The sequence below is a fragment of the Nonlabens dokdonensis DSW-6 genome (assembly GCF_000332115.1).
GTDB lineage: Bacteria > Bacteroidota > Bacteroidia > Flavobacteriales > Flavobacteriaceae > Nonlabens > Nonlabens dokdonensis.
The window spans coordinates 633,625-864,310 of the sequence record NC_020156.1; the positions used below are offsets into that span (position 1 = coordinate 633,625).

The following is a 230,686-nucleotide window of genomic DNA, read 5'->3' on the forward strand; positions in this document are numbered from 1 at the left end:
TAAAATTAAAAGAAATACAATCGTAAATTTCATAGTATCTAAATATAATAATAAGTACATATTATATACTAATACTTACTATTATAAAAGATACTTTTCAAATGATTAAGGCTGTTTACGCTACCAAAACAACATATGTGATCTTTAAAAAAATATGAGGACCATTTAGATATTATATTTACTGCTTATCCAAAACAATCATGGTATTTACAGGTGGCAAATAATTTGCCACTGAAACACAGTTGGAATTGTCATTAGGGTCAGAATCTAAACCGCCCAAAAGAGGCGGCGATACTATAAACTGCATTTCTCTCTTTTCTTCATTTCTTATATTGGGATCAGGAAATGAAATATAAGGTTTTAAATAAATAGCCTTATCCATTTCACAAGCATCATAGAGATAAAAAACATATGTGCCATCAGAAAGATAGGTCAATCCCTTACAATCTCCAAGTTGGGCTTGGGTAGAACTCGCCAAAATAACTCCATTTGAATCTTTGATTTCATAACTGAAGTTTAACAAATCTTCAGATAAGGTAACCCCTCTAAAATTTGTTACTTCTCGCTCCTTGACAACTTGTATAGATATCGTCTTACCATCATAGTTGGTAGACCATGACCCTACAAATTCATCTAGTACGTTATTGACGTCATTAATTTCTTCTACCATTTCTGGTAGATCTTGTCTATTTTCATAATACACCGCTCGTTGTTCTATGGTGATCGTGCGTTGCGCATAACAACTTGTTGCTAATAAAAATAATACTGCTATGTTGGTAATTTTATTCATCATGACATTTCACAGTAAACAAGGTATATTTTTATCATTTAAATCTTAAATATAAGGTTTTGTCAAAGTCTTTTGTGCATCCTTACTCAAATAGTACATTTGCAAACTAAAAAATTATCATGCCACAAATTTCTGAAAAAGGGCTTAAAATGCCTTCTTCTCCAGTGAGAAAATTAGTTCCTTATGCTGAAGCCGCAAAAGCACGTGGCGTTCATATATATCAATTAAACATAGGGCAACCGGATATAAAAACACCTGAACAAGCAATAGCTGCCGTAAAGAATACCGACATGGATGTTCTTGAATACAGCCATAGCGCAGGAAACCAATCTTATAGAGATAAACTTGCTACTTATTATAATAAGATTGATATGAATATAACTAGCGACGACATTATCGTATCAACTGGTGGTAGTGAAGCGCTGTTATTTGCTATGGGAAGTATTTGTGACTATGGTGACGAGGTAATCATCCCTGAGCCTTTTTATGCCAATTATAATGGTTTTGCAACGGCAAGCGGCGTTACCGTAAAACCTATCTCGACGAGTATTGAAAACAACTTTGCCCTACCAGCTATAAGCGAATTTGAAAAGCTGATTACCGATAAAACTAAAGCAATTCTTATTTGTAATCCAGGAAATCCTACAGGTTATTTATACACGCAAGAAGAAATGGATCAATTAACCGCTTTAGTGAAAAAGCACGACTTGTTCTTGCTATCTGACGAGGTATATCGTGAGTTTGCTTATGATGGTCGCAAACACTTGTCTGTGATGAACATGAAAGGATTAGAAAATCACGCCATCATGATAGATTCTGTTTCAAAAAAATACAGTATGTGTGGCGCACGTATAGGTTGTATGGTTTCAAAGAATAAAGAAGTTATGGCAACCGCAATGAAATTTGCCCAAGCCCGATTGAGTCCACCCACATTTGCTCAAATAGCTGCTGAAGCTGCTATAGATACAAAACAGGAGTACTTTGATGATGTAATAACTGAATATATAGAGCGTAGAGATATTCTTATTGAAGGTCTTAAAGAAATCGATGGTGTTCAAGTGGCAAACCCAGGTGGAGCTTTTTACTGCGTGGCTCAACTACCAGTAGAAGATACAGATGTATTTGCACAATGGATGCTAGAAAACTTTGAGCTGGATGGAGAGACCATTATGGTTGCGCCGGCAGCTGGATTTTACAGTACCCTAGGAATGGGTAAAAACCAAATAAGAATTGCATACGTTCTGGAGAAAGAATCACTTAAAAAAGCAGTTCGTATTTTAGACAAAGCCTTAAAGGCGTATAATGCATGATAGAAGTTCAACATCATTTTCCTCTTAAGGAGTTCAATACTTTTGGTATATCCGCTTTCGCGAAAGCGTATACTGCAGTAGCATCTCTACAACAACTTAAAGAAGTACTGGGTTTCTATAAGGAGACCCAAGTGTTTCTTTTAGGTGGCGGAAGCAATATGTTGTTGATCAACGATATTCAAAAGCCTGTTGTTCACGTACTATTAAAAGGTATCGAGATTATTAAAAGCGATGGCAGCGATACTTATTTAAAAGTAATGGCCGGTGAAAACTGGCATGACTTTGTTCTGTACTGCATAAAAAACAATTTTGCTGGTATTGAGAACCTTTCTTTGATACCAGGAAATGTAGGGACTTCACCCATTCAGAATATCGGTGCTTATGGTGTAGAGTTAAAAGATAGTTTTTACAGTTGCGACGTTATTGATATTAAAACACTTGAAGAGAAAACACTTTCTCTCACCGATTGTAACTTTGGCTATCGCGATTCTATTTTCAAGAATGAGGCGTTAGGAAAATACGTCATCACTTCGGTCACTTTTAAACTTACAGATCTAAATAAACCTAATAATTACCAGTTAAAAACAGATTACGGTGCAATACAAAGTGAGCTAGCAAGGCTTGATGAAACTTTAAGTATTCAAACTGTTTCTAAAGCGGTAATTAATATAAGAAGCAGCAAACTTCCTGACCCTAAAATAATAGGCAACAGTGGCAGCTTTTTCAAAAACCCTATTATTAAAAGATCACTATATGATGATCTTGTAAGAATGCATCCTGAAATGCCTGCTTATGATGTAGATCATGATCATGTTAAAGTACCGGCTGGATGGTTAATAGACCAATCTGGTTTCAAAGGAAAGCGGTATGGAGATGCTGGTATTCATGAGAAGCAAGCACTAGTCCTAGTAAATTATGGAAATGCCACTGGACAAGAAATTCTTGATGTATCTCATAAGATTCAAAAAGCCGTGTACGATCGTTATGGAATTGAAATAGAAACTGAGGTAAATTTAATTAATGAATAACTATAAAGCAGGTTGATAACTCCATCGTTATTTTTGTTAAAAACGATGCTATCTAACCTATTTTCAAAGCTTATCTTTGCATTATGGATTTAAAACTTATTCTTATATCATTTGTTTTATTGGGTCTTGCTTTTGGTGGGATTGCTATCAAAATTTGGGGTAAAAAAGACGGTAAATTTGCAGGTACTTGTGCCAGTCAAAGTCCTTATCTTAATAAAAATGGTGAAGCTTGCAGCATGTGCGGTAAACTTCCTGAAGAGCAAGATTGCAAAAACGACCAGATTAAAGCCTAATCATTCTTCATGGAAATAGGTGTATTCTTCTACATACTGGCTTCATTTGCCATTATTAATTGTGTTTATTACTTATTCTTTTCTAATGTTGGTTTTGGAAAAATAACGCCACCTCAAGGAAATTTAAAACAAGCTGTTTCTGTGATTGTTTGCTCAAAAAACGAGCAAGAGAATTTAAAAGTACTCGTCCCTTTACTATTAGAACAAAATCATCCCAACTTTGAAGTCATTTTAATCAATGATGCCAGTCACGATGACACTAGAGATGTTATAGAAGAATTTATGTCTCAAGACGCCCGCATCAAAATGGTAAACGTGGTGAACAATGAAAGCTTCTGGGGCAATAAAAAATATGCGCTTACTTTAGGAATTAAAAAAGCGGTAAACGATCATCTTATTTTCATAGATGCTGATTGTGTTCCCAATAGCAAGGAATGGCTTGCTATTATGGCTCAGCATTTATCTCAGGAAAAAAGCATTGTTTTAGGTTACGGAGGTTATCAGAAAGTAAAGAGTTCTCTTTTAAACGCTTTAATACGGTATGAAACTGTACTTACCGCTATTCAATATTTTAGTTATGCCATGCGTGGTAATCCATTCATGGGCGTAGGCCGCAACCTAGCCTACACTGCTACTCAATTTTATGAGTCTAGCGGTTTTATGAGTCACATGAAAATACTCGGTGGCGACGACGACCTTTTTGTAAATCAATCTGCTACTTATTCTAATACGGCTGTTTCTCTGCAAGAAGAATCATTTACAACCAGTCAGCCTAAAACCAGCTGGTCCGGTTGGTGGAAACAAAAAAAACGGCATATCAATACGGCGGCACATTATAAATGGAAGCATAAAATTTTATTAAGCCTATTTTATTTTTCTCAGATTGGCTTTTTTGTTTCAGCGATATTGGGCTTTATTTTTGGTTTAAACTGGATGGTAATCTTGGGCGTTGTTTTAGTAAGGTATGTAATTTTTTGGATCGTTGTAGGTAAAGGAATGTCTCGCTTTCGCGAAAGCGATATCATCATCCTACTTCCCTTTTTAGAACTATTATTAGTAAGCATTCAACTGGCACTATTCATTTCTAACATGGGGCATCGACCAAAACAATGGAACTAGTTAGGTATTCTTATTCATTCGACTACATAATCGTTAACTTTGTAATATGGAATCAGTAAAAACATCAGTCGCGCCACCTAAAGGAAAACCAAAATGGTTGCGTGTAAAATTGCCCGTAGGTCAAAAATATAAAGAGCTAAGAAGCACCGTAGAGAAATACGACCTTCATACGATTTGTACTTCTGGTAGCTGTCCTAATATGGGAGAATGCTGGACTGAAGGAACAGCAACCTTTATGATTTTAGGTAATACTTGTACGAGATCTTGTGGCTTTTGTGGAGTAAAAACTGGTCGTCCAGATACAGTGGACTGGGCAGAGCCTGAAAAAGTAGCCCGTTCCATCAAATTAATGGGTATTAAACATGCTGTAATTACTAGTGTAGATCGAGACGACTTGAAAGATATGGGTTCCATAATCTGGAAAGAGACCGTTGCTGCCATAAGACGCATGAATCCAGAAACAACTCTTGAAACTCTTATTCCAGACTTTCAAGGAAATACAAGGAATATAGACCGTATTGTAGAGGCAAATCCAGAGGTAGTTTCTCATAATATGGAAACGGTACGTCGCCTGACTCGCGAGGTGCGCATTCAAGCAAAATATGACACGAGTCTAGAGGTTCTTAGGTATCTTAAACAACAAGGCATTAACAGAACAAAATCTGGAATTATGCTAGGTTTAGGTGAACTTGAAGAAGAGGTATTACAAACTATGCGTGACTTACGTGACAATAATGTAGATGTGGTTACCATAGGTCAATATCTACAACCTTCTAAAAAACATTTGCCGGTTAAAGAATTTATAACACCAGAGCAATTTAAAAAATATGAAGTTGCTGGACTAGAAATGGGCTTCAGACATGTAGAAAGTGGTGCGTTAGTAAGAAGTTCTTACAAGGCACACAAGCATATTTTGTAATCATCGTTTTCCTTATAGCTGTAATCCAATATTCACACTTTTAATTAAGTAGATCAATTTCTAAGATAAATGATTAAAGTAGCCATTAACGGATTCGGTCGTATAGGACGTACTTTTTTAAGAACGGTTTATGACGATCCACAAATTGAAGTAGTTGCGATTAACGACCTTGCTTCTAATGAAGTCATGGCTCACCTTCTTAAATACGATTCTATTCACGGCGTTCTCGATGCAGAGGTAACTTATGATAAGGAATCTATAAGCCTTAATGGCCATTCCATTTTATTTACACATCACGATAAGTTAGAAAATTTACAATGGAACGATGTGGATTTTGTAATAGAATCTACCGGTAAATTTAAAACCAGAGCCCAGTTGCAAAAGCACCTAACTGCAGGTGCAAAAAAAGTCATATTAAGTGCTCCACCCATTGAAGATGATATTAAAACTGTTGTTTTAGGTGTAAATGAGCACATTCTTCAAGAGGAAGATTTAATTTTTTCAAATGCCAGTTGTACCACTAATAATGCAGCACCACTTATAAAAGTTATGCAAGAGCTTTGTGGTGTAGAACAAGCTTATATCACAACGGTTCATAGTTATACCACAGATCAAAGCTTACACGATCAGCCACATCGTGATTTACGTAGAGCGCGTGCGGCAGGACAGTCCATCGTTCCTACAACTACTGGTGCTGCAAAAGCACTTACTAAAATATTTCCAGAGCTTAGTGACGTTATAGGCGGCTGCGGGATAAGAGTTCCTGTTCCTAACGGTAGTCTTACTGACATGACCATAAACGTAAAAAAAGATATAAGTATTGAAGAGGTGAATGATGCTTTTCTCGCTTTCGCGAAAGCGAATCCAAAAATATTTTCCTACACAAATACACCATTAGTTTCCATAGATATTTCTGGTAGTCCTTACTCTTGTATTTATGATGCTGAAATGACGAGTGTCATAGGCAAAATGGTAAAAATTATAGGCTGGTATGATAACGAAAGTGGCTATTCAAATCGTCTTAAAGATATGGTCATTTATGCTAGTAGGTTAAATAAAACTAAAAGTTTATCCTAAAAACATCGATTAAAAGCACTTATGATTGGATTATGGTTGTTATTTAGCCATTTTTAATTTACAAAAGATATATTTGTTTATCAAGAATAAAATGTGTCTTTAAGACTGTTACATAATATATTACTACTTTTTTTACTGTCAGGAGTTCTCCATAATTCCTACGGTCAAAACGATACTGTCTCTACTTCGAGCCAGAAAATTGCCGTTAATGCAATCTTAGAAAAGGCTCAAGCTGCTTTACAAAGCGCCGATTATGAAGAAGCAAATCTTTTATTAAATAGTGCGACAGAAATTGCGAAAGATTCTGCTATCTATGCAGAAGCTCAGATGGTAAGGATATCCTACTATCAAAATACGAGACAAATAAAATATGCTGAAAACGCTATTGAGGAGCTAACTTCCTATTTAGATAAAAGTTCCACAAATTATGCGCAACTCTTATTACTACAGGCCGATTTATTAATACAAACGGATGAACTTATTCAGGCAAAGGATGCCATATCTGATGCTCAAATTATCCTCGCTCAGTCTCCTGATAAAGATTTAAGTGTTCTTTTAAAACTGCGTCAAGCAGAATTAGATCTTAAAATTGAAAATTACAATACAGCACAAGAAGCATTGAATGGATTGATTCCTATCTTTTTAGAAAAAAGTCAATTTTTCTACGCCGCAAGAGCGCAATTAGATTTGTCCCACATTTATTTAGAGAATGAAAACTATGATAAAGCAAATTCCATTCTTACAGAGTGCATTGCTTTAGCTGAAAAATATAATTTCAATCTAATTCTTAAAGAAGCTTATTTGAGATACTCTCAAGTTCTTAAAATAAATCAAGAATTTGAACAAAGTGTTATCTATCTTGAGAAGTACACTGATTTAATAGGAACGGAAAACTCTTCCTTAACAAGTACGGCAAGTATAATTGAGATTGATAAACTTAAAAAAGAAAATAAAGCTTTACTTGATTCTAATACTGAAAAGACTAAAGAGTTAAGAGGAGTTGATACCAGCTACATATTACTTTGTGTATTTATTACATTGCTTTCATTACTTACCTTGTCGCTATTTAAAAACAATAAATTAAGAGCAAAAAGTAATAATGTTTTAGAGAATAAAAATTCAGCTCTTATTGATGAAAGAGATAGAGCTCAAGATGCAGCAAAAATTAAAGCTGATTTCCTCTCTACAATTACACACGAGCTAAGAACACCTTTATATGCTGTTACTGGTTTGACTCACTTATTGCTAGATACTAAACCTAGAAATGATCAAAAAGAACATTTAGAGACATTACAATCTTCTGGTGAATACTTGCTTTCATTGATTGATAACATCCTAGATTTTAACAAGCTAGAAGCAAATAAAGTAGAGCTTGAGGCAATTCCATTTGACCTAAGTAAACGAGTTCATGACATAGGTTCATCGCTTAAAGGACAAGCCACAGATCAAAACAACAAGTTACATATTCAGTACGACAACTCGATTCCTTCCAGGCTTCAAGGTGATCCTGTAAAAGTTTCTCAAATCTTAATCAATCTTATAGGTAATGCAATCAAGTTTACAAAAGATGGAGATATTTATATACGAGTTAACAATAAAAGTTTAAATGCCGATAAGTGTTTAATACGTTTTGAGATAGAGGATAATGGTAAAGGAATTTCTGAGGAAAAGCAACAAGCTATTTTTGAAAACTTTACTCAAGAAGGAAGCAGTACCACAAGAGAATATGGAGGTACTGGTCTAGGTCTTGCCATTGTTAAAAACCTCGTGACATTAATGGGCAGTGAAGTTATTTTAAATAGTGAAGTAGGAAGAGGTAGTAAGTTTACTTTTGAAATATGGTTTGATGTTCCAGATTCCAACAAGTTTTTTAAAGAAAACCATTTTCCAAGAAGTAAAACTGAATTAACACAGATCACTGATAATACGATCACATCGTCTGAAAATGAAATTCAAGAAACTTCACCTACTGAAGCTAACTCAAAAGAAGAGAAAGAATCAGGAAGTGATGCTACACCTCCGAAAGAAGAAGTTATAAGCACTAAGCAAGCAACACCTGCTGAACTTTCTAATAAACTCATTCTTGTTGTAGAAGACAATAAGATCAATCAAATGATTACAAGAAAAATTCTTGAATCAAAGAATTTCTCTTGTGAAGTAGCAAACAATGGACTTGAAGCAGTAGAAGCTGTTAAAACTGCTAAATATGATCTTATCCTAATGGATATTCATATGCCTATTATGGATGGTAAGGAAGCCACAAAGAAGATCAGGTCTTTTGATCCTGAGATACCTATTATCGCCCTCACAGCAGTAACCTTAAGTGAGTCTGAAAAGGACTTTTATGAGATAGGGTTTGATGATATCATCCCAAAACCTTTTAAAATAGAAGAGTTTTTTGAAAAAATTCAAAAAGCATTTACCAACTTTGAAGTTTTATAATTCTATTGACTTTCCTATAAATTTGGTTTTAATAGGTAAATAAAACACATTCTCTAGTCCATACTGTTTTAATCTTATATAATCTTTCTCAGTAGTGATAATCAATTTTTTAGTCTTGAAAAGTTCTATCTCCTCACGAGTAAAATAATGATGATCTTTAAATTTTAAATGTGCTCCATCAACAAAATTTGATAGATACCTTACAAATGTTTGGGGCTTTGCGATTCCTGTTAGTATAGTTACATCCTGATCTTCTAAAGTATTCAAAGCAAATGATTCTTGATCGTTATAAATCAAGCTATCGTATTGAATGGTAGAAAAGTATAAACTTTGTGAGGAGCTCAATTTTAATGTACTCTCAATTTCATTACGTTGTTTAAGTGACAAGTCCTCAGGACACTTTGTAACAACAACTGTTTTTGCTCTTTCAGCGCCTCTTGAAGACTCTCGTAGGTTTCCTGCTGGCAAAATGTAATCATTAACATAGAGCTTGTCATAACTTGTTAATAGTATGTAATGACTTGCTTTTACGTGTCTGTGCTGGAATGCATCGTCTAATAAAATTAGATCTAATTCATGATCACTTAGTAATCTTTCTATACCATTTACACGTTTTTCACAAACCGCACTGACTATCGCATCCTTAAATTTTATTTTAATTTGCAACGGCTCATCGCCTACTTTCTCTGGTAAATCATTTTCTGACAATTCCAGATAACCAGAAGTATTCCTCCCATAACCGCGACTTAAAACTGCTATTTTCTTTCCAGAATGAGCTCTTACTAAATACTCTATCATAGGAGTTTTTCCAGTCCCACCAATACTTAAATTCCCAACTGCTATGATTGGAATGTTAAATTCCCTTTGCTCTAGAACTCCTTTATCAAACGCCCAATTGCGTAAAGAAGTAATCCCATCGTATAAGATAGAAAAGGGATATAATAAGAGTCTTAATTCTTGCATGAGTTCAAAAGTAAGTTAATTTTACATCAGACATGAATACCGTTATTATGAAAATTAAAGATGTTATTTCTCATTTAGAATTACTCGCTCCAAGATATTACGCCGAAGATTTTGATAACACTGGGCTACTTACTGGTGATAAGTCTGATGATCTTAAGGGCATTTTGGTTACCCTGGATTGCTTAGAAAACGTAGTTGAAGAGGCTATAGAGAACAACTGCAACTTGATCGTGAGCTTTCACCCAATAATCTTTTCTGGTTTAAAACACCTTCAACCTAATGATTACGTACGTAAAGCCGTTGTAAAGGCAATTAAAAACGACATAGCCATTTATGCTACTCATACGGCACTAGATGTTGCAAAAGGTGGCGTGAGCTATAGAATGGCTCATGAAATGGAATTAGAAAACTTACACACACTAGTACCTAAATCACAACTCATTAAAAAATTAGTTACCTACGTTCCTGTTGATAAAATAGAATTGGTAAAAGAAGCGCTTTTCAATGCAGGTGCTGGGCAGCTAGGTAATTATTCAGAATGTAGCTTTACACAAAATGGAACTGGAACATTTAAAGGAAATAAAAACAGTAATCCACAATTAGGAGAAAAGCTGATTACACAAACCGTTGAAGAGAATGCTCTTTCAGTTACATTTTTACCGCATCTTGAAGCGCAAATTATGCAGGCATTGACTCATTCCCATCCTTACGAAGAGGTATCTTATGAGATTACTACCTTAGAAAACACGTATCAAAATATAGGAATGGGTGTTGTTGGACAATTAAAAGAAGAATTAAGCGTAGAAGACTTTTTAAAGAAAACGAAGTCGGTTTTTAAAACTGGCGTGGTAAGAAGTTCGCTTTCGCGAAAGCGGAACATAAAAAAAGTCGCACTATTAGGCGGTTCTGGGGCATTTGCAATAAAAAATGCACTACAATCTAGAGCTGATGCGTACATCACAGCTGACCTAAAATACCATGATTTCTTTCAAGGACAAGACATTCTTCTTTGTGATGTGGGACATTATGAAAGCGAGCAGTTTACAAAAAACATTTTACATGAATATCTTACGGAAAAATTTAGTAATTTTGCAGTCCTTTGTGCAAAAGCGCGAACAAACCCAGTTAATTATTATTAAAAGATGGCAAAAAAGACCGAGGCTACTGTAGAAGACAAGTTAAGAGAGCTTTACAATCTACAATTAATCGACTCTAGAGTAGATGAAATACGTAATGTACGTGGAGAACTACCTTTAGAAGTACAAGATCTTGAAGATGAAGTGGAAGGATTAAAAACTCGAATGTCTAAACTAGACGCTCATACTGAAGAACTTTCTCAAAAAGTTAAAGATAAAAAGAACTTAATTGAAGAGTCTAAAACTCTGATTGCTAAGTACAGTGAACAACAAAAAAATGTGCGTAATAATCGTGAATTCAATTCCCTTTCTAAAGAAATTGAATTCCAAGAGCTAGAAATAGAACTTGCCGAAAAGCACATACGTGAATTCAAAGCACAAATTGAGCAACAGAAGGAAGTAGTAGATAAGAGTAAAGAGCGCCTTGCTGACAGATCAGATCACTTAAAACACAAGAAGTCTGAACTTTCTGAGATTCTAGAAGAAACTCAAAAGGAAGAAAATGCATTGCTTAAGATGAGTGAAGATCACGCTGCTTCTATTGAGCCTAGATTGATCAAAGCTTATACACGCATTAGAACAAATGTAAAGAATGGTCTTGCAGTAGTACCTATTGAAAGAGGTGCTTCAGGAGGTTCTTACTTTACCATTCCACCACAAGTTCAAGTAGAGATTGCAAGTCGTAAAAAAATTATTACTGACGAGCACTCTGGACGTATTTTAGTAGATGCAGCTCTTGCACAAGAGCAAGTTGAAAAAATGGAAAAAGTATTTGCAAAGCTGTAATTCATAGCTTTAAATTTTAATCATTAAAATCCCGTAATCTCTAGAGATTACGGGATTTTTATTTAACCCTTTTTTAATAGCCCGCTTGATATAACCACCATATTTTTACTATCTAAATGATAAATATTAAGAGCCCATGAAATTTCTAACTTTTTTAATGATGATGCTACTCGCATCAACGTGTAACGATCAAAAACAGGAAGGAGAATCAGCTGCTAATGCAGATCCTATTCAGGTACCGGTTCAGGACGGAATGAAACGTGCCTATTTTGCGAGTGGATGTTTTTGGTGTGTAGAAGAAATATATGAAGGTGTTAAAGGAGTAAAAGAATCTATATCAGGTTATTCTGGTGGTCATACCAAAAATCCAACTTATGAAGACAGCAACACTGGTACAACTGGCCATGCAGAAGCAAACGAAATCATTTACGACCCAGAAAAAGTTTCTTATAAAACTTTAGTAGATGTATATTTTGCCTCGCAAGATATAGAACAAGTAAATGGTCAAGGACCAGATAGAGGTTCTCAATACCGAAGCATTATTTTTTATCAAAATGATGCAGAGAAAAAAATAATAGAAGATAAGATAGCTGCGCTTACTAAAGAAGGTTATGACGTAGCTGCAGAAGTGAAGCCTTTTCAAAAATTTTGGATTGCAGAAGATTATCATCAAGATTATGCAAAACTACATCCTAATCAAGGCTATATAAGAGGAGTTTCCATTCCTAGGTTTAAAAGGTTTGCAGCAAAGATGCCAGAAGTAATTAAAGAAAGTGCTCAACACTAGTTGAACGCACCGCAATAATAGCAAATGTAGACCAGCGACATAACAGTTAACACTGTAATTCCCAAGAGAGATATTGCCTTCATAAAAAACCGAGGATGATGCTCTTTTGGGAATTCCATTCTTGTAACAAGCTTGTAATTAAGTACAGCTACAATAGGTGCAAATAGAAAAGAAAGTATAGTTGCTATATCTACCAATAATAGAAAACCCTTGGGATTATTACTAAGGAAATAGCAAATAGAAAAACCTCCTAAAGCGGTGACAACTAAAGCCGATAAATACCATTTTTCACTAGCAGTTTTGCTTTTAAAAAATAAAACTTCAGTAGTACGCTTTAAAGCTCTAGAATATCCATCAAGAACTCCTATGCTCGTCCCATACATGATACAAAAAGCCGCTATTGCAATAATATAGTAAGACCATTCTCCCATAGCACTAGTAAATAAGGCAATGACCTGATTTGCAAACCCAGCACTACCAGAAACTATAACCGTATCTGTTCCATAAACAAGCATAGAGCCTAATGCTAGAAACAAAACGGCAAGCACAGCACTTATACCGTATCCTAGCGCAAATTCATTAGTAGATTCTTTTACGGTAGAGCGATATCCGCTCACTTTTTGTTTTTCTAGAGTCCAGAGACTATTCCAGGCACTTAAGTCTACCGCCGTAGGCATCCATCCCATAAGAGCTATACCAAAAGGAATCGTGCTCAAAGACCATAATTGTGGAGCTTCAAATTGTTCAGAAATGACTGTCTCTTCTTTAAAAAAAGTCATGATAAATGCAATGAGCACACAAACAATCATGGCTAGCCCTACAACTTTAATGAATTGATCTAAAAACTTATACTTTCCCAAAGCTAGAATCATAAAGCAAGAGCCTATAATCAATACAAGTGGTAGAAATGTATATACAACATCTTCAATTTGAAATAACTCTTTCATAAACACAGCTGTAACTTGAAAAACAGCAGCACTTACAAAGAATAAACTTACTATCATAACCACAAAGTAGGACCATATTGCCCATTTACCTAATCGCTTGTAACCGTCTATCAAGCTTTCATTACTTCCTGCAGCATATCTAGTCCCATATTCAAAAAATGGATACTTGAGGATGTTGATAATTATAATTGCTCCTAAAAATCCATAACCATATATCATTCCTGCCCGTGTACTTTGCACAAGATGACTGACACCTATTGCCGTACTGGCAAATAACAATCCTGGACCTAAAACTTTGAAGAATTTATTCATTTGACCAAGATAGAAAATAATAAAAGTACTTTTAAGAATCTCGCTTTCGCGAAAGCGAGATAAAAATAATCACAAAACTATAGCGATATAGTTTTGATTTAAGATTAATAATTACAGAATTGCTTGTTTATGACTGAAAAATAATTATGTTTGCTACTCTATGTTGAACAATAATAATTTCAGAACTAATAATAATCCGCCCAAAAGGTAGGTAGTCTCTGATGTATAAAAATATTCAAAAGGTCTACTTAAAAAGTAGGCCTTTTTTCATTTAAAAATATAATAGTATGTGTGGTATCGTAGGAGTTTTTCAACTCAAAAAAGAAAGTAGTGAACAAAGAGAAGCTGTTCTAGAATTATCAAAAAAAATTAGGCATCGTGGTCCAGACTGGTCTGGTATTTATTGTGGCGATAATGCCATTCTAGCTCATGAAAGGTTAACAATTGTAGATCCACAATCTGGTGGGCAACCTTTATACAGTCCAGATGGAAATATTGTACTTGCAGTAAACGGAGAAATTTACAACCATCAAGAAATACGTAGTAGGTATCCAGAATACGATTTTAAAACGAAGTCAGACTGTGAAGTGATACTTGCTTTATACCAAGATAAAGGCGTAAACTTTATGGATGAGCTTACTGGAATGTACGGTTTTGCATTATATGATAGTGTCAAGGATGTTTTCCTTTGCGCTCGAGACCATCAAGGAATTATACCTTTATACTATGGCACAGATGATATGGGACAGTTTTATGTAGCTAGTGAGCTCAAGGCACTTGAAGGAACTTGTAACGAAATAAGTCCATTCCCGCCAGGAAACTATTACTACAGTGAAGGTGGAGATTTTACTAAATGGTATGATAGAGAATGGAAAGATTATAAAACAGTAAAAGACAATTCTAGCTCTGTTGCAGACCTTAAAAAAGCAATGGAAGATTCTGTTCACAGACATTTGATGAGCGATGTACCGTATGGTGTATTACTTTCTGGTGGGCTAGACAGTTCGATAGTAAGTGCTGTGGCAAAAAAATATGCTTCAAGAAGAGTAGAATCTGGTGATCATGCAGATGCATGGTGGCCGCAGTTGCACTCATTTGCCATAGGACTAGAAGGTAGTCCCGATCTAGAAGCTGCTCAAAAAGTAGCAGATCATATAGGAACAGTTCACCATAGTGTACACTTTACTATCCAAGAAGGACTCGATGCCATTAAAGATGTAGTGTATTTTCTAGAAACTTATGATGTAACTACCATCAGAGCCTCTACACCTATGTATTTACTTGCTAGAGTTATCAAATCTATGGGAATTAAAATGGTTCTTTCTGGAGAAGGAAGCGATGAGATTTTCGGAGGTTATTTATACTTTCACAAAGCTCCTAATGCAGAAGAGTTTCACAAAGAAACAGTGCGCAAATTAGACACATTGCATTTATATGACAACTTAAGAGCAAACAAATCGCTTGCTGCGTGGGGAATTGAAGGTCGTGTGCCGTTTTTAGATAAAGAATTTATTGACGTTGCCATGAATTTAAATCCTAAAGATAAAATGTGCGGCAATGGAAAAATGGAGAAACACATCTTGCGAGAGGCCTTTGAAGATTACTTACCTAAGAGTGTTGCCTGGAGGCAAAAGGAACAGTTTAGCGATGGTGTAGGCTACAGCTGGATTGATACCTTAAAAGAAGTAGTAGAAAATGTAGTGACTGATGAAATGATGGAAGCGGCTCCTTTTAAATTTAAAATCAATCCGCCGCAAAATAAAGAGGAGTATTATTACCGTAGTATTTTCTCAGAACATTTTCCAAGTGATGCCGCTGCAAAATGTGTACCTTCTTTAAAGTCAGTAGCTTGTTCTACTCCAGTAGCATTAGAATGGGACGCTGCTTTTAAAAATATGAATGATCCTTCTGGTCGTGCAGTAAGCGGAGTGCATGATGAAGGTTATTAAAATCGTCTAAAATAGTTGCGCCTTTCAAATGGCGTGATTACTTTTGACACACAATGAAAAGAACTAATCATACATGGTGGTGGAATCATACAGCTCAACAGCCGTAAGTCGCCCGTATGTTTTTAAATAAACTCAAAAGGTCTACTTTACGGTAGACCTTTTTTCATTTATTAAATATCGAGAACAATTATATAATGGATCAAAAAAAAGATCAATATCAAGCTTTAACTAACCATCGAGTCATCCTAGCAGATACGCTAACTCCAGTTGCTATCTACAAGAGGTTGCGCGATCGTTATCCTAATAGTATTTTACTGGAAAGTAATGAATACGGACAACGCAGTAACAGCTACTCCTTTATTTGTTGTAATCCGGTAGCTTCTTTTGAGGTAAACAAAAAGGAAATTTTGTCTAGTTTTCCTGATCATCAAACCAATTCTGAAAAATTCAGTACGGCATTTGATTTGACCTCTGGATTAAACACATTTAAGAACTCGTTTGAGCAAATTGATAAAGGATTTCCTTTTCCAACTAATGGGCTTTTTGGTTATTTAAGTTATGATGCTGTTCAATTATTTGAAGATTTAGAGTTCCGCTTTCGCGAAAGCGAGACCAATAACATACCACTCGCCCATTATCAAGTCTTTCAAAACGTGCTTGTATTTGACCATTATCACAACCAGCTGTACGTTTTTGATCATCAATATGCTGATTACCCAAGTAAATTAGAAGAGATTGTAACTGTTATCAACCACCGTGATGTTGCTAATTACAGTTTTAAATGCACAGCTGAAGAAACGTCTGAAATGGAAGACGATGACTTTAGAGAACTAGTAAAAAAAGGAAAAGAACACTGTCATCGCGGTGATGTTTTTCAAATTGTGTTATCTAGAAAATTTGAACAAGCTTTTCAAGGTGATGACTTTAATGTGTACAGGCAGTTGAGAGCTATCAACCCTAGTCCATATCTGTTCTATTTTGATTACGGAAACTTTAGAATTTTTGGATCTTCGCCAGAAGCGCAGTTGTTAATTTCTGGATCTAAGGCAAGTATTCAACCCATTGCCGGAACTTATAAACGTACAGGAAATGACATCGCAGACCTTAAGGCCGCAGAAGAGCTTAAAAAAGACCCTAAAGAAGCAGCAGAACATATAATGCTAGTAGATCTTGCTAGAAATGATCTAAGTCGTCATGCAAGAGAAGTGGTTGTAGAAGATTATCAAAATATTCATTTCTATTCTCATGTAATACACATGGTAAGCAAGGTAACCGGAACAATTGATGAAAAAGATAAAATTCAATTAATAGGAGATACATTTCCTGCCGGTACTCTAAGTGGTGCACCTAAATTTAGAGCCATGCAATTAATAGACACTTATGAACAATCTTCTCGAGAATTTTACGGCGGTGCAATAGGTTATTTAGGTTTTGACGGTAATTTTAACCACGCAATTATAATTAGAAGTATATTATCCCGAGAAAATAAATTACTATTTAGAGCAGGAGCAGGCGTTGTTGTAGAGAGCAATATTGAAAATGAAACACAAGAAGTCTATCATAAAACAAATGCACTAAGAAGTGCGATTAAAAAAGCAAACTAATTCCATGAGAACAATTAAAGTAATAGTGACAATTTTGTTTATTTCTTCACTTACCTATTCCTGTCAGAAAGATAAAAAAGACTTGTTTAATGTCAAGATATCAGAAAAAGAAGGTAAACTTCAGATGAACTATTCTCCAGGTTTAGAATTTAAAATGGTTGGACTAGACAGTATGGCTATTTTACATAATGAAACAGATTATCAAAGAATGTTGTCAGGCGATATAAAAATTGCGCCTCCCATATTCAAAAGCGATGACTTCACGGTTAGAGTTTATACCAGAAGCTCTTTTGAGTCTGGATTTTTTAGACATGGATTTTTAATCAGAACTTTTACTAATGATGGAGAAATAAAAGATGAAAGAGTTCTAGCTTCTACTCTAGGCGAACTCAATTGCGAGGGAAAAGTCACAGGAGATTTAAAAATCATCAGTTTCTGTCCTGATGGCGAAAAAACAATAGCCCAAATCCAAAATGATGGAAGCATTAAACTTATTGAAAATGAGTAAAAGCATACTTCTTATAGATAATTACGACTCATTTACTTTTAATCTTGTCCACTATTTAGAAGACTTAGATGTAAATGTTACCGTAGTACGCAACGATAAAATAACGCCTGAAGAATGCGTCGGTTTTGACGCTATTGTATTATCACCAGGACCTGGAATCCCAAGTGAAGCTGGAAATCTTCTGGCTATAATTGACTTTCTTAAAGATAAAAAACCACTGCTTGGCATTTGTCTAGGTCACCAAGCCATTACTGAAGTATTCGGAGGTGAAATAATAAATCTTGATAAAGTATATCACGGGATTTCAACTCAAATGACGCATTCTGGCAACGATATTTTTAAAGAAATTGACACTAATTTTGAAGCAGGAAGGTATCATTCTTGGGCTGCTCAAAGCAGTAGCTTTCCTGAAACACTAGAAATTACTGCCACAGATGAAAATGGGCAAATCATGGCTTTGAAGCATAAAGAATTGCCTATTTACGGATTGCAATTTCATCCTGAAAGCATCATGACACCACAAGGTAAAACCATGCTCAAGAACTTTATAGACACTTTATAGAATGAAAGAGATTCTAAACGAATTATTTAATCATGGTACGCTTTCGCGAAAAGCGGCATACGACATTCTCACTGCAATTACCAGTGGTAAAGTTAACGAGGCACAAATTGCAGCGTTCTTAACAGTCTATGGAATGCGCAGCATTACTGTAGAGGAATTAGCTGGTTTTAGAGACGCCATGCTAGAGCAAGCAAATCTAATTGACCTATCAGATTTTAATCCTATAGATTTATGTGGTACTGGTGGTGATGGAAAGAATACTTTTAACATCAGCACACTAGCAAGTTTTGTAACTGCAGGAGCTGGAATACCAGTAGCAAAACACGGTAATTATGGAGTAAGCTCTGTAAGCGGTTCTTCTAATGTGATGGAGCATTTGGGGTTTGTATTTACAAATGATCATGATATTCTTAGAAAACAAATAACTGAGGCTAACATTACTTTTTTACACGCACCGCTATTTCATCCTGCAATGAAGGCTGTTGCTCCTATACGAAAACAATTAGGTGTAAAAACTTTTTTCAACATGTTGGGACCATTAGTAAATCCAGCAAAACCTAAGTTACAAAGTGTAGGCGTTTTTAATTTACAATTAGCTCGTAATTATGAATATCTTTTTCAATCAGAAACAGATAAAAAATATGCGATACTACATGCACATGAAGGATATGATGAAGTAAGTCTTACAGGAAAAGTACGCATGGCTAGAAATAATGGAGTGAGCGATTTATCTGCAAATGATTTTGGTATGGAATCATTGAAGCAGTCAGATATTTATGGAGGAGAGACTGTGGAAGATGCTGCAAAAATCTTCATGAAAGTACTAGAAAACAATGCGACCGATGCTCAAAAGAGTGTGGTGATTGCAAATGCGGCAACTGCCATTTCAGTCGCACAAGATTTAAACCTACATCAGTCGGTAATGTTGGCTAGAGAATCTTTAGAGTCTGGAAAAGCCTTAAAAAGCTTTCAGAAACTTATGGAACTCAAAGCCTAATTCAATCAATAATTCATAGTTCAATTTCGAGTTCAGGTTACCATGGAAGACATCCTAAAAAAAATAACAAATCAAACTGCTGAAGACTTAAAGGTTAGAAAAGATAAAACTTCTCTTTCTCAATTAAGAGAAATGCACTTCTACTCAAGAAAAACCTTGTCATTATATAAGGGTTTAAAAAACGGTAGCGGCATCATAGCGGAACATAAAAGACAAAGTCCGAGCAAAGGATCGTTCAATTGCCCGGCTAGTTTACAAGATGTGGTCAAAGGTTATGAAGCAGCTGGTGCTAGTGCGATAAGCTGTTTAACGGACGAGCCATTTTTTGGTGGGACATTACAAGATTTACTGGAAGCAAGAAAATCGGTTAACATTCCTATCCTGCGCAAGGACTTCATTATTGATTTATATCAAATTCATGAAGCCAAAGCCTACGGAGCAGACGCCATTCTACTCATAGCAGCTTGCTTGAATAATGAAGAATTAATAGCCATGTCGGTCGAAGCTATGAATCTAGGATTGGAAATTCTATTTGAAGTACACGATCTAGAAGAGCTCAATCGTATAAAAGAAGTGACCTCTTCAATGAACACTTCAAAATTTGTGATAGGTGTCAACAACCGAGACTTAAAGAAATTTAAAACTGATATTCAAAACAGTAAAGATTTATTACCTCATTTTCCTGAAAATGTTTTGGCCATTTCAGAAAGTGGAATTTCTGATCCACAAATAGTAAAAGAGCTTAAAAATATAGGATTTGAAGGTTTTTTAATAGGAGAAAACTTTATGAAAACAGATCAACCAGGAACTAGCTGTAAACAATTTATAAAAGCGATTCAATCATGATGATTAAGGTGTGCGGTATGCGCGACATAGAAAACATCAACCATTTACAGGAGCTAGACATAGACTTTATGGGAATTATACGATACTCAAAGTCTAAGCGATTTGTAGACGATTCTCAAAAAGAAAAAGTCGCCCAACAAACCATGAATAAAGGTACCGTAGGCGTGTATGTAAATGAATCCCTTGAAAACATTTTAAAAGATTTCATTCCATTGCAACTGGACGTTATTCAATTACATGGTGATGAGGATTCCGCTTTCGCGAAAGCGTTACTAGAAATAGATATCAAGATATTTAAAGCTTTTCAAATCACAGAAAACTTTGATTTCAATAGTTTAAAAGAATGGGAAGAGCTTGCAGCACAATATGTTGGCAAACTCTTCTTCTTATTTGATACAGCTACGCCAAATTATGGAGGTAGCGGCAAGAAATTTAACTGGTCCATTCTCGACTCTTATAAAGGAGAAGTACCCTTTTTATTGAGCGGTGGAATATCTAATAAAGATGCCTATGCCATAAAAGAATTTAAACACAAAATGTTTTTAGGTGTTGATCTCAATTCAAAATTTGAAACTGAGCCTGGTGTTAAAAACATAGAAGAAATAAAAACATTCATAGAAAAATTGAGAAAATGAGCTATCAAGTAAATGAAAAAGGATTTTATGGAGAATTCGGTGGTGCATTCATTCCAGAATTGCTCTATCCTAATATTGAAGAACTTCAGGAAAACTATCTAGCGATAGAAAAATCACCAGAATTTCAAAAAGAGTTTCATCAATTGCTTAAAGATTATGTAGGTCGCCCTACTCCATTATTTTTAGCTAAGAGATTATCTGAGAAATACGGTGCTCAAATCTGGTTGAAACGTGAAGACCTATGTCATACTGGCGCTCATAAAATTAACAACACCATAGGTCAAATTCTGCTTGCTGAAAAATTAGGTAAGAAGAGAATCATAGCAGAGACTGGCGCTGGACAACATGGTGTGGCTACAGCCACGGTCTGTGCTTTGAAAGGTCTAGAGTGTATCGTTTATATGGGCGAGAAAGACATTAAACGTCAAGCACCTAATGTCGCTCGTATGAAAATGTTGGGTGCTGAAGTTAGACCAGCAACCAGTGGTTCTAAAACCTTAAAAGACGCTACTAATGAGGCGATGCGCGACTGGATCAATAATCCAGAAGACACTCATTATATCATAGGTTCTGTAGTTGGACCGCATCCATATCCTGACATGGTGGCAAGATATCAATCTGTGATTTCTGAAGAGATTAAAAAGCAAATGGATGGTTTGCCAGATTATGTTATTGCTTGTGTAGGTGGTGGTTCTAACGCGATGGGAGCTTTTTATCACTTTTTAGATGATAAAGAAGTAAAATTAATAGGCGTTGAAGCCGCAGGATTAGGAGTTGATACCGATAAAACCGCAGCGACGCTAACTTTAGGTACGCCTGGTGTATTGCACGCAAGTCGTTCTATAATGATGCAAGATAAAGATGGACAAGTTGTAGAACCTCATAGTATTTCGGCAGGATTAGACTATCCTGGAATCGGACCAGCACATGCCTGGTTGAAAGTTTCTGACCGTGCACAATATATGGCCGTTACAGATGCTGACGCACTTATCGCTGCCGTAGAATGTAGTCGTCTTGAGGGAATTATTCCAGCGCTAGAAACGGCTCATGCATTTTCAGTGCTGAAAGATCTGGACTTAAAACCTACTGATCGAGTAGTCATCAATCTTTCTGGTCGTGGCGATAAGGATATGAATACGTATATGGAGGAGCTCGACCTATAGGTCTAGCTCTGTAAGGACGGATCGCATCCGCCAGTAACCGCGATGCATGCAATGCATCGAAAACGTATCGTAAGGGCGGATCGCATCCGCCCACCTAAGCGAATGTGATGCACAAAACAAACAGCGAATGCGATGCGCTGAAAACAGTATAAATAAATCAGTCGCAGGCAACATCTCCAAGAGATTCCTGCCTGCGCAGGAATAATATGACAAACAAACTCACAGAACTACTTAAATACAAGCCTCAAAACTTGTTGAATATATTCTTTACCGCTGGTTATCCTCATTTGGAAGACACCACTACTCTACTGACCGCACTTGAAAATGCTGACGTGGATTTAGTTGAAATCGGCATTCCGTTCAGTGATCCACTGGCAGATGGCCCAACGATTCAAGAAAGCAGTAAAATTGCCTTAGAAAATGGAATGTCTATTGAAAAGTTATTCTCTCAATTACAGAATCATACTCCTAAAGTTCCAGTTTTATTGATGGGATATTTGAATCCTGTGATGCAATATGGATTAGAGAAGTTTTGTAAAAAATGTCAAGAAACAGGTGTTGACGGCTTAATAGTTCCTGATTTACCAATGTACATTTATGAAACAGAGTTTAAGGAAGTCTTTGAGAAATATAATATCAGTAATATATTCTTAGTAACACCACAGACTTCTGAAAAACGTATTAGAGAAATTGACGATAACTCTAACGGTTTTATTTATGCGGTAAGTTCTGCAAGCACTACTGGATCTAAAGCAGACTTCTCTGCAGCGGCAGATTATCTAGGTAAACTGAAAGAAATGGATTTAAAAACTCCCATTCTCACTGGTTTCAATATTAAAAACAAGCAGAATTTTGAAGATGCTTGTAAATATGTAAATGGTGCCATTATAGGAAGTGAGTTCATCAGACAGATTACTGATGTGGAAGATATTACCGTTGCCGCCACCAGTTATATTGATAGTATTAAAAGATGATTTTATGTTCCGCTTTCGCGAAAGCGGAACTAAAATTACATCCTTAATAAGCTATATACGTCAGAGTTAATTATTGTCGCTTCCCATTTTATATAAATGGCGGTAGTGACCATCAAAAGAAGTAAAGCTACGGAAGCTATTCTTGTCATACGATCATGCGCAAAAGTTAAACTATTCTTTCCTGTTATTTTCAAAGAACCTAATATGTAAAGATTTACTTTTAAATGATAGGTAATAAAATGCAATAAGCACAGTATAAAAAGTGACGTGGTCACAATACCGATTAAAAATAGTAAGGTAGTTTGAACAGGAATTAAATAATAGCCATAATGAGCTAACTCAAAATAACTAGTTTTATATATCCATAGCGATCCTGTTGCGCCAGAAGATATTTTAAACCACCATTGTAAGTCCTTTTGATTTGGTTGAGATTTTAAATTTGTCATAATTTATGTTTTTAATTGAATTTCAATTTACAAAATTCTCAAAGTTTCTCTACAAAATTCTCAATATAACTTTACAAAATTCTCAAAGTTTCACCACAAAATTCTCAAAGTTTTTATATATTTGAAATCTAAACAACTGCTATTGTGATAACAAGACATGCTTTTGAAGAATTATTTAAACGTATAGAAAATGAATCTCGCTGTCACATACAAGTACTCTATGGACCGAGGCAAACTGGTAAAACTACAGCCGCAAGACAACTTGCAAAAAAAACAACACAACCATTTCACATAGAAAATGCCGATGCTATAGATCCTGATTCTAAAGAATGGATCTTACAACAATGGCAAACTGCGCGATTGCTTATCACCACACAAGGCGCAAAAAGTGCCGTTCTTATTCTAGATGAAATTCAAAAGATCAACAACTGGTCAGAACAAGTAAAAAGAGAATGGGATGCAGACACCGCAAATGGTATTGAGCTCAAAGTAGTTTTGCTAGGATCATCTCGATTAATGCTACAACAAGGCCTGACCGAGTCACTGACAGGAAGATTTGAAACCATTTATGTACCACATTGGAGTTATAGCGAAATGCAAGAATTAAACGATGTATCTCTTGAAGAATACATTTTCTACGGTGGTTATCCTGGCGCAGCGACTTATTATAAGGACTGGAGACGATGGAAGAGATACATAAACTCTGCTTTTATAAAGACTAGCATTGAAAAAGACATTTTAATGTTAACTCGAGTAGATAAACCTGCGTTACTAGAAAAACTCTTTAAAATAGGAAGCAATTTTACGGGACAAATACTTTCTTATAATAAGATTAAAGGACAACTACAAGATGCTGGTAATGTAACCACATTATCACATTACTTAGACTTGCTTGACACAGCAGGACTACTGGCTGGATTAGAAAAATTTACACCTAATGAAGTACGCAAATATAGCAGCAGTCCTAAGTTTCAAGTTCAAAATAATGCTCTTTTTACAGCTCAACAAAATCTAGATTTCAACGCCGCAATAATGAAACCCATAGAATGGGGACGCTGGGTAGAAAGTGCCGTAGGTGCTCACTTATATAATGCCAGTATTGAAGGCGGATTTGAAGTGAGTTACTGGCGAGAACGTAATAATGAAGTTGATTTTGTGATTCATGATGAAGATTACAGTCTCGGTATAGAAGTAAAAAGCGGTGGCGAAGGCTATACCAAAGGAATGGAAAATTTTATCAAGAAATTCCCCAATTCTAAAACATTATTAGTTGGACATACCGGATTTCCTTTAGAAGATTTTTTAAAAATGGATCCTAGAGTAGCATTAGAATCTATAGGTGGAAAAGTTAATTAAATGTGATTTTTAAGAAATCGCTTTCGCGAAAGCAAATCACAACCTACCTTTGCACAACAATGAAAGCACCATACGTACATCATGATCATTTTTTCTCTTACCGTCAGGCGAGCTAAAAATGTATTGATGTAACTCAAACATATTTTAAAAACCGTCTGTCTCAGGCGGTTTTTTGTTTTTAATTCCCTCGAAAGTGGGAATCTCTGACTCAAAAAGCTCTAGCCAAATGATTCAGCAAAATCTAATAACAATGAACAATAGCAAAAATTTAAAAGATTTGGATAACAATAAACAGATGATTCGCATAGCGGTACAAAAATCAGGAAGACTATCAGATAAATCTTTGCAGCTCTTAAAAGATTGCGGTATCAAATTTGACAATGGTGGTCGTAAATTATCTACTCAAGCAAAAAACTTTCCGATGGAAATTCTTTTTTTAAGAGATGATGATATACCACAATACGTTGCAAATGGCGTTGCAGACCTTGGAATTTTAGGACTTAATGAAGTAGAAGAAAAAGACCAAGAAGTAGACGTGATCAAGCAACTAGGTTTTGCAGGCTGTCGTTTAAGTCTTGCCGTTCAAAAAGATGTAGATTATCCAGGTCTAGAATGGTTTAACGGTAAAAAGGTCGCTAGTAGTTATACCACAATCGTTAAAAAGTTCTTCGCAGATAAAGGGATTAATGCCACGACAGAAGAAATAGGCGGATCTGTTGAGATAGCTCCAGGAATAGGCCTTGCAGAAGGTATTTGCGATATCGTTTCTACAGGATCAACTCTGATTATGAATGGATTGAAAGAAGTAGAAACAGTAATGTACAGTGAAGCTGTTTTAATTTCAAACCCTAGTTTAGATGCTGCTAAAAAAGACATTTTGAACAAGTTACTGTTTCGCATGAAAGCGGTTCAAAACGCTCAGAAAAGTAAATACATCTTACTTAATGCGCCTAATGATAAGATAGAAGAAATATCTGCCTTATTACCTGGAATGAAAAGCCCAACGGTTTTACCATTAGCTGAAGAAGGATGGTCCAGCTTACACTCTGTTATTGAGGAGAATGATTTCTGGAATGTCATCGACCAATTAAAAGATGCCGGTGCACAAGGCATTTTAGTATCTCCAATAGAAAAATTGATTGCATAATGAAAATCATTTCTAACCCAGATTATTCTCAACAACAAAAGTTGCTAGAACGTCCTCAACAAGAACGTGCTAATGTAGAAACTGCTGTAAATGATATTATACAGCTGGTGAGAGAAAATGGTGATCAAGCCTTATTTGCTTTTGCAGAAAAGTTTGATAAAGCACAATTAAATTCTCTAAGAGTAACAGAAAAAGAAATCGAGCACGCCGCAACCCTTTTAGCACCAGAGTTAAAAGTAGCGATTCAAACTGCTTATAACAATATTTACAAATTTCATGAGGCTTGTTATACTCAGGATTATCCTGTCATGGAGACTATGCCTGGCATGACCTGCTGGAGAAAATCTTTACCTATTCAAAAAGTAGGTTTATACATTCCCGGTGGCTCTGCTCCTCTTTTCTCTACGGTGTTAATGCTCGCTATTCCAGCAAAGATTGCAGGTAATAAACGTGTGGTTCTTTGTAGTCCAACAGACGCCAATGGAAACATCAATCCAGCTGTTTTATATACAGCTAGTCTTTGTGGAGTTACAGAAATCTATAAAGCTGGTGGCGCGCAAGCCATTGCTGCCATGACTTATGGAACAGAAAGTATTCCAGCGGTTGATAAGATCTTTGGTCCTGGAAACGCATTTGTGACTCGAGCTAAAGAACTAGCACAACAACAAGGTGTTGCTATTGATATGCCAGCTGGACCATCAGAGGTTTTAGTTATTGCTGATCAAGAAGCAAATCCAGCATTTGTAGCAGCAGATTTACTCGCTCAGGCAGAACATGGTCCAGATTCTCAGGTAATTCTATTGACAGATTCTACTAATCTAGCCGAGGCTGTAAATGAACAATTAAGGATTCAATTAAGTACGCTTTCGCGAAAGCAAACAGCAGAAAAAACTATTGAAAACAGTAAAACTATCGTTCTAAAAAGCATAGAAGAATGTATCAAATGGTCTGACGCATATGCACCAGAACATTTGATCATAAATACAGAAAAAGCTGGTGATGTAGCCGAGCAAATTCAGGTTGCTGGATCTATTTTTATAGGTTCTTATACTTGCGAGAGTTTAGGTGATTATGCTAGTGGTACTAACCATACTTTACCTACCTATGGATATGCGCGTAATTATAGCGGTGTATCAGTAGATAGTTTTGTAAATAAAGTGACCTATCAAAAAGCAACGCCACAAGGCTTGAGAAATCTAGGGCCAGCCGTTGAAATAATGGCTACTGCCGAAGGTCTCGATGCGCACAAAAATGCGGTAAGTGTACGATTAAAAGAAATTAATGCCAACCCTAAATCCCTTCCAGAGGAAGGGACTTTTAAAGGACGTGAAAAGTATTCTTATGAAACAGCTCGCAAATCAATTTACGGTACGTTAAAAGAAAGAGCTTCTCAAATGCGCAAAAATCCAACAGAAACTGAGGCATTGATTTGGGAAAGATTGCGTAACAAAAAGTTAGACGTTAAATTCAGAAGACAGCATATCATTGATAAATATATAGTTGATTTTGCATCTATTGAAAAACGTTTGATTGTAGAAATAGATGGAGATATACATTTAAATCAAAAAGAAGAAGACAGAGTAAGACAAGATTATTTAGAATCACAAGGTTTTAAAGTGATAAGGTTTACAAACGATGATGTTCTAAAAAATTTAGATGCAGTAATTAAAACAATAAAAAACACGAGCACAGCGAGACCCAATTAGTTTCCCCTTGGGGAAATGTCCGCAGGACAATGGGGCTTACTCGCAATAATTGGAAAAATGGAATTTAACTTAGAAAATATAGTCCGCAAGAACATCTGGAATTTGAAGCCATATTCTAGTGCACGCAGTGAATTTGATTTGTACGGCAGCGATAAAGCCTACCCTAAATCCCTTCCAGCGGAAGGGACTTCTAATGAAGTTTCCCCTTTGGGGAAAATGTCCGCAGGACAAAAGGGGCTGACTTTACTAGACGCAAATGAAAATCCTAAGGGAGATTTAAATCGTTACCCAGATCCATTACAGTCTTCGATAAAAGAAGAATTGGCAAAACAAAAAGACATTTCGCCAGATCAAATATTTGTAGGTAATGGTAGTGATGAGGCTATTGATTTATTGTATCGCATTTTCTGTGAACCAGGAAAAGATACTGTAATTACTTGTCCACCTACTTATGGAATGTATGAAGTTAGTGCAGCGATTAATGATGTTAGTGTTTTAAAAGTGCCATTGAACAAAGATTTTTCATTAAATCTTGATGAAATTTTAAATAGTTCCGCTTTCGCCAAAGCAAAACTATTATGGATTTGCTCTCCTAATAACCCTACTGGAAATGTACTGCTCAAAGCCGATTTAAAACACGACTGGCAAGCACAAAATTATACTCGTGGTGGTATGATGGATATGCCATTTGCTCCTGAGTTTGAAGCAGAGATGCTGGAAAATCAAAGACAGCTGGATCGTTTGTTTGGGAATTTCAATGGTATCATCGTTGTAGATGAGGCTTATCAAGATTTTACAGAGAACATGAGTTTCATAAAACGACTAGAAGATTATCCTAATCTTGTGGTGTTACAAACCATGTCTAAGGCTCATGGTATGGCTGGTGCTCGAGTAGGATTTGCCTTTTCTTCTCCAGAAATCATTGAATTATTCAATCGAACAAAGCCACCGTATAACGTAAATGAATTGTCTCAAAAAGCAGTTCTAGAGACTTTAAAAAACGAAGAAAAAACAAAAACTGAAATACAAGAAATCATCAATAATAAAGATTTTCTTGTGGAGCATTTAAACAGTTTTAACTTTATAAAAGAAGTATATCCTAGTGAGGCAAATTTTGTTCTTGCCAAAGTAGAAAATGCTACGCAAGTTTATAATTACCTACGTGATAAAGGTATTATTATACGTAATCGCAGCAGTCAGATTAAGGATACGTTGCGATTTACCGTTGGGACAATGATGGAATGTAAAGAAGTGATTACGGCTTTACGACAAATTCCTGCGAACGCAGGAATCTAGCTGGTTAATTAAACTAACTTTAGTGCATAAAATTACATTAAATAAAAGCTTCCAAATATGAAAAACATCGGACATTATTTTTTAATCGCACTTGGTGGTGCGTCAGCAATTTTATCGATTTATGAGCTGCTAGATACCGAAAACTATTTGACACCAATATGCGGAATTATAGTTGGTCTAGGACTTATCAAAACATCTTTGGATAAAATGAAGTTGAAAAAAGAATTAGTAAAAAAATAAAGATTAATCATCGTTGATGATGACATAAATTAATAGTAGGTTATGGACTCACAGAGATTCCTGCCTGCGCAGGAATAACAACATGAAAAAAGTATTATTTATAGATCGCGATGGTACCATCGTAAAAGAACCACCAGTAGATTATCAACTGGATAGTTATGAAAAGTTGGAATTCTTGCCTATGGCGATTACTCAGCTACATCGCATCGCTCGAGAGTTAGATTATGAACTAGTAATGGTGACTAATCAAGATGGATTAGGAACAGATAGTTTTCCTGAAGATACCTTCTGGCCTGTGCATAATTTAATGATGAATGTGCTAGAAAATGAAGGGATTAACTTCAGTGAGATTTTAATCGATCGTTCTTTTCCTGAGCAAAATGCACCTACTCGTAAACCACAAACTGGTTTATTGACACATTATATAAAAGGCAACTATGATCTAGAGAATAGTTTTGTAATCGGTGATCGCAATAGCGATATGCAACTGGCAAAAAATCTAGGTTGTAAAGGAATACAGCTACCATCCATTACTGACGACTCTACTTTTGAAGACGAACTAGTAGTTCTTAAAACAAGTAGCTGGAAAGAGATTTTTGACTTTTTAAAAGGACAACCTCGCAAGGTCACGGTAAGTCGTAAAACCAATGAAACCGATATTAAAATTACATTGAATCTTGACGGTTCTGGAAACGGAAAAATAGATACCGGTTTAAAGTTTTATGATCACATGCTGGAGCAGTTGCAGCGTCACGGTTCATTAGATTTAGACATTAAAGTAAATGGCGATCTAGAAATAGATGAACATCACACTATTGAAGATACGGCGATTGCTTTGGGTGACGCTTTCGCGAAAGCGTTATCCTCAAAAAAAGGAATCAATAGATATGGCTTCTTGTTACCTATGGATGACTCGCTAGCACAGGTGGGAATAGACTTCGGCGGAAGACCATGGATCGTATGGGAAGCAGAATTTAAACGTGAATATGTGGGCGATATGCCTACAGAATTGTTCTTTCACTTCTTTAAATCATTCAGCGATGCAGCAAAATGCAACCTGAACATGAAAGTAGAAGGAGATAATGAACACCACAAAATAGAGTCGCTTTTCAAAGCATTTGCAAAAGCAATAAAAATGGCCGTAAAACAAACTGGTGATGGTAAATTACCGAGTACAAAAGGAACACTATGATTGCGATTGTAAAATATAACGCAGGTAATATAGGCAGTGTCACTAATGCGCTCAACAGACTAGGAATAGAAAATAAAGTTACTGACGATCCTGAAGAATTAAAGGCGGCTGATAAAGTTATTTTCCCTGGTGTAGGAGAAGCTGGTACCGCGATGAACTATTTGCGTGAACGTGGATTAGATCAAGTCATAAAAGAATTGAAACAGCCTGTACTAGGAATATGCTTAGGAATGCAACTCATGTGCAGCCATAGTGAAGAAGGTGATACAGAATGTCTAGGGATTTTTGACACTACCGTAAAGAAATTTCCGGTAACTGAAGGAATGAAAGTACCTCATATGGGATGGAATTCTTTGAGTTATGAGTTAGGCGTTCAGAGTTCAGAGTCATTCTTAACTCATAATTCTGAACTCTTAACTAATTTGCAGCCTGAATCAGACGTTTATTATGTACACTCGTACTATGCTGAAGTTTGTAAGGATACAGTTGCGGCTTGTGATTATATTTTACCTTTCAGTAGTGTGTTGCAAAAAGACAATTTTTATGCAACACAATTTCATCCTGAGAAAAGTGCTGGTGTTGGTGAGGAGATATTGAAGAATTTTTTAAAAATTCCTGCGTAGGCAGGAATCTAGCTGGTTAATTAACTGGCAACTGAAACAAATACAAACCGATTCTGCTAAGCAGCGGAATGACAAATAAATTAATTGTAGGTGAAGGATGCAAAGAGATTCCTGCCTGCGCAGGAATTTGGCTTATGAGAATTATACCAGCAATAGATATTATAGACGGTAAATGTGTACGTCTATCACAAGGCGATTACAACCAAAAAACGGTTTATAATGAAGACCCACTAGAAGTTGCAAAAGAATTTGAAGCAAATGGAATAAAGCACTTGCACTTAGTAGATCTAGATGGAGCAAAAAGCAGCCATGTGGTGAACTGGAAAGTGCTGGAGCGCATCGCTGGACAGACAGGTTTGCATGTTGATTTTGGCGGTGGAGTGAAAACTGACGAAGACATAAAAGTCGTATTTGAAAGTGGTGCAAAACAAGTTACTGGCGGTAGTATCGCTGTAAAAGATGCTGCAACTTTTGAAGGTTGGATTTCTAGATATGGTACTGATAAGATCATCCTAGGAGCAGATGCTAAGGATGGAATGATCGCCACACACGGCTGGCTAGAAAGTAGCGAGTTAGAGGTGATAGAATTCATCAAAGAATGGAATAAAAAAGGAATCGAGTATGTGATTTGTACCGATATTGCAAAAGACGGTATGCTTGCTGGAACTAGTAATGAGTTGTATAAGGAGATTCTAAGCCAACCCTTAATCCCTTCCAGAGGAAGGGAAACTAAGAATGGAAATCCTTTCCCTATTGGGGAAATGTCCGCAGGACAATGGGGCTTAAAATTAATCGCATCTGGTGGTGTTGCTGTCATAGAAGACCTATACCGCTTGCGCGAAATGGGTTGTGAAGGAGCTATTGTGGGAAAAGCATTTTATGAAGGTAGAATTACATTTAAAGAATTGAGAGAATTTGTATAGTGAACGATTAACTTACAAGCTTTTAGAGATAAGCGATTTAGAAGAGTTACATGAGCTGAATTTAATACCTGAGGTAGATCAATTCAACACTATGGGATTACCTGATAGTATTCAAGTAACTAAAGATTTACTAGATGCAAAAATCGAGGATCATCAACAAGAAAACATTAGTAAGCTCACCTATTCCATTCGGTTAACAGATAATAGTGAATTTATAGGTATCTCTGGTATTTTATTTGGTCAACCTAAGTATAAAAAAGCAGAGCTTTGGATGAAGTTTAATCCTAAGTTTTGGAATCAAGGTTATGCTACTGAAACAATAACTCGATTATTAAAAGCTTGTTTTGAAGAGTATCAACTTCATAGAGTTGAAGCAGGTTGCGCTATTGAAAATCATGCATCAAAAAAAGTTCTTGAAAAATGTGGCTTTGTGGTAGAAGGAGTTCAAAGAAAAAACTTGCCTTTAAAAACCGGATGGAGCGATAATTATGAGTTTGGGATATTGGAAGAAGAATATTTAGATAAAAATCGAGATTAATTTATAGCGAAGCCGCTCTGCAGCGGCTTGACCATATGAGTTTAAAAAAAAGAATTATACCATGCCTTGATATTAAGGATGGACGTACGGTAAAAGGAATTAACTTTGTTGGATTGCGAGATGCTGGTGATCCTGTAGAACTTGCAAAGCAATATGCTGCTCAAGGTGCTGACGAGTTGTGTTTTCTAGATATTACAGCAACTATAGAGAAGCGTGACACTTTAGTACCGCTAGTTCGTGAAATCGCTGCTGTTTTAAATATTCCATTTACTGTAGGTGGCGGAATTAACGACGTAGCTCTTGCCAAAGAAATCATTAAAGCTGGTGCTGATAAAATAGCTATCAATAGTGCTGCCGTAAAAAGACCAGAACTAATTAGTGAACTCGCTGCGGAGCTGGGCAGTCAGTGTGTAGTTGTTGCGGTGGATACGAAGAAAAAACAAAATCAAAACGAAAAACAAAATCAAGACATAACCTTCGATGAGATTTCGCATCAAGTGCGGAATAAAGTCTTCGTAGCTGGTGGACGTGTAGAGACAGAACTAGAAACCATTTCTTGGTGTCAAGAAATTGAACGATTAGGTGCTGGAGAAATCTTGCTTACCAGTATGGATCATGATGGTACAAAAAATGGTTTTGCTCTAGAACTTACAGATACTATTTCGAGAAAATTGAGTATTCCGATCATTGCATCAGGTGGTGGAGGAACAAGTGCTCATTTTACAGATTTATTTAAAGACACAGAAGCGAGTGCTGGACTTGCAGCGAGTATATTTCATTTTGGAGAATTGCCCATTCCGGAATTGAAAAAGCAGCTCGCAGACAAAGGTGTTTCTATACGTACTTTAATTTAATTTAATACGTATATTTGTAAAAAGTACTTTATAATGGATGCAAAACTTACTTTAAAACTGGATAAAGAGATCATTGAACTTGCTAAGCAATATGTCAAGGAAAATGGCACTAGTTTATCTAAGTTTATTGAAGAAATGTTACGCACAAAAATAACTGAGGAAGGAATGAATAAATATGATATACCTATTCATCCTCTATTAAAGGCTATGGAGACAGGTACAGATTATTTTGAAAAAAGCAACATTTCTATCAAATCTCCTAAAGAAGAAAGAAATGAAATTCATGAAGAACGCTTGAAAAAATACTTAAATCTAGATAAGCAATGAAATTGTTTATAGACGCTAACATATTAATAGATATTTTAACTGAACGTAAACCATTTTATAACAGTGCCACTGCATTTGTAACCTTTTGCTTAGAAAATAACTATGAAATGGTAACCAATACATTATGTATTTCCAACACCTATTATCTTGGTCAGCAAATTATTAGAAATCAAAATATAACCAAGAAAAAGATAGAAAGTATCAACTCTTTTTGTAAAGTAGAAGATATGACTCAAAATCAATTAGACACCTCATTTCAATCTGGCTTTGTAGATTTTGAAGATGCATTGCATAATGCTTGTGCGATTGAAAATCAATGCACGCACATCATAACTAGAGACAAAAAAGGATTTAAAAAATCTTACCTCAAAGTATTAACACCAACACTATTTTTAACGCAATATGACTCCTAAATTCAATAAGAACAACGATAATTTACTACCTGTAATCATACAAGATGCAACTAGCAAAGAAGTATTGATGCTAGGTTATATGAATCAAGAGGCATTTGAAAAAACTCAAGCAGAAAATAGAGTGACTTTTTACTCACGTAGCAAACAACGACTTTGGACTAAAGGAGAATCTTCTCATAATTTTTTGGATGTGGTAGCTATAAAAATCGATTGTGATCAGGATACCATTCTTATAAAAGCAAATGCACATGGACCTACTTGTCATACTGGTAAGGTAAGTTGTTTTGATGATGGTGATGAGTCTCGCTTTCGCGAAAGCGAGAACAATTTTACTATTAACGATCTTGAAAAAACTATTCACCAGCGTATTGACGATCAAGTAGAAGGTTCTTACACCTATTCATTAATCCAAAAAGGAATTAATAAAGTAGCTCAAAAAGTAGGTGAAGAAGCAGTAGAAACGGTAATCGATGCTATAAATGGTAGAGAAGAAGACTTTATTTATGAAGCTGGTGATCTAATGTATCACTACCTAGTATTACTTAAAGCAAAAGGCTACTCATTAAGCGATATTGAGAAAGAACTTGCTAAAAGGCATCAATAAATAAAACCGCAAGTCCCCTAAACTTGCGGTTTATGAAATCAAGGCTTTACTTGATTCCCACTTAATAATTACTTCACTTTTGAGTATTTCTCAAACATATAATTCAATTGATCATCTATAAAAGTTTTGCCGGATAGGTAAAGAGCATTTGCAAATTTGTCAGGATCTACCGCAACCATTTTGGCATTTTCTGATATGGTGCTTTCCCAGTAAGTGACTGTATAAATATTCCCTACATCATACGATTGAGAAGCTTCACCTCTATTGTAGCTTTCTACTTTAGTATCTTCTATGACGCCTTCAATCGTTAGAGGTTTTTTAAGATATCCTTTCCAGACTGTTTTTCTTAATCCTGAGCCTTGAGATAGGTTAAAATCTGTTTCTAAATTATAAACATCTTCTGCACCTTTAAATCTTATACCTTTTTTCTTAGGTGCTGTAATAGCTTTAGAACCTAAAGTCAAATTAGTTTTTATACGAGCGTTTGCTCCTCCTAAACTTTTTAACCACGATCCACCTGTTTCACTCCAGCTCATAACTAAATTGATATCTAAAACGATGGCGTCGTTTATTTCTTTAGAAAGTGCATTATTACCGCCAGAAACTGCTTTCCCAACAGCTTTAAAACCAGAGAACAATCCGCTTTTTTTGGACGAAGTCCCTTCAGCATCCTTAACACTTGCGTACCCTTTAAAATTAGTAGGGATAATTTCTAGCATTCCAGGATTAGCACTTTCTCTTAAAACTGGTCCATTAAGCGGAATTGCTTTTTTATAAAATTTAGTATCCTTTACAGCGTCTGCTTCTAAGATGGTAAAACCTTTACTTTCTAGGTCGGCTACTAATTCCTTATACAACTGATCTACTTTTTCCTGTAATTTAATAGCATCTACGCCACTTAATCCAAGTGCTGCGTTAGCTTTGGCTTCACCTCTTCCTTTACCTCTAAACTCGCGTTTTGCCTTGTAATCTGTATCTTCTCTGTATATTTCTACAAGAACATTAAAGTTAGAGATGTACACTTCTTTGGAGGCTTTCTTTTTAGGGTTTTGTCCTGAGTTAGCTACTTTGGATTTTAATTCTCCTAAGTTCTGTGATTTTGCAAACAGGCCAAAAGCTAAAAAGGCCAAAACGCAAATCGTTATTTTTTTAGTCATCTTTTCATGTTTTAAATGGAACGTCTATTAATAACTCAAAGATGTAGATGAAAAAACTCTCTTGTAATAGGTCAATTGCCGTATTATAAAGTAATTCTAATTAACTCCTTATTAACCCTAAAGAGAGCCTTGTGTAATACCTTTAAAATAAAAACTAATTATGAGCAAAGACCAAGCATTATTACAACCCATAACTATAGGAGCAGTAGAATTAAAGAATAGAGTTATTATGGCTCCTATGACTAGATGTAGAGCGACTAACGAACATCAAGCTCCAGATCAAAAACATATTGATTATTACACACAACGCGCAGGTGCTGGTTTAATAATAACAGAAGGAAGTGAAGTTTCAGAAAAAGCTAGAGGTTATCCTTTTGTAGCAGGAATCTTTAATGACGCACAAGTAGAAGGCTGGAAAAAAGTAGTAGAAAGCGTCCATGAAGCTGATGGTAAAATATTTCTCCAACTATGGCATGTAGGCCGCACTTCCCTACCAGACTATCATGATGGACAACTACCATGGGCACCAAGTGCTGTTAATCCTGAAACAGAGTTAAGAAACGCCTACGGAGAAAAGAAAAAGACAGAGGTCCCTCATGAGATGACTGTAGAAGAAATTAAGCAAACTGTAAAAGAATTTGGTCATGCTGCTGCAAATGCTAAAAAAGCGGGATTTGATGGAGTTGAAATCCATAGTTCTAACGGTTATTTAATCCATCAATTTTTTAATAATCAATCTAACTTAAGAACAGATGATTATGGTGGAAGCAATGAAAACAAAGTTCGTTTTTTCTTCGAAGTTTTAGAAGCGGTAAAAGAATCTTTTCCAGAAAACAGAATAGGTTGCAGATTGAATCCATCTTTACACGGTGTTTTTGGAATTGAAGGAACACCAGATACGATTCCGTTTTTTGATTATCTTGTAAACAAATTAAACGATCACGATCTCGCTTATGTTCATTTATCAGAACCTTTTACAGATGTAAGTGGTGTCAACTTTTTAGAATCAGATATTGCCAAACATTACCGTCCTATTTACAAAGGAAATTTAATGATCAATAATGAATTTGATCGCGAGTCAGGTAATCAAGTGATTGAAGATGGTCATGCAGATTTAGTCGCCTATGGAAAGTTATTTATCTCAAATCCAGATCTAGCACATAGATTTGAGTTAAAAGCAGAAACTGCAGACTGGAATCAAGAAACTTTTTATTCACAAGGCCGTGAAGGTTATACAGACTATCCTACTTTAGAAGAAGAAAAAGCTAAGAACTAATACCAGTAAGTAAAATTTGAGGCAACTCTTTTTTAAGGTCGGCTACTTCGGTGGCCGACTTTTTTGGTATCCATAAATAGATAGATCTTAATGTGCTTAGAAGATTAAAAAGCATCGTTTCTACACTGATGTTTTTAAACTCACCAGTAGAAATCCCGCTTTGTAAAATCTTTTTAAAATCTAGCTCATAAGTCTTGCGCAGCAGTATGTATTCTTGGTAGGCCGCTCCTTCTAGATGCATCCAGTCAGTATTTAATACGGCAAGTGCATTTGTGTATTCTAGTGCTATTTTTATGTGGAGAAGAATGAGTTGTTCCGCTTTCGCGAAAGCGGACTTATCATCCAGCTCTACCGCATCCATACCAGTAGTAAACTCGTGAGCCACCTCGAGAATGAGCGTGGCAAGAATCTCTTGTTTACCAGAAATATGATTGTATAAACTAGCCGCTTTCATATCCATCGCCGCAGCAAGGTCACGCATGGTAACCGCGCTATAACCACGTTCTTTAAAAAGTAGAGCTGCGGTTTGTAAAATCTGTTTTTTGCGTGTCATGAAATGCAAATATAAGAGAAGAAGTCTATCATAAATTTGATTTAATAACTAGAAACAATCCTTAAAATAAACGATTTTGTACTAGCTTTGAGCTTTATCCTATCAGCATGCTAGAGCATATAGAAACTAATCCATTAATTGAGCGATTGCCGCCTCATCTTAAGCAATTTATAAAGCCACAAAGTTATGAACTTTATACCTATCAAGATCAAGCGGTATGGCGACATGTGATGCGCAAAAACGTAGACTTCTTAAGTAAAGTGGCACATGGTTCGTACCTAAGCGGTTTGCAAAAAACTGGAATTTCTATAGATACCATACCATCCATGTATGGAATGAATCGCATTTTAAAAGAAATAGGCTGGGCAGCTGTTGCAGTAGACGGATTTATTCCGCCAGCGGCGTTTATGGAATTTCAAGCCTATAAAATACTCGTTATTGCGGCCGATATTAGAAAACTAGATAACATTGAATACACTCCTGCGCCAGATATTATTCATGAAGCAGCTGGTCATGCACCTATCATCGCAAGTCCAGATTATGCAGAATATTTAAGACGTTTTGGCGAGATAGGAAGCAAAGCGATTTCTAGTGCACACGATCATGAGATGTATGAAGCAGTTCGCAAAATATCTATTCTCAAAGAAGTCCGTAGCGAGAAAAAAGATGAGGTTTTAGAGGAACAAATTAATGCTGCAGAAGCAGAAATAGAACGCCTACAAAACAAAAAAGTAGAACCTAGTGAAATGTCTTTGATAAGGAACTTACACTGGTGGACGGTAGAATATGGACTTGTGGGAACTCTAGAAGACCCCAAATTATATGGTGCTGGATTACTTTCTAGTATAGGAGAAAGTAAAAGCTGTCTTGAAAAAGAAGTTGAAAAAAGACCTTATTCTATTGATGCGGCATATCAAGATTTTGACATCACACGCAAGCAACCTCATCTTTATGTAACACCTAATTTTGCTCATCTAAGTGAAGTACTGGAAGAATTTGCTAACACCATGGCAGTGCGTAAAGGTGGACATCGTGGTTTACAGAAATTGATTAATTCGAAGTCTTTAGGAACTATAGAAATCAGTACAGGATTGCAGGTAAGCGGCGTTTTTACTCGCATGATTACTAATGATGATAATGACGTTGTTTATTTTGAAACCACAGGAGAAAGTGCGCTTGCTTATCGAGAAAAAGAATTGATAGGTCATGGAAGAGCCACTCATAAACAAGGGTTTTTATCACCTCTAGGAAAACTCAAAGGAATTAATCTTGCTATTGAGGACATGGGACCTAGAGATTTGCAAGCTTATAACTTTTATGATAACGAGCGCATTGAATTCACTTATGAAAGTGGCATAAGAGTAGAAGGATTGAACGTTACTGGACAACGTAATATCAACGGTAAATTAATGCTCATACAGTTTACAGATTGTACTGTCACCTATAAAGATGAAGTACTTTTCTCTCCAGCAGATGGAATGCTCAATCTTGCGGTAGGTAAAGAAATCGTAAGCGCTTATGCCGGCCCAGCAGACTATTACAGTTTTGATCTGGTATACCATGAAAGTGATACGAAGACTATAAAACCAAAGGTTTCTAAGAAAGAGGTTGAAATTCAATCACTTTATGAAAAAATACGTCACTATCGCGAGGAAGATAAAATCAACAAATCACTCTTAGAGAATTTGAAAAATCAAGTACAGCAAGAATATCCTGAGCAGTGGTTGCTTATCAAGGAGATAGAGGAGTTGATTGGTTGATAAAATCAGTTTTAGATTGACGGGAATCTCTTTGCGAAATTGATATTTCAACATTGACAACAGTGCCATTACCTATGGTGCTTGTTAATTTGAGGTCTCCACCTAGTTTTTGAGTAGCGTTTTTTATCAATTTGATTCCTTCACCGTCAGGAATAAGTTTACGATCATATCCACTTCCATTATCATGGGTAATTAAGTTCAATTTTTCGCTTTCTATTGATAGAATGGTAAAAATAAAGTTGGCTTGCGAATGAATAGCAGCGTTATGCATACCTTCATTAATGATTATCAATAATTGTAGAGCTTGTTTCGGCTCAAAGTTCAAGTTTTCTTTCTCTGGAAAGTTTCTTGTAAAAACGCCTTCAAATTCAAGATTCACTTTATATAACTCTTGCAGCTGTTCTGTGCAAAGCTCTAAATCTTTAAGAGAAAAGTTATTCTTGCTAGCAGCAAACTGATATAATAAAGTTATTGCACATTTTTTTGCTGAAGATGAATCTAACTGCTTTTTTGCCAGTTCTTCAAGAATATCTTGACGCTGTTTCTCGTAATAAGATTTTCTACTGTTATTTAATTCAACAGCTTGAGAACGATCTATTTCACTCCAAATTAAAGAAATAACAACACCTAAAGTTAATCCCAAAAAAACATATAACAACCAATTTTCCATCTAACTAAATTAGTCTATTTACTATAAGAATCGCTAGGTATAGAAAACTGAATTGTTGTACCAGCATCTTTTTTACTTGAAAGATCTAATACCGAATTTATCAATCTCGCACGTTCCTTCATATTTTTGATTCCATTACCAGGTTGATAGTTGTCTAGTTCAAAACCTTTACCATTGTCTTTTATAGTAATATGCACATCTTGATCGTCTGAAGTTGCATATATTGAAATCTCATTGGCTTCTGCATATTTTAAAGCATTATTGATCGCTTCTTGAATGATTCTAAAAACATGCATTCCGTTAACTGAATTAAAAATCACAACATTAGCAGCATCAAATTCAACATTCCATATAATTTGATCATTATTTGTAGCGTTAAATTGAGCGATCATAGAAGTGGTTCTTTCCTCAATATCTTCTAATGAAATTTTGTTTTTATTCATCGCCCAGATCGTGTCTCTCAATTCTCCAATGGTATTTCTAGTGAAGCCACTAAGTGAAGCTAACTTGCTATTTGTAACATTTGCATCTAGATTTTGAGCATACTTCAAGTTATCTAAAGAAGAAATTAAAAAAGTGAGTTGGCTACCTATATTATCATGTAAATCTCTAGAAATACGTAATCGTTGTTCGTGCAATTTATTTTGAGTTTCTATTTTTGCAAGGGCTAATTCTAGTTCCTTTTCTTTTGCTTTTTGCTCGCTTTTTATTTGTCGTTGACGCATAAAGAAGAACCCTAGAAGACCTATGAGAATAGCGCCTCCTATCAGCAGATAAATGGTCTGATTGCGGCGTTGTAATTTCAGGTCATTCTCAGCAAGTTGAGCACGTTGCTCGGCAATTTCTTGTTCTTTCTGAGCAGACTGATATTTTTCATAATATTCTTGTGCTTGTGCTGTACGCTCGGTCTCTTCATAAGAATCACGATGCTCTAATGCTCTTGCATAAGCGGCTGCACTCTCTTTAAAATCCTTGTTGTAAGCATGAAGTCGGCCTTTAATGACCTCCATTTCTGCAAGCTGCTTGTGTTGATCTTCTTTTATTAATAATATTCCTTGCTTGATACGATCAATACCTTTCTCGTACTGTCCATCTAGCTGAAACATTTCAGCTAAGGTTACTAAATTATTTGCAGAAAGTCTTTTATTATTAATTTCTTCATACAATATTTGAGCTTTTTCAGAATAGAAAATTGCGCTATCTAGAACTCTCGCATCTCTAAAATCTATACCTAAGTTTTGATAAGCAATGGCAAGACCTCTTTTATCATTAGATTCTTTCTTAATCTCGATAGCTTTACGCATATAATATTGAGTGGAATCTCGTTGATCTAGCCTCTTAGCCACATTAGATAAATTAGAATAACTCGCTCCTAGACCGTAAGTATCTTTCAATCGCTCTCTTATCTTCAGGGCTTTTAAATGGCTTGTTTTAGATTCCGTATATCTCCCTAAATCATAAAGAATAAGCCCCATATTATTATAAATACTCGATAGACCACGATCATAGTCTACTTTTTCAAAAACCTCAGCACCTAAAACATATTGCTCCATCGCTAGTTCAAGTTCGTCACGATTCCAGTATACTAAGCCTTTGTCATTATACACATTACCCATAGAAATATAATCCTTACGTGGTGCTGCTATTTCCATCGCACGATCATACAAGAGAAGTGCACTGTCCTTTTTTGATACTACATCATAATATATTCCTTTCCTTATAAGACTCTGAGCATGTTGATAAGGTGAATTCTCAACCTTCGTATTTGCTATAGTATAATCAGCTATTTGGTTAGCAACTTTTGGTTTTGAATAGACGTACTTAAAGAAATCCTTGTGAAGTTTATCAATTTTGAGTGAATCTGTAATTTGAACAGCAGCATTTTGCACAAGTGAATCGACTATGGATTGCTGTGCCTGGCTTAATAAACCTATCATCAAAACCAAAAATACTAAACTGTTCTTCATGATAGAAAAATACGCAATTTTTACAAATAGTTGAATTACTGATTTTTATCTCGCTTTCGCGAAAGCGGAATTCCTAGAAGACTTCTTAATCATTTTGAGTTATATAGGTATAGTAAGTGCAACATGTGTTCCTTCTTGCAAAGTACTTGTGATTTCTAAGTTAGACTCCATCATTGATGCTCGATCTTGCATATTCTTGAGACCGTTACCTAAGGATTGCTGCTCTATGTCAAAACCTTTACCGTTATCAATAATTGTAATAATTAAATTATTCTCTTCCTTAGCCGACTTTATTAGAATTAAGTGAGCTTGTGCATACTTTATGGCGTTGTTGAGAGACTCTTGAATAATTCTGAAAATATGCATGCCTTGAATTGCATTAAAAGTAATATTCATATTTTCTTCAAACTGAGTTTCAACTAAAAAGGAATCTTGCGAATTGATATTAATTTTTGCAACCATCGTGTTGGTACGGTCATGAATATCGTCTATGGAAATGTTGTTTTTATTCATCGCCCAGATAGTATCTCTAAGTTCATCGATGGTTGTTCTCGTATAATTGCTCAACTCTGATAATTTCTCGCTTGTAGTTTGCCTTCCTAATTTTTGACCATAATTTAAATTATCTATTGATGAAATAAGAAACGTAAGCTGGCTACCTATGTTATCATGAAGATCTCTGGAAATCCTTAAACGTTGTTCTTGCAACTTGTTTTGTATTTCTATTTGAGCCATCGCCTTTTCTAGTTCTTTTTCTTTTGTGAGCTGGGCATTTTTTATTTTCTGCTGTCTGTAAAATAAGAGCCCTAACAAAAAAATAAATACTGCTCCTACACTAACTAAGGTAATGACTTGATTACTTTTCTGAATTTCTAATGCTTTTTCTGCTAGTGTGGCGCGTTGTTTTAAGATTTCCTGTTCCTTTTCGGCAGTACTATATTTTATTTCAAAGTTTGCTATTTTATCTTGTAGCAATTCGTTAGACAAAGAATCTTTTGCAAGCGTATAAGATTCAAGATAACTATAGGCTTTATCGTCATTTCCTTGAGCTTTATACAAATAAGACAAATACTTATACAACTTTGCCCTTTCGGTAGGCATACTGTTGGATTCTATGATAGGCTCTGCAATGAATAGGTATTTTGCTGCTATATCGTCTTCATGCTTTTGATAATAATTAATACCTAGGTTGAGAGCTGCAACTCGATAGACCTCATCATCTTTGAGTAATTCTGCTTTTTTAAACACATCTTTATATACTGACATAGCACGAGCAGTATCACCTTGAATTTTATATATAATAGCAGAATTATTAAGCGCCTGAAGTGTTGTTTTAGGTTTATCTAACTCTTGCGCATCTTTAAGAATTTGTTGATATTCATACAGTGCTGACTGGATCAACGAACTGTCCTTTTTTTTACCTAGAGCCAATTTAATACCAGCTATATTAAGTCTGGTAGTAAGTGCCTCTTCTTTTAAACCAAGTGTCAGTTTTAATTTAATAGCTTTTTCATACAGTCCCAAAGCTCTATCTAATTCTCCCATCTCATCATATACCAATCCCAAATTATTCAATGACTTTGATAACTGTAAGGTATCATTGAGCTTTTTTGCAAGGGTAATAGATTTTTCCTGAACCGATACACTTCCTTTAAGATCGCCTTTATAAGTCATAGCTGCACCCATATTATTGAGGTACCTCATTTGGTCTATCTCGTGTTTATTATCTACAGCTTGCTCGTAAGCCATTTCAAATTTTGAAAAAGCGCCTGTAAAATCACCTTGGTAAAAATTTAAAATTCCTTGATCTCCATAATATTTTACTGTCAGATCATAGGATGATATTCTTTCTAACGAGGGTTGCACGCGGTCATATATCGCTTGAGCATCCTTATACTTGCTTTGACCTATGAGTTTTTGAGCTTTATCTAATTCACTAGCGATGCTCAAGGAATCTTTTGTTCTTTGTTGTCCAAAACTTAACGAGAAACATAAAAACAAAAGAATGGATAATAGATATTTCATTTAAAGAAATTAATATAGGTATAAATATTGGTTGCGATCTCGCTTTCGCGAAAGCATAATAAAAGCAAACTTTTTAAATAAGATTATTCTTTTTGGCTTTTTCAACAGCCTCTAACTTAGAATGTACTTGAAGCTTTTTATAAATATTCTCAATGTGCTTGCGCACAGTGCTGGGCGATAAGAATAAATTATCTGCAATTTTTGTGTAGCTCAAACCTTTGCCTAATTGTTCCAGTACTTCTACCTCTCTTTCTGTAAGTTGAAAATCTTCTTGAGCTTGCTTTTGAAACTGAACTGGATTCCTGAGCAATCTTAAAGTTTTTTGCGCAATGGATGGTGTCATGGCTGCGCCACCATCTAGTGTTTCTAAAATTCCATTTTTTAAAGATTCTGGATCGACGTCCTTGAGTAAATATCCATCTGCACCTGCTTGAATAGCGTTAAAGATCAACTCGTCGTTATCAAAAACGGTTAACATAACTACTTTAATTTGCGGATAGGTTTTCTTAACCAGCATGGTCGCTTCTACACCATCCATAACTGGCATTTCTATATCCATGAGAATCAAATCTACGTTTGAATTTGCAGCGAGTTGCTCCATACAATCTTGCCCATGAATTGCAGTAAATCTTAAATCAAAGTCTTGAAAAAAAGACAGCTTCTCTTTGGTAGCATGAAGAAGAAAAGAATTATCATCTACTATAGCATATCTTATTTTCATAATCTTGTTTTTACAGTTTCTCCCAGATGCGTTGATAAGTTTTTAGAAGAAATGAACACTCTAATGCAGCTTGTTCTAGTCCTAGATTCTTAAAATCGGCACTGTTATTATTTTTAAAAGTACTAAAAGATTTGTTGATGGCGTCTAACTCCATAGACATAAGCTTATGAGAGTTATTGTTGTTTTGAGTAGTTGTAGAAAGTTTGAGTTGTATTTCTAGATATCTACTCTGTAAGGAGTTTGCTACCTTCGTTGCTTTAGCTTCTTGTCGTATCACAAAAATTAGAATACTAACGCACAGGAGTACCAGTCCATAGTAAATGGGCTGGAAAGAATGTAAGGCTGGAGCTGCTATGTACGTAAAATGCATGAACTGGGATACTATTTATCTTCTTACTCTCATTTCAAATAAAGTATCATAATCTGTACTTCCTACACTAGAACCATCTTTATAATATAGTTTTCTAAATATCATACGACTGTTATACGGATCTACCTTGTACCGCTTTGTCCAGTCAGGAAAGTTGACGTCCTTAGATTCAGATATTTGAACTAAAGATTCATAGTCTTTATAAGTCTCACGCATATATTTTGTGAAATTATCTGGATCTTTATGATAGATTTTCATCAACTCTGGCACTTTGCTATAGGCTTTTTCTTTACCAAATTCTATTCCTTTAGTCATTAATTCAAACTCGTGGTACACCACTTTTGTGGCATCATCTTTAAAAGAAAATAACGGTTGACCATTTGCATAGTAAATGTATTTGATACTAGCGTCTTTTTCTTTATTATTATTATATTCAGTTTGCTCTACCCTTGTCAAAACTCCATTCTCATAAAAATAATCGGCCATTTTTTCTAAACCGGTTTTATTTTTATTGTGAATACGGCTTATTCTACCATCCTTATCATATTCATAACTTGTGGTGTAATTTGTATAAACTCCTGTCGCAGTTTCTTTACTGATTCTTCCTTGCTCGTCATGACTGTAAACCACATCCATATTAAAATTAACAGCACTTGCTTTTTTTACTAAGCTGTCTAGTTTACCGTTTTTATAAGTATAGTCATATAAAGTTTCGCTAGCATATTTTCCTATGATGCGCGTGTAATCTTTATCTAACAAACCATTATCATTAAATAGCAACACTTTAAGCATTGCTGGCTCATATCCAGTACTGTCTGATTTATAATAAACGGTCTCTGTTTTTGTCACTTCCTTATGGATACCATAATCTGAGGCTTTTAAAAAAGGTAAAGCCAGGTGCAAATTGATATCTTTTTCATAGACTGTTTGTTGTGAGTTCGCTTTCGCGAAAGCGAGACATAATATTATTATAATAACTTTTTTCATCATTCTATCATTTAAAACAAAATTGCCTTAAATCTTAATTAAAAGAAATAGGGCAATTGCCTTAATCGAAGTAAATTTTCAATCAATTTTGTCTAGCATTTTCTTTTAAGTACTTATCATTTACCAATATATCGCCACTCACGGTACCATCTTGATAAGTAATCTTACGGAAATAATATCTATGTACAGAAGGACTATGCTGCGGTTTATAAATTGCCGAGGTCCAGTCTCCATATTCATTTGACTTAGAATGAGATAATGGCGCCTTGATTTGGGTAGGTGTAAGTTTTGTTTTTACCAATTTATTGTAAGCAGCAATATCTGTCGCTGCAAGTTCTATCAGATCATCAAACTTTGTTTTAAAACGATCTGTTTTAAAATATGCCTCAGTCCCGTCATAAGGTATTGTATAAGCATAAATATAATCACTCGAGCTTTTTTTCATGATTATTTGATCCTGATGAAAAACCCAAGTCTTTTTTGCTTGATAATCGGTTATGGTAGTTACCTCTTTATTGTGTTTGTAAATGTATTCTTTATCCTTCTTGGATTTAAAAAGCACCTTACTGATATCGCTACCCTTGCGATATATGGTGTATTTATTAGTACCTATGATGGCATCGTCGTCATTTAATTTAAAATCATCCTTAGTCATACCATACTTAGATCCATAAGACTGACCTATCAAATTACCATTGCTATAAAAATATTCCTCTGCAGATTGTGAATACTTACTTTGAGTAAGGTATTTGCTCAAAGATCCATCATCATTAAAGAGGTAACCGTGAAACACACTCGGGATAATCGAGTCTTTGCTAGTTTCATAAACTGCTAGTTCAATTTGTTTAACAGGTTTACTGACTTCAAAGTCTGACCAAGTCTGTTTTTGCGGCGGCAAACTTAAATTAGGATCATTTAAAATGATTTTTTGAGCTTCAACAATATACGTTGGTAGAACAAGTAGTAGGATTAAAAAGTATTTGAGAGTTTTCATTTTTATCACAGTTTTATTTGTAGTAAGTTATTTCTCTACTATTACTAGTTCCATAAGCTACATTATCATAACTGACCCAATTGCCATGACTATCAAGAACTACGTTTTGCCAATCATCTGCACCTTGAAAGTTTCTGTTTACAAAAACACCATTTTTGTAGCGATTTGTAACCCTAGAGGAACGATCGTCACCTACCGTAATAGTTACTTCAAGTGATTCAAGCGTACCGTAATATTCAAAAGTTCTAGGATAAGGATCATCACCGTACCATTCTGTTCTTTTAATCAGTCGATTTTGATCGTCATAGGTGTACGTGATATGTGTTCCTGTATTTGTTTTTTCTTTGATCAATTGACCGGCGTTATTATAAGTATAGTTCCCTATTTCTTTTTTCCCTTTTATCGAGTAACTAACGATTCTATCCTTTTCAATTTTATAGATAAAAATAGAACCGTACTTCTCCACCGTAATTGATGATTTAGTATACGTAAACTTTTTAGGCTCATCACCTGTTTCCCTCAATAATCTACCTTGATCATCAAACTCTAGATGGCCTGCTTTCTTAACAGGTCCATTTAATCCTAAATCTGCTATGGTATAGTTTAATGCTTTAGGGTTTACTGGTGCTTGTGATTTACTTTGCGCATGAACGAAAAAAGTGCCACATAAAAATGATAAGAGGATCCATATTTTCATAACTGATATATTTTATAACTTGATTGCTTTAAGTGCCTTTTTGATTTCAGCATCTGAAATAGAAACATTTTTATCGCCTTTAATTTCACGTACTTTAATGTTTGCTACATTTCCAGAGCCGTAGTCTCGTATTTCTTTAGAAACGCGCAATACCCACGTGTTGTCTTTGTAAGTATAATAGTATCCAAAACTCTTTCTGTCTCTATTCATATCTTTGTCAAGTGTCCATGATTGAGTCATATTACCATAATCATCAAACTCTTTTTCTATACCGCTGCTCACTGCTCCTTCTAGGTTATAATTGATTTTTTTGACTTCATTGCCATCTTCTAATTTGATAATTTTCTTGTAACTAGGCTCACCTGAATTAGTATAAGACTGCGCAATAATTTCATTGTTTTTGTAGGTTTCTAGCTCTCTAAGAACACCTTCATTATTAAAAACTTCTTTTTTAACAAGTCGGTCACCTTCGTACGTATGGATAATCTTAGGTATGTAATTAGGTCCATTTTCTACTGTGATAAGGATCGTTTGTGGATTCTCACCTTCATAACTATACTTTGTAAGAGATGTGTTGTTAGTTCTAGATGCATAGGCTTTTATCGCACTTAATCTTCCCTGGTCGTCATAAGAATACTCTTGCGAGTTTTTCCTACCATCTGGATAAGTTTGTATATGAGAAAGATAATTACCGTCTTCATTAAAAGTGTATGTCGATGTACTTCTAGGCTTGATCTCATCTGTTTTATATTTATAAATCATAGTTTTTTCTACCAACTCTGTAGTTCCTTGAGGTAGGTTCATTTTTGTGAGGTCACTGTTTGTTTGGCTAACGACTTCATCGCAAGAGGTGAAACTCAAGATAGCTATAAGTAATAGGCTCAGATAGGTATTTCTAATCATGATATGGGATTTTAAAAGGTATACTTGTTATGTACTAATAAAACTACTTTGTAAATCTAGATTTTGGAATAGGGCAATTGCCTTAAATGAATTGTATTTATTGTTTATTATTTGAATGATAGCCAGAGTAAGAACTAACCTTTGCTCTTGCAGTCGTTTTTACATAGTTTCTCTGTTCTTTATCAAGCATATTTAAAAATGTTAATACATCAACGCTACGAGGCATTAGCATGGTTAATTGGAAAGCAGCAGGCTTATTCACGACATATAATTCTTTGAATAAAATAGAATAAGCATCTATACGAGCGCTATCTGAGATTCCACTAGCGATTAGAGACTTCTCCATATCAGCAAGAATTTGTTTCATTTTTATTTTGCCATTACTTTCTTGAAAAGCACTTAAAAAGGCACTTGCTCTTTGTGAAATTGCAGTGGTCGTTAATGAAGGTTTGCTAGTATCTTCATCATTTCCTAAGCTTGTAGGTGGTGTATTTATTTGATTTGATAAATTGGCACTTTTTTTAGTAGGATCTTTTAAGTAAAGCTTTTCACCATTGTAAACATATGCAGGAAAAAATGTACGCAGAGGATTAGACGCAGAACCTTTTAAAACAAGATACGGCTCATCATCAACGTATATCACACTGTCACCAGCTGCGGTAAATCCCCATTTTGTGATCTTGCTGTAATCAAACTGTTCACCATTTGAAAAAATCTTATACACTTTTTTTTCATTTTCAATGGAATAGAACGATTGAACGTCTGTGTATTTTACAGAAGTGTAAAAATGTTTTGGATCGCTTTGATCTACATTTTGAGTTATGTAATGAGTGGTTCTAAGACTATCTGTGATATAGACACTTTTTTCTACATAATAGAGTTTCATTTTACTGACTAATTTACCCTTATCAAATGCTCGCACTGAACCTTCATGATATTCCAGAATCGCCTCACTTCCTACTGTAACTTGAGGTGCCACACCTTGAAGTCCTAAATCTTCTTTAGACTTAAATGCATCTTTTGCATAGTAGTAATTTTTATCTTGTGGAATGTAAAAGAGCCCGCTATTATCTAGCGTTCTGGTAGCAATTATTTTTTTTGATGCATATCTATTATTAAATCTTGCTTTTGGAAAAATAATCTGTGAACCTTCCATATAATAGACACGTTCCCAATTCAATTGTTTACTTTTAATAGCCGCATCTATATCACTATAATATATTATAGAACGCGATAACTCATAAGGCATACTATTTGATTTCACCTTCTTTTTAATCCAATTTCCCTTTTCATCAAATTCATAGGTAGTTACCCTTTTGTCATTTGCGTATATACTTAAAACTTCTAGTCCATCCTTAAAGTGTTTTTTTTCACTGGTAATTTTGCCTTGGATATTGTAGGTTATGGTAACTATGAGTTCCCCTTTTTCATTTGCATATTCATAATTTAACTTTTCAATAGTGTTGTTCTGTTTTGAATTACTTGTTTTTTCAACAACACGATTACGAGAATCATATTTGTACGTATATATCCAAAAATCATTTTCTTCTCTTATTATGTTTTTGTTTAAATCATATTCAAAAAATGAAGGGCTTGACGCAAAAGCACTTTTTTGTGTTGTTACAAGTCCATTCTTAAGAAGTAAATAATCTTTTTTATCCTTAATAGCTTGTTCTAATGTGATATTGCTTTCTAAATAAGGTACTTTCCCATTTCTAGGATACTCCTTAAAATCCATACTATATACATCACCCTGCAATTCATTTATGGCAAGTTCTTTCCAATACGGCCCATAAGGATTGAGAGGCGCATTCACTTTATCTATGAAGACTTGTGACTGTAGGGTGTACGCTTTCGCAAAAGCGAGAATCATTATTAAGACTACATTCAATTTCATTATATCTATATTGTAAATCAAAATTAATTGGAATCAAGAAGTTATAAAATAGGGCAATTGCCTTAAATTAACTTTTACTCCACTTGCTGTTTTGAAGTCTAGCGATCAAGAAAATTTTATTTTTCCAGTACCAAACTTGTGCCTGCTTAGGATAAACTTCTTGATTCAAATACATAGTAGTTTGCAGTGGTCTCTCTAAAACAGCATTGAACTTCTTGAACTTTTCTGGAGTATAATGTTGCTTAAAATATGTCTTGGCATCATTATCTGAATTAAAAACAAGTTCTACCTCAACTAATTTAGGTGATTGATCATAATTAAATTTATAAGCCGCATAATTAAAAGGCTGGCCTTTGTAAAAAACATTATGGTATACTAATTTTTTATCTGCAGTGAAGTCTACTTTGCTATTTTGAAGCGCTCGATGAAAATCTGTTGCGCTGACTTCAAATCCCATGTTACCATCTTCAAAAACAAATAGTTCTTTGAAACTGGTGTTAGCTCCGTCTGGTAAATTTACAGTGTGAGGGTTTTCAATATCTCTAGAATTATATATTCCTGCACCAGTCTTTATCGCTCGATAATACCTCTTTACTAGAAGACCATTTTCCCCAGTAATATTGACATTAATATTAAGATGGTCTTTATGAAGCAAAAAATCAGGAGGCATGAGGTTTTTTTCAAACGGTGCAAAACCTAACAGTTTTTCTGTATCATCCTTGAAAGTGATGGTCTTTCTGCTTATCTCCTTATTTTGCTGATTGTAAATAATAAATTCAGCTTGTTTGATTGCAAATGATTCGAGAGGTTGTTCTAAGGTTAGATAGAAATTAGGTTTCGAATTTTCATCAAAGAACAAACTGGTCTTCAAATTAATTATAGCATTTTCACGTAGATCAGAAATTTTTTCTGGATAAAGCACATCTATATTCGCAAAGAACAATCCTTCTCTAGACATTAATTTATGTGCAGCAAAGGAGATATATCCATAACCATTATCGCCCAAATCTGTTCCCCAAGAATTTTTGAATATAAAACCCTTGTCGTTATAACCTACTATATTCACCGCATGAGCGCCATAGTTATTTATGGTAGTACCATCTTCTAGCTTTGTTTTAGCATTTATCAAATAATAAGGTAGTTTACCAGTAAAAATATCGTTAGTAAGATCGCCTTCATAAGTTTCAAAAATATCAATGTACCTTTTACGTTCTCCATTAATAGCAACACTTATAGTTGGTAAAATGGTTGTAATGCTGTAGTCTGAGTTTGTGACCACACTGGTACATGAATATTTGTATAAATAACCGCAATATTCAGAACTCCAGTATCTAAAAGCTTTTTAAGTTGCTCTACATCATGGATGGTTCTAGCATCTATATGAATAAAGTTATCGTCTTTAATACCGTAAGTAGCATTTTTACTGTATTGATACAAGCCTACTTTACCTACTTGAGCTCCTTTAATAAGTCTTGTAAAATCGTTAGTATCACTTTCCCAATCTAACGATCCTCCATTATAAGGCATTACAGACTCTGCAACAATTCCATAACTAGCAAGTGGTTTTTTGTAATTAATAAATAAATCTCCTTCTTGATAAGTAACACCAGGTTGACTGTGTTTGAGAGCAGCATAAAGATATTGCTCACTCACATCTGACGGCATATAAGGTGTGACCTCGAGAGTAGCAGCTACACTAAAAGCAGTACAAGTACCACGACTTCCTTGATTCTTAACAGGACTTTGATAATGACGGTAATCTACTTGAGCTGAGCTAAGAAAAGACATTAAGAAAAAGACTAAAATGGTTATCGCTTTCGCGAAAGCGAGATCAAAACTGTTATTATACATAATAAATGAGTTTTATTTAAAACAAAATTGCCCTAAATCAGTACGAATTGAAATAGGGCAATTGCCTTAAATAAAAGTGTATTTCATGATCAATAAAAATCGCAAAAGGTATTTTAGTTTATTAATCAAATAGGAGTAATAGTACAAAACAAACAAACGCAATGAACAACGCCGCGCCCTGCAACCATAATGTTATTTTGAGCAGTCTAGTTGTACCGTATGCCCGATATCCTAAATATGCTAACACCACAGAGGCTAGGAAAAAGGGTAGGCATATAAACACAATCATATAATATATCCATATCCAACTGGTAAGGATGCAATAAATAGCAAGCACTAGTGCTGGAATCACTAACCATTTGTGGCGACTCAATGGGTTTTTACCTAATACTTTTGCTAGTAGGCAAACGACTATTAAAATAACGAAAGCCGTGCCCCAAGTCGCTATGAAAAATTCTAATTCAGTAGTATTCACAAGTTCAATTTTAAGGTGCTTTTTCAAATAAATCACCGCTTACATAAGCATCTGCAATGCCTATTCTATTGCGAGTCATCGTTTCAAACGGCGGTAATACATAGCTGGGCATACCTTCTATTACCATTACTGGATTCCCGTTTTCTAGATATTTAACAACTACATCGCGGTTGTCAAACATAGAAACACCTTTGTCTACAATTACTAGTGTATCTTCATTTGTAATCACATAAAAGGCTTTTTTTGTCTCATCTACCTTAGCTAGCGGGACAATGGGCACGTCATCATACAAAGCATTCAAGTGAAAATAGGTCATGCCAGATACCTTATCATAAAATACGCGTGCTATTCCTAGCATGGCAGTTACTATCTGACTGTTATCTAAAATCATATTTCTGTCCAATACAATGAGATCGTTTTCTATATAAATCGCAATATATGGAGTGGCAGCATAAGCACTTTTAACATGATAAACCGTTTTTAACGCATAGGAAGATTTCATGTCGTCTAGTGCATAAAAATAATCTCCCGTCAGGTTATTGTAAACAAATACCGCGTTAACTGCTGGAACATGTTTTAATGTGAAGATGTCACTCTCTTTACCGTTGACTTTGAGTGTAAAAATGGGTTGCGTGACATCATTATTGATAAAATCTTTTATAATAGTAAGTTCCTCTGCTTTAGGTCGCTCGCTGTGGTAAGTTATTGTGCGGTAATCTGAAATAGGTTCTTTCTCTCCAGGATAGAGAACTGTTTTAGAAATCCAATTATTATGGTGGTCAAATTCATAAGTGTTTTGATAGGTCTTATTACTATTAAACACTTCCAGACCGTTTAAAAAATGCAATTCTGAGGTTTCTTTTTTCTGCTTACTGCCATCTTTAGTAATTCTAAGTTGGGTGACTTTTAAAAGCGCTCCATCTTGTTTGTATGTGAATTTCTTTGTGTGTGCATTCAACGGATTTAAATTTACAAAAACACTCAGTCTATTTTGTGCATCATAGCTATAGGTGCTTGTAACTTCACCGTCAGTGAGCGCGGTAGTGATAAGACCTGATTTGTTATACACATATTCAAAACTACGGTCCAGAACGCCTGCATCATAAAAAGTAAGTTTAACAAGGTTGTTATTTACATCATACTCGCGCACTGCGCCAGGAAAATCTGGATCGTTGATATCATCAACCGTCCATATCTTGTTTTGAATTAAACCGTCCATATTTACACCTGCGTAGTTTCCATTAACGTCAAAATATAGGTCATCTATGGTATAAACATCACCTTGCACCTGCTGTGCATCTAGTCTACGTGCATCTGGAATAAAATTGAGCGGTGCATGTTGCCAAAATGGTTTCTGAGCGTTTACAGAAAGGTTAAGTAACACTATTGTGATCGCTATAATTTTGGTAATATTTTTCATAACATCCCATTTATATCAAACAAAATTACCCTATTTCAATACTATTTGAAATAGGGCAATTGCCTTAAAAGATTGATTTTAATCCGTCCTACTAAGCTGTAGATACTGATAACACCACCTGACTCATGGGAGCTACTACCACTATAGCTTCTTTGCTTTCTGTGCATTTTGCCATCTGTTTTCTAGATAATCTAAACTTTTTACCTGCCAATAGAATATAGCGTGTTTCTGACTTATTTCGCCTACTACCTATACGATTGTATCTTTTAAAATCCACTTTTTTATTCACTATACCATGATATTCTTCTACTTCGCTTGTTGAGAGATCCTTCAATTTTTTAAAATGGTGTTGGGTAAAAATGAGTACTGCCATTGCAGGAATTCCTACGGCAGCCGCACGCATCACAAAAGGCAAAGAGGGAAAACTATAGGCCACCCATAAAAAGAGAAAAAAAACTGGCAGGATCAAAAGAATGATCCATGTAGATTTTTTTAGTGATTTTTGTTCGTCTAGGGTCATCGCTCTGACTGTCTTGTTTAATTCCATAATTTAGATAATATTAAAAAATAAAGCTCCTAAAATGGAGAGGATTACAGCTATGATTTGCAAACCAATAATAACTCTGATGATTTTATTGCTTGCGTTAATTCTATAAGCCATATAACCACTTATCATAGATAAAAATAATGCTGGTAAACTTACATAAAGGCAGAAATAATACAACCACATCCAGCTCGTGCATAATGCAAAAACAGCTAGTATAATGGAAGGAACCGCAAAGAAATGATAACTGTTATTACTAGGCTCCTTTGTTTTTATAAAAAAAGTTATTCCTAAAACAGCCAAAATAATACAAAAGACTACCGCTATGTTACCTACTATTCCCATTATTTCAATCTACAATTTTAAGGGAACGTTGTTTTTCAAAAACCTCATTACATATATGTAACTGAACTTTTTCATCCTTGAAAATCTCCAAAGAAGATAAAACAGAAACCGCGTTAAGCGCATAATCCATAGATTCATCTGTAAAATACTTCTCTTGAGTTACCATATTGATGTTTATGATACTGTCTTTAACCAGTTGAAAACTCACATCACCATCCTGGCCATATCCATTTTCTGACATCATTTCTGAAAAAGCTTTTGCTTGATCTTTCATTGTATCTGGCTTGTAAAATACTTCTACACCATTAGTTTTTACATGGGGACCATAACCATCTATATCGCAGGATACAATTAGAATTAAAACGATTATTCCTATAAACTTTTTCATGATTGGTTTTTTAAATGATGTAACAAAACTCCTTTATTTCTATTTATCTATCAATAAGGCAATTGTCCTATTTATTACAATTTCGATCTCTTTCAATAACTGTTTTCAAAAGAGAATTGATAATGATCTCGCTTTCGCGAAAGCGGAATCACAACAATCTATTAACATAAAAATTTAAATAAGAATCCTATTTCAAGAAAGTATCAACTACTTTAGACGTCTATTGAATAAGTACAATTCATAAAATATAATTTTACCTATGTTCGGATTATTTAGTAAAAAGAAAAAACAAACCATCGCCAAGTATCTCAAAGAAGGAGCGCAGTTAGTTGATGTACGCACTGCATCAGAGTTTAATAGCGATCATATTAAAGGTTCTAAAAATATTCCCGTACAAGGTATTGATCAAAAAATAGAAACCTTAGATAAAAGCAAACCTGTAATCGTGTATTGCGCAATGGGTGGAAGAAGTAACATTGCCGCCTCAAAGTTAAAAGCTAATGGATTTAAAGTAGCAAACGCCGGCGGCATAGGCTCCATGAGAAAACATCTCAAATCGTGATACTTTTATTATATATTCTTCCTACTTTTAGTTTATGAAATTAGATTACCACAACATAAAAGATGAAGGGAAATTTACCGTAACTAGTTTTCAATGCGGTCCATCTTTGCAACTGTTGCAAGAAAAGGGGTTGTATAAAATCGTATGGTGTACTGAAGGTGAAGAAAAAATAGTCGTAGATGGCTATGATGTCATTTTAAAAAAGAACCAGGTTCTATTTTGCACTCCGGTAAATATTGTGGACATTCCTAAAGATAATTACGGTTTAATTGCCTTCGTATTTAATAGAGAATTCTATTGCATCCAGCACAATGATCCAGAAGTATCCTGCATGGGACTTTTATTCTACGGCTCTAGCAGCGCACCTATTATAGATTTAAATGAAAAGCACCAGCGCAGTTTTAATGCCATGCTCGTTTTATTTCAAGAAGAGTTTGAAACAAAAGATCATATTCAAGGCGAGATGTTGCGCACCCTTTTAAAAAGAATGTTGATCACCTCGACAAGACTTATCAAACAGGAAACTAATCAAGCAAATCTTTCCATTAAACAAGTAGACCTCATTAGAAAATTTAATATTCTGGTAGAACAACATTACAAAGAGAAACATCAAGTTGCTGACTATGCAGAGTTACTCTATAAATCACCTAAAACGCTCTCTAATTTCTTCAAAAAACACAACGTAAGTTCACCACTTAAAATTATAAATGAACGTATAGCTGCTGAAGCCAAGCGATTACTACTTTATTCTGATAAAAGTGCTGAAGAAATTGCCTACGAATTGGGTTATAACGAACCGAGTCATTTTTCTAAATTTTTTAAAAAACAAACAGGAAGCTCACCTCTAGCTTTCAGAAAAGCTTAATTAGGAAATACTCTTGCTTTAAACCCTTTAGGAATCATCAATTTTTCAGAATCGTACATGTTGATGTAAAGAACTAAAGTGTCTGTACTTCCCTCATGGTAGACAGCATATTTATCAAGAAGTGCTTGACCATAAGCAGAATTTTCTGAAGGTTGAGGACAACAACTGCCTATCCTGTAGTATTCCAGCTCTTCTCCTTGAGGACCTGCCAGCGCATTAAGAAACCTGCGCTCATTAGTTGGACCTTCACTTTCAGCAGCTCCACCTACTTTAATAGCATTTTCTGGTTCAAAACCATAAGAAGAATCATCAGCATATTTCTCCACTAGAAACGCATATTTATTTACTAAAATCTGCGGATGTTTGCCGTCACTCTTTGTAATGACGTTGTCCTTTGTTTTAGAAACTGCAGCTTTTTGAGAACCGCAAGCTGTAATAAAAAGAGCAATTAAAATGGTGTAAATAATATTCTTCATGGTTGGTTTTTGTTATAAATATAAATAAAACAGTACTTTTAATGTTGAATTTATTCTTGGAAATGAATTCCTTATTGGATCTTAACGAGATATGCTGAAAATCGTAAAGAATAGGATTAACCTAATTTAATGAAAACAATAATGAAAAAAACAGTTCTTCAAATCGCGCTTTCCGTTTTGTTACTTGGCTTATTTCCAGTAGTAACTTCTGCTCAAGAAAAAAGTAAAAGCAGTTTGTTCAATGTATCTTTTAGGACTGGAATAGCTTCTTATGAAATTGAGAATAATTCAAAATCTGTGTCTGTAAATTATGGTGCTTATTTTCTCAAAGAGTTTGAAATAGGTTCTAAAAGTGTCATTAATACTGGACTAGGAGTAAATAATTTTCTTTTTGACTTTCAAAATGCAAATGGTCAATCCATTAATGCTCAAAACACTTTTATTGAACTTCCTGTTGGATATAAACGCTATAGCTATAATCAAGATAGAGATAAAGCTTTTGTTACGGAAATAGGAATTATCAATAGATTAAAGGTTAATGAAGAATACACCTCTTTTCCAGATGTGAATATTGAGAAAGATTTAGGGTACAACTTAGGTGCTATCGTAGGCTTGGGATACCATACTTCGATATATGATTATGGAAGTCTTGAAATGGGCTTGATACTGGCAACCGACTTTTTGAATAGTGGTTATGATAATTCCAATATTATTGATAACCAGGTGAGTCTATATTTTACTTTCAAATTTTTACGTTAATAATTAATTTCAGCTAGAATCTATATTTTCATAGTTTAAACTTGAAAAACTGAGAACTATCTAAAAACAGAAAAAAAACAGGCCTATTCTTAAAGAACAAACCTGTTTCTACTAACCAACTATGAAAATCTAGTTCTTGAATCTTTATGCTAATTCCAATTCAAGAGGTTGTGCTGCTGGAAAATCAACAGGCACTTGTGTTGTGTTGTGGATGTAATTTGAAATCGTCTTTTCACCAACTAAAACAATTGTATCAATAAGGTTTTCCTGAGAGTAACCAGCTGCAAGAAATTTGTCGACAATAACATTATCTGCTTTACCTCTATTTTCTGTAATATTTTTTGCAAGTTGTGCTAGAGCATCATAACTGCTTTGGAAAGAAGCTTTACCAGCTCTTAATTCTAAGATTTGCTCTTCTGTAAAACCATTTCCTTTAGCGATTGCTGTATGAGCTGCAAGACAGTAAGAACAGCCATTTACCTCACTTACTGCTAGATTCACCACTTCTTTTTCTTTATTATTAAGTGATGTTTTTGAACCTGCAAAAGTCAGATAATTACTTAACGCATAATCAGAAAGTGCATAAGTCGCATATAAGTTAGGTACGAAACCTACTTGCTTTTCTAAATTATCAAAAATTCCCTGATTTGTTTCACTTACTTCAGTTCTACTCGGTACATTAAATGTTGCCATAATATTATATTTTAAATTAGTATTAATGTTTACCCCTTAGGATAGGACAAAGATGCAGCAACAAGTAGGTTGAAAAAAGAAAGGTATTTCCTAGTTGCTGGTTGATTGTTCCCTAATTAGTATTAATTGCTTTCGCGAAAGCGAGATCCTGATAAACCTCATTATTATAGTTCTAAAAGTTATATTTGCGTATATAAAACACAATGGTTCATGTCTTTTCCTAATCCGCAAATCAAGCTTACAGTAGATGCCGTTGTATTCGGTTATGAAGCTGGTAATATCTCGGTGCTTCTTATTCAAAGAAAGTACGATCCGTTTAAAGGAAAATGGGCGCTACCTGGAGGTTTTGTTTTAGAAGAAGAGTCATTAGAAGAAGCAGTAGAACGAGAATTAAGAGAAGAAACAGGCGTCGCTATCAATTATTTAGAACAGCTGTACACTTTTGGTGGAGTAAATCGTGATCCTCGTGGTCGTGTAGTTTCTGTGGCTTACTTTGGATTGATCCATCCAGATGGTCATACCCTTGAGGCCTCAACAGATGCTGAAGCCGCTAAATGGTTTGACATCAACGATCTTCCTCAACTATCTTTTGACCACAGTCATATTCTTGATATGGCAATTGAGCGATTGAAAGGTAAGATTACTTATGAACCCATAGGATTTGAATTGTTAGATACTAAATTCCCTTTTTCAGATTTAGAAAAACTCTACAGCACTCTTCTTGGTCGTCCGGTAGACCGACGTAATTTCCGTAAGAAAATCAACAGCTTAAAAATTCTCGACGAACTTGACGAGAAAATTTCGTTAGGTGCTGGTCGCCCTGCAAGTCTCTTTAGATTTAACGAGACTCGCTACAAACAGCTGCAAAAAGAAGGAATTATCTTCGAAATTTAAAGCGTTTTTAAATCAGTTCCGCTTTCGCGAAAGCGTTAAAAAATATTTGTGTAAAATAAACACAAATAAACTTGTGGCTGTATATTCTATTCGTCTATATTTGCGTTATAATTACACAAATAAATAATATGAACGGTTTACTCTTAACTGACGGATATAAAACAGGACACCACCTACAATACCCAAATGGTACAGAAGAAGTATATTCTAACTGGACTTCTCGTAGCAATAAATACGCTCCAGACGGTTGTGAAAAAGTGGTTTCCTTTGGTCAGCAATATGTAATCCAGTGGTTGCATGATTATTTTGAAACTCATTTCTTCTCGTTACCTAAAGAAAAGGTATGTCACGAAATAGAAGAAGAACTTTCCCTTTATTTAGGGACTGCATACGATGCTTCTCATTATAGAGCTTTACATGATTTAGGTTATCTACCTATACGAGTTAAATCGCTTCCAGAAGGCGAAGAAGTTGCGATACGTATCCCTATGCTTACGATGGTAAATACTCATAAAGAGTTTTATTGGGTTACTAATTTTCTAGAAACCATTTTAAGCTCGATGTTATGGCAACCCATGACCTCTGCTTCTATTGCGTTGCTTTACAAACGTATTTTTAAAAAATGGGCGTTAAAAACCGATCTGGAAAACCTCTCATTTATAGATTTTCAAGGACATGATTTTTCTATGCGAGGAATGGGTGGTTTACAAAGTGCGCTTTCCTCAGGAATGGGTCATGCTGCCGTATTTTTAGGCTCTGATACACTTCCTGTCATTAGCGGAATGCGCAAATACTATAATGCGCAGGGTTTTGTAATAGGATCTGTAAATGCAACCGAGCATTCTGTGATGTGCGCTGGAACTAAGGATGATGAAATAGGGACTTTTAGAAACTTGATAAACACCTACCCTACAGGAATTTTATCTGTTGTAAGCGATACTTGGGATTTATGGAAAGTGATGACTTCTTATTTACCTATTTTAAAAGAAGAAATTATGAGTCGCGATGGTAAACTGGTCATACGTCCTGACAGTGGCGACCCAACAGATATCATTTGTGGCACAAATTCTAAAATCGGCAGATCATCTCCTCAAGAAAAAGGCGTTGTAGAGTTATTATGGGAAACTTTTGGAGGAAATACAAATAATCAGGGTTTCAAAGTACTTGATCCTCACATAGGCGCTATTTATGGAGATAGTATCACCACAGAACGTGCTGAAAATATTTGCCAGCGACTGTATGATAAAGGTTTTGCTTCTACAAATGTGGTTTTAGGAATCGGTTCTTTTACCTATCAGTTTAAAACGAGAGATACCTTTGGTTTTGCAATGAAAGCAACTTCTGTCGTGGTAAACGGTGAGCGCAGAGAGATATTTAAAGACCCTATTACAGATGATGGCGTAAAGAAATCGGCTAAAGGGCTGGTTAAAGTGATCAAAGAAAATAAGGAGTATATCTTAGCAGATGAAGTGAGTGAAGAAGAAGAAAAAGAAGGAGCGTTAAAAATTATTTATGAAGATGGCCGCTTTCGCGAAAGCGTAACACTACAACAAATAAGAGAACGCATTAATAACATTTTATAAAAAACGAGCGATGAGTTACGAGATCAAAAAGTTTAAAGACGGGCAAATAGCTTCAAAAATTACTAAGCAAACTGATTTACATATCAAAATACGTGGCAACAGTTATGAAGATTTATTTACCATCGCCTCTATAAAAGAGGCTTGGGATGCTGCTCATAATCTGGATAAAACAGTGACTTCTATTTTAACGATATATTGTTTAATGGCACAGAGATCAGATAGACGTTTTAATGAGAAAGAATCTTTTGATCTTAAAGTGGTAGCACGTTTTATTAATAGTTTAAAGTTTGATAAAGTTGAAATACTGCATCCACATAGTGCGATTTCTTTGGCGATGATTGATAACTCGACAGCTCTAGATCATTTTGAATATGTAGAACGAGCTTTTAAGGAAATAGGTCATCCTGTTTTAGTCAGTCCAGATGCAGGAGCTTATAAAACCACTCACCAAATCGCAGAATTGTTACATGCAGATTTGGTGCCAAGCAATAAAGTACGTGTTAATGGCGCGCCACAAATCAGTATTCAAGGAGATGTAAAAGGAAAGAAATGCCTGATTATTGATGACCTTGCAGATGGCGGCAGGACTTTTAAAAACCTCGCTCAAGAATTAAAAAATCAAGGAGCAACAGCGGTTTATCTCTATGTGACTCATGGCCAATTTAACTATGGCTTTGAAGAATTAAAAGAAGTGATTGATAAAATATATTGTACTAATAGTTACAAAGATATTGAAGATGCGTTTGTGACGCAGTTTACGGTGGTTGAATAAGCTATTTTATTTACAATGCTTTTGCAAAAAAAGTAGAAATTAAGAGTTATGGAGTTTAAAGAATTTGAAATTAAATCAAGTACAACTGGTTTCCCTAACCATCCTTTATACAATGAACTTTGTGAAAAAGCTAATTTACTTTTACCCCAACTAAGTTTTAAAAAGCATTGTATAAGGCGTGGTAAAATATCCTTCATATCGCCAGAAGGTATGACAGTAACCGTTGTACATCAAGGATATGATATGCCATCAATTTGCATCGGAAATCAATCAGTTGCTGAATTAATTACAAGCTGGAAACCTTTAGAATATTATTTAGATAACAAAACACCGTTATATAATAAACACAATCAAATAGCATCATTCTATAATTTTGAATTTGATTACGATTTAATCAAAAGTCATTATAAAGAGCTATTAAATATCGTAAATAATTCTGAGGCTTATAACAAATGGATTTCTCAAGTAGATTTTGATAGTGTTTTTGAAAATAAATATAATTACGCTTTCGCGAAAGCGGGAAAAAAATCAAATGAAAACAACAACATTATACAGACCTGTTGGATTAATTGAGTTACAATTGATATATGATACAGGATTTACAGCTTTTCCTCCAAGGTTAGAATGGCAACCCATATTCTATCCTGTGATGAACGAAGCATATGCTATTGAAATCGCAACTAAATGGAATCTTGACGATAAAAGTTCTGGATATTCAGGATTTGTAACTTCTTTTGAAGTTGACGAAGAATTTCTAAAAAGATACAATGTAGAAAATGTGGGTGGAAAGATTCACAATGAATTATGGGTTCCATCAAGTGAAATGGATTTATTTAATGCACATATTAAGGGAGAGATCAAAGTCACAAAAATGTACTTTGGATCTAAGTTTCAGTATCCAGAACAAGAAGGACTGAAACATTTAATTAAACAACATGAACAAAAATAATATTAGTCGTTTTCTAAGTCTGGTACTGAGACACGACCCAAGTAAAATAGGAATCACACTGGATAATCAAGGCTGGATAGCAGTTGATACTTTACTAACACAACTAAAAGAACATGATAAGGAAATAAGTTTTGATACTTTAAAAAATGTAGTAGAAACTAATGACAAACAACGATTTGCTTTTAATGAAGATCAAACTAAAATTAGAGCAAATCAAGGACATTCTATTACGGTAGATTTAAAATATAGACCTTTAGAACCACCAGAATTATTATATCATGGAACTGTAGCTAAATTTGTGGATGGTATCAAAGAAAAAGGACTGCTCAAAATGAATAGGCACCACGTCCATTTAAGTGAATCTCTTGAAACAGCAATTAAAGTAGGTGCAAGACGAGGGAAACCGATTATTTTAACCGTACAGGCAACCGCCATGTATAAGGCTGGATATCAATTTTATAAATCTGAAAATCAAGTTTGGTTAACAGATGTAGTTCCCACTAATTATATAGAGTTTAAAAGATGAGAACACTTGTTATAGGAGATATCCACGGCGGTTATAAAGCTCTTTTACAAATATTAGATCGAGCAGAAGTAACTCCTGAAGACCAACTTATCTTTTTAGGAGATTATGTCGATGGGTGGAGCGAGGCAGCTCAGAGTATTGACAAATTAATTGAGCTTTCAAAAATTATCAAATGTATTTTCATAAGAGGAAATCACGATGTGTGGTGTGGTCAATGGTTAAATAAGGGTACGATGAATCCTATATGGTTAGAACATGGCGGTAGAGAAACGATAGAAAGTTATATAAAAACTGGTTTACTGACAGATCCAAAACACAAACAGTTTTTCAATCAATTACAAGATTATCATATAAATGAAGAAAACAAGCTTTTTCTACATGCTGGATTCTCTTCCATGCATGGCGTTACAGGAGAAGAATATGCTTCAAATTTTTATTGGGATCGCACATTATGGGAAGCTGCCTTACTCGCTGATAAAATCCCTAAAGAAGTTTTAAGAGAACAATCACCGCAACGTTTCTCTCATTATAAAGAGATTTTTATAGGACATACACCTACAACAAATTACAATCAATTAGAACCTATGAAAGCTTATAATGTCTTCAATGTGGATACAGGAGCTGCTTTTAAAGGCAAATTAACTATAATGGATATAGAGACTAAAGAGTTTTGGCAGAGCGACCGATTGTATAAATTGTATGCTAATGAAAAGGGACGGAATTAAAAGTAGTAAAATATGGAAATACATCAAAAAACGGAAAAGATATGGACCGTTCCTAACCTTTTAACTTCTAAAGAGTGCGACGACCTCATAATATTTAGTGAGCAAAAAGGATTTTCTGAAGCAGATGTAGGACTTAGCTCTGGATCTAAAATGATGAAAAATGTAAGAGATAATTACCGCCTTATTTATGAGGATCAAAAATTAGCTAGAAATTTAGAAGATAAGTTTCTAGGTCATTCGTATTTTATGGTAGATGCAATGCCACCTTTATATTTAAATGAACGTTTTCGTTTTTACAGATATGAAACCGGACAGCGTTTTAAAAGACATATAGATGGACGTGTAAAAAAAGATCATACACAAGAAAGCCGAGTAACATTCATGGTTTATTTAAATGATGATTTTTCCGGCGGTGAAACCACTTTTGAAGAACTTATGATACAACCTAAAAAAGGAATGGCACTTCTATTTGTTCATGAACAAAAACATGAAAGTAAACCTATCACTGATGGAGTCAAATATGTTCTAAGAAGTGATATTATGTATAATTGTCAATCATGAACATTAAAATAATACAAGGAGACATCACCACCGTAAGTACAGAAGCGATCGTAAACGCTGCAAACTCTTCTTTATTAGGCGGCTCTGGAGTTGATGGTGCCATACATCGCAAGGGTGGAACAGCTATTCTAGAAGCCTGTAAAAAAATAAAAGCTGCACAAGGTAAATGTGCGGTAGGACAAGCAGTGATTACTACAGCTGGAAAACTACCTGCTCAATATGTTATTCATACTGTAGGACCTGTATGGAATGATGGCGGTTGTGAAAAGGTACAACTATTAAGTCAGTGTTATGAAAATGCCATGAAACTTGCTATCAATCAGCATTCAAACAGTATCGCATTTCCATGTATCAGTACTGGGATTTATAAATTTCCAAAAGAACTTGCTGCAAGCACAGCAATACAAACCATACTTAAATTTAAAGATCAAAAAATCATTAGAGAAGTAACGTTTGTTTGTTATGAATCGGTTGACTTTGAAATTTATAATCAACTAATAAAAACATTATGAGTAGGAGATCGGTTTATTTCCGCTTTCGCGAAAGCGTAATTAAAACCAGCTTAAAAACGTAAATAAGATGAAACTCAAAACAAGATCCTATAAAGAACAATTGAAACAATGGCCTCAGGATGGTCATCACATCATGGCGCAATACGACGAAGAGAAAGTCATTGTATATCAATCCTACAGACCAGAAATAGGGGATTTTGCTGTGAAACATCAGTATTTTGGCGATGCTTTTAAGCTTACTAGAATGACGTGGATCAAACCTAATTTTCTCTGGATGATGTATCGCAATGGTTGGGGAACAAAAGAAGGCCAAGAAGTGGTGCTTGCCATACATTTGAAACGGGAGGCTTTTGAACGCAATTTATCAAAAGCAGTTTATTCAAATTACCAAGAAGATCTTTATAAAAGCAGAGAGCAATGGCAAGAAGAAGTGAAAAGCTCCAACATCAGATTGCAATGGGATCCTGATCACGATCCTTATGGAGGCAAATTAGAACGTCGGGCGATCCAGCTAGGAATACGTAATAAAGAGATTATTGCCTATTCAAAAGACGACATTCTAGAGATAGAAGATATTTCTGCATATGTAAATGAGCAATATCTATTTGTAAAAGCGCATGAACTTCACCGATTAACGTTACCTGAAGAAAAGCCCTATCTACCAAAAGATATAGAGGTTTCTAAACGTTTGAGGTTAATCTAAAATGACCATCTCAAAACCTAACCTCAGCTCCCAGAACAAAACCATCAACGCTTATTCCTCCTAAAGAGTAGTTGTTATAACCTGCAAAATATCCCACTTTCTTTCGGTGGTATTTCAACTGTAACTGGAGTTGATCTATACTGCTATCGTTAATGAATGACTGCTTATAAGAACTGTGTAAACTTATAGGTCTAAAAGCATACACATCTAGTCCTACTTGATAAGAAAAACCAGCCGTATCCACATCATCGCCTACATAAGTCGCTCCTACTCCCCAATATCCAGTGACAGATCGTTCTCTGATTCGGTAATAATTGAGCATTAATGAAGTCATATTAAAATGATCTGTAGTACCTGAGATATTACTCTCAAACAAACTAGTATGCAATAATTCCGCTCCTAGAACTGGGATAAATCGATAGTTAATTTTAGTCTCAAAGCCTTGAATAGAATTGGCTGTAAAATAATTAGCATTAGCTTTTAAAAGACTTCTTTTATCACCTTCTATCGCTCCAAAATCATACTCACCATTCACATTATCATAATAATAAGGATATGGAGAAAAATGTCGAGTTTCTAAACTACCAAATAAACCTTCATAACCAACAAACAGAAAAAGCTCTATAAAAATCTCTGCAAATAAACCACCTACAAAATCATCATCGTCATCGCTTGTGCTAGAACTGCTGGAACTAGAGCTGCTGGAAGAAGAAGAACTAGAAGATAAATTTTCCTTAGCCCCACTTAATTTACCTTGAGAAAAACCTATAAAGGGAACAAATAATATTAAAAGTAAAAGCTTTTTCATAGCATGAGATTGGTCATTTGCATTCATCAAGGACCATGCCTTTCGTTTTTCAGCAATTTAAAATGCGCAATCAATATTCATTCTTTTTCTTAAATAGGATTTCATCCTTTATCTTTATGACAAATTATCTCACCATGAATAAACTCTATTATCTACTTATCGTTTTTGCTGTTCTCGCTTTCGCGAAAGCAGAATCACAGCAATTACCAGAGCCACCAGAAGAACAAAAGTTCTATGAATCACAAGAATTCAGGCTACTAGGACCTTTCCGTGGTGGACGAAGCGCAGCGGTGACAGGAGTTCCTGGAAAACCGAATCTATTCTACTTCGGTAGTACTGGTGGTGGCGTTTGGAAAACTTTGGATGGTGGACGCACATGGAGCAATATTTCTGATGGATATTTTGGAGGTTCCATAGGTGCGGTAAGTGTTGCGCCTAGCGATCACAATGTGATTTATGTAGGTGGTGGCGAGAAAACACTACGTGGTAATGTATCGAGCGGTTACGGCATCTGGAAAACAGAAAATGCAGGAAAATCATGGACGCAAGCTGGACTGCCCAAAAGTAGACACGTACCTAGAATAGCGATTGACCCTAATGATCATAACATCGTTTATGCAGCGGTTTTAGGAGATATTTACAAACCTACCACAGATCGTGGCGTATACAAATCTACCGATGGTGGTAAAACATGGACTAAAAAATTATATTCAAACGATCTTGCTGGTGCAGTAGATTTAATCATTGACCCAAGTAATCCTCGTAATTTATATGCTACCACATGGCGTGTACAAAGGACTCCTTATAGTTTATCAAGTGGTGGCGATGGTAGCGCCATCTGGAAAAGTACCGATTATGGTGAAACATGGAAAGAGATTTCTACTAATGAAGGTTTTGCCAAAGGAACTCTAGGTATCATGGGAATTACCGTATCGCCACTAAGCTCTGACCGATTATATGCCATTGTAGAAAACAAAGATCAAGGTGGAGTTTATAGAAGTGACGACGCTGGACTTACTTGGAAAAAAACCAATGATTCTAGAAGCTTAAGACAAAGAGCCTGGTATTACACACGTATTTATGCAGATACTGAAGACATTGATAAGCTTTATGTAGTAAATGTTTCCTACCATAAAAGTACCGATGGTGGAAGAACGTTCTCCAGTGCAAGAGCACCACATGGCGATCATCATGATTTATGGATCGCACCAGAAGATCCTAACCGCATGATTATGGGAGATGATGGTGGCGCGCAGGTCACTTATGACGGTGGCGAGACCTGGAGTACGTATCACAATCAGCCTACGGCGCAATATTATCGTGTGACTACTGACGATTCTTTTCCTTATAGGATCTATGTTGCACAACAAGATAATGGGACGATAAGAATCCCACATAGAACAACTGGTCGCAGTATTACAGAAAATGATTGGGAAGGAACTGCTGGTGGAGAGAGCGCACACATTGCCGTAGATCCTAAAGATAACGACATCGTTTATGGTGGTAGTTATGGTGGTTATTTAACGCGTTACAATCATAAAACAAAGTCTCAACGTGCAATCAACGTATGGCCAGACAACCCAATGGGACATGGTGCCGAAGGAATGAAATACCGTTTTCAATGGAATTTTCCTATCCTCTTTTCTAAGCACGAACCTAATAAATTATATGCCTTTTCAAACAATGTGCATTTGACTACAAATGAAGGTCAGAGTTGGGAAACCATTTCGCCAGATTTGACTAGAAACGACCCAACAAAATTAGTTTCTAGCGGTGGACCGATTACTCAAGATAATACCAGTGTAGAATATTACTGTACCATTTTTGCTGCAGCAGAATCACCTTTAAAAGCTGGCGAGCTTTGGGTAGGAAGTGACGATGGTCTTGTACACTTATCTAAAGATGGTGGTAAAAACTGGAGCAATATTACTCCTAAAGGTTTGCCAGAATGGGCGCAAATTAATAGCATCGAGCCTAGCCGTTATGACGCTGCAACTTGCTATCTCGCGGCAACTCGTTATAAATTAGGTGATTTTGCTCCTTATTTATATAAAACTACCGACTACGGTAAAAGCTGGAAAAAGATAACCGATGGAATTCCTGCTGAGCATTTTAGTCGTGTGATACGTGAAGACGGTCAAGTACAAGGAATGTTATATGCAGGAACTGAAACTGGATTGTATATCTCTACAAACGATGGAAAAACATGGAAATCCTTCCAGATGAATTTACCTATCGTACCTATTACAGACCTTGCAGTGAAAGACAATAATCTAGTAATAGCAACCCAAGGAAGAAGTTTATGGATTCATGATGATTTAGGACTTGTAAGGGATGCTTTTAGTAGTTCGCTGGAGTCTACTTCGAGCCGTGTCGAGAAGCGAAAGCAAAACAACAACCAACTCTTCAAACCTAAAACAGCTTACCGCATGGGCGGAAGTGGAAGAGCTGGTTCACTAATCGCTGGAGCAAACCATCCTTCTGGTGTGCAAGTACATTATTATTTGCCACAAGTAACAAAGAAAGACAGTGTTTCTTTGAGTTTTTACGATTCTAAAAATCAACTGATAAAAACCTATTCTACCTACGACAAGAAGAATAAATTAAAGGCAAAAAAAGGAGCTAATTTATTCAATTGGGACACGCAATATGATGGAGCTGAACGACTACCTGGAATGATCCTTTGGTGGGCAAACCTGTCCGGATCAAAAGCGACTCCTGGTAATTACAAAGTAGAACTGACTGTAAATGGTGAGACACAATCACAATCTATAACAATAATTCCAGCTCCTAATGCTGAGGCGAGTGTTGCAGACATGCAAGCACAATTTGACTTTGTTAAAGAAGTGAACGCAACAGTAGATAAAGCGCACAAATCCATTAAAAACATACGTGCATTTAATAAAAAGCTAAGCGCTTTTGAATCTCTTTATGGCGATCGTGAAGAAGAAGGCATTAAAGACATGATCAAGATGTCTAAGGAGATGAAAGAGAAATTTAGCGAGGTAGAAAAAGCGTTGTATCAAACTAAAAACAGAAGCGGTCAAGATCCTCTGAATTTCCCTATTCGATTAACAAATAAACTGGCACATTTAAACAGTCTCGCACAAATAGGCGACTTTGCTCCTACTCAACAAAGTATTCAAGTTAAAAATGAACTTACTGCTGAGATTGAAAAGCAACTAGCTATTTTTAATCAGGTATTAGATTCAGATATTAAAAAGTTCAATGAGCAATTTAATAAGCTGCAGTTGGAATATTTAGTGATTGAGAAGGAAGAAGATTGATTGTGGTATTAAAATTTAATTTATAATAATGATAATTGTAAAAGAAGTAGAAAGTTACTTAGGGATCGAACTAGAGAAACTAGAAAATGAAAGTGAAAATGATTTATGGGACAATACTTACGTCACAGATGATCATAATAACCTTACTCATCTTTGTGTTTCACAAGTTAAGATTTCACAGCTTTCTATCTTATGTGAAATATTAAAAAGGTCTCCTTCATTGAAAGATTTGTATTTCGATTCATTAGAGGCAATTTCAAGTCTTGACCTTATAAGTCAACTCACAAATATTGAAACATTAAGATTTAATAGCACGAAAATATTAAATCAATTGGATTTTCGGAATTTCACTAATTTAAAACAACTTTACTTTTATGATATTGAATTTATAAATCTCAGTGATTTTATCGGATGTGAAAAATTAATATCCTTAGAGTTGAGCGGAATAAATACTATCCTATACGACGAACAATTTTCCTTGGAAACTTTAAAATCTTTAGAAGTCTCATTTTGTAATACGATAGATTTTACCTTTTTAAGCAATTTTAAAGATTTAAAATTTTTAGAAATTTCTAATTGCAATTTGATGGATATACCTTCAATTGAAAATTTAGATCAACTAATATCTTTGAGTTTAAGAGGGAATAATTTAAAAGAAATACCTTATGAGCGCCTAATTAATTTAAATAAGTTGAAATATTTGAATATAGGTGGAAATAATATAGAAGATATTTCTTTTTTAAAATATCTAAATAAACTGGAGTCTTTATGGTTAATCGAAAATTTTAATATTTCAGACTTCACTCCAATTTCCAAATTGAATAACTTAAATTCTATTAGTTGTGGGAAATGCAATCTAAAAAACATAGAATTTCTAACCAATCTTAAAAAGTTAAAAAGAATTGATTTACAGGACAATGCAATATCAGATATAGAACCCTTAAAAGATTTAGAAATAATTGAAAGATTAAATCTGGCAAATAATAAGATTAAAAAGATTGAAAAATTAAAATGTATATTGACGTTACAAAAATTTGACATTTCAAGAAATCTACTAACTGAATTCCCTAGGTGGATCTTAGAGACACAGACAGAAATTACTTGGAAAGATTATAGCTTTGGGGAAAAAACCACTAATGTTTATGAAAATTCTTTTAATAATATTCCAATAGAAATAATCCGCCTAGGTAAAGATTCAATAATCAGATATTTTAAAAAAATTGATAGTGAAGGTGCGGAAGTTATTTATGAAGTGAAATTAACTCTGGTAGGTGAAGGTGGTGCTGGAAAAACCTCTTTAAAAAGAAGACTTATAAATGAACATTCAAGTCTTCCGAGAAAAGATAAGAGAACTAGAGGAATAGAAATAAGAGATTGGACTTTCAAAGAGGTAAAAAATGTCAAACACAAAGCGCATATTTGGGACTTTGGAGGGCAAGATGTTTATTACCCAGTTCATAGATTTTTCATAACTGAAAATTCGTTATTCATTTTATTGGCGTCCACAAGGCAACAACAACATAATTTTGAGTATTGGATTCCAACTATATATCAATTTGGAGGAAATAGCCCTATTATTTTGGCTCAGACATGTCATGATGGAAACGGAAAAAACTGGAACGATCTGGGAGCATTTACTAGTAACGAAAATTTTAATATAATAAAAACGCAAATTAAGCCGTATTATGAACTAAATCTACCAAATAATAACAAAGGTCTTTTAAAGTTAAAACGTATTATTATTGATCAAATAATAAACTTGAATCATTATGGTAAAAGAGTTCCCAAAACTTGGTCTGCCATCAGAAACAAACTAAAAACAGAGTCTAAACAAAGTTCTTGTATAACATTTGATAGATTTTCGATAATATGTAAATCTATAAATAAAAATAGTTTTGAAAATAATAAAGACGTTGTAGATTGCTGTAATTTTCTCCATAGCATTGGCGTACTGATTTGGTATTCAAAAAATGAAACTTTAAAAAACTGGGTTGTACTAGAGCCTCAATGGGCAATGAATGCAGTTTATCTGATAATTGACGACGAGGAAATACAAAAACGCAAAGGAATTATACTCAATAAGGATTTTTCTCGACTTTGGTCCAATGAAGATTACATAAATAAAGAATTCGTATTAAAAAAAATGTTGGAAAGCTTTAAAATAGCATTTCCTAAAAAACATAGTTCCTCTGAGTACTTAATGCCGGCAAGAATGGATTCAATGCCGCCAGAGAATAAATGGAAAATACCTAAACCATATTTGAATGTGATTTTTAAATTTAAGTTTATGCCAAAAGGTATTTTAAATCAAGTAAGTGCAGAATTAAGTAGATATATTGAAAATGAAAATTCTGTTTGGAATGATGCCGTCAATCTTTTGTATGAAGATGATAAAACTTCTGCGCATATTTATGAGGATTTTTACAATCGCGAAATTATAGTTAAAAGCATAGGTCCAAATGATCGAGGCTTTATGATGATAATTATAGATGCTGTCAAGCAAGTAGTTAGTGAGTATCGAGGAGTTGAAAATGAAATATTAGTTCCTTGCATTTGTAGACGTTGTGAAGAAATGAATGACCCAACTATTTTTAAATATGAAAAATTAGTTGACTGGTTTTATTCACGCAAAAATGTAGCAGTAACTTGTAATGAAAGTGGCGAACAATTCTTAATATCTGAACTTTTACACAGTGTTGGATTAGACAAAAGCTTAAAAATAAAAAGTAATCAAATGTACGATGAGAAGAAAAAAATGACGAGAATTTTCATTTCATATTCCAAATATGATGAGAATTATTTACAAGACATGGAAGATCATTTAGTTACCTTAAAAAGCGAAGGACTTGCTACTTTCAATTGTAGACAAATTGATTTTGGTGATAAATGGGATGATCGTATTAAAAAAGAGATCGACGAATGTGATATCATGATTTGTTTAATCAGTGTGAAGTTTTTAAATACGGATTATATAAATAAAATTGAAATAGAAAAGGCTATTAAACAGAACAAAATTATTGTACCAATAGTTATTAAGGCATGTGATTGGGAGTCATCTTCACTAGGTAAATATCAAGCCGCCCAACGAGGAAAAGTAGTCTCGCTAGACAATAATGAGAAATTATTAGGCCGTATAAAGAGTAATACTGAAGAGGAAAGAGCAGCTTTTTGGACCGATATTATCAAAGAATTAAGAGCTAAATTATTCTAAATGCCATGCAAGAACTAAGCGGTTATTGGGAAGGTTATTTTATTTATGGGTTGGGATTTGAATTGCCTTTTTTTGGTGAGCGAGTGAAGATAAATGCACAGCTAACCTTTGAGGATTCTGAAATAATCGGGACGTTGACTGAAGAAAAAGGTCCTTTCTCAACAGGTAAAACGGTAGCTATAAATGGTTATGTAGAAGATTTTTTAATCTCGCTTGAAGTTCAGTATTCCACAAATCCAGTTATTCTAGAAGATGGTTTTACGACAGAAGAAATCGAGCATGATTTTACCATAAATTATAATGGAACCATTAATTTTCAAAAAAAGGCCATGAATGGTTTGTGGTATATGGAAAACGAGATAGAATCTCATCTCGATCTAGAAATACCACCTGCCGAAGGTTTATGGGTATTGAAAAAAGTAAAAAAACCGCAGAGTAATTTTGATTACTCATTGCTGGGACTGTAAATTAAAAGGATATAATTAAAACTTATTACTCATGGACAGCTTTAACACCGTAGCTTCAAAAGAGCATAGCAAACGATTTGCCCATTTCTCCTCCTTGGTTTACGTGGCGCAATCTAATGGTGTCATAGACGATGACGAAAAAGCATTTTTAAGACCCATTGCGATCAAACTAGGTATCACTGAAAAAGAGTATAACATGTTAATTGCCAATCCCAAAAAATATCCAGTAGAGCGCTCTTCTGATACTAATAAAAGTTTAAGAAGACTCTTTGAAATGTTTCAGGTCATTTATGCTGATGGAATACAAGACGATCTTCAAAGAAAAATAGTCTATGATTATGCATTAGAATTAGGTTTTTCACATCAATATGCAGAAAAAGTAGTTAATAAATCGGTAGTTTTGTTTTCTGGTAATTTTTCTTTTAAGGATTATCATGCTGTAGTTTCTAATGTATAAAGGCAAACCATATCTTCATTGTTATATGAAAAGCTGATTTATATCATCGTTTGTGATATGGAACAGTTATAACTTTATGCCCGTTAAATAACCCAATACTTATAAAATGAAATCCATACTTATACCCATCGACTTTTCTAAGACCAGTCATAAAGCCTTAAAAGTAGGAGCTACTATTGCAAAACGCATCAATGCAAAAATCAACCTCATTCACATGGCAGGACTTGAAGAAGGGCTCAATGATAAGAACAACAGCTTTGAACAAGCTATTTATTATAGCAAAGTCATAGGTCAAAAGTTTGAGGAATTAATAAAGGAACCCTACCTAGAAGGGATCATTGTAGAACCTTTGTTGAAAAAACATCTCGATTTCAAAGAGATTAGTGATCTTGCTTTGGAAATGAAAGCAGTGCTCATTGTAATGGGTTCTAACGGTAGCAAAGGTCTAACAGAAATTATAAAAGGTAGCAATACAGAAAAAGTGGTGCGCCATTCTGAAACACCAGTTCTTGTCGTTAAGGATAATGAGATCAATTTTGCTCCAGAACGCATACTTTTTGTAAGCGATTTTAATGTGGAAACTGTAAAAGCGTATCATAGAATGATAGAAGTTGCAACCATGCTTAATGCACGCATTGAGTTTCTATATGTAAATCTTCCAGGTGATCAATTTAAAAGCACCGGTGAAATGGACGAGATCTTACTGGAATTCTTTAGAAAGGTAAAGCATCCAGATGTGGTAAACGCTATCAAGACAGTAAATCGCTATGCAGATTATTCTGTAGAACAAGGCGCAATGAATTTTGCATCTTTAGCAGCAGCCGATATCATTGCTATTCCTACACATGGTCGCACAGGAATCTCACATTTACTTAAAGGCAGTATAAGTGAAGATATTGCAAATCATGCGGTGATGCCAGTTTTGACAGTTAAGATGTAAGTTAAAGCACGCTTTAGCGAAAGCAAGATAATGAGCCAATAATCGAGACGATCATTAAATAGTTTTGCAAATCAGAATCCAAACACAACAAAGTATGATTGTATTTTGTTGATTGTAAACAAGATTATTTTTATTAGATAAATCGAGTGATCGCAGGAATTTTATGAGCACTAGCAGTATATTTGCATCGTAAACGGCTACGTAGCTCAGCTGAATAGAGCACTGGATTTCGGCTCCAGCGGTCACAGGTTTGAATCCTGTCGTAGTCACTAAACGGGATTTTTCAAAATTATTTTGAAAAGTCCCGTTTTTATTTGCTTCTAACTTATCTGAAATTGAGGCGATTGCAGTAAAAATTGAATTCACTCTAAAAGTTCGAAGTCGGTCGTTTTTGAAGTCATACCCTATTCCTTCTGGAAACAGCATAAATTGAAGTGAGCGCTTTACTTCAATATTGCCTGATTGCCACAATGACGGTAGATTCAGGGCGAAATTTAAAGCTTTATCAATTGATTTTTTAAGGTTCGAACTATTAAATCCTGAGTTTGAAACTAGCTCCGTAATTTTGTTCTTTTCGGACTCAAGTTTTGATTTGAATTTATCATATTGAACCTTCGATATTTCTTCAAATACGAAACGTTCTTCCAACCTATCAAGTTTAACATCCAGCTCCGCAGCTTTAGTATTCAATACCTTTGCTTCATCTATCTGCTCTTTGTTTAAATCGATGAAAGTCTTCTCAATAATCTCTTTAAGAGGTTCTATGTACTTTGCATCAGATAGTGTGTAGTTTTCTAAGAGAGCCATAAATGAATTGTGAAGCTTTTTTGCGCTTCGGTTTTCTCTACTTCCAGATCTTCTGTTTTTATAGTAATACAAACCTTTCTTTTTAACTACATATCCTGTGTAAGGTGTGCCGCATTCTGTTGATTTAACGAACATTTTCAACGGTAGATTTTCATCATCAAGGTTGTACTTCCTGCCTTCTTCTCTTGAGTTGAGAAGATTATGAATCTTGAGGAACATTTCACGAGTAATCATTGGTTCGTGGTTTCCTTGAATTACTTCTCCTGGTATTAATTTGTTTACCATCAAGCCGCAGTAGAATGGATTTCTAAAGTAATCACTTAGCTTTTTTGCCGAAAGGTCTAATCCTTTTCGCTTAAGTTTTTTGGATATCTCAACGTGTGAGGTGTTTGACATCGCTTTCCACTCAAATGCTTTTTTTAGAAGTTTCCCTTTTTCATTAATTACAAAGTTAGGTTTCTTTCCTTTTCCCGGATTTGTATTTGTATAGCCGTATGGCCACGCTCCAGTCCAATCGCCTCTACGTAATTTTTCTTGCATTCCAGAAACGGATTTATCTCTTCTCAATTCATTATCAAATTGAGAAAACATATAATATAAGTTCTGTTGAAAAGATCCCGCACTAGTAGAAGTATCTACCTCTTGAGTAGCAGATATGGTAACAATGCCTTGTCTTTTCAGCTGGTCACTAATGTATGCACCGTTAGCACCAGTTCGTGAAAACCTATCATAAGAATACACTATGATATACCCAATGTCCTTTCGCCGTTTCACGAAGTTCAGCATCTTTTGAAAGTGCTTACGCTCATCACTTTTAGCAGATTCATAAGTCCCACCAAAATACTCTACCACATCAAGCCCTTTCTTTTGAGCAAGTTGCTCACAGTACTTTAACTGCGTATCTAAACTAGCATTATTATCTGCTTGTTCTTTAGTAGATACTCTTGTATAAATAACAGCATTTCCTGCTTGTCTGAGAGACTTGCTTTCGTCTTTTCGGGCAAATTGATTAAAGATGGATAAATCTTTCATTAGGCTACGTTTTGCTGAACTTGTTTGCATAATATGAGTGCAAACTGCTCAAGATTTTTAATTATTTCATCTGCCTCATCTTCGTTCACATTCTCAAACCCCTTAAATGATTTGAGTCTCTCTACAGACATTTTATTTTTTGTTATTTCCTTATTACTCTCTTTTTTTACATCTATTGATTGCATTGTTAAATCCGTGTACGGTATGCTAATTTTATAGTCATAGCGTTGGTGGGATGTGGGATGGCTTTATAAGCTCATTTCATTTTAGGTCAATCAATGCTTTTTAAGTTTTCATATTTATCTCGTCAAATTGGCTTCCGTTTATTCGGATCACAAATTGAGTGTGTTTTGCAAATAGTTACTCTATTTTGCTTTCTGTTTTACGGTACGGCTTATCAAAACCACTTTACCGTTAGCTTGTTTTATTTCGATATTTTGATATTCGTGCTGTTTTAGAATGTCAATGATTCTATCTTTCTCACTGATGCGTTCTGTTCCTTCAATCATATCGATCTCGCCATTCTTTTTGGTCACTTGGACAGATTGATAAGACTCACTTCTCAGTATGAGCATTACTTGGATTTCGTCTTTATTTAATCCTGCAAAAGCATTGAAGTTGGGTTCAGAAAACAGTACAGCTATATTTTCCTTAACCACTTGATTTAAGTTCAACACAATGTGATTGGTCACTTCGCCTTCCTGCAAGAGCTTTACATATTCATAATCGTCTGCGAGATATATGTTTCCTGCCACATCTGTTATTAGGTATAACGCTTTCGCGAAAGCGAGAACTTGAACAGCTGAATATTCTAACTTGCTTATGCTTTTACCTTCAATGGTAGTGTTCTCAAAAAGAAATTTTCTAACAGGCTTTATCCTCTCATTTGCAAATCCCAGATTGCGATATTCGATGATGATACCCATCCACAGAATATCTATGAGACTAAATTTCTTCCATCCACTATCAGTGTGGCGTTGATCTTCAAAGAGACCTATATCCTGCCAGTGCGTTATCATACGCCTTTCGGCATTAATAATATACTTATTTGCATATTCCTTCTCGTTGAGAAGTCGTAACAATTTAGAGTAATCTGTATTTGATTTTTTCAAGCTGATTGTTTTGAGAATACAAACATAACATTATAAACGTTACGAAACAAAGACGTTTATTTATTTTCAAGTAACGTGATGTATTTCATCATCGTTTGCTTTTCATTTTCTTGCGCTTCGATCATACGTTCACAAGCTTCAGTAAGCTTTAAATTAACGACCTTTAATTCCTTGTGATGCTTTTTATTAAGCTTGTCCAGCTTTTTAGATTTCTTTTTTAAATGATATTTCAACTCTTCTATGGTGCCTCCAGTCTCATCTCTTATTGCATTGAGTATACTATAGAAATCTGGAATGCAATGTTCATCTATTTTTTGAATGAAATTATTTATGATGGTTTCAGCCGATGGATTAGAATGTGTCGTTCTGTTATCGTTTATAATTTCCTTTGCGACATTCTTAACATCTCTTATAGTTCCGCTTCCAGCGTGTGTCACGAAAGAGCCTTCTCCTGTATCCTTAACTGAGTTGTCTATGCGATTATCTGTGGTACGAACTCTCGGAATGTAGTTCAAGGTTCGGTTTGAATAAAAGTAATTCATATCAACATCAAACATTTTTGCAAAGTTGATTAAAGCTAGGTGTGGTATGTGTTTAGCTCTACTTCGTACAGATGATATGATACTTCTATTGGATGGGTAAATAAGTTTCCCTAGACTACTATCATTACTCGGTTTTATTCCTAGCTGGTCATTTTTTTGCAAGACTTCGTCTATTGCATCTATAAATTTTAAATCTATGGTGTCGTAATCTGCATTCTGCTTCATAGTATTAATTTCATTATCAATTACTTCTCCTTTTTCTTTAGCGTTTTGATCTGTCATTTGTTCTAGTAAACTGAAAATTATTATTCAGTTTTGTTGTTTATTAAGCATCGTTTATACATATATTTGGCGATATAATTACAATATAGGCGTTAAATTGTTGCCAAATTTACAAAACTTTTACACTGAATTGTTAATCGAATCACATAAACTTTATAAGAATGTATCAACCTGATGAAATTAAAGCCATTACAAAAAAAATGCACAAGTATTTTGATAACCCCATAGCCCTTGTAGCTAAAGAATCGGGAAAATCAAGACCAACGGTTTCAAAATTTTTTAACCGAAAAGAGATTAGGCCATCTAGCGAAGAGCTTATTTACGAAGCCTGTCTTACGCTATTAGAATCCAAACACGAGAAAACATTGCGTAATAGTAAAAAGGGGAAAGTTCTCACTGAAAACATCCCATTACCCTCGCAAACGTCTATGAAGTTATAATGTAAATCTCATACTGATGAAATTTGCAGAAGATAGCCCAGACCAAGGTTTCCTTAGCCTTATCAAAGAAATCAAGGAAGAAATAGAGATGCTAAAAAAGCACCACAAGCCGACTAGTGAGATAGACAAAGCACACACTTTGCTGTTTCATAACAGTCCTAAAAATGAGTATAGTTAATTATTCCATCGCTTTTAAAGCATTGGATTATCACATTAAAGAACACAACCAGAATACAGATCAACTTTCCAACCGCATACGCCAGGCCATTGCCGCCACTGCAAAGGATATCATTAAAATTTACGGACTTTCCCTACTGAAAGCGAGTAATGTCACACAACTTGATCCACAAAATTTACCGCCTCTAAAGACCAACAATCTACAGTTGGCTAAAATGGGCAACGCCAGTCCTCGTACTATACAGCGTCACTTAAAAAGACTTATAGAAGCAGGAATCATTATCAATAAAATATGGCACGGTACCAATTCTGGATATGACCTCTGGGTCGAGCCAAAGATCTTGTTAGCAAACGGTTTAAAACAGGTTGATAAGCCTAAAAATGAGCAAGACTCACGGAATTTACAACCTACACACAATCAATATCTTAAAAAAACACATACGACAACTTGTCGTCATACAGACTCTAGTAACAATGGTTACATAAATAATTTAATAATAGGCGTTGATAACTCAAGCCGAGCCAAGCTATTCGGAGATAAAAGGAATTCGCTACCGCTCATAAAAGAAACAACGTCACGCAACGCTTCTAGCAACACTTTTACAGGATACACAGGGAAAAAATGCCCCAAAAAATCCAAAGATGCAGGGGAAAATGCGCGGAATCGAGCCACAAATCAAACTGGCGCCGAAAATTTGCCACGAGATTCGGCTCGTTCCGCTTCCCTTTCTGTTTATGTGAATGCGCTTTGGACGCTTTCGCGAAATGTGCTCTACCAAGACACCTATCTCACAGAATCACAAATCAAAATTGGTAAAGAGTTACTCTGGCAATGGTATAATCCAGTAGCCGATAAACATCTAGCAAATGTGCATCAATGCTATGTAGATCGCATAGAACTCGTACGGAAATATCTCGCCAAAGACCCAGAGCGTCGCTTCGTGCAGTTGCCAAATCAATATTTTGATCCTAAAAATAAAACAGGTTTTGCCGGCACAAAAAAATGGTGGCGAGACCACAAAAAACGCCAGGTTGAAGTGCAACTAAAACTCATCGTTGCTGCGCAAATACGCAGATTTCTAAACAATGAGAAAAAAGATACTGCCAAACAGAAACCGAGGTTGGCTCTTTTCAGGCAATGTGAGACGAGAATAGGCAAACTGGGACAACCTGAGCTTTTGCAACACTTCCACGCAAGTGTACTCAACCCATCTACACAACGATTTTTATACACCAATACTTAACGAATGAAACGCATTTTCAAAAAGAAAAACGCTGCCCTGACCAATAAACTCAAGGGAGCGATTGCCGAGATATCTATTGATGTTTTTGGCTACGAGAAAAAGATCTCGCATAATATTATCAACCACACGCGCAATATCGCCACTTGGGAAAATGTGCTCAGCGAGCGACTCTACTTACGTATAAGTCAGGAAGAGCACAAGGTTATTTCAAATTTATACGATCAGGATCAGCATATTAAGTCTGTACCAACTGACGAACTTGCCTTTTTCTTTTTAGAGGAAGGTATCGCGGTATTACCCAATGTTCGCAATAAAATTGCCTTCAGTATCAAAAAGTATCTCAAGGAGTTTGCCACGGCCAATCAAATCTGTGAGCAAGATGTTCAGATCTGGCTCAATGTCAAACAAGATGTTGTAACAGTTAAAGCTTTTCACAATAAGACCTACATCAAAGAAATTTCACTTTTATCACTCATCAAATACTTTAAATAATGGAAAAGAAGAAAAAAGGCTGGAAACTTGGCCAAGACTCAGAAACTAAAATGATTGTCTGGTTCAAGGATGGTAATGTGCGCACGATGTACTCTATCGACTGGCGTCATAAATTATCCAAAACTAAAAGTAGGGAAACTGGTCTTTCGCGCTTTCGCAAAAAAATAAAAGAATACGGTCCGCTCGCAGGCACAATTGAGATTTATGACAAAGCAACAGGTCAACGCATCGCCAAATTCTACGAAGGAAACGAGATGAATATTAACGCTGAAGCCAACTGATATGAGAACCATTTTAGAACTGAAAAAACGACTTAAGAACGAAACCTTATTCAGCAGAAAATATCCTGATTATAAAGATGACGATGATAAAATTCATTTGTTGTATGTTTCGCCTTGTTTAGATTCCACAGGGTATTACCGTGCAATAACACCTGCTTTGGAACTTAACAAGACATCATCTCATTGCGCGATTATTACTGCTATTGAAACCTTTAACTTCAATAAGCGCTTTGAAGATTATGAGAATCTGATTGATGAAAAACTACTATACTGGGCAGATTATGTGATCTTCCCAGTTATCTTTTCAGATATTGATTTCTTTATAAAAGCAATTCGTGTATTGCGACCAGATGTTCAATTGGTAATGGATGTCGATCAAAATTTTACGGCTATTCCTCAAAGTCACGCATTGTCGCGCAAAATCAGCACTCGTGATAAAGAGCAATTATTGTCAAATATGATTTCTATGGATGTGGTAACAGCTGCTACAAAACCATTGGCTAGTTTTTATAAAAAGATATTACTTGACAATTTTCCTAATCATAGTACGCACGTTGCGCAATTGCCCTCTTTGGTGTCACGACTTGGTTATGAAGAGATACCACCTTTAAAACGTAATGAGTCTGAAACAATCAGGATTGGGATTATAGGTAGTAAAAGTCAGCTTGAAGATTTGCTAATCCTTAAGGAACTAGTTGCAAAAACTAAAGAAGTCCTTAAAGAAGGAGTTCAATTTGTATGCTATGGTTGGGATGGAAAAGATAGTAATGGCGAGCTAGTTCTTAAAGGACTAGCAATAGAATATCATAAACCTGTGGCGTTTGAAAATCACTTTAAAAAACTGAATGATTTGGCACTGGATATGGTTCTTTTACTTTCTGAAAAGAACCGCTTTTCTCAATGTGCGCCTTACACTGAGCTATTGGAAGGTGCTGTTTTTGGTATTCCAGTAATTGCATCAAAATTTCATTCAGCGGAACAAGTCCTTAAGGAAGGAGAAACAGGATTACTTGCCGAAAGCGCTGAAGACTGGGTAAACGCTATCCAACGTTTAGTTTCTAATAAAAAGCTACGCGATCAGATGGGTAAGAATGCCCTGAAGTCTATTTGGATGGAGCAGCATTTTACGAGCAGGCAACTTCAGAGGTTTCAGGATTTGTTTATTTAAAAATCAAATAATTTATATAAACTAATCTCCTTTCTTGTGCTTATGTGGTTTTAATGATGGCGTATTTCCACCAGTCTTTTTATTATCTCGTTGGCGTCTGTCTGGTTTTCCCGTTGATTTGGCAGTTCTTTTTGGACCTGGTTTAATTCCCATAATTTTAAGTTTAAATTCTTTACTAATTTAATCATTTATAAGCTCGTTAGAAATTTAAGTTTTCAACATAGTTTGAATTTTTTTTAGAAAAGACCATTGTACCGATAACTTCTTTTTCTATTTATCCCATCCATAAATTCACAACCCTAGCCACCGCTAGGGTTTCTTGATTTTAGACTAAAAAACTAAATGCTGTAACGTACCGCAATCCCTTTCCCTTACGTCACTTTCGCGAAAGCGAAATCTATATTTATCCCAATACACACCACAAACTAGTCCCTAAGCGACTAGCAAATTTTGGGAACGCAAATGCAATTAACCAGTACATTCAACAAACAGAAAAAAGGCATCGAGCTTCACTTTAGCGAAGTCCTTCCTAAAGAACTAGCATTTCATTTGAAGGAACTTGGTTTTAAGGAAACACTGTCAGACCCAATGAAATGGTATGTTGACAATCATCCTGCATACTGTCGCTATGTCGAAGAGTTGGAAAAGGAATTTGTAAAAGATGGCGATTGGAAACACGTATTGATCCATCCATCTTTTGAGTCGTCCTTAGAAAACATTGACAAAGGGCAATTTACCTATGTAACGATCTTCCTTAAGGGGCAGGAAAAAGCAGAACAGGAAAACTATGTCGTTTTTGATTCTTACAAGAAAGTCGCTCACGAGATAGCGAGTCGTTTTGCAATGCGCAAGTATGGCGATACACTCAAACATATAGAAGTACATCCTCGCAACTACAAGAGAAAGTCACGCGTCCTGTTTAGAGATGGGAAAGTGATTGACGGTATGGTCGCTTTAGAAAGCTTGCCTACCCAAAACGAAGTCGTTAAGGAAGTGACTGAAAATGATGCGCTAGTCGTTAAGGAAGGAGATACTGAAATTGAGAAAGTCCCTAAAGAAGGAGCTGAAGAAAAAAAGAAAGTCGTTAAGGAACCAGAAGATGATTCTGGTTATAAAACAGATGCAGAACGTAATCTTTCCACAAGATCAGTTTTAAAGGAAGTCATTGAGAAACTGAATGAGCAAACCGAAGAGCTGGACGTCGAACCTGAAACCATTATCGCCACCACCGTAATGGATCTGGAAGATGCTGCCGATCAATGGAGCGAAATCCATTTTAAGAATCATCTCTTAAAAGCACTTCAAAATTTTAAAGATTGGGTTTACGATCTGTCTATTAAAGATCGAGCGATGGCATTAATGCAAGTGAACCGGTTGAATCGATCTTTGAGTCTGGAGCTTATTCCCTTAAAAGAAGTTGAAACTGAAGCTCGGTCTATTGCTAAAGATATTTTTAATCGCGATCACATAGTTCCCAATGTGCTTGTTCCTGTTCACGCAGGCGAGCCTTTCCAGTCTGGCAGTTTGACCATAGGCGATGGTAACTTTTTAAAATTTAAGTTCCCCCAACTTTATACGGTAAATGATGAGAATCTGAAACAAGTTTCTGGTTTGGAGCTTTTTCAATTGTCACAGATGCCGCATCCTAACGATTATGGTATTGCTGTTAATCGCTCAACGCTGTTGCAGGAATGGGAAAATCGTGGTCCAGAAGCATTTGCAACCATCGGTTATCCTACTGATCTCAATTATCCTTATGTGAACATTCACGCAGGCTATAAAAGCGTATCGTCATTGGGTGCTGAAATCGACATCGAGAATAACAGCCATAAGTGGTGGTCTGTGGTGGAGCATTCACGTCCCATCGCAGATCCCCAGAAAGGAATCGAGATTATCGATGCGATGTTACTGCAATTGGTAGAAGATCATCTGGACTATGTAAACCCTAAAACTGGTAAACCCAAAACGGATAAGAAATCCAAAGAAGCTTTCAACGAGATGCAGTGGCAGATGAATCGTTTGGAGCGTTCTAAAGCCAATATTCAGGATTATTTGGATGGACAGCAAAAACCAGAAAGCAAACCAAAATCACTTCCCAAAAAGCAAAAGACCCAAAAGTCAACTACTAAAAACGATTATATAGATCGTGTGGTTGCTGTGATGCATACCGCTTTCGCGAAAGCGGAACGCCTATCAAAAAAGAAAGTCGAAGCATTAAAAAAAGAAACCGGCGCACCCAATTTAGGTGCACTCTGGGAAGCGGTGGAATTGAGTTGGTTGTTATGGTACAAAATGCTCTACAAAGAACCAATCCCTTTTGAAAGTCGCTTACGTAAAATGGATTTTTTCTGGAGTCAAGTGCAGCCAACATATGCCTATTCAGATAGCAGCAAGGAATTGTATAAGCAATACTCAACGCCTTGTCCCATAGGTGCCATCGTTGCAGAATACACCCAAATGAAGGATGCAGAATTCATCTTTGAGCCAAGTGCTGGCAATGGATTATTACTCGTAGGCGCAAATCCAAGAATTACGCACGTCAATGAAATAGATAACAGTCGAAAAAAGTCGCTCGAGTATCAGGGTTTTGGACGTATTACAAACAACAATGCCGCTGAACCTTTTCCAGAAGTAATGAATAAAGTGCACGATGTGGTGGTGACCAATCCGCCATTTGCACGATGGGAAGCGTCCAAATTTGATAAGCAGCGTATTGCAAACAAATATTTCAATAAACAGCGTGGTATTGCAAACCATATCCGATTAGAACATTTAATGGCTGGACTGGCGTTGCACACGATGAAAGATGATGGCAAAGCGGCAATTATCATTATGGGTCACGTGTATTACGGCGAAGATGGGTTGTTTGCAAAATACCGTCCATTTTTTAACTGGTTGTACCGTCATTATCACGTGGACGATATTATCAATATGAACAGCTACAAGCTCTACAATAAGCAAGGCGCTGTGACTAAGACGATGCTCATTCTAGTAGGTGGTCGTAAATCAAAACCATCTGGTGTGGCGCCAGATCAGACCAAAGCGCCCGAACTGGATACAATGGTTGAAACTTTTTTTGACCTCTGGAAACGTGTCAAATCACACATCAAACCCAATTTAAACACACTCATCTCTCAACTCAAAAAAGCACGAATACAATGATATTTTATAACAACCAATTAATGTCTGGCGATGTCAAGGCGCGACTGTTTGTGGTTTCAAATCCTTCAAAATTTAAAAGGTTTGAAGATCACGAAGCAGGCATATTCATCCAGCTACACGAACTCATTGAGCAGGCAAAGGAATTAGGCGAAGATCCTATTGCGCTCATTGAAGAATACTTGGAAGTCATCTATAATGATGGAACGAGTACTGAAGAAATTGCGAGCTTTTTATTAGAAACCGATAAGATGCAGACCGCGCTCTGGACGCTCAAAGAAAGTTGGGATAAAATGGATGACAGCCTGCCCACGGACTCATTAATGTATGGCGGAATGGATAAGGAAGATGCCGTGCAATTATATTCAGAAACCACGCTTCGGAGCTACTTGGAAGCATTAGCACTTTTCAAAAATGAATAACGAAGAACTCGATATAAAGGAAGCTGAATACAGCCAGAACGCAGATGAAGTAGCAAAACTTGCCACTCAGGAAGCGGCATTAGTACCTTATGCGTCCAAGTCGCAAGCACCTTACAAAATGAATACGCAAATCCCGCGTAATATGGCTTTTGAAGTTCAAAAATCATTGAACCGAATTGTAAAGGACAAAGGCAACATTGATAATTATGTGCGTAACCAGCTCAAGTATGAATCTACCAAAGAGATGTGGAAAGGTCTCGGCGCAGAACAGGTGGATGCCGTAGGCTTATATCTCAAGCAGTTTGAGAACGAGCAAGGCATTATTATAGCAGATCAAACGGGAATTGGGAAAGGCAGGCAAGCAGCGGCGGTGATACGACACGCAGTTATGCAGGGCTTTCTTCCCGTTTTCTTTACAAAAAAGCCAGACCTTTTTACAGATATGTACCGCGATCTCAAAGCGATTGGTTTTGACAATATCAGACCATTTATAGTCAACACCGATACAGATTCAAAGGTAAAAGATGCTCAAGGAAATGTAGTGTTTACACCGATGAGCAGCAAGGCACAATATGAGCTGATTACTACCGAAAAGGAATTCCCCACAGAAAGCATCGAGTCTATTGAGTGGCACAAGAAAATCGGTAAGAATTTACCAGATCCAGACAAGGTGCCTTTCATCACTATTACGGAAACCTTAGACCATTTGCCTGTAGGTTACGATATGATTTTTTGCACTTATTCTCAAGTGCAGTCCGCACATCCTTATAAAAGATTGTGGCTAGAAAGTATGGTCAATAATGGTTTGGAAGGCAGCAAAAAATATAAGAAGGTCATCTTCATTCTCGATGAGTCGCATATGGCAGGTGGTTTTGATAGCATCATTGGGACGTGGATGCGCAACGTATTACCACAGACGAAAGCTTGCTGCTTTTTGAGTGCGACGTTTGCCAAATATCCCGAAGTAATGCCATTTTATGCAAAGAAAACTGCTATTGCCGAAACTGGATTGACCGATGCAAGTTTTGTACGTTCTATGACCAGCGGTGGACTGGCGCTTCAGGAAATTGTGGCGTCCAACCTTTCTGAAAGTGGTCAGCTCATTCGTAGGCAAAGATCAAATGAAGGTATCAAAGTAGATTATATCACGCTCGATGCAGAACCACAGCGCAGCATCAGCCGTGCGAGTGTAAATAGTATCATTTCCTTGATGAATGAAGTCGTTCAGTTTGAACAGGAATTTGTCGCGCCTATTTTGGCAGATATTCACGCTTCCGCGAAAGCGCAGGGCGAACATATGTCTTCCAAACCTAGAAGTCTGGGCGTAAAACAATCGCCATACTTTTCCAGAGTATTCAATATCGTTGACCAAATGCTTTTTGCATTGAAAGTAAAAGATGTGGTAGATCATACCATTAAATTACTGAAGGAAGATAAGAAAGTCGTGATCGCTTTTAAATCTACAATGGGTGCATTTTTAAAAGAAATGAACTTGGTAAGTGGCGATGTGATTCCCAAGGAGCAGATGGATTTTGTGAGAACGTTGGTTCGTGGTTTGGATGGAATTTTCAATTATAGTTATACCGCTATTGATGGCTCAAAAACACGTGAGCGTATAGAATTGGAAGAGCTGTCACAAAAAGGTATCGAGAAATACAAAGACATTAAAAGCCGAATGGTTCTTGAGAGTTCAGGACTTTCTATCTCGCCTATTGATGAGTTGATTCACTTCATTGAGAAAAAGAAAAAACCAAAACATCTTGGTGGCCATACCGATTTGTATTTTAAGGTTGCCGAAGTCACAGGTCGTAATCAGCGCATTGCGATGGAAGGCGACGAAGCAGTGGTACAATCCTTCCGCAGTAATACGGAGCGTTCTTTTAGAATGTTCAATGGTGGCGATTATGATGTGCTGCTGATTAATCAAAGTGGTTCTACCGGATCATCAGCACACGCAAGTAAAGATTTTAAGGATCAGCGCCAGCGAGCGATGATTGTGCATCAATTTGAGTTGGATATTAATACTGAAGTTCAAAAGCGTGGTCGTATCAATCGTACTGGTCAAGTAGTTTTACCAGAATACTATTACATTACGAGTGATATTCCTACGGAAAAAAGATTGATGACTATGCTCAAGGCGAAATTAAAATCGCTGGATGCCAATACCACAGGCTCACAGAAAACCAATGATGAGACTTTAAAGAGTGCCGATTTCTTGAATAAGTATGGAGACATCGCTGCGTGGAATTGGGTAGATGAGAATCAGGAAATGATGGAGCAATTGGGATATCCTACCTACCAAAAGAAAACTGATAAAAACGGCTACATACGCTACGAGCGCAATGGTTTTAAGGATGGAGCCGTACGCCAGCTGACAGGTAGAGCTGGATTGCTAAAAGTTGAAGAACAAGATGCTCTTTATGATGATCTTCTGGAACGCTACGACCATCAGATCAAACTTGAAAAACAGCAAGGAACTTATGATTTGGAAACGGAGTTCCTGCCGCTCGATGCCGAAACTAAAAAGCGCTTTTTGTTTCAGAAAGGTCAAGGTGGCGCTACGCCATTTGGAAAAGACACGGTACGCGATATTACTATCGTCAATAATCTAAAGCGACCGTTTACCAAACAGGACATCGATAAGCGAATTACTGACGCACTTGAAGGACAGAAACCAGTTCAAGTGCAAATGAAAATGGTAGATGCCATCAATGAGAAATATCCATTGCTTATTGAAGAGCGAAAAGCGAAAAGGCTTGATGTCATAAATAGACTGAAAGAAGATCGCGACGATTTACCGCAGCGTGGTAGTGGCGATTCTGAAAAGGAAAATGAGCGTATTCAGTCTGACTGGACAAAGTTGGAAGAAATTATTCACGCAAAAACATCTCAGCTTGCCACTTATGTGGCAGGCTTGGAGAATACGAAGCGTTCTATCGTAAGGTATATCACAATGTGGAACATCGGCGATGTGGTGCGCGTTCCGTTTATTGGGACAACCATCAATCCGTCTTGGGGAATCTTCTTGGGAGTGAGTATTGGTAAGTCTGGAAAGAACCCATATACGCTGAGTAACATCAGTTTGAAATTTGGAGTCACAGATTCACGAAAGATTTTGACCTACAGTCTGCAACCAGCAGAACAAAGCTTTATCTCACAGATCTTCACGGAAAGTCGTGACATTTCCGAAGCAGATGTACAAATGGTCAATCTGGAATGGAATGAGTTGATTAAAAAAGCATCTTCCAAAAGGGAACGACGTCACATCCTTACCGAAAACATTGTAGGGGCATCCAACCAGATTGGAACTCAGAACAAGCTCATTAAGTACAACACTAAAGAAGGAACGATCAAAAATGGCATATTACTGCATCGTGATTTTGGTAAGGATGGTGAAGCAAATTCAGCAGTACTGCCTGTTTCGGAAGCATTCAATATCATTCGGAAACTTGAAATAGATGACTTCTTTGCAGACCACAAGCTCAACTTTCGCGTAAAGCGAATTAGTGAAAATTATTTTCAGTTGTACTTGGATAAAAAGGATTTGTACTCAGCTATTATTGATGAAAAGTTACGTTCGTTTTTAAAACGTGCTGAAGGACAATCAAATGATGAGCTACCCGATTTTGTTCAGAATGCTGGCGATATGACGGCTGCGCTACATATAGAAAAGTTGCAGATGTTTCTGAACCGTTTGGATGCGTTTGGTGTTCAGTTTTTGGGACACGCTCGCGAACTTGAAGATTGGGAAATTGAAAATGAAGCCGACTGGAAATCGAAGACAAAATCCACTTCTGGCAGCTATAAATTTCGATTGGGACGTACGTATGGTCAAGGAAGTAATCCTACAACCGGCTTTGTAAGTTATGAGGAGCCGAACTCGCAATATGAGTATGGTTTGGTTATTTACAATAGAACACTTTCAGATAAGGAAAAGTTCAATTACTCATTAATTCCTGTCTTTAAAAATGTCGAAGAACCGTATCAACTTTGGAAAACTGAAACGCTCGCATCAGGCTTGAAAGATGATTTTAATAACATCATTAGTGATGTAAAAAGGCTAACGCTACACGATGCTATTGAGAGTTTGGGATATTTCATTTTGAACCATCCGCACGAAGATGGTAATGCCGAATTTGTTTTTGGCGACTACACGGCACAGGATCTCGGTCGCATTTTTTATGAAGATACGATCGCACAAATTTCCGCCATTGATGAAATTTTAAATCAACTGCAAATCGTAAAAATCTAATGAAAGTGAATCCCAACAAAATGTACGTCTTGTACAGTCCATTCTACAATACTCGTAAAGGTATTTTTAGTGGAAAACCAACAACGATGCAAGAGCTGAAAAATAAATTTAGAGGTGGTATGGATGCTCAAATGATCGTGGCCATTTATTCTACAAAGAAAGAAGCAAACGCTGCCGCAGATACACTTTTTAAAAAATCACGTAAGTATGACAAATAGAAAACTCGATATTCCAGAAGTACAACAGATTCCACAATTTATGAAAGTGATGGATGATCTGAGCGTTGGGAACAACCCTTATTTGGTTGGAAGTGCTGGAACTGGAAAAACAACCTTAGGCGAAAAGATTGCCTATGCCATCAACGGAAGATCTGAAAATGATGGACAGGAATTGCCTTTTACTATTGTGAATTGTAATCAATGGACATCGCCAATTGATATTAAAGGCGGTCAGACTATTACTGGCTACAAAGAAGGTGCATTGATTGAAGCCTGGCGTGATGGCAAAATCCTGATTTTGGACGAAATGCCAAAGTTGGATGCCAATACCGCAGGATTACTCAATGATGCTTTGGCTAAAAGCGCCAAAGAAGATGCCATTATCTTTAACGGTAAAAATGAGCCAGTCGTAAAGCACCGCAACTTTGGTTGCATTGCTACTGGTAATGTGATTGGTAAAGGAGCAAGTGGTAATTATGTAGGAAACAACAAACAGGATGCCTCTTTGCTCGACCGATTTAGTGGTTGTATTTACCGCATAGGATTTAATGAAACTTTAGAGCGCCAGCTAGTTTATCCACCAGTTGTGAATATTTGTCTGGAGATACGTAAATCCATCCTACGTTACGAAGGAAAAGAAGGTGGCGATGACGATACTGAAGATATAATGACCTTGCGTACGATGCTCAACCTAGAACGCGCTTACGAACTCGAAATGAAGCGTGAAACAGGAATGAAAGATGAGTTCGGTAAAACCTACCGTAAAATGCCAAATGGCAAAACCCTAAAAGATGCACTTCACAGCTACTTTCTAGCAATGAATAAAGAAAAAGCGGAACATATCAAGACTGAAGTAAATCTCGAAGGGTTCCTTAATTCTTATAAAGGTAGTGTGATGAAGGCTGAATTTATTAAGGAGTTCAAGAGGCGGATTGGGTAGATCTAGCAGCAACTAGTTCTCCCTTGAATTGGTGGGCAAGCAACTGTTCCATAAGAACAAAACACGCAACAATCTCCTTCATTTGGTTTCAAAACTGTTTTACAATTCTCACATTCATAGAAAAATTGACAAGCATTTGTTGGCATATCTTCTTCTTTTTTATGTCCGCAGTTAGGACAGGTAATTTCTGATTTTAATATAGTTTCCATTCAATTTTTTTTTAAAGCATATATGTTATATCTGAAGCCAATGTAGGATATGCGAAAATCATTTTTCTAATATCATTAATTTTCAACTTTGTTTTTATGGCCATTGCGAAGAGATTTATGGTTTCTTCTGTATGTGGTCCGATTAAATGCGCTCCCAAAATTGTTTGGGTTTCTACGTCAATTATAGTTTTGAACGCATATTCTTCTACATTCAAACGTTTGGCATTGAACCAATTGCCAACCTCTTTATAATTTACCTGAATATTGTAGTTCAGCGCTTTCGCTTTCGATTCAGAATAGCCAACAGACGCAATTGTAGGCAATGTAAAAACTACCGTTGGCATTGGTGGGTAACTTATTTCTTTAGAATTGCCCTTGATTATATTTGAAGCAACCGTATGACCCTCCAAAACCGCAACTGGGGTTAAAGGCAAACCTTCTGAATCTGCCGCATCGCCGGCTGCATAAATATGAGGGTTTGAAGTACTTTGAAGGTATTTGTCTACCGTAATACCTTTGTTAGTAAATACAATGTTGGCTTCGTCTAAATTTAAATCGAATATTGAAGGTGGACGACCAGCAGAATTAAATACTGCTTCCGCTTCAAAATACTCTGTTTTCTCTTGAGATTTACCTTTTATCCTATACTGATTATCTACTTTCTCAATAACAGTAACATCTGTATTAAGAATGAGTTTTATCCCTAATTCTTTTGTGGCAGAAACAAGATGTTTTACAATATCTTGTTCAAAATTTTCCAAGGGATTTTGTCCACGATGAACAATAGTAACTTCTGCTCCACATCGAGCTGCGATATGGGCGAACTCAAAAGCGATATAGCCACCACCGATAAACAATAATGATTTTGGCAATTTTTCTAAATTCAAGAAATCGGTACTGGATTTGGCATAATGACCACCTTCAAACTCTAAAACTCTTGGTTTTGAACCTGATGCGATTACAATTTTGTTAGCCCTTACTTTGTCGTTTCCAAGTTCTAATGTGTTTTCTGACAAAAATTTTGCTGAACTATGGAATGTATCTATACCGCTCTTTTCATATCCCTTTTCTATTTTAGGCGGCATCTCATCTACAAAAGTTTGTTTAAAATCCATAATGTCCTTCCAATTGACTTTAGGTACGGTGTCAATGCCATTACCTTTGAGCCTTTTAGCAAAGTCTCGTACTTCCGTAGCCCCTATAATCACTTTTTTTGGGTCACAACCTCTTAATGCACAAGTACCACCGTATGGTAATTCATCGGTTATGCCGACCGAAAGACCTTTTGAGGCACATTTATTTGCGATAGTCATTCCTGACATTCCTGAACCAATTATGAATACATCATATTCTTTCATACTAATTGATTTCATTTTTGTTAGTTACTTTATAACCTGTTGCGTTAATTGCTTTCTCAATTTCCAACACATTAGTCTTGGTTTCGTCAAACTCAATGATTGCATTACCATTTTCATATGATGTTTTTGAGTTTACTATGCCGTCAAGTTTATTTACTTCGTGGTTGACGTGTGCTTCACAACTGGCACAGGTCATCCCACTTATTTTATACTCTGTAGTTTTTATGTTTGATTTGTCAACTACTATGATTTGTTTTTCAGTGTTTTGATAAAACATATTTGAGTAATAAGGAAAAGCAATTGATAATCCTGCAAATATGGTGATGCCAATAAGAAATCCTTTAGTTTGAAACCATTTAGGTTTTTCATCTATCTCACAACCACAATCATCTTCATTTATTGGTTTTAGATAACTATACCAAGCATAGCCTATTGCTATAATTGCTAAACCAATTAAATAGGGTCTAAAAGGTTCCATCCAAGATAATGCAGATGCACTTCCACCAACTCCAGCTATAAGCGCAATAACAGGTGGTATGCAACACGACGATGCTGCAATAGCTGCAAACATTCCTGTGTACGCCGCGCTTTTTGATTTTTTTGTTGAACTCATAACTATATAATTATGCTATTTTTCTTTTTAATTTTATTGACTTGAAGATATTCTCCAAAATATCCGTTTCATCTTCATTTAATGAATAATACAAAGTTTGTCCTTCGCGCCTTGCTGTTATAATACCAGCATCTTTAATCTTTCTAATATGTTGTGAAACCGCTGGAACACTCATTTTTAAAATATCAGCTAAGTCACAGGGACATAGTTCTTTCTCCATATTTAAGAGATATAGAATTTTTAATCGAACTTCATTACTTGAAATGGATAACAGCTTTGATATTTTTTGAAAACTCTCTTCCATTTTATCTAATGTATCCATACAGTTTTGTAACTGTTTTTGATTTGCTTCTGCTCTTGTACAGGTTATTTCAAGTTTCATATTATTTGCTTTAGAGGTGCAAATATATAATTAATTACGTATTTAAGCAAATGCTTAAATACATCCGAAAATTGTCCCAAACTACAATCCCATCCCCAAACAACTCGCACCACTAATTCTATTTTTAAAAGAATTACGTGAGTCGACCACAAAAACATATCGCCCAGAGTAACAGTGGCAAATACAACTATCTCTTGTTTGATAGTGTATTTGCCTTTAATGCGTTTGTAGATCACGAGATACAGCAACTGTCCAGTAGCAATGCTTCACGATGGAATAATGTGGTACAAAGCACATCCCAAAACTTAAATTCTGGTACCGATTGGTACGGTACACCTACGCCAAAAGATGTGAAAGAACTCGAAGAACATCGCACCTTTTTAGGAATGAAACTGGCGCAGAAAATTCAACCGCAGGTTAAAGACAAACTGGCAACCTATTTAGACTATTTACAAGATTCTGTGTTGCCTAAACCTAAGATGGCTTACAACGATCGCGGTCTTGGCGTGTTCTCTTTTGAGCGTGCTGCGATGGCGATGTACAAGGACTTTCCTGTAAATACGCAAACGCCAGTCAGTACTGCCGTCAGCCAGATGAATATAGAACTGCGCAATCATCAGATTTCTACTTCGGTAAAAAGTGTGTACGCCTATTTTCAAGATAAGCAGATGAGTTACCCATCGATGCAACTATATATAATGGCCGGCGCAAATGCTAACGTTAAGGGCGATCAATTGCTTTACGTCGGGCTTGCCTGCGCAGAGTTGGTTGATTTTCTGGAACTACGCGGTATTTCGGTAGAGGTAAATGTGATGTTAGGCACGTCGTTCCGCAATCAGGTAGCAATGGCGTGCGTGCGTGTGAAGCGTTTTCAGGACAAGCTGGATAAGAATCAGCTGTTACTTACCAGTAGCGATCCGCGCTATTTTAGATATCGTGGCTTTAAGGGTTTGGTGGCGTTGAGCAACTATTTCGGCTTGACGATTCCGTCTGGTCTGGGATCGATTACGGCTCAAATGGGTACCGCTTTCGCGAAAGCGATCAACCCAGCAGGCTTCGTCTTTGAACAAAGTTACGCGATGGAAACCGCAGTCAAGGAAGTGACCCAAATCATAGAAAATTATAAAAACCAACTCGCTGCCTGATGAAGAAGAAATTGAAACAAAGCGTGATAGACGCCATTATGGACAGAGCGATTGAAATCAATAAAGGGTGTAAAGAACAATGTAGGGATTTTGAGATTATGCTTTCGCGAAAGCGAGAAAACTCACTCATCCTGCGCTGGACGAGCATTGATATTTCTAACGAAGATAATCCGGTGCAGCAGTATCGCTATGAATGTTTCCAAACGGATGGGACATCGCAAATGTGCTCTGTTCATTATGCCGATCAGGACGAGGCAAACGAGTTTATCTGGTCGCTGGAGCCGCTGTATCATCAACAATTTGCCATAGATCATAAATTATAGAAAATGTATAGAACCAAAGATATTTCAAAAGCCGAATTAAAGGCGCTCGCTATTAAAAATCAGGATGAAATCGTAGCGCTTACGGGCAGCGAGCTTGATCCTGTAAAAGCCTGGGAAGTCATACAACAGGCGTCGGATAATTTCAAAAACAGCGACCTAAAAGCGCAGGAAGCAGACGCGCTTTTATACGCAATGCTTCATCCTGACGAGAAATCTTCAAGTGGCGAAATCTACACAATGAGCGATGGTTTTCAATGGAAGCTACTTTCAAAAGGCGAAGCAAAAAAACGTTTTAAAGCCGATAAAGAAGTGTACGGCATAGACCGTTCTTCTGAAACCGAAGCGCTTATTGCGAATAAAGAAGATTTAGGGCGTTTTGAAGAGTTTGGCGTAGAGCATACTAATAATGATGTAAAACGAAAGCCGAAAACTACAGCCGATAAAAAAACAGCATCGTCTAAAGAAACCATACGCATACAGGAAAAAGAACGTGCCAGAGCCTTATCGCTTTTGGAACTTGAATTATTAATCGCCGCCTAAAAATCAACTATGACCATAGAAAAATTACAAAAGCTCAAATTGAGCGCCGTGCAACCAGATGCTTTGCAAACCGCAGTAAAAGAATTGCTGGCCGATTATAAAGAAACTTCAGATAAAGAAGCTTTTGAAGAAATTGCCAAAGAGAATATTGAAAAAGTATTCTCGATGGTGGAGCGACTTTCGCCAGACGCCATCGTGAAAGAAGCAAAGCCAACCAAAAAGAAAGCGCCATCTAAAACCGTCAAAAAGGAACTGGATAAAATGACTACTGATATTAAGCTGTGTCGAGCGAAAATCCGCAAGTTTAATGAAGAGAAGCGCAAAAACGAGCCTAAGAAGCCAAAACCGATGCGCCACACTAAAATTAAAGGTCACTTTATCTCGATAGCCAATCTAATTCCTGTAAAATTAAAGGATGATGTAGGTGTACAAAAAGAAGCCGAAAAGGTCTTGTTGCGTGCCCATCGTGGCATTATGAACGCCTATAAAATGAATTTTGTGACGACGGAAAAAGGAGTGGATGCGATTAAAGAGAAGTTTGACAAAATGGAAGAAAAAGCTAAAAAGTAATTATGAATAAAAAAGTATTGATCATCACAGGCGCAGGCCTTGCCATAGGTATTGCCGAGGCGCTTATTTACTATAATCTAGGTAAGAACGCAGAAAGCGATAAGTTCAAACTGCAAATCCCTAAAGGCGCTGAATTACTAAAAACCACTGGTATCATTATCGCAACGTCGCTTGCGACCGCAGCACTTTCAAACATAATAGAAAGATCACTTACAGAAAAACCAAAACTCATCCCAATACCTGCATAATTATGAAAAAGATAGAACACCAAATATTCCTACAACGTAATCAGCTTGCCAAAGAGTTGTTGCTACAACCCATTCAAGAGAAAATCGAAATTTTTGACCGTATGCATAAGCTACTGGATAATGTTTCGGTTTGTGAAAAAGATGCACTACTGGATGAGCTAGAAGCTCTTGATCTGGAAATTTTAGAAGACATTGATGAAGAGTATGCAGATCAACTAGAGCACAACGAGATTACTGAAGAGCTCAAAGAAAAACAAGTTGCCTTTGAGAAAGTAATGGAAGACATACCAGCTCCAACTAAAAAAAAGAAACCCACCGACGAAGACATCATTAACGAACTCGTAAAAATGGGACGTACTGAAAATATCGGTAGATCTACGTTTAAAGATCTGGGCGTAAAGGTCGCTTTAGGTTGGGAAACCATTATTGGGAAGTATCGTGTGACTAGGACGAGTGTGTTTAGGTATCGGTATGGGATTGAGAGGATATAGTTAAAAAAATCTAGAATTACTGGATGCAATAACTTTAAGCGGACCAGCAATGGGAACATCTATTTTATGTCTTGCAACGCACATACCGTTTTTTATAATATAGCATTCAACAAAATGTTTTCCATAAAAACTGGAATGTTCAGTTTTAGATTCAGTCCCATTGTCGTTTACTATTTTTCCACGTACGCCGTGACTTTTGGCTTTTACGCCTTTATTTCTAACTTTCCATTTGACCTCATAAGGTTTGGGTGTAGAATTTTTTTGGATAAAAAACTTAAGAGAATTATTCTTTTTGAGAATAAATAAGTTATTCAAGGACTGTTCCCGAAATCCATCTTGTTTAACCTTGCAATTAATTTTAAGGTCATATATGAGATGCATTGGATATTGTTCTTCAATAAATTGCTCATTTGGGCTGTAGTCAATTGCATTAGGATATCGAAGCACTGTGGGTAATGAATCCGAATTAAATAATGAGCGGTTCTTTAGAATTGATCTTGAAACAACTCTTGAACCAAGCGCTTCGTTTAAATTCATTTCTAACTTTTCCAAATTAGAAACGTCAGCTAAACTCTCAAAATCCATTCTTGCGCGACTTAACCATAAAAAGAAATTTTCTTCACGAGCCGGAAATTCAATCCATTTATCCGCAAAATTTTCTCTTACATCTACAGGATTAGTAATTACACTGTTGCCCTCTGCATCAACACCTATAAAACTTTCCATATTTTGAAGAATAGAAATCAAAGCATCGTAGATATTATTTTCGTTGTTATATGCTTGAGCACTTAATGTGGTTATAATTATGGAAATAGGTCTATCTAAGTCGTCGTGTTCAAAATGCAAATCACGATGGCGTTTCAATATCTGGACAGCTCTCTGTAAAGGTGTTTTTATTTTATATAAAGGCACATCATCTATGGTGGCACCTTTTAAACCTACCAAATTTTTAATACTTTCATTAAGCTGGATTTTCATTTGATCTTTGAACCACTCTGCGTATCCCTTCGGATTACTTTTCGTCCAATCATTTGAAAGTGAATTGTAATAGTCACTTGTGTTGTCAGTAATGCCTATAGCCGTATTTATATAGTTTTGCGGTAATCTGCTCTCATTCAAAATCTTTATTGAGTCATCATCTGGAATTGCTGGAATTATATCTAAATGAAATTTAGATTCAGTGTGATAGTTGAGTCGCCAACATCTTCTATGTTCTCTATCCAACTGATTTATATATTGTGGCTCCTTTAATCTGTCTCCAATTAAGTTCTTTATATGTTTTTGAGTGGTTTGATTATAGCTACTTTGTAGCAGACAAACTAAATCTATATCGTACTCTTCTCCATCTAGCAATGGTCTAACAACTGTGCCCAATCTGAATGAACCTTGTGGGTAAACCTGAGGGTTGTACCTGCTTATTTTTGGACAATCACCTAAAAACTTACCGACGGCTTGATACCGGCTTTCAGCGTCAGCATATTGACGTTGAGTAATATCTAAAGCTATCGTTATATCTTCTAAAACTTTATTTAAATTGGTTTTAGGGTAGAAAGTTTTAATCATTTTTTATTCTCTATTTCAATCGTTTTTATAAAACCATTTCTCACTGTGTTTTGATCATATATTGTTAGTGGCAAATCTGCTTTTGGATACCAGATTCGGCCAAATTCTACAGCTACCGCTGGAACCATAGCCGGAAAAACCGATATTCGATTACATTCACCGTGTTCTTTCTTAATCTCATTTAGAACAATACGCATAAATTTCCTAAATTGAGCCAAATCATCTTGATGTTTAATGAAATCGTTATTAACTTTATCTAGAGTGATTTTCCAAATGGAAGTTTCGCTGCCAAGAGTATCATAAATTCTACTGTCTATTATGTCTGCGCTCAGGGCGAAAACTAAGGCAATATTTTTCCTGACATTTTCAGGTCTAATTAATTTAAAAAAATTCTTTTTTTGAGCATTCTCTTGCCAATTCCAAGTTTTAGGTTCTTTTTGATTCGCATATACCGTTACATTAGCAAAATTGTTTAGCATCGAGCCTAACTTTATTAGTAATGGCTGTGGTGCTACTGCAAAAACCGAGAAGTTTTGAATAGCGCTTTCTTCTAAAATTGGCCTCACCTTACGATCAAAGATTTTTTCTAAATGATTATTCTCAAAATTCCAGAACTCATCTTCATCATCTTGTAAAGAAGAATTTTTCATTCCTAGAGCTATTGGTTTAGTTTCGGCAGGGTAATAATCTGGTCTCAATGCTAAACACGCATCTGAGTATATAAGTGGGCTGTTGTGTTTTCCTATATTTGCTCCATACATTATGATATGGGACTCTTTACTATCTGATATATCAGTTAGTTTGATCATCCTATCCTCGTGATTTTGTTTCATCAAATTAAGACGTTCAACAGTATGTTCTTTTACTTGCTTACGATCAACTAAACGATGGTGTTCATCACACAATAACATTAGATTTTCAATTTTATCACTTAGTTTGTCTGATAAGAATTTATGACCTCTCGGGCCATTAGAACTATCTGCAATTATGTGTGCTATATATGCAGTATTAAATTCGGCATTCGTTAGACCATCGATATATAGCTGTTTATTACATCCATCATATTGGCATCTACCAGCAGCTTTACCCCAGAGAATTAGTTTTGTTTCTAACTTAATATGTTTTCTAGCCATTTAACTCGTAATTGTTGAATCCATTCCTTTGACAGTGTTTATCTAATCATCTCTCATTTTATAAGGTTCCTGGAATTGAGAAAGTATCAAACAATTGCTCTTTGCTCTAATGATAGTAACCACCATTTAAATCTTGGACACTTTTCTATAATGGTATCTAGACCTATTTCATCAAGTATTAAATTCCCGTCTACAACTTTATTGTAACCATTTATTAAATGTAGTAATCTTTTTGATGGTGCTGTGGCGGCACCGTCATTGATCAGTTCTGGATTTGAAAAATTTGCGAAAACAGATTTTAATTCAGCAACCTTTACAGCCTTTTCCTCAAATAATTCTTGAATACCTACTATCGATGAAAAAATAAGCGCTTCAAACTCGTGTAATTGAATGTAAGGAAATAGATGGTCAAAGGTTTGCTGTTGCGTTTCTTCAATATCTTCTTTAATTGCATTTTCAAGATAAGTCATACGACTTGCTTTGTCGACTATCGTTTTTGATTGTTCAAATCCTGGAAAGTCGGATGGCAACGCATAGTAGTCAATCAAACTTGTTAAAATAACATTGCTCTCATATACAGTTTTAATTATATCCTTCTTGAAATGGGAATATTTTGACATTCCACCTTTAGAATGTTTGATCTTGAAACAAGAGATTGAAATATTTCTTGCAATAAAATAAGGTTGCAATAATACGTTTACAAATGCCTCTTCAGTATCGCCTTCTACTATGACTAAAATTCTCTTCATAATGGCTGACCTTTAATGACACTTTTTGTCCATAATTCTCCCATTGAGTAATCTTCTAACCATTTGTCTAAGTCGTTATCATCCAATCTATCAAAACTCGACTGATTGTCAATTTTATCTACAGTTATAATATGTTCAGGCTCAAAGCTATTTAAAAGATTTACAGATTGAGTAGATACAATTACTTGACATCCTTTTGCCGCAGCACTCTTAATTAATCCTGCAAGTTTATTTACAGCAACTGGATGAAGTCCTAGTTCTGGTTCGTCTATAATAATAATCTTAGGCAAGTCTGGTTGCAACAATAGCGTGGTTAGAGCAATAAAACGAATACTACCATCAGATAGATGACTGGCATCAAAATAAGATTCTGGTTGATTCACTTCGCTCCAAATCAATTTAATTCGAGACTCATCCAGTCTATCTGGTTGTAAATTAAATCGTTCAAAAAATGGAGCAATACTTGCGATTGTTTTCTCAATCCTCTTATAGCTTTTAGGATGTTTTTCTTGCAAATAGAAGAGATACGCCGCTAGGTTATCGCCATTTTCTTTTAAAAATCTATTATCATTTATATTGGAAGGCGTGCGTAATGGTGCGCTCGGACTAGTATCGTGAAAGTGATAAATTTTGAACGTTTCCATATGTTCACGTAAATAGATATCTCTTCTAGTATTAGAGTTTTTAATCCCACTCTCTTGTATGTTATTGTTCCAGAAGGCTCTATTATTCGGTGCGGGATGATATATACTTTCTTCTGAAGATATAAAGAGACCACCGCTTTCATTAGGTTCTAACTCAAAAGAATATGCGTTGTTACCAAAATTGAGAAACCCTTTTATTTGTTCTGTATTTCTTCGCCCAAAGTAAAGAAGGTTCTCAACACCTTGTTTAAGTGAGTATTGTTGTAACCGTTGCTCGTAAATATTATTCACAAATTTGAAGAAAGAAATGAAGTTAGATTTACCAACACCATTACTTCCTATTAGGATTGTAATCATTCCTAAATCTAAATCTAGCTTTCTAATGGATTTAAATCCATTGATTTTTATATTGTCAAGCATAATTGTTAAATTAATTCCATTATTATGTCTTATTTCTAAACATCTCTGTTATTGCTTATGTATGATAATTTTATTTCTCATTGATGGTTTGTAATAAATCTTTGGGCTCTACATTGAGAATTTTTGCTATTTCAAACAATACTTCTAAGCTTGGTTGAGATCTGTTTTGCACATAACCATTTACTATATTGTAGCTCTTATTTAATTGTTCTGATAGCCAGATTTGCTTAATTCCCTTCGCTTCTAAAACTTCTTTAATCCGATTCATCATTTTCAGTTTTTAGGAATGTTAAATATATAATATTTAGAGATAAAACACACTGTATTATAATATATTTTATGGCTTTTATCTAAATAGAATTGTACCATCATTAAATCAGTGTTAATAGTTTATTCAACAATTAACAATTTCCCGAAAACTCCTTTTTAGTAGTTTGGCACGTGAGAATAAATTCGAAGCCAGATGAAAAAAGAACAGCCCGATTATAGTGACTTACAGCAGAGTGTTGATATGCTCATAGGCAAGTTTGGTCTTGTAAAAACCATTGAAGTCATAAACAATCTTTCGGGCAACACCCAGTTACAGTCCAGCGATACACAGAAAGTGAAACTGCTTTTAGTGTACATCGTCTCACAAAGTATCCAGATTTTCAATCTTCAGGAAACAGATTTTTATACCAGTACCATTCAGGAATATCGCGATGCACGGATGGCCTGCTATTTTCTGCTCAAAAAATATACAGATACGAGCTATGCAAAGATTGGCGAGAACTTCCAGCAGTCTAAGCGTGCCGTGATGTATAACTACCATAAATGCGATGAGATTCTTTCCATACCTAGTTTTTACAAACCGTTTGTAGCCAAGTTCAAAATACTGGAAAACAACGTGGTCAACTTTATCGCAAAACTTAATTAAGAATATGAAAGAAGAAATAGCTCAAGAAGTAAAAGATGTCCTTACCACAGCTCCCGAAGAAATCACTTTTGAAAATATTCAGGGCGAAGAAAGCAGTCCGCTCAATCAGCCCGTAATAGAAAAAGATATCGGTGGCGAGCGTCCAGTCGATAATGACCCAGATAAACAGAAGAGTTGGAACGTTTGGAAACCAGACAGGCCACATCAAATGCCGGAAGAACCAGTCGCAACGAATTCTGAGCAATCAGAATTTCGTAAAACGGTAGAAGAAAATGTTGAGCAAGAAAAGCGCAATCAGCCACTAGACGCACCAGAGCAAGAAATTAATGGTGGCGGTTACGAGGACGACGATGAACCACAACCTACCGATGAGGATTTTGAATTACCACTAAGCCAAGCCAATCAAGCTGCCGATGCGCTGCTAGGTATGTCCAATAATGTCTTGGAAGTTGGCGGTGGTTATTTTGTAAAAATCAGTAAGCATAAGGAATTCTATGAGTTTGATGAGATTATCTCGGTCATCGATCAGCAGAACGACAAAAACGTTGCTCGTGTAAAACTCGATAAGGAAGACAAGGCGCTACTACGTCCTTTGCTTGCACAAATTCTTCGGAAAAAAGCTAAAAAGCTTACGCCAGAGCAACAGCTTATGGGCGCAGTACTTTCTATTTTGATGAAAAAGGCACAAGTAGTTATGGAAGTGCGTGCAGAAAACAACATTCTCGAAGAGCGTATTCTCGATATTATTCGTGATGAAAAAGCTTCAGCTGCTGAAGAAGTAAACGATGAAGTTGAAGAAGATTATGAGAATGAAGATTTTCAGGAAGAATTAGATTTTGATGATGAAGAGATTAAAACTGATGAAGCTTTCGCGAAAGCGAAAATAGAAGAACCACAGACAACGGAAGCAGTAGATTTTGAAGAAGTAGATGAAGATATTCCTGAAGCAACAATTTTAGAGGTTGCTCAAGACGAACCTAAAAGCGAGTAGTTATGTCAGGAACTTCTAATCGTGGAAGAAAAGCCATCAGTTACCTAAAAGAAGATCTGGAACGTCAACCAATGATCTTGCTCGTTTGTGGCGAGACTGGTGTTGGGAAAACCTATCGCAACAAGCAAGAAATAAAACGCTATATGATGGATCATCTTGCGGTAGGAAAGAAAGGTCGTAAAGTGCTAGCTTTTGATACCAATGATGATGATTATCCGCAATTCCGAACCGTGAGTCCCAATCATTTGAAGGCACTTACAAAAGTCTCTTCGCGTAGAATCAGACCCTTTAATCCAGACGGCTCGCCTATGGATAATGATGAGAAAAAGGAAGTGATTACTAAAATAATGAAGCACTTCAAAAATGGACTTGTTGTACTGGACGATATTGACCACTATATGACAGGAGCGAAAGGACAATCGATGATTGGAGCACTCTGTACTGTGCGTCACAAAGGAATTGATATTGTACTTACACACCAATCTGTTGCAAAAATTACAACATCAGAATGGCAAAACTGTACTTGGTTACGGTTGCACCATCAGGTAGATGATGTCACGCGCTACAGAGAGCGCATCCCAAAATACCAAATGGTACGCATAGGTCAGCTTATTGTAGATGAGCAATATGAATTATGTTCTAATGCCTTTGCGATGGGAAAGATTACAGAAATGGAATACAAGATTCAGAAAAGTTTCTTTGTTTATATCAATATGCGTGAGCAGCGCATACGTGGTTGTAGTCGTGCTGCTTTTATAAGAGCTTGTAAAAAGTTTATCGATCAGGAAGAATCACGCAAAGTCAAAATGCTTTTAAATGAGCAAGATTTTGATGGTAATAATATCTACAAAACAAAGAACGATGCTATAGTAAAGCTGATTTCAGATAAGTTGCGGTATCACGAGGATGGTCTGGTTGGGCCTATGTGATTATTCCGTTTCTGATTTTGTTTGAATCTGTTTTGTTTTCTTTCAAATTCTATTAGATTTGAGTAATGGCTAAATATTCAAAATATAATCTGAAGAAAGATTTAAATATCACCTATCTGCTTGGAGCAGGTGCTAGCTATAATTCCGTTCCAATATGGTCAGAGCAAGCAAGCTCAATGCTACACGTGGCAGATAAAATCGATAATGCTATTAAAAACCCTAAAAGTGTTTTTAAGACAGAAATTATGGAGAGTTCAAGGTACGATCACTTTGATGATAATGAAATTAAGTTTCTTGAAACGCTAATTGAGGACCTCAAATATTTTGCGGAAAAAGCAAATACTAATGGAACTATTGACAGTTATGCAAATCTCCTTCATAAAAGAAATCGGAAAGTTGAGTTAAATAGGCTAAAGAAAACTTTAAGCGTTTACTTAGATATTTGGCAATTTTATGTTGACTATATGCCTTTCAGGGCTACCGAGAATAACCCTCTTCCGTCAAAGCAAGTAATTGACACGCGTTACATCCAATGGTTGAATATGATCACTGAATCAGACCAATATGGTGAAGTATCTCTAAAAAAGGAAATAAATATTCTCTCTTGGAATTATGATCTGCAGGCCGAATTAGCTTTTATAAATATGTATCAAGATGAGTCAATTAAATGTCTAGATGACATCAATAGGAGGTTTAGATTTCTAGAAAATCTTGACGAGACTAAACAAGATATGAATATTCATCATTTGAACGGTCACAGTGGTTATTTTAAATATGAATCCAAAGATTATACAACAGCGAGGAACTTCTTAAAGAGTAACCTTTATACGTATTTAAAGGATTTGTATGATAATGTCGGTCAATTTAAAATTCGTTCTAATAATTATCACGATTACGGTGCCATCAAGTTTTCTTGGGAAAAAGAACTATCTGATAAGGTAAGAAATATAGCCTCTCGTACTGATATTTTAGTGATTATTGGTTACTCATTTCCCCAATACAATAGAATCGTTGATAGAATTATAATTGATTTAGTGAAGGCAAATAGTCCTCTGTATATTTATTATCAGGATCCGAATAGCAATCTAAATCGTGTCTCGTCATTTATAGGTTTCGAAAATTTAGAACACGATGAAAGTACAATGGAGTTTTTTGTGCCTGATGAGCACATCAATCCGAGAGAGGCTGAAATAGTAATTTAAGGTTTGAGCTCCCATTTAATTTCTCCCACACGACTTTTAATTTTGTTTAGAGATTTTAGAACTTCTTTTTCATCTGGTAATTCGCCAGTAAGCAACTCTTTAAAAGAGCTATTGTAAGTTGATTTTATTTTATTCCAAACGCCTTCAAGATCATCAAATATGAGTGCTTCGCTAGGATGCTGTGATAGCCAATCCTTGTCATTTGGTATTGCCTTATCATCATCTTTTCCTACTTGATTCAGCATCTTTGAGAACTCTTCGCTATCTAAGAAATCTTGTATCTGTTCTAACTTTAATAGCTGATGTAAATCATAAGTGTGCCTTACTTTATCGGCTAAATCTTTCAGAGGATTTTCGGTATATGAAAATCGCACCAGACTTATGATTTTCTCACAAAATGTACGTTCTATATCGAGCACAATTACTTTAAAGGGTTCAAGCTCATATTTGGTTATGAGATCTACATTTCCTGTACTGGCAATCAAGCCTGTAATCATTGAGTGAATCTCAATGGTGCTGCTAGGATGTGGGCTTCCATAACTCGATACTTCTACAACAATCTCATCGCGCACGTGCCCAAATGCTCCATCCATTCCGTTCTTATCATAGCTGTACACCAGCTTTCTAATCTTCCCTTTTTTGTTTTCAACCAAGTGACCAGGAACATTTACGAGAGGTTCTTTCACAGCTTCCGTAACTAGTTTAAGTTTCTTTTTTATGGCGTTACTTCCGTCAACTTCTTGGGTAATTATAACTAGGTCTATGTCTTCAGAGAAGCGCTCAATAATCTTATGACATTTTGATAAAGAAGTACCACCTTTAAATACTGCAATATCCTTAGAAGCAGGATTATTAAATACCTGCTTGAGCGCAAATGTTACCCAATAATCCTTTTCTATAAAAATTTCGGCAATGCCATAATGATCTGCGGCTGCTCGTATGGCATTTCTAAATGGCTCTTTATATTCGTGTAATTTCATTAAGCGATGTTCCAGTTGTTAATTGTAGGTAATAAATCTTTGCTTATTCCAAAGGTGTAGGTACTTAGTGCATTTATGTTATCACGTAGCGCACGACTTTGTTTTTCTAATCCCATAAACTCATAAATAGCACCTATTAACGCGGCGACTTTAGGTGGGTACGCTTTCGCGAAAGCGGTAAAACGTTCCAGATCTTTTCCTGAAAACTGAGCAATTTTATTTTTTAAGAAAGTAAGTATCTGAGACCTATTAGCATCTGGAATAGTTTTAAAATCCTTGGCAACATCTAGCACTTGTAATAATGGGATATTTTTCTTTGACACTTTTACATAGCTTTTGGCAGGCCGCACAATTGTATTGCCTACTTTACCGCGTACTTGTTTTGAATCACTTGCGACACGTATGATGCTTGGTACTTGTGTGGTTAATCTTAATTGATTGTACAGGCTCACACCGGTAACATAAGCGACTTGTTTGTTTCCTTCAAAAAGATATATTTTTAAGAGCTCAGTATCTCTTGGTCTCAATTCGCCAAAATCTGTTTGCTTAGGTCTATAATAAACACCTTTTCTAAATCTTTTAATAGTACCAGCAGTTACTAATCTACTTAGAGATTTAGATGCAGCAGTAAGCTCACCTTCAGGTATAGCAAGATCATCGTATGTAAATGCGTCTCCTGCATCTATACGAGCTACCTTATCTTTTATATATGCTGTTATATTCATAGTTAAAACATTACAAAGATACTCTAATTCTTTATAATGTCAAGTTTTTACATTCATTTACTTGACATATATAGTAATAACTATTCCTATACTTGTTTCTCTAGTATCAATTGTATCATATTCTCTAGTATCTGTGGTATTGTCCCAAAGTCCCTTTCTGAACAGCGGTAAACCTTCCACTTCCCTACATCTTTGTATTCACAAGGTTTAGAGACCTGCCAACTATAATAAACAGTTTTATAAAAACAACCCACAAATGGCACAGAAAAATGATATCGCCTGGCAACCTATAATGTATTGCGTAGGTGCAGGAATCGCCGGCATCGCAATCGGAACGCTCATTGTAGCACCGATGGTTCAAAAGATGAAGGCAAAAAAGCTAGCAGAAAAAAACAAGAAGACTGCGGCAGCCCCTACAAAAAAGGCATAGCATTTAGAGATGCGCCAGCAAGGGCTATTTATTCTTGACAACACAAAATTCCATTGTTGCAATGGACAAATCCCACAATAATGAAAGATTATAACGACGAGTTAATGCGCTACGAAGAAGACGCAGAAAACCAATACGACGATTACGACGACGGAGAAGACTTTGACGATTACGATGATGAAGACGACTTCGATACAGGCTTTGAAGGCCTAGAAGATGGTTATGATGATGAGTATGAAGACGAGTACGATGATTATGACGATTATGCAGATGAAGGCGAGTTTGAAGATGATTATGACGACTACACCGCAGCATCTGTAGGTAAGATTGACCCTAATGATCGTACGCTTACGGTTGTGATCACAAACAAATCAGGTGCAGCGGCAGAGGCTAATGTATTTGGTGGAAACCGTGAAGCAGCACAACCTAATGGCGTGACTGTAGAGATCGAAGAATCCAGTCACAAAGAAGTACGAGAAGAGAGTAAGGCAAACCCTTTTAAGATTGCTGGAATGAAATATTCCGTGAGCAATCCATTACAGTTTGATAATGTATTGCGTGTAGAGCGTAGGACAGCTTCAGGTTCAAAAACGACCAGAGTGTATCAACCGCGTAATGCCACATCGCCTCAAAACTTTACGCAAACGCTCATTGACGATGACAACTTCGAGATGGACGTGACGGGACAGGATTCCCTTCAGATTATGGTAGAGGATGGTGTTACAGCCGTATTCACATTTACCATTAAGGCAAGAGCAAACCTGGGCAACTTGCTCAAAGGTCAAAACGTTGCAGAACTTTCTCGTGCACCACGTACAACAGGACTTCCACAATTAGACCTCATACGTAGTCGTAGAAAACCCAGATTAGGGCGTCCCAGACGTAGAGTGAGACGTTCTCGCAGGAGACCTGTAAGCCGTCGTCGATATGTCAGAAAACCGGTGGCGAGACGGTCCAAGTCACGCCTAGTAAGACGTAAAAGACGCTAGTTGGAGCTCCGACTTGAGTCTTGACTCTTTCCCTAATTTAGACAGCCAGAGTCACGGTTTCCCCCAAACCTAGCTCTGGCTGTTCTTTTTTAACGACACCCTATGAAACGTAACAATAACCCCAAAAATCTCGCACAGAACAGGATAGATTACATCGTGTTCCACAATACAGACGCAGCAAATAATTTGCTGTTTGACTATGGTTTTGAGAAGATAGAAAGTCAGCAACACTTGTCGCAAGCAGTTAAAGAACTGGTTAAAAACAAAGGCAGAAAGGTCATAAAAGATCTTTTAGCCATCCACCCAGACAAGGCTGCGATTCTCCAAGTAAATTCTGTTGAAGATGCTAAATGTCCTGCTTGTAATAATAACGCTTTCGCGAAAGCGGAAAACTATTGCAAATCCTGTGGTCATTCGAATTATGCAGGCTCTGGAGATGAAGATAGTTTCCTGAGCCAGTTCTCATCCTACGATGATAAAGGATTAGAGAATTATTATAAAGGCATCGTAAAACGCTCAAACGATGCACCAGAAGATAAAAATCTTGCTCAAGAAGTACAGATGGTCTGGAATGAGTTGCGTAAACGCAAGGAAAGCAAGCCAGAACCCAAAACCGCAACACAGGACGATCAAAAAGGAATTCATATATCAAAGGATGAAATGTTGCTTTTCGGAGTAGTATTCATCGCAGGTGTGTTGGTAGGTGCGAGCATAAAACTTGACTTAAAAAATGGCAAATAAAACCAAACAACTTAAATACAATCAGGCGATAGATGATATCTCTTACCTAATTCTTCATTACCCACTGGAACTGCAACAACTTTTGCGCGTGTACGGCATCACTTTCCGTGATAGACCATCGCATAAAGCACTTATCAATGAGACCGTAGAATTGATGAAGGATGAAAAATCTGCTTTCGCGAAAGCGCTTGCCGAACTCATCTCACGACTTGCAGGAAGAGAAGATGAATTCTGGGGAGCCGTTGCTAAAGGTGCCGTAGGAATACTGGGCGGACTTTTCAAAAAGAAGAAACGCAGAAGTTCTGGTAGTAGCAATAACGGTGCTGCTGCGGCAGCCGCACAAGCCGCTGCTGCAAAACGAGATATGGAGCGTCGTATGCAACAAATGCGCGAAGAACAGCGACGTCGCGATGAAGAACGACGACGTGAAGAAGCGCGTCGCCGTGAAGAGCAAAAACGCAAGGAAGCCGAAGCCAAAAAGAAAACAAATATGATGCTGATGATAGGTGGCGGCGTGGTCGTTCTCGGGATTGGCGCAGCGATATTAATGAAGTCTAAACAGCCACCGATGCCTTATGGCGGTCAGCGTGCACAAATGCCAAAATAGCTATGACAAACACATTTGGATTAACAGAATATGACGTGTACGATGATGAAGGCTATGATAGCTTTAACCGTGGTCGCAGGAAAATCAGAAGACAACGTAGGAAGTCCAGAAGGCTTGCGAGACGCTCTAAGAGAAAAATCAAAAGAGCACCCAAACGTAAAATTTTGAGACGACCGCCTATTATAAAAGGACGACCGCGACCAATAAAGAAAAGGAAAGTTGTACGCAAAAAGTTACCGTCCAAAGTTCCTGTAAGTATTCTGATTCCAAAGGGCACGCCCATAAAATCTAAAGTACCGAACAAACCCATTTTTAAACCTACGTTGGTCAAAAAAGGAAAACCCAGTCCAACTAGTACTAAAGTGTCGAAAGCACAAATTGCAAGCCTGCAAGTTCCTGCTGCCATAGAAAAAGAAGCTGCTAAAAAGGCAATGAAATCAGATAGCAAAACAGGAAAAATAGTAAAAGTAATCGCCATCGTTGGTGTTACTGGAGCATTAGGTTTTGGCATCTATAAATACATTCAAATCAAAAAGAAGAGCAATGGATATACTGGCGCAAATAAAGGAAAGTGAGGTTTCTGAGAATGGAATTTTTGAAGAAGGATTTCTATATGGATCTGTGAAGAACATAGGAGAGAAAACTGCAAAAGTGAATGGCGTTTCTCTTGATCCAGGCGAAGCAAAAAGCTACCCATTTGTGGGTAAAGGCTACAAGAAAATTAATTACGAACCCAACGGAAGCACCTTGCGTATTCTGGAAGTACAATAATCTATGATTACAGGAGAAACAGAATATATGCTGGACGATAACTACGACGATTTCTTCGGAAATAAGAAGAAACGTAAAGCGCGTCGTGCCAAAAGAAAAGCACGAAGAGCCGCTAGAAGAAGTGCGCCAAAGCGGATTGCTCGTCGAGCAAAAAGCAAAGCCTTCTTTTCTAAACTAGGTACTGCCGTTCAAGATATGGGCGGTGCTACAGCTATAGGTGCCGCGATTGACACCATTGCACAACCAAAACCAACAACAGTATTTGGAGGTGCTACAGATGCACCATCAGATTATGACTTTTCCTTTGGCGCACCAGATGTTCCTGAAGAAGAGAAGAAAGGCATACCGACAATCGTGTTTGTTCTAGGTGGTGTCGTTGTAGTGGGCGTAGTGGGATTAGTGGTTATCAAGAGCAAAAATAACAAGCAACTCTACCAGCAATGATAGTCCCAATTCCATCAAATAAAGAGCGATTTAAAATCAGGCTTGGAATTACTTCTAAAATGCCGGTGCAATTGGGTATTCGAGTGTATGATCCGCGATATCCCAACACCTATTATTTCAGAAGGAAGGCACAGTTTTATGAAGGCAATGAGAAACGTGAATTCGTGATCTCTTTGCCCGTTACGCCAGAAGTTTTGGAAATGGAATTGTTTGATAAAGTTTCAGGCGAAGATTATCAGTTTGATATGAGCTACTTCAAGGTAGACAAAATGAAACCTGCTGAAGTCTGGGCATCGCAAGAAGAACATCGATTTATGGATTTTGCGATTGACTTTGCACAAAAAGCTGGACACACGCCTACTGGGTTTTATGACTCTAAAAATCACGAGTTCCTATTTCAATACTTACCGTCGATTACTGATGCATTTGGTAAAGAATTGATTACACCAGCTCGTACGCACCGCAAGATGCCACGTGTACAGATCTCACAACGATTATTTATTGGCTACACCATTCCCATTCGTGTGGCGATTTTGGCTCACGAAGGTTGTCATTGGTTCCTAAATACCAGAAGTCAAAAAACAGCAGATCTCTGCGGAATCAAAAAGTATCTGGACTACGGTTTTCCAACCATTGAAGCCATTTATGCCGTGACCAAGGTTTTTGGGAACAATCCGCATCACGTGGGCGCATCACAGGTACAACGCACCAAAGATGTGGTAGCGTTCATAGAAAATTATAGAGCAAATGCATAAACTACTTTTTATCACAATGGCAGTATTTACAATGGGTGCGACAATAAAACTTGCACCAAACAAAACGGACGATATAGCCTGTGAAAGCTGCGATGACCCTTCGGTTATCAAAAGAACGATCCATTCAAATGAAAATGCTTATATGAATAATAATTCTGTAAAATATCGCAACCAACTCAAAAAATGGGGTACACGATCTGGCGTGATGCACGTTGCGTTACCTGAAACTAAAAAACCAATTTGCGACACCACAAGAGATTCTCGATTCTATGCTACAGATGAAGGTGTGATGGAAATTTCTGATTGCAGTTCGCTTTCGCGAAAGCGTAATCTCATTAAAGATCAGAAGCAAAAGGAAGCCTTTAAAAACTATCAAAAGTATCTGTATAAAGAGTTTGATGTAATGCAAGTTGTGGTCAAAAACCACACGCCAGAAATTAGAGATGTATGTCTTTGGGGTGGTAATAGTGATAAGCCAATTACTGATCCATTGTTTATAGAAAATGATGAAAGCATAGATGTTTTGGTGGGTACGCATCCACAGCAAGTAGTTCTCAATCCTGCCAATAATTTGTTGTATGTGGCAAATCAATTGTCAGATTCCGTTTCGGTAGTTGAGCGTAACGGAAATGTTGTGGCAACCATTCCACTAACAGAGAATACAATGCCTGGAACAGTTTCGCCAGTTGCGCTTGCTGTCAATACAAATCAAGGTTATTTCTATGGAATGGTCTATGTCATAGGCTCGGTAAGCAACAAAATGTATCATCTTGGCTTGAATCATAAAGTCGTTGATATCAACGGAACTGGAAAACGACCTACGGAAATTAGATTCGATAATGCCACTAATGAATTAGTGATAAAGAATGTAGTTTCAAAAAGTACTACGCGCATCAATGCCCAAACACAAACACAAACGGTAACACCTTGGGGAATTCCCAATCAGTTTAGAAGAGTTGATGAACCTGATGTTACACCAGATTTTGCAAAGGTATTTACACGAAAAAACCTGCTTACCATATTTAATTCTTCCAAAAGCCCTACGGTCACAATCAATGATGAGTACCACGAAGAGCGAGAAGATTTTAAGTTTAGTCCTGGAATGCTCAAGCATCTCAAAATTGTAGCATCCGGAGAGCGACGTGTCAACGCTTTACAATTGCTACAGAAAAGTATTGCATGGAAAGAAATTTGTAAAACGCTATCACTAGGTAATTATCAAAGTCCGCAGAGTTTCCAGAATGTGTCTGAAGTTTTTGGTGTAGATGGTTCTATGCTCGATGGCCAGAATAGTTGGTGTTTTAAGATAGGTGGCTTACAAACCATCACGTTCATCTTGTACTACAAGAAGATGGAAATGTACAACCTACTTCCAGAAAAAGCATCCCTTGCTTACGGCGTGCAAATGAGTAAAGGGATACCGAAACGAGTTCCTAAAAATCCATTTAAGTCCATCCTATGAAAACAATAATCAATACCGCTTTGAGTCAATATGGTGTGACGGAACTGGTTGGTCAAAAGCATAATCCTGTCATCCTAAATTACTTTGATAAGATTGGTCACACTTGGGTCGCGACAGACGAAACGGCTTGGTGTTCTGCATTTACAAACTGGGTTGCTATGCAATGTGGTAAAGAGATGAGCCACCAATTGACCGCACGCTCTTGGCTAAAAGTGGGAACTGAAATCGAGAAACCAGCCATAGGTGATATCGTTGTTTTTTGGCGTAGTAAAAAGAATAGCTGGAAAGGTCACGTGGCATTTTTCATAGGTTATTCTGAAGATAAAAAATACATCTATTGTCTTGGTGGCAACCAGAACAACCAAGTCAATATCAAAGCATATCCTATCTACAGGCTACTTGGTTTTAGACATCTTAATAATTCAAACATTCAAAATCCAACACAATGAAAGACGTAGATTTTTTAGTTATACACAGCACCGATACCAGTGAAGCATTAGATCTTAAGGCAAAAACAGTCATCGATAAACATACCACTGATAAACGTAGCGGTGGCTTCGGTTGGAACCGTCCCGGCTTTGATTATCTCGTGTTGCAGGACGGTACTTTAGAAACCATAATCCCAGAACACAGCCCGACCGAAGTAGATCTTTGGGGCATCTCACAAGGTCGTTTTGGTATTTCAGGAAATGTCAAAAACCTAGCTTATGTAGGTGGTAGAACGCTTAAAGAAGCGTGGTGGAAAGACACACGTACCGAAGAACAAACCACCACGCTAGAAGCCGTGGTAAAGTTCTATACTATTAGGTTTCCAGAAATTATCATCGTCGGTTTTAACGAGATCGCAACTAAAAAAGATAGTGATAAACCTGGTTTTAGTGTCAAGGAATGGCTAGAGGAGCTGGACATTCCAAAGTGTAATATTTATCAAGGATATCAATGAGAACAATCATCACACTAGGTGTTGGATTTTGGCTAGGAAGACAGCTCTACATCAATCACGATAAGCGAGTCGCACGAGCAAAGGAAACACGCTTAAAACGGCGTTTGGTCTCATTCTTAAAAGAAAAAGATTTGGATACAAAAAATGCACAAAAGCAAGCCAATCAACTATTGAGCAACTAAATGGCAAAACAAGTAACCATACAAAACACATCCTTTTTGATTCCAGAAGCAGACGATCCGTGTGACTTCTGGACAAGTTATTACGCAAAACTGAAAAAGGAAGTTGGACAAGATAATGCTAAAATGTTATGGCTGGTCACTTGGAAAACGAATGGATCAGCATTGTGTGCCACGAGTCCATCATTCAATAAATGGTTGCTTAAAAATGAACTGGATGTAAGCAATATGGCAACCAGGTCTATTGCAGATATTTCTGAAATAGGCGGTAATATTTTTGGCCTGGGCAAGAGCTTAACGAAGATTTTATCGATTGGTGTTCCTATCATTCTTACGATTACGCTTATTCTCATTGTGATTGTTTTGAGAAACTCGGCTAAAGATGCAGACATCACAGATCTCGCAATGCTCACACCACCTGGACGTGCTGCTAAATTAATAGGCAAATGAACAGACAGCTCATCTATAAAATAGGCGGTGGCGCTGTGGGACTTTTAATTGTAGGAAGCTCATTTCTATCCATACGCCAGCGGAAACGCGATCAAAAAACAAGTAAACTATTAACCCAAATCAATAAACAACTGGCAACCACGGCAAATAATCTGGACGCAGAAAATGCCTTTGATATTTACTATCTCACGAAGGTTTTACAGAATGTCAACGGCCAAGTGATCGCGATGAGCGAAAGTAGCGCGACCAGCTATGCAAAACAGATTCATAACGCTTGGGGCGCGTGGTATGAAGGCGGCGATGATGAAGATGCGGTGTATGCGGTTTTCAGAAAAATCAAAGACAAAGTTCAGGTATCTCAAGTGGCTAAAGCCTATCATAGTACGTATTCAAAAAACTTGATTGATACTATTAAAGACAGGCTCTCAGAAGATGAGATAAAAATTATCCTGAACATCATCGGGCAAATACCTAATTATAGAACAGCATAAAAATTATAGAATGAAAATAACAAAAACAGGATGGTGGATGATAGGTGGCGCTGCAATGGCGGCAATTACGGTAGGTGTATTTGTTACGCTTTCGCGAAAGCGGAAAAAGGAAAAGCAAACATCGCAACAGGCCATCGGCAAAGACATAGGATCTGGAATACAAGTATCCACAGGCAATCAAGCAACCATCAAGCGAGAGCCTAACTGGAATAAGCCGTTTGATATGAATTACCTGACCAATGTACAGCGATGGGTCGCACCACGGAAGATTAAAACTCTGGATGAAGGCACGGCTCAATCTTTTGCAAAAAAGTTGAAAAATGCCAAAGGAACTTTTAATGATGATGAAGCTATTGTAAAAGAGATTTTTTCCAAACGATTACGTGATAAAACACAAGTGGCAAGTCTCTCTAAAGCCTATTGGAAGCTATACAAACAAGACTTATGGAAACATCTGTCAAGTTTTCTAAGCGCGTCAGAAATGAAACAATACGTGCATAATCCAGTGCGCCAATTACCAAATTATCAAACACAATAACTATGAAGAAAATAGCAACCAGACCGAAGAAAACATTTTTTGAACAGAACAAAGATCTCATTGTTGTAGGTGGCGTAATCGTTGTCCTAGCTGGCGGCGCGGTCGCATATATGTATTACAAGAAAAAGAAGGAAGCCAAAGAAATTGATCTGGCACAGAATAAGGACAGCTCGCCGCAAATTATTCCAGTTCATACAACTATTCCAGTTTCTAGTAGCTCTGAATCATCTAGCTCTGCATCAAAGCCACGAATAAAATATGTGAAGACCGGCTATCCATTAAAATACAAAACGCGTCATCAAGATGTAAAAATCTTGCAAGCGTATCTGAAGATTTACAAAGAGAATCTCGGAAAATCTGGAGCAAAACGTGATGGCGTGGATGGTGTTTTCGGACCACTCACATTAAAGGCTGCAAAAAAGCGCCTGGGTAAATCTGAATTTACAGAAAAAGATATTTCCGGAATGCGCAAAGCGCTGAAAATGATGGGTAAATGAAAAAGGAGAACGTCGTAAAAATAGTCTGCATTGCAGGAGGTTTATTGGGTATAGGCATCATCGCACATCAAATTGTTAAAGGTAAACGAGAAGATGCTGAAGAACAGAAGCACGCCGGCGCTACAGTTTTAAAAACCGAAATTTTAAAACCAAAACCAGCGATACCAAAACCGAAAATGAAAGTGGTTAAAACCAAAAAGCCTGTTCCTGAAGTAAAACCGAGCGCACCAAAGCCCCAAACAAAACCTAAAAAACCAGTAGCAGATGAGTTCCCTTTGCAACTGGGAAGCAAAGGAAAAAACGTAGAGCGACTGCAAATTTATTTGTTGCGCAATTACGGTTGGGCTGGAATCGTGACAGGAATTTATGATGAAAAAGTTCAGGAACGCGTGATGAAATACCTGAAAGTAACATCAGTAAGTGAAGCGCTATTTAATTCCCTAGATATGAATGAACCTATTACTAGCCAGCACTCCTAATGGGAAAAAGTATTAAAGATATTGTGTCAAGCCTTGTAGATGATGACGGCATTAAAACCGAAGTCACGCTCACAATGACCAATCAGACGCTGACCAAAGTGATTATCGCATTACTCGCGTCTGGAGCAACCATCGTTTTGGTTGCGCATTTGACCAAGAATATGTTCCCAAATCATCAATTATCCCTGCTTACCACAGATATTAAAACAATTAAAGAAACCCTTAAAAAACAATTGAAATGACAGATATCTTAAAACACTTAGTTCACTATTTATCCAGCCTAGATTGGGCGTACATCTTTACGTTCATCATCATCGCTTTTGGCCTTAACCAGAAACCTGTGACCGATTGGCTTGCAGACGTGACTGGCATAAAAATCAAAACACGCTATCGAATGCTTATCGTAGGATTCATCTACGGCATTATAATCTACTTTATTAGAGATACTATGCTACATAAGGTGGAGATGCTTTTGCAGTCTTTTGTATTTGCACTGGTATTTCATAAGCTCATTTTAGAAAGCGTAATAAACCGACTATTCAAACCTGAAAAGACAGAAAAAGATGAATAAGTGGAAAGTCATTTTTGCCATTTTCTTTTTTGTGGTTCTTGTAGTTGTGTTTACTCAAGTGATTATTCCTTTGGAAGATGGCTATGAACTCAGAACACCAAGCGATTGGAAAGAGAAAAATGGCACGTTGCTCAAAAAGAACAAATCGCTAGATCTGGAAATTGCAGATTTAGAGAAACAGGTAGATAGCTTGACAAATTTACTGAGCAAGAATAAAATTACCATTACCCAGCTAAAAACAAGTCTCAATGAAAAGATTACTACTATTTCTGGTTATAGTGATGCAGAGCTATTTCAGTATTTCGCAAGATTTAAAACCGATAGTACAGCATATAAAAACTGAAAAGTATTTCTGTTTTGACCTAAAGCAATCGCGCGAGATAGCTATAAGATTAGAGCGCGCTCGTTTTCAAGATTCGATTATTAGAAAGCTTGACTTTTCAAGGAAGCTGAAGGACAGTTTACTGGTCAAAAAAGATTCTGTGCTATCCAGAATGAGATTGCAGCATACCAACCTAATGATGGTTTCAGAAAATGGAAACGAGCAAATTCTGTTCTTGGAAAATCAATTAAAATTTAAAAACAAAAAGCTAAAACAGAGCAAGTTTCACAAGATCCTTTTGGGTGGTGGACTGCTCATACTTTCAGGAATCTTATTAGCTAATTAATTATGGGATATCAAAGCGACGCAATAACAAAAAGTCAAGGAACTATCGAGAATACACAGGAGATTCTTGAAGTGCAGCCCCTTCATCTTGGACCTAGTTTAATACACTCACCAGTTCGAAATAGATATTCTGTGATAAATGGCAACTTGGTCGTGGGCAAGGACATCCGATTACGCGCAAGAGACCCAAAGCAGCTTGAGATTGCGGGATGGCAAGTTTGTCTTCCGGCACCTTTGGTAACTGATCAATCTGATTACTATGGTCTCTGCCAAACAGAAAAGGGAAATGCTTTTAACTATGCGATAGATGCTAATGGCAGGTTATTTCTCTATGGGACTTTTGTAGATAGTGAAGATCACGTGGTGTTGAATGTCAATCCATATCTAGCGGAACTGCCTTTACGAATTTTTAGTTTTAGAAATAGCTCTGAAGAATTAGAGAATCCACGAGATGAACCAAAACCAGCAGATGAATTTTAAATGAAATACGCTTTCACGAAATCGAGCTCGCGAGATTCACGACCATCGGGAGAGCGAAGCGGTAAAGCGTAAAAATCAAACTTATGAATGTTTATGAAATCGTTGCAATTGTTTTAGGCGCCACCGGCTTTTGGAAGTTGGTAGAGATTCTTATGCATTACAATGTGCAGCGCAAACTGAAAAATGCAGAGATACGCCACTTAAATGCACAAGCAAACGATAGTGTGGTTACTAACTGGGTGCAATGGTCTGAAAAGATGGAAAAGCGCATAAGCCAGCTGGAGAATAAGAATACCACAATGTCCAGAACGATAACTAAACAGCGCGATCGTATTACTGAGCTTGAAAAATATATAGAACAACTGGAAGCTGAAATCCAGCTTTACAATAAAAAGAATATGTGATGGGCATAGATAAAGGAAGTAAAACACTCAACTATATATTTGCAGCGTTCACGGTGCTGAGTGCAATTAAAATAGGTTCGGACTTATATCTGCGCTATAAAGAAAGTCAGCAGAAAAAGAAGCCTTGTAATTGTAAAGATAAAAGCTAATGGCATTTAAGGATAATGGTCATATATACATAGGCTTAGGTACAATGGCGCTACTTTTAGGTGGCGCTTTTTTGGCTTATAAATTTAGCAAGTCCAGTTCTACATCTGGGGTGTACCGACGTAAGGGTATTGCCGTGGACCTCTCAGTTTTTGATAGTCCAGATGCGCCTGGTTCTGGAAACTGTATGGATAGAAGACTGATAGCAATGCTGTATAATCTCTCAGTAAAAACCGGTTATCCTATCTTTAGTTGGATCAATTCTGGCGCACGTAGTGAAGCTCATAACCGTAAAGTAGGTGGCGTGCGTAATTCTTCCCACAAAGTACCTACTTGTAAAGCTGTTGATATCAAGGCTTCTTCAAAATCTGTCCGAAATAATCTTGTTATGGCCGCGCGTGATGTTGGGTTTAAGCGTATAGGTGTTGGGAACACTTTTGTTCATCTTGATGTGGATGATGATAAGTCGCAATATGTGGCTTGGGGTTATCCTAGTGGGACTGCTGCGGCGGTTAATCCTTTTGTGTAGGAAAAAAACCGGTTTATCAACGAACAGTTGTTGACAATCAATTTTTTTTAAGATCGATATTGCTTTCAATTTTGGTTATTATTGTTAGGTAAAATTGTCAACAAGTTTCCATTTATTTATCGCAAAACTATCTGGCTTCTTATGAAGCCTTTTTTATTGTGTAAAATTTGAATCTAAAAAGCCTGTAAACCTTATGATTAAAATTTTAGAAAATCACTGTACACCTGAAAATGGTCTTTTACTTTTTGATCCACCTACTGGTTCAGGTAAAACTTATAACGTGCTAAAATGGATTTTTGAGAATTATAAGGAGTATTGTAAAGAAGGTCGTAAAATTTTCTTTATTACTAACCTGAAAAAAAACTTGCCTATACAAGATCTTAGAGAGGACTTTTTTAGAAAAAATAAAAAACTGAATGATTTCAATAAACACGTATTGTTTCTTAATTCCAATGCTGGTTTTGCGATAGAGCATTTTACCGAAGTACGAAGTACCATTCCTGAATATTTTACTAAGCTGTCTGCCTACTGGGATTTTAAAAACCAAATTGAATTTATTTATAGGCTTGAAAAATTAGATGGTTTTAAAGATGTTCTTTCTAAGGCCAAAAATGAGTTTAGAAATAGACAAGAGCCAGAATTTAGGAGAAGGATAGAATTGTATCTGAAAGAAAATTTCACAAATAAAAGAGAAAAGTTGACAGCAATAAAAACTGATCCAAATCTAAAATGGATCGGTGGTTTGTATCCTTCAGTATTTTCTTCAGAGAGAAAGATCTTCTTTTTAAGTATAGATAAATTCTATGCTCAAAATAGCACATTGGTCGAACCATCATATCATTTTATGAATAATGATATTACCAAGGATGCAATGATATTTATAGATGAAATTGACGCTTCAAAAGACAGTATTCTAAAGAATATCATAAGGAAAGGAAAACAGCAAAAAATAGATTATATACATCTATTTAATGAGATTTATTGGGCATTATCTAATAATCGTTTACCACAGGATTTTTTAGAACATTCTCAAAATAGACAGTCACAAATTGAGAATGGATATAAATATTTACCGCTAGAGAATATTGAAAGTGAATTAACCAAGAAAGCAGAGGAAATTGTAGAGAAATTTAAGTTAAAGTATAGCTTTAAAACTGCCGTAAGTGCAGGTGTATCCAGAGAGCGTAACCTATTATTTCACGACTTTCACTACCATTCAGTTTACAGGAATGACAAAAAGTTTATCGAGATAGACTCTAATGAGATTAAAAAACTTAATCACTTGAAATTCACTAATAATGCGCCAGAAAACCAACAAAAAAATATCATTACGCTTCTCACACAGGTGAAAGGTTTTGTGTCATATTTTCAAGGCTCTGTAAAAAGTCTTGCTCAAAATTATCAAGAAACTATTAACGAGCGCAGAAAATCTCAAGATGCCGAATACGGCTATGATCTTGCCTTAAGTTCAGTTTTGGAAGAGTTTAGACTTGAGGGTAAATATAAGATGTTCATTATGGATACTATCTTATCTGAAAGAGAGCGTACTAATCCTAGAGAGAAGAAAAAAGAAGAAATCCAATATGATTTCAGCATCTATGAAAATGGATTTAGATATTATGATTTTATAGACGATGAACAGCACGAGACTATAACTAAAACATTTATTTACAATTTTAACAATACACCTGAGAAATTCCTTCTAAAGCTTTCTGAGCGTGCAAAAGTCATAGGTATTTCAGCAACAGCAAACGTTGAGACAGTAACAGGTAATTATGACATAAGTTATCTAAAAAAACAACTTGGAGATAAATTTTGCCAGCTTTCAACTGAAGAAAAGTTGTATTTAAAGTCCCTAGTTCAAAAACAAACTTCAAATTATGATAAGGTAAAAATTCAACCCATTTGGATTAAAAATACTGAGTCCGTAAATGAAGTACTAGAAGACTTTACATCTTTGTTCGATGATGTCGAAATGGCACAAGAAATCATTGGACTAATTAATAACCCACTAGGATTTAACCAAAATAGATATTATAGGATAGCCAAAGCGTTTGACCATTTTCTTAAAAACAAAGATATCAATGCTATGCTGTGTTTATTAAATAAAGAGCCGAAAGAGTATGATGATAAATTGCGCAGGTCAACATTAGAAAGAATTTTCGATGAGTTGATTTTTAAACATAAACTTCAAGATCAATTTAAAAGTTTAGATAAAGATGGCAAGGAAACTTATAAGGCAAATAATAGTTATGTGATAGTAAATAGTGCGGATTTTGAAAGGAAAAAAGACAATTTTATAAGCCATCTCGAAAAAGGTCAAAAATTGTTTATTATATCTATGTATCAAACTATGGGTGCTGGTCAAAATATACATTACCTATCGCCAAACAAATCTAGTTTGATAGACATAAGAAGTGGTGAATTAGAAAAGTTCAATACCTCTAAGACAGATATTAATGCAATTTATTTAGACAAGCCAACTCACTTGATTCAACTGGTAAACAAGAAACTAAATGAAGAAGGATTTATCAGATATTTATTTCAACTTGAATTTTTGCTAGAAGCAGGTAGAATATCTCTAAATACTTTAAACAAAGAAGTTACCAGAGCATTTCAAAATCTAATGGCATCTATAAATTCTAAAGCTGTTCCAAATAAAACAAAGGATTCATTATACGATGATTACAATATAAAGCAACACTATTCAAAATTTGTTATTCAAGCTATTGGCAGGATATGTAGAACAAACCTAAAAGCTAAGAATATCTACATCTTGGCTGACGAAAAGCTCAAAAAGGAAATAAAAGATTATGATGTAGAAAGTAATATAGTACTAAATGAGTTTAAAGAATTAGTAAAATCCTGTTCTTCAAATTCGAACCGAACGGCTGTCGATTTCACTGAGGCCTACGTCAATAAAGGCAATACGTCCAATAGGCGTGCGCTGGCTTACATTAGAAAATTCATCAATCGACAATTTGAATGGAGAGAGCGAGAGATTAAAGAATGGCAACAACTGCGAGATTTGTGTTTAATGTTCCCAACGATGTCCGAAGATCGAGCGAGATCACTTATTCGCGTGCTTGATATATATGTTGAATTACCAAATACAAAGCAGGAATTAAATTATATTCAAGAAAGAGATTTTCAAGTTGTCAATGTAGATTTTAGTAATGAGTTACCATTTTCTGTATCAGCTAAATCTGCAAGATTAGATGAGCTAATGGTAATTCCTGGAGTAAAGGATTATTTCAAATACAGGGATTATGCAACACAGTTTCAACCAGGAAAATTTGTGCTGACTCCAGTAATTTTTCAAAATATTTATAAAGGAGCATTGGGAGAAGAAATAGGGAGGTTTATTTTTGAAAATCATCTAAATATTAAACTCGAGGAAATGCCTCCTGAGCACTTTGAAAGATTTGATTACAAAATAAGAGATAAAGATATTTACATTGATTTTAAGCATTGGCAAGAATACACAGAATTTGACGCAGATAGCATCCGAGAAAAAATCAGTGTTAAGCTTAAAAAGGTAAATGGAATAAAAGCAATCATCGTAAACATTCTAGCTACATCAAATTACTCACCTATTTCATCTAATGCTGGAGCTATTATTGAAATTGGAAACTTGTACGATACTGAGAATAATAAATTTAATGATGAAGCTGTAGAATTAATAATGAAAAATATATGAACGGCGTACGAATAAGCAAAATCAATTACTCTTTCGATATTACCAACATCTTAAAAGATTTCTATATCATTCGGTTCACACAGTCCGAAGGATACATCAAATATGGCGCACAGTTTATTGATGAATTATCACAGAATGTAAAAGCACAAAGCGTAGTTTTTGAAAGTGGAAGTACGTTATACACACTTTTCGTAAAAGCGGAATTTGAAAAGCTAGATCTGAAAGAAATACTTAGAAACGGTTCTGAAATGGATGGTCTCAGTTACAGCATTCTTAAAGCTTTAGAAATTCAACGTTGCCCACCTCACTTAATCATACAACTGCTAATAAATTCACTTGCTTCGCCTAAAAATGAGAGGTTGCGTTTTAATAACCTAACTGGAAAACTATACTTATTTAAGGAATCACTATTTGAGAAAAGAAAATTTAAAGAAGATCAATTAGTGACCAAGATTCCTGCGATTGAGTTCAAAATTCATCGAGATCTTAGAATCGAACTAAGAACTACAACTTTTACAAGTTTGTTACTAATGAGTAAAATGGAATTCTCAAAAAAACCATTAAAAAATTATTCTAAATATACTTACTCGCATTCCACTAAATCGATGCGCAGAATTTTGAATGACGAAAAGTTAGCTGCTAAAGATGTTTTTATTATAAAACAAGAAACAGGTAAGAAAACAACTTTTCCTTTTATGGATTTTTCTGATCTTGAGTCGTTAGAAGAAAGTAAAGTTGGGCAATTGTCTATTTTAGACATCAAGATAAAAAACAAGTTGGCAAAATATCTTGAGATATCTTTTCAGGAAGAGAATATTGATAATATATATCGCCTTTCCAACAGTAATCAAGATTCTATAAAAAAACTCATCGCTTCAAAAAATAAAGAATTACACATTGCTAATACCTTGGGTATTGAAGGTAAGGATTATGAAACCTTTTTAAAAGCTCAATTAGTTGTATTGTTCCCAGAAATTAGATTAAGTTCTTCAATAAGGACTAAAAATGGTCTAGCCAATATTAGGCTAATAAGAAACAAAAACTACTACAAGGAAAATGAAATAGAGGATCAATATAATTCATCATTGCCAATAACACAGCACATCACAGTTGAGGATTTTAACTTCAAAAGCAATAGCGCTATAAAAGCCGTCATAAAAGAGCTTCTTATCAAAGCAGATGTGTTTAAAAATCATATTTCCATAGTTAACTGGGAAGATTACGGTTACCAAAAAAATCAAACTTTTGGAATTAAAAAAAACGACAAGTTTTACTTTCTCACAATTAGTCCGAAGGGTTCAATGCATTTTCAAGAAAAAGAAATGTCCTTGTTTAACCAATCTGAGTTTGATAATCTTATTTCAATTTTTCAAAGTGATGAGAATATCGAGGGTATTGTACAAAATGATGAAGGAGCAATTAACATTATTAGAAGATCCTCTTTATTTACAATTCCTGATTTTGAAAATATATATTCAAAACTTAAAAACGAAAATCAAGATGAGACCTTCGATATTGAGTATATTAAAAGCTCTTTGAATGAAATCGATATTAAAGAGGTGGATTTAAAATTTTATAATCAAGAGTTAGACAATTGGTCAGAAAAGACTATATCTAAATCTCAATTGCTTTCACTTATAAGTAAAATTAGTGTTAAGAAAAAACTTGCGATTGAGATTTATGAAACAACTGGTAAATTGATAAAGGTTTATATGAGAGACAAATCCAAATATGAGCTAATGGATAGCAACTTAGATATTCACTCTTACCAATCTAAAGGTAAATTGTTTTATTATGTGGGTACAATTGGAGAAGGAATGAGAACCAAAATAGGTAGAGCTTCTGTAATACGAGAAATATCGGGATTTGAAAATTCGCCCTTGTTCTTTGATAAATTACTGCCATTGATGAATGTAGATTTCGTAAAATATGGAGATTTAACTGTATTACCCTTTCCTTTTAAATACTTGAGAGAATGGATCAATTTGCAAACCAGAACAAGATAACATTTCGTTAAAACAAACTCTTATGTAAAAAAAAATAATTATTTTTGTATTTAATGAAGAAATTCTTCCACAAATCGATGGCTATATTAATGGCAGTCGTGGTACTTTTTACCACGATGTCATTTACTGTTGATATGCATTATTGTGGGGATTCTCTTGTAGATTTTTCATTGTTCCAATCAGCAGAAACCTGTGGAATGGAAAAAGCGCAGTCAAGAATAGGTTGTGAAAATCCGATGCTTACCAAAAATTCCTGTTGCTCGGATGAGCAATTAATTATTGAAGGGCAGGATAATTTAAAGCAAGACTTTACTAAGTTAACCTTTGAGCAGCAAACGTTCATCGCTGCTTTTACTTATTCTTATAGAAACCTTTTTGAAGGAACCGAATCTGAAGAAGTTCCTTTTGAAGATTACCCGCGACCCTTTGTCAAACGGGATGTGCAAGTACTGCACCAGACTTTCTTAATTTGATTTGTTAGATTTTTTGAATGAAGCCCAACAGCTACGCTGTAGTGGGCTAAAACTCGTGTTTGTCATTTTTTGCAGCACGTAATTCCAAAACTCTAATAATCAAATGCTATGCTGAATAAGAGCATTAAATTTCTCATAGAAAACAAACTTGTTGCCGTTCTACTACTCGCCCTATTTGTGGGTTGGGGCGTGGTCAACGCACCCTTTAATTGGGAAACAGGCTTTTTGCCTACAGACCCAGTATCCGTTGATGCCATACCTGATATTGGCGAGAACCAACAAATTGTTTTTACCAAGTGGCAAGGTCGCTCGCCACAGGATATTGAAGACCAAATTACCTATCCGCTAACCACTTCGCTTCTGGGCATACCAGGCGTGAAAACCATCCGTAGTTCTTCTATGTTTGGATTTTCCAGCATCTATATCATTTTTGAAGAAGACATCGAGTTCTATTGGTCGCGCAGTCGCATACTCGAAAAACTGAACTCACTTCCTGCAAACCTTTTGCCCGATGGTGTCAATCCATCACTTGGGCCAGATGCTACAGGACTCGGACAGATATTTTGGTACACGCTGGAAGGTCGTGATAAAGACGGAAACGTAACTGGTGGTTGGGATTTACAGGAATTGCGTAGCATTCAGGATTATTATGTGAAATACGGATTGTCATCTGCAAGCGGTGTTTCTGAAGTGGCTTCCATAGGTGGCTATGTTCAGGAATATCAAGTGGATATCGACCCAGAAAAAATGCGCCAATACAACGTGAGTATGGGCGATGTGGTCAAGGCCGTCAAGCAAAGCAATCAAGACATAGGCGCACAAACGCTCGAAATCAATCAAGCGGAATATCTCGTGCGCGGATTGGGCTACGTGAAGTCCATTTCAGATATCGAAGATGCCGTGGTAGATTCTGAAAACTTTACTTCTATCCGTATCAAAGACGTAGCAAACGTTCACTTGGGACCAGCGACAAGACGTGGCATTCTCGATAAGGAAGGTGCCGAAGTTGTAGGTGGTGTTGTAGTCGCTCGCTATGGTGCAAATCCGCTGGAAGTCATCAATAATGTCAAAGCACAAATCGCCGAAATAAGCTCTGGACTTCCAACAAAAACTTTGAAAGATGGGCGCACTTCGCAAGTAACCATCGTGCCATTTTACGACCGTACCGAACTCATTCAGGAAACTTTGGGCACACTCAACGAAGCTTTGACTTTGGAAATCTTGATTACCATTTTAGTTATTATCATTATGGTGTTCAATCTACGTGCATCCATCCTTATTTCAGGATTATTGCCCGTGGCCGTCTTGATGGTTTTTATCACGATGAAGCTCTTTAATGTAGATGCAAACATCGTCGCACTTTCTGGTATCGCCATTGCCATCGGAACTATGGTGGACGTGGGCGTGATACTCGCCGAAAATATGATACGGCACTTGGAAGATGAAAAGTTGCGGCTTAATGAAAACGGTAAGGAATACACCACAAACGAAATCATCTACAACGCAACTGCAGAAGTTTCTGGTGCTATTCTAACGGCAGTTTTAACGACAATCATCAGTTTTCTGCCTGTATTCACAATGATTGGTGCCGAAGGAAAACTGTTCCGCCCGCTTGCTTTTACCAAAACAATGGCACTCACGGCATCACTCATCATTGCGCTATTTCTCATTCCACCCATTGCGGCATTCCTGTTCCGCAAGACGAGTGTACGAGAACGTACACAGTACGCCATCAATGGTTTACTTATTTTGTTAGGAATTCTCGCCATCGTTTACGGCTTTTGGCTGGGGCTTATTCTTATTGCCTTTGCTACAACATCATTTTTAAAGATGCGTGGTGCGCTTTCGCGAAAGCGTAAGAATCTATATGACATCATCATTTCATCGGTTGCCATCGTATTCTTGCTCGCTACCTACTGGCGACCTTTGGGCTTTGACCGAAGCATCGTGATGAACCTAATATTTGTTTCCATTATCTGTTTTGGACTGCTTGGTGCGTTCTCAATTTTCAGGATTTACTATGAACGTATTTTGAAATGGGCACTTCAGAACCGATATCTATTCTTAATTGTTCCGGCTACGGTGCTCACGTTGGGTATCATTATTATGCGAAACACAGGCAAAGAGTTTATGCCAGCGCTGAATGAAGGTTCATTCTTGCTGATGCCTACATCCTTACCACACGCAGGTGTTGAAGAAAACAAACGTGTGTTGCAACAGCTCGATATGGCGGTGGCGAGCATTCCTGAAATCGAAACTGTGGTGGGAAAAGCTGGAAGAACGGAAAGCGCACTCGACCCAGCACCACTCTCGATGTATGAGAATGTCATTCAGTATAAATCTGAATATATGCGGAATAGTTCTGGCGAGCGACAACGCTATAAGGTCAATGACGATGGATTGTTTGTACTGAAGAATAACAAATTCATTATCAACCCAAATAATGAGATAGATGAAGACGTCAACTATGCCGAAACATCGCTCAAAACGACTGCCACACGCAAAGAGTTGATTGAAGATGACGATGGCGAATACTATCGAAACTGGCGACCGGACATCAAGAGTCCTGATGATATTTGGAACGAGATTGTACGAGTGACCAAGTTGCCAGGCGTGACATCTGCACCCAAGTTGCAACCCATCGAAACCCGATTGGTAATGCTACAAACGGGAATGCGGGCACCTATGGGCATCAAGGTAAAAGGACCCGATTTAAAGTCCATAGAAAACTTTGGACTGGAATTGGAAGACATCTTGAAACAAGCTGAAGGCGTCAAGGAACAAGCTGTTTTTGCAGACCGAATCGTGGGCAAGCCCTACTTGCTTATTGATATTAAGCGAGACCAATTGGCTCGATATGGCATATCCATTATAGATGTTCAGGAAATCCTGCAAGTAGCCGTGGGCGGAATGCCACTCACGCAAACCGTGGAAGGTCGGGAACGTTATGCCGTGCGCGTGCGTTATCCAAGAGAATTACGGGCAAATCCAGACGACCTTAAAAATATCTACGTTCCTGTAGAAAAAGGCAGTCCTGTACCGCTGGGCGAATTGGTCGAAATTCGATACGAGCAAGGACCACAAGTCATTAAGAGTGAAGACACATTTCTAATTGGCTACGTGCTGTTTGACAAACTCGACGGCTTTGCCGAAGTAGATGTGGTAGAAAATGCTCAAGCGCTGATTCAACAAAATATTGATAACGGTTCGCTGGTCGTACCACAAGGTGTTAGCTATCGCTTTACGGGTACTTATGAAAATCAGTTGCGGGCAGAGAAAACCTTATCGGTTGTCGTACCACTCTGTTTGCTGGTTATTTTCTTGATTTTGTATTTCCAATTCAGGTCGGTTTCTACATCGCTTATGGTGTTTACTGCCATCGCCGTGGCCTTTGCAGGTGGTTTCATTATGATATGGCTTTATGGTCAGGAATGGTTTTTCAACTTCGGCTTTTTCGGCGAAAATCTGCGGGATTTGTTCAATATGAAAACTATCAATTTAAGTGTGGCCGTTTGGGTAGGTTTTATTGCCCTTTTCGGGATCGCAACGGATGATGGTGTAGTAATGGCCACCTATTTAGACCAATCTTTTAAAAGCAACGAACCAGACAATAAAAAGGGCATTCGTCTCGCCACTTTGGAAGCCGCAGGTAAACGTATTCGTCCGTGTTTGATGACTACTGTAACTACGGTGTTGGCATTACTTCCTGTACTCACATCCACAGGCAAGGGAAGCGATATAATGATACCGATGGCGATACCCATTTTTGGCGGAATGATAATCGACGTTACGTCCTATTTTCTACTGCCAGTCCTATACAGTTGGAAAAAGGAATACCAACTTAAAAAAGCAAACAGATGAAAAAATTAAAATATATACTCGTGTTTTTGTTTGTTTCCGCTGAAGTTCATACTGAGCGAAGACGAAGTGCGAAAGCCCGCCTGAACGCCTTGGTGATTTTAGCGTTGCTTCTTGTCGGAATCGGCGGGCAGGCGCAACAACTACAATCCTACATCCAAGAAGCTGAAGCGAACAATCCAGAAATTCAAGCTTTTGAACTGCGCTATAATATCGCCGAAGAAAAGGTAAACGAAGCCAACTGGATTCCCAATACCGAAGTAAGTGCTGGCTACTTTGTGAGCGAGCCTGAAACCAGAGTTGGCGCACAACGTGCACGGATAGGTGTAAAACAGATGTTGCCGTGGTTTGGTACTATTACCGCTCGTGAAAATTATGCCACCGCAATGGCAGATGCCGAATATGTGGACATCACGATTGCAAAGCGCAAGCTCGCACTTTCGGTCGCACAATCCTATTATAGCCTGTATTCTATACGTGCCAAGCAAGCTGTGCTGGATGAAAATATACAGCTTCTGGAAACCTACGAGCAACTTGCACTCACGTCTGTAGAAGTAGGAAAAGCGAGTGCCGTAGACGTGTTGCGACTTCAGATTAGACAAAATGAATTACAACAACAACAGGAAGTGCTGGAAGAAGAATTTAGAGCAGAACAAACGGCTTTCAACAATTTACTCAACCGCGAATCAATGATGACTGTTGACGTAGTTCCAGAAATGGAAATTCCGCAGGAAGACCCTTTTTATGACAATGAAGCGCTTGCACTCAACCCTGAACTGCTCAAATATGACAAACTTTATGAATCGGTGGCACAATCTGAACTGCTCAACCAGCGTGAGAGTTTGCCTATGATTGGTTTTGGCGTGGATTATTTGCCCGTAACGGAACGCAGCGATGTCAACTTCAACGATAATGGGAAAGATGTATTGATGCCTATGGTGTCAGTTTCCATACCCATTTTCAACAACCGCTACAAATCCATTTCAAAACAAAATGAACTGCGACAGCAAGAAATAGAGACCCAAAGGGAACAGCGATTGAATGTGCTGGAATCCGCTTTCGCGAAAGCGCAATCGCAACGCAACCAAGCTCGCATCGCTTACAACACACAAGTCCGTAACCTGAAACAAGCCCAAGATGCCGAAGAAATTCTGGTAAAAAATTATGAAACTGGCACTATAGATTTTAATGATGTGCTGGACATTCAGGAATTGCAGTTGAAGTTTCAAATGAATCAAATTGAGTCGGTACAACGGTACTATGTGCAATCGGCCATTATTAACTATTTAATCAACTAGTTATGGTCAAGGATTTTTACATAAAAAATATGGTTTGTGATAGATGTATCAAGGTGCTCAAATCTGAAATTGAATCGCAGGGCATTGAACTAAAAGAAATTGAATTGGGACGTGTAAAACTTGACATCAAGAACGACGATGAGCGATATGCCTTTAAGGAAATTCTGAGTAATAACGGCTTCGCAATTATCGATTCTGCTGAGGATACACTAACTGAGCAGGTGAAAATTATTCTTATAAAAATGATGGAAAATCTACCCATCCAACTAAGCGACAAATTATCTAAGCACCTATCAGAAAAATTACATCAAGACTATTCAAAAATCAGTAAGGTATTCTCATTCACACAAGGAAATACCATTGAAAAATACTTCATTAAACTGAAAATCGAAAAGGTCAAGGAACTCATACAAACACAGGAAAAGAATTTTACCGAGATAAGTCAACTATTGGATTATAGCCATATCAATCATTTGAGTAGACAATTTAAGACCGAAACAGGAATGAGCTTAACGACCTATAAAAAGCAACAGCAAAATTTTAGGAATTCATTAGACCAAATTTTATAGATAAGAACCAAGATTATGACACAACTCGCTGAAAAACAGCTTTAATTTTGGTAAAAATTAAAAATAAATATGAAAAAACTACTAATATTTTTCTTAATACTATTTGGATTTGCAATGCAAGCACAAAAACCAGACAATCCTTTTGTGGCCAACAAATCCGAAGAAAATGTTGATAATTGGCCAGAACGTGTCTATGATTTAACTATTGATTATGAGACTGTAAACTACACGGGTAAAGATGTAAAAGCGATGACCTTTAATGGTAGTATTCCTGGTCCAACTTTAGAATTTAATGAAGGGGAATTTGCTATTATTAACGTAACCAATAAAATGGATGTAGAAACATCTGTGCACTGGCACGGTTTAATACTTCCACATTTTTACGATGGTGTACCTTATCTAAATACACCACCTATTAAGCCAGGCGAAACTCAACAGTACAAATTTGCGCTCAAACAATCTGGAACTTATTGGTATCACTCACATACGGGATTGCAAGAGCAACGTGGTGTTTATGGCTCAATTCAAATCAATCCTAAAGAGACCACATTAGAGTATGATAAAGATTTGGTACTCGTACTTTCGGACTGGATGGATGAAAATCCTAAAACACAACTCCGTAACTTAAAACGAGGTAATGAATGGTACCTCATTAAGAAAAATCAAGTACAAAGTTGGGATAAAGTAATCGCCAGAGGTGCTGTTGGAGCTAAGTTGAAAATGATGTGGCAACGTATGCCAGATATGGCTATACTTGACAATTACTACGATTATTTTTTTATAAATGGAAAACCTGAACAGAACTATACTGATTTTAAACCTGGTGAAAAGGTAAGGGTACGTTTTGTAAATGCAGCTGCTGCCACTTATTTCTGGCTTACATTCGGTGGCGAAGACCCTACGCTAGTAGCAGCGGATGGGTTAGATGTTGTTCCTGTACCACACAATAAAACATTAATCGGAGTTGCCGAAACATATGACTTTATAGTAACTATTCCAGAAAGCGGAAAGCTGGAAATCCTTGCAACTTCACAAGACGGTTCTGGTAAAGCATCTACCTTTTTAGGAACAGGCAATACATTGAAAGCTCCAGAAGTTCCTAGACCTGATTTGATTAAACAGATGCAAGAGATGATGTCAATGGATATGAAAATGGGAGCCCCAGCAGTTAAGTTCAACCCTTCAAAAAATGATAGTATTGAAAAAATGAAGAAATACGCAATGAAGATGGATGGAATGCAAATGGATGGAATGAATATGAAAGATGACAAAATGCAGATGGATGGGATGCAGAAAGATAAAGATTCCATCAAAATGAAAGACAACGGTATGGCTCATCAGGATATGAAAATGAAGGAAGATAAGATGCAAATGGATGGTGGAATGAAAATGGGCTATATGGTTCCAAAAGACAAAGTGATAGGTGATAATATGAAAACAGGTGGTAATCCTGAATTTAATTATCACTATTTAAAAGCGCCAGAAAGTACCGAATTTGACGAAGACAGACCTACACGTGAGATGCTATTTAACCTAACTGGTAATATGAACCGATATGTATGGTCAATAAACGGAGTACCACTTTCAGAAACCGATAAAATAAAAATCAATCAGGGAGAAGTTGTACGAATAACGCTTAACAATATGACAATGATGCACCACCCAATGCATCTACACGGACACTTTTTTAGGGTACTTAATGAAAATGGTGAGCGCAGTCCATTAAAACACACGGTTAATGTTGCACCGATGCAAAAGGTAGTCATTGAGTTTGCTGCGGATGAAAAGGGTGATTGGTATTTTCATTGTCACGTTCTATATCATGTAAACAGTGGTATGGCTAGAATTTTTAGCTACGATACACCACGAGATGAACGATTAGAAGGATATCCTTTGACCAATCTTACCAATGAGGCAAATCATATGTTCACTTGGGGAGAAGTCACTGGGGCAAGCCATATGACAGAATTATATTATACGGCAACGAACATTCGTAATCAGTTTACCTTAAGAGGAGAATATGGCTGGAATGAAAATTTAGAAGCAGAGTTTACATACGAGCGTTGGCTCAATAGTTATTTCAGGGTTTTTGGAGGCGTAAATGTTGAAAACGAAGGCGTGGATAGCCTTGAAGAAATATCTACCACAGGTGTCGTAGGTGTTCGTTATTTGCTTCCACTTCTAATCGATTCCGATTTACGGATTGATAACAAGTTACGTCCTACTATCTCTTTTGCGACAGCGACTATGATATTTAGAAATGTTGCTCTTTATGGTGAGTATGAATACCAAATGGATTTTGGTTGGGTAAATGATTTTGAAGAAGGGACTGATTTTGAAGAAGAAACGACTTGGCAAGTAGGCCTTGAATATGTACTGAGTAGAGATTTCTCTTTAATGGGAAGCTATGACAACCGTTTTGGATGGGGTGGCGGACTTTCATTAAGATTTTAAAACAATAATTAACTTAAATAAACAACAAAGATGAAAAAAGTAAAAAGAACACTAGGTATGATGGCACTTGCTGCTACAACGGTACTAACGGTTTCCTGCAAAGATGTAAACAAGAACGAACCGGCTGCACCTATGAGTAATGAGATGCATCAAGAGTCTATGGATGACAAAGACGATATGGCGATGAATGACAACCAAGATGCAAAAGCAGAAGCAATCTTGAATGACTATTTCAACTTAAAAGATGCGTTAGTAGGAGACGATAATGATAAGGCGAAAGAATTGGGAAATACATTGGCTCAATCTCTTAAATCTTTTGACGCATCAAACTATTCTGATAATGAAACATCAGAATTAAATGACATTATCGAAGATGCCACAGAACACGCAGAACACATTTCAGAAAGTGATATCAAGCATCAGCGTGAACATTTTAAGATATTAAGTAAGGATGTAACCGATATGGTGGCAATTACTGGTACAAAGACTAAACTTTACGAGCAATTTTGCCCTATGTACGATGGTGGTACAGCGTGGTTGAGCAAAGAAGAAAATGTATTGAATCCCTATTATGGAAGTTCAATGTTGAGATGTGGTAAAGTACAGCGAGAAATCAACTAATTGAAGTATTTAAAAATCATAGCGTGGCTTTCACTTGTGGCATTGGTAGTGATCCAGCTCTTTCCAGTAACCTTGAACGAGAGCGATACTGTACCACAAAATGATTTTATGATAATAAATCAAGTACCTGCAACGATTAAAAATCAGTTGCAGGTTTCTTGCTATGATTGCCATAGCAACAATACAGAGTATCCGTGGTACAGCAAGATACAGCCTGCCGCTTGGTATCTGGAGGACCACATACAGGAAGGAAAGGATGAACTTAATTTTAATGAATGGGACACCTATTCCAGCCGAAGGAAAAACAGCAAGTTGCGTTCTATTATAAAACAAATAGAAAGCGGCGAAATGCCGATGGATAGTTACGAGCTCATTCACGGTGATGCGCGAATGGACAGTACCGCAGTAAAAGAAATTATAGGCTATATGGATAGCTTAAGAGAAGATTAAGTCCTGATACGGGAAAAGTAATTTTCATTGATGGTTGGTTAGAACCTTTCTCGTATCAGGCACAAATACAGTAATTATAAAAATGGAACTAGAAAAAATAGACTCATTTTACAAGCAGCTTTTTCGCAAAGCTGGACTTACAATAGCTGTAATTCTGGTAGTTGCATTTGTAGATATAGGTCTTATTTCTAACATTGAGTATAATTGGAATGTATGGATGGTATTTATGCTTACTGTTGTAAAAATATTCTTCATTGTGCATCTTTCTTTCAGCCAACTTGTAAAAATTATAAGTCAAAGCCATTTACTTAGTCACGTACTTGTTCTATTTACCTTATTAATAGGTTTAATCATCTTTTCTTTTGCAAGCGACTTCGCAGCATTACACCTCATAGATGACAATAATTTTAAGAGCAACTATGATATAAATAGTTCTATCTGGACGGTGTTCTTTGAGTATTTCTACTTGAGTATTATAACATTTTCATCTGTTGGATACGGAGATATAGTTCCAGTTTCTATAGTGGCTAAATCGACAGTGATTTTGGAAGTGGGATTGCGATTCTTTGTGCTTGTCTTTGGAATCGCAAATGTTAATCAGATTAAAATAAATCAAGAATGAAACACACATATCAAATACAAGGAATGTCTTGTAAAGGTTGTCTGAGAACGGTAAAAAGTGCGTTATCAGATGTTGTAGGAGTTACAGACGTAGCTATTGATTTTGAAAATCAAACGGCTACCATTGAGATGGAGCAACACATTGAAATTGAAGAATTTGAAAATGCGGTCCAAGAGAGAAAGGCTAAATATCATATACATCCAATCAAACCTGATGGAATCAAAACGCGCACTTATCCCATAAATGGTATGACGTGTAATGGTTGCAGAGCACACGTAGAAAAGACTTTATCACAAGTTGACGGTGTCTTAGATGTTACCGTCGATTTAGAAAAAGCTGAAGCCTTCATAGATATGAAAAGTATCATTCCGTATGAAACTTTTCAGGAGGTTTTAAAAAACGATGGAGATACCTACACTATTTATAAAGCTGGACAACGTCACACTACCGAAGTCGAAAAACAAAAACCACAACCCAAAGGCAAAGGAACGGGAACGTTCTATTGTCCGATGCATTGCGAGGGCGATAAAACCTATGACCAACCAGGCGACTGTCCTGTTTGCGGAATGGATTTGGTTGAAGAAGTTAACCTAACGGTTACTTCCGACACGCAATATACCTGCCCGATGCATCCCGAAATCGTAAAAGACGAACCGGGAAGCTGTCCCATTTGCGGAATGGATTTGGTCCCTATGGAACCCGACTTGTCCGCAGAAGAAAAAACCTATAAAAAACTGCTAAAAAAGTTCTGGATAGCGGTCGCATTCACATTGCCCATTTTTATCATTGCAATGTCCGAAATGCTGCCCAAAAATCCACTCTACGATATTTTGGAACTGAAATATTGGAATTGGATTCAATTTGCTCTTTCAATACCTGTGGTATTCTACGCCACTTGGATGTTTTTTGAACGCGCCTACCGCAGTATCAAAACTTGGAACTTAAATATGTTTACGCTTATCGGAATCGGTGCAGGCGTTGCTTGGCTCTTTAGTGTGTTCGGAATGCTCGTGCCCGATTTTTTCCCTAACCAATTCAAGACCGAAGCGGGTACGGTTCACGTCTATTTTGAGGCGGCTACGGTGATTCTAACTTTGGTGCTACTTGGTCAAGTCCTCGAAGCTCGTGCGCATAGCAAGACCAATTCAGCAGTCAAGGAACTTTTAAAATTAGCACCGAATAAGGCAGTTAAGTTGGTTGATGGCGAAGAACAGGAAGTAGCCATCGATGAAATTGAATTGGGTGACATTCTGCGTGTGAAGCCGGGCGATAAGATTCCCGTGGATGGGGTGATTACCGAAGGCGAAACTTCCATCGATGAATCGATGATTACAGGCGAACCTATTCCAGTAAACAAATCTACCGATGATAAAGTAAGTAGCGGAACTATCAATGGCAATCAGTCCTTTTTGATGAAAGCTGAAAAGGTAGGTTCCGATACCTTGTTATCACAGATTATACAGATGGTCAACGATGCCAGTCGTAGCCGTGCACCCATCCAAAAGTTGGCCGATACCGTTTCGGGATATTTCGTACCAATCGTTGTTATAATCGCTGTTGTTACATTTGCCGTTTGGGCAATTTGGGGTCCAGAACCCGCTTACGTTTATGCTTTGGTCAATGCCATTGCCGTATTGATTATCGCCTGTCCGTGTGCTTTGGGACTTGCGACACCAATGTCCGTAATGGTCGGTGTTGGTAAAGGCGCACAAAATGGTGTGCTTATCAAAAATGCCGAAGCTCTTGAAAAAATGGATAAAGTAGATACTCTCATTATCGATAAGACCGGAACGATAACTGAAGGAAAGCCTACAGTTGAGAAAATGGGATCTTTCGACAACGGTTTTACGGAAAGCGAAGTGCTACAATTTATTGTTTCCCTTAACAGCCAAAGTGAACATCCGCTCGCAGAAGCCACCGTAAAATATGGAAAAGAACAAAACGCAGAGTTTTTAAACGCAGATGGATTCAATGCAGTTACCGGAAAAGGGGTTGAAGGTAAAGTGAATAGTAAGGAAGTGGCTTTAGGTAACGCCAAAATGATGGAACAGGCAAATGCCACACTTACCGCAGCTATGGAAAACGAGGCACAATCCTACCAAAAACAAGGTAAGACGGTTTCCTATCTCGCTGTTGAAAGTCAAGTTGTAGGCTACGTGGTCATAGGTGACAAAATAAAGGAAACGAGCTCAAAAGCTATCAAGGATTTGCAGGATAAGGGAATTGCAGTCATAATGCTTACGGGCGATAATCACGACACCGCCAAAGCTGTCGCCGATGAACTTAACCTTGCCGATTTTCAAGCAAGTATGCTTCCAGAGAACAAGCTACAGGAAGTCGAGAAATTACAAGAGCAAGGCAAGGTGGTTGCAATGGCAGGTGACGGCATCAACGATGCACCTGCACTCGCTAAAAGTGATGTAGGTATCGCTATGGGAACAGGTACGGATGTTGCCATTGAAAGTGCGGCCATTACCTTGGTCAAAGGCGATTTACACGGTATCGTAAAGGCAAGAAACCTAAGTGATGCAGTAATGCGCAATATCAAACAAAACCTCTTTTTTGCAATGATTTATAACACGCTGGGTATCCCGATTGCAGCAGGACTACTGTATCCGTTTTTCGGAATACTCTTATCCCCAATGATTGCGGCTTTGGCAATGAGCTTTAGTTCGGTTTCAGTAATTGCCAACTCATTACGTCTAAAAAGTAAAAACATATAATCTAACTAATTGAATACTTATGAAATATAAAATTTTGATAATCCTATTGGTACTTGTTGTCAGCGGATGTAAAAACGAAGAAAAGAACAATTCAGAAATAGGGACAGAACACAATCATACCCAAAGTGAACCTAAATCCGAGAACAAAAAATCCCTTAGTCCACATACATCGGCAATGGCGATGATAGGTGATGCACATATTCATATAGATTATTCGTCGCCAGGTGTAAGGGATAGAATTATTTTCGGTGGACTGTTGGCTTACGACCAAGTCTGGCAGGCTGGTGCCCATATGGCTACTTGGCTGGAAACAAATAAGGATTTAGAAATTGACGGTAAAGAATTGAAAGCTGGGAAATATGGATTTTTTGTAATTCCGAATCAAAAAGAATGGACTGTCATTTTCAACAGGAACTGGAACCAACACGGTAAGGACGACTATGATGCGAGCGATGATGCATTACGATTTAAAGTAACACCTAAAATTTCCGAAGAAATCAAGGAACATTTAGAGTATAAAGTAAACAAAACAACAGAGACTTCAGGAACAATCTCAATGAGTTGGGAAAAAGTCACGATTGAGTTTCCTTTTGAAATAAAATAATATGGTGAACAGAAAAACAGCGAAATGGATTAGAAAAGCGCACCGCTATTTGGGTATCTTTTTAGGTATTCAGTTTCTGATGTGGACGATTAGTGGGATGTATTTCAGTTGGACGGACATCGACGAAATCCACGGTGACCATTTTAAGAAATCGGCACCGGTGCAGACCTCTTTTGATAATTTGCTCGGTACATCCCAACTGGCTACAAAAGAATCCGTAAAATCTTTGGAACTACTGGAAATCGCAAATGAACCTTATTATTGGATTAATGAAGCACAGCTTTATAATGCAAGAACGGGACAAAGGAAAAATGGAATTTCTAAAGAAGAGGCACAACAAGTTGCAAATAGGTATATGTTGGACGATTTAGAAATAGCAAAAATTCAATTAGTCGATTCTGTAGGGTCACATCACGAATATCGCGGTCGCCCACTTCCAGCTTATGAAATCTTGTATGAGACACCACAAAATTTAAAAGCCTATGTGGCGGTTGAAAATGGCGCTTTTCAAACGGTGAGACACAGGGATTGGCGCTGGTTTGATTTTCTTTGGATGACCCATACAATGGATTATCAGGGAAGGGATAATTTCAACACGTTGTTGTTAAGGGCATTTTCACTTTTGGGATTGATAACCGTATTGAGTGGTTTCGTTTTGTGGTATATCAGTTCCCCATCAATCAGAAAACTAGAAAAGAAGATTAAATAATTAATAACAAAAAAACCAAAAATTATGAATTCAAACGAACACGAAAACAAGAACAAAGGAATGAGCCAATACACTAAATTCTTCCTTATGCTAGGGTCATCATTTATAGCAATGTACATCACAATGTATTTAAATACCTACGAGTTTGACCACGTGTGGTTCAGTCTTACACGATTTTATATGGTGTGTCTAGGAATAGCTACTATGGCTGTTATTATGTTGTTATTTATGCTGAATATGTATAAAGACAAGAAAAAGAATATTGCAATTCTCGCAGGTAGTGTTATATTGTTTTTGGGAGCATTAGGACTAGTACGCGACCAAAAATCCACTGTGGGCGACGTACTGTGGATGAAAGCAATGATACCGCACCATTCTATAGCAATTTTAACAAGTGAGCGTGCAGATATTAAAGACCCAGAAGTAAAAAAACTAGCAGAAGACATTATTAAGGCACAACGTAAGGAAATTGCAGAGATGAAAGCAATGATTGAACGTCTAGAAAACGAAAAATAAGATTATGAATAAGAATATTTTATATATAGCAATAGCCGTTATCATAGGTTTGGGCGCTGGCTGGCTAATTTTTGGAAATAGCTCAGACAATGCAGCAAATAAGGATACGTCTGATATGTCCGATCAACACGACCATTCTGGCGAGAGTGCAGACCAGATGTGGACGTGCTCAATGCATCCACAGATTATGCAACCAGAAGCTGGCGATTGTCCTATATGTGGAATGGACTTAATCCCTGCTGAAGCTGGTGCTGAAGGTCTCGCAGCAAACGAGATAAAAATGACCGAAAATGCTATGGCATTAGCAAATATTCAAACCACTATCGTGGGCAATGCAGAAGCCAGCGATGATGATGGGATGACATCCCTTTCTGGAAAAATAGCTGCTAATGAAGAAAACAATACTGTGCAAGCCAGCTATTTCAAAGGAAGAATAGAAAGACTCAACGTCAACTATGAAGGTCAACAAGTAAATCGTGGTCAGCTGCTCGCAACCATTTACGCACCAGACCTTGTAGCGGCACAACAGGAATTGATTACCGCAGCATCGTTGAAAGAATCGCAACCCGCTTTGTATAAAGCAGTTCGCAATAAACTCAAAAACTGGAAACTTTCAGATACACAAATCAATGCTATTGAAGAAAGTGGAACGGTACGAGAGAATTTCCCGATTTATGCAACGGTTTCCGGAACGGTTTCAGAAGTAATGGCAGCACAAGGCGATTATGTAAATCAAGGACAGCCTATTGTGAAGTTGAGCAACCTCAATTCGGTTTGGGCAGAATTTGATGCCTATGAAAATCAAATAGCGCTATTCAACGTTAGGCAAAAAATCAACATCACGACCAATGCCTATCCAAATAAAGAATTTGAGGGAACAATTTCATTTATTGACCCAATTTTAAATAATGCTACAAGAACGGTAACGGTACGTGCAACCCTTCAAAATAGAGACGACCTATTTAAACCAGGAATGTTTGTTACAGGTAAGGTTAAAGGCGCAACACAAACTATGGAAAACACCCTTACCGTGCCTGCAAGTGCTGTGTTATGGACGGGCGAGCGCTCATTGGTATATGTGAAAACCAATCCTAACGAGCCTGTATTTGAAATGCACGAAGTAACCTTGGGCAATCGCTCTGGCGAAACTTACCAAGTATCGGCCGGATTAAATAATGGCGATGAAATTGTTACCAATGGAACATTTACAGTAGATGCAGCGGCACAGTTACAGGGTAAAAAATCAATGATGAATCAGCAAATGATGCAGGACGAATCAGCAATGATGGGCGATATGGAAATGAGTTTCAGCAATGCGTTTAGTTCTGATTTCGACAAAGCATTACCATCATATCTCAAAATGAAAGATGCCCTTGTAGCAAGCGATGCAAGTCAAGTTTCCGCTTTCGCGAAAGCGACATCATTAAAATTAAAAGCAATATCGACTGATGATTTAAGTACGATGGAAAAACAACACTTAACCAAAAGTATTGAGATGCTGGATGCCGTTGCAAACAATGATAATCTGGAAAACCAGCGCGCTCACTTCGTCATTCTAAACGAGAATATCGTGCCTATTGCAATGAGCATAAAAAACTCGATAAATTATTACATTCAGAAATGCCCTATGGCAAATAACAATAAAGGTGCGGTATGGCTAAGTATGGAAGAAGAAATAAGAAATCCATACTATGGCGATGCAATGTTGACTTGCGGAAGTGTGATTGATTCGTTGTAAAAATCATTTGCAACACAGTTGCACCAAAAAAATTTTATCTTTGCATTGTGAAAGTTGTAGCAATCATTTTATCGTTTTATTTCTTGGCACTCAATGTAGTGCCTTGTAGCGATGCGGCAAATAGAGCTGATGATACCCAAGTAGTTACAGTAATCGATATTGATGGCGACCACGACCAAGACTGTGAGTTATGCTCGCCTTTTTGCCAATGCCATTGTTGTCACGTTCACACGATAAATTTTGGGCTTGTTGCATTTCAACCGCTACAGCCTGCTATTCCTCAAGAATTCTTTGCCCATTTCGATGACCTTGGCAAAGATATTCCCCATTCCCTTTTTCAGCCACCTCGGGCATAATTCAGTTTTCATAGGATAACTATATCCTTTTTTGAAGTTTTCCTAATGGGAATGCTCAACTATGTTTTTGCTACGCGAAAACGCAAACTCGTTTTTTAACTGAATTAATACATTAATCTATGATTAACAGAATCATTGATTTTTCAATCAATAACAAATTTATTATTGGCTTGTTTACCTTGACTCTTGTAGGTGTCGGTATCTGGTCAATGGCAACGGTAAATCTTGGGTCTGTGCCAGATATTACCAATAATCAAGTGCAAGTCATCACGCAATCGCCCAATCTGGGAACGGAAGATATTGAACAGTTCGTGACCTATCCTGTAGAATTATCTATGGGTAATTTACCGGGCGTTACCGAAATAAGATCTATCTCACGTTTCGGACTCTCTGTAGTAACCATCGTTTTTGAGGACGATATGGGGACTTATCTTCCTAGACAACTGGTAGGGGAAAAACTCAACGAACTTGGAGAATCTATACCTGAAAAATTTGGAAGTCCATCTATGGGTCCCATTTCCACAGGATTAGGTCAAATTTATGAATACACCATTCAGCCAGGGAAAGGATTTGAAAACAGATATTCGCCTATGGAACTGCGTACCATCCAGGACTGGGTTATCAAACGACAACTTACTTTACTGGAAGGTGTGGTAGAAGTTAACTCATATGGTGGTAGCATTAAGCAGTACGAAGTTGCCGTCGATCCAGAGAAGTTAAATAGTATGGGCATCAGCATTTCACAAGTGTATGACGCTCTTGCTATGAACAATGTCAATACAGGTGGTGCCTATATTGAGAAAAATAAAATGTCAAACTTCATAAGAGGCGAAGGTCTTATTCGCTCTTTGGAAGACATCAAGAATATCTCGATTATCAACGAAGGCAACATTCCCATAACAATTGGAGATGTAGCAACGCGTGTCCATTTTGGGAGTCAGGTACGTTATGGTGCATTTACCCAAGACGGTAAGGAAGCCGTGGGCGGTATGATTATGATGCTCAAGGGTTCTAATCCTAATGCAGTTATTCAAAATGTAAAGGATCGTATGGCAGAAATTGAAAAATCCCTGCCAGAAGGTTTAACGATCGCCCCTATCATTGATCGTAGTGAGCTTATTGCCAGAACTACAGATACGGTTAAAACTAATTTACTGGAAGGTGCTCTAATAGTGATTTTTGCCCTTGTGTTATTGCTGGGTAGTTTAAGAGGTGGAATCATAACAGCCACGACCATACCATTGTCCTTACTTTTTGCCTTTATCCTGATGAAGCAGTTTAATGTATGGGCAAACTTAATGAGCTTGGGAGCTATTGATTTTGGGATTATCATAGATGGTGCGGTAATTATTATAGAAGGAACGGTTTATGAGATCCAAAAACGGATTAGGTCTGGCAAGCTAAAATTCAATCAAGGCGTGATGGATAAAGTGGCTTATGATGCAGGAAGCACGATGATGGGTTCCGCTTTTTTTGGACAGATAATTATCCTCATCGTTTTTACGCCTATACTTTTTCTAACTGGTGTAGAAGGTAAAATGTTTAAACCTATGGCATACACCTTTGGCTTTGCAATGATAGGTGCCATCATCTTGTGTCTCACGTATGTGCCTATGATGGCAGCGCTTTTTATGAAACCAGTACAAAATACCAAAAACTGGTTCGGCAGGTTCGAGCGTTGGCTCGAAAAAATAAGCGATAAAATTATAGGTGCTATTCATAGTGCATATATGCCATTATTAAAGGGAGCCCTTAAACTAAAACTTATTGTTTTATCAGCTGCTACCGTATTACTTCTTATTGCTGGTTTTATCTTTTCTAATATGGGTGGAGAATTTGTGCCCCAGCTTGATGAAGGAGATCTAGCAATGCAAGCGCTCATTAGACCAGGAAGTTCATTATCCGAATCTATTGAAGTTTCCAAGAAAATAGAAACTATCCTATTAGAAAATTTCTCTGAAATTAAAACAGTCACAGCTCGTATAGGTGTTGCAGATATTCCTACAGATCCTATGCCTATGGATATTGCAGATATGTACATCATCCTAAACAAGGATATGGACGAGTGGACAACAGCTACTACTAAAGAAGGTTTGATAGATGCCATTAGAGACAAATTAGATGAAGAACTCGTGGGTGTAAATTTAGTTTTTACCCAACCAGTAGAGTTACGATTTAACGAGCTGTTAGAAGGTGTAAGAGAAGATATTGCGGTAAAGCTGTATGGCGAAGATTTAGATGTGTTATCACAAAAGGTTCAGGAAATGGCAGCGATTATACAGACCGTTCCTGGCGCTGGTGATGTGAGTGCAGAACGAACTGCAGGATTACCACAGATGACCGTAAAATATAAGCGTGATAAAATGGCGCAATATGGACTGGATATTCAAAAAGTAAATGATTACATAAGTACCGCATTCGCTGGCGGAACTGCAGGAGTAATTTTTGAAGGCGAGAAACGATTTGATCTCGTGGTACGATTTGATGAAAGCCATAGAAAAAGTATCGATGACCTACGCAATATGTATATCGATCTTAAGGATGGCAATCAGATACCCATTATCGAAATAGCCGAAATTGAATACGTCCCTGGACCTATGCAAATTTCACGTGACAATACGTATAGAAGAACCTACGTAGGTGTAAATGCAAGAGGCAGGGATGTGGAGTCTGTAGTAAAAGATATTCAGCAAAAATTAGATGAAGAACTGGACTTGCCATCAGGCTATTATATTACCTATGGTGGCGAGTTTGAAAATCTACAAAGCGCAAAGGATCGTTTGATAATCGTTGTGCCCATCGCCCTGTTTTTAATATTTATACTGCTGTACTTTGCCTTAAAATCCTTTTCACAATCGCTAATGATTTACATAGCGATTCCCTTGGCGGCCATCGGTGGTGTGTTTGCCCTATGGTTGCGGGATATGCCATTTAGTATTTCGGCAGGTGTCGGCTTTATTGTGCTATTTGGTGTTGCAGTTCTTAACGGACTGGTACTTATAAACCGATTTAATTCCTTAAAAGAAGAAGGTGTGATAAGTATAAAGGATAGAATATTTCAAGGGACTAAAGAACGTATTCGTCCCATTATGCTCACGGCCACCACAGATATTTTTGGGTTTTTACCAATGGCATTTTCCACATCAGCCGGTGCAGAGGTGCAACAACCGCTCGCTACGGTAGTTATTGGTGGGATGCTTACGGCCACCCTACTCACGTTGATCGTACTTCCCGTGCTCTATACCTTTATAGAAAAGCGACGTGAGCGCAAAGACCAGAACAAGATTGGTTCGTTTAATCCGCAAGCATTGGCCACGATTTTAATACTTGGTTTTATGTTAGGTGGTACCGCTTTCGCGCCTGCCCAGAGCGCAGTCGAAGGGAAAGGGCAACAAACACAAGCACCTGTGCCAGACCTCATTGTTCAGGATAGCATTACACCCATTACCTTATCTCGGGCTGTAGAAATTGCTAAAGAGAATTATCCAGCACTCAAGACGAGCCAACTCGAAATAGAAAGACAGAGCGCACTCACGGGCAATGCCTATGACTTCGGTAATACTAAAGTATTTACAGGTGGCGAAGAAGTGGCAGATGGTCAGGGCATTTATACCTTGATAGGTATCGGTCAACAAAATATTGATCTATTGGGAATAGGTGCCAAAAAACGCTTGCAACAACAACGCATCCAGTTAGCCGAAACAGCTTTTGACCTATCTGAAATCCAGATAGAACTGGAAGTCAAAAAAGCCTGGTCAGAAGCTTTTCAGGCAAAGAAGAAATTTGTTCTTTATCGAGAACTGGACAGCATTTATGGTCAATTTGCACAATCTGTAGAACTCAATTTTGAAGTCGAAGCCATTTCGAGACTGGAATATGCTGCTGCGCGCAATCAAGCGTTACAGATAACCAACAGGTTTCAGCAGGCAGAAACAGATTATTTAATCGCATTACAAAAACTCAATCTTTGGTTGACACCAGATACGATGTACACCGTAGCTGATGAATTTGAAGCTACCGAAATTTCGGTGTTAGAGACTGATGATACATTGGATGAACATCCCGAGTTATCGCTTTCGCGAAAGCGTATAGACGAAGCACAGGCAAGCTATGATGCAGCAAGAGCAAATTTGTTGCCCAAATTCAATCTGCAAGGTGGCCTGCAACGTGTAAATGGCGATAGTGGTTTCTACACCTATCAGGCAGGGATTTCCATACCGCTGTTTTCTGGCCCAGACCGCAGCCGCGCAAAAGCTGCTAAACTGGATGCACAGATTGCAGAAACCAATGCCGCATTCAAACAACGCGAGCTGCAATCCCAATATACACAAGCACAGCAAAATTATACACGATGGCGAGATACTTGGTTTTTCTATAAAACCGAAGCTCTGCCACTTGCCATAGACCAGCGCAAAGGCGCATTGCTCGCCTACAAAGAAGGTGCGCTTGATTATGCAGCATTCACGCAAATTATACGTGATGCCATACAGACCGAAATGGATGCGCTGGACGCACTCGATAATTATTTAGAAGCCTTGTTTAAACTACAATATTTCCAAAACTAAAAAAAGATGAAAAAATTAAAATATATACCGATTACCACAATGCTTATGGCATTGACATTATTCAGCTGTGGCGAGTCAAAAACTGAAGATGGCCACGATGAAGCCACCCATTCTGAAACAGAAGAAAATCACTCTGAAGGGGAAGATGAAGAAGATAATATGGAAGGCGAAGCTAAGGAAGTAATGCTCACGGCACAGCAGTTTGAAGCCTTACAGATGGAAATTGACACGCTCTCACAACGTTATATGAGCGGTTATGTAGAAGCAAATGGCACGCTGGAAGTACCACCACAAAACGAAGCATCCATTACCGCCATAACAGGAGCAAATGTGGCATCCATAGAAGTAATAGAAGGTGATGAAGTGAAAAAAAATCAAGCGGTCGCCTATCTCTCACATCCCAGCATCATACAGATACAGAGCGATTACTTAAATGCACACAGCAACAGTCGGTTTTTAAAACAAGAATACGAACGTCAAAAAAGGCTTTATGAAGCTGGTGTGGCATCTGGTATGAATTTCCAAAAGGCAACGGCAGACTATCAGTCATCTACCGCAATGGTAAAAGGGCTTGAAGCACAGTTGCGACAGTACAACATCAATGCAAGTGGCGTGCGCAATGGTACCATATACCAGCGTGTTGCGTTGCGCAGTCCCATTGCAGGTGTGGTAGAAAAGGTTTTCATAAAAACTGGTCAATATGTAGAACCACAGACCAATCTTATGGAAATAGTAGATACAGACCACGTACACGCAGATTTGATGGTTTTTGAAAAAGATGTGGACAAAGTGAAGAAGGGACAAAAGGTACGTTTCAGTATCCAATCGCGTCCAGGAAAAGAACTGGAAGCCGTAATTTATTCGGTTAGCCAGACCTTTGAACAAGACCCAAAAGCAGTGCACGTTCACGCTGAAATTGAGAATAAAGAAAGTGGTCTTATCCCTGGTATGTATATAAAAGGTAAAATTGAAGTTGATAACCAACAGACTACAGCACTACCTAAAAGTGCCATAGTTACAGAAGCTGGAAAGGACTATGTATTTACAGCGCAAGGAGAAGGCGATGTGTGGAGTTTTACACCAATAGAGGTTACAACCGGCGAGAAAGATGGCGACTGGATTGCCATACGCTTTTTTGAAACCCCAGATCCCAATACACGTTTTGCATTCAACAATGCCTATTACCTGATGGGAGAAATGAAAAAGGGAGAAACTGAACACGAACATTAATAACTATGGATAAGACAAGAAGAAATAATCTTAAACAAGCCAGAACGCTACAGATTTGGAACGTTGTTTATGATGTTATTGAAGTAGTGGTCTCGCTTATAGCAGGATTTACGGCCAATAGTTCAGCATTAATTGGTTGGGGATTAGACAGCACGATTGAAGTGGTAAGTGCGGGAACATTAGGCTGGCGACTGCACGGCGAGATTAAAGGTATCGATGAAGAAAAAGTAAAACGAAGACAAAAAATCACGTTAAACGTAATTGCAATTTCATTTACGCTCATCTGTATTTTCATTTCCTACGATTCCATTACAAAGCTTATAAATAAAGAAACCGCAAACTGGAGCACTTTGGGACTGATTATATTATTGGTTTCCCTCGTTGTAAACCCAATTCTAATATATTTCAAAAGAAAATATGGAAAGAAATTGGATAGCCCTGCCTTGTTGGCAGATGCCAAGGACACCTTTATTTGCCTGTACCAGACCGTGGTCGTACTTATAGGATTGCTATTAGTCAACTGGCTGGGCTGGTGGTGGGCAGATCCCGTTGCGGCCTTGCTCATCGTCCCGTACGCAGCAAAAGAAGGCTGGGAAGCCTATAACAAGGCTAAAAACATCAACCATAACACCGCACAAAATGACTGAAATTGAAAAAACATTAAATGACCATAACGTGCGTCCCACCGCAATGCGCATATTGATTTATAAGTATATGGCCGATAGGGATGCCGCCATCGCCCTGACTGATATTGAAAATGCTTTCGCAAAAGCGGATAGAACCACATTGTACCGAACCCTAAAAACGTTTGAAGAAAAAAACGTGGTACATCACATAGATGACGGAACTGGAATCTCTAAATACGCACTTTGTGAAGAAGGCTGTAATTGTGAAATAGAACAGGATTTGCACTTGCATTTCCATTGCACTAACTGTGACGAAACGGTTTGTTTAACGGAACAAAAAATCCCGCATATCAATTTGCCCGATGGATATTTGGCAGAGGATGTTAATCTCGTGGTTACGGGAATATGTGAAAAATGTAGCAGTAATTTACTTTAACAAACAAATTAGATTGATTTTGAAAAAAAGCACTTTTATAATAACTAAAATGGACTGCCCTTCAGAAGAGCAGATGATTCGGATGAAGTTAGAGTCTTATGCTCAAGTAAAACACTTGGATTTTGATATTCCTAACAGAAAATTGGAAGTATATCACGTGGACGACGTCAAGGCGATAAAAACGTCTATAGCCAGCTTAAAACTTGGGGATTCCTTAGAAGGAACCACAGAAGCCGAACCACCCGTAATGGAAGACCAATCCAAACAAAAAAGAATCCTATGGTGGGTCTTGGGCATCAACTTTGGCTTTTTCGTTATCGAAATGACCACCGGTTGGATTTCTTCTTCGATGGGTCTTGTGGCAGACTCATTAGATATGCTGGCAGATTCCATCGTATATGCATTAAGCCTATTTGCGGTAGGCGGTGCCATTTCAAGAAAAAAGAAGGTTGCGAAATACAGCGGATACTTTCAGATGGCATTGGCAATACTTGGGTTTGCAGAGGTCTTGAGAAGGTTTTTTAGTGATACCGAAACACCTTTGTTCCAATGGATGATTATCGTTTCAATTTTCGCATTGGTAGGTAATTTGATATCGCTCTGGCTTATCAACAAAACCAAGAGCAAAGAAGCTCATATGCAGGCAAGTGCCATTTTTACGTCCAATGATATCATTGTCAATGGTGGTGTTATAGTAGCAGGGATACTGGTTTATTTTCTGAATAGTAAATGGCCCGATTTGGTGATTGGCGGGATCGTTTTCACTTTTGTAATGCGCGGTGCATTGAGAATACTGAAATTATCGAAGTAGTTTTTAAAATAATATCAAACTTGATTAGAACATATGAAAAAGAAAAAAGTAAATTTACGGGACATTGACCCAAAAGAACATAAGGGCGAGCACAGTCACGATGATGACCATAACCATAGCAGCCCTGAAGAAATTTCAAACTTTAGAACCTATCTACCGGCAATTTTCAGCTTTGTGATGCTGATAGCCGGAATTGCTATTGATTACTTTGATGCGTTTCTTTTCTTCAAAGGATGGATTCGCATAGTGTGGTACACGGTAGCCTATATACCTGTGGGATTCCCTGTAATTAAGGAAGGTTGGAAGAGTGTCAAAAATGGTGATTTTTTTACGGAATTCTTCTTAATGTCCATAGCCACTTTAGGTGCATTTGCCATTGGCGAATATCCCGAAGGTGTTGCCGTAATGCTGTTTTATGCTGTGGGCGAACTCTTCCAAAATGCGGCCGTTAACCGTGCGAAAGGAAATATAAAAGCCTTACTCGATGTAAGACCAAATGAGGCATTAGTTTATCGTGATGGCGATTATGTTTCAGTAAATCCCGAGACAGTTGAAATTGGCGAAAAGATACAGGTACGTGTAGGCGAAAAAGTTCCGCTTGATGGTATTCTGCTTTCTGAAAAGGGTTCTTTTAATACTGCTGCCTTGACAGGCGAAAGCAAACCTGATACTATTGCTAAAGGCGATACCGTTTTTGCTGGAAGTATTAATCTCGATGGAGTTATTGAAGTTGAAACAACAAAAGAATTTAAGGACAGTTCCATTGCACGTATTCTCGATATGGTGCAAAACGCAACTGCTAGAAAATCAAAAACGGAATTGTTCATTAGAAAATTTGCGCGGATTTATACGCCTATCGTTGTATTCCTTGCCATCAGCCTGACGTTTCTTCCTTACTTTTTTGTAGATGATTATGTGTTTAGAGATTGGTTATATCGTGCATTGATATTCCTCGTGATTTCGTGTCCTTGTGCTTTGGTTATCTCGATACCGCTAGGTTATTTCGGTGGTTTGGGAGCTGCTTCACGTAATGGTATTCTTTTTAAGGGTGCGTCCTTTCTCGATGCAATGACTCAAGTTAATACCGTAGTGATGGATAAGACGGGAACGGTCACTAAAGCAGTATTTAAGATTAAAGAAATTGTTACTGGTTCCGCTTTCGCGAAAGCAGAATTTATGAAATACCTAATGGCAATGGAAGAGCAATCCACGCATCCAATAGCAATAGCCATTATGGAATATAAGGCTGAAGGAGCAGATTATAATGCTACAGACGTTTCTGAAATTGCAGGTAAAGGTTTGAAAGGTAGCGTAAATGGAAAAACAGTCTTAGTTGGGAACAAAGCATTGATGACAGCACATCAGATAGAAGTTCCAGCAGAAACAGACAACATTGTTGAGTCTATAGTGATGGTAGGTATAGATGGCGCATTTGCAGGTTATGTAACAATCGCCGATGAATTGAAAGACGATGCGCATCAAGCGATCAAAGAAATAAGGGCAGCAGGAATCGATAAGATTATTATGCTTTCTGGAGATAAGGATTCTATCACTCAAGAAGTAGCAAAAGAATTAGGCATCGACTGGGCAAAAGGTGGAATGCTTCCAGAAGACAAACTCAATGAGGTGGAAAAATTAAAACAGCAACCAGATACTAAGGTGGCTTTTATAGGTGATGGTATTAATGATGCGCCTGTACTTGCGGCTAGTGATGTAGGAATCGCGATGGGCGGTCTTGGTAGCGATGTGGCTATTGAAACCGCAGATGTTATTATACAAACAGATCAACCCAGTAAAATCTCAAGAGCGATAAAAATAGGCCGTTCTACACGTCGGGTTGTTTGGCAAAATATCATACTTGCCTTTGGCGTGAAAGTTATTGTATTAATATTAGGCGCTGGAGGTCTCGCCACAATGTGGGAAGCAGTCTTTGCAGATGTAGGTGTAGCATTGCTGGCTATTCTCAATGCTGTTCGATTGCAGAAAATGAAGTGGGAGTAAACATTACAATCTAATAGTATTTTCAATAAGCATTGATTTTGAGAGTGTTAAAGAAATATCACTCTTCAAAAAGTTCGAACTCTGTCCCGTTGAGTTCACAATTTATTACAAAGCTTTTTAAACCAATTGTTTAAGGAGCTTTTTTATATTACCTAAAAACTTTAAATATTATTTAGTTATCTGTAAGACAGACTTTTATAGGTTTGAACTATGTCTTTACAATAAATTCGAAGTTTTTTTGGCACTAATTGCTGATTCTACCCTTCTCATCTTCTAATCTTCCATCTCTTTTTTACATCTTTCACATTATTATTTCCAAAAGTATATTCGAGGTAAGAATTAATATTACGACTGTCGCTACCACCACTACCATCGATTCCTAAATCACGAAATTGTGTCGTGCAGCGCCAAGGTATAGAATATATTATATCGCTCATAGTTATTTTTCCTGTCTAATTGCCCAAGTTTTTTGTAAGGCAAGATTAAGGGAACCTAAACTTCTAGTTTCATAGGTGCCACCCAAATAGAAGGGCTACTGTACCAACCGCTTACTTCAAACTTATAGTCCTTTGGTAAGCCAAACGTATTTTGCGCATAAAAACCGAAAGTTTCTTGAGAGGTTGAGAGGATTCCTGTATTTATTAATGATATTATTCCAGAAAGTAAGCTGGAAAAAAATTACCTCACATCTCTGGGTGCTACCGTTGGTTTTCTAATTGGTATCATAGGAGAAAAATTAATTTAAGTTATGAAAGAATTTTTTATAGAATACAAATCGCACATCATTTGGATTGTGAGCGTTATCGCTGTCGTTTTAGTTTTACGGTTCTTAACCACGCTGTTACACAAATGGCTCGTAAAGAAAGAAGCCGAAAAGTTCCCTGGAGAACCCACAAAACCTGTTGATTTAATTAAGCGTATTCTCAATACGCTATGGCTCGTAGTTGGACTTACCGCAATAAGTTTTGCCTTTGTTGACCGCGATATGGACAAGGCAATTCTGGGCAACCTAAAGCTGATTTTGTATTTAGGATTTTTATCAGTGTTTACGATTGTAGCTGCCACGAGTATTGATATGTGGTTTAAACGCAGTATCCAGCGTAAGATTGACTTACAGTATGACTATACCAGCTATAAATTTCTACGGTATGTGGCAGTTTTTGTTATTTACTTTGTCGGTATCATCTTTGGTTTACTGGCATTCCCATCTATGCGTGGGATTGCTCAAACTGCTCTTGGAGGTGCAGGAGTAATCGCTTTAATTGCTGGTGTGGCGTCACAAGAAGCGCTTGCAAATGTGGTAGGTGGCATTTTTATCATCGGCTTTAAGCCATTTAAAATAGGCGACGTTGTAAAAGTTACGGACACAATGGTAGGTACAGTAACTGATATTACACTGCGCCACACGGTCATCCGCAATTTTGAAAATAAAATGATAGTCATTCCTAATTCCATTATCAATAAGGAAAAGCTTATCAACTATGACTTGGGCGACCTAAAATGTTGTGAGCACATTGAAATGGGAATTTCTTACGATAGTGATGTTGCTATGGCAAAGAAAATTATGAGCGAAGAGTGCGAGAAACATCCCTTAATTTGGGATAATCGTTCTGACCAAGATGTCAAAGACGGCAAACCAATGGTTAAAACCGCAATGACTAAAATCAACGAGTCCACAATGACCATACGTGCGTGGGCGTGGTCAAGAAACTTTAGTGATTCTTTCCAGTTGAAATGTGATGTGAATGAGACTATTAAAGAACGTTTTGATGCCGTAGGGATTGATATGGCTTATCCATATCGTAACATAATTCTCAAAACTGAAAAAGGGCATCCTTTGGATGTGCAGATGAATGCTAAGGAAAACCAAGATTAACTTTAAAATAGACAAGGTAAAACTGCGTAATTATTACCCAATTGAGTAATAATTACGCAGTTCATTAAATCGTTAAATATTTTATTCGTCTAAAAACCAGTTGTTTACAAACTTATTCTAAATCAATCTTTTTAGTGGTGCATCTATTGCATTAAGCCATTAGTGAATAACACAAATTGTGTCCAAAACTTAGAACTATGTCAAAAAAGAATTCATTTCGAAGTCGTCTTAATATTGTATTGGGACTTATAGCGGTTTTTCTGCTAATTTTAGGAACTAACCGAATAGACAAACGTCATTTTGAAGCAGCACAAACAGCTGTCACTTCAGTATATGAAGACAGAGTACTCGCTCAAGACTATATCTATAAGTTGAGCAATCTCATTCATAAGAAACAACTCAATTTTCAGAATGGTTCCGAAACTGTGAACAACTCTATTAATAAGGAAGTACAAACTTTAATTGACCTATTTTCTGAAACCAAACTAACGATTAATGAATCTAAGACATTCAAGGATTTAAAGAGCGATTTTGAAAGTTTGAAATCAAAAGAAAACAGCTATTACAAGAGTATGAAAAACATTGAGTTTACGGATAGCACTGCACCAGCAGCACCAACGGCCCTTTATAATGAACTTGCTACACTTCAATCAGACTTAGATAATCTGGCACTTATTCAGGTCGGCGAAAGTAAATCTGTTTTGAGTACTGCACAGAAATCTCTCGATATGAGTAATCTAATGTCCAGTATGGAAGTCTATTCTTTGCTGGTAATCGGGATTATCATTTTAGTGGCTACTTTTTACAGAGTTGGAAAATCAAGGGTATCAGAATAAATTAGTCTTAATAATATAATTATGAAAACAAACACCCAATTTGTGCAAATGGCACATAGTCCTTCAATGCAAGCTTTTGTAGAAAAAAAACTATCAAAGCTGTACAATAAATACAGCTGGATTATCAAAACCGATGTAGCGTTTAAACAAGAAAATAATGACAGCAAAAAGGGTAAAATCTGTACGATGGAAGTAAGTGTGCCTGGTCCCAAAATTTTTGCGTCTGCAAACGAGCATAACTATGAACTTGCGGTCTCAACAGCAATAGATAGCTTAAACATACAGCTGGAAAAACGTAAATCTGTAATGGTTGAATATTAAAATTATACACTTTAACAACTTCTAAATCTTTATATGACAAAAAGCATATTATCACCCTTTCAAAAATTTATTAAAATAGAATCCCTAAGTGGGATTCTGCTTTTAGGTGCTACCATCATCGCTCTTATCTGGGCAAACTCGCCCTACGCGGGTAATTATGAAGCCATCTGGAATTATGAGTTGGGAATAACCACTCAAAGCTTTGAATTTACAAAACCACTTATTCTCTGGATAAATGATGGTTTGATGGCCGTTTTCTTTTTTCTTATAGGACTTGAGATAAAAAGAGAAGTTTTAATAGGAGAACTAAATACAGCTAAAAAATTAGCATTCCCTTTGTTTGGGGCACTGGGCGGAATGATTATTCCCATTGCACTATTTTTCATCATCAATCAAAATCCAGAAACACAAGTCGGTTGGGGCATCTCTATGGCGACAGATATTGCATTTTCGCTTGCCGTATTAAATGCGTTGGGTAAGCGCATTCCGTTGAGCTTAAAAATTTTCCTTACCGCCTTTGCCATTGTTGATGATTTAGGAGCTGTTATGGTTATTGCTCTATTTTATAGTGGCGCTATTAATATGGTTTTACTTGCAATTGCTTTCGGTATTTTAGGATTATTGTATGTGCTTGCAGCTCGTCAATATTTTTCAAAATTTGTACTCTTAGTAGCAGGAATAATTGTGTGGTTCTTATTTCTCAAAGCAGGAATTCACCCTACTATTGCAGGAATATTGCTGGCGTTCTCGGTTCCAGTAAGACAAAAAATGGTCACAGATGATTTTATAAAATCGTTGGGAACTATATACAGCGACTTTAAAAATGCCCGCATCCTTAAAAAACCCATATTATCACGGCAACAACTTGCGCAACTTAATAATCTGGATGAAACCACAGACCAGTTTCGCTCGCCATTGCAAAGTTTAGAGCACGACCTGCACGGTTGGGTAGCCTATTGCATCATACCCATATTTGCGCTGGCAAATGCAGGAATTTCCATAAATGGATTAGAATCATTAGATATGTCACTTGCAGTTACTATTGCTGTTGCTTTAGTTCTGGGAAAAGGAATTGGCGTGAGCGGTATCGTTCTATTAGCTCAAAAGTTAAAATGGATAACAATCCCAAATGACATAAGAAAAAAACAAATTATTGGCGTTTCCTTTCTTGCTGGTATAGGCTTTACAATGGCGATATTCATTGGGAATTTAGCCTTTTCATCATCTGTTTATTTGAACTCTGCAAAAATGGGAATCCTCATTGGGTCATTTATTGCAGCGATTATTGGTTACGTTATTTTACGTCAGACACCTAAAATTCACTAATTTGTAAACGCAAAAAGTTGTAAATAGTAATGAATTTTGAACAAAAAAATAATACAGAAGCAGCCTTAAAAGAGCGTATTAAAGAGCTTACCTGCCTTTATGAGGTGTCTTCAATAATCTCTAATGTAGCGGTGGAACAAATGCAACAGAGCCTTGACGCCATTGCTTATAGTCTTAAAAAGGGATTTCAATTTCCTGAACAGACTGAGATTCATATTGAGACATCTATATGTTCAGCCAGAACTGGCGCTATTGACCAATCAATCAATTTAACTGCACAGATTCAAGTATTTAATAAACCTGAAGGAACAATAATCGCCTCGTTAAAAGATGATAAAAGCTCTTTTTTAAAAGAAGAAAAGCAGTTACTCGATAATGTTGCTTTGAAAATAGGTAACCTCATAGAGCGTATTGAAATACAGCAAAACGAGACCTCGCTTAAAAGGCAAATGGAGCGTGCAGACCGTTTAGGGATTTTGGGCGAGATAACCGCTGGTATTGCTCACGAGCTCAACACACCGCTGGCAAATATTTTAGGGTTTGCAGAGTTGTTACAAGACGAATTTTCACATAATAAAAGCGCTACAGAAGATTTAGATAAAATTATCAAGAACGCAATATTTTCGCGTGAAGTGGTTAAAAAACTATTGTTCTTTTCGTGCGAAATGCCGCAGGAAATGCAAGAGGTAAACTTAGTATCAAGTATTAAAAACTCATTGTCTTTACTGGACGCATCCTTTAAAAAAGCAAACGTAAAATATCTTGTAAAAATTCAAGATGAAGAGCTTCTGATTAAGGCAGATAAGATTCAGCTTACTCAAATTATATTCAACCTTATTATTAATGCTATTTATTTTACGCCAGCTAATGGTTTAGTAACTATAGCAGCAACAGCGTCTAAAAAACATATCATTCTTAAAGTTACAGACGAAGGCACAGGCTTATCTGAAGATGCAATTGAAAAGGTATTTCAGCCTTTTTTTACAACTAAACCTACAGGCGATGGCACAGGTTTAGGGCTAAGTGTGGTACACGGTATTGTGACAAGTCATAAAGGAACCATTACAGTAGAAAATAACAAAAACAAAGGCGCTACTTTTACGGTAAGCCTTCCTAAATCATAAAGTTTTAATGCAGCTAAAAAAAGAAAATATATTAATAGTAGATGATGACATCAATATCCTTGAGTTATTGCAGCGTCACTTACAATCGTGGAGTTACCATACGTATAAAGCGGTTTCCGTAAAAGAGGCTGTTCAGATTTTGAGGGATACAAAAATCGACCTTCTCATTACCGATTTAAAAATGCCAGAAGTTGATGGGTCAGAACTCATAAAATTCGTCTCAGAACACTATCCTGCGCTGCCCAAACTGGTCGTAACGGGCTATCCATCCATACAAGATTCTCTCGCTGCTATTAAATCTGGTGTTGCAGATTACCTTACTAAGCCTTTTACAAAGGACGAGCTTAAGACTGCGATTGATAAATCTTTAGGAAAGAAGCAAGTTTCAAATACTAACGCTTTCGCGAAAGCGGAAACAACAAAAGACAACGCCTACGGAGAAATCATAGGAGCATCAGAAAAGATTAACGATGTCATCCAAATCATAGAACGTGTCAAAGATAACAAAGCCACCATTTTTATAAAAGGGGAAAGCGGTACAGGAAAAGAACTCGTTGCTCGTGCCATACATTATCAAGGAAAATTCTCAAGAGCGCCATTTATAGCCGTAAACTGTGGCGGAATCCCAGAAAACTTATTGGAAGCTGAACTTTTTGGATACACAAAAGGTGCGTTTACAGGAGCCGATAAAAACCGTGAAGGATTCTTTCAGGCAGCCAACGGTGGTACAATCTTTCTCGATGAAATAGGAAATGCCTCAAAAGCAGTACAAACACGATTATTACGTGTACTTCAAGAAAAAGAAGTAGTAAAAGTTGGAGCTCAAAAAGCAGATAAAATTGATGTTCGTATTGTTGCAGCCACTAACAGCGACCTCAAGGAAATGATTAAAAAAGACACCTTTAGGGAAGACCTCTATTACCGTCTTACCGTTGTTGAAATTAACGTAGCACCATTACGGGAGCGCAAAGAAGATATACCGCTACTCACAGATAAATTCCTGTTTAAATATGGCGTTGAATATAAAGACCGTTTTGTGCGCGTCTCGCCAGAGGCAGCAGAGATTTTACAACGTTATGACTGGCCAGGTAATATACGTGAGTTAGAAAACGTGGTGCAACGCGCCGTCATAATGTGCGACCGCACTATAGAAGTAGAACATTTACCGGACAGCCTGAAATTTAATATCGATTTTCCAGAAGATGCTTTACTACCATTAAAGGAAATTGAAAAAAAGTACATCCTGAAAGTCCTCAACGCAACTAATAACAACAAGACTAAAGCTGCTGAAATTTTAGGGATTACACGCAAGACTTTGAGGAGTAAGATGGAGGATTGAAACTATTTCTTTTTCAACTTTGCCACAGCACTTATTTTTGTCAGGTATTTTATATTTTTTGAGTCTGTGCTGTCGTCCAAAATATTCTCTATTTTTTGAGTTACATTCCTAACGGAGGCATCTTGATTAATCAATTTAGTTCCTGATTTTGTGACTGAAAATAATGTGCCTAACCCAGGTAATCCAGTGAATAGTCCTACCGCATCCAATAACAGATTTGTACCTAAATCGATAACACCAGTACTTTTCTTTTTTCTATTCACTTTGGCGGCAACTTTTTTGTTATAAAATTCTATCTTTTTTAAGCGCTCTTTTTCATCTAAATGAGCTAATGATTCTATAAGCGCTTTGCTATTTGGAAAGACAACATCTTGTGACAAATGAGATTCCAGTTCTGTAATTGATATAAAATCATTGACTTCAATCAAGTCAATGGGATTTATGATTGGCACACCTGTCTGAGCTCTTTTATCATTTTCAACAAAACTTTTGAGATTCTGAGGTGTTGCATTTTTATAAAAATTGAGCATTGTTCCCATAGTGCTCGCATAAAATTCATCACTGTAATCTTTACCTCTAAACGGGAAGTATGTAGCATTAAGCGAGTGAGCCAAATGTATTGACGGAGAGTTGACGGTATATTCAAATTCTAAGTCCTTCCCATATGTTGCACTGGCTCCTTTTTCTATTATTTTATTTACTCCATAAACAGAAGCACTAACTAAACCTTTTTCATTCAGTGCCTCAAATGAATTTCTAAGTGCTTTTATAGGCCAGACTATTGTGTTGAACAAAGTATTTGGGTCTTTGCCCAATTTTTCTGCAATGGCAGTAGTAAATTTTCTAACGTCCTTTAAATCGGCTACATCTTTAAAAATGTAGTTGTTGTATTTCTCTACTAAATCAATCTGTTGCATACAAGCCAGAGCTCGTCTTGTGATAACTGCGTTTGGGTCAATAGCATAAACATCTCTTATAAAACCACCGTCATATCTAAATTCTGGTTGTGTGAGTACTAACATAATACGCTTTCTTTCAACAAGTCCCAAAAACTCCTTTCGTTCAATTTTACTTTCTTTTAACCACGCAGCAATATTTTTTTCAAACGGTGGTGTTAGGTATATTACTTCATATAAAAAGAGATGGTTTCTCAAATCAATATTTGGGAAAATACTATAATCTACATAGCAAGAATAACTATTGTCGTCGTAAAAGTATAAGTCTTTCTTTTTAAAATTACCCTCAAATATTTTATCAACCTTGTCATACCACAATGCCTCATCGCGCCTGTAGAATTCTGAGGCTTTTCTATGCGCTAAATTTGAGGCGTAGATAAAATTTACGGGATTGTAAGTATTCACACGCTCAATATCTGGTTTTTTTTCGTGCTTTTCAACAATTATGTTGAAGTCAATGTTTGTCTTAAGATTCTTTAGGAACTTCTCTAAACGTTCCTTTTCAAACTTATTGATATAAATAAGTTTCTCTGTATTTCCTTCTTTGATTGAGTAGTCTGCAATATGAATATTTACAACACCAGCCGAATCATTCAGTTTGTGAAAATTAATTTTTGGAAACTTAGAGTGCAACAGGTTGAACAATGAAATTTTTGACATTGGTATCCCTTCAAAATCTTTAGAAATATCCTTATCTGCAATAGGTTCTATTATTTCTAAATAGTCATTGGGTCTATTGTTAATAAGCTCAACCACAGCTGATATAAGCCTTATCTCAAAGTTGAATTTTTTCCTAAACTCTTCAAATTCATTTGGGAAATCTTCGCTGTAAATTGCAAACTCATTTTCGGTCAAGCGATAAATGATAGTTCTAATCTCTGGATATTCTGCTCTTAAGTATAAATCGGTTCTGCGTGTTGGACCAGCGTTTGCCATAGGTTTTAAAAAATGATGATAGAATCAATATAGTTTAAATTCTTGCAAACTAAAATTATTGATACATCAGGTATAAAATAATACTGGTTTAATACTACCCATCTGAGTAATAACTAACCATATCACTTTCTTCATTCCGCTTTCGCGAAAGCGTACAAACCCATATACAACAAGGGTTTTACAGTACATAACATTTTTCGGCACACCTGCTGGCATATAGATTGCCTATAGTATATCAAACAAAATAATCGCATTATGAAACCAAACACATTTAATATTTGCCCTACGTGCATCTTTAGAAACACCTGTGTATTGACTACTCAAAAAAACCAAGTTTGGTCTTGTAGTGAATACCAAGAAGGAAAAGCTGAAAAGCAGGTCAAACCCATAAAAACAAAATTAAAAAAAGCCCAACCAGAAATGGCAATGGCATAAACTATAAATCGAAAAAAAAAGAAAGCTATGATTTTTAACGCATTATTTACCGCACTTACTGTCGGGCGTATGTCTGAAGCAAAAGTAACTTTTGAACCTGGAAAACCAAGTCCTTTCAGCTACAGAAACCGAAGTAGGCTACGTCACGGAAATTTAAAACCAAAACTATATTAAAATGAAAAAATATTTAATCGCAAGCATCTTGACATTAGGAATGTTAACCGCTCAAGCACAAGAAAATGACCTTGCAAATTATGAAATTAAAGTAGGAGACACTTTAGAACTCAACGAGCCTAAGTCAGGCAAGTATAAATATGTAAAATTCCCTAAGCTCAATTTTATAAAGAAGCGAGGCGGCATAGGAAGCCCATCAGATTTAGACGGCGAATATGTGGTTGTGACGAAGGTAAGAACTACTAAAAAGGACATTACCAAGATTAAGGTAAAAAGAGCCAATGGCAGAAAGTTTTTTAACGCATACCCAAGTATGACTGTCCATTTTGAAGATGCATTAGGCGCTGGAGAAGTAAACATCAAGTAACTACTTAAAATCAAGACAATGAGTATAAACGCAAAGAACGCATTAACTCAAAAGAAGTTAAGCGATAAACAAAGAAGACACGAGTATATCATAAGAAAGTATAACGAAAGAAGCGTAACCAACCGCCTCTTCAAATAAATATAACAATATGGCCACAATGACCGCAATACCAAAACAGAAAACAAAGAAAGTCGCCCTTAAGGGAATGATGGACAATGTGATGGAGCAGTTTAACAGCGCTTCAGACCAGATAGAACTACACCCAAACATCAGGAAGATTCTATCTATTACAAATAATGAAATCGTCGTAAACTTCCCTGTAAAGATGGATAATGGCGAGGTTGAGATTTTTACGGGCTACCGCGTACAGCACAATAATGCATTAGGACCTTACAAAGGTGGACTGCGCTATCACCCTACGGTAGATATAGATGCTGCAAGAGCACTCGCAATGTGGATGACGTGGAAGACCTCTCTTGCAGGATTGCCTTACGGTGGCGGTAAAGGCGGTATTAAACTCGACCCATCTAAGTACTCACAAGGCGAGCTGGAACGCATCACGCGTAGGTTCACATTTGCACTGGCAGACAATATTGGTCCAGAACACGATATCCCTGCACCAGATGTAAACACAAGTAGCCAGACAATGGCTTGGATAGCAGACACCTATATGAGTACTCGCCCGCCAGCAGAGCGTACGGCAAACCAGCACGTGGTTACTGGAAAACCAGATGGTAGCGGTGGTCTGGAAGGTCGCGACCGTGCTACAGGTTATGGCGTGTATTTGAACATTAAATTTTGGGCAGATAAGAACAACGAATCACTTAAAGGTAAAAAGTTTATCGTTCAGGGATTTGGTAACGTGGGCTACTGGGCATCCTATTTTTTAGAAAAAGATGGCGCAAAACTCGTTGCCGTACAAGATGCATCGGGCAGCATACATAATAGCGATGGGCTATCTGTAAAAGATATATTTAATTACACACAGATTAATGATGGAAAAGTAAAAGGTTTTCCAGAGGCGTTTGAACTGGATGATGAAGAATTCTTCTCAACAGACTGCGATATTTGCATACCAGCGGCATTGGGCAACCAGATAACTAAGGAAAATGCCTCACAAATCAAGGCACGACTTATTGCCGAAGGTGCAAATGGTCCTACAAATGTAGAAGGCGAGCACGCACTTTTAGAGCGTGGCGTGACCATAATTCCAGACATCCTTTGCAACTCTGGTGGCGTGATAGCGAGTTACTTTGAGTGGTTGCAGAACCGTAATGGAGAGATTTGGCAACTGGATGAAGTAATGGCAAAGCTGGATAAGAAGATGAAAGAATCTTTTGATAAGGTATTCGCTTTCGCGAAAGCGGAATCATTAGACCTTAGAACCGCAGCCTTTTGTATTGCAATTAAGCGTATAGAAAAGGCTTATATACAACGTGGAATTTTCCCTTAAAAATGGGATTTAAAATCTAAAGAAATGAAATACGGAAGTTTAATAATAGAGAAAAAAGAGTATGTGTTTTTAAAACGCATACTCAACATCTCAGGCTATGCAGAAGATTTTGAGACTCAAAAGTCACTGCAAAAGCTGAGTGATGAACTTAAGAACGCTCAAATAATTGATGAGTGGGATATGCCCGGTGACGTCATACGCTTTAATAGTAAAGTGACGGTAGCATCAGATAATGGCTGGGAAAAGAGTCTTCAGGTTGTAGCACCAAATGACAAAGACCTTAAGGAAAATAAAATTTCTATTCTAACACCTATGGGTTCTGCTTTGTTCGGCTATTCCGAAGCAGATGTTATAGAATGGAAATTCCCTTCAGGGATGAAGCACCTAACGGTTAAAGAGGTGAAACAAGATGAATTGGAAAATAAAATTGAAGTAGCTATTTAAAAACAGAAAAATATGGAAACGTCAAATATAGAAATATACGCTCACGATAGTGATGTAGAAGTGGCACACAAGATAAACACTATGGAACTACATAACTGGATAAATCATCTAACCTATGTAAACAGGGAACTCAAGAATTTGATTACTTTTTTTAATTCACAACCAACGGAAATACGACTGGAAAGAGAAAAAGTATCTCAGCGTTTTGAAATGATTCTTGTGGACAATGATGTCATCCTTAGCCAGCTACTAAGCTTTAAGAATACGCGCACATCTATTATAGAGTGCCAGGATATGCAATGCGATATGTCCTTTATTCAAGAGCACGAGAAATGCCGAAGAATGTATCAATTTCACATAGAAAAGTACAGAAAACTGAAAGATGCCTTTTTTGCCGAGCTTCAAAATAACATCAACAAGCAAGCACTATCAGCATAAAATTATAAATGAACTATGGCAAAAATCAAAACATTAAAGTCTGAAGCTCAAGACTATTTTGATACCAGTATGAGTAATATGTCCACCAGCGACCGTGTAAAAGCTTCGCGAGAAGGTAAAAGGCTTATTCTGGCCATCAATGAGTTTTTTAAGGAAACTAATGAAGCATCATTAATGGATTTGATGAAAGAAATCACAGTTAAGAAAAAGAAGATTGAAGTCCGTCTTAAAGGAAGGCGATAATAATAACCCAACAAATGGGAGGAAATATCCCGTGTTGAAACAATAAATCAGTTTTTGAATACAGCCTTACACCATAAAATTGATGACTATCGCAGGTTATTCATAAAGAAGGACTTGATTGAGCTTAGTAGCTGGATCACTACTGTAGAATATATAAATGAAGAATTACAGCACTTAAAAATCATCGAATCACAATTAATTAAAAACAGTGTATTTTCTAATACCCTAATAGGTTTCAGAAGAAAAAATACTTTGGTAATGGGATTACTCTGTAAGTACGAACAAGCATTAAAGAAAGAATTAGAGTTTGGAAAACAAGAATATAATGTAACGAGAGCCAAAGAGCACGAGAAATACAGGAGTCACTATAATGAACTTAATAATGAATTCAGGCAACTTAAAAATGTAGCATATACCAACCTCTCCAAATATAAGCGGAGATAAAAATTTAAGATTATGAAAAAAATTCTGATACCTATTGACACAAGCCAACATAGTCTTGAAGCCATAGATTATGCTATAAAGTTTTTTAAAAGAGAAGATTGCGAATTTTTCTTTTTGAACACCTACTCATACGGTGTGAATGGTCTCGACGCTTTGAGTTTACTTCAGGCAGATGATGATTGGTTTGATGAGCCAAAATTAAAGTCTGAAAAGATTTTAGGTCGTTTGATTAAAAAATACTCTTCAATCAACAAAAGCAAGAAACATCAATTTAATGAAATTTCTGAATGTTCAGATTTAATTGATGGGATTAAGAAAACCGTTAAGACTTTAGATATTGATATAGTTTTGTTCTTAGGGAAAAGTAAAGAAGATAACTCATTAAAAAAGTATAGTAAAAATACGGAGCGTATCATCGAAAGCATACGAGAATGTCCGGTAATGGTTATACCACATACAGCAAATATACGTAAGAATCAAGAGTTTATTTTGGCATCCAGTTTCGAAAAAGCAATTTCAATAAAAGAACTTGAAAGCTGGAGTAAACTTCTTCGATTAGTAAAAGGTAAGGGAAGATTAGTTGTTTTTAATCAGGCCAGTGATTTAACTTCAACCCAAAAGTCAAATCTTGCTCACACGATTAATAGAATTTATAATTTAAATGATATCGTAGTACCAGTTCAATATTTGAACACTAAGAAGGATATAAAGCAATTTGCTCAATCACATCCTGATTGTATTTTATCAATTGTAGATAGAAAACCAAACATCTGGAGAAGGCTCGGATTTGAAAATTCTGAAATTGTCAATCTTGGCCCTTTACAATGTACACCTTTAATTGCGCTGCACGCTTAGAAACAACAACATTTGATAATAGCAGATATTTTAAGGTGGCAGGACTAATCTTCTTAGCAAATCATTGCTCTGCTAAGTTGGTTGGTTTTTGCGCCTTTTCCAAGCTCGTGAATATCTCATAAATCATCAAACTCTCATTTGAGCTGATTTTGAGATAATTAGATTTATATCTTCTTTCAAAAAGTTTGAACTCTGTCCCGTTGAGTTCACAATCACTCACAACTGCGTTGTGGATTAAAACATAAAAACCTTGACAAGCTCGCTTGATCAAGGTTTATTGTTTTAAGACACCAGACTTGCAAAGGCTGGCAGTTGTATTTGCAGCATGGACTTTACTCAGGATCAATGAAGTTAATCCTGTCGTAGTCACAATCACTCACAACTGCGTTGTGGATTAGGACATAAAAACCTTGACAAGCTCGCTTGATCAAGGTTTGTTGTTTTATGACAACAGACTTGCAAAGGCTGGCAGTTGTATTTGCAGCATGGACTTTACTCAGGATCAATGAAATTAATCCTGTCGTAGTCACAATCAACCAAGAAACCATGTTTTAAAAAAACATGGTTTTGTTTTTCTTGCTGGCGATGAAAGTTATTTCAACTTTCAAAAACGAGTGGGAAAATAAAATTAGCATCGATTTCCAAGCGATGTATGGTTTCTTATTTGCACAATATGCTTCGTTTAAAATCATGGAAATTAATCCTGCTGTAGCCACAATTACATTTAAAGCTCTTGTAATTAGATATTTAAAAATTTTATTTTATAAATCATTTTATTAGTAAAAGGATATTTAATCTATTTAGCATAAGCACCTTTTAACCCATTTATAAAGTTGTTAGCGCCAGCTTGGTCTACGTGATAATGATAACCTCTAGTTGTATCACTATGCCCACGTAGTTCGTCAAGACCTATTGCTTTGTTTCCACTAGCATCAGTACATTCGTAAATGCCTATGCCATCTAGCGCATATCCTATTAGGGCAGCGTGGCCATCTTCTTGTTCAATTTTTGTGCTTAAACCTGTAGTGGTGTGATAATGGTATCCCTGATGCACATTAATATGCCCGCCTGCGTCATCAAAAGGTGCCAAAGTGTAAGCACTTAAAATATTGTCAACTGGTGCTGGTGCAGAAAACTCAACACCATTTAAAGCGATACCTCTTGTAGACGGCATTCCGCCGCGGTCTCCACGAGGTGGTGGTCCTCCACCTTCTGGTCTTTCTCCTCGCGGTGGTCGGGCTCCATTTTGTTCAGGTCTGCCAGCTTGATTACCACCAGGTGGTCCTTGAAACATGGTAGCATTTTTTTGAAGTACAGGAGTAACTGGAATCATATAAGTTTGCGACACTTCTGTAATGAAAGATGGTAAACATTCTACACAATAATTTTTATATTCTTCACCTACGTAAGGATTGGCTGCATTAATACAATCTTCTTCGGTCTTGGTCACATAAATATTTCCTTCTTCATCATACATCTGCCAAGTTTCATCATCGTAAAATGTAGCCATATTTTTTACAAATGCACCATCCACATCATAGACTTTACCACCTTCTAACCATATTCCTCCTGCGCTGGCATCGTCGGTGATTGATTCTGGACACCAAGGTCCCATCTGATGATCGGTAGGAACACTATTGGTAACAATCTCGTAGCACTTTGTTTTAGTACCATCAGAGAGTGTACAATCAACTACGGTGATTTTTGTATTGGGATTGGCTTTTTTAAAATATGAAACTTCTACGGCAATCACATTTTCTAAAAGTTTGTCAGATGTGTAATTCCTACTATTAGAAGTTTTACAAGATGTTACTATGACTAGTACACCAATCAAAATAAGATTCTTCATGATTAATTTATTATTAACTGTTATGTTATTTAAGCCGTAACTCGCTTTCTTCTTATTAAATAGATTGCGATTATTATTGCTATTAAACCTGCAAATCCACCAACGAGCCAAGGCAATCTTGAAGGTGCTCCATTCGGATAGAAAACGGTCTGATAATCATTGCGACTGCTTATAATTGCTCTATCATGTAAACTATTTATAGTATAAGAGAAAATAGATTGGTGTTCTCCGTTTTCTTTAAATGCAGGAATTGCCACCTCAATAATTTTGATATTATCCTTAATTGGGTCTAATACAAATTTTAAATCTGTTTGATGGCCTCCTAATCTAATTCCTCCTTCGCTTAATTCTAGTTTTCTATTATCTATACGTAAATCAAAATGCTCTTTGATGTAATTAACGATCAGCTCTTTAAAAGCCTTGGAATCCATATTTGTCATAAAATCTTTTCCATAAGTATTTATTAACGCTTGATTAATCCCATCCTGACTCAATGAAATTTCCAATACGCACGCATTCTTATCAGAAACCAGCGTATAACGAGCTGACAGTGGATTGTGAGCACATGCAACAACTGAAAACAAGAAAACTATAATTACTGATAAGGCACGTTTCATAACTACTGGAATTGAAATGAATTTGCCGCAGCTACACCTTTTAAGCATGCTGGAACATTAGGTGCTGACAGTGTGCTGGCAACATAGTGATAGGTTCCATTTGGATATTCTGTTGTTGACGCAGTTCTACCGCCACATTCATCTAGATCTGCCGGCTCTGTTTCATAAGCATACATAGGAAAACCATCTTTAGCAAAACCTACAAGTTCTACATCATTAGTTTGTGCAATGTTGGTACAAGAAATTTCAGTGATACCATTTGCAGCTAAAACTTGATTTGCAACCTGCGGCACAAGATGCCAGTGATAGTAACCGGCTGGATCGTGATGTCCACCACAAGGATCAACAGATGGAAAATTGATTTGGGTACTGGTACCACCACCAGGGCCGCCTGGACCACCCATGGAAGGGCCATTTATTGCAGATGGTGGATCACCATTGTAAGGCACTCCATCTAAAGAAAGTCCTACTAATTCAACCTCAGTAATCACATTGTTGCTCGTGGCTAACTTTGGATAAGCAGGAATGGTAAACACTAACTGCAAACTATCATCTGCAGGCGCTTCAAGACAATACGATAAATTAGGATCTGTGGCTCCATTAAAAAAGTCAACATTTACCGTACCATCATTATTCACCATATCATAACCATCTGCCTCGATATCATTTAAAAGTGCCGCTGCAAAAACGCGCAATCCAGGATTAGTAGCTCCATCATAAAATCCCATTCCAGCTACGTCATTAATTGTCGTAGGACAAAATGGACCGCTCGCCACAGGATTACTGGAAAAAGTGATTCTAAAACATTCTGCAGAAGTCCCATCTTCTAATGTGGCGGTGACGGTTTCAAAGGATGCTAATGAGGCACTATTAAACATAGATTCTTTAATAATCGTATCGGTTAAAGTAGTACTATCGCCAGAAGTATCGTCACTGGAACAGGCCGTAATTACGAGGCCAAAACAGGTTGCTAAGGTGATGATTTTATTAATTTTCATATCAATAATTTTTATATTAGTTAGTTTTATTCCGCTTTCGCGAAAGCGTGATTTTCAAAACAAAATCTTTTTAAGACTGATCTCTAGATGTATTATTACATTAAGCTGCTTGCTTAGATTTAAAACGAGCTACTAAAAGCCCAATAAATAACAAACCGAAAATCCCAGCAATCAAAGGCCATGAAAATAGTGACGCCTGACTTTCCTGATTTTGTACGAGTTTATTACCTGTGAGTAACAAATTAGCGTGATAACCATTATCCTTTGATAGGACAAACTTGTTTTCATCCACGCCATCTTTTAGTACAACCAAGAAGCTTTTACTGTTATAAATATCTTCAAAAGCCGTATTAGTAACTTCAATAAAGTTCAGATCCTCCGGTAATTCTTGAACTTCAAAAATCACCTTAGTTTCATGACCTAAATGAACAGCACCGTTAGTAAAGTTGAGCTGAGCACCGTTTACTTTGAGATTCATCTTATTTTTAATGTGCTCAATAACCATTTCCCGAAATTCTTCTGGAGTTTTATAAGGCGTATCTGCATAATGAATGTTGATCTCCTGTTGAAATGCCGTAAGTGAAGCACTGATTTGCAATACCCAAACGTTATTTTCCTTTTGCGCCAGTACGGTAGATGATACTTCTGGCTGATGTGCAAATCCTAGGGTTGAAATAAACCCTAGAATAAGTGTGATTAGATAAGTTTTCATAATAATTACTTTTAGTTGGCATAGGCTCCTTGAAGCCCATTAATAAAATTATTGTTTCCGGCAGCGTCTACATGGTAATGATAACCTCTGGTATCATCAGTGTGTCCTCTCAATGCATCGAGGTCAGTTGCTGTAGTTCCATCTACATTTGTCATTGCATATATTCCATGTCCATCTAGTGCATAACCTATTAATGGTGCGTGTCCATCGCTTTGGGCAATTTCAGTACTGAAACCGGTTGCTGCATGATAATGATATCCTTGATTCACATTGATATGTCCACCAGCATCGTCAAATGGAGCTAGAGTATAAGCACCTAAAATATTATCTACTGGCGCTGGCGCTGAAAATTCTATTCCGTTAAGTGCGATACCACGAGTGGATGGAGCGCTGTTTCCTCCTGGAGGTCCTCCAGGTCCAGTGGCAAATAGAGTAGCTGTTTGTTGTAATACTGGTGTAATAGGAATAGTCCAGGTTTGCTCCAGACCTGTGATATAAGACGGAAGACATTCTACACAAAAATTTTCATATTGAGCACCTACATTAGGATTTGCAGCATTAATACAATCCTGCTCGTTATCGGTTACAAAAATATCGCCGTTTGCATCATACATCAACCAAGTAGGATCATTATAAAATGTGGCCATGTTTTGTACAAAAGCGCCATCTACATCATATACCTGACCGCTTTCCAGCCATATTCCACCACCATCTGCACCATCTGCAATGTTATCTGGACACCATGGGCCTACTTGATGATCTGTAGGGATACTACCAGTTGTAATTTGAAAACAATCTGTTAACGTTCCATCTGACAGTGTACAAGGAACCGTTGTTACAGTGACACCTGTAAAATTGGATTGTTCTACGTTGATAACTAAGGTATCATCTCCTGATGTATCGTCATCAAGTTGATCATCATCGCCGCTGCAAGAGGTAAAGCCGGTAACCGCAATCGCTAAACTTAAAAAGCTTGTTTTAATGATTGAATTTTTCATAATGGTATTTTTATCTGTTAGTTAAATAGTATTATCCTCTACCGCCGCCACGTTGCCCGCCGCGCTGGTTATTACGTTGTGGTTGTGGAGCGTTTTCTAATTCTTCCTTGCTTATAAATCCATCATCGTTGGTATCGATGGTATCAAAGTCCTGAGCTAGTGGTCCTTTTACTTCATCTTTAGAAAGTTTGCCATCTTTGTTGGCATCCATTTCTGAGAGTATTTGACTTGCTGTAGGTCTTTCTTGACCATGTTGTCCTTGCTGTGTGTTTGAGCTGGAGCTTTGAGAGCTACCACATGCTGCAAGAGACATCATTGCGATAGAATACATGGTTAGTTTTAAGATGTTTAAGGTTTTCATAAGATTTAATTTTTAATTTAATTTAATTCAAGACTTAGTTTTGAGGCTAGTGTCTCCGTTTTATTTTTAATCTTGTTTGCTATATTCATCTGTATTTTTGTTTGTAACAAAAGATCAATTACAGCATTCTGATATTCTTTACTATTCAATAGTGATGCATAGTCAGATTCTTTTACATACGATTTGATGCGCTTGTATTTTGAATTTTCTGGCAACATATCTACTAATGAGAGGTGTTTTTCTAAGTTAGGTTTAAGCTTACCTTCTACAATACTTCTCAGTTTTACTTCTTGTTCCATAAACTCCTTGATTTGAGCAGGATATTGAGCAATTAATATTTTCAAAGAATCGTTTTCTACAAATTGAAACTTATCTGTTGCATTAATGGAACTTAAAGCTTCATCTCTTAAATTAGAATTTCTAAATTTCATTTGAACAATTGTTTCTCGTGCTTCGTTGTCTAATTGGTCTTGTTGCAGTCCTATGTAGGCTAAAGTCTTTTCTAAATTTGCCGATGTACTTTCATAAGTAGTTGAAGCAGTATTTAAAACAATCAAATTTGTTTCAAGCTCTTCATACAGACTCTCGTATATCTTAACTTGGACTATTTTACTTTTTCTTAATTCGTTTAGGTTATTAATTTTCCAAGCGATGAGAATCCCAGCTACAATGAGAACAATTTCTCCCACGGCATACAATAGGTAGTTCTTGAACTTACCGTCGAGTATCATCCTTCTTCGAAATTTTCCTAGAAACTTCATCGCTTTGGTAGTATTAGTTAGTTTTTAAAATGACTTCTCAAAAGAGCTTATTTATTTCAAGCCCTTCTGAAAAGTTAAACTCATAAATGGAACGGCTAATTCAAATTAAGAGTAAATGTATATTCTTGTTGAAAGCAACTTTTAAATTATCAATGAGTACGTGTTTTCTTTAAGTGAAAAGAGGCTTTTACTCAGTAAAATAAATGGGCTTCTATTTAAGAATTAATAAGGTTTTTAATGATCATGTTTGGGCAAATTTCCATTTGATGGTCGTCCACTTCTGGAAACAGCGTCTTGCCCAGGTGGCGGCCCATGTCGTTCTTCTTCAAATTCACCCATTAAGCAGCGAGGCACATAGGGATAAGTATCTGTAACTATATAGGCATACGTGCTATTGATCTCAGTTCCGTTGCAAGCATCTAGAACACCTAGACCTTCTACATATTCCCAGTCTGAGACAAATGTGCCGTCAGGTTTACTATCTTCCATTTTTACATCTATATGGTTTCCTGGTCTATCATAAGCACAGTCTTCTCCTTCACGAGCGGCACTGTATAATCTAAAGCTTGGCGAGTATGCGGCGCTTTTTGAATAATACATGGCAAATCCATCTTTAGCAAAACCTATATGAACTAAATCGTCTCCTTTATCAAACTTTGAAATCATTGATGTAGGCGTGCCGTGATAATGGTAAGCTCCTGTAGGTTGTACGTGCGCATTGTTATGATCCAGTCCCATCGCAATCAAATCTTGTTTTGCCTCCACACGGTAATTTTCTCCACTCTCACAAAAAACCATCTCGGCAGTCTCTGGCTCAAACTTTACACCATTTAACGCTACTCCAGGTTCTCTGACCCATTTTGCTTCTCCTATATATTTGGGCACGATAGGAAATGTATAAGTTCTATCTTGAGCGGTAATTGTATTGGGATTACCTTCATTAGGAAAAGTTCCTGTGTCGTGATTAGGCAAAGCATTTGTTACCATCTTACGTGAGTTATTCGTTACCCTAACCACCGTTTTAGTGCCGTATTGTGCATCTTCCAGCGTATAAGATTTAAAATAATCTACGTCATTGTGTGTGTGACTTTCACCTCCATGGGAATGCATGGTGTTATCGTGACTGTGCATTTCATTGCTTTGTCCACTTTTGCAACTAACAGTAAGAACCAGCAAGCCTACTGCTATTAGTACATGTATATTTTTATATCGTTTCATATTATTTCCTGAGTTTAAAAGATTGTTGATTTTTAAAGAAACCTCGCAATTTCTTGCGAGGTATTCTCAAACCAACTAACCAATCATAAAAATCTTTTCTTTCTCTTATGACTCGCAAATACATGAATAGTAAAATCACGATAACCGCTTTTCAGCGAATGGGTATTTACTTTCAGTGAACGCAATCTTTTGTTCAACAGTTCAAAACAATGAGTAGTTCAAATCAGGCTATTTTCCACATCGACTACGATTAAATTCACGTTATTTGTGGTATGAAAAGAACATATCGCTTACTGATTCAGGTCATTTTATGGCTCCTTATTTGGGGAATTATCTGGATAGGTAGTAGAGGAGATGCAGCATTTCTAGAGAGAAACGCACTCACTTATATCTTACAAATACTTTTACTTATAGGTCTTATTTATTATGCAGTACCCAAATTGTTATTTGAGAAAAAGTACAGGGTTTTCTTTTTGATCACCATTCCGGTTTTGTTTATCTCGGCCTATTTTGCCTCGCAAGTAGGACCACCGCCACCCATGGATAGACCGATAGACCTTCCTGATGGAGGACCGCCACGAGGTTTGCTTGCCCGGTATCCTATACATCTTTTGATTCTCACAATTTCAAGCACCTTAGCGGTTATTTTGGAGACCTTTTTATATGCACAAGAGAAGGAGAAAGGTATCGCTTTCGCGAAAGCGGAATTAATAGAAAGTGAATTGAAAATGCTCAAAATGCAGATCAATCCGCATTTTTTATTTAATGCACTTAATAATATTTATGCACTTTCAGTAACTAATTCTGAGAAAACACAAGAAAGCATCAGCACACTTTCTGAGATGTTGCGCTATGTGATTTATGACTGCGAGCAACCTAAGGTACCACTTCAAAAAGAGATCAATTATATAGAAAATTATATCTCACTTTTTAAATTGAAAAGTAGCAAGGGCTATGATATCGCTTTCGCGAAAGCGGTACAAAACGAAGCATCACGAGTAGCACCTATGCTGTTTATTCCCTATATTGAAAATGCATTTAAACATAGTGGAATCGAGAAAGGCGCTGACAGCTTTGTTCATATATCCTTGACTCAAGACGAAGAACATATTATTTTTAAAGTAGAAAATAGTAAGCCTAAAAGCCTTGTAATTGCTGATGCGCAAGGAGGAATTGGGCTACCCAATGTGCAAAAAAGGCTTGAGATATTATATCCTCATAAGCACAAACTTATTGTGGAAAATAAGGATACTTTTACCGTGCATCTTTCTCTAAATTTGTAGTACTATGACAAACTGTATCATTGTAGATGACGAAGAACTTGCAAGAGCTTTACTTGAGACGTATGTTAAGAAAGTTGGTTCTCTAGAATTAAAAGCTTCCTTTGAAAATCCGCTGGAGGCGCTGGCTTATTTAAAGCAACATAAAGTAGATTTAGTATTCCTAGATATACAAATGCCCGATTTAAAAGGTACGGACTTAGCAGAATTACTTCAAAAAACAAACACTCAAGTTATTTTTACCACCGCTTATTCTGAATATGCACTACAGGGTTTTGAATTGAGCGCACTAGACTATTTATTAAAACCCATCACGTTTAAACGCTTTTTAACCGCAGTAGAAAAACTGCCAGCACAAACTGATGTGACAAACGGTAAACTGACGTTGAAATCTGGATATGATTTACACAAGATATCTTATGATGAGATCATTTATATAGAAAGTGATAGTGAGTATGTCAATTATCATCTTGTAGGAGGCAAAAAAGTAATGGTCTATCAGTCTCTAGCCAAATTAATGGAATCTTTACCAAATACATTTATGCGAGTTCACCGTTCTTATATAATTCATAAAGAAAAAGTTACTGGTTTAAAAGGAAGAGACTTGGTGCTTACTGATAAAACAATACCAGTTAGTGATAGTTATTTTGAGATGGTGAAGAGAGAATTGTTTGATGGCTGAAACCTTATAAACTAATCTGATTTTTGAAGACATTGATACTTACTACTTGAAAGTGAGGGGTTTAAATTTATATCCTACTTCAAAAAGTTTGAACTCTGTCCCATTGAGGTCACAATCACTCAAGAAACCATGTTTTTTTGAAACATGGTTTTGTTTTTCTTCAAAAGTTAAAAGTCAATATTTTGAAACCTTAGTTTAAATATTCAAAAGAAAATGCTAATGAGGTAGTTTGTTTTTTAAGAGTCCATATACAAAGGTTCCTACCAAAGCGCCTAATAATACCAATAATATCGTAGGGAAACCAGCTCCTACTAATGCATACATAGGACCAGGACATGCACCAGATAACGCCCAACCTAGTCCAAAAATAATTCCGCCAGCTAAGTAACGAGTAATTCCTCTTTCCTTGGGCTGCAGTTGCATATTATTATTATCAATGGTTTTGATATTTTTAATTTTTACAATCTGAATACCCAAAACTCCTAATATCAATGCAGACCCTATTATTCCGTACATGTGAAAACTGCCAAATTCAAACATTTCATAAATTCTAAACCAAGAGGCAGCCTCAGACTTGAACATGACTATCCCAAAAAAGATTCCGATTAATAAATAAATAATATATCTCATTAGTTAAAAAATTAAAGGAAATAAAAAATGAACCATTACTAAACCACCTATGAAAAATCCTATGACAGCAATAAGAGATGGCAATTGTAAATTACTTAAACCAGAAATAGCATGACCTGATGTACAGCCGCCAGCATATCGTGCTCCAAAACCTACTAGAAATCCTCCGATAACAAGAATCGCAATACTTGACGGATTCCTTAAACTATCTATGGAAAATATTTCATTAGGAAGATAAGCCTCTCCAGCGCTGGTTATTTGATATTCATCAGCTAGTTTTTGTGCTACATCGGGATGAATTTTTACTGTGTTATCACTCATGAAGTTAGAAGCAATAAATCCACCTATAATTGCTCCTAGAACTACAATTAAGTTCCATCTTTCGGCTTTCCAGTCAAACTTAAAAAAGCCAGCTGCTTTTCCAGCTCCAAATGCAGAACATGTTGTTCTAAGTGGAGATGACATTCCAAACTTCTTACCTACTATCAACAGTAGGAACATAGTTAATGCTATTAATGGCCCAGCAACATACCAAGGCCAAGGATCATAAATCCAATTCATATAATTAAAGTATTAAGTAATTAATGGTATCTTATTTTTAAACGTAAGTTTAATCTTGAAACTGCTTCACAGCGTCGCTAAGATCATATACAACTGCATCTTTCAAGACTTCCTGCACGATACTGCTACCTGCCGCACTACGATAACCTCCGGCACAGTGTACCACGATAGGTTTTTCTGATGGGATATTTGATGCCGTGTCGCGTAACTCATTTAATGGATGCTCAAGAGCATTCTCAAACATCTTCCCTTCATTGATTTCACTCTGATTGCGAATATCGATAATCGTATAGGCATCTAAGTTGTCCTTAAAATGCTCTAAGTCTAATTGAGGTGTTTGTGATAAGTTTTCGGTTGATAAGGTAATCACCTCTTTCAACTGCTTTTCATATCCTATTTTAGAAATACGGTGCAATAATTTGTCTTTATTTTCTGCTTTATCAATCACTAGTTTAAAATCTTCTTCTGGCTTTATAATTGCTCCTAACCAAGTTTCAAATTTTGATGTGTCAGATACTGCTTGAATATTGATGCTACCTTCTAAGTGTTCCTTTTTAAAAGAAGCTTCATCTCTCATGTCTACGATCAATCCAGTTGCCTTAGTTTGCTCAGAAAAAGCAATGGACTTTAAAGAAGGCTCCAAATCATTTGCCCCAGCTTTATTTATAGCAACGTTATAACTAAAATAAGATGGGATAAATGGCTGCCCATCTAACAAAGTATTCATAAACGCCTCTTTGGGTTGGGTTTGAAATGCCCAACTGTTCCTACGCTCATCTCCTAACGTGCTGCTAGCTGCATCGCTTAAACTTTTACCACATAGCGACCCAGCTCCATGAGCAGGATAAATGATAGCGTGATCTGGTAAATCGTTAAATTGATTTGTTACGGTCTCGTACATCATCTCGGCAAGTTCTTCACGTTTTGCTTTTAGATTCCCTGCTTTTTCCCTCAAATCTGGTCTTCCTACGTCTCCTATAAAAATAGTATCTCCTGTAAAAAGCGCGATTTCATTGTCTTGACTAGCAACTATTGTGATACTGTCTGGTGAATGTCCTGGAGTATTCAATGCTTTCAAAGTAGCGTTCCCAAGCTTTATCTCATTACCACTGTCAAAAGATTTATGTGGATAATCTGCCCCAGTTTTAACGCTATTGTAAATAGTTGCACCTGTTTTTTTGTGCATTTCGAGATGAGAGCTTACAAAATCTGCATGAGGATGTGTTTCTATTATAACTGTAATTGTTGCATTGTTTGCTTTCGCGAAAGCGTAATAAATACTAGCATCTCTTTCTGGATCAATCACTGCCATTTTACCTTCACTGATTACCGCATAGGAATAATGTGACAGTGGTTTGTATTCAAATTGTTTTATGATCATAATTGTATAATTTTTAAGTGTATTACTGTTTTGTAATTTCTTTATAAATAATATAAACTCCCATTAATAGAACAAACCATCCAAATCCTTTTTTAAGTTTCTTCCCGTCAATAAAGTTATTGAGCCAGATACCGATAAAAATGCCTACAACTGATATGGCTGTAAATGACAGAAGGAAAATCCAGTCGATTTCTAGATTTTGAACATCACCTAAAAAACCGATAAGTGATTTAATAGCTATGATAAAAAGAGATGTTGCCACCGCTTTTTTCATAGGTAGTTTTGCTAACAAAACCAACGCTGGTATAATGAGAAAACCACCACCTGCTCCTACGATACCTGTAATCGTTCCTACTACTAGACCTTCTACGATGATCAATGGATAGTTATAATCAATAACCGTGTCTACTGTACTTTCTTCTCTTTTATTACGTATCATAGAAACTGAAGCTAATAACATAATCATCGCAAAGAATAACATTATGGCTAGATTCTTTGTTACTATAAAACCATTAATTACAAACAGCTCTTCTGGTATTGCAGGAATTAAATAGGCTCTTGTGAGGTACACAGCAACAAATGCTGGTATAGCAAAAATGATCGCAGTTTTGAAATCGACCATACCTTTGCTTATATTTTTAACTGCTCCTACTAAAGAGGTTGTTCCTACTACAAATAAAGAATATGCGGTTGCTATTACAGGATTAAGAGAAAGCGCGTACACTAGAATGGGAACAGTAAGTATAGAACCACCACCACCTATTAGCCCTAAAACAAGACCTATAAAAAGAGCACCTATATAGCCTAGAATTTCAATTACCTCCATGGTTTGTTTTTAACATTGAGGCAAATTTAGAGTACTCTATCGAGAGGTTTTGTAACAAGTGTTACATGACTTGTATAAAACTGCGATGTAATTTAATCACCTTATTATTTTCCATCTTTTTAAGCAATCTAGATATCACTACACGACTAGTATGCAGGTCATTTGCAATTTCTTGATGAGTAATATAAATATGCTTACTCTTAAGAATTTGAACTTTATCAATCAAATACTTTTCTAGTCGCTCATCCATTTTGTTAAATGCAATATTATCAATGCTCTCTAATAATTCCATCATTCGCTCATGGTAACTATTAAAAACAAAATTGCGCCACGACTTGTATTTGCTGGACCATTCTTCCATTTTACCTATAGGAATCATGAGTATTTGGGCTGGTGTTTCTGTAACAGCATGAATCTCGCTTTTCGTATTTCCCATACAACAAGTCATTGTCATAGCGCAAGTATCGCCTTTTTCAAGATGATAAAGTAATAATTCCTCACCATGGTCGTCTGGTCTCATTATTTTGATGCTACCAGAAAGCAGTAAAGGCATTGATTTTATATACTGTCCAGGCTGGATGAGATGCTGTCCTTCTGGAACCTCCATAAAAGTAGCGACCTTTTGAATTTCTTCTATTAGTTGTGGTTCAAATTGAGAGCCATAATTACTGTGAAGTTCTTGAATCATTTTTTACCTCTTGTGCTTTAACTGGATCATACTTAAAGAAAAAATGCGCCCAAATAGCTTTTGATATAGCTCCAATATAAGGAAAAAACACTGCTAAGGTTATTACGATTATGATAAAAATTCTTAGAGGACTATCTGCGAAACCTAGGATCAATAAAATCATGTAAGCAGCAACTGCAAAAGCGATTCCTACACCATAAGAAACGTACATGGAACCGGTATAAAAACTAGGTTCTATAGAATACTTTAAATTACATTTAGGGCAGCGTTCTCTAACGCTGTTCATTTTTGAAAATTTATAAGGATGTGCCTCTAGAAACTCACCCTGACGACATTGTGGGCATTTTAAAAAAAGAATACTGTATAGCATGGTTTTTTGAAGCATCATATAAATTTTTTCAAATTTATGAGACACAAAAGATGGTATCGGTAACCTATGTTACATAACCGTCAATATACAATTTAAAACTATCCTTGAATTAGATACAAATACAATGGTAAGCCCAAAGTAATATTTAGTGGAAAAGTTATCGCAAGAGCCATAGGCAAATAGAGACTAGGATTAGCTTTAGGCGCTGCAATTCTCATAGCTGCTGGAACGGCAATATAAGATGCGCTGGCGGCAAGTATGGCAATCAATAATCGGTCACCAGTTTCACTAATCACGCAACCAGAAAGAAGCGCAACAACACAACCATTAATCAAAGGAACTACAATTGCAAAAACTAGAGCAAACCAACCTTTTTTGATTAATACACCTATTTTTTTACCACTAGTAATACCCATATCCAGTAAAAAAACGGCTAGAAAGCCTTTAAATAAGTCTGTAGTGAAAGGCTTTATGCCAGCGGCCTGCGCATCGCTTGCTATATATCCTATTACTAGACTTCCCAAAATAAGTATGACACTTCCATTTGTTATTGCGTGCTTTACCAGACCCCAAATTTTACCTGCAGAACGATCTTGATCTTTACTACATAAACTCATGAGTAAGACTCCTACAATTATAGATGGTGCTTCCATAAGTGCCATTACTGCGACCATGTGACCGCCGAAGGGAATGCCTTCCATTTCAAGATAACTAATCGCTGTTACAAATGTTACCGCACTTACTGAACCGTATGCAGCAGCAATCGCTCCAGCATTCTCTACCGTAAATTTCAACCTTAATATAAAAAAGGTATATAATGGAACAATAATCGCAAGAGCGATTCCTATAAACACAGCCCAGTAAATATCGGCAGTAAACACACTATGAGATAATTCTTGCCCACCTTTGAACCCTATAGCAAAGAGTAAGTATAAGGAAATGAACTTAGAAGAGTTTTTAGGAATCTCAAGGTCACTTTTTATTTGAGAGGCAAACAATCCTAAAATAAAAAACAACAGGGCAGGATTAGACAGGTTATCTGTCAGTAGATGTAAATCCATTAGAAGTGACTGAGTGAGTGTTTAGTCTATAATTTCAATTTCTAAAATACCATTGATCTTAATTCTTTTGCCATTTGCCTTTGCCTCGCGACAGATCTCTTTAAACTTTTTTCTTTCTAAATCAAGTTCTACTACGCGACTATCGTCATATTTAGTATTACTATTCACATTTCCTTCACACATAGAAAGTCTATGTAGTTTATGAAAATTTATCTTTTCTCTAATCAAGCTGCTCACCACATCTGCGGCCTCTGATGGAGAAAATTTGCTGTCGACTAATTGAACTTTTGTCATAACTTCTTTACTTGCATTCATAGTATTAGGGATTATTTTTAGGCGGTTTTTGATTTAAAAGAAATATGTATAATCACTAGTAATAGCACAATAGCGATAGGCATAATTAAATATTTAGACATAGGATGGTCTTCAATAAGACAAAATATACTTACAACTAAATATGCGATAGCAACTATTGAGATTAAAGCATATCTAAGGATTTGAATTAAACGGTCTAAATTTAAATAAGGTAAAATATGTATCGTCTGACTTGCTCGCATGGAACGATCATCTTTCTCTCTGGAATTTAATTGTTGTATCATTTTTCTATTTTTTATTAATCCGTGGCAAAGATGCGATCTTTTAAATGTTAATTTTTATTTATATTTGTAATGAAATACATAAAATAAAATTATGCATTATACGTTACACCAACTTCAAATATTTCTACAAATCGTAGATAAAAAGAGCATTACTAAAGCATCTGAAGTATTATTTTTAACTCAACCAGCGGTTTCTATACAACTCAAAAAGTTTCAAGAACAGTTTCCTATTCCTTTAACTGAGGTAATAGGGAGGCAATTGTACGTAACAGATTTTGGACTTGAAATAGCTGCAACTGCTAAACGTATTTTGGAAGAGGTCCAGGTGATAGAATATAGAACCAAGCAATTTCAAGGAAAATTAGCTGGTAAATTGAAGCTTTCGATAGTTTCTACTGGTAAATATGTTATGCCTTATTTTCTTTCAGGGTTTTTGAATCAACATGCAAGCGTAGATTTCTCAATGGATGTCACAAATAAAAAGAACGTTATTCATGATCTTGAAAAGAATAAGGTTGACTTTGCATTAGTTTCTGTATTACCAGATCATCTGGATTTGGAAGCTTTACCACTTATGAAAAATGAACTTTTTCTAGTAGGTAATGCAGAAAGAGAAAACAGTCGAAAAGGTAAAAAGGATCTAATTTTTTCTAAAGAACCACTATTGTATAGAGAAGAAGGCTCTGCAACCAGAAACGCTATGGAAAGCTTTATTCAAGGAAAAAACCTAATGGCAAGTAAAAAAATAGAGCTCACCTCAAATGAAGCCCTTAAGCAAGCAGTAATCGCTGGATTAGGTTATTCAATTATGCCCATTATAGGGATTAAAAATGCTGTTGACAGAGGAGAAATTGAAATCATTCCTTATACTGGTTTACCTATAAAAACTCAATGGAATTTAATATGGCTCAAGAAGAAAAAATTATCTCCTGCGGCTCTTGCATTCAAAGATTACATCATTGAAAACAAAGAAGATATTATTAAAAAACATTTCACTTGGGTATCAAAATCGTGATATATCAAGCTTTTATTTCAACGTAGTTTATGGGTTCCGCTTTCGCGAAAGCGGAATAAAAAACGACACGTTCTCTCTAAAAAGCCTCAGCAATACTTAAGTAAAAACTGTTTGTTCCACGACCAAATCCCCAATCAAAACGAATGTTTAGATTTTCAGTTTTATCTAGTTTAAAACGCAATCCAGCGCCGTAATTAGGTTTTAAATCACCAAACCTGAAGTCGCTAACATTTCTATAAACATCTCCTGTTCCCGCAAAAACCACCGCACCAAATCTAGAATCGGCAAAGTTTTTTCTATATTCCACTTGGGTCGCTAGCATGTCGCGCTCCACAAATCTTCCTTCTTGATAACCACGCATGATCTCACTACTCCCGAAAAACGCATACTCAGAGAAAGGAATATCTTCTCGAGTAAAACGACCTATTAATTGAACAGCCAATATATCTTCATTTTTCTCTGACACATCAAAATAATGACGTATATCAAATCTGGTAAGATTAAATTTATTAGTTCCGCCCAAGGCCTTAAAATATTTCCCATGAGTGAATTCCAAATACCACCCATCTTGGGCATTTAAAATATTGCTTCTGCTATCAAAGAGTACCGCAACCTCAGCTCCTACTGATGTAGAACCGTCAAAACCGTCTGGCCTATTTTGAGCTATTAAACCATCTTCTTCAATTTGCGTATTGTATATATGGTTGTACCTGACTCCACCACCGATAAATAAAAACCGATGAAACATACGTTTCAAAAATATAGGCTCAAAAAGAAATTGATTGTAATCATATTGCTCCTCTGCACTGTCTGGTGTATCTTTTCCTATACCATAATACAATCTAGGGTAATTTTGAAATAATAGATTTCCCTCTATAACCCATTCTTCTTGATTTGTAAAAATTTCAAATCCAGAATATAGGAAAAACTGACTATTCAAAGTATACTGAAGCGTGATGGGCATATTTGAAGTTCTTGTTTCTTCACCACTACCATTAAACTTAAACAGATACTTTGCACCTGTACCAAAGGCAAAATTTGTCTCTGGTGCATAACTCATTACTGGCGCAGCAATGAATTTTTGTTTATATAGAGTAGAATCGCGCTCAGCTGCTTTTTTGTTAGGATAAAATGTAAAAAACTCTTTTATGTCTTCTACTACTTGTGATTGCGCAGAGAAACTAGTGATAAAAAATAAAAGAATACAGCATGCCTTAGGCATGGAGAATTTATAGTGGTATTTCAATGAAGTTTATTTAAGAGTAATATAGTTGTTTTATAAAAGTACAAAGGTTCAAATCTAATCATAAAACGATTTAAATATGAGGTCAAAACATTAAAGTTTATTCGCGATCATCCTTATCTAAAGCTTGATTAGTACTAATCTTATTGTCTGATTTATTGTTGTACTGTTGCTGTTCCTTATTTATGGTCTCTGAATCTGAATTTTCTTTTGATGAATTATGTGAATTGTTAGACTCATTTTTATCTCGTCGCTCTTGCGCCTCTTTAATATCATGAGCATCTCGTACCTGCACATGAGTTGGAAATGGCAAATCTATTCCAGCTTCATCCATAGCATGCTGTGTTTTGGCGATCACCTCACTAAAGGTTTTCACTACGTTTCCACGTTTAGAATCTGTCCACCAGCGCATTCTTATAGTTAACCAACTATCTGCTTGATCCCAGTTTAATATATCGATAGGTTTATCTTTTACAACACCTTCGGTATTTTCTAAAGTCTCTCTTAATATTTTTACTGCTTTATCATAAGGTTGATCGTATCCTAGACCCAAATCATATTGAGATCTAATATAATCATGTGCAGTAATCACTTTTACAGCGTTAGTATAGATTTCGTTATTGGGTACAACGATATCGATACCGTCATAAGTTGTGATAACTGTTGCGCGAGTTTCAATTCTATCTACTCGACCTTTCATACCGTTTACTTCAATTTCATCTCCTATTCTAAATGGCTGTCTGGTCAAAATTAAAATACCTGCTAACCAATTCTGTAAAATGTCTTGAAATGCAAAACCGATTGCGACACTGCTTACACCCATTCCGGCAATAAGATCTCCAAATCCTATAGAAGGAGCAACGATAGTGACACAAAGAAAAAATCCTAGCAAGATGAAAATCCACTTAGAAAAACTTCCTAATATCTCTCCGAAGTTAGATCTATTCCTCTTTTTAAGCTGTCTTTTGATGAAAGAACCCAACCATCTAGCTATTAATATAATAACTATAAAAAGAATTATACCAAGTAGAATATTTGGAAGGTTTTTAATGAATCCATCCAGCCAAGTATCAATTTTTTCCCAGATACTTTGTGTGTTTATATCAATCTCTCCTTTAACATCTTTAGGATTATTTTGGACAGTATCTTGAAAATAACTAAGCATATTTATTAATTTATGCTAAAACTATTTGAATAATTTTGATAATTTGTTAATCTCTTATAAATAAACACTTTTTTAACTTAGTTTAGTGTAAGTTAAATATTTGATCATTTATCAGATTAAGGCTTTCAGAGCTTTTGTTAAATACTTGCCTACCCATTATTTATACGCCTAAAACACATGCATTAAAAAAGAGGCTCTTAGAACCTCTTTTTTTGATATTACTTAATGAACTCTACTTACCTACAACATGTAGTTCGTTAAAATTCTTAGGCACGTACATTGTTTCGGTCTGTTGATCATAATTTAATTCCTCTAGACTTACTTCTACATTATCCACCTCAACATAATCGATTTCAAACGGTAAGCCTATAAAGTTAAAACGTAGCGTCTCATATTCGGTAGTGTATTTGCCATCTTTATATTGAGATATAATCATCTCTTTTTCTTTACCTTTAAAAGTCAAATTTCTAAGGCTGAAACGACCTTTTTTGTAGTCATAACCGTCTGAAGCATCTTCATATACAATAGACTTTTCTTTACCAACTGTATAATAAACGTCTAGAGTCAAGAATTCTATTTTCTTTTCACCTACATATTGCATTACAGGATAACGTGGGATTATGGAACCTGTTTTTACAAATAGCGGAATCTCATCAATATCTGCATCTACCCAAGTTTCTTTTCCGCCGGTAACCGTTTCACGAGTCCAGAAATTATACCATTCCCCTCGCGGAATATACATTCTACGGCCTTTTGCATTAGGTTCTAGAACGGGACAAACTAAAATTTGATCACCGAACATAAACTCATCGTTTCTATAATGCGTTTGCGCATCTTCTTGATCATAAAGAACAAGCGACTTTAACATCGGTATTCCTTCATCTGCATATTGCCAGAATGTAGTGTATAAATATGGGAGCAATTTATAACGCAGCTCAATAAACTTCCTTGTAATATCAGTTACATTCTCATCAAATGTCCATGGTTCTTGATCTCCATGATCTCCACTAGAATGCACACGACAAAATGGATGAAACACACCTAAAGCAATCCATCTAGCAAAAAGCTCTCCAGTAGGCTGCTCTGCAAAACCACCTATATCTGATCCAGCAAACGACATTCCTGAAAGTGCCATGCGTTGCGCTTGAATGTTTGCAATACTTAAGTGTTCCCAAGTTGCTACGTTATCACCAAACCAACTGCTCGTGTAACGCTGCGTACCTGAATAAGCAGATCGCGTGATAACAAACGGGCGTTTAGGATAAATAAATTTCTTTACACCTTCATAGGTAGCACGAGCCATTTGCGCTCCATAAATATTATGCGCTTTTCTGTGCGAGCAAGGATGCCCGTCATAATCATGTCTTACATCATCTGGGAACGTTTTATTAGGAACTTCCATCACAGCTGGCTCGTTCATATCATTCCACACTCCTGCAAGACCGTTATCTGCTATTAGTCCTTTAAATAAATCTGCCCACCAGTCTCTTACTTTAGGATTTGTATAATCTGGGAAATAACATTCTCCTGGCCATACTTTTCCTTTCATATAAGGTCCATCAGCACGTTTACAGAAGTAATCGTTTGCCATTGCTTCTTTATAAACGCTATAATCTGGATCTACTTTAATTCCTGGATCTATAATGGCGATGGTTTTAAAACCTTCTTCCTTTAAATCGCTGATCATTTTAGTAGGGTTTGGGAACTTCTCATTATCCCATGTAAAACAACGGAAACCGTCCATGTAATCGATATCTAAATAGATGGCATCACAAGGTATTTGTAACTCTCTAAATTTTGAAGTGATCTCTCTTACATTGCTTTCTGGATAATAACTCCATTTACATTGATGGAAACCTAATGCCCATAACGGTGGTAATTCTGGTTTACCAGTTAATTCTGTATAACCAGTTACTACATTATTGATATCTGGACCATAAACAAAATAATAATCCATATTTCCACCTTGCGCCCAGAAACTGGTCACGTGATGACGTTCTTGAGCAAAGTCAAAGAATGATCTAAAGGTATTATCAAAGAAAATACCGTAAGCGATTTTATTTTGTAGTCCTATATAAAAAGGAACATTCTTGTAAAGCGGATCGGTATTTTTCCCAAAAGCATATTGATCCGTTCCCCACATTTCAAATCTTTTGGCACGCATGTTATTGTCGGCTGGCTTATCACCTAGACCGTAATAGCTTTCTCCTGGCTGCGCCTTTTTAGACATTTTTACTACTTCACCTCCATGCTCGTAACTTTCTTCATAGTGAAAACCTAGCTCATCTTCACAAATGATCTTTCCATCAAGATCAAATATTCTAGATCTCAAGTCAGATTTTGCAATATGACAAACGATTTTTGAAGTAGTTATTTCATAAAACGTTTCCTTCTCTACAACGTTCAGCTTATTATAACCTCTGTTGCTGGTTGCTTCTACCGCATAAGAAAAGTCTTTTTGAAGTTTGCCACCTGTTCCATACTTGAATCTAATTACGCTGTCGCGAAAGATTTGTAAACGCAAGATCACGCCATTATCAGTATGAAAGGTAAGTGTATCTACCACATGGTCAAACGTGGTTAAACGTCCCGGAAACACATTTCCTTGACTATGTAATTCTGTATTTGTAATCATAAAATGATGATGTTCAATATTATAACAGAGAACAAATTGCATTCTCTTTAAAAACGAAAAATAGGAAAAAGATAGGAAAGCGCCCCATTAAAAATGAGATAGTTACGCAAGCGATAGAGTTTGATCAGATGTGAAAAATCAAAATTTGCTAAAATAAAATGTGATGATCTTAACTGACTCGTTTATTTATGAAATTGACAAAATAAAATGAAATTTGTATCAAAAATTTATTTTTTGACATCAAAAAAAGCCGATTCTTCAATCGGCTTGTCATCTAATTCTTGAATAAAATTGATCAAACTATTTTTTCTTCATCAACGGATACTCTTCAAAAATAGCGTTTACTAGTTGAGTCATTGCGTCTACATTCCCACTATCATAAATACTTGTACTACTAGCACCTTTCCACACCGTTTCATTGGTTTCCTTATCTACAAGATAAATGACCAAAGTTCCTTCTTTATAATTATAAGTATCTGTATCATATCCTACTACCGTTGGGTAATTAGTATATCCATAATAGTAATAATTGTTATAATAAGAGTTTACTCTTATACCTGGTCGATTGTAATATCCATAAGATGCATAAATTGGATTTTTTTCTACTTCAGTCTCTTCGTTAATTTTAGTACTTACTAAAACAAGTAAATCAGGATTATCTCTATCTAATTCATAACCAGCATCTATCATATTGTCATTTACTGATTGTATAACGATGCGATTCACGCCATCATTTACTTTTTTATCAGGCAATTGCAAGGCTGCATTGGGCAGGTAAGAAAATGAATCGTATTTATTTAGGTTGTCGTCTGTTGTTTTAACTGTAGCTACCGCAGGTCCACAACTATAAAGTGTTGCAGTGATTACTATTAGAAAAATGGATTTAAATAATTTCATAACTTTTTTTCTTTAGTATAATAAAGGATACCTCATTATACGTATAAAAAAAAGTCAATTGATATGATCTTAACGGTTAGGATAGGCTTTTTAAGAGATTTTAAGAACCTCATTAGCCTTACCCATAAACCAAAACTCCCAAAGGTGGTAATCGCAACTCTACACTGTATTCTTTTCCATGCCACGCTTTACTCTGTGGAGAGAACGATTTTTTTACCGTCCGATCAGAACCACCGTATTTCATAGCATCACTATTAAACAAAAGTTTATAAGTAGCATCTGTCGGGATTCCTATGCGGTAATTATCCCTAGGAACTGGAGTCATATTACAAATTATCAGTACGTGGGAATCTTTACCTTTTCTTATGTAGCTGATAACCGAGTTTTCATAATCTTCATAAGAAATCCATTCAAAGCCTTCATTGCTGAATTGCTTTTCATGTAGTGCTTTTTGATTTTTATAAAGCTTATTTAAATCTTTTATGATGTTTTGAATTCCTTGATGCGGTTTGAATTCGGTAAGGTGCCAGTCCAGACTTCCTTGAAAATCCCATTCATCGTGTTGCCCAAATTCAGAACCCATCATTAACAGGTTACCTCCAGGATGCGTAAACATATAAGAATATAATAATCTCAGGTTTGCAAACTTTTGCCACTCATCTCCAGGCATTCTCCCTAGAATGGAACTTTTACCATAAACAACCTCATCATGAGATAATGGCAACATAAAATTTTCAGTGAAAGCGTAGGTCATCGAGAAAGTCAGATCATTTTGATGGTGCTTTCTAAAAATAGATTCTTTTTGAAAATATTGTAGCGTGTCGTGCATCCAGCCCATCATCCATTTCATACCAAAACCTAAGCCGCCTAAAGATGTAGGTTTACTTACCATAGGGAAGCTGGTACTTTCTTCGGCAATGGTTTGTGTGTCTGGATAGTTTATGTAAACAGCCTCGTTCATTTCTTTCATAAAAGCTATTGCTTCTAGGTTTTCTCTACCACCATTTATATTAGGTTCCCATTCTCCATCTTCTCGTGAGTAATCAAGAAATAACATACTTGCTACTGCATCTACTCGCAGTCCATCAACATGGTATTGATCGAGCCAAAACAAAGCATTAGAAATCAAAAAGCTTTTTACTTCATTTCTACCATAATTAAAGATCAAGGACTTCCAGTCTGGATGGTAACCTCTTCTCCTATCAGGATGCTCGTACAAATGTGTGCCATCAAAATTTCCTAAGCCATGAGCGTCTTCTGGAAAATGCGATGGTACCCAATCAAGAATAACACCTATCCCTGCGTTATGGCAAGCGTCTACTAGTTCTTGGAATTCTTCTGGATAACCAAATCTTGCCGTAGGAGCAAAATATCCTGTAATTTGATAACCCCACGAAGGATCATAAGGATACTCCATGATAGGCATAAACTCGATGTGTGTGAATTGCATCTCTTTCGCGTAAGCTACCAGTTCCAAAGCAAGTTCATTATAACTAAGACTCCTGTTTTCATCTACCTTTTTTTTCCAACTGGAAAGGTGAACTTCGTAAACCGAATAAGGGGCGTCTAAGGCATTATTTTTGGCACGCGACTTCATCCACTTTTTATCGCTCCACTTGGGTTTATAATCGTAGACTATACTCGCTGTGCGAGGTGGATGTTCACAACGGCGCGCGTAGGGATCTGCTTTTTCAGTAATGGTATCGTTGTGTGAAGAGCGTATTTTATACTTGTAGGCATTGCCATGCTTTACGCCAGGAATAAAACCTTCCCAAATACCGCTGCTATCCCATCTTACTTGTAATAAATGTTCATCTTCTGTCCAGAAATTAAAGTCGCCTATGATAGAAACACTCTTTGCACTAGGCGCCCAAACAGCAAAATAAGTTCCTTCTACTCCATCAACGGTTGTGACGTGGGACCCAAACTTCTCATAAAGTCGGTAATGCTTACCGCTTTTAAATAAGTCGATATCAAAATCTGTAAAGCGGCTGTGTGTGATTACTTTAGTCATCTTTTAAAGTGAAAAACCTTTAGGAATCACCGCGTTTTTCTTAATCACGACTACTCCATCCTTGATGACATAGTTTTCAGTTTCTTCATCTTTTAAATGAGCGCCTCCGTTAATACGTACGTCGTCTCCTATGCAAACGTTTTTATCAATTATCGTATTCTTAATAAAACATCGTTCTCCTATTCCTTTCAACACTTCTGGCTTTCTTTTTTCCATGGATTCTAATGACTCATATTCATCATTACCCATCATATAGGTATTAATTACGGTACTCTCTTTACCTATTCTAGATCTTATACCGATAACAGATTTTTCAATCTTAGCAGCACTGATAATACAACCTTCGGCAATGACTGCCTTTTCTAAAAGCGTTCCTGATATTTTTGACGTAGGTAAAATTCTCGCATTTGTATAAACACGTTGCTTAGAATCATAAAGGTTGAACTCTGGAATATCGTTGGTAAGCCCCAAATTTGCATCAAAAAAGGAATCGATACTTCCTATATCAGTCCAGTAACCTTCAAACTGATAACTTAAAGTTTTATGATTTGAAATTGCTTGAGGTATAATCTCTTTACCAAAGTCAATATTCTTCTCGTCTTTCATTAAATCAATCAATAAGTCTCTATTAAAGATATAAATCCCCATTGAAGCAAGATGATTTTTCTTTTGCTTTTTCATCTCTTTGCTGGTGTTGGACTTCCAATCTAGCAACAGCTCAGTAGCTGGTTTTTCTATAAATGAAGTAATGACATTATGATCGTCTGTTTTTAATATTCCAAAAGAGGTGGCATCTTTTTCAGTTACTGGAATGGTAGCGATAGATATTTCGGCTTTAGCATCAATATGAGCTTGGATCATCTCATTAAAATCCATTTGATACAATTGGTCACCAGATAAGATCAATGCATATTCAAAATCATGTCTTAAGAAATGATGCATGCTTTGACGCACGGCATCTGCTGTACCTTGAAACCATCCTTTATTACCAGGAGTTTGCTCTGCTGCGAGAACGTCTACGAAAGCCGAACTAAAAAAACTGAAGTGATAGGTGTTTTTTATATGTCTATTTAAAGATGCTGAATTGAATTGCGTCAACACAAACATTCTTTTTATATCAGAATTTATACAATTAGAAATAGGAATATCTACTAATCGATATTTACCTGCAATAGGGACTGCTGGTTTTGACCTACTTTCGGTTAAAGGGTATAATCTAGTTCCTTGTCCACCACCTAAAATAATACTTAAGACTTTGTCATTAATCATAATCAGTTTGTTATTGATTTATACATTTGAATATATGCCATTGCAGACCGATTCCAAGAATGATCTATTTGCATGATTTGTTTCGTAATTTTTTTAAATTCTTTTTGATCCTCAAAAAGTTGCCTTGCTCTACTTACCGTAGAAACGATTTGCTCTACAGTGGTATCTTCATGGGTGAAGCCAAAACCACCATCTTCCACATCTACTATCGTATCTTTTAATCCACCTATACTTCTTACTACTGGAATCGTACCGTATCGTAAGGAATACATTTGATTCAAACCACAAGGTTCTACACGGGAAGGCATTAAAAGAAAATCTGCTCCAGCATAAATAATATGAGATAGCTTTTCATCATAACCTATAAACGCATTGAATTTACCTTGATACTTTTCTTTAAGCTGTAATAATCGCTCCTCTGTATTTTGCTCTCCTGATCCCAATAACAAAATGGATACGTCTTGATTATTCAATACTTGTTCAAACGCCTCAGGAAATAAATCTGATCCTTTTTCATATACCAGCCTACCTATAAATGCAAACAATGGCTTGGTCTCGTCAAGTTCAAAAGAATCACACAACCATTTTTTATTTGCTTGTTTACCACTTTGTACTGATTTTAAATCATAATTCTCAATAAGGTAAGAATCTGTCTTTGTGTCCCAGACATCTGTATCTATTCCATTAAGAATACCGATACATTTTTCAGCTTCATGGCTTAGCAGACTCTCTAAATGGTTAGCATTTTCTTTTAATTCCTCCATGTAACTAGGTGAGACCGTATTCACACGCCACGCGCATTTTATAGCACTCGCCAGCGGATTTATATTTCCATACCAATCGAGCAAGCCAGTATGCTCACGATTAAATTCTGGAATTAAGTCTATTTTATCATGAGAGAACCAGCCTTGATACTGCGCATTATGAATACTTAATACCGTAGGGATTTTCTTAAATGAGTTGAAAATATGACATTGTTGCATCATGAAAGGAACCAGTCCAGTATGATGGTCATGACAGTGAACAACATCAGGAAATACCTCTTGTGTAGACAACCATGTCAGTGCCGCAATTTGAAAAGCCATGAACCGTTCTGTATCATCGTTAGAATACACATATTCCTTAAAAAGAACATCTGGAACGTGAACTAGAAAAATATCAAAGCCTAAATCTAAACTAGTTGGTTTAAGAATCGAATAATCATAGTCTTTCTCATCCATTGAAATAATACCATCAGATACTTTTTCAAAAGCATTATTTTGAGTAAAAGGGATATTATAAAAAGGCATGATCACACTAGCGTCATGACCTAAAGTATTTTGATACTTAGGAAGTGCACCTACAACGTCAGCTAGCCCACCTACTTTTGCAATAGGATAGCATTCTGCACTTACATGTATAATTTTCATAAAACCGAATGAGTAAATTAAGTGGTTTAAATTAATAAAATGCAGCCAATAATCAACTTTTACATGCAGTTATTTTATTCCAAATCTTTTAGTTGCGATGCAGTCCAGATAATCGCATCATTCATTGTATAAAAAACTTCATAGGGTTTAGAATAAAATTGCTTTTCATACATCGCTGTTTTCATCTTCATATCGGTATCAACAACTATGGCAAGACCTATTAAATTTTCAATTTTAGCAATCTCTCTATAAATAAGAGGATCTACAGAATAGGAGTTCACACGATTCGAAATGTACATCAGCTCTCTATCAAAAAAATGTCTCGTAATCATCTTTTTTAAAACTTCCACATGTTTATGTACAACGACCTGACCACCTTTAATTTGATTGACTAAATAGTGTTCAAAAATAAACACCTCAGAATATCCTAAATCATAATATCTTAATTGGTTCATAGCATTTGAGTTGGTTCTTAAAGATAGTGATTATCAACTTAATAATCGGTATACCGCTTTCGCGAAAGCGGAACAAAAGCCAACTTCAATTACTTACAACTGCTCTTTACGCTCCTCAAATTTCTTTTTTTTACCAATCTAGCACACGCACAAGTTGGATTCTGAGTGCACCAAAGCCTCTGAAATTATAGTAATTCTCTCAGATCAAAACCTTCAGAAATTGATAATCAAGCTGAGTCCTAATATTTAAAAGTAAGTATGAATGGAATATGATTTTAATTCTAAGGAATTTTAATCAAAAAAAATGGCTGCAAAATTTGCAGCCATTTAAACCTTATATAACACGAATAACTAAGTCAATTGTGACTTTACAATAGTACTTATCGTTCGGCCGTCTGCCTTACCTGCTAATTCTTTATTTGCCATTCCCATTACCTTACCCATATCTTTCATTCCAGAAGCTCCAGTCTTGGTAATTATACCAGAAACAACTTTTGTTATTTCTTCTTCACTCATTTGTTCTGGAAGAAATTTTTCTAAAACTGCTGCTTGAGCAAGTTCTGGCTCAGAGAGATCTTCTCTATTTTGTTCTGAAAAAATACGAGCACTATCCTTGCGTTGTTTGACAAGTTTTTGAACTATTTTAATTTCGTCATCCTCGCTTAATCCTTCATCTCCACCAGATGTTTTTGCCAATAATATTTCACTTTTAACGGCTCTTAATGCAGCGAGAGCAGTTTGATCTTTAGCTTTCATCGCGTCCTTCATCGCGGTCATTATATCTTTCTCTAAACTCATAATCTTTGATTTAAAAACAAATGTAAGAATTTAACTTTCAAAATGATATAGTGTTCACACACTTCTGCAATAATGCATTTTTTTAATCAAAAAACCCAAACACTTTAGAAGCGTTTGGGTTTCAAATAACAAAAGCTATTTTTTCTTAATCTACATTATCATGTAAAAAAGAATTATTACTAGAACGTAGCTGTATCTCGTTATTCTCGTCTGTTGAAAGTGTTGTTCTAGAACGGTCATTTTCTTCTGGTAACTTATCAAGTTTCACTCCTTGTCTCAAATAAGCTGGTTGCTTTTCTATTTCATCTAACCTATGAGAACTTTTAAACTGAAAGTTGTAAGCATGCATTTTGCGCTTGCGCTCTTCTGCTCTTTGTACAAGAATTTGATTCAGTGGTAAATCTGTAGGGTCTACATCTTGATCTGTTTCTTGTTGATCAGGTAATTCTGTAGACTGCACATCCTTAGTTACCATTTTAATTTCTGGCTCTGCAACTACATTTTCTCTATTAGACTCCTTAGGTTTTGCGCTATTTAGCTTTTCTTCTACATCCATGTAATCTTCAAGAGAGTACTTTTTCACACCTTCATCAGAAAACTCAGTAACAGGAACTACATTAATAGGATCATTCACTTCAATGTCTTCTAACTCATGCTTCACTACTGGAGCATCATCTTCCTTTAATTGCGACGATAATGGCATATCAAAGTCTAAGAAAAACTGATCCTTTTCTTCTTCTTGAACTGGTTCTGTGCTAATTTCCTCTACTTCTGGCTGAACTTCTCTTATGACAAATTCTTCAGTTTTATCTAACACTTCTTCATAAACCACATTAAAATTCTCGATGAATTCAGTTGTAGGAATCAATGGATTTTCATCCACAATAGGAGAAATAGTATCTTCTGGCTCTTCATCACCTAATTCATGAACTATGATTAGAGGTTCTTCTGGCTGAGATGGTTTAACCGTTTTTATTTCTTGTTCCGCTTTCGCGAAAGCGGTGTCCTCTTCCTGCTCTTCTTCAAGATCCATGATCAGTTTGCCGGGCAACACATCGTTATTACTTTCCTTCAACACGGCAGTGGCACGTTGCTCTTCTTCAAGCGTATGTATAATACGTTTTGCCTCTGTATTAGAAATTTCATTCTGTTGTTCTGCATCAAAACCAGTTGCGATCACTGTAATGGAAATAGCATCTCCTAAAGCTTCATCTTCACCTACTCCCATGATAATATTTGCGACGCCACCAGCTTCATTCTGGATGTGCTCGTTCACTTCACCTATCTCGTCAATCGTGATTTCTTCAGTTCCAGAAACGATTAATAGTAGAACATTCTTTGCTCCAGATATTTTATTATCGTTTAATAATGGAGAGTCTAATGCTTTAAGAATTCCTTCTTGAGCACGATTAGAACCAGTAGATTGCGCACTTCCCATTATTGCGGTACCACTATTTGCAAGCACCGTTTTAGCATCGCGCAAGTCAATGTTTTGAGTGTAGTGATTTGTAATTACCTCTGCAATACCTCTTGAGGCAGTAGCAAGTACCTCATCAGCTTTTGAGAATCCAGCTTTGAAACCTAGGTTTCCATAAACGTCTCTCAATTTATTATTGTTGATAATTATCAAAGAATCCACACTCTTACGGAATTTTTCAATTCCCATTTGCGCCTGTTCATTACGTACTTTACCTTCAAAATGAAATGGTGTTGTAACAATACCTACGGTAAGAATGTCCATATCGCGAGCAATTTGTGCAATTACTGGCGCGGCTCCTGTACCTGTTCCACCACCCATTCCTGCGGTGATAAAAACCATTTTAGTATTAGAGTCTAGTAAATCCTTAACATCCTGCATACTTTCTTGTGCAGCACGTTCTCCTACTTCTGGATTTGCTCCAGCTCCAAGACCTTCTGTTAGGGTAACTCCTAGTTGGATTTTATTAGGGACTGGACTATTATCCAGCGCTTGTGAATCTGTATTACAGATTACAAAATCTACTCCTTTAATTCCTTGCTGGTACATGTGCTTGATGGCATTGCTACCACCACCACCTACACCGATGACTTTAATGACATTTGATTTATTTTTAGGTAAATCAAAAGCGATACTGTTAAATTCTTCACTCATAATAGTGCTACTTTATGGATTCAATTGTGATGTTTACATCACGGTAATTGCTTTTCTTTTTATTCTTTTTCAATGGACCTAAGCTTACTCAGCTTTGTCCAGGAATTCTTTAAACTTAGTCGCCCAAGAGTCAAAGATTCCTTTCTTTTTTATTTCTTCAGAAACAGAAGGGCGTTCCTCTTCTTCTTGCATCTCTTCTACATTTTCTTCTACTTCAGTTGCGGCAGTTTCTACTACCTCTTCCTCTACTTCTTCTTCAAACTGATCTTCAAGTCCTTTCATAACAAGTCCTACAGCGGTTGCAAACAATGGACTTGTACTTTCTGTGTCACTATCTCCTGCAAGATGTTCATTAGGATAACCTATACGGCTAGGCATTCCGGTTACATATTCTGCAAGTTGCTTGATGTGTTTTAACTGGCTTCCTCCACCAGTAAGAACAACTCCTGCAATCAGTTGTTTTTTAGGCTCATCGTGACCGTAATTCTTAATTTCAACAAAGACAGTTTCAAGTATCTCAATAACGCGAGCGTGAATGATCTTACTTAAGTTTTTAAGTGTGATTTCTTTAGGTTCACGACCTCTTAATCCTGGAATAGAAACGATCTCGTTTTCTTTATTTTCACCTGGCCACGCACTACCAAATTTTGTTTTGAGCAATTCGGCCTGTTTTTCAATTATCGAACAGCCTTCTTTAATATCTTGTGTAATAATGTTACCACCTTGAGGAATGACCGCTGTATGACGAATAATTCCATCTTTGAAAATGGCAAGATCTGTGGTTCCACCACCTATATCGATAAGAGCAACACCAGCTTCTTTTTCTTCTTGACTCAAAACAGCGTCTGCACTAGCAAGTGGTTCTAGAGTTATTTTCTTAAGATCTAAGTCGGCACTTTTTACACATCTATAGATATTACGTATAGAGGCTACCTGACCTACAACTACATGAAAATTTGCTTCTAATCTACCACCATACATTCCAACAGGTTCTTTCACATCAGACTGTCCATCGATTTTATATTCCTGTGGAAGAACGTGGATAATTTCTTCTCCTGGAAGCATTACTAATTTGAAAACCTGATTGCACAGTTTTGCAATGTCATCTTGATTGATAACTACTTCACTATCGCCTCTTGTTATATAATCACTATGCTGTAAACTTCTTATATGTTGTCCAGCTATTCCTACGGTTACTCCTTTAATCTTTATACCACTTACAGCCTCAGCCTGACTCACGGCCTGCTGGATAGAAGTAATAGTTTGAGTAATATTGTTAACTACACCTCGATGTACTCCTAAACTTTTTGATCTCCCTACACCTAGAATCTCAAGTTTGCCGTATTCATTTTTGCGACCTATCATAGCCACAATCTTAGTTGTACCTATATCAAGCCCTACTGCATATTCTTGTTGTTCCATTTTCCTACTTTTTAATTACTACTACTTGATTGTCAAATCGCAAGTCTATTGTTTTAAGCTCCTCTAGTCTTTTATCTTTTTGCATCTTGGTTATAAATGCCTGATAATTGACCATTTTATGATCAAGCTTCTCCACCTTTCCTAATTTCACTTTAAAATCAAACGCTCTCACTGACAAAGTCACCTCTTGATCTTTATCAAAATCTATTTGAGTAAAAGAAGCTTTCAAAAGCTCCTCGCTACGTATACGATTTATCAATTTGAATGTTTGATCTTGAACCTTCTCATTGAATCCATAAACTAAAGGAACATTTACAGTATGCTCTTTAGACAACGGCATGATTAAATTATCTTGATCTAGATAGGCATTTGTTCTTCCCATGATCCTAGCGATAGGCTTTCTAGGTTGCACAACAGCTTTAAGCAATCCATCTAAGGAAACAGAAACCTCTGCATCTCTGATCATTGCGTTCTCAACAAGTCGTAATTCACTCTTATTCAAATCTAAATTTTCTATGATCAGGTTCTTAACAGTATCGTTATTTTGTATCAACAATTTATTAACGTTTTTTTCTGATATCAATGGGTCACTATAATCTGTAAATGTGATGTTTACACCAGACAATGTTCTGTTCTTATATCTATGCGATGCAAAAGCATATAGACCTATGACTAAAAGAACTACGGACACTAGTTTTATAAGGTTTATAAATCTATGCATCGGCCCATTTTTGAGTTAATTTATTTATCTCTACACCTATATCACCAGCTCCCAACATTAGAACTATTCTTGCACCCATTTCTTGTATAAATTCCTCAATATCTGCTTTTTCTACTACCGTAGTTATTTCTGGAGCATGATCTAAAGCATTTATTTTTTGGCATAAAACGCTAGAGTTGATACCTTCTATAGGTAATTCTCGTGCAGGATAAATATCTAATAAACCTACTTTATCAAACTTACCTAAGGCTTGCGCAAATTCCTCCATGAAATCTCGAGTTCTAGAAAACAAATGCGGCTGAAATATGACCAGTTTTTTTTCTTCTGGATACATTTCTGTTACTGCTTGATAAACGGCTTCTATCTCTGTAGGATGATGCGCATAATCATCTATTACAACGCGTTCTTCAGTATCAATTCTATAGGTAAACCTGCGCTCGACACCTGGAAATGATGCTAGAGCCAATTTTAGTTTTTCAGGATTTGCACCATATTCTAAAGCTACTGCCATGGCAAGAAGTGCATTACTAAGGTTATGTCTTCCAGGTAATTTTAGTAAACAGTTCTCAATACTGCCTTGAGGAGTTTGCAAATCAAAATGATATGCTCCATCTACTATCACCTCATTTAACGTTTTATAATCACCAGATTCTAAACCTACTTTGATTCCATTGAGATCTAGATTTTCATTTATTAATAGTTTTTTCCCATCAAGCAAATGCGCAAAATCATGAAAGGTTTTTTCAAATGTGGCCACATCTCCATAGATATCCAGATGATCTGCATCCATGGCAGTTATTCCCGCAATGTCTGGATCAAGCTGCATGAACGAGCGGTCAAACTCGTCTGCCTCTACTACCATAACATCAGTTCCGGAGCATAGATAATTGGTGTGGTACTCTTCCAGTATACCGCCTAAAAAAGCAGTTACGTTCACATCACTTTTATAAAGTAAGTGTGCCAAAATAGCGCTAGTTGTCGTCTTACCATGCGTCCCAGCAATAGCAAGACAAGTCATTGTTCTAGAGATCTGACCTAGAAGTTGAGCACGTTTGATGGTTGTGATTCCGCTTTCGCGAAAGCGGACTAATTCTCCAAAATCTACTGGTACTGCTGGAGTATAGATGACTTGTGCATTATCTTTATTCTTGAAAGCAGCTGCAATTTTATTGTAGTCATCAGTATAATGAATATCAATGCCTTCTTCTTCTAGTTTAACCGTTAGAGCCGTTGTTATACGATCGTATCCAGCTACTTGCTTACCTTGTTGATTGAGATAACGTGCCAGCGCGCTCATACCGATACCACCGATACCGATAAAATAAAAATGCGTTATGTGTTGCAACTCTTTCATTTGAGCAACTGTTCTATCTCATTAACAATATCATTTGTGGCTTCTGGCAAGGCTAAATTTTTAATACCTGACGAAAGCTTGTCTTGTAAACTCGCATCAGGAATAAGTCCGTTCCAAATGGTCAAAAAGTTATGATCCAAATCTTGCTCTTTGATCATTAGTGCCGCATTTTTTTCTACGACCGCCAAAGCATTTTTGGTCTGATGGTCTTCTGCCACATGCGGCGACGGAATAAAAATTACAGGTTTGCCCACGATGCTTAACTCAGATATAGAACCAGCACCAGCTCGAGAAATAATAACATCTGCGGCTGCATAGGCGAGATCCATTCTATCGATAAATTTATACACACTCAAGTCATGATTTGCTTGTCGCCAGTATTCATCATAGTAAATTTTTCCACATTGCCAGATAATTTGCACTTCTTCCATTAAGTGCTCTTTATAGGTATCTATTAATTTATTGATACGTCTGGAGCCTAAAGATCCTCCTAGAACGAGAAGCACTTTTTTATCAGGATCAAGATTGAAATACTCTTGAGCTTCTTCTCTTACATTAGAAATATCCAAGAGATCTTGACGGACTGGATTACCGGTTAAAACAATTTTCTCTTTTGGGAAAAAACGATCCAAACCTGTACTCGCCACGCAAATCTTGTCCACTTTTTTGCTTAGTAATTTATTAGTGATTCCCGGATAGGAATTTTGTTCTTGAATTAAAGTAGGAACACTCATTTTATTTGCCATAAAAAGCAACGGACCACTTGCAAAACCACCGGTTCCTATTGCTATGTTTGGTTCAAAGTCTTTAATGATTTTACGGGCATCAATTAAGCTTTTAATAACTTTAAAAGGGAAAGCTAAGTTTTTGAGAGATAAACTTCTTTGTATGCCACTTATCCATAATCCCTTAATTGTATATCCAGCAGCAGGAACTTTCTCCATTTCCATGCGGTCGCTTGCTCCTACAAAAAGTATATCACAATCTGGCCACCTTCTTTTGCATTCGTTTGCAATAGAAATCGCTGGATAGATGTGTCCACCTGTTCCTCCACCTGATATGATAATTTTATATGGCTTCACTGAGTACATCTAAAGGGTTCATTTCTTCATCTTTTGTTTTTTCTTGTACTTTCTCTTCGTCTCTTTTTGCGCTTACACTTAATACGATTCCTATAGACATACAAGTCATTAATATAGAAGTTCCTCCACTACTTATAAGAGGCAAAGTTTGTCCTGTAACTGGAATCAAATTAACGGCTACTGCCATGTTAGTGAGCGCTTGAAAAATGATAGGAAAGCCTACTCCTATGACGAGTAACTGCCCAAAAACAGTTCCTGCTTTTGTTGAAATAATTATAAGTCTGAAAAGGAAAAACAGATACAACGCTAGTATGGTTAAACCTCCTATTAAACCAAACTCTTCTAAAATAATGGCGAAAATAAAATCACTTGAAGACTGCGGCAAAACATGTTTAGTAACACTTTTACCTGGTCCCACTCCAAAAGGATATCCATTTGCAATGGCAGTTTTTGCCCTTTCTACTTGATAATTTGTATCAGCATCTCCTTCACCTCCAAAAGTCTCAATACGCGACACCCATGTATCTACACGGTTAGGAAAAACGCCTGGAAATGCTTTTGCAGTTAAAACAAAAAGCGTCATCGCTATAAAACCTATACCTATAATACTCATTAAATACTTTATAGGATAGCCACCTACAAAGCAGGTCAATAATACCATTGTGAAAATGAGCACTGCAGTCGATAAATTAAAAGGTACAATAAGAACTAATATAATTCCTACTGGAAGCCATAGAGGCAGTAGCGACTGTTTGAAAGTGACCTCTTTATCTTTTATAGAAGCAAGATATTTTGCTACGTATGCCATCAACACTACAAAAGCAAACGTACTGGTCTGAAACTTCATTCCTATTACTGGAACCGTCATCCACCTACTTGCACTGGCACCACCCATAACTGTGCCTTGCATTGCAGTGTAGATCAATAAAATAACTACTACTGGAATTAGTAATACACTTAAGCCTCTAAAATATCGGTAAGGTATTTTGTGAACCGCATATAAAAGACCTAAACCTATAATAATGTGGCCAAAATGCTTCACTAAATACTTGGTTGTATTACCAGTTCCTTGCCCTATATAAGCCAAGTTTGCACTCGCACTATAAACAGGCAAGAAAGAAAACACCAGTAATATAATTACAAGCGCCCATAAAAAGGTATCACCAGATATGTAGTTCTTAATCTTCAAATTATAGTCCTCTTACTGCGTTTTTAAATTGGCGACCTCTATCCTCATAATTTTGAAATAAATCAAAGCTTGCACAAGCTGGACTCAAAAGAACATTGTCTCCGGCAGTCGCTAGTTTGTAGGCAACACGTACAGCATCTTCCATGTTACTGGTTTCAACCATTTGCTCCACACAATTGCCAAAAGCTTCAACTATCTTAGAATTATCTGTTCCTAGACAGACTATTGCTTTCACCTTGCGGTTGACAAGACTATACAAGTCTTTGTAGTTATTCCCTTTATCAACGCCTCCTACTATCCATACAGTAGGCTGCTCCATACTGTCTAGCGCGTAATATGTCGCGTTAACATTAGTAGCTTTTGAATCATTGATGTATTGAACTTTGTTGATTTTAAGGACATTTTCTAAACGGTGCTCTACTCCTTCAAAAGAAGTAAGGCTTTGTCTTATAGTTTCCTTTCTTATTTGCAAAAGTTTTGCAGTGGTAGAAGCAGCCATTGCATTTGCAGTGTTGTGCTTTCCTTTAATAGGTAATTGCTCTGTAGGCATAGTAAATAATGAGTTATGGGTGTTAATGTGGATTTGGTTATTAAGTAAATAAGCACCTTTTTCTAGCTCGTTTTCCATTGAAAAAGGAATGAGTTGTGCTTTAATGTTAGCGTTTTTAATAGCTTCTGTTATGGCTGGATCGTCTGTATTATAGATTAGAAAGTCGTTCTCATCTTGATTCATAGTGATACGCATTTTACTCGCTATATAATTTTCAAACTTGTAATCGTATCTATCCAGATGGTCTGGTGTAATGTTTAATAAAATAGCAATGTGAGGTTTAAAAGTGCTGATTCCATCCAGTTGAAAACTGCTCACTTCAAGTAATCTATATGTAGACTTCCCTTCATAAACTTGTTGCGCAAAACTTTTTCCTATGTTACCGCCAGTAGTGTGCTCTAGATTTGCCACATTAAAAATGTGATCGATAAGACTAGTGACAGTGGTCTTACCATTTGCTCCTGTTACTGCGATGATCTTCTCATCAGTAAATCGAGCAGCAAACTCAATTTCAGAAATCACTTCAATCCCTTCAGATTTTACTTTTAGAATCATTGGTGCATGATCTGGTATTCCAGGGCTTTTTACGATCAGGTTTGCGGTTAGGATCATTTCTATGGAATGTCCTCCAGATTCATATGGGATAGACTGTTCTTGTAACGCTTTCGCGAAAGCGGAACCCAAAGTACCACCATCACTCAAGAAAACATCATATCCCTTTTGAGCACCCAGCAACGCAGCGCCTGTACCGCTTATCCCGCCACCGAGAACAACCAGTTTTTTAATATCTGTATGTTGCTGATCTACTGTCATTATCGTACTTTGAGAGTTACAACACTTATAATTGCAAGTAAGATTCCTACGATCCAAAACCGCACAACAATCTTACTCTCATGAATGCCTAATTTTTGATAATGATGGTGTAATGGAGACATGAGAAAAATTCTACGACCTTCACCATGTTTCTTTTTAGTGTATTTAAACCAACTTACTTGCATCATTACCGATAGGTTTTCCATCAAAAACACACCACAAAGAATAGGGATAAGTAATTCTTTTCTAGTTGCAATAGCTAGTACAGCGATAATTCCACCTATGGTAAGACTTCCTGTATCTCCCATGAATACTTGAGCGGGAAATGTGTTGTACCATAAAAAACCTACTAATGCACCAGCAAAAGCAGTAATGAAAACTACCATCTCACCAGAATTAGGGATGTACATGACATTGAGGTAATCTGAGAAAATGATATTACCAGAAATCCAAGCAAATAATGCCAATGTGATGACGACTATAACACTTGTTCCAGCAGCTAGTCCATCGATTCCATCGGTTAAATTTGCGCCGTTAGAAACTGCTGTGACGATGATAATCACGATAGGGATAAATACCAACCAAGCCCAATCTGCAAGGCTAGGATCGATCCAACTGATGAAACTTGAGTAGTCCAGCTCATTATCCTTTACAAAAGGAATCGTAGTTTTCGTAGATTTTATGGCTGGGCCAAATTCTACCGTATCATTTTGAGCAACTATTTCTAAGTCAATAGTAGGGCTTACTACTTCTTCTTTAATGGTAATCCCATCGTGAAAAAACATAATTCCACCAATAATCGCCCCTAATCCTACCTGGCCTATAACTTTGAATACACCTTTTAATCCACCTTTATCTTTCTTAAAAATTTTAATATAATCGTCTGTAAAACCTATCAAACCCATCCAAATGGTTGTGATAAATAGCATTACGACATAGATATTATCGATCTGGCATAATAGCAATGCAGGAATCAAAGTCGCTAAAATGATGATAATACCTCCCATGGTAGGCGTACCAGCTTTTTGAGCCTGTCCTTTAAGACCTAAATCTCTAACCGTTTCACCTACTTGCTGATTTTGCAAAAAGACGATAATACGTTTACCGTATATAGTAGAAAAAGCTAATGCAAATACAAAAGCAATTGCCGCTCTAAAAGTCAAGAATCCAAAAAGTGATGCTCCTGGCATATTGAACTCTTCTTCTAAGTATTTGAATAGGTAGTATAACATGTTATTTTTGGAGTTGGTTTAAAAAATCTGCTATGATGGTACGGTCGTTAAAATCAGATCTCACGCCATTAATTTCTTGATACGTCTCATGGCCTTTACCAGCAATGAGAATGATATCATTTTTATCGGCCATCTTTGCAGCAGCTTTTATAGCTTGTCTTCTATCTAGGATTGTTATCGTTTTTTTAAAGTCTTGAGGCTGCACACCTTTTTCCATATCGTCTAAAATCTTCTGAGGATCTTCTGTACGTGGATTATCACTAGTAAAAATGACTTGGTCACTTAATGCAGCTGCGATATGAGCCATTTTAGGCCTTTTTGTATTATCTCGATCTCCACCACAACCTACAACCGTAATGACTTTTTCATTTCTGGTGCGAATAGAATTTATGGTTTCTAGTACATTCTTTAATGCGTCAGGAGTATGAGCGTAATCAACGATTGCCGTGATTTTATTTTCTACGGTAGTGAAGTATTGAAACCTTCCTGAAACACCTTGTAACTGAGAGATTACTTCCAGCACTTCGATTTCATCTAGTCCTAATTCAATAGCACAGGCATAAATTGCTAATACATTATACGCGTTAAACTGCCCTACCATTTTAGACCAAACCTCATGCTCGTTGATTTTCAGTAGCAAACCACCAAATTGATTCTCTATAATCTGTGCTCGATAGTCTGTATAGGTTTTAAGTGCGTATCCTAATTTTCTTGCTTTGGTATTTTGAAGCATTACAGCTCCATTTTTATCATCTAGGTTTGTTAAAACAAATGCATGTTTAGGCATGTCATCAAAAAACCGTTTCTTCACATTTCTATACTCTGCAAATGAATTGTGGTAATCTAAATGATCGTGAGATAGGTTTGTGAAAATACCACCTGCAAACTCTAATCCTGTCACTCTTTCTTGGGCAATACCATGACTACTCACTTCCATGAAACAATAATCTACTCCTATTGAAACCATATCAGCAAGGTGTTTATTGATAGTCAATGGATCTGGAGTGGTATGCTTCGTAGCGACTACCTTTTCATTGATTAAAATTTCTACAGTAGAAATTAAACCTGCTTTAAATCCAGATTTTTTAAAAAGCTGATATAATAAAGAAGTTGTAGTAGTTTTACCGTTTGTACCTGTTACACCTACAAGCTTGAGTTGTTTAGAAGGATTATCGTAAAAATTAGCCGCCATTAAAGCCAGTGCATTGTGTGCGTTACTAACCTTAACATAAGTCACTGATTCCTCTTGATAATCTGGCAACTCTTCTAAAATTATAGCGGTTGCGCCTTGAGAAACTGCCTTTTCTATATATTCATGTCCATCAACAGCTGTTCCTTTAAGCGCAACAAAAGCATCTCCTTTTTCAATGGCTCTAGAATCAAATTGAATTTGATTTATAGCAACATCTGTAGCTCCAATGACAATGTCTAGGCTTACCTTGTATAATATGTCTTTAAGAATCATCATGATAATGTCAATATGACTTTTTGAGCTGGTGCCAGCTCTGTTCCTACTTTTAAATTTTGAGCAACCACTTTACCTGAACCTTTTAGGATGACCGTACCACCTAGGTTTTCAATCAGTGCAATGGCATCCATGGCTTCCATACCTATAAGACTGGGCAACTTCTTTGAATTAGTTTCTGCTTGCTTATGAGTTTTCTCTAAATAGCGATCTTTTGATTTTGCTATCTCTACAGGAACCATTTGCTTTACTTCCACCTCATCTATTAATGGGTTATTTGTATAAATTTTTTGAGCGATAGTTTTGAAAACTGGTCCTGCTACTATATTCCCATAATATCCTTTTTTAACATTAGGTCTATGAATTACAACAATGCAACTGTACTTAGGAGTATCTGCAGGAAAGTAGCCAGCAAAAGAAGCGATATAATTACCTGGCTTGATCCAGTATTCTGCTTGACACGTACCAGTTTTACCAGCCATAGAAAAATTCTCACTATAAAGATTATCTGCAGTACCACGTTTAACAACGTTTTCCATCATCACTTTTACCTTATCGACGGTACTTTGAGAGCATATTGCTGGATTGATTATTTCTCTATCAAATTCTTCAATTAATCGATCTTTAGATTTGACTTTTTTAATAAGTCTTGGTTTTACCATGACACCATTATTTGCAATAGCATTATAGAAAGTTAAAGTTTGTAAAGGTGTTAATTGTACTCCATAACCGAAGCCCATCCACGGTAAGGAAAGACCACTCCAATTATTATCATCAGGATGAGGAATTAGAGGTCTTCCTTCTCCTTTGATAGGCAAATCTAATTTGTCATTAAGATTCATACTGTACAACCTATCCACATAATCCTCTGGATTAGATTTGTAATTGTTTTGAATCATTTGAACAAGTGCAGTATTGGAGGACACTTCAAAAGCTTTTGCAACGCTTATTTTACCATAGCCACCATATTTAGAATCTCTCACGTTTCTGCCATAGTAGGAAATCTTACCGTTTTTTGTATCAAAAACAGTGCTTGTATCTACCACTTTATCTTCCAGCGCAGCAACGACACTCATCAATTTAAAGGTGGAACCTGGCTCGTGCGATTCCCAGACAGCATAATTGCGTTTTTCAAAATACTTTCCACTTTTTCCTCGACCTAGATTAGACAGTGCTTTTATCTCTCCAGTCGCCACTTCCATAACCACGGCTGTCCCATGATCTGCCTCGTAATATTCTAATTGTTCTAGTAATGCATGATGAGCAACATCCTGCATATTCACATCTATAGTGGTATACACATCGTAGCCATCGTTAGGATTTACTTGATTCTCGCTATTAATAGGTTTCCACTGATTTTTACCTATTTTTTGTTCCAGACGCACTCCATCACTGCCTCTCAAGTAAGGTGCAAACGCTCCTTCTAGTCCTACTGGAGCACTTCCATTACGATCATAACCGACTATTCTTTCAGCCATTTTACCTAATGGGTGTTCTCTCACTACTCTTCTTTCTACGATCAAACCACCACGATAAGGACCTTTATTAAATAAAGGAAATTCTCTTATTTCTTTATAATCGCCGTAATTAAGATTTTTTGCAATCAACATATAACGGTTGCGATTGCTGTGCGCTTTACGTAGTTTTTGTAAAAAATAATCCTTGGATTTAGAAAACTTCGTTGCTAACGCCTCGGCAAGTGGAGCGATGCTATCATTAAAATCCTTAAGAGATGGCGCTAGCGCGTCAAAACGAATGTCATATTTACTTATAGAGGTAGCTAGTAACTGACCGTTTGCATCATACAAATTACCTCTCGTTGATGGAATCGTATCATTTCTAAAAACACTGTGCTCTGCTTTTGCTCTATAAGAATCGCCTTCCACAAACTGGATATTGATAATTTGTACCACAACAAGCAAGGCTACCACAAAGAATAGTGCTCCCACGAGGTACATCTTATTCAGTATATTTTTACTAGTTGTTGCCATTTACATCTTTTACGATTACTATTTTTTGTGGCGGATTCTTAGCCGGAGCAATTCCTTTATTTTCTATTCTTTTTGCAACAGTAGACTCCATTTGCATAAACATCAGTCGCCTTTCCAGATCTGTGTACTCGCTGTGCAATTCAGTTACTTTTTCATTTAGAGCTGCTAGTTTATGCACTTTACGCTCATAACTATGACCTGTGTAAATCATGATGATGGCTAGAAAAGCAGCAAACAAGATGAAGCGCCAATTTTTAAAAGCGTCCTCACTGGTTAAAAAGCTACCCTTTAATATGTCATAAACTTTGGAAGCCATTTATTCTCGTTCAATTTTTTCTGCAATACGTAACTTGGCACTTCTTGCTCTATTATTTACTTTAATTTCTTCTGGAGAAGGTATTATGAGCTTCCCTACTTTTTTAAATGGAACGCTAGACCTACCGAAAACATCCTTCTCTGGCTCACCTTCAAAAAGCCCATTTCTCATAAACCTTTTCACTGGTCTATCTTCTAGGGAGTGATAAGAAATGACACTCAATCTTCCTCCTACTTTCAATACTTCTTCTGACTGTCTTAAAAAATCATACAGTACTTCCATCTCTTTGTTCACTTCAATACGTATCGCTTGGAAAACTTGAGCCATAATCTTGTGATGTATGCGTTCTGGAACTAGAGGTTCACAAATTTCTTTGAGCTGAGCAACCGTATTAATTTCATCATCTTGTCGAGCCGCAACAATCTTTCTAGCTAGTTTAGGAGCAATACGCAGTTCTCCATATTCTTTAAAAATGCGCACTAAATCTTCTTCTTCATATTGGTTTACCACCACAACAGCATCAAGATCTTGTTCTTGATTCATGCGCATATCAAGTCTTGCGTCAAATCTGGTAGAAAATCCTCTAGAGGCTTCATCAAATTGATGTGAGCTCACTCCTAGATCTGCCAGTATTCCATCTACTTCTTTGACACCGTAAAGCCTTAAAAACCTCTTCATGTAACCAAAGTTTTGATTGATCAACGTGAAACGCTCATCATCAATAGCATTCTCTAATGCGTCTACATCTTGATCAAAGGCAAACAATTTACCTTCTGGACCTAGTCGAGAAAGTATTTCTCGAGAATGCCCACCACCGCCAAAGGTGACATCTACATAAATGCCAGACGGATGGATATTTAATCCATCTACCGTTTCTTTTAAGAGAACCGGATTATGATAAGAGATCGGTTGTGTCATTTCCCATTACTTCTTCAGCGAGATCTGCAAAGTCATCTAGCGAGTCATCAATAGCCGCTTCATACTTTTCTTTATCCCATATTTCTAAAATGTTCACCGCACTAGATACGGTAACTTCTTTGGTTATTCCTGCAATGGTAATGAGGTCTTTAGGAATGAGTAATCGCCCATTTGCATCTACCTCAACAGTTTTTACTCCAGCTGTAAAACGACGTATAAAAGCATTGTGCTTTCTATTAAAACGGTTCAAGCCGTTTAACTTTTCCATCATTTTATTCCATTCTTTCATAGGATAGAGTTCTAAACATGGCTGAAATACAGCTCGTTTTAAAACAAAACCTTCCTGCATGACCGGCGACAATTGCTTTTTTAAAGCAACTGGCATCATGAAACGCCCTTTGGCGTCGGCCTTACACTCGTATGTTCCTATGAAATTGATCATGTATCAACAGCTGTTTTTGCTATCTCAATCAAAAATATGAAAATTAACTCCACTTTTTACCACAATTTACCACTTTGTTGATAAAACCACCCATTTCTGAATAACTACCATAGTTATTAACAATTTGAAAATTAGAATCAAGAAGTGGTTTTTATGTGATCTCGCTTTCGCGAAAGCGAAACTAAAACCATCATCAATTTTATTTCTAAACTTTACGACTAGAAAATCATGTAATAAACTCTATCTAAGCTTGATTCAAAACAACTATATTTGCGGCTTAGAATTACTTTATGACGCACGATCTCATCAAAGAAGGCAAATTTGAATATTATACTAGTGGTGAAGGAACTCCTATCATAATCCTACATGGATTGATGGGTGGCTTAAGTAATTTTGAAGGAGTTATAAATTATTTCCCGCCTAAGGGTTATCAAATTGCCGTTCCTATTTTACCGCTTTATACCACGCCTTTGATAAAGACGAGTGTAGGAACTTTTGCTAAACACATCAATGCATTTATTGAGCATAAAGGATGGAAAGAAGTGATACTTCTAGGTAATTCTCTCGGTGGCCACATCGGTCTTGTAACCACAAAGCTTTTTCCTAAAAAAATAAAAGCTCTTATAATCACAGGTAGTTCTGGATTATATGAAAGTGCTATGGGCGCTAGTTACCCTAAAAAAGGAGACTACGAGTATATTAAAGAAAAAAGCCAGGATGTATTTTATGATCCAGCAGTTGCTACTAAAGAGATTGTCGATGAAGTTTTTGCCGTAGTAAATGACCGTAATAAACTTCTTAAAACTCTTGCCATCGCAAAAAGCGCCATAAGACATAACATGGCCAAAGATCTTCCTAAAATGAATACGCCTACTTGTATCATTTGGGGAAAGCAAGACAATGTTACTCCACCTAATGTGGCAGAGGAGTTTCATGAAAAGTTACCAGACAGTGACCTTTTCTGGATTGATAAATGTGGTCATGCTGCTATGATGGAGCATCCAGATGAATTCAATGAAATTTTAAACGGCTGGCTTCAAAAGCGCGGATTATAAAATAGATTAGATCAGAGCACTTTCTATACATATCTCTGATAGTACAAAACTTCTAGTCGTAGACTAAACAGTATCTTTGCCTTATGAAAATTACTAGTGCAGAATTTATAATGTCTAACCAAGATGTTAAGAAATGTCCTAATTCTGGTATTCCAGAATATGCATTTATAGGCAGATCTAATGTAGGGAAATCTTCATTGATCAACATGCTGACTAATCATAAGAGCCTTGCCAAAACCTCTGGTAGACCTGGGAAAACACAATTAATCAATCATTTTTTAATAAATAAATCTTGGCATCTTGTTGATTTACCTGGATACGGTTATGCTCGAGTTTCAAAAACTAGCAAAGCAAAGTTTCAAAAATTCATCACGAAGTATTTTGAACAACGCAAGCAATTAATTTCTGGTTTTGTACTCGTTGATGTACGTCACGATCCTCAACCTATAGATGTTGAGTTTATGGAGTGGCTAGGTGAGAGCGGTATTCCTTTTAGTATTGTTTTTACCAAAGCAGACAAACTAAAGCCTAAAGCTCTAGAAAGGAATGTAGAGGCTTATAAAAAATTTATGACTGACGGAATGTGGGAAGAAATGCCTCCCTATTTTATAACTAGCTCTAGTGATAAAACTGGAAGAGAAGAACTTCTAACATATATCGAGGACATCAACGAATCGCTGAAATAGTAGTTGCACTTAAAACTACATACAATGCGTCATTTTCTTTTTACTATTGTCTCAAAACGACAGTTAATTGAATTATTGCGCAGACTGAGGCTTCAAACTAAAAAACTGGTCTGTCGTTAACGGTGTTTCTGCGTATTTCTCTTAGCATCTCTTCTATCCCATTAACTTTCATATCATAAACAGATTGCATGTAGTTCCCTAATTTACCTTCAGGAAATCCTTGACGCCTGAACCAAACATAATACGCCTCGGGCAGTTCACTTAAAAACCTACCCTTATGAGCACCAAATGGCATTTTATACCACGCCATTTCTATCAACAATTTATGATCAAAAAGTGGTTCTTGCATTTGTTAGGTGATTAGGTGATTAGGTGATTAGGTGATTAGGTGATTAGGTGATTAGGTGATTAGGTGAAATTGGAAATTTAATCTTACTACAAAGGATCGCACATACTAATTGTTTAAAAAAGTTCTGTCTCTTATTTACTTTGATTTTAATGAGTTCAAAATAGATTAAAATTACAATAATAATAATTGAAACGCATCAAAATTATATTCAAAACAACTCTATTATTCATCTAGATTTGGCTGCGTTTAAATTATCAATAGTAAGCATTTATTTTATTGTAAGATTCGTTTTCATGGAAGTTCAAAAAAAATATTTGCAAGTAGTGCAAACAATCTTAATTCTTGCAGTTTTACTCTATTCAACGTTTTCAACCGCACAAGATCTCCAGGAACCAGCATACCCAGAGTTTAGTGAATACAAGAAATGGGGTTATCATCTAGGTTTAATGACTTATGAGGCTACTAAAAATGTAAACCCAACTGGACCTTATGTGTTAGATCAGGAGGCTCAAAATGGTTTTAGTGTAGGTTTTACTAAACTACTGCGAGCAGAATATAGTGTTTCTTATAAAATAGGGATTTACTATCAGTCCACACCAGTTTATAAGACGACCTTGTTATTAAGAAATGAAGATGCATTTTTTCAACCTCAACGACCAGATCTCTATAGAGTATCCAGATTTAATTTTCATGTGCCACTACTTATTCAGTTTAAAAAACAACTGGACACAAGAATATATTTTAATATAGAAAGTGGAGTGATGCTAGCGTTGATTCCACCTGGTAGCGCTGATTCAAGACTAGGCACTTCTGTAACCTCTCCCGAAGACAATAGAGTAGTTTTTGGTATTAGAGCAGAAAATATCACACAATCATGGATTTTACCTAACCTTATTATTTCTCCTGGTATTTATTACATGACCGAGCCTGCCTTATATCAATTAAACTTTATTTATCAAAATTCTTTAATTAGATATTATGAAGGACAATATGTAGTAGATAATCTCGCCGTGTCAGAAAGATCAGAAAGTGACACTACCCTAAGTGGTGATTATATAGGGATAAGTTTTAACATTCATTTACGTAAGAAAAGAAAATAGTGTATTAACTAATGCAGGTTAGATTTTAAAATATATGAAAGGTGTGTTCCTAGTATTTGCAGTTTTGCTCTATTCAACGTTTTCAACCGCACAAGATCTCAAGGAGCCAGCGTACCCAGAATTTAGTGAATACAAGAAATGGGGCTATCACTTAGGATTTATGACTTACGACGCTACTAAAAATGTTAACCCAACTGGACCTTATGTGTTAGATCATGAGGCTCAAAATGGTTTTAGTGTAGGTTTTACTAAACTACTGCGAGCAGAATATGCTATTTCTTATAAAGTTGGTATTTACTATCAGTCTACACCTGTTTACAAAACTAGTTTACTTTTCGATAGTGACGATACCTTTTTCCAACCACCCTTAAGAAATGACTACAGAGTTTCAAGATTTAATTTCCATGTGCCACTCCTTATTCAATTCAAAAAACAACTGGACACAAGAATATATTTTAATATAGAAAGTGGATTAATGTTTGCGTTAATTCCACCTGGTAGTGCTGATTCCACCTCTATTAGATTTGTAACTTCACTAGAAGATAAAAGAGAGGTTTTTGGAATAAGAGCAGAAAATATCACCCAATCTTGGATTTTACCTAACCTCATTATATCTCCTGGACTTTATTATATGACCGAGCCAGCTTTATATCAATTAAACTTTATTTATCAAAATTCTTTAATTAGATACTATGAAGGACAATATGTAGTAGATAACCTCGCCGTGTCAGAAAGATCAGAAAGTGACACTACCCTAAGTGGCGATTATATAGGGATAAGTTTTAACATTCACTTACGTAAGAAAAGAAAATAGCGTATTTACTAATGCAGGTTAGATTTTAAAATATATGAAAGGTTTGTTCCTAGTAATTGCAGTTCTGCTCTATTCAACGTTTTCAACCGCACAAGATCTCCAGGAACCAGCATACCCAGAGTTTAGTGAATACAAGAAATGGGGTTATCATCTAGGTTTAATGACTTATGAGGCTACTAAAAATGTAAACCCAACTGGACCTTATGTGTTAGATCATGAGGCTCAAAATGGTTTTAGTGTAGGTTTTACAAAACTACTGCGAGCAGAATATAGTGTTTCTTACAAAATAGGGATTTACTATCAGTCCACACCAGTTTATAAGACAACTTTGTTATTAAGAAATGAAGATGCATTTTTTCAACCTCAGAGAAGAGATCTTTATAGGGTTTCTAGATTTAATTTTCATGTGCCGTTACTTATTCAGTTTAAAAAACAGCTAGACACAAGATTATATTTTAATATAGAAAGTGGATTAATGCTTGCGTTAATTCAACCTGGTAGTGCAGATTCCTTAGTATTGACTCCTGTTACATCATTAGAAGATAAAAGAGTAGTTTTCGGTATAAGAGCAGAAAATATCACACAATCATGGATTTTACCTAACCTTATTATTTCTCTTGGTATTTATTATATGACCGAGCCTGCCTTATATCAATTAAACTTTATTTATCAAAATTCTTTAATTAGATACTATGAAGGAAAATATGTAGTAGATAATCTCGCCGTGTCAGAAAGATCAGAAAGTGACACTACCCTAAGTGGTGATTATATAGGTATAAGTTTTAACATTCATTTACGTAAGAAAAACCGTTAATAATTAGATTCAAAATAACATCCTAATCTTTTAAAAAATAACAATTTTTAGAAGCAAGGTAAATAAATCCGACTGAGACTGAGACTGAGACTGAGACTGAGACTGAGACTGAGACTGAGACTATAAAACTACTCCTTTTACTTGAGATGTAATTTCTCTGCAAAATAATCACAGAAGTCTAGCATTGTATCGCGCATCTTATCGTCATTAGTCGCACGGTGATAAGTATCTGCCATGGAGACTAGTGTCTGGTGAAAAAACACACGCATCTCATCTACTGGCATATCTTTAGTCCATAGATCTATACGGAAAGCTTCCTTCTCAGCACTATTCCACATAGAAACCATCATGGCTTTTGCTTCGGCAGCGTCTACTCCACCATCTGGCGCACTCCATCTTATGTGCTCTGGAACTCGATTTTCATCTAGTTCAATTCCTATTTTTATAGTGGATCTTATTTTTTTATCTGACATTACTGTAAAGGTTTGTATTTAGAACGTTCAAAAATATCTTCGGCATTCAATTGTATCATGGTTTCTATATCAACTTCATTATTCTCCATGAATGATTTTACCATTCTATAGCCTATGTAGCGACCTACGCCACCAGGAGTTTGTTGATCTACTTCGAGGTAGAATTTGGAAAAAGGAGCTGGAAGTATAAAACGGGATAGCAGCTTAGAATCTGTCTTATAGATCAATTCGTTATCTACAAAATAGCGCCACATTTGAGACTCGTTTTCAACTGTAAAATTATATTTCTCTGGAGTAAAACTGAATCGTTGATCACCTGTTGTATGAGGAGCAAAAAGCTCTTGTAAATAATGTAACTTCCCGTGATAAATCATATTACCCAGCAAACTGCGATCAAAACTAGGTTCCACAAACAATCTTGAGTAAGCTAGAGCAACATCTGCAGGTAGTTGTTCTCGATTTAAATTTTCTCTTTGATATTTGTTGATTCCTAGATAAAGTTCATGATCGTCACCTAAATAAGTATCTATAGAAACTATTAATTGGTTTTCAATAGGTATCACTTTCTGTCTGTAATTCACCTCAGAAAGGACTGTAACTATGGGCGTAGGTTCAAAATCAGGAAAATAATACACCACGTGTTTCATTACGTTTTCAATATCTTCCTCTATACGACCGTAATCAAATTGAGCATCTTGCACTGCTTTCTCCAAAACGTTATAAATGGTGTCTTTACCGCTTAATTTAGAAATCCAGATGCTATCTGCCGTACGTTGTGGAAAAAACATCGGATATTCTTCCTTTAACCTTGGTAAATCTTGAGCTTCTGAATTAGAGAACTCTTCATGAAATTTACGCAGCTCCACATCTATAGGTATCGCTTTTATCTCAGACTCTAATTGCGATGCCGTATTGCATGATAGTAACGCTTTCGCGAAAGCGAGAACAAAAAACATTCTAAATATCTTAACTTTCATATAGTTATAACTCGCTATAAATTGTTTTATTTTTAGACTTGCAAAAATACGATTATGAAAGTAGATAAAGTAGCAGATCATATTGTAAAATGGTTAAAAGAATATGCTGAGAAGGCTGGAGTTAAAGGATATGTTGTAGGCGTAAGTGGTGGTATTGATAGCGCAGTTACATCTACTTTATGTGCGATGACAGGTCTTGAAGTATTATGTGTGGAAATGCCTATCCACCAGCACCATGACCATGTGACAAGAGCTCAAGAGCATATCAAGCAACTTAAAGAACGATTTGATAACGTAAAAGATGTGCGTAGTGATCTCAGTCCTGTTTTTGATACTTTTAAAGAAAATATGCCCGATATTGAAAGTAATGCACAAGTAGAACTAACTTTAGGAAACACCAGAGCGAGGCTTAGAATGACCACATTATATTATCATGGAGGTGTAAATGGTCTTCTAGTTGCTGGAACAGGAAATAAAGTGGAAGATTTTGGCGTAGGATTTTACACAAAATATGGCGACGGCGGCGTAGATGTAAGCCCTATAGCAGATTTATTAAAAAGCGAAGTTTATAAAATAGGTAGTCATTTGAAAGTTCCATCTAGCATCATGAAGGCAGCTCCTAGCGATGGACTATACGGAGCTGAAAGAACTGATGAGCAACAGATAGGCGCATCCTATGACGAGCTTGAAAATGCCATGAGTCAGGTTGAAAATAAAGTCTCTATGAATGATCTCTCTACAAGGGAAAAAGAAGTGCTTAAAATATACTTAAGCTACAACAGAAGAAATCAACACAAGATGAATCCTATACCTGTGTGCGAAATCCCAAACAGTTTAAGGTAAATAAGTCTTATAATACTCTGTTTTGTAATACTATACTCACAGTAAATTTTGTAAGGAATTATTTTTAAGTAATTATATTTGATTCCCTAGATATAACAAAATGAACATTTTAGTAGCAGATCATCATCCCGTTTTCCGAAGAGGGCTCAAATGCATGATGAAAGAAGACAAGGAATACAATTTTAAAGGTAAAATTGATGATGGCTCACAGCTCGTCACCTCTATTACAAACCTTAAACCAGACATCCTTATTTTAGAAGTTGATTTGCCTAATTCTAATGGTATAGGATCTTTAAGAGAAATACGAACAAATTTTCCCGACCTAAAAATTCTTGTTGTTAGTTGTCATCCTGAAGAAATTTATGCTGTAAGCGCTTTAAAAGCTGGAGCAAATGGATATATTTCAAAAACAAGGCCAGTTAAGGAAGTAAAGAAAGCACTTAAAAGTATTCACAACGGTGAAACCTTTCTCTCTGACAATATTAAAGAGCAATTAGAAAGTAAGTCCTCTAATAAAATTTTAAAGTTTAAAAAGTTATCTACTAGAGAAATAGAGGTACTTAACCTATTATCCCGAGGCAAACGCAATAAAGAAATCGCTAGACATTTAAGTATTAATGAAAAAACGGTGAGCACTTATAAGACAAGACTATTAAAGAAGCTTAAAGTTGACAATATTGCCGATTTGATTCATCAATCTCGTTTACTTCAAATAGCTAGTTAAATAAGAATCTGCTTAGTCCGTCTGAAGGGATTACCGTACTATTTTTATCATCAAGCTTTCTTCTAAGTGTATTGTAGTCCTTCACTTGTTGAAGAGCTTCGGTATTATCTTTATCAGGAGAACTATTTAAAATAATTTTATTAATTTTTTCTACGAGATCAAAAATTAACGACTGTCTTAAATGTCTCAATACTTGACTTGTATATTCAGAAACTGTCTGGTTTTTTTGTTTTGGAAAAATTTTATTACGCTCCCAATCGTGAAGCTGATATTTCTCATCAGACATAGTAATATCTGCAATGACATTTGCGTATTCACCGTCAAAAGCCGTTAATATTAACTGTGTATCTAATTTTTGTTCTAGAAGAAGGACGTCAATTATTTTAGAATAAATAATTTGAAAATCTGGGTTCGCAAATTTAATTTCATCTGCTTGTAAATCCATCCAGATTTTTTCATAAACGCGGTGCTTTTCTTTTTTTGTAAAATATTCTACATCTTGCTCACTATCATCTCTAATGTACTCTTCTTCAAAAAACTCGTCCTCACCACCATAAAGTAACAAGATCGCTATGATAGACCGCTCTAGAAGCGCTCTCCTATCCACTTTAAGGGCAGTTACGGGCGTCTCTACTTTAGATAAGGTTTGCTTAGACTGTTCTCTAACTTGTTTTTTCTTTTCCTCATTTAGAGACGCATTACGCACTTGAGCCAGTGTTGAGAATAGTACGTCTTCACCTATTTCTAAAATAGCGGCGCTTTCCCTCACATATATCTCTCTCGAGATGTCGTCTGGTATCTTTGCAATACTATTGACGATGTCTCTTATCATTCCAGCCTTTTTGATAGGATCGCCAGCTGCTTCCTCTTTCAATAAGTTGGATTTGAAAGAAATAAAGTCTTTAGCGTTTTGAGTTAAGAAATCTGTTATTTCTGATTGTGTATGAGACTTTGCAAAAGAATCTGGATCTTCACCATCTGGAAATGTGCATACTCTTACATTCATTCCTGCCTCTAGTATCAAGTCTGTACCTCTTATGGCTGCTCGCATACCAGCAGCATCACCATCATACAAAACGGTAATGTTTTTGGTTAATCTTTGAATCAACCGTATTTGCTGGCTCGTTAAAGCTGTTCCTGAACTAGAAACCACATTCTTTACACCTGCTTGATGTAATTGAATCACATCTGTATAGCCTTCTACGAGATAGCAAAGATCTTCTTTGGCAATAGACTGCTTTGCTTCATAAATTCCATAAAGAACCTTTGATTTATCGTAGATCTCACTTTGAGGTGAGTTCAAATACTTCGCAGCTTTTTTGTCATTAGTAAGAATCCTTCCCCCAAAACCTAATACTCTACCTGAAAGACTGCGTATAGGAAACATGACACGTCCTTTAAAACGATCAAACTTACGCTCTTCCTTTACAATAGACAGTCCCGTTTTATCAAGAAAATCTAGCTGATATCCAGCCTTAATAGCAGCATCAGTAAAAGCACTCCATTGATCAGGATTATAACCCAATTGAAAATATTCTATAGTCTCATCAGAGAAACCACGTTCTTTAAAATAACTGTATCCTATAGCTCTACCTTCCTCTGTTTTTAATTGCTTCTGAAACCACTCTGCTGCATATTTAGAAACAAGAAACATAGATTCTTTTGCATCTTGCTCTAGTTTTTGTTCATCTGTTTGCTGCGTCTCTTCTACTTCGATATTATACTTTTTGGCAAGCCATTTAATTGCTTCAGGAAACGTAAAGTGCTCGTGCTCCATAATAAAGGTTACCGCATTGCCACCTTTTCCACTGCTGAAATCTTTCCAGATTTGCTTTACTGGAGAAACCATGAAACTAGGAGTACGTTCCTCAGAGAATGGACTCAGGCCTTTAAAATTAGATCCAGATTTTTTCAACTGTACAAAGTCACCTATCACTTCCTCTACTCGAGCAGCGTCAAATACGGCATCTACAGTTGTTCTTGAAATCATTGTTGAAAAGCGATTATTTTATAAGTGATAATTCTTAGTAAATATAAATAGGAAAATCATGTTAATCACACCAGCCTTTAAACTAGTGAAGGACAATTAAGTATTTTAGGTACCACCTATTTAAATATTTGAGCACGGTCATTTAACAGTACTTACCTCATAACCTTCTTATGGGAACAAAATTAAGCAAACACGACGCTTTATCACTACTTGAGATTTAAAAATTGAAGTATAGAAAGTTTAATTATTGTACTTTAAAACTTAGCCCTTTCAGCTATTTTAATCCACACAAACATACTTTTCAATCATATAACCAGTAATAGGCTTTAAAGTTTTACCAGTTTCAGGATGCAAACCTAAGTTTGTAAACAGTTCTAACTCTTTATTTTTATTCTTCCCGTACCAAAATCGAGGACTTCCATCATCATTAAAGAAAGTAGTATCACAAGTAACTTCTACTTTTTTGAAGGATGAGATTCTGTCTTCTTTGTAAAGTTTTAATTGGTTTACTCCATATTTCTTAGCGTCAAAATCTACTTCAACATAATGATCTTCTTGCCAGATCATCCAGCGCTGTCTATGCGTATAATTATAGAGTAATAAAGATAGTATACCAATGGCAACTGCTACAGTTACAACCTTAACAACTGGAGCGATTTTAACCACTTTTTTAGTGGATGATGGTTTTGTTTCAGCACTTTTTGAGGTCATTTTTTTAGTAAAGTCTTGATAGTTATCGTATCCCAAATAATTACATAAACCTTCTATTACTGGGATTTGTTTGATGCTTATATCTTCATCTTCATTCGACAATTTGAGAGCTTCATTTCTATAAATTCTCAAACTTTTTTCTCCTAATACAGTGTCTCCTTTCTGTCCTAGATAATCTGATAATTCAGTAGCCTTTTGTGTTAACGATGGGTTTTTAACTCCTGTTTTCTTTATTTCTTGTTCCGCTTTCGCGAAAGCGTGCACCACTAAAATTTTATTCATAAGACTGATATACAGATTAATAAGACATGGAAACTAGTTGGAAATAAAATTCCAGATACTTTCCAAATCATTTCCAGTTCTTTTCCAGTAATCCAAAACCAATACGCTTTCATTTGTACAAGAATTGATTACCGCCTTACTCGTAATAGGGCTTACGAAAATGAATTCTACCATGGAAAAGTAGCGTAGAATGGAATTACCATTTGGGAAGTAATAATTTCTTTTACTGCTACCTCTCCATACTTCCCATGAAGGAGCAAGCTCTTCAAAATTAAGCAGGTGTTGCTATTGAATCAAATCTGAGAAAATCTCGGACAGCAACACTAGTGTCCATTTTTAAATAATCAAATATGAAAAAAATAACCTTAATGTTGTTTACGGGAATCCTTATTTCTATGTTTTTCTCCTGTACACCAGAACAACTTACAGATAATTTAAATGAGCCACAGGCATGTTGTGGAAATGAAGGCACCATTGAAATACCACCTCCACCACCACCGCCAAAAGATGAGACAGATGACTAGTACTAAATTTTAAATTTAGTTATTACATTAGAGGAATGAAATCAATCGTAACTTCATTCCTCTTTTTTAGTATCTTGATTATCGGCTTGCATTTTTCCCAAGCCCAGACAGCAGATAGCTTGAACTACTATTCAAGTGTCATTAATAATCCTACACAACCAAACGATCTTGCAAAAGCCTACAAGTTTTTTATCAAAGAAAAAGCAAAGCACTCTAATAATGATAACAGTCTAGCTAATGAAATATATGCAACTCAGCAACTGGCAAGAATCCAAAGAGAATTAGGGTACACCTCAGAGAATGAAAAATTAAATCTTGAAAGTCTAAGGCTTCTGGATAAAATAAAATCGAAAACCGATTGGACTCAAATTACCTATATGAGTATCATCAACGAATTAGGTAAAGTTTACAGAGAGAAAAGAGATTATGCGCGAGCAATAGCTCTATATGATGAGGCGTTGACTACTGCTAGTAGTCCAGCACATCAAGCGATTCTTTACAATAATAAAGGACAAGTATTTGAACATCAAGAAGACCTTGAAAACGCTATTTATTATTATGAAAAAGCTTATGAAAATGCCATAGAGGCAAATAATCCTCGAGAAACTGCAAGAGCATTAAGTAATCTAAGTTTTACAAAATCAAAATTGGATGTACCTGAAGCCGAAAGTGGTTTGATAAAGGCACTAAACATTAGACTAAAAAACAACTACACTGCTGATTTGGGATCAAATTATGATCATTTATCTCGCTTTTACTTCCATTCAAATGACATGATAGCTACAAAAAAATACTCCGATAGCTTTCTTGAATTGGCTAATAAAAACAACTTGGCACCACAGCTAATTATGGCCCTTAAACTTAAAATTGAAACCGGAGAACCTGAATACGCTATTGAATACATTCAAATCAATGATAGCCTTAATAACCTAAAAACAGAACGGCGCAACAATTTTAATTACTATGTGTATCAATATGATAAAAAGGAAAAGGACTTGCAAAAAAGTCAATTATTCAATGAACGATTGCTTTACCTCCTACTTTTTATAGCATTAGCGTCTATTTCCATATATTTTATTTTAAAATACAAACACAAAAAAGAAAAACTACTAGAAATCTACCATACAGAAACACGTCTTTCTAGAAAAATACACGATGAAGTGGCAAATGATGTGTATCACGTTATGACCCAACTACAAACCAGTTCTAATAACAACAAGGAACTATTAGATGATCTTGAACACATATATAATAGAACACGAGATATCTCGAGACAGAATAGTACTATCGATCTAGAAATATCATTTGCAGAGCTTTTAAGTGATCTGTTTTTAAGCTATAAAGATGATGATGTTAATGTGATTACAAAAGGGCTTCAACTTATTGATTGGGATAATTTAAAAGATATTCAAAAAACAACCGTTTATAGAATATTACAAGAACTGCTCACTAACATGAAGAAGCATAGCAATGCCAGTATTGTAGTTGTAAGTTTTGAACAGTCTGGCAAGTCGTTTATAATTAACTACAAAGATAATGGTCAGGGAACCGCTTTAATTAAAGGAAATGGTCTTCAAAATACGGAAAACCGTATTCATTCCATAAATGGAACTATTACTTTTGAATCAGCTATTGAAAAAGGCTTTAAAGCAACTATTAGGATTTAAAAAAAGATGTTTAAGAAAGTATTGATTTCAGATGATTACAGTAGTATCAATCAAGGTGTACTTGCTGTTTTAGAAGAAGCAGGAATTCATAATATAAAACAAGTACAGTATTGCGATGATGCTTATCTTGAAATTAAAAGCGCAATTCTTAAGCAAGAACCCTATGATTTATTCATAACAGATTTGAATTTTAAGACCGATCATCGCAAACAAAAATACGCTTCTGGCGAGGCGCTAAGTGCCCAACTTAAAAAAGAATATCCTGACTTTCCGATAATTGTATATTCTGTAGAAGATCGTTTGCAAAAAGTACGCTACTTAATTAACTCAGTAAAAGTAAATGCATTTGTATGTAAAGGTAGAGATGGTTTAAAAGATTTATCCAGTGCTATACACGCAGTTGATCAACATGACATATTTCTCTCATCATATGTGCAACAAGCCTTAAATTCTAGAAATAATTTAGAGATAAATGATTATGATATTGAATTGTTATCATTACTCGCTTCAGGTCAGTCTAAAGAAGCTATAAGCAATCATTTTAAAAGCGCTGGATTCTCTCCAAGTGGCTTAAGCTCCATAGAAAAAAAACAAGCTAAACTTCAAATACAATTCGGTGCAAATAACGCCATACACCTCATAAGTATTGTAAAAGACCTGGGACTTATTTAAAATTTTGGAGCGATTACGGGAAACCGTAAAACTGTACCAAAATAGATATTTACTTTTGCCACTGAATGGGTGCTACTGCTCATTTGTCAGGGAGATAAAAGCGTGTACCTTCATAGGTATGCGCTTTTTGATTTGTATGCGGTTGATAGTTTTTATAATTACTGCCCAACACTCGCCATACGCCTCATCGTGTCAAAGAGCGCTATTTTAAATGCATCATCTTTTGCATATAATCTATAAAGATCTAGTTCTTGTTTACGTTGCTTAGACATCACATCGTTCATGATTTTTTCAAAAGCGATACTTTTATTTTGCTCGTCAGAATTATTTAAATATTTAGATTCAAAGTCTGGATGCGCCTTTATGGATTTTGTTAAACTAATAAACTTCACTCGTTGATCTTCTGGTGTGACTTCCCAACTTTGAAACCAGCGTTCATTAAAGCTTTGGATAATTAAATCTAGTGGATCCTTATCCTCGTCTGATCCATGAGCTCCTCTAGGATTTGGATTTTGAGGATCTAAGGTGCTGTCTGAATCCTCTAAACCAATTTTCTCATTTAATCTTACGCGCTCTAAACCGTAAGTAGACAAATCAACCGATTCTAATAGCTCGTCTAAACCATCAACATCTCCTGGTTTTACAGGCAATTTAGGTATCAAGAATTTTAGAAACCAATATAATTTTTCCCACACAACTATTTCAAAAGGCATGATAGATGCCATTTGTCCATAGATTTTCACAAACTGCTTGGCTTTAATCTTAAAATCAGCTTTATCATCATCTTCTAATTCTAATTCATGAATAAAGCGTTCGGCTGCACGTTCAATAATCGGACTCAACACTTGGGCATCTTCTTTATTGAAAAACTTAGTATTGAAATCTTCTACTTCATTCCACTCATAAACGCCTACGTCATCTAGCACTTCTTTTAGCTCATGCAACACATTTACATCTGTAGCTTCACTTAATGAAGTAGCTGTATAAAAAGGATCAAATGATGCTTTAATATCAGCAGAAGAATTGAAAAAATCTAATACAAATACATCTTCTGTTTTCTTACCTAACTTGGTTGCTGCTCTGTTTAAACGCGATAAGGCTTGCACGGCTAGTACGCCTTGCAACTTTTTATCTACGTACATGGCACACAGTTTAGGTTGGTCAAAACCTGTTAAATACTTATTAGCAACCACTAATATTCTGTACTCATCTTCATCAAACTTAATACGAGTATCTTTTTCGGCAAAGCCATTCATCTCTGCTTCTGTGTATTCTATACCATCCACTTCTTTACTACCAGAAAAGGCTATTGCAATTTTAAATGGATGTCCTTTGTCTTTTAAAATAGATTGTAATGCTTTGTAATATCGTATCGCAGATTCTATGCTTTGGGTAACCACCATCGCTTTAGCTTTACCTTTAAGCTTTTTCTGATTGACTATTTTAGGAATAAAATGGTCTAGAATTATTTCTGCTTTGGTATTGATCGTTTGTTGATGTTGCTCTACATAAGCACGTAATTTTTTTTGCGCTTTTGTAGAATCAAACAACGGATTCTCCTCAATAGACTTTTCTATTTCATAATAGCTTTTTAAAGTCGTGTAATTGGCTAATACGTCTAAAATAAAACCTTCTTCAATAGCCTGCTTCATAGAATATAAATGAAACGGTTTAAAACTACCATCGTCTTGTTGCACTCCAAACTTTTCTAGGGTAATAGGTTTAGGTGTTGCTGTAAAAGCTAGATAACTCGCATTACCACGCATTTTGCGCGACTGCATGGCTTGTACAATTTTATCTTGAGCATCTACAGCTTCGTCTTCATGATACTGCTGTCCCATGGCTCTATTCATGTTATCATGTGCTGAACCACTTTGACTACTGTGTGCTTCATCAATAATTACTGCAAATCTTTTGTCACTTAAATCTGCTATTCCATCTATGATAAATGGAAATTTTTGAATTGTAGTGATGATAATCTTTTTGCCTTGCTCTAGACTTGATCTTAACTCTGCAGAGGAATATGCTGGAGCAATGATATTTTTAACTTCAGAAAAATCTGCGATGTTATCTCTTATTTGCTTGTCTAATAGTCGTCTATCTGTAACTACAATAACCGAATCAAACAATGGTCGTTCTACATCTGTAATGCCTGGTACGTTACTATTTACTGGATAGGTTTCTATTAATTGATATGCTGCCCATGTAATGGAATTGGATTTTCCAGAACCAGCAGAATGTTGTACTAAATACGTTTGTCCTACACCTTTATTACTAGCATCTTCAATAATTTTACGTACCACATCCATCTGGTGGTAACGCGGGAAAAACAAAGTCTTACTTTGTAAAGGATCTTTCTTTTTACCATCTAATCGCACAAAATGCTGAATGATATTTGCGAGACTTTCTCTAGTAAACACTTCTTCCCATAGATATTGCGTGCGATGTCCTATGGCACCAGTAGGTAATTCTGGGTTGCCCTTACCATGTTTATTACCTTTATTAAATGGTAAGAAAAAAGTGTTTTTACCATTTAATTTAGTCGTCATATAGGCTTCGTCTGTGTCTACTGCAAAATGAACCACACAACGTGCAAATTGTAATAAGGGCTGTTTAGTATCGCGCTGGGTTTTATATTGATGTTGCCCATGCACTCTAGCGTTTTGACCTGTCCATGCATTTTTAAGCTCCATAGTTACCACAGGAAGACCATTTATAAACAAGACCATGTCTATTTCTTCACGTGGATTGTCTATACTGTAACGCAATTGTCTGGTCTCACTAAAACGATTTTTAGCAAAATTATCTTTTACTTGCTGGCTGCTACTCGCTAGCGGCAATTGATAAAACAGCGTAAAATGAGCATCATCTACTTGTAAACCCTTTTTAAGCAGATACAGAATACCATACTTTTTCACCAAACGATCATAACGGTTTAGAATTTTTAATTTCCAATCGCCTTGCTTTTGTAGCTTTTCTAGTTCTTCCTTTTGAGTACTTTCTAAAAAATCCCAAAAGAACTGCTCATCTATGGCAAACTGTGCATTAAAATTACTGGCTTGTCCTATGTAATAGCCTTTACCAGTTCTATAGATTTCACCGCTTTCGCGAAAACCGTCTACTGATTCACCACTTGCTTTGATCTCTTCTAGGTTAGTTCCAGTGAGGTGTTTTTCTATGGCTGCTTCTAGAGCTTGTTCGTTGGTTTGGCTATGCATTTTGTAATTGTTTTAGTAATGTTTCAAAATCAGCATCTTTAATTTCATTTTTTTGAATATCAACTATTCGCAATTCATTATCGTGCCACTGTGTATTGTAATGTTGAAAATATAATTTTCTATTAAAAATTGAGTTCAATTCTTTTTCTCCGTAATAAACTCCTATATTTTTTCCTTTACTCCAATCCCAATTATAATTGAGTTTTAAACTCAATAAATAATAAATATAGAGTTGTTCTTTAGGCATTTCTTCCTCTTTTAATTCCGTTAAATTTTTATAATTAGATAAAAATGCTTGCTGTTTATTAGCTATAAAACTTGCATACGCACCATTATAAGCATAAAATTCTTTAAGCATATTTAATATATGCTCTCTTTTGAACCAGTCATCATATATTTTTATTCTATTACCTAGTTGAATAAATGAGTTATAAGGTATTAACTCTGATTTAATAGAATTCTCGTTTTCTAAAAATCCAGCATATTTTGACCATAACTTTTCAAAAACTGAAATATTAAATTTGTGCGCATTTATTTCTCTTGTTATATAAATTAAATGCGCTATTTTACCTCGTAATAAATGATGGTCTTCAGCTATGCCAAAAGCTGTTCTTATTTGCTCCTTCTCGTCCTTATCTTTTGAAGTTTGAACAACAGATAACTTTAATACTTCTTCTGCATTAAAAATAGACTTGTATTCATTTTCAAAACTCAAGATATCATCAAACTTAAAATCTACACTTAATTCATTTAAAAACTTAATACTATATATGGATTGTGTTGCAGCTGTTTTACCAATAGTTTCGTCTAAACGAAGATTATATAGCAATCTGTTTAACCTTATTAAATCTATAACATCAAAAGATTGCTTATCATATATACAATGTTTTTTAATGAAATATAAAAAAGGTAACAATCTAAAATGGTCTATTTGAGAAAGATTACCTGACAACCATTTTTTGTTAATTAAGTTTATATAAATTGTTTTAAACTGTGTTTCTTTAAAATACTCATCAAAATAAAAAACAACGGTTTTAAAATACTTTTCAATATCAAAAATTTCAACGTTAGTTTGCTTGATGTTTATAGATTGTTTTCCTCGAATAATATCTGCAAAATTTTCAATTTCATCCGTAGTTAATTCGTTATTATTTTGATATCTATTTTCAATAGATTTTAATAACTGACACCAACTTAAAAATGTATTAAATCCTTTATCGGCATTTTCATTATCATCTTTATTTACCCAAAAATAATCTTGCCAATCTTCCCAGAGTTTACCGTATTTATTTTTTTCTTCTGTTGTATCTAACTTACTTAATAAGTCTGCTTTTATATTTTCATTGGCTTGCATTTGCTCTCCACGAGCATTCATATAAATATAAAGTTCCTCACCTTGCTCGCTTATATTGGTATCAAAATACCAGAACTCTACATATTCTTCTATGTACTTATAAAAAGCTTCTAAATTGTTTGGTAAGTTATTTTCATAATATTCCTGAATACTTTGAAAGTTCTCTATTAAACTTTTTATGGTAGTATCAGAATCATATTTGTTACTGTAATACCAGTTTTGGTTGGTGAAATCTGTATTACTGCTTAATGCTAATGCAGTAAATTGTTGCAAAAAATGATGTGCCGATTCTCTTACCTTGTAATCTAGTTTTAAAAATCCATCCGTTAAATATGTTTTCTTGAATTTTTCATTTAGGCTTTCATTTTTTGACGCCAATACTAACAACATTAAAAAAATAGTGGTAATGCGCTGTTGCCCATCAATTAAAAAGTAGTTCCCTGAATATTGGTCGTCATTATAAGCATAAATAAAACCAATATTAGAACCATTGTTTCTCTTTTTATAAAAGCTTTCAAATGCGGTTTCTAAGTCATTATCTATAGTTTCAATTCTAGGAACTTGAACGGTTAAGAACGATTCAAAATCTTTTTTTATTGAATTTAGCAAACCTATAACCTGTTCTTCTGCCCAAACATAATCGCGTTGTATTTCTGGAATTATAATTTGTTGAACATACCTATTCACAAACAGTTCTTTTACGCTGTATTTTCCTGCTTTCATTTTTCTACAGTTTTAGCGTTAAAATTATTTACGGATTCTTTTAGACCTAAGGTAGTTTTTATATGAATTTTATGAGCTTCAATATCGTCAATAGACCAAAGACTCATTCGACTTGTATCTGCATTTTTAAACATTTTACTAAACACATCAAAAGTGTGTTTAGGTACAAAACTACCTATTTGAATACGCTTTAGGATATTATCTCTTTTTTCATCAAAAAATTTGTTACCATTAGACGCATTGTCCTTTCCTGATAACAAGCACATATTGCCAATACCATTTAAAGCAGGATGCTCTTTTAGTGCTCTATAATATACTTGCTTTTGGGTATCTTCTCTTGTTTCTAGTTCTAAGACATCTTTAACCTCTTGTGTAATGGTTTCACCTAAAATGTTATATATGGCATCTTTGTGTTTTTGCTTTAAAACATTTTTTTTGCCTTCTGGTGTTTGCGGAAAAATATGTTCCAGAGACCATTTTTGTTTGTCAAACTCATAGAAATTGAATCGTATATTTTCTTGACCTTCTATAAATACATTTAATGCTAGTAATATGTGGTGTAAACTATCTGGTGTTTCTTCGTATGACAAATCGCTTACATCTAGGTCTTTTAAAAATTCTTCTTTGTCTGTTTCTAATTTATGTATTAAATCTGTTTTAGTATCTATTTTTAATAAATCGTTTAAAAAAGTCAAGTTATTTTTGTTACTGTTTTTTGCAAATCTGCAATACCCAATTAGGTTGTAAATTTGAGTATGGTAAAACCAATCGTCTAGCTTGTTTTTAACCGCTTTAAGTTTATCAAAGGTTTGTACATAATTGTT

General features: G+C 36.4%; 238 protein-coding genes, 1 tRNA gene and 1 pseudogene (2 of these 240 running past the window's edge). 147 read left to right on the plus strand and 93 right to left on the minus strand.

What is annotated here, in order from left to right; all coding sequences use genetic code 11:
* Both DDD_RS02730 and DDD_RS02735 read right to left on the minus strand, forming a co-directional pair.
* Positions 1–33, minus strand: partial view of an aspartyl protease family protein gene (locus DDD_RS02730; RefSeq protein WP_015361203.1) — the 5' portion only. 1,299 nt of this gene lie to the left of the window's left edge; the window shows 33 of its 1,332 coding nt (coding positions 1–33); its start codon is at positions 31–33; its stop codon lies beyond the left edge, outside the window.
* Between the two features lie 145 nt (positions 34–178).
* On the minus strand, positions 179–790 hold the full coding sequence (locus tag DDD_RS02735) for a DUF6705 family protein (protein WP_015361204.1): 612 nt from the start codon (positions 788–790) through the stop codon (positions 179–181).
* A 119-nt stretch (positions 791–909) separates the two neighbouring features.
* On the opposite strand from DDD_RS02735, the gene DDD_RS02740 reads away from it, so the two are divergent.
* The 7 genes from DDD_RS02740 (at position 910) to DDD_RS18205 (ending at position 8,978) form a co-directional block, all read left to right on the plus strand.
* On the plus strand, positions 910–2,100 hold the full coding sequence (locus DDD_RS02740) for a pyridoxal phosphate-dependent aminotransferase (RefSeq protein ID WP_015361205.1): 1,191 nt from the start codon (positions 910–912) through the stop codon (positions 2,098–2,100).
* Positions 2,100–3,128 carry a UDP-N-acetylmuramate dehydrogenase gene (gene murB, locus DDD_RS02745; RefSeq protein ID WP_041567301.1) on the plus strand — a complete coding sequence of 343 codons (1,029 nt, stop codon included), beginning with the start codon at positions 2,100–2,102 and terminating at the stop codon, positions 3,126–3,128. The genes DDD_RS02740 and murB overlap by 1 nt, the downstream gene beginning before the upstream one ends.
* 83 nt (positions 3,129–3,211) lie before the next feature.
* Positions 3,212–3,421 (plus strand): hypothetical protein, encoded by a 210-nt coding sequence (locus tag DDD_RS02750; protein ID WP_015361207.1) that lies wholly within the window; start codon positions 3,212–3,214, stop codon positions 3,419–3,421.
* Positions 3,422–3,430: 9 nt separating this feature from the next.
* Positions 3,431–4,540, plus strand: a complete 1,110-nt coding sequence (locus DDD_RS02755) for a glycosyltransferase (RefSeq protein WP_015361208.1) — start codon at positions 3,431–3,433, stop codon at positions 4,538–4,540.
* Between the two features lie 46 nt (positions 4,541–4,586).
* Entirely contained in the window at positions 4,587–5,459 is an 873-nt protein-coding gene (lipA, locus tag DDD_RS02760; protein ID WP_015361209.1) for a lipoyl synthase, read from the plus strand.
* A gap of 69 nt (positions 5,460–5,528) precedes the next feature.
* Positions 5,529–6,536, plus strand: a complete 1,008-nt coding sequence (gene gap, locus DDD_RS02765) for a type I glyceraldehyde-3-phosphate dehydrogenase (RefSeq protein WP_015361210.1) — start codon at positions 5,529–5,531, stop codon at positions 6,534–6,536.
* A gap of 93 nt (positions 6,537–6,629) precedes the next feature.
* A complete protein-coding gene (locus DDD_RS18205; protein WP_015361211.1) occupies positions 6,630–8,978 on the plus strand; it encodes a tetratricopeptide repeat-containing hybrid sensor histidine kinase/response regulator in 2,349 nt (782 codons plus the stop codon).
* On the opposite strand, the gene lpxK is transcribed toward DDD_RS18205, so the two are convergent.
* Entirely contained in the window at positions 8,973–9,941 is a 969-nt protein-coding gene (gene lpxK / locus DDD_RS02775; protein WP_015361212.1) for a tetraacyldisaccharide 4'-kinase, read from the minus strand. The two genes, DDD_RS18205 and lpxK, sit on opposite strands and share 6 nt — an antisense overlap.
* Before the next feature lie 47 nt (positions 9,942–9,988).
* On the opposite strand from lpxK, the gene DDD_RS02780 reads away from it, so the two are divergent.
* From DDD_RS02780 to msrA, 3 genes are all read left to right on the plus strand, one after another.
* Positions 9,989–11,080: a Nif3-like dinuclear metal center hexameric protein gene (locus DDD_RS02780; protein WP_041567302.1), complete on the plus strand. Its 1,092-nt coding sequence runs from the start codon at positions 9,989–9,991 to the stop codon at positions 11,078–11,080.
* 3 nt (positions 11,081–11,083) lie between these two features.
* Positions 11,084–11,863 carry a zinc ribbon domain-containing protein gene (locus tag DDD_RS02785; protein ID WP_015361214.1) on the plus strand — a complete coding sequence of 260 codons (780 nt, stop codon included), beginning with the start codon at positions 11,084–11,086 and terminating at the stop codon, positions 11,861–11,863.
* Positions 11,864–11,999: 136 nt separating this feature from the next.
* Positions 12,000–12,650, plus strand: a complete 651-nt coding sequence (gene msrA / locus DDD_RS02790) for a peptide-methionine (S)-S-oxide reductase MsrA (protein WP_015361215.1) — start codon at positions 12,000–12,002, stop codon at positions 12,648–12,650.
* Here the strand turns inward: msrA and DDD_RS02795 are convergent.
* Entirely contained in the window at positions 12,647–13,909 is a 1,263-nt protein-coding gene (locus DDD_RS02795) for an NRAMP family divalent metal transporter (protein WP_015361216.1), read from the minus strand. The two genes, msrA and DDD_RS02795, sit on opposite strands and share 4 nt — an antisense overlap.
* A 287-nt stretch (positions 13,910–14,196) precedes the next feature.
* On the opposite strand from DDD_RS02795, the gene asnB reads away from it, so the two are divergent.
* The 9 genes from asnB (at position 14,197) to trpA (ending at position 23,147) form a co-directional block, all read left to right on the plus strand.
* Positions 14,197–15,858 (plus strand): asparagine synthase B, encoded by a 1,662-nt coding sequence (gene asnB, locus DDD_RS02800; protein ID WP_015361217.1) that lies wholly within the window; start codon positions 14,197–14,199, stop codon positions 15,856–15,858.
* Positions 15,859–16,052: 194 nt separating this feature from the next.
* Complete coding sequence (locus DDD_RS02805) at positions 16,053–17,462, plus strand: anthranilate synthase component I family protein (protein WP_015361218.1); 1,410 nt, start codon at positions 16,053–16,055, stop codon at positions 17,460–17,462.
* Between the two features lie 4 nt (positions 17,463–17,466).
* Positions 17,467–17,970, plus strand: coding sequence for a hypothetical protein (locus DDD_RS02810; RefSeq protein WP_015361219.1), 504 nt, complete (start codon positions 17,467–17,469; stop codon positions 17,968–17,970).
* Complete coding sequence (locus tag DDD_RS02815; protein ID WP_015361220.1) at positions 17,963–18,532, plus strand: anthranilate synthase component II; 570 nt, start codon at positions 17,963–17,965, stop codon at positions 18,530–18,532. The genes DDD_RS02810 and DDD_RS02815 overlap by 8 nt, the downstream gene beginning before the upstream one ends.
* A 1-nt stretch (position 18,533) precedes the next feature.
* Positions 18,534–19,529 carry an anthranilate phosphoribosyltransferase gene (trpD, locus tag DDD_RS02820; protein ID WP_015361221.1) on the plus strand — a complete coding sequence of 332 codons (996 nt, stop codon included), beginning with the start codon at positions 18,534–18,536 and terminating at the stop codon, positions 19,527–19,529.
* A 42-nt stretch (positions 19,530–19,571) separates the two neighbouring features.
* Positions 19,572–20,375 carry an indole-3-glycerol phosphate synthase TrpC gene (gene trpC, locus DDD_RS02825; protein WP_015361222.1) on the plus strand — a complete coding sequence of 268 codons (804 nt, stop codon included), beginning with the start codon at positions 19,572–19,574 and terminating at the stop codon, positions 20,373–20,375.
* A 17-nt stretch (positions 20,376–20,392) separates the two neighbouring features.
* Positions 20,393–21,010: a phosphoribosylanthranilate isomerase gene (locus DDD_RS02830; RefSeq protein ID WP_236613390.1), complete on the plus strand. Its 618-nt coding sequence runs from the start codon at positions 20,393–20,395 to the stop codon at positions 21,008–21,010.
* Positions 21,007–22,173: a tryptophan synthase subunit beta gene (gene trpB / locus DDD_RS02835; protein ID WP_015361224.1), complete on the plus strand. Its 1,167-nt coding sequence runs from the start codon at positions 21,007–21,009 to the stop codon at positions 22,171–22,173. Before DDD_RS02830 ends, trpB begins: the two co-directional genes overlap by 4 nt.
* Before the next feature lie 206 nt (positions 22,174–22,379).
* Positions 22,380–23,147 (plus strand): tryptophan synthase subunit alpha, encoded by a 768-nt coding sequence (trpA, locus tag DDD_RS02840; protein ID WP_015361225.1) that lies wholly within the window; start codon positions 22,380–22,382, stop codon positions 23,145–23,147.
* Between the two features lie 35 nt (positions 23,148–23,182).
* On the opposite strand, the gene DDD_RS02845 is transcribed toward trpA, so the two are convergent.
* A complete protein-coding gene (locus DDD_RS02845; protein ID WP_015361226.1) occupies positions 23,183–23,593 on the minus strand; it encodes a hypothetical protein in 411 nt (136 codons plus the stop codon).
* 144 nt (positions 23,594–23,737) lie between these two features.
* Between DDD_RS02845 and DDD_RS02850 the strand changes: the two genes are divergently transcribed.
* From DDD_RS02850 to hisIE, 13 genes are all read left to right on the plus strand, one after another.
* Complete coding sequence (locus DDD_RS02850; RefSeq protein ID WP_015361228.1) at positions 23,738–24,949, plus strand: ATP-binding protein; 1,212 nt, start codon at positions 23,738–23,740, stop codon at positions 24,947–24,949.
* 250 nt (positions 24,950–25,199) lie between these two features.
* The gene (hisG, locus tag DDD_RS02855) at positions 25,200–26,096 is read left to right on the plus strand and encodes an ATP phosphoribosyltransferase (protein ID WP_052329252.1); all 897 of its coding nucleotides are present in this window, start codon (positions 25,200–25,202) and stop codon (positions 26,094–26,096) included.
* On the plus strand, positions 26,096–27,802 hold the full coding sequence (gene hisD / locus DDD_RS02860; RefSeq protein WP_015361231.1) for a histidinol dehydrogenase: 1,707 nt from the start codon (positions 26,096–26,098) through the stop codon (positions 27,800–27,802). The genes hisG and hisD overlap by 1 nt, the downstream gene beginning before the upstream one ends.
* A 57-nt stretch (positions 27,803–27,859) precedes the next feature.
* Positions 27,860–29,098 carry a pyridoxal phosphate-dependent aminotransferase gene (locus DDD_RS02865; RefSeq protein WP_015361232.1) on the plus strand — a complete coding sequence of 413 codons (1,239 nt, stop codon included), beginning with the start codon at positions 27,860–27,862 and terminating at the stop codon, positions 29,096–29,098.
* 57 nt (positions 29,099–29,155) lie between these two features.
* On the plus strand, positions 29,156–29,338 hold the full coding sequence (locus DDD_RS02870) for a hypothetical protein (RefSeq protein ID WP_015361233.1): 183 nt from the start codon (positions 29,156–29,158) through the stop codon (positions 29,336–29,338).
* 82 nt (positions 29,339–29,420) lie between these two features.
* Positions 29,421–30,530 (plus strand): bifunctional histidinol-phosphatase/imidazoleglycerol-phosphate dehydratase HisB, encoded by a 1,110-nt coding sequence (hisB, locus tag DDD_RS02875; protein WP_015361234.1) that lies wholly within the window; start codon positions 29,421–29,423, stop codon positions 30,528–30,530.
* Entirely contained in the window at positions 30,527–31,153 is a 627-nt protein-coding gene (hisH, locus tag DDD_RS02880; protein WP_015361235.1) for an imidazole glycerol phosphate synthase subunit HisH, read from the plus strand. Before hisB ends, hisH begins: the two co-directional genes overlap by 4 nt.
* 134 nt (positions 31,154–31,287) lie before the next feature.
* The gene (locus tag DDD_RS02885) at positions 31,288–32,076 is read left to right on the plus strand and encodes a 1-(5-phosphoribosyl)-5-[(5-phosphoribosylamino)methylideneamino]imidazole-4-carboxamide isomerase (protein WP_041567305.1); all 789 of its coding nucleotides are present in this window, start codon (positions 31,288–31,290) and stop codon (positions 32,074–32,076) included.
* Positions 32,069–32,614: a GNAT family N-acetyltransferase gene (locus tag DDD_RS02890; protein WP_015361237.1), complete on the plus strand. Its 546-nt coding sequence runs from the start codon at positions 32,069–32,071 to the stop codon at positions 32,612–32,614. The genes DDD_RS02885 and DDD_RS02890 overlap by 8 nt, the downstream gene beginning before the upstream one ends.
* Positions 32,615–32,649: 35 nt before the next feature.
* Positions 32,650–33,468 (plus strand): imidazole glycerol phosphate synthase subunit HisF, encoded by an 819-nt coding sequence (gene hisF / locus DDD_RS02895; protein ID WP_015361238.1) that lies wholly within the window; start codon positions 32,650–32,652, stop codon positions 33,466–33,468.
* A 33-nt stretch (positions 33,469–33,501) separates the two neighbouring features.
* On the plus strand, positions 33,502–33,795 hold the full coding sequence (locus DDD_RS17195) for a DUF6364 family protein (RefSeq protein WP_015361239.1): 294 nt from the start codon (positions 33,502–33,504) through the stop codon (positions 33,793–33,795).
* A complete protein-coding gene (locus DDD_RS02905; protein ID WP_015361240.1) occupies positions 33,792–34,208 on the plus strand; it encodes a type II toxin-antitoxin system VapC family toxin in 417 nt (138 codons plus the stop codon). Before DDD_RS17195 ends, DDD_RS02905 begins: the two co-directional genes overlap by 4 nt.
* Entirely contained in the window at positions 34,198–34,812 is a 615-nt protein-coding gene (gene hisIE, locus DDD_RS02910) for a bifunctional phosphoribosyl-AMP cyclohydrolase/phosphoribosyl-ATP diphosphatase HisIE (RefSeq protein WP_015361241.1), read from the plus strand. Before DDD_RS02905 ends, hisIE begins: the two co-directional genes overlap by 11 nt.
* A gap of 68 nt (positions 34,813–34,880) precedes the next feature.
* Here hisIE and DDD_RS02915 read toward each other — a convergent pair whose 3' ends face one another.
* Positions 34,881–35,969, minus strand: coding sequence for a hypothetical protein (locus DDD_RS02915; RefSeq protein ID WP_015361242.1), 1,089 nt, complete (start codon positions 35,967–35,969; stop codon positions 34,881–34,883).
* Positions 35,970–36,129: 160 nt separating this feature from the next.
* Between DDD_RS02915 and DDD_RS02920 the strand changes: the two genes are divergently transcribed.
* Entirely contained in the window at positions 36,130–37,245 is a 1,116-nt protein-coding gene (locus tag DDD_RS02920; RefSeq protein ID WP_015361243.1) for an alkene reductase, read from the plus strand.
* Here the strand turns inward: DDD_RS02920 and DDD_RS02925 are convergent.
* The gene (locus DDD_RS02925; RefSeq protein WP_015361244.1) at positions 37,235–37,798 is read right to left on the minus strand and encodes a TetR/AcrR family transcriptional regulator; all 564 of its coding nucleotides are present in this window, start codon (positions 37,796–37,798) and stop codon (positions 37,235–37,237) included. The two genes, DDD_RS02920 and DDD_RS02925, sit on opposite strands and share 11 nt — an antisense overlap.
* 107 nt (positions 37,799–37,905) lie before the next feature.
* Here DDD_RS02925 and DDD_RS02930 point away from each other — a divergent pair, with 107 nt between their 5' ends.
* The gene (locus DDD_RS02930) at positions 37,906–39,558 is read left to right on the plus strand and encodes an aromatic amino acid hydroxylase (RefSeq protein WP_015361245.1); all 1,653 of its coding nucleotides are present in this window, start codon (positions 37,906–37,908) and stop codon (positions 39,556–39,558) included.
* On the opposite strand, the gene DDD_RS02935 is transcribed toward DDD_RS02930, so the two are convergent.
* From DDD_RS02935 to DDD_RS03015, 17 genes are all read right to left on the minus strand, one after another.
* A complete protein-coding gene (locus DDD_RS02935; RefSeq protein ID WP_015361246.1) occupies positions 39,530–40,228 on the minus strand; it encodes a sensor histidine kinase in 699 nt (232 codons plus the stop codon). The two genes, DDD_RS02930 and DDD_RS02935, sit on opposite strands and share 29 nt — an antisense overlap.
* Positions 40,229–40,242: 14 nt before the next feature.
* Positions 40,243–42,195 (minus strand): ATP-binding protein, encoded by a 1,953-nt coding sequence (locus DDD_RS02940; protein ID WP_041566877.1) that lies wholly within the window; start codon positions 42,193–42,195, stop codon positions 40,243–40,245.
* 99 nt (positions 42,196–42,294) lie between these two features.
* The gene (locus DDD_RS02945; protein WP_041566878.1) at positions 42,295–44,220 is read right to left on the minus strand and encodes an ATP-binding protein; all 1,926 of its coding nucleotides are present in this window, start codon (positions 44,218–44,220) and stop codon (positions 42,295–42,297) included.
* Between the two features lie 73 nt (positions 44,221–44,293).
* A complete protein-coding gene (locus DDD_RS02950) occupies positions 44,294–44,941 on the minus strand; it encodes a response regulator (RefSeq protein ID WP_015361250.1) in 648 nt (215 codons plus the stop codon).
* Between the two features lie 10 nt (positions 44,942–44,951).
* Complete coding sequence (locus tag DDD_RS02955; protein ID WP_015361251.1) at positions 44,952–45,311, minus strand: hypothetical protein; 360 nt, start codon at positions 45,309–45,311, stop codon at positions 44,952–44,954.
* A 15-nt stretch (positions 45,312–45,326) separates the two neighbouring features.
* Positions 45,327–46,301 (minus strand): hypothetical protein, encoded by a 975-nt coding sequence (locus DDD_RS02960; protein ID WP_015361252.1) that lies wholly within the window; start codon positions 46,299–46,301, stop codon positions 45,327–45,329.
* 79 nt (positions 46,302–46,380) lie between these two features.
* On the minus strand, positions 46,381–47,292 hold the full coding sequence (locus tag DDD_RS02965; protein WP_015361253.1) for a hypothetical protein: 912 nt from the start codon (positions 47,290–47,292) through the stop codon (positions 46,381–46,383).
* Positions 47,293–47,305: 13 nt separating this feature from the next.
* Complete coding sequence (locus tag DDD_RS02970; protein ID WP_015361254.1) at positions 47,306–47,989, minus strand: hypothetical protein; 684 nt, start codon at positions 47,987–47,989, stop codon at positions 47,306–47,308.
* 12 nt (positions 47,990–48,001) lie between these two features.
* Complete coding sequence (locus tag DDD_RS02975) at positions 48,002–48,892, minus strand: hypothetical protein (RefSeq protein ID WP_015361255.1); 891 nt, start codon at positions 48,890–48,892, stop codon at positions 48,002–48,004.
* A 97-nt stretch (positions 48,893–48,989) separates the two neighbouring features.
* Positions 48,990–50,789 carry a hypothetical protein gene (locus DDD_RS02980; protein WP_015361256.1) on the minus strand — a complete coding sequence of 600 codons (1,800 nt, stop codon included), beginning with the start codon at positions 50,787–50,789 and terminating at the stop codon, positions 48,990–48,992.
* A gap of 67 nt (positions 50,790–50,856) precedes the next feature.
* Positions 50,857–52,068, minus strand: coding sequence for a C1 family peptidase (locus tag DDD_RS02985; RefSeq protein WP_015361257.1), 1,212 nt, complete (start codon positions 52,066–52,068; stop codon positions 50,857–50,859).
* Entirely contained in the window at positions 52,020–52,640 is a 621-nt protein-coding gene (locus tag DDD_RS02990) for a C1 family peptidase (protein WP_015361259.1), read from the minus strand. Before DDD_RS02990 ends, DDD_RS02985 begins: the two co-directional genes overlap by 49 nt.
* A 121-nt stretch (positions 52,641–52,761) precedes the next feature.
* Entirely contained in the window at positions 52,762–53,115 is a 354-nt protein-coding gene (locus DDD_RS02995) for a hypothetical protein (RefSeq protein ID WP_015361260.1), read from the minus strand.
* A gap of 10 nt (positions 53,116–53,125) precedes the next feature.
* The gene (locus tag DDD_RS03000; protein WP_015361261.1) at positions 53,126–54,535 is read right to left on the minus strand and encodes a hypothetical protein; all 1,410 of its coding nucleotides are present in this window, start codon (positions 54,533–54,535) and stop codon (positions 53,126–53,128) included.
* A 91-nt stretch (positions 54,536–54,626) separates the two neighbouring features.
* Positions 54,627–55,055, minus strand: coding sequence for a hypothetical protein (locus DDD_RS03005; protein WP_015361262.1), 429 nt, complete (start codon positions 55,053–55,055; stop codon positions 54,627–54,629).
* A gap of 30 nt (positions 55,056–55,085) precedes the next feature.
* On the minus strand, positions 55,086–55,424 hold the full coding sequence (locus tag DDD_RS03010; RefSeq protein WP_015361263.1) for a hypothetical protein: 339 nt from the start codon (positions 55,422–55,424) through the stop codon (positions 55,086–55,088).
* A 4-nt stretch (positions 55,425–55,428) separates the two neighbouring features.
* The gene (locus DDD_RS03015; protein WP_015361265.1) at positions 55,429–55,812 is read right to left on the minus strand and encodes a hypothetical protein; all 384 of its coding nucleotides are present in this window, start codon (positions 55,810–55,812) and stop codon (positions 55,429–55,431) included.
* Positions 55,813–56,071: 259 nt separating this feature from the next.
* On the opposite strand from DDD_RS03015, the gene DDD_RS03025 reads away from it, so the two are divergent.
* Both DDD_RS03025 and DDD_RS03030 read left to right on the plus strand, forming a co-directional pair.
* Complete coding sequence (locus tag DDD_RS03025; protein WP_015361266.1) at positions 56,072–56,374, plus strand: rhodanese-like domain-containing protein; 303 nt, start codon at positions 56,072–56,074, stop codon at positions 56,372–56,374.
* A gap of 34 nt (positions 56,375–56,408) precedes the next feature.
* Positions 56,409–57,239 carry a helix-turn-helix domain-containing protein gene (locus tag DDD_RS03030; protein ID WP_015361267.1) on the plus strand — a complete coding sequence of 277 codons (831 nt, stop codon included), beginning with the start codon at positions 56,409–56,411 and terminating at the stop codon, positions 57,237–57,239.
* Here DDD_RS03030 and DDD_RS03035 read toward each other — a convergent pair.
* The gene (locus DDD_RS03035; protein ID WP_015361268.1) at positions 57,236–57,715 is read right to left on the minus strand and encodes a hypothetical protein; all 480 of its coding nucleotides are present in this window, start codon (positions 57,713–57,715) and stop codon (positions 57,236–57,238) included. The genes DDD_RS03030 and DDD_RS03035 overlap by 4 nt on opposite strands.
* A gap of 129 nt (positions 57,716–57,844) precedes the next feature.
* Here DDD_RS03035 and DDD_RS03040 point away from each other — a divergent pair, with 129 nt between their 5' ends.
* Positions 57,845–58,474: a hypothetical protein gene (locus tag DDD_RS03040; RefSeq protein ID WP_041566882.1), complete on the plus strand. Its 630-nt coding sequence runs from the start codon at positions 57,845–57,847 to the stop codon at positions 58,472–58,474.
* Between the two features lie 144 nt (positions 58,475–58,618).
* On the opposite strand, the gene DDD_RS03045 is transcribed toward DDD_RS03040, so the two are convergent.
* The gene (locus DDD_RS03045) at positions 58,619–59,167 is read right to left on the minus strand and encodes a carboxymuconolactone decarboxylase family protein (protein WP_015361270.1); all 549 of its coding nucleotides are present in this window, start codon (positions 59,165–59,167) and stop codon (positions 58,619–58,621) included.
* Between the two features lie 210 nt (positions 59,168–59,377).
* Here DDD_RS03045 and DDD_RS03050 point away from each other — a divergent pair, with 210 nt between their 5' ends.
* The 10 genes from DDD_RS03050 (at position 59,378) to DDD_RS03095 (ending at position 66,392) form a co-directional block, all read left to right on the plus strand.
* Complete coding sequence (locus DDD_RS03050; protein ID WP_041566883.1) at positions 59,378–60,061, plus strand: NUDIX hydrolase; 684 nt, start codon at positions 59,378–59,380, stop codon at positions 60,059–60,061.
* Between the two features lie 128 nt (positions 60,062–60,189).
* Positions 60,190–61,644, plus strand: a complete 1,455-nt coding sequence (locus tag DDD_RS03055) for a nicotinate phosphoribosyltransferase (protein WP_015361272.1) — start codon at positions 60,190–60,192, stop codon at positions 61,642–61,644.
* 10 nt (positions 61,645–61,654) lie between these two features.
* Positions 61,655–62,416: a phosphoribosyltransferase family protein gene (locus DDD_RS03060; RefSeq protein ID WP_015361273.1), complete on the plus strand. Its 762-nt coding sequence runs from the start codon at positions 61,655–61,657 to the stop codon at positions 62,414–62,416.
* A 48-nt stretch (positions 62,417–62,464) separates the two neighbouring features.
* Positions 62,465–62,989, plus strand: a complete 525-nt coding sequence (locus DDD_RS03065) for a hypothetical protein (protein ID WP_015361274.1) — start codon at positions 62,465–62,467, stop codon at positions 62,987–62,989.
* Entirely contained in the window at positions 62,949–63,365 is a 417-nt protein-coding gene (locus DDD_RS03070; RefSeq protein ID WP_015361275.1) for a hypothetical protein, read from the plus strand. Before DDD_RS03065 ends, DDD_RS03070 begins: the two co-directional genes overlap by 41 nt.
* Positions 63,352–63,891, plus strand: coding sequence for an RNA 2'-phosphotransferase (locus DDD_RS03075; protein ID WP_015361276.1), 540 nt, complete (start codon positions 63,352–63,354; stop codon positions 63,889–63,891). Before DDD_RS03070 ends, DDD_RS03075 begins: the two co-directional genes overlap by 14 nt.
* Positions 63,888–64,616 carry a metallophosphoesterase gene (locus DDD_RS03080; RefSeq protein ID WP_015361277.1) on the plus strand — a complete coding sequence of 243 codons (729 nt, stop codon included), beginning with the start codon at positions 63,888–63,890 and terminating at the stop codon, positions 64,614–64,616. Before DDD_RS03075 ends, DDD_RS03080 begins: the two co-directional genes overlap by 4 nt.
* Before the next feature lie 12 nt (positions 64,617–64,628).
* Positions 64,629–65,177 (plus strand): 2OG-Fe(II) oxygenase, encoded by a 549-nt coding sequence (locus DDD_RS03085; RefSeq protein ID WP_015361278.1) that lies wholly within the window; start codon positions 64,629–64,631, stop codon positions 65,175–65,177.
* Positions 65,174–65,689: an O-acetyl-ADP-ribose deacetylase gene (locus DDD_RS03090; protein WP_015361279.1), complete on the plus strand. Its 516-nt coding sequence runs from the start codon at positions 65,174–65,176 to the stop codon at positions 65,687–65,689. Before DDD_RS03085 ends, DDD_RS03090 begins: the two co-directional genes overlap by 4 nt.
* A 67-nt stretch (positions 65,690–65,756) precedes the next feature.
* Positions 65,757–66,392 (plus strand): DUF4291 domain-containing protein, encoded by a 636-nt coding sequence (locus tag DDD_RS03095; protein ID WP_015361280.1) that lies wholly within the window; start codon positions 65,757–65,759, stop codon positions 66,390–66,392.
* Between the two features lie 10 nt (positions 66,393–66,402).
* Here the strand turns inward: DDD_RS03095 and DDD_RS03100 are convergent, their stop codons facing one another.
* Positions 66,403–67,200: a hypothetical protein gene (locus DDD_RS03100; protein ID WP_146250758.1), complete on the minus strand. Its 798-nt coding sequence runs from the start codon at positions 67,198–67,200 to the stop codon at positions 66,403–66,405.
* Positions 67,201–67,334: 134 nt separating this feature from the next.
* On the opposite strand from DDD_RS03100, the gene DDD_RS03105 reads away from it, so the two are divergent.
* The 6 genes from DDD_RS03105 (at position 67,335) to DDD_RS03130 (ending at position 75,831) form a co-directional block, all read left to right on the plus strand.
* On the plus strand, positions 67,335–70,487 hold the full coding sequence (locus DDD_RS03105; RefSeq protein WP_015361282.1) for a VPS10 domain-containing protein: 3,153 nt from the start codon (positions 67,335–67,337) through the stop codon (positions 70,485–70,487).
* Between the two features lie 28 nt (positions 70,488–70,515).
* Positions 70,516–73,698 carry a COR domain-containing protein gene (locus tag DDD_RS03110; RefSeq protein WP_015361283.1) on the plus strand — a complete coding sequence of 1,061 codons (3,183 nt, stop codon included), beginning with the start codon at positions 70,516–70,518 and terminating at the stop codon, positions 73,696–73,698.
* Between the two features lie 5 nt (positions 73,699–73,703).
* Positions 73,704–74,165: a hypothetical protein gene (locus DDD_RS03115; protein WP_015361284.1), complete on the plus strand. Its 462-nt coding sequence runs from the start codon at positions 73,704–73,706 to the stop codon at positions 74,163–74,165.
* 31 nt (positions 74,166–74,196) lie between these two features.
* On the plus strand, positions 74,197–74,622 hold the full coding sequence (locus DDD_RS03120; protein WP_015361285.1) for a hypothetical protein: 426 nt from the start codon (positions 74,197–74,199) through the stop codon (positions 74,620–74,622).
* Between the two features lie 106 nt (positions 74,623–74,728).
* Positions 74,729–75,562, plus strand: coding sequence for a universal stress protein (locus DDD_RS03125; protein WP_015361286.1), 834 nt, complete (start codon positions 74,729–74,731; stop codon positions 75,560–75,562).
* Between the two features lie 195 nt (positions 75,563–75,757).
* A tRNA-Arg gene (locus DDD_RS03130) sits at positions 75,758–75,831 on the plus strand.
* 736 nt (positions 75,832–76,567) lie between these two features.
* On the opposite strand, the pseudogene DDD_RS18215 reads toward DDD_RS03130, so the two are convergent.
* The 4 genes and pseudogenes from DDD_RS18215 to DDD_RS03145 form a co-directional block, all read right to left on the minus strand.
* A pseudogene (locus tag DDD_RS18215) lies at positions 76,568–77,431 on the minus strand (recombinase family protein); the annotation flags it as partial.
* On the minus strand, positions 77,401–77,586 hold the full coding sequence (locus DDD_RS03135; protein WP_041566884.1) for a hypothetical protein: 186 nt from the start codon (positions 77,584–77,586) through the stop codon (positions 77,401–77,403). The pseudogene DDD_RS18215 and the gene DDD_RS03135, both read right to left, overlap by 31 nt.
* Before the next feature lie 180 nt (positions 77,587–77,766).
* The gene (locus DDD_RS18220; RefSeq protein ID WP_015361289.1) at positions 77,767–78,513 is read right to left on the minus strand and encodes a DNA-directed RNA polymerase subunit beta; all 747 of its coding nucleotides are present in this window, start codon (positions 78,511–78,513) and stop codon (positions 77,767–77,769) included.
* Positions 78,514–78,569: 56 nt separating this feature from the next.
* Positions 78,570–79,337: a hypothetical protein gene (locus DDD_RS03145; protein WP_015361290.1), complete on the minus strand. Its 768-nt coding sequence runs from the start codon at positions 79,335–79,337 to the stop codon at positions 78,570–78,572.
* Positions 79,338–79,498: 161 nt separating this feature from the next.
* Here DDD_RS03145 and DDD_RS03150 point away from each other — a divergent pair, with 161 nt between their 5' ends.
* The 6 genes from DDD_RS03150 to DDD_RS03170 are packed head-to-tail and all read left to right on the plus strand — an operon-like array spanning position 79,499 to position 83,139.
* Positions 79,499–79,777 carry a hypothetical protein gene (locus DDD_RS03150; RefSeq protein ID WP_041566886.1) on the plus strand — a complete coding sequence of 93 codons (279 nt, stop codon included), beginning with the start codon at positions 79,499–79,501 and terminating at the stop codon, positions 79,775–79,777.
* A gap of 16 nt (positions 79,778–79,793) precedes the next feature.
* The gene (locus DDD_RS17915; protein ID WP_015361291.1) at positions 79,794–79,955 is read left to right on the plus strand and encodes a hypothetical protein; all 162 of its coding nucleotides are present in this window, start codon (positions 79,794–79,796) and stop codon (positions 79,953–79,955) included.
* Complete coding sequence (locus DDD_RS03155) at positions 79,942–81,198, plus strand: winged helix-turn-helix domain-containing protein (RefSeq protein WP_015361292.1); 1,257 nt, start codon at positions 79,942–79,944, stop codon at positions 81,196–81,198. The genes DDD_RS17915 and DDD_RS03155 overlap by 14 nt, the downstream gene beginning before the upstream one ends.
* 3 nt (positions 81,199–81,201) lie before the next feature.
* Positions 81,202–81,690 (plus strand): hypothetical protein, encoded by a 489-nt coding sequence (locus DDD_RS03160; protein WP_015361293.1) that lies wholly within the window; start codon positions 81,202–81,204, stop codon positions 81,688–81,690.
* Positions 81,690–81,971: a hypothetical protein gene (locus DDD_RS03165; protein ID WP_041566887.1), complete on the plus strand. Its 282-nt coding sequence runs from the start codon at positions 81,690–81,692 to the stop codon at positions 81,969–81,971. The genes DDD_RS03160 and DDD_RS03165 overlap by 1 nt, the downstream gene beginning before the upstream one ends.
* 1 nt (position 81,972) lies before the next feature.
* On the plus strand, positions 81,973–83,139 hold the full coding sequence (locus tag DDD_RS03170) for a glycosyltransferase (RefSeq protein WP_015361295.1): 1,167 nt from the start codon (positions 81,973–81,975) through the stop codon (positions 83,137–83,139).
* A gap of 21 nt (positions 83,140–83,160) precedes the next feature.
* On the opposite strand, the gene DDD_RS18315 is transcribed toward DDD_RS03170, so the two are convergent.
* Positions 83,161–83,292 (minus strand): hypothetical protein, encoded by a 132-nt coding sequence (locus DDD_RS18315; protein WP_015361296.1) that lies wholly within the window; start codon positions 83,290–83,292, stop codon positions 83,161–83,163.
* A gap of 309 nt (positions 83,293–83,601) precedes the next feature.
* On the opposite strand from DDD_RS18315, the gene DDD_RS03175 reads away from it, so the two are divergent.
* From DDD_RS03175 to DDD_RS03195, 5 genes are read left to right on the plus strand one after another with little or no spacing between them, the layout of a single operon-like run.
* Positions 83,602–86,301, plus strand: coding sequence for an N-6 DNA methylase (locus tag DDD_RS03175; RefSeq protein WP_015361297.1), 2,700 nt, complete (start codon positions 83,602–83,604; stop codon positions 86,299–86,301).
* Positions 86,298–86,720 carry a hypothetical protein gene (locus tag DDD_RS03180; RefSeq protein WP_041566888.1) on the plus strand — a complete coding sequence of 141 codons (423 nt, stop codon included), beginning with the start codon at positions 86,298–86,300 and terminating at the stop codon, positions 86,718–86,720. The genes DDD_RS03175 and DDD_RS03180 overlap by 4 nt, the downstream gene beginning before the upstream one ends.
* Complete coding sequence (locus tag DDD_RS03185) at positions 86,713–90,972, plus strand: strawberry notch C-terminal domain-containing protein (protein WP_015361299.1); 4,260 nt, start codon at positions 86,713–86,715, stop codon at positions 90,970–90,972. Before DDD_RS03180 ends, DDD_RS03185 begins: the two co-directional genes overlap by 8 nt.
* 5 nt (positions 90,973–90,977) lie before the next feature.
* On the plus strand, positions 90,978–91,190 hold the full coding sequence (locus tag DDD_RS03190) for a hypothetical protein (protein ID WP_146250759.1): 213 nt from the start codon (positions 90,978–90,980) through the stop codon (positions 91,188–91,190).
* Positions 91,180–92,130 (plus strand): AAA family ATPase, encoded by a 951-nt coding sequence (locus tag DDD_RS03195; protein ID WP_015361301.1) that lies wholly within the window; start codon positions 91,180–91,182, stop codon positions 92,128–92,130. Before DDD_RS03190 ends, DDD_RS03195 begins: the two co-directional genes overlap by 11 nt.
* Before the next feature lie 2 nt (positions 92,131–92,132).
* On the opposite strand, the gene DDD_RS17495 is transcribed toward DDD_RS03195, so the two are convergent.
* The 4 genes from DDD_RS17495 to DDD_RS03210 are packed head-to-tail and all read right to left on the minus strand — an operon-like array spanning position 92,133 to position 94,692.
* Positions 92,133–92,339: a GDCCVxC domain-containing (seleno)protein gene (locus DDD_RS17495; protein ID WP_083892368.1), complete on the minus strand. Its 207-nt coding sequence runs from the start codon at positions 92,337–92,339 to the stop codon at positions 92,133–92,135.
* An 11-nt stretch (positions 92,340–92,350) separates the two neighbouring features.
* Positions 92,351–93,697: a dihydrolipoyl dehydrogenase family protein gene (locus DDD_RS03200; protein WP_015361302.1), complete on the minus strand. Its 1,347-nt coding sequence runs from the start codon at positions 93,695–93,697 to the stop codon at positions 92,351–92,353.
* Between the two features lies 1 nt (position 93,698).
* The gene (merTP, locus tag DDD_RS03205) at positions 93,699–94,310 is read right to left on the minus strand and encodes a mercuric transport protein MerTP (RefSeq protein ID WP_015361303.1); all 612 of its coding nucleotides are present in this window, start codon (positions 94,308–94,310) and stop codon (positions 93,699–93,701) included.
* Between the two features lie 10 nt (positions 94,311–94,320).
* On the minus strand, positions 94,321–94,692 hold the full coding sequence (locus DDD_RS03210) for an ArsR/SmtB family transcription factor (RefSeq protein WP_015361304.1): 372 nt from the start codon (positions 94,690–94,692) through the stop codon (positions 94,321–94,323).
* 137 nt (positions 94,693–94,829) lie between these two features.
* Between DDD_RS03210 and DDD_RS03215 the strand changes: the two genes are divergently transcribed.
* The 6 genes from DDD_RS03215 to DDD_RS03240 are packed head-to-tail and all read left to right on the plus strand — an operon-like array spanning position 94,830 to position 98,009.
* Positions 94,830–95,837, plus strand: a complete 1,008-nt coding sequence (locus DDD_RS03215; protein ID WP_041566890.1) for a DUF7192 family protein — start codon at positions 94,830–94,832, stop codon at positions 95,835–95,837.
* Complete coding sequence (locus DDD_RS03220) at positions 95,837–96,160, plus strand: hypothetical protein (RefSeq protein WP_015361306.1); 324 nt, start codon at positions 95,837–95,839, stop codon at positions 96,158–96,160. The genes DDD_RS03215 and DDD_RS03220 overlap by 1 nt, the downstream gene beginning before the upstream one ends.
* A 3-nt stretch (positions 96,161–96,163) precedes the next feature.
* Positions 96,164–96,700, plus strand: a complete 537-nt coding sequence (locus DDD_RS18125; RefSeq protein WP_015361307.1) for a hypothetical protein — start codon at positions 96,164–96,166, stop codon at positions 96,698–96,700.
* A 9-nt stretch (positions 96,701–96,709) separates the two neighbouring features.
* The gene (locus DDD_RS03230) at positions 96,710–97,270 is read left to right on the plus strand and encodes a hypothetical protein (protein ID WP_015361308.1); all 561 of its coding nucleotides are present in this window, start codon (positions 96,710–96,712) and stop codon (positions 97,268–97,270) included.
* Between the two features lie 2 nt (positions 97,271–97,272).
* Positions 97,273–97,518 (plus strand): hypothetical protein, encoded by a 246-nt coding sequence (locus tag DDD_RS03235; protein WP_015361309.1) that lies wholly within the window; start codon positions 97,273–97,275, stop codon positions 97,516–97,518.
* Positions 97,519–97,520: 2 nt separating this feature from the next.
* A complete protein-coding gene (locus DDD_RS03240; protein WP_015361310.1) occupies positions 97,521–98,009 on the plus strand; it encodes a hypothetical protein in 489 nt (162 codons plus the stop codon).
* Here the strand turns inward: DDD_RS03240 and DDD_RS03245 are convergent, their stop codons facing one another.
* From DDD_RS03245 to DDD_RS03265, 5 genes are all read right to left on the minus strand, one after another.
* Complete coding sequence (locus DDD_RS03245) at positions 98,010–99,572, minus strand: nucleotidyltransferase (RefSeq protein ID WP_015361311.1); 1,563 nt, start codon at positions 99,570–99,572, stop codon at positions 98,010–98,012. It abuts the gene before it with no gap.
* The gene (locus DDD_RS03250) at positions 99,569–100,705 is read right to left on the minus strand and encodes an HNH endonuclease (protein ID WP_015361312.1); all 1,137 of its coding nucleotides are present in this window, start codon (positions 100,703–100,705) and stop codon (positions 99,569–99,571) included. The genes DDD_RS03245 and DDD_RS03250 overlap by 4 nt, the downstream gene beginning before the upstream one ends.
* 86 nt (positions 100,706–100,791) lie before the next feature.
* Positions 100,792–101,454: a DUF4276 family protein gene (locus tag DDD_RS03255; protein WP_015361313.1), complete on the minus strand. Its 663-nt coding sequence runs from the start codon at positions 101,452–101,454 to the stop codon at positions 100,792–100,794.
* The gene (locus DDD_RS03260) at positions 101,451–102,518 is read right to left on the minus strand and encodes an AAA family ATPase (RefSeq protein ID WP_015361314.1); all 1,068 of its coding nucleotides are present in this window, start codon (positions 102,516–102,518) and stop codon (positions 101,451–101,453) included. The genes DDD_RS03255 and DDD_RS03260 overlap by 4 nt, the downstream gene beginning before the upstream one ends.
* A gap of 70 nt (positions 102,519–102,588) precedes the next feature.
* Positions 102,589–102,786, minus strand: a complete 198-nt coding sequence (locus DDD_RS03265) for a helix-turn-helix domain-containing protein (protein ID WP_041566891.1) — start codon at positions 102,784–102,786, stop codon at positions 102,589–102,591.
* Between the two features lie 195 nt (positions 102,787–102,981).
* On the opposite strand from DDD_RS03265, the gene DDD_RS03270 reads away from it, so the two are divergent.
* From DDD_RS03270 to DDD_RS03285, 4 genes are all read left to right on the plus strand, one after another.
* Positions 102,982–103,434, plus strand: coding sequence for a hypothetical protein (locus DDD_RS03270; RefSeq protein WP_015361316.1), 453 nt, complete (start codon positions 102,982–102,984; stop codon positions 103,432–103,434).
* Positions 103,435–103,438: 4 nt separating this feature from the next.
* Positions 103,439–104,425, plus strand: coding sequence for a hypothetical protein (locus tag DDD_RS03275; protein ID WP_015361317.1), 987 nt, complete (start codon positions 103,439–103,441; stop codon positions 104,423–104,425).
* 2 nt (positions 104,426–104,427) lie between these two features.
* Positions 104,428–105,354 (plus strand): zonular occludens toxin domain-containing protein, encoded by a 927-nt coding sequence (locus tag DDD_RS03280; RefSeq protein ID WP_015361318.1) that lies wholly within the window; start codon positions 104,428–104,430, stop codon positions 105,352–105,354.
* Between the two features lie 65 nt (positions 105,355–105,419).
* Positions 105,420–106,556: a hypothetical protein gene (locus DDD_RS03285; protein WP_015361319.1), complete on the plus strand. Its 1,137-nt coding sequence runs from the start codon at positions 105,420–105,422 to the stop codon at positions 106,554–106,556.
* On the opposite strand, the gene DDD_RS03290 is transcribed toward DDD_RS03285, so the two are convergent.
* Positions 106,553–107,536, minus strand: coding sequence for a nucleotidyl transferase AbiEii/AbiGii toxin family protein (locus DDD_RS03290; protein WP_015361320.1), 984 nt, complete (start codon positions 107,534–107,536; stop codon positions 106,553–106,555). The two genes, DDD_RS03285 and DDD_RS03290, sit on opposite strands and share 4 nt — an antisense overlap.
* On the minus strand, positions 107,536–108,261 hold the full coding sequence (locus DDD_RS03295; protein ID WP_015361321.1) for a DUF6088 family protein: 726 nt from the start codon (positions 108,259–108,261) through the stop codon (positions 107,536–107,538). Before DDD_RS03295 ends, DDD_RS03290 begins: the two co-directional genes overlap by 1 nt.
* Before the next feature lie 256 nt (positions 108,262–108,517).
* Here DDD_RS03295 and DDD_RS18090 point away from each other — a divergent pair, with 256 nt between their 5' ends.
* The 45 genes from DDD_RS18090 to DDD_RS03515 all read left to right on the plus strand — a co-directional run bounded on the left by DDD_RS18090 (position 108,518) and on the right by DDD_RS03515 (position 153,201).
* The gene (locus DDD_RS18090) at positions 108,518–108,691 is read left to right on the plus strand and encodes a hypothetical protein (protein WP_015361323.1); all 174 of its coding nucleotides are present in this window, start codon (positions 108,518–108,520) and stop codon (positions 108,689–108,691) included.
* Positions 108,692–108,771: 80 nt separating this feature from the next.
* Positions 108,772–109,680, plus strand: coding sequence for a hypothetical protein (locus DDD_RS03300; RefSeq protein WP_015361324.1), 909 nt, complete (start codon positions 108,772–108,774; stop codon positions 109,678–109,680).
* Between the two features lie 102 nt (positions 109,681–109,782).
* Positions 109,783–110,421, plus strand: a complete 639-nt coding sequence (locus DDD_RS03305) for a hypothetical protein (protein WP_041566892.1) — start codon at positions 109,783–109,785, stop codon at positions 110,419–110,421.
* A gap of 88 nt (positions 110,422–110,509) precedes the next feature.
* Positions 110,510–111,028 (plus strand): hypothetical protein, encoded by a 519-nt coding sequence (locus tag DDD_RS03310; protein ID WP_236613391.1) that lies wholly within the window; start codon positions 110,510–110,512, stop codon positions 111,026–111,028.
* Between the two features lie 2 nt (positions 111,029–111,030).
* The gene (locus DDD_RS03315) at positions 111,031–111,603 is read left to right on the plus strand and encodes a hypothetical protein (protein WP_146250760.1); all 573 of its coding nucleotides are present in this window, start codon (positions 111,031–111,033) and stop codon (positions 111,601–111,603) included.
* Positions 111,572–111,799 (plus strand): hypothetical protein, encoded by a 228-nt coding sequence (locus tag DDD_RS03320; RefSeq protein ID WP_015361329.1) that lies wholly within the window; start codon positions 111,572–111,574, stop codon positions 111,797–111,799. Before DDD_RS03315 ends, DDD_RS03320 begins: the two co-directional genes overlap by 32 nt.
* A gap of 3 nt (positions 111,800–111,802) precedes the next feature.
* Positions 111,803–112,243, plus strand: a complete 441-nt coding sequence (locus tag DDD_RS03325; protein WP_015361330.1) for a hypothetical protein — start codon at positions 111,803–111,805, stop codon at positions 112,241–112,243.
* On the plus strand, positions 112,240–112,998 hold the full coding sequence (locus DDD_RS03330; protein ID WP_015361331.1) for a hypothetical protein: 759 nt from the start codon (positions 112,240–112,242) through the stop codon (positions 112,996–112,998). The genes DDD_RS03325 and DDD_RS03330 overlap by 4 nt, the downstream gene beginning before the upstream one ends.
* Before the next feature lie 16 nt (positions 112,999–113,014).
* Complete coding sequence (locus DDD_RS03335) at positions 113,015–114,460, plus strand: YncE family protein (RefSeq protein WP_236613392.1); 1,446 nt, start codon at positions 113,015–113,017, stop codon at positions 114,458–114,460.
* The gene (locus DDD_RS03340) at positions 114,457–114,909 is read left to right on the plus strand and encodes a TIGR02594 family protein (RefSeq protein ID WP_015361333.1); all 453 of its coding nucleotides are present in this window, start codon (positions 114,457–114,459) and stop codon (positions 114,907–114,909) included. Before DDD_RS03335 ends, DDD_RS03340 begins: the two co-directional genes overlap by 4 nt.
* Positions 114,906–115,403 carry a peptidoglycan recognition protein family protein gene (locus DDD_RS03345; RefSeq protein WP_015361334.1) on the plus strand — a complete coding sequence of 166 codons (498 nt, stop codon included), beginning with the start codon at positions 114,906–114,908 and terminating at the stop codon, positions 115,401–115,403. The genes DDD_RS03340 and DDD_RS03345 overlap by 4 nt, the downstream gene beginning before the upstream one ends.
* The gene (locus tag DDD_RS03350; protein ID WP_041566895.1) at positions 115,400–115,585 is read left to right on the plus strand and encodes a hypothetical protein; all 186 of its coding nucleotides are present in this window, start codon (positions 115,400–115,402) and stop codon (positions 115,583–115,585) included. The genes DDD_RS03345 and DDD_RS03350 overlap by 4 nt, the downstream gene beginning before the upstream one ends.
* Positions 115,586–116,032, plus strand: coding sequence for a hypothetical protein (locus DDD_RS03355; protein WP_015361335.1), 447 nt, complete (start codon positions 115,586–115,588; stop codon positions 116,030–116,032).
* Positions 116,029–116,523 carry a hypothetical protein gene (locus DDD_RS03360; RefSeq protein WP_015361336.1) on the plus strand — a complete coding sequence of 165 codons (495 nt, stop codon included), beginning with the start codon at positions 116,029–116,031 and terminating at the stop codon, positions 116,521–116,523. Before DDD_RS03355 ends, DDD_RS03360 begins: the two co-directional genes overlap by 4 nt.
* Positions 116,524–116,533: 10 nt before the next feature.
* On the plus strand, positions 116,534–117,061 hold the full coding sequence (locus tag DDD_RS03365; RefSeq protein WP_015361337.1) for a hypothetical protein: 528 nt from the start codon (positions 116,534–116,536) through the stop codon (positions 117,059–117,061).
* 2 nt (positions 117,062–117,063) lie between these two features.
* On the plus strand, positions 117,064–117,558 hold the full coding sequence (locus DDD_RS03370; RefSeq protein WP_015361338.1) for a peptidoglycan-binding domain-containing protein: 495 nt from the start codon (positions 117,064–117,066) through the stop codon (positions 117,556–117,558).
* Positions 117,555–118,037 carry a peptidoglycan-binding domain-containing protein gene (locus DDD_RS03375; protein ID WP_015361339.1) on the plus strand — a complete coding sequence of 161 codons (483 nt, stop codon included), beginning with the start codon at positions 117,555–117,557 and terminating at the stop codon, positions 118,035–118,037. Before DDD_RS03370 ends, DDD_RS03375 begins: the two co-directional genes overlap by 4 nt.
* Positions 118,037–118,279 carry a hypothetical protein gene (locus tag DDD_RS03380; RefSeq protein ID WP_015361340.1) on the plus strand — a complete coding sequence of 81 codons (243 nt, stop codon included), beginning with the start codon at positions 118,037–118,039 and terminating at the stop codon, positions 118,277–118,279. Before DDD_RS03375 ends, DDD_RS03380 begins: the two co-directional genes overlap by 1 nt.
* Positions 118,276–118,608: a hypothetical protein gene (locus DDD_RS03385; RefSeq protein ID WP_041566896.1), complete on the plus strand. Its 333-nt coding sequence runs from the start codon at positions 118,276–118,278 to the stop codon at positions 118,606–118,608. Before DDD_RS03380 ends, DDD_RS03385 begins: the two co-directional genes overlap by 4 nt.
* On the plus strand, positions 118,601–118,951 hold the full coding sequence (locus tag DDD_RS03390) for a hypothetical protein (protein ID WP_015361342.1): 351 nt from the start codon (positions 118,601–118,603) through the stop codon (positions 118,949–118,951). Before DDD_RS03385 ends, DDD_RS03390 begins: the two co-directional genes overlap by 8 nt.
* Positions 118,952–119,428: 477 nt before the next feature.
* Positions 119,429–119,755: a hypothetical protein gene (locus tag DDD_RS03395; RefSeq protein WP_146250761.1), complete on the plus strand. Its 327-nt coding sequence runs from the start codon at positions 119,429–119,431 to the stop codon at positions 119,753–119,755.
* A gap of 83 nt (positions 119,756–119,838) precedes the next feature.
* A complete protein-coding gene (locus DDD_RS03400; protein ID WP_015361345.1) occupies positions 119,839–120,159 on the plus strand; it encodes a hypothetical protein in 321 nt (106 codons plus the stop codon).
* Positions 120,160–120,307: 148 nt separating this feature from the next.
* Positions 120,308–120,835, plus strand: a complete 528-nt coding sequence (locus DDD_RS03405) for a D-Ala-D-Ala carboxypeptidase family metallohydrolase (RefSeq protein ID WP_015361346.1) — start codon at positions 120,308–120,310, stop codon at positions 120,833–120,835.
* Between the two features lie 193 nt (positions 120,836–121,028).
* A complete protein-coding gene (locus DDD_RS03410) occupies positions 121,029–124,535 on the plus strand; it encodes a hypothetical protein (RefSeq protein ID WP_015361347.1) in 3,507 nt (1,168 codons plus the stop codon).
* Positions 124,532–126,541 (plus strand): hypothetical protein, encoded by a 2,010-nt coding sequence (locus tag DDD_RS03415; protein WP_015361348.1) that lies wholly within the window; start codon positions 124,532–124,534, stop codon positions 126,539–126,541. The genes DDD_RS03410 and DDD_RS03415 overlap by 4 nt, the downstream gene beginning before the upstream one ends.
* 53 nt (positions 126,542–126,594) lie before the next feature.
* Positions 126,595–127,014, plus strand: a complete 420-nt coding sequence (locus DDD_RS03420) for an HYC_CC_PP family protein (RefSeq protein WP_041566898.1) — start codon at positions 126,595–126,597, stop codon at positions 127,012–127,014.
* 108 nt (positions 127,015–127,122) lie between these two features.
* Entirely contained in the window at positions 127,123–130,875 is a 3,753-nt protein-coding gene (locus DDD_RS03425; protein ID WP_015361350.1) for an efflux RND transporter permease subunit, read from the plus strand.
* A gap of 89 nt (positions 130,876–130,964) precedes the next feature.
* Positions 130,965–132,170, plus strand: coding sequence for a TolC family protein (locus DDD_RS03430; protein ID WP_015361351.1), 1,206 nt, complete (start codon positions 130,965–130,967; stop codon positions 132,168–132,170).
* 2 nt (positions 132,171–132,172) lie between these two features.
* On the plus strand, positions 132,173–132,739 hold the full coding sequence (locus tag DDD_RS03435; protein WP_015361352.1) for a helix-turn-helix domain-containing protein: 567 nt from the start codon (positions 132,173–132,175) through the stop codon (positions 132,737–132,739).
* Positions 132,740–132,808: 69 nt separating this feature from the next.
* Positions 132,809–135,193: a multicopper oxidase domain-containing protein gene (locus tag DDD_RS03440; protein WP_015361353.1), complete on the plus strand. Its 2,385-nt coding sequence runs from the start codon at positions 132,809–132,811 to the stop codon at positions 135,191–135,193.
* A 30-nt stretch (positions 135,194–135,223) separates the two neighbouring features.
* Positions 135,224–135,814 (plus strand): DUF3347 domain-containing protein, encoded by a 591-nt coding sequence (locus tag DDD_RS03445; RefSeq protein WP_015361354.1) that lies wholly within the window; start codon positions 135,224–135,226, stop codon positions 135,812–135,814.
* A complete protein-coding gene (locus DDD_RS03450; protein ID WP_041566899.1) occupies positions 135,815–136,264 on the plus strand; it encodes a heme-binding domain-containing protein in 450 nt (149 codons plus the stop codon).
* Between the two features lie 82 nt (positions 136,265–136,346).
* Positions 136,347–136,886, plus strand: a complete 540-nt coding sequence (locus tag DDD_RS03455; protein WP_013750626.1) for an ion channel — start codon at positions 136,347–136,349, stop codon at positions 136,884–136,886.
* On the plus strand, positions 136,883–139,609 hold the full coding sequence (locus DDD_RS03460; protein ID WP_015361356.1) for a heavy metal translocating P-type ATPase: 2,727 nt from the start codon (positions 136,883–136,885) through the stop codon (positions 139,607–139,609). The genes DDD_RS03455 and DDD_RS03460 overlap by 4 nt, the downstream gene beginning before the upstream one ends.
* Before the next feature lie 19 nt (positions 139,610–139,628).
* Positions 139,629–140,213, plus strand: coding sequence for a DUF2911 domain-containing protein (locus DDD_RS03465; protein ID WP_041566900.1), 585 nt, complete (start codon positions 139,629–139,631; stop codon positions 140,211–140,213).
* A gap of 1 nt (position 140,214) precedes the next feature.
* The gene (locus DDD_RS03470; protein ID WP_015361358.1) at positions 140,215–140,922 is read left to right on the plus strand and encodes a PepSY domain-containing protein; all 708 of its coding nucleotides are present in this window, start codon (positions 140,215–140,217) and stop codon (positions 140,920–140,922) included.
* 24 nt (positions 140,923–140,946) lie between these two features.
* A complete protein-coding gene (locus DDD_RS03475; protein WP_174270037.1) occupies positions 140,947–141,438 on the plus strand; it encodes a DUF305 domain-containing protein in 492 nt (163 codons plus the stop codon).
* 4 nt (positions 141,439–141,442) lie between these two features.
* A complete protein-coding gene (locus tag DDD_RS03480) occupies positions 141,443–143,176 on the plus strand; it encodes an efflux RND transporter periplasmic adaptor subunit (protein WP_015361360.1) in 1,734 nt (577 codons plus the stop codon).
* Between the two features lie 47 nt (positions 143,177–143,223).
* Positions 143,224–143,532, plus strand: coding sequence for a DUF6660 family protein (locus DDD_RS18370; RefSeq protein ID WP_041566902.1), 309 nt, complete (start codon positions 143,224–143,226; stop codon positions 143,530–143,532).
* A 119-nt stretch (positions 143,533–143,651) separates the two neighbouring features.
* Complete coding sequence (locus tag DDD_RS03490) at positions 143,652–148,097, plus strand: CusA/CzcA family heavy metal efflux RND transporter (protein WP_041566903.1); 4,446 nt, start codon at positions 143,652–143,654, stop codon at positions 148,095–148,097.
* A 6-nt stretch (positions 148,098–148,103) separates the two neighbouring features.
* Complete coding sequence (locus DDD_RS03495) at positions 148,104–149,327, plus strand: efflux RND transporter periplasmic adaptor subunit (protein ID WP_041566904.1); 1,224 nt, start codon at positions 148,104–148,106, stop codon at positions 149,325–149,327.
* 5 nt (positions 149,328–149,332) lie between these two features.
* Positions 149,333–149,974: a cation diffusion facilitator family transporter gene (locus tag DDD_RS03500; protein ID WP_015361363.1), complete on the plus strand. Its 642-nt coding sequence runs from the start codon at positions 149,333–149,335 to the stop codon at positions 149,972–149,974.
* The gene (locus DDD_RS03505; protein ID WP_015361364.1) at positions 149,967–150,389 is read left to right on the plus strand and encodes a Fur family transcriptional regulator; all 423 of its coding nucleotides are present in this window, start codon (positions 149,967–149,969) and stop codon (positions 150,387–150,389) included. The genes DDD_RS03500 and DDD_RS03505 overlap by 8 nt, the downstream gene beginning before the upstream one ends.
* A 19-nt stretch (positions 150,390–150,408) precedes the next feature.
* Positions 150,409–151,200, plus strand: coding sequence for a cation transporter (locus DDD_RS03510; protein WP_179943824.1), 792 nt, complete (start codon positions 150,409–150,411; stop codon positions 151,198–151,200).
* Between the two features lie 33 nt (positions 151,201–151,233).
* Positions 151,234–153,201 carry a heavy metal translocating P-type ATPase gene (locus DDD_RS03515; RefSeq protein ID WP_015361366.1) on the plus strand — a complete coding sequence of 656 codons (1,968 nt, stop codon included), beginning with the start codon at positions 151,234–151,236 and terminating at the stop codon, positions 153,199–153,201.
* Between the two features lie 266 nt (positions 153,202–153,467).
* Here the strand turns inward: DDD_RS03515 and DDD_RS17920 are convergent, their stop codons facing one another.
* Positions 153,468–153,638, minus strand: a complete 171-nt coding sequence (locus DDD_RS17920) for a hypothetical protein (protein WP_015361367.1) — start codon at positions 153,636–153,638, stop codon at positions 153,468–153,470.
* A gap of 548 nt (positions 153,639–154,186) precedes the next feature.
* Here DDD_RS17920 and DDD_RS03520 point away from each other — a divergent pair.
* From DDD_RS03520 to DDD_RS03545, 6 genes are all read left to right on the plus strand, one after another.
* The gene (locus DDD_RS03520) at positions 154,187–155,077 is read left to right on the plus strand and encodes a mechanosensitive ion channel family protein (RefSeq protein WP_322785946.1); all 891 of its coding nucleotides are present in this window, start codon (positions 154,187–154,189) and stop codon (positions 155,075–155,077) included.
* A 197-nt stretch (positions 155,078–155,274) separates the two neighbouring features.
* Positions 155,275–155,913 carry a 50S ribosomal protein L11 methyltransferase gene (locus tag DDD_RS03525; protein WP_015361369.1) on the plus strand — a complete coding sequence of 213 codons (639 nt, stop codon included), beginning with the start codon at positions 155,275–155,277 and terminating at the stop codon, positions 155,911–155,913.
* 21 nt (positions 155,914–155,934) lie between these two features.
* Complete coding sequence (locus DDD_RS03530; RefSeq protein ID WP_015361370.1) at positions 155,935–156,234, plus strand: HPF/RaiA family ribosome-associated protein; 300 nt, start codon at positions 155,935–155,937, stop codon at positions 156,232–156,234.
* A 33-nt stretch (positions 156,235–156,267) separates the two neighbouring features.
* Positions 156,268–157,560: a Na+/H+ antiporter NhaA gene (nhaA, locus tag DDD_RS03535; RefSeq protein ID WP_015361371.1), complete on the plus strand. Its 1,293-nt coding sequence runs from the start codon at positions 156,268–156,270 to the stop codon at positions 157,558–157,560.
* A gap of 29 nt (positions 157,561–157,589) precedes the next feature.
* On the plus strand, positions 157,590–158,684 hold the full coding sequence (locus DDD_RS03540; RefSeq protein ID WP_015361372.1) for a sensor histidine kinase: 1,095 nt from the start codon (positions 157,590–157,592) through the stop codon (positions 158,682–158,684).
* A 7-nt stretch (positions 158,685–158,691) separates the two neighbouring features.
* A complete protein-coding gene (locus tag DDD_RS03545) occupies positions 158,692–160,023 on the plus strand; it encodes a sigma-54-dependent transcriptional regulator (protein ID WP_015361373.1) in 1,332 nt (443 codons plus the stop codon).
* Positions 160,024–160,025: 2 nt separating this feature from the next.
* Here DDD_RS03545 and DDD_RS03550 read toward each other — a convergent pair whose 3' ends face one another.
* Positions 160,026–161,915: a hypothetical protein gene (locus DDD_RS03550; RefSeq protein WP_015361374.1), complete on the minus strand. Its 1,890-nt coding sequence runs from the start codon at positions 161,913–161,915 to the stop codon at positions 160,026–160,028.
* A 255-nt stretch (positions 161,916–162,170) separates the two neighbouring features.
* Here DDD_RS03550 and DDD_RS17820 point away from each other — a divergent pair, with 255 nt between their 5' ends.
* The 8 genes from DDD_RS17820 (at position 162,171) to DDD_RS03585 (ending at position 166,768) form a co-directional block, all read left to right on the plus strand.
* The gene (locus DDD_RS17820) at positions 162,171–162,350 is read left to right on the plus strand and encodes a hypothetical protein (RefSeq protein ID WP_146250763.1); all 180 of its coding nucleotides are present in this window, start codon (positions 162,171–162,173) and stop codon (positions 162,348–162,350) included.
* Positions 162,351–162,525: 175 nt separating this feature from the next.
* The gene (locus DDD_RS03555; protein ID WP_015361377.1) at positions 162,526–162,891 is read left to right on the plus strand and encodes a hypothetical protein; all 366 of its coding nucleotides are present in this window, start codon (positions 162,526–162,528) and stop codon (positions 162,889–162,891) included.
* Positions 162,892–163,039: 148 nt separating this feature from the next.
* Positions 163,040–164,344: a Glu/Leu/Phe/Val family dehydrogenase gene (locus DDD_RS03560; protein WP_015361378.1), complete on the plus strand. Its 1,305-nt coding sequence runs from the start codon at positions 163,040–163,042 to the stop codon at positions 164,342–164,344.
* Positions 164,345–164,368: 24 nt separating this feature from the next.
* Complete coding sequence (locus DDD_RS03565) at positions 164,369–164,788, plus strand: GreA/GreB family elongation factor (RefSeq protein ID WP_015361379.1); 420 nt, start codon at positions 164,369–164,371, stop codon at positions 164,786–164,788.
* 12 nt (positions 164,789–164,800) lie between these two features.
* Positions 164,801–165,226, plus strand: coding sequence for a hypothetical protein (locus tag DDD_RS03570; protein WP_015361380.1), 426 nt, complete (start codon positions 164,801–164,803; stop codon positions 165,224–165,226).
* A 15-nt stretch (positions 165,227–165,241) separates the two neighbouring features.
* Positions 165,242–165,469: a hypothetical protein gene (locus DDD_RS03575; RefSeq protein WP_015361381.1), complete on the plus strand. Its 228-nt coding sequence runs from the start codon at positions 165,242–165,244 to the stop codon at positions 165,467–165,469.
* A gap of 54 nt (positions 165,470–165,523) precedes the next feature.
* Entirely contained in the window at positions 165,524–165,913 is a 390-nt protein-coding gene (locus tag DDD_RS03580; protein ID WP_015361382.1) for a hypothetical protein, read from the plus strand.
* 12 nt (positions 165,914–165,925) lie between these two features.
* Complete coding sequence (locus tag DDD_RS03585) at positions 165,926–166,768, plus strand: universal stress protein (RefSeq protein ID WP_015361383.1); 843 nt, start codon at positions 165,926–165,928, stop codon at positions 166,766–166,768.
* Between the two features lie 332 nt (positions 166,769–167,100).
* On the opposite strand, the gene DDD_RS18225 is transcribed toward DDD_RS03585, so the two are convergent.
* Positions 167,101–167,316, minus strand: coding sequence for a hypothetical protein (locus DDD_RS18225; protein ID WP_236613393.1), 216 nt, complete (start codon positions 167,314–167,316; stop codon positions 167,101–167,103).
* A 13-nt stretch (positions 167,317–167,329) separates the two neighbouring features.
* Between DDD_RS18225 and DDD_RS03595 the strand changes: the two genes are divergently transcribed.
* A complete protein-coding gene (locus DDD_RS03595) occupies positions 167,330–167,548 on the plus strand; it encodes a hypothetical protein (protein WP_041566905.1) in 219 nt (72 codons plus the stop codon).
* Between the two features lie 16 nt (positions 167,549–167,564).
* Here the strand turns inward: DDD_RS03595 and DDD_RS03600 are convergent, their stop codons facing one another.
* The 8 genes from DDD_RS03600 to DDD_RS03635 form a co-directional block, all read right to left on the minus strand.
* Positions 167,565–168,617: a YHYH protein gene (locus DDD_RS03600; RefSeq protein WP_041566906.1), complete on the minus strand. Its 1,053-nt coding sequence runs from the start codon at positions 168,615–168,617 to the stop codon at positions 167,565–167,567.
* 29 nt (positions 168,618–168,646) lie between these two features.
* Positions 168,647–169,234 carry a DUF6702 family protein gene (locus DDD_RS03605; protein ID WP_015361387.1) on the minus strand — a complete coding sequence of 196 codons (588 nt, stop codon included), beginning with the start codon at positions 169,232–169,234 and terminating at the stop codon, positions 168,647–168,649.
* A 2-nt stretch (positions 169,235–169,236) separates the two neighbouring features.
* Entirely contained in the window at positions 169,237–170,232 is a 996-nt protein-coding gene (locus DDD_RS03610) for a YHYH protein (protein WP_015361389.1), read from the minus strand.
* Positions 170,233–170,332: 100 nt separating this feature from the next.
* Positions 170,333–170,944, minus strand: a complete 612-nt coding sequence (locus DDD_RS03615; RefSeq protein WP_015361390.1) for a DUF6702 family protein — start codon at positions 170,942–170,944, stop codon at positions 170,333–170,335.
* A gap of 11 nt (positions 170,945–170,955) precedes the next feature.
* Positions 170,956–171,942: a YHYH protein gene (locus tag DDD_RS03620; protein ID WP_015361391.1), complete on the minus strand. Its 987-nt coding sequence runs from the start codon at positions 171,940–171,942 to the stop codon at positions 170,956–170,958.
* A 31-nt stretch (positions 171,943–171,973) separates the two neighbouring features.
* Complete coding sequence (locus DDD_RS03625) at positions 171,974–172,303, minus strand: EF-hand domain-containing protein (RefSeq protein WP_015361392.1); 330 nt, start codon at positions 172,301–172,303, stop codon at positions 171,974–171,976.
* Between the two features lie 17 nt (positions 172,304–172,320).
* Positions 172,321–173,034: a hypothetical protein gene (locus DDD_RS03630; RefSeq protein ID WP_015361393.1), complete on the minus strand. Its 714-nt coding sequence runs from the start codon at positions 173,032–173,034 to the stop codon at positions 172,321–172,323.
* Between the two features lie 264 nt (positions 173,035–173,298).
* A complete protein-coding gene (locus DDD_RS03635; protein ID WP_111474631.1) occupies positions 173,299–174,282 on the minus strand; it encodes a YHYH protein in 984 nt (327 codons plus the stop codon).
* A gap of 272 nt (positions 174,283–174,554) precedes the next feature.
* On the opposite strand from DDD_RS03635, the gene DDD_RS03640 reads away from it, so the two are divergent.
* A complete protein-coding gene (locus DDD_RS03640; RefSeq protein ID WP_015361396.1) occupies positions 174,555–175,565 on the plus strand; it encodes a sensor histidine kinase in 1,011 nt (336 codons plus the stop codon).
* A gap of 4 nt (positions 175,566–175,569) precedes the next feature.
* Positions 175,570–176,244, plus strand: coding sequence for a LytR/AlgR family response regulator transcription factor (locus DDD_RS03645; RefSeq protein ID WP_015361397.1), 675 nt, complete (start codon positions 175,570–175,572; stop codon positions 176,242–176,244).
* 216 nt (positions 176,245–176,460) lie between these two features.
* On the opposite strand, the gene DDD_RS03650 is transcribed toward DDD_RS03645, so the two are convergent.
* The 9 genes from DDD_RS03650 to DDD_RS03690 all read right to left on the minus strand — a co-directional run bounded on the left by DDD_RS03650 (position 176,461) and on the right by DDD_RS03690 (position 182,360).
* Positions 176,461–176,874 (minus strand): DUF6691 family protein, encoded by a 414-nt coding sequence (locus DDD_RS03650; protein ID WP_041566907.1) that lies wholly within the window; start codon positions 176,872–176,874, stop codon positions 176,461–176,463.
* A 3-nt stretch (positions 176,875–176,877) separates the two neighbouring features.
* Positions 176,878–177,435, minus strand: coding sequence for a YeeE/YedE family protein (locus DDD_RS03655; protein ID WP_041566908.1), 558 nt, complete (start codon positions 177,433–177,435; stop codon positions 176,878–176,880).
* Positions 177,436–177,484: 49 nt separating this feature from the next.
* On the minus strand, positions 177,485–178,816 hold the full coding sequence (locus tag DDD_RS03660) for an MBL fold metallo-hydrolase (protein ID WP_015361400.1): 1,332 nt from the start codon (positions 178,814–178,816) through the stop codon (positions 177,485–177,487).
* A gap of 22 nt (positions 178,817–178,838) precedes the next feature.
* Positions 178,839–179,642 carry a sulfite exporter TauE/SafE family protein gene (locus tag DDD_RS03665; protein WP_015361401.1) on the minus strand — a complete coding sequence of 268 codons (804 nt, stop codon included), beginning with the start codon at positions 179,640–179,642 and terminating at the stop codon, positions 178,839–178,841.
* A 61-nt stretch (positions 179,643–179,703) separates the two neighbouring features.
* A complete protein-coding gene (locus DDD_RS03670; RefSeq protein ID WP_015361402.1) occupies positions 179,704–180,330 on the minus strand; it encodes a Crp/Fnr family transcriptional regulator in 627 nt (208 codons plus the stop codon).
* Positions 180,308–180,718 carry a DUF983 domain-containing protein gene (locus DDD_RS03675; protein WP_015361403.1) on the minus strand — a complete coding sequence of 137 codons (411 nt, stop codon included), beginning with the start codon at positions 180,716–180,718 and terminating at the stop codon, positions 180,308–180,310. The genes DDD_RS03670 and DDD_RS03675 overlap by 23 nt, the downstream gene beginning before the upstream one ends.
* An 80-nt stretch (positions 180,719–180,798) precedes the next feature.
* Positions 180,799–181,761, minus strand: coding sequence for a sodium-dependent bicarbonate transport family permease (locus tag DDD_RS03680; protein ID WP_015361404.1), 963 nt, complete (start codon positions 181,759–181,761; stop codon positions 180,799–180,801).
* A 21-nt stretch (positions 181,762–181,782) separates the two neighbouring features.
* Positions 181,783–182,076, minus strand: coding sequence for a hypothetical protein (locus DDD_RS03685; RefSeq protein ID WP_015361405.1), 294 nt, complete (start codon positions 182,074–182,076; stop codon positions 181,783–181,785).
* A gap of 17 nt (positions 182,077–182,093) precedes the next feature.
* Entirely contained in the window at positions 182,094–182,360 is a 267-nt protein-coding gene (locus tag DDD_RS03690) for a hypothetical protein (protein ID WP_015361406.1), read from the minus strand.
* A 91-nt stretch (positions 182,361–182,451) separates the two neighbouring features.
* On the opposite strand from DDD_RS03690, the gene DDD_RS03695 reads away from it, so the two are divergent.
* A complete protein-coding gene (locus tag DDD_RS03695) occupies positions 182,452–183,375 on the plus strand; it encodes a LysR family transcriptional regulator (protein WP_015361407.1) in 924 nt (307 codons plus the stop codon).
* A gap of 76 nt (positions 183,376–183,451) precedes the next feature.
* Here the strand turns inward: DDD_RS03695 and DDD_RS03700 are convergent, their stop codons facing one another.
* The 22 genes from DDD_RS03700 to mraZ form a co-directional block, all read right to left on the minus strand.
* Positions 183,452–184,597, minus strand: a complete 1,146-nt coding sequence (locus DDD_RS03700; RefSeq protein ID WP_015361408.1) for a BamA/TamA family outer membrane protein — start codon at positions 184,595–184,597, stop codon at positions 183,452–183,454.
* Positions 184,598–184,718: 121 nt separating this feature from the next.
* Positions 184,719–185,783 carry a mechanosensitive ion channel family protein gene (locus DDD_RS03705; protein ID WP_015361409.1) on the minus strand — a complete coding sequence of 355 codons (1,065 nt, stop codon included), beginning with the start codon at positions 185,781–185,783 and terminating at the stop codon, positions 184,719–184,721.
* A 232-nt stretch (positions 185,784–186,015) separates the two neighbouring features.
* Positions 186,016–188,418: a glycoside hydrolase family 31 protein gene (locus DDD_RS03710; protein ID WP_015361410.1), complete on the minus strand. Its 2,403-nt coding sequence runs from the start codon at positions 188,416–188,418 to the stop codon at positions 186,016–186,018.
* 300 nt (positions 188,419–188,718) lie between these two features.
* Positions 188,719–189,315, minus strand: coding sequence for a DUF4136 domain-containing protein (locus tag DDD_RS03715; RefSeq protein ID WP_015361411.1), 597 nt, complete (start codon positions 189,313–189,315; stop codon positions 188,719–188,721).
* A 118-nt stretch (positions 189,316–189,433) separates the two neighbouring features.
* The gene (glgB, locus tag DDD_RS03720; RefSeq protein ID WP_015361412.1) at positions 189,434–191,329 is read right to left on the minus strand and encodes a 1,4-alpha-glucan branching protein GlgB; all 1,896 of its coding nucleotides are present in this window, start codon (positions 191,327–191,329) and stop codon (positions 189,434–189,436) included.
* A 3-nt stretch (positions 191,330–191,332) separates the two neighbouring features.
* Positions 191,333–192,598 carry a glucose-1-phosphate adenylyltransferase gene (locus DDD_RS03725; protein ID WP_015361413.1) on the minus strand — a complete coding sequence of 422 codons (1,266 nt, stop codon included), beginning with the start codon at positions 192,596–192,598 and terminating at the stop codon, positions 191,333–191,335.
* A 2-nt stretch (positions 192,599–192,600) separates the two neighbouring features.
* The gene (locus DDD_RS03730; RefSeq protein WP_015361414.1) at positions 192,601–194,007 is read right to left on the minus strand and encodes a glycogen synthase; all 1,407 of its coding nucleotides are present in this window, start codon (positions 194,005–194,007) and stop codon (positions 192,601–192,603) included.
* A gap of 74 nt (positions 194,008–194,081) precedes the next feature.
* The gene (locus tag DDD_RS03735; protein ID WP_015361415.1) at positions 194,082–194,462 is read right to left on the minus strand and encodes a hypothetical protein; all 381 of its coding nucleotides are present in this window, start codon (positions 194,460–194,462) and stop codon (positions 194,082–194,084) included.
* 351 nt (positions 194,463–194,813) lie between these two features.
* A complete protein-coding gene (locus DDD_RS03740) occupies positions 194,814–195,260 on the minus strand; it encodes a GatB/YqeY domain-containing protein (protein ID WP_041566909.1) in 447 nt (148 codons plus the stop codon).
* 145 nt (positions 195,261–195,405) lie between these two features.
* Positions 195,406–197,391, minus strand: a complete 1,986-nt coding sequence (gene ftsZ / locus DDD_RS03745) for a cell division protein FtsZ (RefSeq protein WP_015361418.1) — start codon at positions 197,389–197,391, stop codon at positions 195,406–195,408.
* 84 nt (positions 197,392–197,475) lie between these two features.
* A complete protein-coding gene (gene ftsA, locus DDD_RS03750) occupies positions 197,476–198,813 on the minus strand; it encodes a cell division protein FtsA (protein ID WP_015361419.1) in 1,338 nt (445 codons plus the stop codon).
* Between the two features lie 4 nt (positions 198,814–198,817).
* Positions 198,818–199,534, minus strand: coding sequence for a cell division protein FtsQ/DivIB (locus DDD_RS03755; protein WP_083892370.1), 717 nt, complete (start codon positions 199,532–199,534; stop codon positions 198,818–198,820).
* Positions 199,527–200,888 (minus strand): UDP-N-acetylmuramate--L-alanine ligase, encoded by a 1,362-nt coding sequence (gene murC, locus DDD_RS03760; protein ID WP_015361421.1) that lies wholly within the window; start codon positions 200,886–200,888, stop codon positions 199,527–199,529. The genes DDD_RS03755 and murC overlap by 8 nt, the downstream gene beginning before the upstream one ends.
* The gene (gene murG / locus DDD_RS03765) at positions 200,885–201,979 is read right to left on the minus strand and encodes an undecaprenyldiphospho-muramoylpentapeptide beta-N-acetylglucosaminyltransferase (RefSeq protein WP_015361422.1); all 1,095 of its coding nucleotides are present in this window, start codon (positions 201,977–201,979) and stop codon (positions 200,885–200,887) included. Before murG ends, murC begins: the two co-directional genes overlap by 4 nt.
* Positions 201,957–203,159, minus strand: a complete 1,203-nt coding sequence (locus DDD_RS03770) for an FtsW/RodA/SpoVE family cell cycle protein (RefSeq protein WP_015361423.1) — start codon at positions 203,157–203,159, stop codon at positions 201,957–201,959. Before DDD_RS03770 ends, murG begins: the two co-directional genes overlap by 23 nt.
* 1 nt (position 203,160) lies before the next feature.
* The gene (gene murD / locus DDD_RS03775; protein ID WP_015361424.1) at positions 203,161–204,522 is read right to left on the minus strand and encodes a UDP-N-acetylmuramoyl-L-alanine--D-glutamate ligase; all 1,362 of its coding nucleotides are present in this window, start codon (positions 204,520–204,522) and stop codon (positions 203,161–203,163) included.
* Positions 204,522–205,754, minus strand: a complete 1,233-nt coding sequence (gene mraY, locus DDD_RS03780) for a phospho-N-acetylmuramoyl-pentapeptide-transferase (RefSeq protein ID WP_015361425.1) — start codon at positions 205,752–205,754, stop codon at positions 204,522–204,524. Before mraY ends, murD begins: the two co-directional genes overlap by 1 nt.
* 1 nt (position 205,755) lies before the next feature.
* On the minus strand, positions 205,756–207,222 hold the full coding sequence (locus DDD_RS03785) for a UDP-N-acetylmuramoyl-L-alanyl-D-glutamate--2,6-diaminopimelate ligase (protein ID WP_041566910.1): 1,467 nt from the start codon (positions 207,220–207,222) through the stop codon (positions 205,756–205,758).
* The gene (locus tag DDD_RS03790; protein ID WP_041566911.1) at positions 207,219–209,210 is read right to left on the minus strand and encodes a penicillin-binding protein; all 1,992 of its coding nucleotides are present in this window, start codon (positions 209,208–209,210) and stop codon (positions 207,219–207,221) included. Before DDD_RS03790 ends, DDD_RS03785 begins: the two co-directional genes overlap by 4 nt.
* A complete protein-coding gene (locus tag DDD_RS03795) occupies positions 209,197–209,526 on the minus strand; it encodes an FtsL-like putative cell division protein (RefSeq protein ID WP_041566912.1) in 330 nt (109 codons plus the stop codon). The genes DDD_RS03790 and DDD_RS03795 overlap by 14 nt, the downstream gene beginning before the upstream one ends.
* Positions 209,527–210,444: a 16S rRNA (cytosine(1402)-N(4))-methyltransferase RsmH gene (gene rsmH, locus DDD_RS03800; protein WP_015361429.1), complete on the minus strand. Its 918-nt coding sequence runs from the start codon at positions 210,442–210,444 to the stop codon at positions 209,527–209,529.
* Positions 210,419–210,886, minus strand: a complete 468-nt coding sequence (gene mraZ, locus DDD_RS03805; RefSeq protein ID WP_015361430.1) for a division/cell wall cluster transcriptional repressor MraZ — start codon at positions 210,884–210,886, stop codon at positions 210,419–210,421. The genes rsmH and mraZ overlap by 26 nt, the downstream gene beginning before the upstream one ends.
* Before the next feature lie 290 nt (positions 210,887–211,176).
* On the opposite strand from mraZ, the gene DDD_RS03810 reads away from it, so the two are divergent.
* Both DDD_RS03810 and yihA read left to right on the plus strand, forming a co-directional pair.
* On the plus strand, positions 211,177–211,941 hold the full coding sequence (locus DDD_RS03810; protein ID WP_015361432.1) for an alpha/beta fold hydrolase: 765 nt from the start codon (positions 211,177–211,179) through the stop codon (positions 211,939–211,941).
* An 83-nt stretch (positions 211,942–212,024) separates the two neighbouring features.
* Entirely contained in the window at positions 212,025–212,627 is a 603-nt protein-coding gene (yihA, locus tag DDD_RS03815; protein WP_015361433.1) for a ribosome biogenesis GTP-binding protein YihA/YsxC, read from the plus strand.
* 97 nt (positions 212,628–212,724) lie between these two features.
* Here the strand turns inward: yihA and DDD_RS03820 are convergent, their stop codons facing one another.
* Positions 212,725–212,976, minus strand: a complete 252-nt coding sequence (locus DDD_RS03820) for a DUF3820 family protein (RefSeq protein ID WP_015361434.1) — start codon at positions 212,974–212,976, stop codon at positions 212,725–212,727.
* 293 nt (positions 212,977–213,269) lie between these two features.
* Here DDD_RS03820 and DDD_RS03825 point away from each other — a divergent pair, with 293 nt between their 5' ends.
* From DDD_RS03825 to DDD_RS03835, 3 genes are read left to right on the plus strand one after another with little or no spacing between them, the layout of a single operon-like run.
* Positions 213,270–214,076 (plus strand): hypothetical protein, encoded by an 807-nt coding sequence (locus DDD_RS03825; protein ID WP_015361435.1) that lies wholly within the window; start codon positions 213,270–213,272, stop codon positions 214,074–214,076.
* Between the two features lie 34 nt (positions 214,077–214,110).
* Positions 214,111–214,890 carry a hypothetical protein gene (locus tag DDD_RS03830; protein ID WP_015361436.1) on the plus strand — a complete coding sequence of 260 codons (780 nt, stop codon included), beginning with the start codon at positions 214,111–214,113 and terminating at the stop codon, positions 214,888–214,890.
* 34 nt (positions 214,891–214,924) lie between these two features.
* Positions 214,925–215,704: a hypothetical protein gene (locus DDD_RS03835; RefSeq protein WP_015361437.1), complete on the plus strand. Its 780-nt coding sequence runs from the start codon at positions 214,925–214,927 to the stop codon at positions 215,702–215,704.
* Positions 215,705–215,841: 137 nt separating this feature from the next.
* On the opposite strand, the gene gldC is transcribed toward DDD_RS03835, so the two are convergent.
* Together gldC and gldB are read right to left on the minus strand one after the other, a co-directional pair.
* Positions 215,842–216,177, minus strand: a complete 336-nt coding sequence (gldC, locus tag DDD_RS03840; RefSeq protein ID WP_015361438.1) for a gliding motility protein GldC — start codon at positions 216,175–216,177, stop codon at positions 215,842–215,844.
* On the minus strand, positions 216,177–217,154 hold the full coding sequence (gene gldB / locus DDD_RS03845; protein ID WP_111474671.1) for a gliding motility lipoprotein GldB: 978 nt from the start codon (positions 217,152–217,154) through the stop codon (positions 216,177–216,179). Before gldB ends, gldC begins: the two co-directional genes overlap by 1 nt.
* Before the next feature lie 54 nt (positions 217,155–217,208).
* Between gldB and nadE the strand changes: the two genes are divergently transcribed.
* Positions 217,209–217,997, plus strand: coding sequence for an NAD(+) synthase (gene nadE, locus DDD_RS03850; RefSeq protein ID WP_015361440.1), 789 nt, complete (start codon positions 217,209–217,211; stop codon positions 217,995–217,997).
* A 100-nt stretch (positions 217,998–218,097) separates the two neighbouring features.
* Positions 218,098–218,721 (plus strand): response regulator, encoded by a 624-nt coding sequence (locus tag DDD_RS03855; protein ID WP_041566913.1) that lies wholly within the window; start codon positions 218,098–218,100, stop codon positions 218,719–218,721.
* On the opposite strand, the gene dnaG is transcribed toward DDD_RS03855, so the two are convergent.
* Positions 218,714–220,711, minus strand: a complete 1,998-nt coding sequence (gene dnaG / locus DDD_RS03860; protein ID WP_015361442.1) for a DNA primase — start codon at positions 220,709–220,711, stop codon at positions 218,714–218,716. The genes DDD_RS03855 and dnaG overlap by 8 nt on opposite strands.
* 279 nt (positions 220,712–220,990) lie before the next feature.
* Entirely contained in the window at positions 220,991–221,704 is a 714-nt protein-coding gene (locus DDD_RS03865; protein ID WP_015361443.1) for a hypothetical protein, read from the minus strand.
* A gap of 350 nt (positions 221,705–222,054) precedes the next feature.
* Between DDD_RS03865 and DDD_RS18095 the strand changes: the two genes are divergently transcribed.
* From DDD_RS18095 to DDD_RS03875, 3 genes are read left to right on the plus strand one after another with little or no spacing between them, the layout of a single operon-like run.
* On the plus strand, positions 222,055–222,228 hold the full coding sequence (locus DDD_RS18095) for a hypothetical protein (RefSeq protein WP_169316445.1): 174 nt from the start codon (positions 222,055–222,057) through the stop codon (positions 222,226–222,228).
* Between the two features lie 35 nt (positions 222,229–222,263).
* Positions 222,264–223,895 carry a tetratricopeptide repeat protein gene (locus DDD_RS03870; RefSeq protein ID WP_083892371.1) on the plus strand — a complete coding sequence of 544 codons (1,632 nt, stop codon included), beginning with the start codon at positions 222,264–222,266 and terminating at the stop codon, positions 223,893–223,895.
* A gap of 6 nt (positions 223,896–223,901) precedes the next feature.
* Positions 223,902–224,567, plus strand: coding sequence for a response regulator (locus DDD_RS03875; protein WP_015361447.1), 666 nt, complete (start codon positions 223,902–223,904; stop codon positions 224,565–224,567).
* Between the two features lie 158 nt (positions 224,568–224,725).
* Here the strand turns inward: DDD_RS03875 and DDD_RS03880 are convergent, their stop codons facing one another.
* The 3 genes in view from DDD_RS03880 to DDD_RS03890 are tightly spaced (each overlapping or abutting the next) and all read right to left on the minus strand, a layout consistent with a single transcriptional unit that may run on beyond the window.
* Complete coding sequence (locus DDD_RS03880; RefSeq protein ID WP_015361448.1) at positions 224,726–227,785, minus strand: type I restriction endonuclease subunit R; 3,060 nt, start codon at positions 227,783–227,785, stop codon at positions 224,726–224,728.
* Positions 227,778–229,862 carry a DUF262 domain-containing protein gene (locus DDD_RS17200; protein WP_015361449.1) on the minus strand — a complete coding sequence of 695 codons (2,085 nt, stop codon included), beginning with the start codon at positions 229,860–229,862 and terminating at the stop codon, positions 227,778–227,780. Before DDD_RS17200 ends, DDD_RS03880 begins: the two co-directional genes overlap by 8 nt.
* Positions 229,859–230,686, minus strand: the end of a protein-coding gene (locus DDD_RS03890; protein ID WP_015361450.1) for a DUF262 domain-containing protein. It continues 948 nt past the right edge of the window; 828 of the gene's 1,776 nt are visible here — the last part of the coding sequence; its start codon lies off the right edge, out of view; the stop codon is at positions 229,859–229,861. The genes DDD_RS17200 and DDD_RS03890 overlap by 4 nt, the downstream gene beginning before the upstream one ends.

Excerpts from the sequence above, each read along its gene's own strand:
- DDD_RS02735 (WP_015361204.1), bottom strand. The coding sequence starts at position 790 with ATGAATAAAATTACCAACATAGCAGTATTATTTTTATTAGCAACAAGT.
- DDD_RS02740 (WP_015361205.1), top strand. The coding sequence starts at position 910 with ATGCCACAAATTTCTGAAAAAGGGCTTAAAATGCCTTCTTCTCCAGTG.
- DDD_RS02750 (WP_015361207.1), top strand. The coding sequence starts at position 3,212 with ATGGATTTAAAACTTATTCTTATATCATTTGTTTTATTGGGTCTTGCT.
- DDD_RS02755 (WP_015361208.1), top strand. The coding sequence starts at position 3,431 with ATGGAAATAGGTGTATTCTTCTACATACTGGCTTCATTTGCCATTATT.
- lipA (WP_015361209.1), top strand. The coding sequence starts at position 4,587 with ATGGAATCAGTAAAAACATCAGTCGCGCCACCTAAAGGAAAACCAAAA.
- gap (WP_015361210.1), top strand. The coding sequence starts at position 5,529 with ATGATTAAAGTAGCCATTAACGGATTCGGTCGTATAGGACGTACTTTT.
- lpxK (WP_015361212.1), bottom strand. The coding sequence starts at position 9,941 with ATGCAAGAATTAAGACTCTTATTATATCCCTTTTCTATCTTATACGAT.
- DDD_RS02780 (WP_041567302.1), top strand. The coding sequence starts at position 9,989 with ATGAAAATTAAAGATGTTATTTCTCATTTAGAATTACTCGCTCCAAGA.
- DDD_RS02785 (WP_015361214.1), top strand. The coding sequence starts at position 11,084 with ATGGCAAAAAAGACCGAGGCTACTGTAGAAGACAAGTTAAGAGAGCTT.
- msrA (WP_015361215.1), top strand. The coding sequence starts at position 12,000 with ATGAAATTTCTAACTTTTTTAATGATGATGCTACTCGCATCAACGTGT.
- DDD_RS02795 (WP_015361216.1), bottom strand. The coding sequence starts at position 13,909 with ATGAATAAATTCTTCAAAGTTTTAGGTCCAGGATTGTTATTTGCCAGT.
- asnB (WP_015361217.1), top strand. The coding sequence starts at position 14,197 with ATGTGTGGTATCGTAGGAGTTTTTCAACTCAAAAAAGAAAGTAGTGAA.
- DDD_RS02805 (WP_015361218.1), top strand. The coding sequence starts at position 16,053 with ATGGATCAAAAAAAAGATCAATATCAAGCTTTAACTAACCATCGAGTC.
- DDD_RS02810 (WP_015361219.1), top strand. The coding sequence starts at position 17,467 with ATGAGAACAATTAAAGTAATAGTGACAATTTTGTTTATTTCTTCACTT.
- DDD_RS02815 (WP_015361220.1), top strand. The coding sequence starts at position 17,963 with ATGAGTAAAAGCATACTTCTTATAGATAATTACGACTCATTTACTTTT.
- trpD (WP_015361221.1), top strand. The coding sequence starts at position 18,534 with ATGAAAGAGATTCTAAACGAATTATTTAATCATGGTACGCTTTCGCGA.
- trpC (WP_015361222.1), top strand. The coding sequence starts at position 19,572 with ATGGAAGACATCCTAAAAAAAATAACAAATCAAACTGCTGAAGACTTA.
- DDD_RS02830 (WP_236613390.1), top strand. The coding sequence starts at position 20,393 with ATGCGCGACATAGAAAACATCAACCATTTACAGGAGCTAGACATAGAC.
- trpB (WP_015361224.1), top strand. The coding sequence starts at position 21,007 with ATGAGCTATCAAGTAAATGAAAAAGGATTTTATGGAGAATTCGGTGGT.
- trpA (WP_015361225.1), top strand. The coding sequence starts at position 22,380 with ATGACAAACAAACTCACAGAACTACTTAAATACAAGCCTCAAAACTTG.
- DDD_RS02845 (WP_015361226.1), bottom strand. The coding sequence starts at position 23,593 with ATGACAAATTTAAAATCTCAACCAAATCAAAAGGACTTACAATGGTGG.
- hisG (WP_052329252.1), top strand. The coding sequence starts at position 25,200 with ATGAACAATAGCAAAAATTTAAAAGATTTGGATAACAATAAACAGATG.
- hisD (WP_015361231.1), top strand. The coding sequence starts at position 26,096 with ATGAAAATCATTTCTAACCCAGATTATTCTCAACAACAAAAGTTGCTA.
- DDD_RS02865 (WP_015361232.1), top strand. The coding sequence starts at position 27,860 with ATGGAATTTAACTTAGAAAATATAGTCCGCAAGAACATCTGGAATTTG.
- DDD_RS02870 (WP_015361233.1), top strand. The coding sequence starts at position 29,156 with ATGAAAAACATCGGACATTATTTTTTAATCGCACTTGGTGGTGCGTCA.
- hisB (WP_015361234.1), top strand. The coding sequence starts at position 29,421 with ATGAAAAAAGTATTATTTATAGATCGCGATGGTACCATCGTAAAAGAA.
- hisH (WP_015361235.1), top strand. The coding sequence starts at position 30,527 with ATGATTGCGATTGTAAAATATAACGCAGGTAATATAGGCAGTGTCACT.
- DDD_RS02885 (WP_041567305.1), top strand. The coding sequence starts at position 31,288 with ATGAGAATTATACCAGCAATAGATATTATAGACGGTAAATGTGTACGT.
- hisF (WP_015361238.1), top strand. The coding sequence starts at position 32,650 with ATGAGTTTAAAAAAAAGAATTATACCATGCCTTGATATTAAGGATGGA.
- DDD_RS17195 (WP_015361239.1), top strand. The coding sequence starts at position 33,502 with ATGGATGCAAAACTTACTTTAAAACTGGATAAAGAGATCATTGAACTT.
- DDD_RS02905 (WP_015361240.1), top strand. The coding sequence starts at position 33,792 with ATGAAATTGTTTATAGACGCTAACATATTAATAGATATTTTAACTGAA.
- hisIE (WP_015361241.1), top strand. The coding sequence starts at position 34,198 with ATGACTCCTAAATTCAATAAGAACAACGATAATTTACTACCTGTAATC.
- DDD_RS02915 (WP_015361242.1), bottom strand. The coding sequence starts at position 35,969 with ATGACTAAAAAAATAACGATTTGCGTTTTGGCCTTTTTAGCTTTTGGC.
- DDD_RS02920 (WP_015361243.1), top strand. The coding sequence starts at position 36,130 with ATGAGCAAAGACCAAGCATTATTACAACCCATAACTATAGGAGCAGTA.
- DDD_RS02925 (WP_015361244.1), bottom strand. The coding sequence starts at position 37,798 with ATGACACGCAAAAAACAGATTTTACAAACCGCAGCTCTACTTTTTAAA.
- DDD_RS02930 (WP_015361245.1), top strand. The coding sequence starts at position 37,906 with ATGCTAGAGCATATAGAAACTAATCCATTAATTGAGCGATTGCCGCCT.
- DDD_RS02935 (WP_015361246.1), bottom strand. The coding sequence starts at position 40,228 with ATGGAAAATTGGTTGTTATATGTTTTTTTGGGATTAACTTTAGGTGTT.
- DDD_RS02940 (WP_041566877.1), bottom strand. The coding sequence starts at position 42,195 with ATGAAGAACAGTTTAGTATTTTTGGTTTTGATGATAGGTTTATTAAGC.
- DDD_RS02945 (WP_041566878.1), bottom strand. The coding sequence starts at position 44,220 with ATGAAATATCTATTATCCATTCTTTTGTTTTTATGTTTCTCGTTAAGT.
- DDD_RS02950 (WP_015361250.1), bottom strand. The coding sequence starts at position 44,941 with ATGAAAATAAGATATGCTATAGTAGATGATAATTCTTTTCTTCTTCAT.
- DDD_RS02955 (WP_015361251.1), bottom strand. The coding sequence starts at position 45,311 with ATGCATTTTACGTACATAGCAGCTCCAGCCTTACATTCTTTCCAGCCC.
- DDD_RS02960 (WP_015361252.1), bottom strand. The coding sequence starts at position 46,301 with ATGATGAAAAAAGTTATTATAATAATATTATGTCTCGCTTTCGCGAAA.
- DDD_RS02965 (WP_015361253.1), bottom strand. The coding sequence starts at position 47,292 with ATGAAAACTCTCAAATACTTTTTAATCCTACTACTTGTTCTACCAACG.
- DDD_RS02970 (WP_015361254.1), bottom strand. The coding sequence starts at position 47,989 with ATGAAAATATGGATCCTCTTATCATTTTTATGTGGCACTTTTTTCGTT.
- DDD_RS02975 (WP_015361255.1), bottom strand. The coding sequence starts at position 48,892 with ATGATTAGAAATACCTATCTGAGCCTATTACTTATAGCTATCTTGAGT.
- DDD_RS02980 (WP_015361256.1), bottom strand. The coding sequence starts at position 50,789 with ATGAAATTGAATGTAGTCTTAATAATGATTCTCGCTTTTGCGAAAGCG.
- DDD_RS02990 (WP_015361259.1), bottom strand. The coding sequence starts at position 52,640 with ATGTATAATAACAGTTTTGATCTCGCTTTCGCGAAAGCGATAACCATT.
- DDD_RS03000 (WP_015361261.1), bottom strand. The coding sequence starts at position 54,535 with ATGAAAAATATTACCAAAATTATAGCGATCACAATAGTGTTACTTAAC.
- DDD_RS03005 (WP_015361262.1), bottom strand. The coding sequence starts at position 55,055 with ATGACCCTAGACGAACAAAAATCACTAAAAAAATCTACATGGATCATT.
- DDD_RS03010 (WP_015361263.1), bottom strand. The coding sequence starts at position 55,424 with ATGGGAATAGTAGGTAACATAGCGGTAGTCTTTTGTATTATTTTGGCT.
- DDD_RS03015 (WP_015361265.1), bottom strand. The coding sequence starts at position 55,812 with ATGAAAAAGTTTATAGGAATAATCGTTTTAATTCTAATTGTATCCTGC.
- DDD_RS03025 (WP_015361266.1), top strand. The coding sequence starts at position 56,072 with ATGTTCGGATTATTTAGTAAAAAGAAAAAACAAACCATCGCCAAGTAT.
- DDD_RS03030 (WP_015361267.1), top strand. The coding sequence starts at position 56,409 with ATGAAATTAGATTACCACAACATAAAAGATGAAGGGAAATTTACCGTA.
- DDD_RS03035 (WP_015361268.1), bottom strand. The coding sequence starts at position 57,715 with ATGAAGAATATTATTTACACCATTTTAATTGCTCTTTTTATTACAGCT.
- DDD_RS03040 (WP_041566882.1), top strand. The coding sequence starts at position 57,845 with ATGAAAACAATAATGAAAAAAACAGTTCTTCAAATCGCGCTTTCCGTT.
- DDD_RS03045 (WP_015361270.1), bottom strand. The coding sequence starts at position 59,167 with ATGGCAACATTTAATGTACCGAGTAGAACTGAAGTAAGTGAAACAAAT.
- DDD_RS03050 (WP_041566883.1), top strand. The coding sequence starts at position 59,378 with ATGTCTTTTCCTAATCCGCAAATCAAGCTTACAGTAGATGCCGTTGTA.
- DDD_RS03055 (WP_015361272.1), top strand. The coding sequence starts at position 60,190 with ATGAACGGTTTACTCTTAACTGACGGATATAAAACAGGACACCACCTA.
- DDD_RS03060 (WP_015361273.1), top strand. The coding sequence starts at position 61,655 with ATGAGTTACGAGATCAAAAAGTTTAAAGACGGGCAAATAGCTTCAAAA.
- DDD_RS03065 (WP_015361274.1), top strand. The coding sequence starts at position 62,465 with ATGGAGTTTAAAGAATTTGAAATTAAATCAAGTACAACTGGTTTCCCT.
- DDD_RS03070 (WP_015361275.1), top strand. The coding sequence starts at position 62,949 with ATGAAAACAACAACATTATACAGACCTGTTGGATTAATTGAGTTACAA.
- DDD_RS03075 (WP_015361276.1), top strand. The coding sequence starts at position 63,352 with ATGAACAAAAATAATATTAGTCGTTTTCTAAGTCTGGTACTGAGACAC.
- DDD_RS03080 (WP_015361277.1), top strand. The coding sequence starts at position 63,888 with ATGAGAACACTTGTTATAGGAGATATCCACGGCGGTTATAAAGCTCTT.
- DDD_RS03085 (WP_015361278.1), top strand. The coding sequence starts at position 64,629 with ATGGAAATACATCAAAAAACGGAAAAGATATGGACCGTTCCTAACCTT.
- DDD_RS03090 (WP_015361279.1), top strand. The coding sequence starts at position 65,174 with ATGAACATTAAAATAATACAAGGAGACATCACCACCGTAAGTACAGAA.
- DDD_RS03095 (WP_015361280.1), top strand. The coding sequence starts at position 65,757 with ATGAAACTCAAAACAAGATCCTATAAAGAACAATTGAAACAATGGCCT.
- DDD_RS03100 (WP_146250758.1), bottom strand. The coding sequence starts at position 67,200 with ATGAAAAAGCTTTTACTTTTAATATTATTTGTTCCCTTTATAGGTTTT.
- DDD_RS03105 (WP_015361282.1), top strand. The coding sequence starts at position 67,335 with ATGAATAAACTCTATTATCTACTTATCGTTTTTGCTGTTCTCGCTTTC.
- DDD_RS03110 (WP_015361283.1), top strand. The coding sequence starts at position 70,516 with ATGATAATTGTAAAAGAAGTAGAAAGTTACTTAGGGATCGAACTAGAG.
- DDD_RS03115 (WP_015361284.1), top strand. The coding sequence starts at position 73,704 with ATGCAAGAACTAAGCGGTTATTGGGAAGGTTATTTTATTTATGGGTTG.
- DDD_RS03120 (WP_015361285.1), top strand. The coding sequence starts at position 74,197 with ATGGACAGCTTTAACACCGTAGCTTCAAAAGAGCATAGCAAACGATTT.
- DDD_RS03125 (WP_015361286.1), top strand. The coding sequence starts at position 74,729 with ATGAAATCCATACTTATACCCATCGACTTTTCTAAGACCAGTCATAAA.
- DDD_RS03135 (WP_041566884.1), bottom strand. The coding sequence starts at position 77,586 with ATGCAATCAATAGATGTAAAAAAAGAGAGTAATAAGGAAATAACAAAA.
- DDD_RS03145 (WP_015361290.1), bottom strand. The coding sequence starts at position 79,337 with ATGACAGATCAAAACGCTAAAGAAAAAGGAGAAGTAATTGATAATGAA.
- DDD_RS03150 (WP_041566886.1), top strand. The coding sequence starts at position 79,499 with ATGTATCAACCTGATGAAATTAAAGCCATTACAAAAAAAATGCACAAG.
- DDD_RS17915 (WP_015361291.1), top strand. The coding sequence starts at position 79,794 with ATGAAATTTGCAGAAGATAGCCCAGACCAAGGTTTCCTTAGCCTTATC.
- DDD_RS03155 (WP_015361292.1), top strand. The coding sequence starts at position 79,942 with ATGAGTATAGTTAATTATTCCATCGCTTTTAAAGCATTGGATTATCAC.
- DDD_RS03160 (WP_015361293.1), top strand. The coding sequence starts at position 81,202 with ATGAAACGCATTTTCAAAAAGAAAAACGCTGCCCTGACCAATAAACTC.
- DDD_RS03165 (WP_041566887.1), top strand. The coding sequence starts at position 81,690 with ATGGAAAAGAAGAAAAAAGGCTGGAAACTTGGCCAAGACTCAGAAACT.
- DDD_RS03170 (WP_015361295.1), top strand. The coding sequence starts at position 81,973 with ATGAGAACCATTTTAGAACTGAAAAAACGACTTAAGAACGAAACCTTA.
- DDD_RS18315 (WP_015361296.1), bottom strand. The coding sequence starts at position 83,292 with ATGGGAATTAAACCAGGTCCAAAAAGAACTGCCAAATCAACGGGAAAA.
- DDD_RS03175 (WP_015361297.1), top strand. The coding sequence starts at position 83,602 with ATGCAATTAACCAGTACATTCAACAAACAGAAAAAAGGCATCGAGCTT.
- DDD_RS03180 (WP_041566888.1), top strand. The coding sequence starts at position 86,298 with ATGATATTTTATAACAACCAATTAATGTCTGGCGATGTCAAGGCGCGA.
- DDD_RS03185 (WP_015361299.1), top strand. The coding sequence starts at position 86,713 with ATGAATAACGAAGAACTCGATATAAAGGAAGCTGAATACAGCCAGAAC.
- DDD_RS03195 (WP_015361301.1), top strand. The coding sequence starts at position 91,180 with ATGACAAATAGAAAACTCGATATTCCAGAAGTACAACAGATTCCACAA.
- DDD_RS17495 (WP_083892368.1), bottom strand. The coding sequence starts at position 92,339 with ATGGAAACTATATTAAAATCAGAAATTACCTGTCCTAACTGCGGACAT.
- DDD_RS03200 (WP_015361302.1), bottom strand. The coding sequence starts at position 93,697 with ATGAAAGAATATGATGTATTCATAATTGGTTCAGGAATGTCAGGAATG.
- merTP (WP_015361303.1), bottom strand. The coding sequence starts at position 94,310 with ATGAGTTCAACAAAAAAATCAAAAAGCGCGGCGTACACAGGAATGTTT.
- DDD_RS03210 (WP_015361304.1), bottom strand. The coding sequence starts at position 94,692 with ATGAAACTTGAAATAACCTGTACAAGAGCAGAAGCAAATCAAAAACAG.
- DDD_RS03220 (WP_015361306.1), top strand. The coding sequence starts at position 95,837 with ATGAAGAAGAAATTGAAACAAAGCGTGATAGACGCCATTATGGACAGA.
- DDD_RS18125 (WP_015361307.1), top strand. The coding sequence starts at position 96,164 with ATGTATAGAACCAAAGATATTTCAAAAGCCGAATTAAAGGCGCTCGCT.
- DDD_RS03230 (WP_015361308.1), top strand. The coding sequence starts at position 96,710 with ATGACCATAGAAAAATTACAAAAGCTCAAATTGAGCGCCGTGCAACCA.
- DDD_RS03235 (WP_015361309.1), top strand. The coding sequence starts at position 97,273 with ATGAATAAAAAAGTATTGATCATCACAGGCGCAGGCCTTGCCATAGGT.
- DDD_RS03240 (WP_015361310.1), top strand. The coding sequence starts at position 97,521 with ATGAAAAAGATAGAACACCAAATATTCCTACAACGTAATCAGCTTGCC.
- DDD_RS03245 (WP_015361311.1), bottom strand. The coding sequence starts at position 99,572 with ATGATTAAAACTTTCTACCCTAAAACCAATTTAAATAAAGTTTTAGAA.
- DDD_RS03250 (WP_015361312.1), bottom strand. The coding sequence starts at position 100,705 with ATGGCTAGAAAACATATTAAGTTAGAAACAAAACTAATTCTCTGGGGT.
- DDD_RS03255 (WP_015361313.1), bottom strand. The coding sequence starts at position 101,454 with ATGAAGAGAATTTTAGTCATAGTAGAAGGCGATACTGAAGAGGCATTT.
- DDD_RS03260 (WP_015361314.1), bottom strand. The coding sequence starts at position 102,518 with ATGCTTGACAATATAAAAATCAATGGATTTAAATCCATTAGAAAGCTA.
- DDD_RS03265 (WP_041566891.1), bottom strand. The coding sequence starts at position 102,786 with ATGAATCGGATTAAAGAAGTTTTAGAAGCGAAGGGAATTAAGCAAATC.
- DDD_RS03270 (WP_015361316.1), top strand. The coding sequence starts at position 102,982 with ATGAAAAAAGAACAGCCCGATTATAGTGACTTACAGCAGAGTGTTGAT.
- DDD_RS03275 (WP_015361317.1), top strand. The coding sequence starts at position 103,439 with ATGAAAGAAGAAATAGCTCAAGAAGTAAAAGATGTCCTTACCACAGCT.
- DDD_RS03280 (WP_015361318.1), top strand. The coding sequence starts at position 104,428 with ATGTCAGGAACTTCTAATCGTGGAAGAAAAGCCATCAGTTACCTAAAA.
- DDD_RS03285 (WP_015361319.1), top strand. The coding sequence starts at position 105,420 with ATGGCTAAATATTCAAAATATAATCTGAAGAAAGATTTAAATATCACC.
- DDD_RS03290 (WP_015361320.1), bottom strand. The coding sequence starts at position 107,536 with ATGAAATTACACGAATATAAAGAGCCATTTAGAAATGCCATACGAGCA.
- DDD_RS03295 (WP_015361321.1), bottom strand. The coding sequence starts at position 108,261 with ATGAATATAACAGCATATATAAAAGATAAGGTAGCTCGTATAGATGCA.
- DDD_RS18090 (WP_015361323.1), top strand. The coding sequence starts at position 108,518 with ATGGCACAGAAAAATGATATCGCCTGGCAACCTATAATGTATTGCGTA.
- DDD_RS03300 (WP_015361324.1), top strand. The coding sequence starts at position 108,772 with ATGAAAGATTATAACGACGAGTTAATGCGCTACGAAGAAGACGCAGAA.
- DDD_RS03305 (WP_041566892.1), top strand. The coding sequence starts at position 109,783 with ATGAAACGTAACAATAACCCCAAAAATCTCGCACAGAACAGGATAGAT.
- DDD_RS03315 (WP_146250760.1), top strand. The coding sequence starts at position 111,031 with ATGACAAACACATTTGGATTAACAGAATATGACGTGTACGATGATGAA.
- DDD_RS03320 (WP_015361329.1), top strand. The coding sequence starts at position 111,572 with ATGGATATACTGGCGCAAATAAAGGAAAGTGAGGTTTCTGAGAATGGA.
- DDD_RS03325 (WP_015361330.1), top strand. The coding sequence starts at position 111,803 with ATGATTACAGGAGAAACAGAATATATGCTGGACGATAACTACGACGAT.
- DDD_RS03330 (WP_015361331.1), top strand. The coding sequence starts at position 112,240 with ATGATAGTCCCAATTCCATCAAATAAAGAGCGATTTAAAATCAGGCTT.
- DDD_RS03335 (WP_236613392.1), top strand. The coding sequence starts at position 113,015 with ATGGCAGTATTTACAATGGGTGCGACAATAAAACTTGCACCAAACAAA.
- DDD_RS03340 (WP_015361333.1), top strand. The coding sequence starts at position 114,457 with ATGAAAACAATAATCAATACCGCTTTGAGTCAATATGGTGTGACGGAA.
- DDD_RS03345 (WP_015361334.1), top strand. The coding sequence starts at position 114,906 with ATGAAAGACGTAGATTTTTTAGTTATACACAGCACCGATACCAGTGAA.
- DDD_RS03350 (WP_041566895.1), top strand. The coding sequence starts at position 115,400 with ATGAGAACAATCATCACACTAGGTGTTGGATTTTGGCTAGGAAGACAG.
- DDD_RS03355 (WP_015361335.1), top strand. The coding sequence starts at position 115,586 with ATGGCAAAACAAGTAACCATACAAAACACATCCTTTTTGATTCCAGAA.
- DDD_RS03360 (WP_015361336.1), top strand. The coding sequence starts at position 116,029 with ATGAACAGACAGCTCATCTATAAAATAGGCGGTGGCGCTGTGGGACTT.
- DDD_RS03365 (WP_015361337.1), top strand. The coding sequence starts at position 116,534 with ATGAAAATAACAAAAACAGGATGGTGGATGATAGGTGGCGCTGCAATG.
- DDD_RS03370 (WP_015361338.1), top strand. The coding sequence starts at position 117,064 with ATGAAGAAAATAGCAACCAGACCGAAGAAAACATTTTTTGAACAGAAC.
- DDD_RS03375 (WP_015361339.1), top strand. The coding sequence starts at position 117,555 with ATGAAAAAGGAGAACGTCGTAAAAATAGTCTGCATTGCAGGAGGTTTA.
- DDD_RS03380 (WP_015361340.1), top strand. The coding sequence starts at position 118,037 with ATGGGAAAAAGTATTAAAGATATTGTGTCAAGCCTTGTAGATGATGAC.
- DDD_RS03385 (WP_041566896.1), top strand. The coding sequence starts at position 118,276 with ATGACAGATATCTTAAAACACTTAGTTCACTATTTATCCAGCCTAGAT.
- DDD_RS03390 (WP_015361342.1), top strand. The coding sequence starts at position 118,601 with ATGAATAAGTGGAAAGTCATTTTTGCCATTTTCTTTTTTGTGGTTCTT.
- DDD_RS03400 (WP_015361345.1), top strand. The coding sequence starts at position 119,839 with ATGAATGTTTATGAAATCGTTGCAATTGTTTTAGGCGCCACCGGCTTT.
- DDD_RS03405 (WP_015361346.1), top strand. The coding sequence starts at position 120,308 with ATGGCATTTAAGGATAATGGTCATATATACATAGGCTTAGGTACAATG.
- DDD_RS03410 (WP_015361347.1), top strand. The coding sequence starts at position 121,029 with ATGATTAAAATTTTAGAAAATCACTGTACACCTGAAAATGGTCTTTTA.
- DDD_RS03415 (WP_015361348.1), top strand. The coding sequence starts at position 124,532 with ATGAACGGCGTACGAATAAGCAAAATCAATTACTCTTTCGATATTACC.
- DDD_RS03420 (WP_041566898.1), top strand. The coding sequence starts at position 126,595 with ATGAAGAAATTCTTCCACAAATCGATGGCTATATTAATGGCAGTCGTG.
- DDD_RS03425 (WP_015361350.1), top strand. The coding sequence starts at position 127,123 with ATGCTGAATAAGAGCATTAAATTTCTCATAGAAAACAAACTTGTTGCC.
- DDD_RS03435 (WP_015361352.1), top strand. The coding sequence starts at position 132,173 with ATGGTCAAGGATTTTTACATAAAAAATATGGTTTGTGATAGATGTATC.
- DDD_RS03440 (WP_015361353.1), top strand. The coding sequence starts at position 132,809 with ATGAAAAAACTACTAATATTTTTCTTAATACTATTTGGATTTGCAATG.
- DDD_RS03445 (WP_015361354.1), top strand. The coding sequence starts at position 135,224 with ATGAAAAAAGTAAAAAGAACACTAGGTATGATGGCACTTGCTGCTACA.
- DDD_RS03455 (WP_013750626.1), top strand. The coding sequence starts at position 136,347 with ATGGAACTAGAAAAAATAGACTCATTTTACAAGCAGCTTTTTCGCAAA.
- DDD_RS03460 (WP_015361356.1), top strand. The coding sequence starts at position 136,883 with ATGAAACACACATATCAAATACAAGGAATGTCTTGTAAAGGTTGTCTG.
- DDD_RS03465 (WP_041566900.1), top strand. The coding sequence starts at position 139,629 with ATGAAATATAAAATTTTGATAATCCTATTGGTACTTGTTGTCAGCGGA.
- DDD_RS03470 (WP_015361358.1), top strand. The coding sequence starts at position 140,215 with ATGGTGAACAGAAAAACAGCGAAATGGATTAGAAAAGCGCACCGCTAT.
- DDD_RS03475 (WP_174270037.1), top strand. The coding sequence starts at position 140,947 with ATGAATTCAAACGAACACGAAAACAAGAACAAAGGAATGAGCCAATAC.
- DDD_RS03480 (WP_015361360.1), top strand. The coding sequence starts at position 141,443 with ATGAATAAGAATATTTTATATATAGCAATAGCCGTTATCATAGGTTTG.
- DDD_RS03490 (WP_041566903.1), top strand. The coding sequence starts at position 143,652 with ATGATTAACAGAATCATTGATTTTTCAATCAATAACAAATTTATTATT.
- DDD_RS03495 (WP_041566904.1), top strand. The coding sequence starts at position 148,104 with ATGAAAAAATTAAAATATATACCGATTACCACAATGCTTATGGCATTG.
- DDD_RS03500 (WP_015361363.1), top strand. The coding sequence starts at position 149,333 with ATGGATAAGACAAGAAGAAATAATCTTAAACAAGCCAGAACGCTACAG.
- DDD_RS03505 (WP_015361364.1), top strand. The coding sequence starts at position 149,967 with ATGACTGAAATTGAAAAAACATTAAATGACCATAACGTGCGTCCCACC.
- DDD_RS03515 (WP_015361366.1), top strand. The coding sequence starts at position 151,234 with ATGAAAAAGAAAAAAGTAAATTTACGGGACATTGACCCAAAAGAACAT.
- DDD_RS17920 (WP_015361367.1), bottom strand. The coding sequence starts at position 153,638 with ATGAGCGATATAATATATTCTATACCTTGGCGCTGCACGACACAATTT.
- DDD_RS03520 (WP_322785946.1), top strand. The coding sequence starts at position 154,187 with ATGGACAAGGCAATTCTGGGCAACCTAAAGCTGATTTTGTATTTAGGA.
- DDD_RS03525 (WP_015361369.1), top strand. The coding sequence starts at position 155,275 with ATGTCAAAAAAGAATTCATTTCGAAGTCGTCTTAATATTGTATTGGGA.
- DDD_RS03530 (WP_015361370.1), top strand. The coding sequence starts at position 155,935 with ATGAAAACAAACACCCAATTTGTGCAAATGGCACATAGTCCTTCAATG.
- nhaA (WP_015361371.1), top strand. The coding sequence starts at position 156,268 with ATGACAAAAAGCATATTATCACCCTTTCAAAAATTTATTAAAATAGAA.
- DDD_RS03540 (WP_015361372.1), top strand. The coding sequence starts at position 157,590 with ATGAATTTTGAACAAAAAAATAATACAGAAGCAGCCTTAAAAGAGCGT.
- DDD_RS03545 (WP_015361373.1), top strand. The coding sequence starts at position 158,692 with ATGCAGCTAAAAAAAGAAAATATATTAATAGTAGATGATGACATCAAT.
- DDD_RS03550 (WP_015361374.1), bottom strand. The coding sequence starts at position 161,915 with ATGGCAAACGCTGGTCCAACACGCAGAACCGATTTATACTTAAGAGCA.
- DDD_RS17820 (WP_146250763.1), top strand. The coding sequence starts at position 162,171 with ATGAAACCAAACACATTTAATATTTGCCCTACGTGCATCTTTAGAAAC.
- DDD_RS03555 (WP_015361377.1), top strand. The coding sequence starts at position 162,526 with ATGAAAAAATATTTAATCGCAAGCATCTTGACATTAGGAATGTTAACC.
- DDD_RS03560 (WP_015361378.1), top strand. The coding sequence starts at position 163,040 with ATGGCCACAATGACCGCAATACCAAAACAGAAAACAAAGAAAGTCGCC.
- DDD_RS03565 (WP_015361379.1), top strand. The coding sequence starts at position 164,369 with ATGAAATACGGAAGTTTAATAATAGAGAAAAAAGAGTATGTGTTTTTA.
- DDD_RS03570 (WP_015361380.1), top strand. The coding sequence starts at position 164,801 with ATGGAAACGTCAAATATAGAAATATACGCTCACGATAGTGATGTAGAA.
- DDD_RS03575 (WP_015361381.1), top strand. The coding sequence starts at position 165,242 with ATGGCAAAAATCAAAACATTAAAGTCTGAAGCTCAAGACTATTTTGAT.
- DDD_RS03585 (WP_015361383.1), top strand. The coding sequence starts at position 165,926 with ATGAAAAAAATTCTGATACCTATTGACACAAGCCAACATAGTCTTGAA.
- DDD_RS18225 (WP_236613393.1), bottom strand. The coding sequence starts at position 167,316 with ATGGTTTCTTGGTTGATTGTGACTACGACAGGATTAATTTCATTGATC.
- DDD_RS03595 (WP_041566905.1), top strand. The coding sequence starts at position 167,330 with ATGGTTTTGTTTTTCTTGCTGGCGATGAAAGTTATTTCAACTTTCAAA.
- DDD_RS03600 (WP_041566906.1), bottom strand. The coding sequence starts at position 168,617 with ATGAAGAATCTTATTTTGATTGGTGTACTAGTCATAGTAACATCTTGT.
- DDD_RS03605 (WP_015361387.1), bottom strand. The coding sequence starts at position 169,234 with ATGAAACGTGCCTTATCAGTAATTATAGTTTTCTTGTTTTCAGTTGTT.
- DDD_RS03610 (WP_015361389.1), bottom strand. The coding sequence starts at position 170,232 with ATGAAAATTAATAAAATCATCACCTTAGCAACCTGTTTTGGCCTCGTA.
- DDD_RS03615 (WP_015361390.1), bottom strand. The coding sequence starts at position 170,944 with ATGAAAACTTATCTAATCACACTTATTCTAGGGTTTATTTCAACCCTA.
- DDD_RS03620 (WP_015361391.1), bottom strand. The coding sequence starts at position 171,942 with ATGAAAAATTCAATCATTAAAACAAGCTTTTTAAGTTTAGCGATTGCG.
- DDD_RS03625 (WP_015361392.1), bottom strand. The coding sequence starts at position 172,303 with ATGAAAACCTTAAACATCTTAAAACTAACCATGTATTCTATCGCAATG.
- DDD_RS03630 (WP_015361393.1), bottom strand. The coding sequence starts at position 173,034 with ATGATACTCGACGGTAAGTTCAAGAACTACCTATTGTATGCCGTGGGA.
- DDD_RS03635 (WP_111474631.1), bottom strand. The coding sequence starts at position 174,282 with ATGAAACGATATAAAAATATACATGTACTAATAGCAGTAGGCTTGCTG.
- DDD_RS03640 (WP_015361396.1), top strand. The coding sequence starts at position 174,555 with ATGAAAAGAACATATCGCTTACTGATTCAGGTCATTTTATGGCTCCTT.
- DDD_RS03645 (WP_015361397.1), top strand. The coding sequence starts at position 175,570 with ATGACAAACTGTATCATTGTAGATGACGAAGAACTTGCAAGAGCTTTA.
- DDD_RS03650 (WP_041566907.1), bottom strand. The coding sequence starts at position 176,874 with ATGAGATATATTATTTATTTATTAATCGGAATCTTTTTTGGGATAGTC.
- DDD_RS03655 (WP_041566908.1), bottom strand. The coding sequence starts at position 177,435 with ATGAATTGGATTTATGATCCTTGGCCTTGGTATGTTGCTGGGCCATTA.
- DDD_RS03660 (WP_015361400.1), bottom strand. The coding sequence starts at position 178,816 with ATGATCATAAAACAATTTGAATACAAACCACTGTCACATTATTCCTAT.
- DDD_RS03665 (WP_015361401.1), bottom strand. The coding sequence starts at position 179,642 with ATGGAGGTAATTGAAATTCTAGGCTATATAGGTGCTCTTTTTATAGGT.
- DDD_RS03670 (WP_015361402.1), bottom strand. The coding sequence starts at position 180,330 with ATGATTCAAGAACTTCACAGTAATTATGGCTCTCAATTTGAACCACAA.
- DDD_RS03675 (WP_015361403.1), bottom strand. The coding sequence starts at position 180,718 with ATGATGCTTCAAAAAACCATGCTATACAGTATTCTTTTTTTAAAATGC.
- DDD_RS03680 (WP_015361404.1), bottom strand. The coding sequence starts at position 181,761 with ATGGATTTACATCTACTGACAGATAACCTGTCTAATCCTGCCCTGTTG.
- DDD_RS03685 (WP_015361405.1), bottom strand. The coding sequence starts at position 182,076 with ATGAATGCAAGTAAAGAAGTTATGACAAAAGTTCAATTAGTCGACAGC.
- DDD_RS03690 (WP_015361406.1), bottom strand. The coding sequence starts at position 182,360 with ATGATACAACAATTAAATTCCAGAGAGAAAGATGATCGTTCCATGCGA.
- DDD_RS03695 (WP_015361407.1), top strand. The coding sequence starts at position 182,452 with ATGCATTATACGTTACACCAACTTCAAATATTTCTACAAATCGTAGAT.
- DDD_RS03700 (WP_015361408.1), bottom strand. The coding sequence starts at position 184,597 with ATGCCTAAGGCATGCTGTATTCTTTTATTTTTTATCACTAGTTTCTCT.
- DDD_RS03705 (WP_015361409.1), bottom strand. The coding sequence starts at position 185,783 with ATGCTTAGTTATTTTCAAGATACTGTCCAAAATAATCCTAAAGATGTT.
- DDD_RS03710 (WP_015361410.1), bottom strand. The coding sequence starts at position 188,418 with ATGATTACAAATACAGAATTACATAGTCAAGGAAATGTGTTTCCGGGA.
- DDD_RS03715 (WP_015361411.1), bottom strand. The coding sequence starts at position 189,315 with ATGAAATTATTTAAATCCATTTTTCTAATAGTAATCACTGCAACACTT.
- glgB (WP_015361412.1), bottom strand. The coding sequence starts at position 191,329 with ATGACTAAAGTAATCACACACAGCCGCTTTACAGATTTTGATATCGAC.
- DDD_RS03725 (WP_015361413.1), bottom strand. The coding sequence starts at position 192,598 with ATGATTAATGACAAAGTCTTAAGTATTATTTTAGGTGGTGGACAAGGA.
- DDD_RS03730 (WP_015361414.1), bottom strand. The coding sequence starts at position 194,007 with ATGAAAATTATACATGTAAGTGCAGAATGCTATCCTATTGCAAAAGTA.
- DDD_RS03735 (WP_015361415.1), bottom strand. The coding sequence starts at position 194,462 with ATGAACCAATTAAGATATTATGATTTAGGATATTCTGAGGTGTTTATT.
- DDD_RS03740 (WP_041566909.1), bottom strand. The coding sequence starts at position 195,260 with ATGAGTTTAGAGAAAGATATAATGACCGCGATGAAGGACGCGATGAAA.
- ftsZ (WP_015361418.1), bottom strand. The coding sequence starts at position 197,391 with ATGAGTGAAGAATTTAACAGTATCGCTTTTGATTTACCTAAAAATAAA.
- ftsA (WP_015361419.1), bottom strand. The coding sequence starts at position 198,813 with ATGGAACAACAAGAATATGCAGTAGGGCTTGATATAGGTACAACTAAG.
- DDD_RS03755 (WP_083892370.1), bottom strand. The coding sequence starts at position 199,534 with ATGCATAGATTTATAAACCTTATAAAACTAGTGTCCGTAGTTCTTTTA.
- murC (WP_015361421.1), bottom strand. The coding sequence starts at position 200,888 with ATGAAAGAGTTGCAACACATAACGCATTTTTATTTTATCGGTATCGGT.
- murG (WP_015361422.1), bottom strand. The coding sequence starts at position 201,979 with ATGTACTCAGTGAAGCCATATAAAATTATCATATCAGGTGGAGGAACA.
- murD (WP_015361424.1), bottom strand. The coding sequence starts at position 204,522 with ATGACAGTAGATCAGCAACATACAGATATTAAAAAACTGGTTGTTCTC.
- mraY (WP_015361425.1), bottom strand. The coding sequence starts at position 205,754 with ATGTTATACTACCTATTCAAATACTTAGAAGAAGAGTTCAATATGCCA.
- DDD_RS03785 (WP_041566910.1), bottom strand. The coding sequence starts at position 207,222 with ATGATGATTCTTAAAGACATATTATACAAGGTAAGCCTAGACATTGTC.
- DDD_RS03790 (WP_041566911.1), bottom strand. The coding sequence starts at position 209,210 with ATGGCAACAACTAGTAAAAATATACTGAATAAGATGTACCTCGTGGGA.
- DDD_RS03795 (WP_041566912.1), bottom strand. The coding sequence starts at position 209,526 with ATGGCTTCCAAAGTTTATGACATATTAAAGGGTAGCTTTTTAACCAGT.
- rsmH (WP_015361429.1), bottom strand. The coding sequence starts at position 210,444 with ATGACACAACCGATCTCTTATCATAATCCGGTTCTCTTAAAAGAAACG.
- mraZ (WP_015361430.1), bottom strand. The coding sequence starts at position 210,886 with ATGATCAATTTCATAGGAACATACGAGTGTAAGGCCGACGCCAAAGGG.
- DDD_RS03810 (WP_015361432.1), top strand. The coding sequence starts at position 211,177 with ATGACGCACGATCTCATCAAAGAAGGCAAATTTGAATATTATACTAGT.
- yihA (WP_015361433.1), top strand. The coding sequence starts at position 212,025 with ATGAAAATTACTAGTGCAGAATTTATAATGTCTAACCAAGATGTTAAG.
- DDD_RS03820 (WP_015361434.1), bottom strand. The coding sequence starts at position 212,976 with ATGCAAGAACCACTTTTTGATCATAAATTGTTGATAGAAATGGCGTGG.
- DDD_RS03825 (WP_015361435.1), top strand. The coding sequence starts at position 213,270 with ATGGAAGTTCAAAAAAAATATTTGCAAGTAGTGCAAACAATCTTAATT.
- DDD_RS03830 (WP_015361436.1), top strand. The coding sequence starts at position 214,111 with ATGAAAGGTGTGTTCCTAGTATTTGCAGTTTTGCTCTATTCAACGTTT.
- DDD_RS03835 (WP_015361437.1), top strand. The coding sequence starts at position 214,925 with ATGAAAGGTTTGTTCCTAGTAATTGCAGTTCTGCTCTATTCAACGTTT.
- gldC (WP_015361438.1), bottom strand. The coding sequence starts at position 216,177 with ATGTCAGATAAAAAAATAAGATCCACTATAAAAATAGGAATTGAACTA.
- gldB (WP_111474671.1), bottom strand. The coding sequence starts at position 217,154 with ATGAAAGTTAAGATATTTAGAATGTTTTTTGTTCTCGCTTTCGCGAAA.
- nadE (WP_015361440.1), top strand. The coding sequence starts at position 217,209 with ATGAAAGTAGATAAAGTAGCAGATCATATTGTAAAATGGTTAAAAGAA.
- DDD_RS03855 (WP_041566913.1), top strand. The coding sequence starts at position 218,098 with ATGAACATTTTAGTAGCAGATCATCATCCCGTTTTCCGAAGAGGGCTC.
- dnaG (WP_015361442.1), bottom strand. The coding sequence starts at position 220,711 with ATGATTTCAAGAACAACTGTAGATGCCGTATTTGACGCTGCTCGAGTA.
- DDD_RS03865 (WP_015361443.1), bottom strand. The coding sequence starts at position 221,704 with ATGAATAAAATTTTAGTGGTGCACGCTTTCGCGAAAGCGGAACAAGAA.
- DDD_RS18095 (WP_169316445.1), top strand. The coding sequence starts at position 222,055 with ATGAAAAAAATAACCTTAATGTTGTTTACGGGAATCCTTATTTCTATG.
- DDD_RS03870 (WP_083892371.1), top strand. The coding sequence starts at position 222,264 with ATGAAATCAATCGTAACTTCATTCCTCTTTTTTAGTATCTTGATTATC.
- DDD_RS03875 (WP_015361447.1), top strand. The coding sequence starts at position 223,902 with ATGTTTAAGAAAGTATTGATTTCAGATGATTACAGTAGTATCAATCAA.
- DDD_RS03880 (WP_015361448.1), bottom strand. The coding sequence starts at position 227,785 with ATGCATAGCCAAACCAACGAACAAGCTCTAGAAGCAGCCATAGAAAAA.
- DDD_RS17200 (WP_015361449.1), bottom strand. The coding sequence starts at position 229,862 with ATGAAAGCAGGAAAATACAGCGTAAAAGAACTGTTTGTGAATAGGTAT.